This is a genomic window from Ructibacterium sp. SJQ-7 (genome assembly GCF_054696575.1).
In genome coordinates this window covers 2,018,500-2,249,185 of the sequence record NZ_CP195193.1, presented here as the reverse complement: position 1 = coordinate 2,249,185, position 230,686 = coordinate 2,018,500, and the positions used below count along the sequence as shown (strand labels likewise).

The following is a 230,686-nucleotide window of genomic DNA, read 5'->3' as shown; positions in this document are numbered from 1 at the left end:
ATTTATAAGAAACTACGGCGATGAGCCAATCTACAAAATTGCAGGCGGTCCGAACGTTGACGATACTCGTTGGATGGAAACATTAATGCAGAATATCCGTCATATGACAGAGGGTATCTCTCTGCACAACTATACTTTTGAAAGTGCTTGGGAAAACAAAGGCAGTGCAACCGAATTTGACAATGACGGTTGGTATAAGCTTATGGCTAACGCTATGAAGATGGACAAAGTTATAAACGTTCACACTGCAATTATGGACAGATACGATCCGGAAAAGAAAATCGACCTTATCGTAGACGAATGGGGCAACTGGTTTGATGTTGAAATCGGAACTAATCCGGGATTTTTATATCAGCAGAATACTATGCGTGACGTTATAAGCGGTATGCTTATACTTCACGTTTTCCACAAGCACAACGACCGTGTTAAGATGGCTAACATTGCACAGATGGTGAACGTACTTCAGGCAATGATTCTTACGGACGGTGAAAAAATGGTGCTTACACCTACATATCACTTGTTCAGAATGATGAAAGGTCATATGGACGGCGAAAGAGTTGACGTTGACTATGACTGCGAAGAACAGGAAATCAACGGCTTGAAGTTCCCTAAAATCAGCATTTCCGCTTCAAAGAAAAACGGTGAAATGACTGTTTCAATCTGCAACACAAGTCTTGACAGTGACGAAGATATGGAGCTTGATTTGCGTGACGGTGAATTTTCTGTTGCTGACGGAGAAATTCTTGTATCGGAGCATATGAACGACTGCAACACATTTGACGCACCGAACACAGTTGAGCCGAAAAAGTTTGATGTATCACTTGAAAACGGTAAACTTTCATTCAAGCTGCCTAAAATGAGTGCTTGTGTAATAACATTAAAGTAATGGCAAAATGTAAACGGTGCGGATTAAAAACCGTTCTTTCCGAAGACGATATTCAAAAAATGGTTGAGCAAGTCACTTCAATGAAAAGTGTACGGCTTGTAAGCAGTGATGTATATGAAAACAGATTTGATATTTGTCAAATCTGCGATGATTTTATGTACGGCTCAACGTGCGGTGTATGCGGCTGTGTTATGCAGGTAAAAGCGAGATTATCGGACGGCAAATGTCCGAAGAAAAAGTGGTAATATGAGTAAGTATATTTGTGTATTTTGTGACGAACGAAAAGAGAGCGACACCGCTCACCTTATAAACGGTAAAATCGGCATATGCCGTCACTGTTTTGAAAATCTTGACAAAACGGCATACGCCTCACCTTATCAAGGTACGGAACATATCGCTTTCACAATGTCCCCCTTTGAATACACAAAAAGTATGCGTAAAGTTATACTTGATTTAAAATTCTCAAATTGCAAAGCCTATGCAAAATTACTTGCCGATATGATGAAAAATTATCTTGATTCATATGATATATGGGATACATTTGATTATATCGTTCCGGTTCCTCTGCACAAGAAACGTTTAAAGGAACGCGGTTACAATCAATCCGAACTTATAGCAAAAGAAGTTGCGGAGTATTTAAAAATACCTATGCGTACAGATTTGCTTATCCGCACAAAAGCAACTAAAAAGCAAAGTTCACTTGTACGAACGGAACGTGTTACAAATGTTCAGAGTGCATTCAAATGCACAGAAAAATGTGACGGTAAGAAAATATTGCTTTTTGACGATATTTACACCACAGGGAACACCGCTCAGTCTTGTGCAAGAGAATTGGCGAATAACGGTGCTGAGCAAATATGTGCTTTGACGCTTGCAATTCACGTTCAAATAAAATTACCTATAATTGCGTATTAAAAACAAAATATCCGTTAAAAATAGATATATATTACATCAAGAAAGAAAGGATTTCTTATGAAACATATATCTAAACGAATATCGGTAATGTTATTGTCAACAGTAATATGTTGTGTGTTTTGCGAAAGTACCGTTTTCGCATTGTCAAAGATAGGCTCGCAAGGTCAGGAAGTCACAAATATTCAAACAAGGCTTAAGTCTTGGGGATATTACAGCGGAAGTATTGACGGAATATACGGTTGGCGTACCGCCAATGCGGTGAAAGAATTTCAGCGTAAGAACGGTCTTACCGCCGACGGTATCTCAGGTCCCGCAACACTTTCAAAAATAGGTTTGCCGACAGGCTCATCATCAAGTTCATATTCTAATGATACAACACTTCTTGCAATGGTTATAAACGGTGAAGCAAGAGGTGAAAGCTATGAGGGGCAAGTGGCAGTAGGTGCTGTTGTTTTAAACCGCGTACGTCATTCCTCGTTTCCGAACACAATCGCAGGAGTTGTATATCAACCCGGTGCATTTACCGCCGTTGATGACGGACAGATTAACAAAGCGATACAATCATCTTGCTATAATGCCGCGCGCGACGCTTTGAACGGCTGGGATCCGACAGGCGGTGCAATATATTACTACAACCCATCCACAGCAACAAGTTCATGGATCCGTACAAGACCTATTATTAAAACTATCGGAAAACACGTTTTCTGTAAATAAGGAGAATAAATTATGTCTGCAAAAGCTATTGTATTGACTGTTCTTATTGTGATATTTCTGCTTTTGGTCGTTATAGACGGCCGCAGAAAATTAAAGAAGAATAACAATAATGATAATGATTAAAAAAGACTGTCGGCGATTTTTTGCCGACAGTCTTTTATTGTTTGGTTTCTATTCTGAAAACTTCTACTTTATCGTCATACCACGCACTTACGCCGTCAATATATGACGCTATCGCGCTGACTTCCATAACGAATTGTCCGCTGTCCGAAATATACGGCTCACCGTCCATAAGATTTTCATTTCCGTTTACAAGTAAATGAGTACGTCCGCACTCTGCCGTAACGACATATTCACCGCTTTTTAGTGTAAGTATTTTTTCGTCCGAATTATATTCAAAGTCGAAATGTTCGCTCCACTCAGTTTTAAGACGTTCAAGAATACAAATCACCGCACCCCATATACGACCGTTTTTATTAAGGCTTCTTACTCCCCTTGTATCAGGCTCTTGACCGTTCACAAGTATTTTGCAGTAAGGCTCGGATTCGGGAATGTACTTAATCTTATCGATTTCTTCTATCGCCTCAAATTCCGCTCTGTCTGCGTCATTTTTGCAATCTTCGTATATTCCGTCAAACGTACATTCCGTAAGAGTATCATTTTTAGTTTCAACACTTTCAAATTCAATTTCCGCCGTTATGCCGTTCATATTCGCCTTTAGCTTTAGCTTTCCGACATTTTCTGTCGAACGAATAAACACTCTGTTCGTACCGCACTCGGCATAGACGTAATTTTTATGTATAACACTCTCGTGCTTATCTTCAAAATCAAATTTACCGCTGTTATATCCGCCCAAGAATACACCGTCACCGCTGAATTCAAAGTCAATTTTATCATAACACAACGGACAAATATCGCCGTTTTCATCGGTTACTTCAATATCAACGTATGCAACGTCATTGCCGTCAGCTTTAAGTCCGTTTGTATCGGTGTGAAGTGTTAAGTGAATTTGTGACGGTTTACCGACTGTTTTAATCGTGTCATTTGCAACAAGATTGCCGCCGCAGTCATATCCGTATGCGGTTATCTCACCGCTTTCGGTTATGTCGATATTCGGAAACGGGAACACAAATGTGTAAATCGTTTTATCGCACACCCCGACTTCTCTGCCGTTGACTTTTAAAACAATTTTCGCAATATCATAACTGCCGATTACATACACCGTCTTATTATGTGCGTCACGAAAATCCGTTTCGCCTGTTTCTTCCCAATATGTGCCGTTGAACTTTTTCACATTGTATTTGTAATTGTCGCCGTCCGCTTTAGGATAATTCCGGTGACCGAAAATTTTTATCGCACTTTTCGGTGACTGCATAACGCGAAACACGTCGAAGCTCTGCTTTTTATTACGCACCGCGTCAACTCTGCCACTCATTCTTGCGTTTTCACTGTACGCCTGTCTGCCGTGTTGTGCCGAATCTGTCCAGCACAAAGCCGCACAACCGCTGTAATAATCCTTTTTTGACGCACCGCCTATTCTGTCATTGAAAAATTCGCCATAGCCTTTAGCCGAAGCAAGTGCCAAGTCCTCCGAAGTCATATCGTAAAAATCAATACCGACCTGCTTACGACCGCCCTTTCCGCCCCACTTTGTCTTATAATCAAAATCAGGCGGTGAAAAATCGTCCCAAATTCTTCTCGGTGCTTCTTCACGCAAATATTCAGTTTCCATAATCGGTCCATGCTCTGCGGTAAATCTTGCGGCATGGCGGTTAAGCATAGTTCCGACAAATTCGGATTCTTCTATAACGTCCTCTGTATTCAATGTACGGCAACCCATAAATCTTCCGCCGCTTGGGTCAAGTTTTTCTTTAATCGCACGCATCTCAGCCATATGCTCTTTGTTTATCGAATTGTTGCCCGCCTCCCAAAACAGGATTGACGGACTGTTCCTGAACGCAATTATCACATCACGCATAAGTTCAACTCTTTGTTTCCACTGTCTGCCGAAATTCTCACGTTCCTTGTCACCTGCCGGTTGTGTACACACAATACCGTGACGGTCAAACGAACGAACATCTGCTTTTGAGCCTGCAACGTGCATAAAGCGAATATGGTTTGCATTACTTTCTTTTATAAGCATTGCGTCAACGTCTTTCAGCCATTCGGGTGCAATGCCGATTGCCGCCCATTCATTCGTTGCCCTTTGTGCGTAACCCCTAAGCCAAACAGGAACATCATTTAGCAGCACACCCCTATCCTTGTCGTAACCGACCTTTCTGAAACCTGTTTCGATAACTTCACCGTCGCACAATTCACCGTCCGCAAAAAGTCTTACTTCCGCTCTGTACAAAAACGGATTGGATATGCTCCAAAAATTCAGCTTTGTTGTATCCGAAACAGCGCTTACTTCCGTTACGTTAAGCGACTTTGTAACTGTTTCGCCGAGTTTGCTTTCATCATTAACCGCTGTATAGTGCTTTCTCCCATCAGGCAAAATCTCCGCAATATATGCGTCTGTCGGCGTTATTGACAACGGCGGTATTTTAGCACTTGTTGAATTTACAACACATTCGTCCGATTTAAAACGCGTTATTTCTTCGCCGTCAATATTTTTTACGATTATCTCAATATATGCCTTAACATCTTTTCCGCTTTCGTTTCTGATTTCCGACTCAACATTTATTTTCGACGTACCGTTTTGTATATCAAAATCACTGCCGTAAATATATGTACCTTTTGTCATAAGATTGCTGTAAAGCGGCAAAGTCAAATATATCTGCGATTTAAAATGAATTTTTACAGGTCTTGTTATACCGCCGACAGACGGATTGAAGTCATTGCAATTCCAAAAATATCCCACACCCTCACACGCTTTATCGACCTCTTTGTCCTGCGGAAACAAGTACGAACCGGGTATAACGTCAGGCTTGTTCGGTGTTTCTGCAATACAAAAATCCGTTTCACGCGTGGCGGTGTTGTCAGTCGCAACAGCGATTAAATTCGGTTTATCGTAATCGATAAACGGAGTCAAATCAAACCCAAACGGTGCAACACCGTTTTCGACATATCCGACCATTTTACCGTTTACGTACAAATAGCACGTCTGACGTATTCCCTCAAATTCGATAAGTACCTTTTGACCGCAATATTCTTTCGGAACGGTCAAATAATTTCTGTAAAATACCGCAGTACGTTTTTGACCGCTGCCGGCGTCCTTTATTCTGTCACGAAACAAATCGGTATCGTTAAACGTATGCGGAAGAGTTACTCTCTCCCAATTTTCTTCTATATAATCAAGTTCATAAAAACAGCGTCCGTTTTTATCCTTATGCTTTTCAAGTGCTTTTTGCATAGGAAACTCATCCGCAAGCAGAAAATGCCAGCCGTGATGAAAACAGAAAACTTTACCCTCTTTCATAAACAAAATTCCTCCATTATAATGTTATTTCTATTTTACCACATCAAACACATTTTTGTTATTCAATAATTGTCTTTTATATTGCAAAGATTGCTTTTTATATTGAATGTGGTAAATCTATATGATATAATTTAAGAAAACTTGATTTAAAGAGGCGAAAATATATGGATTATGTAACTTTAGGAAGGACAGAAATTAAAGTCTGTAAGAACGGATTCGGTGCATTGCCGATACAACGTATAAGCTTTGATTCCGCAAAAGAAATACTTCTTCATGCGTATAACAGCGGAATTAATTTTTTTGACACCGCACGTTTTTACACAGACAGTGAAGAAAAAATCGGTTATGCGCTGTCGGACGTTCGTGACAAAATATACATTGCCACAAAAACCGCCGCACAAAATGCCGATGATTTTTGGAAAGACCTAAATACAAGTCTTAACAATATGAAAACGGATTACATAGATATTTACCAATTCCACAATCCGTCATTCTGTCCGAAACCGAATGACGGTACAGGACTTTATGAGGCAATGCTTGAGGCAAAAGCACAAGGCAAAATTCGTTTTATCGGTCTTACAAATCATCGTCTTGCAGTCGCACAAGAGGCTATCGACTCCGGACTTTACGACACAATTCAGTTCCCGTTCTGCTATCTTGCAACGGACAAAGATATTGCGATAGTTGAAAACTGCAAAAAAAATAATCTCGGTTTTATAGCAATGAAAGGACTTTCGGGCGGTCTTATAACAAATTCCGCCGCCGCTTATGCGTTTATGGCACAATATGATAATGTACTTCCTATTTGGGGTGTTCAGCGTATGAGTGAGCTTAACGAATTTTTGAGTTACAACACAAACCCACCGTCTGTGACAGGTGAAATTAAGGAACTTATTGATAATGACAGAAAAATGCTTGCAGGCGAATTTTGTCGCGGTTGCGGATATTGTATGCCTTGTCCTGTCGGTATTGAAATAAATAACTGTGCAAGAATGTCGCTTCTTCTAAGACGTTCACCGTCCGAACTTCAGCTTACTCCCGCTGTTCAGGCTAAAATGAAAAAGATAGAAAATTGTCTGCACTGTAATCAATGTAAATCAAAATGTCCTTACGGACTTGACACTCCAAAACTTTTGGAGGAAAATTATAAAGATTACGTTGAAATTTTAAACGGAAAAGAATTTTAAAAAAAGCGGTTTGCTTGCAAATGACCGCAAAATATGATATATTATAAACAGCCTAACGGCTCGGATATTGAGTTTGAGCAGTAGGCGGTTGTTTCGGAAAGGATTCAGCTATGAGTGAAACAACGGTACAATTATTGTTGATTTTGCTTATTGTATGGGTAATAAAGAAATAACCGCCTTACGGGCATAAGGCGGTTGTGTAGAATGTAATCTACATTTACATAACATTATGACGTAGAAACAATCGTTTTACTGCTCCTACTCTCTATTTGAATTATAACACTTAACAAATGTCATGTCAAGCACTGTTACAGTGAAAAATCCTCAGGATTAAAATTCGTTTTCAATTTACGCATACGTCTTACATGACGTTTTAAAATATCGTATTTGAATTTATCACAAGCGGTATCTGTAACGGACACCGCTTGTTTTTTTATATCACAATACATTTCATCTTCGCTTTTTTTATGTGCCATCTGACAGACGGCACACACTTTATTTATATTTTGCGAATATATCATTGCACATACAACACCCTTTTATAAATTACATACTTTCAACAGTTTCAATTCCAAGCAAGCCCAATGCTGTCTTTATAACCTTTGTTGTTGCGTCAACTATTGCAAGACGTGCTTTCTTTGTTTCTTCGTCAACATCGTCTTTCATAATAGGATTTGTGTTATAGAACTTGTTGAATGACTTTGTAAGATTTGTAACGTATCTGTTTATATAGAACGGCTCGTTCTTGTCTGCCGCATCTTTTACCGCATCACCGAATCCGTTAATTTGCTTTACAAGCGAATATGCCTCATCAGATGCCGCTTTTGAGAAGTCTGCATTTGAGTAATCAATCCCCTCTGCTTTTCTCAAAATACTTCTGCCGCGCGCATAACCGTACTGACAATACGGAGCAGACTCACCCTCAAAGTCAAGCATAGTATCCCAACTGAATATAATATCCTTTTCACGCGAATTTTTAAGGAATGTATAAAGTATTGCGCCGATACCGATTTTCTTTGACGCGTCTTCGATATCCTCAACATTTGAGCCGTTTTTCTCGATAATTTCCTTAGTCTTTTCGATTGATTCGTTTAAAACGTCCTCAAGGAATACAACGTCACCGTGACGTGTTGACATATTCTTACCCGGAAGTTTTACAAGACCGAAACCAACGTGAACACAATCATCTGCCCAATCCCAGCCTGCTTTTTTCATTACGGCAAATATCTGCTTAAAGTGAAGTGACTGCGGAATACCGACAACGTATATATTTTTATAGAAATCATATGTTCTGTGACGATATAGAGCCGCCGCAATATCACGAGTTGCGTAAATTGTCGCACCGTCCGATTTAAGCACGATACAAGGCGGTATATTAAGTTCTGACAAGTCAACAACCTGTGCGCCGTCACTTTCGGTAAGCAATCCTTTGTCACGAAGTATATCGACAACTTCGTCCATTTTATCCGAATAGAATGCTTCGCCGTTATATGAATCAAACTTAACGCCAAGCATATCATATACTCGCTTGAACTCAACAAGGCTTATATCTCTGAAATAAGTCCATAGAGCCGTTGTTTCCTCGTCACCGTCCTCAAGCTTTTTGAAGTATCCTCTTGCCTCATCGTCAAGTTCCGGGTGCTTTTCAGCTTCTTCGTGGAATTTTACATATATCTTTAAAAGCTCGTTTATAGGGTCTTTTTCGATAACCTCTTTAACACCCCATCTCTTGTAAGCACATATAAGCTTACCGAACTGCGTACCCCAGTCGCCAAGGTGATTAAGCGACTGAACATCATATCCAAGGTGCTTGTAAATCTTTGAAAGCGAATTTCCGACAGCTGTTGAGAAAAGGTGACCGATATGGAACGGCTTTGCTATATTCGGTGACGAATATTCGACAAGCACAGTCTTGCCCTTACCCATATCCGACTTGCCCCAATCCTCGCCTGCGTCAAGTGCGGAAGAAACAGTTTCCGAAATAAACTTTTCACGGTTTAAAAAGAAGTTTAAATAACCGCCGGCAGCCTGTGCCTTTTCAATCATATCGTCACCCGACATTTTTTCGGCAAGCTCCTGTGCAATAATAGGAGGTGCTTTTCTCATAACCTTTGCAAGCGGAAAACACGGAAATGCAATGTCACCCATTTTTTCATCAGGCGGAACTTCGACGGATTTTTCCACAACTTCTCTTTCAAGTCCTGTTATATCAACAATTTTTTCAATTATATGTTCTTTAAAATCCATTATCTTTACTCCTCATTTATTAAATCACTTGTTATTATAACATTTAAACAGTGTTTATGCAAGGTCGGTTTTGTACATTATTCTGTTTTTTCGGCAAAAATATTGTAATAATTGCAAAACGGGTATATAATAAAGAGGTTAGAGTAATTAAATGAGGAGATTAGGAGATTAATTATGATAAAACGTGAAAATATAAGAAATATCGCAATTATCGCCCACGTTGACCACGGTAAGACAACTCTTGTTGACGCAATGCTTGCACAGAGCGGTACATTCCGTGAAAACGAACAAGTGGACGAAAGAGTTATGGACTCAAATGACCTTGAAAGAGAAAGAGGTATCACAATCCTTGCAAAGAACACTTCTCTTTACTACAAGGGTGTTAAAATAAATATCATCGATACACCTGGACACGCCGATTTCGGCGGTGAAGTTGAACGCGGTCTGGAAATGGTTGATGGCGTACTTTTGCTTGTTGACGCATTTGAAGGCTGTATGCCACAGACACGTTTCGTATTGTCAAAGGCATTGGCACTTGACCTAAAGCCCGTTATCGTTGTAAACAAGGTTGACAGACCGAACGCAAGACCTTACGAAGTTGTTGATGAAGTGCTTGACCTGTTTATTGATTTAGGTGCAACAGAAGAACAGCTTGACACTCCTGTTATATACGCATCCGGACGTGATGGCTGGGCAACCGCAGAATACAATCCGGAACAGCCGAACAGTGACCTTACTGAATTGTTTGAACTTATCGTAAATTCAATTCCTTGCCCTAAATGCGAGGACGACGCACCGTTCCAAATGCTTGTTTCAAACATTGACTATGATGATTATACAGGCCGTATCGCAGTAGGTAAAATCGAAAGAGGCAGTATAAAAGTTAATATGCCGCTTTCAATCTGCCGTCACGACGGTAAAGTAACAAGAGGAAAAGCTACAAAGCTATTTACTTTTGAAGGACTTAAAAAAGTTCCTACAGACGAAGTCGGTGCAGGTGACGTTGTTGCGATTTCGGGTATCGCTGATATTAATATCGGTGAAACGGTTTGTGACGTTGACAATCCCGAAGCACTTCCGTTCGTAAAAATCGATGACCCTGTACTTTCAATGACGTTCAGCGTTAATGACAGTCCGTTTGCAGGTCAAGACGGTAAATTCGTTACTTCCCGTCATCTTCGTGACAGATTGTTCAGAGAACTTGATTCAAACGTAAGTCTTAGAGTTGACGAAACAGATTCGACAGAAAGCTTTATCGTTTCGGGACGTGGTGAACTTCACCTTTCAGTACTTATCGAAAATATGCGCCGTGAAGGTTATGAATTCCAAGTTTCAAATCCTGTTGTTATTTATAAAGAAATTGACGGCGTTAAGTGCGAACCTATCGAAAGACTTACAGTTGACGTTCCTGATGAATACACAGGTACTGTAATGGACGGTGTTATAAACCGTAAAGGTGAAATGACAAATATGGCACCGACTGCACAGGGATATACAAGACTTGAATTTTTAATTCCGTCAAGAGGTCTTATCGGTTACAGAAGTGAACTTCTTACCGCAACAAAGGGTACGGGTATCATAAACAGTATTCTTGAAAAGTACGAGCCGTACAAGGGCGACTTTAACGGCAGAACCCGCGGTACTCTTATCGCTTGGGAGGACGGTACAACTATTACTTACGGTCTTTACAACGCACAGGAAAGAGGTACTTTGTTCGTAGGTGCGGGCGTTAAGGTTTACGAAGGTATGATTGTCGGTGAAAACGCAAGACTTGAGGACGTTGTTGTTAACGTATGTAAGAAAAAGCACGCAACAAATACCCGTTCATCAGGTTCTGATGACGCATTAAGACTTGTTCCTCCGAGAGAAATGAGCCTTGAACAGTGTCTTGACTTTATCGCTGATGATGAATTATTGGAAGTAACTCCAAACCACCTTAGAATGAGAAAGAAAATTCTAAGCACAAGCCTTCGAGCAAAAGCAGGCAACAAGAAGAAATAAAAACATAACATAAAAATAGGATTGCATTAATCGCAATCCTATTTTTTTATAGCAAATGCCTTTCTTGCAAAGCATTCATTTTTTCAAGCGAAATATTTAAAAGTCCCTGTCTGTATTTTTCACGAATCGGATCACCGAAACCTGAAAGCAGTTTCATAACAGATATGTCAAGTGCAATAGCCAAATCGGTAAGCATATCGACATTCGGTTGTGATTCGTCATTTTCATACTTGGTAAGTGTCGAAACACTTATCCCTACTCTTTTGGCAAGTTCTTTTTTGGAAAGTCCCGCTCTTTTACGGTAAATCATAAGTCGTTCACCAAATGAAAAGATTTCCATTGAAAATCCTCCTATTTTATCTTTTGTAATAATGTATCGGCGATATTTGCAAATTCTTCAAGCGAAAGTGTTTCACCGCGTCTTGACGGTGCAATTCCTATACTTTCAAGAAGTGTTGATATTTCATCTTTCGGAATAGGAAAATTTGCCGAAAGGCAATTTAAAAGAGTTTTTCTTCGCTGTGAAAATGCCGCTTTCACCACTCTGAAAAATACTCCCTCGTCCTTTACTTCCACCGACGGTTTATCAAGTACCTTTAGTTTTAACACCGCACTGTCCACCTTTGGCGGCGGAACGAACAGTGACGCAGGAACATTTGCCACGATTGACGGCTCCGTATAATACTGACAAAGCACCGTTATCGCACCGTAATCCTTTGTTGACGGCTTTGCCGACATACGCTCGGCGACCTCTTTCTGCACCATAACCACTATATTTTTAATCGGTAATTTTTCCTCAAGCAATTTAGTGATAATCGGTGTAGTGATGTAATACGGCAAATTTGCCGCTATACTGACCTTTTCGCCGTTAAATTCATCGTCAATAACTTTTTTTAAATCAAGTTTTAAAATATCTTCGTTTATGATTTTTACATTGTCATATTCCGCAAGTGTGTAGTCAAGCACATCAATCAAACGTTCGTCTATTTCTATCGTAACGACCTTATCGCTGTTTTGCGCAAGCTCGCTCGTAAGCACGCCGAATCCCGGTCCGACCTCTATAACACCGCTTTCAATCTCTGCGGCGTCAACTATTTCTTCAAGTATGTTTCGTGCAGTCAGGAAATTCTGTCCAAGACCTTTTTTAAACGTAAAACCGAATTGTTCCTGAATATTTCTTATCGTGCGTGGTGAAGTTAAATCCATATTATATATCCCTTCATACATATCATTGAGCCTGCCGACAAAATTTCAACAGCTCTGAATATCATTATATCCCACTTTGCAAATTTAGTCAATATAAATGCTCGACAAGTGTTTTTACGCCTATTAATATAAGAATAATTCCGCCGATACATTCTGCCTTTGAGCCGAGAAAACCTCCGAACTTCTTACCGATAAAAACACCGCCGAACGAAAACAAAAATGCTGTAATTCCGATAACCGCGGACGAAAATAAAATCGGTGTATCAACCGCCGCAAGCGTAACCCCCGCCGCAAGTGCATCAATACTTGTTGCGATTGCCGCAAGCAAAAGCGATGAATTTTTTAAAGGATTTTTCGGTATTTCCTGTTCGGTGCGTGACTCCCATATCATATGCAGTCCCAAAAATCCCAAAAGCACAAACGCAATCCAATGGTCAAAACGTTCCACAATATCAGTCGCAAACCCCGACACCAAATTTCCGATACAAGGCATCAGAAACTGAAACACACCGAAAAACAATCCCACTTTAATCGCGTCATAAAATCGTATTTTTTTCACAATCATTCCGTCCGTAACCGCCGCCGAAAATGCATCCATCGCAAGTGCAGCAGCAAGGAACAATAAAGACAGTATATCCATAAATCAATCCCCCTACGTCCAATATATGCTCCGTCTATTCCTTTAATGTATAAAAAATCACTATATAATCCGCAATTTCACGCTATAAATTCTATATATTAATTTTCAAAAAAATATTGACAAAGCCTTGATTTTATTGTAGAATAGCCATATAGTATAGAAAGAGGTACGGAATTATGGATAAATTTTCAAAGGCAAATTTGAATAACCTCCTACTCCTAAGCTGAATCGACAATGTGGTCTTCAGTTTTGTTTTTCTGTACTGAACTGTATTGAAATTATGCTGGGTCACATTGTGGCTCAGCTTTTTTAGTTAGAAATTTCATATATTATTTTAGGCGTATTCGCCGGAAAGGCAGTGTTCATTATGAATTATAAAAAATATCAAAAAATGTACCATCCGATTCCGCTTGAGGATCGTCAGTGGCCGAACAATGAAATAACTCATGCTCCGATTTGGTGCAGTGTTGACCTTCGTGACGGTAATCAGGCACTTTACTCACCTATGACGACAGAAGAAAAAATCGAATTTTTCAAATTCCTTGTAAAGCTCGGTTTTAAAGAAATCGAAGTAGGTTTTCCGGCAGCGTCGCATACAGAATTTGAATTTGTTCGCCGTCTTATTGACGAAAATCTTATTCCTGATGATGTCACAATTCAAGTGCTTACACAGGCAAGAGAACATATTATAAAGAAAACCGTTGAGGCTCTAAAGGGTGCTAAAAACGCAATTATCCACCTTTACAACTCAACTTCAACACTTCAACGTGAAGTTGTTTTCAGAAAGAGCAAGGAAGAAATCAAACAACTTGCCGTTGACGGTGCAAAGCTTGTAATGAGCCTTGTTGACGGTCAGCTTGACGGAAATATTCGTTTTGAATATTCACCTGAAAGTTTCACTTGTACAGAGCCGGACTACGCGGCAGAAGTTACAAATGCCGTACTTGATGTATTCAAGCCGTCTGAAACAAACAAAGTTATCGTAAATCTTCCGTCAACTATCGAAGTTGCGACAGCAAACGTATATGCCGACCAAATCGAATATATGTGCAAGCACCTTAACAATCGTGAACATCTTGTTATCAGCGTTCACGCACATAACGACAGAGGTACAGGCGTTGCGTCAAGCGAACTTGCATTGCTTGCAGGTGCGGACAGAGTTGAGGGTACAATATTCGGTAACGGCGAAAGAACAGGTAACACGGACGTTATCACCGTTGCACTTAATATGTTCTGTCAAGGTATCGACCCTGAACTTCATCTTGAAAATATTGATGAAATCATCGAAGTATACGAAAAGTATAATCGTTTGCCGATCAACCCAAGACACCCATACGCAGGTGAAATGGCATACGTTGCATTCTCAGGTTCTCACCAGGACGCAATCAAAAAGAGTATGGATAAATTCGGTTCAAGTCCGTCAAATAAATGGGCTAACCCATACCTTACAATCGACCCTACCGACATCGGCAGAAAATATGAGCCTATTCTTATCAACAGCCAGTCGGGTAAAGGCGGTGTAAGCTATATTATGGAAAACAAGTACGGCTACACCCTACCAAAGCCAATGCTTGCGGAATTTTCTTCACTTATCACAGATATGTCTGACGAAAAGAAAACCGTACTTACAAATCACGAAATACATCAAGCATTCAAGGATACATATGTGAATGTGGCAGAGCCTATTAAAACCCGTTTCTATCGTTCAACGGAGGAAGATGACTGTACAATTCTTTCGGCTACTATCGAAAAGGACGGAAAAGTTACCTCTATCGAGGGTAAAGGTAACGGTCCTTTGGATGCACTTTGCAACGGTTTAAGACAATTCTTGGGTCAGCAGTTTGAAATCTGCAACTACACAGAACACGCCCTAACACGTTCATCAAATTCAAGAGCGGCAACATATATTGAAATCAACGACCACAACCACCACAAAACTTATTGGGGTGCAGGCGTTGACGCAAATATTAACACCGCGTCAATCTATGCACTTATTTCGGCAGTAAACAGAATGCTTGCAGATAACTAAACATCATTATAAAAAAAGTGGCAGTTTTTCTGCCACTTTTTTTATAATATATTTACTGATTAGAATTAAATTATACCAATTTTCCCGTTTAAATTACAATTCAATAAAAATATATTGACAAAAAGGATTTTTTTTTGTAAAATGAAAATGTACTAAATAATTGGTATATTTGTAAATTATTTTATGCATTAATACTTTTAATAACATCAGTTTAGTGAACTTACTCACCTATAGCTCTATGCTATCTTTTATGTTATATTAATTGCATATTAGTGTTTTATACTCATATACTAATAATATTTGATACAAATAGTAAGCTTACAAAAGAATACATAACAGAAAGGAAAATTTTTATGAAAAAAATAAAATCATTTATAGCTTTAACTGCTATTATCACATTGTGTATTAACGGGAACTTAACATCAAGCGCATATTATATTAATTACTCACAAGGACATTCTCCAATACCCGACTCTATTGAATATTATTATGATTTTTCAACCGAAACTGTACAAGCACTAAAAAATGCTTGTAGTGAATGGAATTCAGCTGATAGTAATCGCAATTTTTTGTATGTGGGCAAATCCCATACCAATACTACCGCTTTTTATAATAATAAAGCTAATCAAATCACCAGTGGAAAACGAGGAATTAACACTTATTTAATGGAGCACCGTATGGTACGAGGTATTAGTGGAAATGTTTCGTATGAGGGTGATATTGATATAAATGTTTCACATCCTTTTGGAACTGCCAGCACATCGTATGATACTGAAACGGCACTTTTACATGAATTGGGGCATTTTTTAGGATTGGGACATTCTAGAACGACATATTCTGTTATGTCTACTCCTCAAGCTAAAGGGCAACGAAAAAGATCTTTATTTGAAGATGATATAAACGGTATAAATGCTATTTACAATAAATAAAAAAGGAGAAATATTATTATGAAAAAATCTATTTTAAATATAATCAGTTTAATGTGTTGTCTCACAATAATGCTCACTGCAACATCTTGCGGAAATAATGCAAAAAAAGAAGAAATAGTCGTTGATGGTATTATACCGTTAATATCTGAAAGTGAGCTTATTTTACGTTCAGACTTAATAATAGAGGGTACTGTTTCAGAAATTATGGACAGTAAATGGAGTAATCCCAATAATGAAAAAGGTGAAAATTTCAGAAATGTTCTTCAGACAGACATAGTTGTAAACATTGATAATTACCTTTTCGGCGAACGTGACGATAATCAAGCTATAGTAAGAATAGATAAAGGCGAAGATGAAAACACAATCGTTTCTTCCGACGGTTATCCCGACTTTGAAGTTAACGAAAAAGTTTTATTATTCCTTTCAAGAGATGACAGCGACATTGCAACCGATGAAGACTATTATGTTTTAACAGGTATGCGACAAGGAAAATACGACCTATCAGAATCAGAAAACTCACGTTCGAGTAATACTATCAATACTTATATAAGTTCTATGGAAGTCGATAACGAAAGAGATACCGAAGTTATAGATGAGTTAAAAGACAAGATTGAAAAAGAACATAATATGCACCCTAACTATTCGGATGAACAAAAGCAAAGACAGATTGAAATTGATAACGAAAACAAAAAATTGTTTGGAGAATAATTTTAATTCGAATATCGTTGTAAATTATTGACAAAAGCATTCACAAAATGACCTGAAAAATCTCAAGAGCTATATTCTTGAGATTTTTTATTTTGTCGAAAAAGCAATATTTAATCTCGCTATGCAAATTCACTTATAAAAACTGTTGAATTTTATCGGAAAACAGTATATAATATAATATGTATCAAAATTTTAATACAAAGCGTATTTTAAGAGAGGATAAAGATTATGCAAAATGACAACAGAATCGGTGAAGAATGTGGTGTATTCGCCATTTATGATCCTGACGGTGATTGTGCAAGAACGACCTATTACGGACTTTACGCACTTCAGCACAGAGGTCAGGAAAGCTGCGGTATTGCAGTAAATAACAATCGTGACATTACTCATTACAAGGATATGGGACTTGTCAACGATGTATTTAATGACGAAATATTGACAAAACTTGACGGTAAAATGGCTGTCGGTCACGTTCGCTATTCGACAACAGGCGAAAGTATGCGTGAAAATGCTCAACCGCTTGTACTTAGATATGTAAAAGGTAATATCGCCATTGCCCACAATGGCAACCTTGTAAACAAGGACGAATTGGCACAAGAACTAAGCGTTACAGGTGCTATCTTCCAAACAACAACCGACACAGAAATGATTGCTTACACAATCGCCAAAGAACGTCTTAATTCAAAGAGCGTTGAAGAGGCGGTTGAAAAGACAATAAATCACCTTGTAGGTGCGTTTTCACTTATCGTTATGAGTCCGCAAAAACTTATTGCCGCTCGTGACCCTTGGGGTTTCAGACCTCTCTGTATGGGTAAAAAAGGCGACGCTATTGTTTTTGCCTCGGAAACTTGTGCACTTGACAGTGTGGGTGCGGAATTTGTCCGCGACATTGAGCCCGGTGAAATTGTTGTCGTTCAAGACGGTAAAATTTCCACTATCAGAACTCACGTCGGCAAAAAGCCACATACAATGTGTATCTTTGAATACTTATATTTTGCACGTCCTGACAGTATTATTGAAGGACAGTCTGCACACGATTCACGTATGCTTGCAGGCAAATACTTGGCACAGGAATTTCCTGTTGAGGCTGACGTTGTAATCGGTGTACCGGATTCGGGACTAAGTGCCGCAATGGGTTATGCAAAGGAATCGGGAATTCCTTACGACATCGGTTTTGTAAAGAATAAATATATCGGCAGAACTTTCATTCAACCGTCACAGGCAATGCGTGAGAATTCCGTAAGAATTAAACTTAACGTACTGAAAAGCACAGTTGAGGGAAAACGTGTCGTTATGGTTGACGACTCAATCGTAAGAGGTACGACTTCAAAGAGAATTGTAAGCCTTTTACGTCACTTCGGGGCAACAGAAGTTCATGTTCGTTCATCTGCTCCGCCGTTTATGTTCCCTTGTTACTTCGGTACAGACGTACCGTCAAAGGATCAGCTTGTAGCCTGTAACTACACCATGGACGGAATTAAAGAACTTATCGGTGCGGACAGTATCGGATTTTTAAGCGTTAATTCTTTGAAAAAGATTATTCCTAACGCAAAATGTCAATTCTGTGACGGATGTTTCTCGGGTAAATATCCTGTTGATGTTGACTGATAAAATTTAATAAGAAAGAATGAGGTAAATGATTACTGACTTGACAGAGGGCAAACCCTCAAAAATATTATGGAGCTTTTCGATACCTATGCTTTTGAGCGTGGTATTTCAGCAACTCTATAATATAGTAGACAGTATCGTAGCCGGAAAATTTGTAGGCGCCCAGGCATTAGCTGCTGTGGGCGCCTCTTATCCGATTACGATGATTTTTATGGCAATAGCCACAGGTGCAAACGTCGGTGCGGCTGTTATTATTTCGCAGTTGTTCGGTGCGAAAAATTTTGAAAAACTCAAAACTTCCGTTTTTACTTCAATAATTTCAATGACTGTACTTGCCGCAATTCTTACAATCTTCGGAATTGTTTTCTGTTCGGGAATGTTAAAAATGTTATCCACTCCCGAAAATATTTTTTCCGACTCAATGACATATCTTAATATTTACATAGGCGGATTGATTTTTCTGTTTCTGTACAACATATGCACAGGTATTTTTACCGCTATGGGGGACAGTAAAACTCCGTTGTATTTTTTGCTTATGTCGTCAGTCGGAAATATAATTCTTGACCTTGTTTTTGTAATTGTATTTAATATGGGCGTGGCTGGAGTCGGCTGGGCAACATTTATTGCACAGGGTATATCTTCCCTGCTCGCATTCGCCGTACTTTTAAAACGCGTTCACGGTATAAAATCGGGGACATATAAAAAATTTTCAATCCGTATGCTCGGACATATTTCAAGAATTGCAATACCGAGTATCTTGCAGCAAAGTTTTGTATCGGTCGGAAATTTATTTATACAAAGCCGTGTAAACAGTTTCGGCTCTGACGTTATCGCCGGTTACAGTGCGGCTATAAAGCTGAATACATTCGCTATAACAAGTTTTTCAACGCTCGGAAATGCAATGTCAAGCTATACGGCACAAAACACAGGTGCACGAAAGCTTCTCCGCATACCTGAAGGACTTAAAGCAGGTATTGTTATGCTTATCGTTGTTTCTCTGCCGTTTTTCATTGCGTATTTCGTATTCCCGAATACTATGATGAATATATTCGTAAAAAGCAGTGAGACAGGTATTATAGACGTAGGAAGAATATTTTTAAAAATCGTCACACCGTTCTATTTTGTAATTTCCGCAAAGCTTACATTTGACGGTATTCTTCGCGGTGCGGGACGTATGAGGGCGTTTATGGCAAGCACGTTTACCGACTTGCTTTTAAGAGTTATTCTTGCGTATGTTTTCTCATACGCACTTAATTCGGAAGTCGGAATATGGCTTTCTTGGCCTGTCGGCTGGACTATCGCCGCCGTTATTTCGGCAGTATTCTATTTTATTTATTATAAAACAACAATCAAAAACGGTGCAAATTAATTGCACCGTTTTTTAGTTTTCCTCAATATGAATAAGCATTTGTTCTATAATCTTTTTAACGTGGTCGTCATCAATCGAATAAAAGGCATTTTTACCGTCACGGCGTGACTTTATAAGCCTTGCCTGTTTTAAAGTTTTAAGCTGATGACTGATAGCCGACTGGCTCATACCGAGTGCGTTCGCTATATCATACACACACAATTCCTTATCAAACAACGTCCATAAAATTCTTATTCTTGTACTGTCGCCGAACACTTTAAACATTTCCGACAATTTATCCGTTACATCTTCATCGGGAAGTTGATTTTTCAATCTATCTAAAATCTGCGGATTATATTGACAGGTACTGCATTTATCCATTTATCTTCTCCTCTTTTCGGTCATATGTTCATATATTCATATTATACCCTTTTAATCTTGATTTGTCAAATCGCTTGAAAAATCAGATATTAATTTATAAAAATCAGAATTCATTATTAAATTTTCCCAAATTCTTTTTATAATATGATAAAATATAGTTTAGATACTTTGAAAAGGAGGATTTTAATACACTATGAATAAAAAGAAAATCATTTCGGCTATGCTTACAGTTGCAATGCTTGCAAGTTCGGCTGTTTCCGTGCTTGCCACAGAGGTAGGCGAAAGCCTGAAAGTCGGCGATTACACAGAATCCGCCGCCGAAACACAAAAATTAATCGACTCACGACCTGATATTCAGCGTCCTATGGAAAATCTAAACAGAGGTGCTGTTGCCGTAAGAATGGACGGCTATACATATATTTCGTGGCGTTGGCTCGGTACTGAAAGTGCGGATACGAGATATAACATTTATCGCGGCTCAAAAGAGATGTCCTCTTACGGACAAAAATTAAATACAGAGCCATTAAATGTAACAAACTTTACCGATGTGTTTACTGCCGATTCTAACACACAGTATTGCATTATACCCGTTGTAAACGGTGAAGAACAGGCAGACAAGGCTGAATTTTCTCAAACTTGGGATAACAATTATATGGATATTCCAATCCAAAAGCCCGAAAACAACAAAGTAAACGGCGAAGAATATTCATATACACCGGGCGACGCGTCTGTCGGTGACCTTGACGGTGACGGTGAGTATGAAATCGTACTAAAATGGGATCCGTCAAACGCAAAAGATGCCGCACAGGCAGGTTTTACAGGCGAATGTATTCTTGACGCGTACAAGCTTGACGGCACACGTCTATGGCGTATAAATATGGGACCTAACATTCGTGCAGGTGCACACGACACGCAGTTTATGGTATACGACTATGACTGTGACGGAAAAGCCGAAGTTGCTTGCCGTACGGCTGACGGCACAATCGCAGGTGACGGCTCTGTTATCGGTGACGCAAACAAAAACTACGCCGTTGTAAGCAACGGTAAAAACCTTACAGGTCCGCTTTATCTTACAGTATTCAAGGGTGAGGACGGCTCTGTAATTGATACAGTTGACTATGACCCGCAAATCACAGGCAAAACCGCAAGCGGTCAAAAATGGGATATAAGCTCTTGGGGCGATACATTCGGAAACCGTTCCGAAAGATACCTTGCCGCCGTTGCATATCTTGACGGCACAAGACCGAGCATGGTTTTTGCAAGAGGTTATTACACAGGTCCTGAGGGTGAAACAGGCGGCAGAACAGTTATTGCAACATACGATCTTGTAGACGGCAAACTTGTTAAGAAATGGCGCTTTGACACAATGGATTACAACAATAAATATATAGGACAGGGCAACCACTCAATGAGTGCCGCAGACGTTGATTATGACGGTTGCGATGAGCTTATATACGGTGCGCTTGCAATAGACAACGACGGCAAGCCTATGTATTCGACAGGTTTGGGACACGGTGACGCACAGCACGTCAGTGACCTTGACACGTCAAGACCGGGACTTGAAGTTTACTCTTGTCACGAAGAAACTCAAGCAAAATACAGCTTTGAAATGCGTGACGCACGTACAGGCGAAATACTTGTCGGCGGCGAACAAATGGGCAGTGACAACGGTCGCGGCACATCTGACGACATAGACCCGCGTTATCCGGGTTGCGAAGGCTGGTCAGCCGCAGGAATACTTACCGCCGCAGACGGTACTGTCATTTCAACAAAATACACTATGCCGGCAAACTTCCTATGCTATTGGGACGGCGATTTAGGACGTGAAGTTCAGGACAACATTTACATCAGCAAGTGGAAGCCTGAAAAAGAAAAGGTTGAAACTATCTTCACAGCCTCCGGCTGTACTTCTGTAAACGGTACAAAAGCTAATCCGTCACTTACCGCCGATCTTTTCGGCGATTGGCGTGAAGAAGTTATGTATCCGCTAAAGGACGGCAGTGCTTTGAGAATTTACACAACCACTACACCGACAAGCTACAAAATTCCTACACTTATGCACGACATTCAATACAGAATGCACGTTGCATATCAAAACGACTGTTACAATCAGCCTACACACCTAAGCTATTATCTTGGTTTTGACACTGAAAATGTACCTGTACCGCAGATTTATACAGTAGGCAACAATGAAAAAAATCCCGACCTTGCAAAGAAGTCTTGGAATATAAACGATTTATACAGCGGTGAAAAGGTTGAGCTTGTACTTGACACACCGACAGCACTTACAAACGGTGTTCCGAAACGTGTTGATAACGACAGCACGGACGTTGTACCATACCTTGACGAAAACGAAAGAACTCTTGTTCCGTTGAGATTTATTTCTGAGTCATTCGGCGCAGACGTTGAATGGGTGGCAGATACACAGGAAATCAAAATCAACGGTGACGCCGTTACAATGAAAATCGGCAGCAACGATTATACTGTAAACAACGAAACAAAAACAATGGACACTGCACCGATTTTGAACAACGACAGAACAATGGTTCCGCTTCGTGCAATCGGTGAAGCACTCGGAAAGATTGTTTACTACAATGATAAATATATCTGCATAAGCGATATTGACTTAAATATGTCGGACGATTCCGCAATGTCAAGAAAATCTACAATCACATCTGCAAAAGTACCTGACAAAATTGAAGTTGTCGCAATAAACGGAACAGGTCAAAAATATTACCCTAACCAACTTGACGTTTTTGCCGTTGAGGCAAGCGACAATGACGGTAACGTTGAAACAGGTGCGGTTGACCTTGATATAAACACACGTTGGTCAAGTTACGGTAAGAGTACGCTTACGCTTGATTTAGGCGAAGAAAAGGACGTTTCTGGTGTTGCAATCGCAATGTGGAAAGGCAGCGAAAGAATTTATCCGTTCACAATCGAATACTCGGTTGACGGCAAGACTTGGGAAACTGCACTTCCAAAAACTCAAAACACAGGTGAATCAAGCGAATTTGAAAAGTATATGTTCCCTGAAACGGTAAAAGCACGTTATATCCGCTACAACGGTGACGGTGCAACAGACCCTGACAAGAATTACTGTCATATCAGCGAAATCGCTGTTCTTGGTGTAGAAGAATAAAGCAAAAATGGTGTTGCAATGCAACACCATTTTTTATTTAATAATTGGATTTGCTTTCTGTTTTGTCTTTTTAGCCTTACCTTGAATTTCAGACACAGGCTCCATTTCATTTTTCGGCATTCTGTCCTCAGGTTTTCTTGTTCCGTGTATATCGCCAAATCGCTCTCTCCTCATACCCTGTTTAGCCATTTTTTCGCCTCCTTTTTTATTATTCTTTTTAGCCACGTGCAAAGCTCTAAAAACATAGAGTTTATGCAATTTTACGGATGTGGCAAATCCGTTTTGTCACTATAAATTTAATATTTAATGTATAGAAAAAACCACTCTGATTTGGTATAATATAGTTGAAATCAAAATCCCACAAAGGAGAGTGGTTTTTATCTATCGTCAAGAAATTTTAAAAGACATCAGTCTTTTCACTTCACAACCAAAAGCTAAATTTTACGATGAACTATTCATTAATTTAGATTTAAGCTGTATTCCGGCTCAAAACTCAAAATTCGGTCGTGCAAGTTATAGCAATCATTCTATGATTTGTGCCTTTATCGTTATGAAATGCGAAGGTTTCTCTCAAATTTCGGACTTACACGATTATCTGTCAAACAACTTAATTATTGCCCATTACTGTGGCTTTGACATTTCTCATGAATTACCTTCTTATGCAAAATTCACACGCTTTATCCGTGAATTTGATAACGATATACTTCAAACTGTTATGCAATCACAGGTCTTGAAAGCTGCCGATTTATCTTTGATTGATTCATCTTTTATCGCTTTGGATGCTACTCCTGTTAAGGCTAATGTTTCAAACAACAATCCCAAGTCCTTTAAAAAGAATAAGTTCTCCAAAGCCTCTCCTCCAAAGTCTGATAAAGATTGTAGGCTTGGTGTTCAAACTGCTTCAAATCAGCATAACGAAAAGAATTATGAATTCTATTGGGGTTACAAAAATCATATTCTTGTCGACTGCATATCGGGCTTACCCGTTTGTGAATTAACAACCGGTGCCAATGTTTCCGACAGTTCTGTAACACTCGAAATACTCAAAAGAGCAAATTCTTATCTTCCTATGTCTGAATGCTCATTTTTAGCTGATAAAGCCTATGATGTTAAGGCTATTTACAACACTGTGCATGACACATACAATGGCGATTGCTTTATTGCCTTAAACAAACGAAATACCAAAAGCCCTAAAAAGTTACCGTCAGGGAATATCATTTGCGAAGCAGGACTCGCAATGCATAAAGACGGCAAGTTTTCAGATAGCGGTCGAACACGTCAGAAATACTGCTGTCCGTTGAAACGCTCTAAAAATGGCAATTGCCCTTGTAATCACAAATGTTGGAATAATGGCAAGAAAAATCGCGGTTGTACTAAATACATAACTCTTCCCGATGATTACAGGCTTTCTATCGATAGAAGCTCAATAGCCTTTAAATCCGTTTATGCTCTCAGAACCGAAGCCGAAAGATACAATTCACGATTTAAGCAAGCAGGCTGTGAAAGAGTTTTTGTTCGTAATGGCAATTCTGTAAAAAATCTTAATACAATTGCTCATATATCACTTTTATCGATTGCAATTGCCGCCGTTATTACTAAGAAAGACGTTTCTTATCGCAGCGTAAAAACTTTAAAACGACTTAGCTGACAATGTTTAAAACCAAATATTTTTGTTCCTTGCCGTTAGGTTTGTTTGCTATGCACTTTTTTAACTATTATTCGCTTTTGTTGCTTCGCTTAGCTTTATTTATGATTTATTTACTTTTTATTTCTTGTGTTTTGCACCTCTCTAATTATTCTTTTCACAAATACAAAATAAATACGCTGATTGGACAAAACATTTCTATTATGATATAATTAAAATAATATATACTGTAAAGGCAGAGATGATATGAACAGAGTTGTAATTGGAATACTTGCACACGTTGACTCGGGTAAAACTACGCTATCTGAGGGAATGTTATACAGTGCAGGTGAAATACGAAAAATCGGTCGTGTTGACCATGGTGACGCATTTCTCGATTCACACGAAATTGAACGCGACAAGGGCATTACGATATTTTCAAAGCAAGCCGTTATGCGTTTTCGTGACACCGAATTTACTTTACTTGACACTCCCGGTCACGTTGACTTTTCTACCGAAATGGAGCGTACTTTGAGCGTGCTTGATTACGCAATCCTCGTTATAAGCGGTACGGACGGGATACAAAATCATACAGAAACACTATGGCGGCTTTTGGCACGATACAATGTACCTACATTTATATTCGTGAACAAAATGGACTTAAACGCCGACAGAAACGCCGTTCTTGATGAATTGCATACAAGATTTTCGGACGGTTGTATTGATTTTACGCAAAATTATGAAAATGAAGATTTCAGAGAATCGCTCGCTATGTGTGACGAATCTATAATGAATACATTTCTTGCGGACGGTACTGTCAAAAATCAAGACATAAGAAATGCCGTTGTACAAAGAAAAATATTCCCATGCTATTTCGGCTCTGCACTTAAAATGGAAGGTGTATCGGAATTTCTTGAAGGACTTGAACTGTATACAAGACAAATTATTTACGATGACAAATTCGGTGCAAAGGTATTCAAAATTGCCGAAGATGAGCAAGGCACACGTCTTACTTATATGAAAATTACCGGCGGTACTTTAAAGGTAAAAACACTTTTAAAGGGTAACAAGAAAAATGAGTGGTCGGAAAAAGTAAATCAAATCAGAATTTATTCCGGTGCAAAATTCCAATCGGTTGACGAGGCATTCCCCGGTACGGTTTGTGCCGTAACAGGTCTTACACAGACATATTCCGGTGAAGGTATAGGTTGTGAGCCTGATTCAAAAAATGCCGTTCTTGAGCCTGTTTTGACGTACCGTATGGAACTTACGGACGGTATTGACGTGCATACAGCACTTACCGAATTACGTCATTTGGAGGACGAAGACCCACAGCTTCATATAATATGGAACGAACAGTTGCAGGAAATTCACGTTCAAGTTATGGGCGAAGTTCAGCTTGAAGTTTTAAAACGAATTATAAAAGAGAGATTCGGTATTGATATTGAATTCAGTCACGGCGGTATTGCGTATCGTGAAACAATAGCCGCACCTGTTGAGGGTGTCGGGCATTATGAGCCGTTAAGGCATTATGCCGAAGTGCATTTACTTATGGAGCCGACTGAAAAAGGCAGCGGTATGCAGTTTGCGGTAAATTGCAGTGAGGACAGTCTTGACCGCAACTGGCAACGACTTATTCTCACCCATCTAAAAGAAAAAGCACATATCGGTGTTCTGACAGGCTCACCGATTACCGATATGAAGATAACGCTTATCGCAGGACGTGCACACCAAAAACATACAGAGGGCGGCGACTTTCGTCAAGCTACTTATCGTGCAGTACGTCAAGGCTTGAAAATGGCTGAAAGTGTTTTGCTTGAGCCGTGGTACGAATTTCATCTTGAAATACCTACCGAAAACGTAGGACGTGCAATGACCGACATTCAGCAAATGGGCGGTACATTCAGTCAACCCGAAACAATCGGTGATATGACGCGAATTTCAGGCTCTGCACCCGTTGCGACAATGCGTGACTATCAAATGGACGTAACAGGCTACACGCACGGTAAGGGCAGATTAAACTGTATTTTAAGCGGTTATGAGCCTTGCCACAACACCGAAGAAGTGATTGCCGAAATCGGTTACGACAGCGAAACCGATATTGAAAATCCCGCCGATTCGGTTTTCTGTTCGCACGGTGCAGGCTTTGTTGTAAAGTGGGATAAGGTTTACGACCATATGCACATTGACGGCATAAAGCTTGACCAAGACGATGATGAAGAAGAAAACGTCTATCAGCGTGCAAACGACTACATCAATATGGTTGCCGATGATAATGAGCTTATGCAGATTTTTGAACGTACATACGGTCCTGTACGCCGTAAAGTAGCGTCATACACTGTAAAGAAATCCGCCACCGAACAGAAAAAACATCAAAAATCAAAGCCTGTTAAATTAGGTGACGAATATTTGCTTGTAGACGGTTACAATATAATCTTTGCGTGGGACGAACTGAAAGAACTCGCCAAAGATAACCTTAATATGGCACGTGACCGACTGATTGATATTCTTTGCAATTATCAAGGCTTTAAGCAATGCAATTTAATACTTGTTTTTGATGCGTATAAAGTTAAAGGAAATGTCGGCAGTGCCGAAAAAATTCACAATATAAACGTTGTGTACACAAAAGAGGCTGAAACCGCCGATATGTATATTGAAAAAATCACACATGAAATCGGTAAAAAACATCGTGTGCGTGTTGCCACTTCGGATAACCTTGAACAAATTATCATTCTCGGCAACGGTGCGACACGACTTTCCGCAAATGAACTGTTGCAGGAAGTAAAACTCGCCGAAAAAACTATTATGGATATTATAAATTCAAACTAAAAAAGGAAGTTTTCAAAACTTCCTTTTTTAATATTTCACATTTTAGTAATTGTATGATCCAAGAAATTTATAGAAAAATGTATTCTGTCTTACTTTATCAAGTGCAAAGTAAATTGACGCATCATCAATATTGCCGTCTATATCAATGAAGAACACATACTTACCGAGTTCCTTTTTCATAGGACGTGACTCAATTTTAGTCATATTAATTCCGGACTTCGCCAAAAGCTCAATCGCACTGTACAAACTTCCCGGTTTATTATCAATCGCAAATACGATTGATGACTTATCGTGACCTGTAACTGTCTTATTCGGTGTTTTTTCAATAATAACAAATCGAGTTGAATTATTTGCGTCGTCACCGCAGTCGTGACACAAAATATCAAGGTCATAAATTTTTGCACTGTTCGGTGAGCCGATACACGCCACAGAGCCGTCCGATTCTTTTACACGTTTTGCCGCAGACGCAGTTGAATCGGCAAATTCAATTTTCACATCCGCAAATTCGTGCGACAATAATTTTGAACACTGTCCTATCGGTTGAGGGTGGGAAGTGATAATTTTTATATCCTCTTTCTTTACACCTTTTTTAACCATAAGATTTTCGCTTATATGAAGAATGTATTCACCTGTTATATATAAATCCACATCAAAAGCAAGAGTATCCAAAGTTGTGTTGATACTTCCGTCAATAGAATTTTCAATCGGCACGATTGCCCTGTCAATTTCGCCTTTTTCAACCGCCAAAATTACAGAATAAATCGTTGAAAACTCCTTTATTTCTTCTTTACCCTCAGACCATTCCATAGCCGCCTGATGTGAAAATGTCCCGTTCGGACCAAGATAACCTAACATATTAAGTCAATAACTCCCTTCAATAAAACGAAAGGCTGAAATAAAATTGTTCACACAATGTGGGCAACTTCATCCAGCCTATAAATTTCTTATAATAGAATCTTATTTACTGCCTTCGCGATTGGATCAAGCTCTTTCATAAGCTTGTCAAACTTTTCAGGTGTAAGAGATTGTGCGCCGTCTGACGCAGCCTTTTCAGGGCAGTTATGTACTTCAATCATAAGACCGTCAGCACCTGCCGCAATAGCACCCTTTGCAATAGCCGGAACATACTTATATGTACCTGTTGCATGGCTCGGATCGGCAATAATAGGAAGATGAGAAAGTTCCTTTGAAACAGGAATTGCCGAAAGGTCAAATGTATTTCTTGTAGCAGTTTCGTATGTTCTGATACCTCTTTCACAAAGGATTACCTTTTCATTACCCTCAGACATAATATATTCGGCAGCCATTAGCCACTCTTCCATAGTACAAGCAAGACCTCTCTTTAGAAGTATAGGCTTGTCGCACTTACCGACTTCACGAAGAAGTTTGAAGTTCTGCATATTTCTTGCACCGATTTGCATAATATCAGCATACTTTGCAACAAGTTCAACATCTCTTGTATCAAGTACTTCAGTACAGATAGGCATATTAAGTTCCTGACCGCTGTTGTACATAATCTTCAAGCCGTCACCCTCAAGACCTTGGAATGAATATGGTGATGAACGAGGCTTGAACGCACCGCCGCGAAGAATGTTTGCACCCGAGGCCTTAACAGCCTTTGATACAGTTGTGAACTGTTCCTGGCTTTCGATTGCGCAAGGGCCTGCAAATACTGCAAGTTGCTTGCCACCGACTGTTATTCCGTGACCGATTTCGATAACTGACGGTTCTTTGTGAAGCTCCTTAGATGCAAGTTTATATGGTTTCATAATCGGAACAACGTTTTCAACACCGTCCATAGTAAGAATTTGATTCATACTTAAAAGACGCTTGTCGCCGATTGCGCCGATAACTGTTTTCTTTTCGCCTTGAATAGGGTGCGTTTGGAATCCGAACTCGGCAAGTAGTTTTTCAACACTCTCGATTTCCTTTGCCGATGCGGATTCTTTCATAATAATAATCATTTATGTTCACATTCTTTCTTTAATAATTACAACATATACAGTATAGCAAAAAAGGACAATTTTTGCAAGTTAGTTTTAAATAATTTCAGAAACATCTGCAAAAACAGCTACCGTTCTGTATGTTCCGTTGTAACATTTGCACTGTTTATTAAAGTACAGACGCTTTCCGTCATGCGAAAACGACGGATTTGGATGTACCTGAAGTTTCCATGTGGTGTATTCGTCCTGCGATATTTCAAAAGTCGCAATCGGATTTTTGTCACCGCGCTTGTACAAATAAACATTCGGTGCAAAGTCGGGATAACATCTGTCACCGGCAAAATATTTTCTGTCAAAACTTCCGTCCATATGATTTGAAATTCCGCCAAGCACTTCTAATTCCTCTCCGTCCTTTGAAAAACGTGCAATGTAGCTTGTTTCCATTTCAATGTGTCTGCCTTGATTAAACTGACGTGTAGCCATATATGTGTCATCGTCAAACCAAAGCTGATGTACAGGCTTGTCCGCTATCATATGCGTTTTTTTAGTGTCTAAATCTATACACCCCAACGCACCGAATACAGGGCAGTCCTTTACGCCCAAGCGCATCATAACTGCCGTTGCGGACGGATTTAGCTGAACGTGGCTGACAGACGCGGTATGCTCGTTCGGAGTAAGACCATGTTCCCTTACCATATTTAAAATATCTTCCTCTGTTGCAACAAGAGTTATTTTTCCGCTTTCAACATCAAGTATGTAAATTCCGCACGAATTAATTTCGGGATAATCGGGATTTTTGTCAAGATATTCTGTCGATATTGAAAACGGATACTTGCCGTTTTCCGCACAATGACTTTCTTTGCCGTGAATTTTGTACTTAACCTCACCCGTATCAACATCGAGTATACGGAATACACATATAGACGGCTCTTTGCCGGCTATGCCCTCAAATTCCACATCACGAAAAACTATAAGGCTGTTTGTTATAAATGTTGCTGACGGGCCGTTGTGATTGCCGCAGTGTACATCATATACCTTGCGATGATTTTCAAAATCCCTGTCGCATATCCATATTTCCGTTTCAGACTTTGTCAAATCTGCTTTGCGTGCATATATAATTCTTTTTGAATCGGGACTCTCAACCATTCCGCCGTTCATTCCAAGCAATGTCGAACCCGAATAATCACATATTTCCTTTACTTTCATCTCTCTCACCTCATTATATGAATTATACCATAATATTGAGATGTTTTCAATATTGGTTATTTTTTCTTTTTCGGTGTCGGTAAGTCGTCATATATCGCCTTAAATAATTCGGTTAAATATTCTTTGTTGTCAACTTCTTCTATTAAAATCATTTCTTTCGCACCCTCATAAGGTACTTCGTATCGAATGTCAGAAACATAGTCAATAGCCGATTTAACAGATTTTATAAGCAGTAGGTCATCATATATTCCGCCGGCAATTCTGCCTTTGTAGTAAATAATGTACTCCCCCATCATCGCCCTGTACGTTATTTCCTCTACCTCCGATAATTGCTCTAATATGTATTCTAAAAATTCTTTACTCGATGCCATCTGTTTCTCCTTTGTTAATCAAATACTATTCAGACTTTTTATTAATCTTTGTTTGTCTGTATATATCATCATACAAAAATTGTAACTTGCAACCTAAATCACTCAAATAATCTTGATTTATCATACCGAAATGTATTATAGCATAATCTGCAGCATCCATGAAATCATTTACTGAATTTTCACTCACTATAATACTCTTGGATACATCATACATTTCAACATTCTTTTTATTCCCATCATATACTTCCATTATATATTTTTTGCACAGTTCATATTTATCATTATCAAATTTATATAGCATAGATATTTATTACCTTTTCTATTATCAATCCTTAAATAAGTATTTTAATCTATCGTTTGTACAAATTTTAATATATACTTATCATCAACGTATTCCACAACCACATTGTATTTTTCATTTTCTGATAATTCATATCCGTTTGTGTTTAACTCAAAACTGTAATTTTCCGTACCATTGTATTCTTTGTCGCAAAAATTTCTTGCATTGACTATTTTCGCCGTAGTAATATCGCCCGATATGCTTTCAATGATTACGTCAGCATTATAACATTTCTTTTTTGTAAGAAGTGTTCTGTAATCTGCACCTGTACCGTTATAGATTTTACTTTCAACAAATTCACTTTTTTGTTCCGACAATATTGTTGATATTGGTTTAGAAATAAACTCCATTATTGGTGTGTTCATTGTTCTTTGGGCTAATAATGCCGCTGATGCGCGAGTAATAGCATCATCATAATTCAAATTTATATCATCTGTAATATTAAAATTTTCAGCATATTTGAAGTAACCATTCGGATATCCTCCAACTGCCTCTGAATAAAAGTCATATCCTATTGATGTAACCAACATTTTTACAAATTGTGCATACGTTACATTATCATTCGGTCGTGCCGTACCATCTTCAAATCCACTTATCACACTGTTACAGTACGCATAATTCCAATACTTCCAATCCCACGAATCCTTTGATATGTCACTAAACGGTAAATCTGAATTTTCTTTTCCTGTATATGATGTTTCATCGTTGAATCCCATCATATCATCAACTATTCTTATAGCTTCAGAGCGCGTAAGTACATTATAAGGTTTAAATGTTCCGTCCTCGTAACCGTTCATAATGTCCATAACCCTTAAAAATCTTGTTTCTTCTGTATCATAATCCGAATACGCCGATACATTAACTGCTACTCCCACTAAATTAGCACATATCACCAACAAACAAATTAATTTTTTCATATTTATTTCTCCCTTGCTATTATTTGTTATCATAATATATGTAAAATTATATTTTGTCAATATTTTTTTACTAAAATTCAAAAAACTGATAGTAATTAATTTTTAGATAAATATTTATTGGTATATTCCGTTTGTTCAAATATCAATACGTTATCTTTCTTTTTAATTTTTAACACAATCGGCAGAGGTATCTCATCATTTAAACCTTTTCCATTATTTTTTGAACTATCATAATATTGTAAAATCAAATCATCTTTTCCCAACATTTCGCCATATTCTTGGCTTTTTCAAAACTTAAATTATTAATTTCACAATACTTTTTTATATCATCTTCCCATTTATCAAATAATTCACTCATAAAAATACCTCAATATTTATGTTTATAATGATTTTCCCTGTTCTCCGGATATCTGTTCTAAATAATGTTTGTAACTCTCTTGTGCCTCCTTTGGGGCATCGGGCTTTATTACTCTCATTCCATTTGGTTTCCATTCCCACCAATCGGTATTTAACGACCAATAAAAATCTAATATTTTCATTATTTTTATCCTTCTCATCAATAAAATCCAATCAGCATTTGTATAAAAAGGTGTATATACAAAAATAAACCGCATAAAATGCGATTTATTTTATGGTGGACCATCTAGGACTCGAACCTAGGGCCGTCCGGTTATGAGCCGGATGCTCTAACCAACTGAGCTAATGGTCCATAATATTAAATAGATTAAACAGCCTTTACAAGAAAGGCTGTTTAAAATGTTGGTGACCCGTGCGGGAATCGAACCCGCGTTACCGCCGTGAAAGGGCGGTGTCTTAACCGCTTGACCAACGGGCCATGAGTTCCGGCAACTTTCTACTTTCCCAGGCAGTCACCCACCAAGTATCATCGACGTTAAGGAGCTTAACTTCTGTGTTCGGCATGGGAACAGGTGGTTCCTCCTTGCTATCGTCACCGGATCTTCTCTTTTGAGGTCATACCCTCAAAACTAAACAACATAACTTCACAATGCGTTTTCTCTAATTTCTTATCTTTCTCGTTCCTAACCTTTGATGTAGCGATACATCTGTATTTTAATCTGCTCTTGCTTTTTATGCTCAAGCTTACGCTTGTATGTACTTCGCATTGCCTTTCGGCAACCAGTCGCTCCTCGCAATTCTTTGAATTGCTTCTGCTCCTTTGCTTTCGTACATATTCGCATTTTTATCTGCTCCGCAGATTAAAATGCTTGGTCAAGCCCTCGGACTATTAGTACCGGTCAGCTGCATACATTACTGCACTTCCACCTCCGGCCTATCAACCATGTAGTCTTCATGGGTCCTTACTAGCCTACGCTATGGGAAATCTTATCTCGAAGGGGGCTTCACGCTTAGATGCCTTCAGCGTTTATCCCGTCCGTACTTAGCTACCCTGCTATGCCCTTGGCAGAACAACAGGTGCACCAGCGGTACGTCCAACCCGGTCCTCTCGTACTAAGGTCAGCTCTCCTCAAATTTCCTACGCCCGTGATAGATAGGGACCGAACTGTCTCGCGACGTTCTGAACCCAGCTCGCGTACCGCTTTAATGGGCGAACAGCCCAACCCTTGGAACCGACTACAGCTCCAGGATGCGATGAGCCGACATCGAGGTGCCAAACCTCCCCGTCGATGTGGACTCTTGGGGGAGATCAGCCTGTTATCCCCAGGGTAGCTTTTATCCGTTGAGCGACGGCAATTCCACTCTCATACCGCCGGATCACTAACTCCAACTTTCGTTACTGCTCGACTTGTCGGTCTCGCAGTTAGGCTGGTTTATGCGTTTGCACTCGTTGCACGATTTCCGTCCGTGCTGAACCAACCTTTGAACGCCTCCGTTACCTTTTAGGAGGCGACCGCCCCAGTCAAACTGTCCACCTGACAGTGTCCCCCACCCGGATTCACGGGTGCAGGTTAGAACCTTCATATTACAAGAGTGGTATCCCAACATCGACTCCCTAACACCTGGCGGCATTAGTTCTCTGTCTCCCACCTATCCTGTACATGTAATACAAAAATTCAATATCAAGTTACAGTAAAGCTCCATGGGGTCTTTCCGTCTTATCACGGGTAACTGGCATCTTTACCAGTACTTCAATTTCGCCGGGTATGTTGTTGAGACAGCTCTCAAGTCGTTACGCCATTCGTGCGGGTCAGAACTTACCTGACAAGGAATTTCGCTACCTTAGGACCGTTATAGTTACGGCCGCCGTTTACTGGGGCTTAAGTTCAGTGCTTCGATTGCTCTAACACTTCCCCTTAACCTTCCAGCACCGGGCAGGCGTCAGCCCATATACATCATCTTTCGATTTAGCATAGACCTGTGTTTTTGCTAAACAGTCGCTTGAGACTATTCTCTGCGGCCTACTCGCGTAGGCTCCCCTTATCCCGAAGTTACGGGGTCATTTTGCCGAGTTCCTTAACAACACTTCTCCCGCTGGTCTTAGGATTCTCTCCTCATCTACCTGTGTCGGTTTGCGGTACGGGCACCTTGTCAATCCATACAGCTTTTCTCGCCAGTGTACAATCACCTACTTCGCTACTAATTTTCGCTCCCTTACGCCCCACTCAACCAACGGTGGGGTTAGGCTATGTTCCTGTGTCCCTGTATTTAACGACTTCGGTGGCTACGGAATCTTTACCGTATGTGCATCGACTACGCCTCTCGGCCTCGCCTTAGCTCCCGGCTTACCTTGAGCGGACGAACCTTCCTCAAGAAACCTTAGATTTTCGACCATTATGATTCTCACATAATTCTCGCTACTCATTCCGGCATTCTCACTTGTGATATCTCCACTACTCCTTTCGGTGTAGCTTCGCAGACTTACACAACGCTCATCTACCAACAATATTACTATCATTCCTAAGCTTCGGTATGAATTTTAGCCCCGTTACATTTTCGGCGCACAATCACTCGACTAGTGAGCTATTACGCACTCTTTAAATGAGTGGCTGCTTCTAAGCCAACGTCCTAGTTGTCTACGCAACTGCACATCCTTTTCCACTTAAATTCATTTAGGGACCTTAGCTGTAGGTCTGGGCTCTTTCCCTTTTGACTACGAAACTTATCTCACGCAGTCTGACTCCCAGGAAACATTTATGCGGCATTCAGAGTTTGATAGGGTTCGGTAAGCCGTGAAGCCCCCTAGCCCATTCAGTGCTTTACCTCCGCTAAACTATCCTGAGGCTAGCCCTAAAGCTATTTCGATGAGAACCAGCTATATCCGAGTTCGATTGGAATTTCACCGCTAACCACAGCTCATCCCCGCCTTTTTCAACAGACGTGGGTTCGGTCCTCCATGGAATTTTACTTCCACTTCAACCTGTCCATGGTTAGGTCACCCGGTTTCGGGTCGTATACTGCAAACTGTACGCGCTATTCACACTCGGTCTCCCTTCGGCTTCAGTGCTTAACACCTTAACCTCGCTTGCAACATACACTCGCCGGACCGTTCTACAAAAAGTACGCTATCGCACATATATAGTGCTTTAGCAGCTTGTAAACATAGGGTTTCAGATTCTTTTTCACTCCCCTTCCGGGGTTCTTTTCAACTTTCCATCACTGTACTTTTCACTATCGGTCATCAGGTAGTATTTAGGCTTGGGGGGTGGTCCCCCCGGCTTCCCACCGGGTTCCTCGTGTCCGGTGGTACTCTGGATACTGCCATGTTAACATCCCTTTCGCTTACAGGACTATTACCTACTATGGTGTGTCTTCCCATACACTTCTGCTAAAGATGTTAAATCAATTATGCAGTCCGCAACCCCAAAGATATTGCTATCTCTGGTTTGGCCTCTTTCCCTTTCGCTCGCCGCTACTTAGGAAATCGATGTTTCTTTCTCTTCCTCCTCCTACTTAGATGTTTCAGTTCAGAGGGTTTCCTCCACATGGCTATGTATTTACCATGCAGTGATACGGTATTGCCGTACCGGGTTTCCCCATTCGGATATCTGCGGGTCTATGGATATTTGCTCCTAACCGCAGCTTTTCGCAGCTTGTCACGTCCTTCTTCGGCTCCTGATGCCAAGTCATTCTCCCTACGCTCTTTATAGCTTGACCAACTTGGTTTGGTTCTTGAATTACATAAGAATTAGAGATTTGTTTTTGAAATTGAAGTTTTTACCCATATACTCTCGTATATCGAAAAAACCTTTCCACATTAGTTTGATAACTAATTTAGTTATCGGGGTTTGACATTACTATGTCATTTCCTCGTTTCTCTCTATCATCGTTTGTTACATTGTTTAGTTTTCAAGGTACAATCTTTTATATTGATTTTAAATTCAAACAAGTTTGCGTGCAGTTCGCTTTTTCTTCGACGTCGTCGCGTACATCGGTACGCAAGACTGAGAAAAAATGCGAAATGTGCGTGAAATTGTTTGAATTGGTGGAGATGAGGAGAATCGAACTCCTGACCCCCTGCTTGCAAGGCAGGTGCTCTCCCAGCTGAGCTACACCCCCAAATTTTACTTTGGTTAATTTTGATGAAGTTCGGATTTTCTTCGACGTCGTCGCGTACTCATTGTACGCAAGACCGAGAAAAAATTCGAAATTCGCAAAATTGGTGGGCCTAAGTGGACTCGAACCACCGACCTCACGCTTATCAGGCGTGCGCTCTAACCGGCTGAGCTATAGGCCCATGCAGGGTTTCTATTGGGTTCAGTTTCCTTTTCCCACTTATATCAATATTTTGTGTTTTAAATGTTCATGCTTTCACATGTACATTCAAAGATAAACAGTACAAGTTCTGTCTCTGACGATATTTCTATCGTTCGACCTTAGGAATTTTGACTAAGCTATTCGCTCAATCGGTTCTCCTTAGAAAGGAGGTGATCCAGCCGCACCTTCCGATACGGCTACCTTGTTACGACTTCACCCCAATCATCAACCCCACCTTCGACTGCTGCCTCCTAATAGGTTAGCTCACAGGCTTCGGGTGTTATCGACTCTCATGGTGTGACGGGCGGTGTGTACAAGGCCCGGGAACGTATTCACCGCGGCATTCTGATCCGCGATTACTAGCAATTCCAACTTCATGCAGGCGAGTTGCAGCCTGCAATCTGAACTGAGACCGAGTTTTGTGATTCGCTCCACCTCACGGTTTCGCTGCACTTTGTTATCGGCCATTGTAGTACGTGTGTAGCCCTGGGCATAAGGGGCATGATGATTTGACGTCGTCCCCACCTTCCTCCGATTTGTCACCGGCAGTCTCGCCAGAGTGCCCAACTTAATGATGGCAACTGACAATAGGGGTTGCGCTCGTTGCGGGACTTAACCCAACATCTCACGACACGAGCTGACGACAACCATGCACCACCTGTCACCTGATTCCCGAAGGCACTCAAGTATCTCTACTCGATTCCAGGGATGTCAAGCCCAGGTAAGGTTCTTCGCGTTGCTTCGAATTAAACCACATACTCCACTGCTTGTGCGGGCCCCCGTCAATTCCTTTGAGTTTCAACCTTGCGGTCGTACTCCCCAGGTGGGATACTTATTGTGTTAACTGCGGCACAGAAGGGGTCGATACCTCCTACACCTAGTATCCATCGTTTACGGTGTGGACTACCAGGGTATCTAATCCTGTTTGCTCCCCACACTTTCGCGCCTCAGCGTCAGTTGTCGTCCAGAAAGCCGCCTTCGCCACTGGTGTTCCTCCTAATATCTACGCATTTCACCGCTACACTAGGAATTCCGCTTTCCTCTCCGATACTCAAGGCTGTCAGTTTCAATCGCAGCCCCGGGGTTAAGCCCCGGTATTTCACGACTGACTTGACAGTCCGCCTACGCGCCCTTTACACCCAGTAAATCCGGACAACGCTTGTCACCTACGTATTACCGCGGCTGCTGGCACGTAGTTAGCCGTGACTTTCTCACAAGGTACCGTCACTGTCTTCTTCCCTTGCGACAACAGTTTACAATCCGAAGACCTTCTTCCTGCACGCGGCGTTGCTGCGTCAGGGTTGCCCCCATTGCGCAATATTCCCCACTGCTGCCTCCCGTAGGAGTCTGGGCCGTGTCTCAGTCCCAATGCGGCCGATCAACCTCTCAGTTCGGCTACAGATCGTTGACTTGGTGAGCCGTTACCTCACCAACTATCTAATCTGACGCGAGTCCATCCATAAGCGATAAATCTTTCATAATCTAGTCATGCGACTTGACTACAATATGCGGTATTAGTCCACGTTTCCATGGATTATCCCCCTCTTATGGGCAGGTTACTCACGCGTTACTCGCCCGTCCGCCACTTTCCTCTTTAAACGTCACTCCGAAAAGATCTGTTCAAAGATTCTCGTTCGACTTGCATGTGTTAGGCACGCCGCCAGCGTTCGTCCTGAGCCAGGATCAAACTCTCGTTTAAATGGTTATATTAAAGCATCTCTGCTCTTATATACTCGATTGTTTGTTAGCTCTTAATTACTAACTGACTTCTCTTCGTAATTTTTATCCGAATTTCTGTCATAAAAAACTCAATAGTTTTACATTTGCAAAGCAAATGTTTGACATAAAACCTGCACTATTTATCTTTCAATGTACATGCTCTCTTGCGACAGCTTGTTTATTCTATCACATCGTTTTCAGTTTGTCAAGACTTTTTTAAAAGTTTTTTGAAAAAATTTTTAACCTCTTCTCAACCCCGAACACTTCTCTTCCTGTGTTCTTTAGCCCTCTCAACTGACGACTTGATTATTATACACTCTATTACCCCTTTTGTCAACACTTTTTTTCATTTTTTTTGAACTTTTTTTCATTATACTATATATTGTGGATTATTTCTTATTATATACACTATTTGCGTCGATTACAATAAAAAAGAACTGCAACAAATCGTTACAGTTCCTTTATCAGCCTATTTCAAACCACATTTAATTTTTTCTTTAGTTTTCAAACAAACCTCTATAAATTTATCAATACCCAAAGTTCCGCAAATAAATATTACAGGTGCGAAATTTGAAAAATATCTTCGGTTTGTTTCCCAGCAAAGCAAAAACAAATATACTCCAAATATAGTCAAATACAATGAAAACATCTTTTTACGTTTTTCATCATCAGAGCATACAAATCCCCATGCAGCAGTTAACATAAAAATTAATATTGCAATATGCATTGATGTTGCATATGTTGCATACTTTTTATAATTCTTCCCCTCGGGCAAAATCCAATCATGCAACTTTGTATCGGTTTGAGGATTACAATTATAAAAATCTTCAGCACCATATGTTCCGTTTCCGAAATCTGCTGTTGATTTTGTCATTGCCAAATCAAATATGCCACAAAAGCCCAGATTTTTTATTCTATCGAAAATCTCTTTATTTATCTTACTGTTTCTGTTTTCATCATAATCATATTTTCTTGTAAACTCATAATCCTCAGGATTATATACACCATCACCTTTAAGCCCCATCATGACCCAATGATTATACGGTGTATTTTCACCCTTAGCCGTTTGTCTGTCCAAATGAGACGAATACATATATAAATTAAATGTTACATTAAATATCATCATAATACTCACTACGCTGACAAGAATTTTTGCAAACTCCTTGAATTTTCTGTTTATGAGCAAATCAATGCCTACTGCTATAGCAATTATGATTACAGTGAATTTATTCAAACTTCCTATTGTAATTGTCAGTCCCATTAATATATATGTAATTATTTTTCTTTTTTCCGATTGTTCTTTAGAGTTCAGATATAAATAGAAAAATAATACCGGGAACATAACAGAAAGCATATCAGTATACACAGCACCACCCAAGAAATAGAATTGAACACTAAATCCAAACAGTACCAATGCAAAAACGGCATATTTCACATCAGCTATTTTCTTGCAAATCAGTGATACTATTACCGTTGTACAGCTTACCATAATACTGTTTATTACGACAGAAATCGCAAAATAGTCTTTAATCCCAAATATTGATGCAATTTTGAAAAACAAATGCAAAAATGCCATTGCCGCAAGATTGTTAGGAAATCTATAGAAATATTCATAATAATTTTCAAACGTTCCTGTTTCAACCCATTCAATAGCACCTTTATGTATCGCGCCCACATCCCACAACGGATCATACCTTAATGCAATTCCCAATACAATCTCTATTATAAACATACCTATACCAAATGAGATAAGTATCTTATTATAATTTTTCTCAATGAATTTCTCATTTTGGGAAAGGTTTTTATATATTATTGTCAAGCCGACTAAGCATAATGTTGTGACACAAATCAAGTGCAATGCTTTATAATATGTATTATGCAATATTATATTTATTGTAGTAAAAGTAAAACATATTGCAAACAACAAATAAAATAACCATATGATTTTTTTCTTCATATGTACTTCTCCTTAAAACATTAATTAACACCTGCAAACATACTGATAATACCTATACAAATAGGTACAACCATAGCTATTGCGGTAACAAGACAAATAATTCTGATTGTTTTTTTGCTAAACATTTCTTACACCTCTATTCCGTTTTATCAAGTAATCTGCTTATAATAGACGCAGCCTGCGCACGTGTTGCGGTTTGCTGCGGTCTGAATGTATCGTCGTCCATACCCGATATTAAGCCGTTTGTATACGCATATCTGACACCGTCCAATGCCCATTGCGATATTTGGCTTACATCATCAAACTGTAAATCGACAGGAGTAAGTATATTATAGGACTCCTCCTCATCACAACTGTATTGATACAGCATATAAACCATATATGCCATTTCTTCACGTTTTATCGGCTTGTCGCCGTCAAAAAAGCCACTGTAAATAACCTTGCCGTCAGTTATCTTTGCTGCATAGTTGCCAATCATATCTTCAGGTATCAAGCCTTTGTCGAGCGCACTTTGCACACAACCGCCGTACCAATCGGACGCGGTAACATCAAGACATTCGCCACTCCTGTACGGCACATCGGCAATACCGACTGTACCCAAAGCCATCTTCAAAAATTCTGCACGCGTTACAGTTCCGTCCGGATTAAACTCCGTGTCAGAAACACCGTGTATAATATCTTTGTCGGCAAGTTCATTTATAACATCTTCCGCCCAATGACCTTTGATGTCGTTAAATTCCGCCGCACTTGCCGATACCGCCGTCATTGACGACAATATCAATGTTACTGCGACTACTTTCTTCATATTCATTCCTATTTCTCCTATTTTAAATTATTCATTACAACCGCCGCCTGTGCACGCGTCAAATTCTCTTTCGGTGCAAAGCGACCGTCCTCCATACCGTCTATATAGTTCAGATCATAAGCTTCTACTACATAACTTATATATTTTTCGTCAATTTCATCACTGTCCTTAAACGAAAAAATAGGATAACGTCTTTCATTGTCCCAATCTCTCCAGTTTCTCATTTTATAATTTTTGCAACGAGTTGCAATTACAGCCATTTCTTCACGAGTAATCGGCTTATCACCGTAAAACTTACCCGTATAAACATTTACATTAGCTCTGACAGCCTTTTCTTTCTCTGTTGATTCTTTAAGCATTTTTGTAACATTTGTAAAATCACAGTTCTCAATCATTTCTTTAGGAATAATATCCTTATCCAACGCACCTTGCAAATAGTAGCAATACCAATCATCATTTGTTGCGTCAAGGCACTCGCCGTCACGATATGCGTGACCGACTATACCAAACGAATCCATTGCCATCTTCAAAAATTCCGCACGCGTTACAGTTCCGTCAGGGTTAAACTTGCCGTCACCGACTCCCGATACTTTGTCATTCTCTGCAAGTGTTTTTATAACATCTTCCGCCCAATGACCTTGTATATCCGTAAATGTTTCATCACCCCTTAAATACTTTGCCAGTTCAGGCACATTTTCAGGAATTGCGTCTGCAATAAGCTTTGCAACTCTCTTTGCGCCTTTGGCTTTCATATGGGTGGTGTCGTTCGTACCTGACGGATAAGCCTTGCTTTCAAGCGGTTCACATACAAAATAGCCCGACAAAACACGATTCTTACTCATACTGTTCCACGCATCTGTCACGATTTTATTTTCATCAATAAATTTGCAACCTGTTTCTTCGGCGATTTCACGCGTAGGGTCTGCGTAATCTTTTCTCGACTCCATAAAACAGTTGTTTTCTTCGTCCCACCAAGCAGCCGCATTTGCAGTCATAAGCACCGGTGTTCCGCCGCGTTTTTCAACTTCACCGATATATTTATCGGTAATCAACTTTTTGTAGTCCTCAACGCTTATGTATCTTTCCGGTTTATTTTCAGCACCGTCATTTATACCGAACTGAATAAACACATAGTCACCCGGGTGCATTTCCGTAAGTATTCTGTCAAGTCTGCCGTCATTGTCATAGCTCTTTGAACTTCTTCCGCCCATTGCACGGTTTTCAATAATTATATCGTCATTAAAATAATCGGCAAAAACTTGTCCCCAACCTGTTTGAGGGTATACCTTTGTATAGTTGTAAGTTTGTGCCGTTGAATCACCTGCAATATATATAGTAGGTTTTTCGGCTTTTTCTCGTGTCGGTAACTGTTCAATATCTATTTCCGTCACGTTAGGGTTGTCACCCTTAACCTGTACGGTGATTTTTCCGTCTTTCGGCACAACAGGCTGTTCATTTTCCTGTGTTTTGCCTGCCTCAAGTGTGTACGCTCTTACACGTTCACCGCCGTTTATATAAATATTCGCATTTGTTTCTGTTTTTCCGCCGGTTGTTACCGTTACAGTGTAGTCACCGTCTGGCACTTCCACTTCTTTCGTAACACCGTCCGTCTTGTCTGCTTTTACTTTCGTCATATCAAATTTTTCCGAATACAATCCGTCTGCTTTTGCAATAGGTATCATGCAAGCTGACATAACAGACATAGTAAGTATAGCTGATATAATTTTTCTTATTTTCATTAAAAATCACCCCTTAAAATTTATTATATTACATCTGTAAATAAATTGCAATATAAAAAACAGTCTATTTCTTTTTTCTTAAATCTCTAAAAAATTCAGTCAATATGCTTGCACATTTATCTTCCGTTATACCGCCTGTCACATTGACATTGTGATTGAACATACCGCTTTCAAATAAATTGATAACCGAACCGGCACAACCGGACTTTTTGTCATACGCACCGAAATACACCTTTTCAATACGCGAATTGATAATCGCCCCTGCACACATCGGACAAGGCTCAAGCGTCACATACATTTCACACCGCGGTAATCTCCAACCGCCGAGTTTTTTGCAAGCCTTGTTTATCGCTATTATTTCTGCGTGAAGTAATGCATTTTTCTTGGTTTCACGCTTGTTGTATCCTCTTGCGATAATCTCACCGTCACGCACTATAACCGCACCGATTGGAGTTTCACCGATTGACGCGGCTTTTTTTGCTTGCTTCAGTGCCTCTTTCATAAATTTTTCTTCCATATAATTCTCCATTCAATAGATATACCATATAGACAAAACCATAATGGTTTTGTCTACTTTATTTTTGGGAATTTGAGGTGCAACCTCATCGAAAATCATTTCTGGCGACATGCGCGGCAGAAATGGCTTAAAATCTAAAGTTTCGACTTCGGAGGAACTTTATGATTTTTTCTCTGAAAATACTCAAAAATTACATCGCAAGATGTGATTTTTGGAGCTGTCGGCATTTTGTCGACAGACTCATTTTATCACACCTCTTGACATATGTCAAAAATAGTAGTAAAATGTGATAAGCAACCGCGTTGGTTGTTGCTTGCCGATATACAATCGTCGGTAAGATGTAGTATGGTAGAAAAGGAGATATGAAAAATGATTGTAATTCTAAAACAAAACGCAGAACAAAACGAGGTAAACGCACTTTTAAAACAGCTGGAGGACATGGGCTTTGACCATCATTACAGTAAGGGCGAAAATTCCACAATAGTTGGTATTATCGGTGATACTTCAACTCTTGACACAGACGATTTAAAGACTATTGACGTAGTCGCAGACGTTAAGAGAGTTTCCGAGCCTTTCAAGCTTGCAAACCGCAAGTTCCACCCGGATAGCAGTATTTTCAACATTGCCGGCAGAACAGTAGGTGAAGGTCATTTCAGCGTAATTGCAGGTCCTTGTTCGGTAGAAACAATTCCGCAAATGACAGAAACAGCCGAAGCAGTTAAAAAGAGCGGTGCTTCATTTTTAAGAGGCGGTGCATTCAAGCCGAGAACATCACCTTATTCATTCCAAGGACTTCATGACGAAGGTCTTAAAATTCTTCTTGAAGCAAAGAAGGCAACAGGACTTCCGATAGTTACAGAAATTATGAATCAGGCACATCTTGATTTGTTTGAAGATGTTGATATAATTCAAGTCGGTGCAAGAAATATGCAGAACTTTGAACTTTTAAAGGAACTTGGTAAATGCAATAAGCCTATACTTTTAAAGCGTGGTCTTTCAAGCACAATCGAAGAATGGGTTATGAGTGCGGAATACATTATGGCAGGCGGTAACGAACAGGTTATTTTCTGCGAAAGAGGTATAAGAACTTACGAAACATTCACAAGAAATACTCTTGACCTTTCGGCAATACCGGCACTAAAGTCAATTTCACACTTGCCTGTAATCGTTGACCCAAGTCACGCAACAGGTTTGCCGTGGATGGTTGAACCGCTTACAAAAGCGGCTATCGCAGTAGGTGCAGACGGTATTATGATTGAAGTTCATAATAATCCAAAGAAAGCATTGTGCGACGGTGCTCAATCACTTACTCCGCAGCAGTTTGACAATGTTATGCAGACAGTTAAGAAGCGTGTTGAGTTTGAAGGTAAAATTTTAGGTTAATTTAAAGGCAGTCGATTGACTGCCTTTTTGTTTGCAAATTTTCAGATAACAGCACTACCGCATTTGTTTGCAATTTTGTATGCAGCCATATTTTATTTTTGATTTTGCAAGTAGCCACCCCTCCGTCACTCGTTCCTCGTGCCACCTCCCTCAATGGGAGGCTTTTTATTTTCCGCCAAATCCCGTAAGGCTCCCCTTGAGGGGAGCTGTCGACACTGTCGACCGAGGGGTGGCTTTACTGTCTTTCATCTAAATCCCATCTATGTCGCCTAATCATATTCTTTCCGTACAGAACGGCGCTCTCGACTTTCCTTTTCCTCTCAACGAAAATCTTTCAATTCTCCGCAAAATCCCGTAAGGCTCCCCTTAAGGGGAGCTGTCGACACTGTCGACTGAAGGGTGGCTCTCTATTGAATTTCAATCACACAAACATGCGACCAATGGTCTCCCCTAAACACGTTCCACTCAAACAACAGCGAATTCCAATCACGCAAACTGGCGACCACCGGTCGCCACTCCGAAATTCTCATAAACGATAGCAAACTTAATCACACAAAAAGGGCGACCAACTGTCGCCCCTACTACACAACTATTCATCTTTATGAAAGTGTCTGTAAATCGCATAAACCAAAGCACCGACTGACAAAACAGCTATGTATATCGCAAAAGCAACAAACACAATACTACCTGCTTTTGTGGGCGGTGTATATATATATCTGCGATAACCAATCACATCTTTATTCACAGCCAAAGTTACCGTTGCAAAAGCAATCGTAATCAAAGTCAGCAGCCCGCCTATATAATACTTTTTCATAAAACCCCCTTATCTTACCAACAAATACACCGTATATGCCACATACATAAAAATCATAACCACACCGCAAGGGCGATTAATCTTTTTATTAGCAAGTGCAAAAATATAAGTAAACAAGCATATTCCAATCAACACACAACCGTCAATTACCACATTAAAGTCAGTACCTATTTTACCGATCGTCGCCGATATTCCGAGAATGAACAACAAATTAAATATATTCGAGCCGATTACGTTACCTACCGCAATATCATTTTGTTGTTTTCTTGCGGCAACAATCGAAGTCACAAGTTCAGGAAGTGATGTACCTATTGCCACAACGGTAAGACCGACAACTCTTTCACTCATTCCCGCCATAAGTGCAAGTTCCTTTGCGCCTTTAACAGTAAGCTGACCGCCGACCACAACACCGACAAAGCCGATTATTATAAACAATAGGCATTTCCACATTGGCAAATCTGCCTTTTCGCTATCCTCCGCACTTTCAATTAATTTACTTTCTTTCTTACCCATCACAACAGAACCGACCATAAACACCGCAAACAATGCAAGAAGTATAATACCGTCCAATCTTGTCAATGCAATATCACCATGATTTAATGTCATTAAAAGCACAATCATTACAGCGGTTATACCGATACAGAATGGAAAATCACGTTTTAGGATATTTCCTTTTACAGCAACAGGTGCGAACAAAGCACTTGCACCAAGTACAACAAGCGTATTAAATATATTTGATCCGATTATATTACCGATTGCAATTTCATTACTGCCTTGCAGTGACGCAGTTATGCTAACCGCCGCCTCGGGCAAACTTGTTCCGAACGCCACTACCGTAAGTCCGACTATATATGCCGGAATTCTCAACTTTGCCGACAAATCACACGCACCGTCAACAAACAAATCCGCACCTTTAACCAAAAGCACAAACCCTATCACCAAAAATAAAATCATCAAAACCATTACATATAAACTCCTTTTCCTCTGTAATTCCTCATAAAAGCAAAGTAGACAAAACCCATATGGGTTTTGTCTACAATTAAATTGTCTAATCGAATTAGTGAACGATAGCCATTTCTGTATCCTTATCAAAGATATGAATTTTGTTTGTTTCAAATGCAACCTTGATTGTATCACCAATCTTAGCTGTTGAACGTTGATTAACTCTTGCTGTGAACTGTTCACCTGCAAGTTCAAGATACAAATATGTTTCAGCACCCATCATTTCAGTAACTTCAACGTATGCATTACATACAGCCTCAGGTCTGCTTGAAATGAATGCCTCGTCATCGTGAATATCTTCAGGTCTGATACCAACGATTACTTCCTTACCGATATAACCTTCAAGTTCAGGTGTAACCTTACCGTTAGGAATCATAATCTTGTTATCGCCAAATGATGCGTATACGCTACCGTTTTCCTTTGATAGTGTAGCAGTAACAAAGTTCATTTGCGGTGAACCGATAAATCCTGCAACGAATACGTTATCAGGCTTTGTATAAAGGTTAGCAGGTGTATCAACTTGTTGAATAACACCGTCCTTCATAACAACGATACGAGTACCCATTGTCATAGCCTCTGTCTGGTCATGAGTAACGTACATAAATGTTGTTTGAAGTTTGTTATGTAACTTCTTAATTTCAGTTCTCATTGCAACTCTTAGCTTTGCATCAAGGTTTGATAGAGGTTCGTCCATAAGGAATACCTTAGGATTACGAACGATTGCACGTCCCATAGCAACACGCTGTCTTTGACCGCCTGAAAGAGCCTTTGGCTTTCTGTCAAGAAGATGCTCAATGTCAAGAATCTTTGCAGCTTCTGTAACACGCTTCTTGATTTCGTCCTTTGGAGTTTTTCTAAGCTTTAGACCAAATGCCATATTTTCAAATACTGTCATATGAGGATATAGAGCGTAGTTTTGGAAAACCATTGCAATATCTCTGTCTTTAGGAGCAACGTCGTTTACAAGACGTCCGCCGATATAAAGTTCACCTTCTGAAATTTCTTCAAGACCGGCAACCATTCTTAGAGTTGTTGACTTACCACAACCTGAAGGACCTACAAGGATGATGAATTCCTTATCGTCAATGTCAAGTGTAAAGTCACTTACAGCAGTAACGCCGCCTGCATATCTTTTGTAAATGTGTTTTAATTGTAAATCTGCCATAATTAATTGTTCCCCTCTCGTCCAAGAAAAATTTTTATACAAAATAAACCAGATTTCATTTATTCTGCTTGTTTAAGTGTATTGTTATCTTTATAATACATCTTTTTGATATATATATGATAACATATTTAAATACAAATTGTTAGTCGTATAATTCACAAAAATACTTTTTATTCTTTAGTAAAATTAACTAAACATATTTTGATCATATGACAAAAAGGAGTATTTTGCTTGATTACTCTTTATTTTTTGAGCTTTGTATAACTTTTTCGGCAACATTTGACGGAGCTTGCTCGTAACGGGTAAACTCAAACGAGAACATACCTCTGCCCTGACTCATAGAACGCAAGTCAGTCGCATAACGGAACATTTCGGACATAGGCACTTCAGCCTCAACCATATTAAGTCCCTCTTTATCGCTTTCGCCCATACCCATAATCTGGCCGCGGCGTTTATTAATATCACCGATAATATCGCCCATAATATTTTCAGGAATATATACTTTCAAGTAGCCGATAGGCTCAAGCAAGACAGGGTTAGCCTGTTTCAAACCCTCTTTGTACGCGATAGCCGCAGCCGTCTTAAATGCCATTTCCGACGAATCGACAGGGTGATACGAACCGTCAAGTAATGTGGCTTTTAAGTTTACCACAGGATAACCTGCAAGCACGCCTTTCTGGCACGAATCACGCAAGCCTTTTTCAACGGCAGGGAAATAATTTTTAGGCACAGAACCGCCGAATACTTTTTCTTCAAAAATCATATCTTCCGACACACCCGGCTCAAATTCAATCTTAACGTGACCGTACTGACCGTGACCGCCCGATTGTTTCTTGTGTTTGCCTTCAACGGTAGCCTTGCCCTTGATTGTTTCGCGATACGGAACAATAGGGTCTTCCAAAACTGCGCCGACACCGTATTTTGATTTTAATTTGCTTATAATAACGTCAATATGCTGTTCGCCCTGACCGTTTATAAGAGTCTGCTTTGTTTCGGTATTGTTTGTAATTGTGAATGTCGGATCCTCCTCCATAAGCTTGTTAATACCGCTTATAATCTTTTCTTCATCGCCCTTTGTCTGCGGTTTAATCGCCATAGACAAAACAGGCTGCGGAAATTCAATACCGGTAAGTATGATATTCTTACCCTTTTCACACAATGTATCACCTGTTTTTGTGCTTTCAAGTTTTGCAACCGCACCGATGTCACCGGCTTTTATCGACTTTGCGTCAAGCTGTTTTTTACCGCAAAGATTAAATACCTTGCCAATCTTTTCGTTTACGTCCTTGTTCGGATTGTAAAGCGTGCTGTCACCCTTTACCTCACCGGAATAAACTCTGAACAACGACATCTTACCAACATAAGGGTCTGCGATTGTTTTAAATACAACCGCCGCCGTTGTTTCCGTTTCACTCTGTACGAGCTCAACAGGCTCACCTGTATCGGCAACTCTCGCGATTTCCTCAATTTCCGACGGAGCAGGCAAATACTTACCCATACCGTCCATAAGCGAACGCACACCGATATTATCCTGACCGCTGCCGCAGTATACAGGATAAATAACACCGTCCTTAACACCTTTTCTTATAGCTTGCTTAATTTCGTCAAAAGTAAATTCTTCACCGTTGAAATACTTAACCATAAGTGCCTCATCGGTTTCGGCAACAGCCTCCATAATCATTTCTCTAAGCGGTGCGACAATTTCCGCCATACCGTCGGGTACAGGAATATCCACTCTGTCCTGTCCTTCATATCTTCTTGCCGTCATATCGACAATATCGACAAAGCCTTTGAATTCGTCACCCTCTCTTATCGGATAAACGAACGGAGTTACTGATTTTCCGAACTTTTCTTTCATTTCCTCAAGAGTTTTTTGATAATCCGCTCTGTCATCATCAATTTTGTTGACAAAGAACATAATCGGCACACCTCTTTGTTTTGCGTATCTGAACACGTTCTCCGTACCGACGCTTACACCGCTTCTTCCGCTCAATACAATAAGTGCCGAATCAGCCGCACGGATACCCTCTTTAACGTCACCGACAAAATCAAAAAAGCCCGGTGTATCTATCATATTGTATTTCATATCTTTCCACTCTACCGTTGCAAGAGCGGTTGAAATACTGAATTGTCTTTTGATTTCTTCACCGTCATAGTCCGTTACAGTGTTGCCGTCAGCGACTTTGCCCATTCTGTCGGTCATTTTCGCATTGAACAGCATTGCCTCTGTAAGCGTTGTCTTACCGCATTTACCGTGTCCCATAACGGCGATGTTCCGAATTGCGTCCATTGAATACGTTTTCATTTGATTGACCCTCCTAATATAATATTTTTCGTTCATTTTATTTGGCTACTAATCAATTTGTATGTCCTTTGCTATAGCCTCGTATATTACATATATACCACATTATCATATAAAGATAACAAAAAAAGTACCGTCAGATTATAAAAATCAAACGATACTTTTTTGTACATATTCACTAACTTTTATTTTGTTATTTCAACAGTTCTTGTGTCACCGTTCCAATCAACAGTAACATTAAATGCTTCCATGACAAATCTAAGCGGAACCATTGTTCTGTTGTTCATAAGCGTTGCGGGTGCATCAAGCGTTATCGGTGTATCATTTATGTACGCAACATCACTGTCAAGATACATAACGACTTTGTCGCCGCCCTTTTTAACCGTAATCTCCTGCTTGTCACCGTTCCAGTCCACTTTTGCATTAAGAGCCTCTGATATACCTCTTACAGGTATCATTGTATACGTTTCACCGTCAATGGTTTCAAGCAACGGATACTGGTCGTCAAACGCAAGCAATTTACCGTCTATTCTTACCTTTGCACCTATGTAATCAATATCATTATGATAATATCTCATAACGTGTTCTATGTACTGTGCGTCACCGTAAGTATTGTACGGCCAATTTGTCGCATACTGCGCGGCATTGATGCGTTCCGAAAGCCAATCGTCACCCTTCGCCGCAATTATTCTGTCAAGCACGGTTTGTCCGAAGTTATAAGACTGAATCATTTTCATATAGTCGCAGTCATATCTGATAAGCGACTGTGAAATTAAATATGCCGCAAACGGCACTGCCTTAGTCGGATCAAGTCTGTCTTGAAGCGTCCATTTTTCTCCCGTAGTGTCTTCACCGAACTTTGCGAATGATTTTTCCAAAGTATTTTCAATCTGCATAATACCCCATGCCGGATATTCACTTCCGTCATCACGGTAACTCAAATTTCTTCCCGACGATTCCTGCATACATATTGCCGCAAGCAAGTTTGGGTCTACACCGTATTGGTCGCCTGCCTGCTCGAATAAATCATAATAGCTTTTTACCGCCGAATTAAGCTGAGCCGTACCGATTTCAATACCGTCCATACTTGTGCCTTGATGGTCGGGTATAGCCCCTGCCGCAAGTGCCGTAAATGACGATGCCGAAATCACCGCCGCAAGTGCCATTCCTATAAATTTCTTCATAATCAACTCTCCTTTTGTGATAACTTGATATGTACACCCCCATTATACACTTATCATATTAATCCGTCAATGGCTGTTATTTCCTACGAATTTCATATTATATGTGTTTGTTTTGAATAATACAGTGATTTTTTGGTAATACTCTATTATGAACTAAATCAAAGGAGGATATATCTATGAAACAGTACATTGAAATAGTCGACATTTTCGGACGTGAAGTTATGGATTCACGCGGTAATCCGACAGTCGAAGTTGAGGTGCATACAGAATGTGCGTCGGGCAGAGCAATCGTTCCGTCAGGTGCGTCAACAGGTGTTTTTGAGGCTGTGGAACTTAGGGATAATGACAAAAAGCGTTACGGCGGTAAAGGTGTAAAAAACGCTGTGGCGAATGTAAATGAAAAAATTGCAGATGTGTTAATCGGTATGAATGTACTTGACCAACGCTCGATAGATATGAAAATGTGTGAGCTTGACGGCACAGACAATAAATCAAATCTCGGTGCAAACGCAATACTCGGTGTATCGTTAGCCGTTGCAAGAGCGGCTGCGGCAAGCCTTGAAATACCGCTTTTTCAATATATAGGCGGTATAAATTCTTATGTACTTCCCGTACCTATGATGAACATATTAAACGGCGGTGCACACGCAAATAACAACGTCGATATACAGGAATTTATGATAATGCCGTATGGTGCAAAATCATTTAAACAAGGCTTGCGTTGGTGCAGTGAAGTATTTCACGAATTGAAAAAGGTGCTTTCCGAAATGGGTAATACCACCGCAGTCGGTGACGAAGGCGGTTTTGCACCGAATCTTGAAACAGACGAAAAAGCACTTGAAGTTATAATGAGTGCAATCGGGCGTGCAGGCTACAAGGCAGGTGAAGATTTTAAAATCGCCATAGATGCCGCGTCTTCGGAATGGGTACAAGATGACGGAACATATTTGTTGCCGAAATCCGGTATAAAAAAGACTGCTTCGGAACTTGTTGAATACTGGCAGACCCTATGCGAAAAATATCCGATTTTCTCTATTGAGGACGCACTCGGAGAAGATGATTGGGACGGTTGGAAAATCCTTACCGATAAGCTCGGCGATAAAATTCAGCTTGTCGGCGATGACTTGTTCGTCACAAACCCAAAACGACTTGAAAAGGGTATTTTATCAGATGTCGCAAACTCAATTCTTATCAAGGTTAATCAAATCGGCACACTTTCCGAAACACTTGACGCTGTTGAAATGGCACATAAAAACGGCTATACCGCCGTTATATCACACCGCAGCGGTGAAACGGAAGATACCACAATCGCCGATATTGCCGTTGCTGTAAACGCCGGACAAATAAAAACAGGCGCACCGAGCCGAACAGACAGAGTTGCAAAATATAATCAGCTTTTGAGAATAGAAGAAGAACTCTGCGGTATCGCGCAATACGGAAAATTTTAATCATAAAAAACAGCAGACTATTTTAGGATAGTCTGCTGTTTTTTTATGATTGATGAGCCTCCATATTTTTCGGCAGCACCAAATTCAAAATTATCGAAACCAAGAACACAACCGCAACGCAGTTTTCAGCGAACACGTTTTGAATGATTTGCGGAAAGATTGAAAAAATTTCGGGAACTTGTGTAAAGCCAAGTCCGATACTCAATGACAATGCGGCGATAATAATATTTCTTTGTGAAAAACCGCATTTTGCAATCATCTGCAAACCGCTTATAACAATATTACCGAACATCATAAGCGTACAGCCGCCAAGCACAGCCTCAGGCAATGTTGCAAGTAATGTTCCGAACATAGGGAACAATCCTGCCAAAACCATAATAACGCAGCCTGTGAAAATCGTAAATCTGTTTACGACTTTTGTCATTGAAACAAGTCCCACGTTTTGGCTGAACGACGTAATCGGCAAACAACCGAAAAGTCCCGACAATGCACTGACAAAGCCGTCTGCGGCGATTGAGCCTGTAAGCTCCTTCTTTGAAACCTCACGATTTAATCCCGATGACGCAAGTGCCGATGTATCTCCGATTGTTTCCGTTGCAGACACAAGGAAAATCACAAGCACGGAAATAATTGCGCCTATATTGAATGTCGGTTTAATCGGAAGTATCTGCGGAAGTGATACGATTTGTGCCGTACTCAATCCAGAAAAATCAACCATACCCATACACACAGCCACAATGTAACCTACGATAAGTCCGAACAATACGGACAACTGTTTCCAATATGATTTAGCGAAAATATTAAATCCGATACAACAAACCAACGTAATTGTTCCGAGAATTAAATTTTTAGCCGAGCCGAAGTCCTCCGCACCCGAGCCGCCGCCGAACGATGTCGCACCGACCGACAAAAGCGAAAAGCCGATAGCCGTTACAACCGAAGCCGCCACAATCGGCGAAATCAGTTTTACCCAATACTTTGCAAAAAGTCCGAGTATGCCTTCAATAATTCCGCCTATAATAACCGCTCCGACAATGGCTCCGTATCCGTATGTAGGACCGACAAAACAGAACACAGATACAAACGTAAAACTTATTCCCATTACAATCGGCAATCCCGAACCGACTTTCCATATAGGATACAACTGAATTACAGAACCTATTCCCGCAATAATCATAGCCGTTTGAATAAGTCTTGCGGTTTCGGTTGTGTCTAAACCGCAAGCACTTGAAACAATAATAATCGGTGCGATATTCGCAACGAACATAGCCAAAATATGTTGCAGACCAAACGGAATAGCTTTTGAAACAGGCACTTTTCCGTCTAACTGATAAATGTTATTAATATCACTGTTTTTCATTTTATTGTTCCTCTCTGAATTTAATCGTACCTGTTTTGCTGTCCATATCGTCAACTATTGCCAAAGATTCTAATTGAAAACCTAAGTTACGAATAATTCTTCCGCCTGCTTGGAAACCTTTTTCAACAGCTATTCCTATTCCCTCAACCGTTGCACCGGCTGACTTAACTATCTGAATTAATCCCTGCAACGCACAACCGTTCGCCAAGAAATCGTCAATAATCAATACACGGTCGTTTTCATTCAAAAACTTTTTCGCAACAATAACTTGATTTTTGCATTTGTGCGTGAATGACTCAACCTCCGCAACGTACATTTCACCCTCAAGATTTACGCTCTTTGATTTTTTCGCAAAAACAACGGGCACACCGAAATGTTGTGCGGCGATACAGGCAATACCTATACCCGATGCCTCGATAGTCAAAATTTTATTTATATTCGCACCCTCAAAGCGTTTTTTCCATTCCTTGCCCATCTCATTAAACAAATCAATGTCCATTTGATGATTTAAAAAGCTGTCCACTTTAAGCACGTTACCCTCTTTAACTATTCCGTCCTTTAAAATTCTTTCCTCTAAACAGTTCATCTTTACTCTCCTCAAATAATAAAATATATACGATTATACCACACCTACACCCATAATACAATTAATATCGACATCAAATTGCAAAAAAAATATGAGGACTTTTTAAGTCCCCATATTTGTATTGCTTTCATTTTTCAAATCACTGTGAACACGATGATATTCAGGGCTTTCCATCATCATTACCTGATGAACTCCGATACCTTTCAAAAGCGGTAATTTAAGTCTGTACTTAACCCAAATGAATGCGTATATAAACAATGCCGCAAACAGAACAAAGCACAAAATATATATATTTCTTCTTTGTACAGGGTCAGTTGATATATTGAACATCATATACACCTGAAGTGCTATACCCACGATTTGTAAAAGCGGGAAAAGCGGTGTTTTGAAGTTACGCGGAACATTTTTCATTTTACGTCTTAGCATAATTACATTGACGTGTGATGTAATATATGAAAGCATCCAGAAAAGCGAGCAAGTAAGAGTTAAAAATGCCACCTGTTCACCTGTCGAAATGCCCGATGCCTCGATAATGCAAGTAAGCACACCCAAAATTATAATAACCCAATAAGGTGCTCCGTTTTTGTTTTTCTTTTGAAAAAACGACGGAAGAAGATTCATCTTCGCCATTCCGCAGCATATTTCCGAAACCGAACAAATAATAGAGTTTTGCGTACTTACCGCCGCAAATATAGCGACAATAATCATCCAATATCTGCCCCACTTACCGAGCATATTCACCGCATAAAGAACGTGCGGTGACGCTGCACTTCCAAGATCGGACCACAATGTATAATTCTTAAATCCGAATACAAGCAATATTTGAATAATTCCCATTATGCCGAGTGAAAGCACCATACTGAGCGGTACTTTTTTAGGACTTTTCATATCCTTACCCAAAGGTACAATAAACTCCGCACCGATAAAGAACCAAAATGCCGTTGCGGTAAGCGGAAGAATGTCCTTTAAATCCGACGAAATAACCGCATCTTGTGCCACCTGTTCACCCGAACCCAAACCGAGTGCGCCGATAATACCGAGTGCAAGCAATGACACTACCATAAATGCCGCAACGATTTCCTGCAAAAGCGTTGACATATTCACGCCTTTTAGATTAATGAATATAAGAACAATCGTTATTCCCACGCTGAACACCGCAGGCGGTATCGCCTCACCCGTCATTTCCGTCATTACATTTGCAAACATCGCACCTTCGGCAGGTGCTGCAAAAACATTGCTTATTAAATAACCGCCGACCATCGTTACAATAGTCAACAGCGGACCGAGTCCGGCAAGAGTGTATTGAGCGATATCGCCGGTAAGGTTAGGCATTATCGCATTTAATTCGGCTATCGACAAAACCGCAAGCATATTTGCTATACAAGCTATGACGATAGCAATAACGAACGGCGTACCGACCGCACTTGAGCCGCTTGCCGACGAAACGAAACAGCTCGTTGCGATAAGCATACCCACACCGGTTGATACTGCACCAAAAAGACTGATTTTTTTCATATGAGTAACCTCCGATTTAATCTATCTTTGATTTCTGCAAAGCGTCAATTCCGTCTTCGCCCGTTCTGATACGAATAATATTACGAACGTCAGACACAAATATTTTTCCGTCACCGATGTGTCCCGTATAAAATTCTTTTTTCAAAAATTCTATAACTTCTTTAACTTTAGACGTTTCACATATCATAATCATAGTACTTTTCGGAAGAAGTCTTAAAGGCTGTTCCGTAAAATCAAGCATATACTCCGAACTTCCGCTCTGCACACCGCAACCCATAGCATTGTAAACGGTTATGCCCGATATTCCGAGCTTATGTATTTCCTTGATGTGTTTTGAGCTAAGCATTTCGATAAATGCCGAAACCTTAGACATACTTCCTATAATCTCTATTCTTGAAAATTCAGCTTCCATTATTTTTACCTCCGTTTTGTTAAAACAGGCGTATAGAACATATGTGTTCTATACGCCGTTGTATATTAAAAACTTTTTTTACTTGTTATATCTTCCGCATCTTTTACGGCGTATTCTTCGCAAAGAAAACCTTTCACCCATCTGCCGTCGATAAGCTCGACATTTCCTATCGAAAGCGGTGTGCTTACGTTACTCATAAAACTTCCGAGCTTTGAAACGGGTATTTTGAATATATCAACATTTATATTTTCACCGTTTTCCGCTCTCACAAGTCCGGGCTTAATCGGATTTGTATTGAGTTTGTACAGCTTGTACTCCTTTGCAGTCGCTGTACTTTCGATATACTCCGCTCCCAATTCGGTGAGCTGACTTTCAAGGGCATATCCCTTTTTGTGAAGTCCGCATACCGCAAAATCAATACTTTCGGTTTTAAGAAAACTTTCCGCTGTTTGAAGTACAAGATTTGTACTGTCCGCAAGTCCGAAAATCGTAATTCCGAACGGTAAATTTTTATCTTGCGTATTTTCCGGTACTGCCACTGCCATAAGGTCAAGCAAGTTGCAGTGATTTGTATAAAGTCCCATTAAGCTGTTCGTCTTTACGGGATCTTCCCTTACTTGTTCTCTTGTGAATGTGCCTCCTGCCGTTGGCATTACCATAACGGCATTTTTTAATATTTCCTTTGCCTTGTGTCTGTAATATTGCAACATATGCAAATCTTCAAACAGTCTTGCGGCGGTTTTTTCTTCCGTACCGCCCGACTGAAGAATTTTCTTGGTAACAGGAAAAACTTTATCCTCGTTTTCACTGACAAATTCTTTTAAGTCAGCCCATCTTTCCGCAACATACGCACCGTCATAAAGAATTAACGCGGCATCATAAAACATTTTATAATCAATATATTCAACCTTAACTCCGAGTTTTTTTATACGTTCCGTTGCCGAATACCATTTAGCCCTATGAACATCTGCGTTATCACCGAAAAATGCTGGTTCTTCCAAAGGAAGATATATTTTTTCGGGAAGTTTTTTACCTTTATCCTCATATTCTTTCGACCAAACACATTCCGCATCATAGCCTTTGGCATATTGATTGACTGTTTCGGTATCTTCAAGACTGTTTGCAAATACCGTCACACAGTCAAGACTTGCACAAGCCGGTACTACTCCGGATGTGGACCACGCACCCAATGACGGTTTAAAGCCTACAAGTGTATTTAGCATTGCTGGTACTCTTCCGGAGCCTGCCGTATCGGTACCGAGCGAAAACGCCGCCATGCCCAAGGCAACCGACACCGCAGAACCCGAACTTGAGCCGCCGCTAATCATTTTATCGTCATACGCATTATGCACTTCACCGTACGGACTTCTTGTACCGACAAGTCCCGTTGCAAATTGGTCAAGATTTGTCTTTCCGACAGGGAACGCACCTGCGTCAATTAACTTCTGTACCACAAACGCACTTTTTTTCGGCATATACGAATATTCGGGGCAAGCCGCCGTTGTCGGAACGCCCTCAAGGTCGATATTATCCTTTATCGCGAACGGTATTCCCCACAGCGGTTTATCCTCACTTCTCGGCGGAAGTTTTGAGATATACTTTTCCATAAGCTCTCTTGACGGAGCAACTATCCAAATATTCTTGTCCTTATTTTCTTCGGCTCTTTTCAAAATTTCATCGACAAGCTCGTAAGGTGTAAGTTCGTTATTGTCATACGCTTGATTTATCCATTTCAATGATAATTTCTTAGGAAAAAACTTCATTACTTATTCCTCCGTTTTTACAGCCGCAATCATCTGACCTGCGTCAACCTGTTGACTTGTCTTTATAAATACCTTTTTAATTACTCCGCTGTATTCACTCTCAATAGGGAATTCCATCTTCATACTTTCCAAAACGGCAACCGTATCGCCTTTCTTAACTTCCTGACCTTCTTCAATCAAGACTTTCCATACACTGCCCGGAATAGTTGCGTTAATCGGCTCACAGCCGTCAGGCAAAACATCATCTGCGTGAGTATCTTCCGTTTCCGTATCCGATTCAAAATGGTCAAGTCCGTTTTCAATCCATCTCTGTCTTTCTGCTTGGAATGATGCCTCTTGATGTGCCTTGAATTTTTGAGCGGACTCTTTGATACTTTCAAGATATTCCTTGTACTTACCCAAATTAAATGTAGTTTCCTCAATATCAATGTGGAATTTACCTCTAAGAAAATCATCTCTGTACTGTAAAATCTCATCGGCACTGCACGGATAAAATTTAAGTCTGTCAAAGAAATTCAAAAGCCACGGCTTACCTTGTTTGAAATACTCCGTTTCTCTTAACGGATTCCACATCTGAATTGTACGTCCGACAAACTGATAACCGCCGGGACCCTCCATACCGTATACGCAAAGGTATGCTCCGCCGATACCGACAGCGTTTTCAGGCGTCCAAGGTCTTGCCGGATTATACTTTGTCGTTACCATTCTGTGACGCGGGTCAACCGGTGTCGCAACCGGTGCGCCAAGATAAACGTCACCCAAACCAAGTACAAGATAATCTGCGTCAAACACAATATTCTGAACGTCCCCGATACTGTCAAGACCGTTAATTCTTCTGATAAATTCAGGGTTAGACGGACACCAAGGTGCATTCGGTCTTACTGTCTGCTGATAACGCTTTGCGGCAAGCTGTGTTTGCGGATCGTCCCATGAAAGCGGAAGTTTGATAATTCTTGACGGTACTGTTATATCGTCCAGCGATGAAAGGTTTGCATTTATTTCTTTTACTTTTTCACAAACTTCTCTCGCTGAAATTTTATTTACATCAAAATGTACTTGCAATGAACGAATACCCGGTGTCATATCAATTACAGGTAAATCCGATTTTTCTATTTCGTTCATAAGGATATGTACTCTGAAACGCAATTCAATATCAAGCACCATATCGCCGTATTCAACAAGGATATTTTCTTCACCCTGCAATCTGATTTTGTAATCGGTATTGTCGTGTGTTCCCTCTGCCATAATCGAATATGACGCGTCAAGCTGAGCAGGCTTCGGAAGAACAACGTCCGTATAATCAAGATTGATATTTTTATCTTGATTTTTTCTTATAGTTTCGGCTTGTTCAAGAGTTAGAAGTTGGAAGTGAACTTTATCGCCCGGATGTAATTGACCCAGTTTCCACATTTCACCTTTTGCCGTTGTAACCGGGCAAACAAATCCGCCAAGCGACGGACCGTCAGGACCTAATAAAATCGACTGGTCGCCCGTAAGGTCAAGCGTACCGATTGCGTATGCGTTATCGTGTATATTTGACGGATGAAGTCCCGCTTCACCGCCGTCCTCTCTCACCCACTGCGGAACAGGTCCGTTAAGTCTGATACCCGTTCTTGCACTGTTAAAGTTTACGATATATTCCGAACTTGTAAGTGTGTCAAGATATTCAGGTTTCAAATATTCATAAGTAGGCTGCGGGCCCGGCAAAACGCCGATAGTCCATGTATTATCAATCTTAGGAATATACTTACCGTCAAATGAATTAAAGTTATCTGCCTGACAATCCTCTGCAATATGAAGTACATCACCCGTTCTCAATGCACGTCCGTTATGACCGCCGAATTTACCGTCACAGAATGTTGATGATGAACCCATAATCTTAGGTACGTCTATACCGCCCTTAACAAGAAGATATGTTCTCATACCTTTTGCGGCGGTTTTAAATTTAAGCTCTTGCATAGGTGACGCACTTATAACCGTGTACATCGGCACACTTTCACCGTCAAGCGTTGCCTGCATATCCGCACCTGTTATACAAAAACTTGCGGTCGTTCTGAATCTGTATGTGCCGCCGCGCATTGTAAGCTCAATACCTGCCGCGTTAAGGTCGTTACCAAGCAATTTATTACCTATTTTAAAGCTGTACGCGTCCATAGCACCGCAAGGCGGTACACCGACAGTCCAGTACCCAATCATACCGTCGGCATCTTGTACTGTTGACTGAACACCGCCGTCAAGCACTTCAAGTGCATTTTCTTCAGGTAAAAATCCCTCAAGCATTTTTGTAAACAGCTTTCCGTCTTTATAATCGCCTGTAAGGATAAGACTCTTTAAATATTCTAAGTTTGTCGTTATGCCGTAAATCTTTGATTCGGTCAAAACGTCAAGCATTTTTTCAACCGCTTTTTCTCTGTTTTCCGCATGAACAATAAGTTTTGCAAGCATAGGGTCATACAATGCGGAAATTTCGATATTCTTTCTTATCCAAGTTTCAACTCTCGCTTTGCCGCTGAATGTAACATCGTCAATCTTACCGCTGCACGGTCTGAAATTATTTATACAGTCCTCCGCATATACTCTTACTTCGATTGAATGTCCGTTCGGTACCGCCTTAAATTCTTCAATACCTTTAAGCTCGCCTGCAGCCTCTTTAATCATCCATTCAACAAGGTCAACACCGTAAACTTCTTCCGTTATACCGTGTTCAACCTGTAATCTTGTATTGACTTCAAGAAAATAGAACTTTTCGTCAGACTCGTCATAAAGAAATTCAACAGTACCGGCACTTCTGTAACCGCTTGTCTTTGCAAGACTCTTTGCGGCTGTATACATTTGTTCACGAACCGTATCAGACAAATTCGGTGCCGGAGATTCCTCGACAACCTTTTGGTTTCTTCTCTGAACCGAGCAATCACGTTCACCGAGCGTTGCAACTTCGCCGTATTCATTACCGAAAATCTGTACTTCAACGTGTCTTGCTTTTCTGATATATTTTTCAAGAAATACGCCTGCGTCATTGAAATTGCTTTCCGCAAGGTGACAAACATTGTCGTATGACGCAACAAGCTCGTCTTTGTTTTCACAAATTCTTATACCGATACCACCGCCACCAGCTGTACTCTTTATCATTACCGGATAACCGATTTTTTCAGCCTCGACACTCGCCTCGTCAACACCTTTTAAAAGTCCCGTACCGGACAAAAGCGGTACATTTGCTTTTTGTGCAATTTCTCTTGCGGAGTGTTTCAAGCCGAAAAGCTTAATTTGACTTGAATCAGGTCCTACAAACTTGATATTGTTTTCTTCACACTTTGCGGCGAAAACAGTGTTTTCACTTAAAAATCCGTAACCGGGATGTATTGCTTCCGCACCTGTATCAAGTGCCGCTTTAATTATTTTATCAACGTCAAGGTATGTGTCTTTTGCCGTACCCTCGCCAAGATATACCGTCTCATCGGCATTTTCAACGTGCAAGCTGTCCCTGTCTGCCTTTGAGTAAACAGCCACACTCTTTACGCCCATCTTAGCAAGCGTTCTTTCAATTCTTACGGCGATTGCACCTCTGTTTGCTATTAAAACTTTACTGAACATATTAATCTTCCTTTGCCAATTTATTAATCCCAGATAAGAAGTCTTACGGGTGTAGGGTTGTATGCGTTACACGGATTGTTTAGCTGCGGACAGTTGCTTATAAGAATCATAACATCTGCCAATGCTTTCATCTCAACATACTTGCCCGGTGCCGATACACCGTCATCAAATTTATATCCGCCCTCTTTTGTGATAGGCACATTCATAAAGAAGTTGATATTCGGTGCAAGGTCACGCTTTTTAATGTCTGCCGTAGTGTCAGCAAGCTGTAACATAAAGCTGTCACGGCAGTTGTGCATATATCTCTTTTCTCTCGCATATCTGACTGTATTGCTTTGCGATGAACAGGCACCGCCCAAAGTATCGTGTCTGCCTGTCTTGTCTGCTGTGATTTCAAGTAACGGCTTGCCCGACTCGGCTCTTAAAATACTTCCCGTTGTCAAATAAATATTTTTCTGTGCCACGATTGTCTGTACCGCACCGTAGTGATCCTCGGGATTTTCCAAATCATAAAATGTCGTATCAACGGCTTGGTTACCCTCAATATCAAGTATTCTGAATGTCTGACCTTTTTTCAATTCGTGCATCCAGCCAAGTCCTGCATTAAGCACCTCGTCATATACTGCGTCCTCTATTTTCAAATCACTGTCTTTTTCAATAAATCCATACATAATCTTTTCCTCCTCTGATTATTCGCCAAGTAAGTTGTAGTAATCCCATGTGTTTTCAAATGCTCTGTAATTTTCATCACGTGAATTTACACATTCGTCCATAAGGTCTGTCTTTGGAGCGTCATAAACCTCCATTGTAACGGGAACAGACGGATATTCCGTTGACGGATCAAGCGGATTAGGTGTGTTTGAAACAACAAAGATAATATCCATTTCTGTTCTTAGCGTTACCGTAGCACCCTTTTTACAGTGATCCGAAACATAGTTCATACTTCCGTCCTCATCAACATACACCTTTGAGAAAAGATTTACGCATGGTACAATATCTCTTTTACCCATATTGTTGCGGACAAGTTCAATCTTGAAGTTTTCTTCGCCGCATCTGTAAAAATCGTTGCCTTGTTCCTGATATGATGTCTTGCCGTATTTTTCATCGGTCATCTTTCTTGTTGTGTGACCGCAGATTGAATCATGCCAACCTAAGCTGTCCTCTGTGATACTCGCCAACACCCTGCCGTTGTCGCTCATAAGCACATTGTCCTTTGTAAGATGTGCTGTGTATTGTGCTTTAAGAGTATCAGGCATATTGTATCTTTCAGATGTATCTCTCATATTGTAAAGAAGAATTGATACATTGGCATTATCTCCAAGTGCTTTAAAGTGAATATATTTGTTCTTTCCGATAAGTCCCGACCATTTTTCACCCGGTCTGAATTCCTTTGTAAAAAGTTTCTGCATAATGTTTCTCTCCTTTTTCTAATCAAATAAAAAAACGGGACTTAACCGATTTAAAATCAGTTAAGCCCCTTTGCTTGTACTGTGATACAAAAAAAGGCTTTAAGATATTTGTTTCAATACCTTAAAGCCTCTTTGCTTTCATCTTGTGTTTATTATACAACCGCAAAAGAATTTTTTCAATTATCCGAAAGTTTGATTTTTCTACCACTTTAGTTCTACTCATTCAAGAAATAACGAAATAAGCTGACCTCTGCTTGAAACTCCAGTTTTGTTGTATATGTTGTAAATATGCTTTTTCACCGTTGAAACGGATATGACAACTTTATCCGAAATTTCTTGATTTGACAAACCTTTGTTGATAAGGCTTAAAATTTCGGATTCTCTTGACGTTAAACCATAAGTTTTCGCAAAGTTGTTAAGACTTTTGTTTACCGTAATGCTTGCTCTGTCAAGACGCATAACATTATGGAGCATATTTGCAATGTGATTTTTAAGTAAGTTCAAAACGTACAGCTCTTTTTCATTAAAGTCACCGCTCTTTTCATTTCTGAAAAGATTGAACATTCCTATAATTCTTGAATTTTTTATCAGAATGATACCGCACCCGAATATACTGTCCTCGGGCTTTAAAAACTTTATGTAAAAATCCGTTTTTTCACGAACATCACTTTCAAGAATACTCGTGTCCTTGTAAACACTCGTTTCCGAAACAAAGTCGTACAGATATTGAATATAATCCTCACTGTAAAAAACATCTGTGTACTTATCCTTTACGTCCGTGTCAAAGCCGATAAAATACGATTGCTCTTTTCTGATTTTGCGGTCATCGTCTAAAATGATAAACCAGCCCTTCGTGTACGGAATAAGCATTCGTATCATTTTCATTATTTTGCTCGTAAATACATCAAGTTCATCAATCGTATATAGCTCAAGCAGCATATTATTAATAGTATTCCATTCATTTTCCGTAAGCATAATTTCTCCTCCGATTTCCAGCGAAAATAAACAGTTTTTCTATAATTTTCAAGCTTTTTCTATTATAACATACTTATAACAAAAAACAAGTCTGTTTTTGAACAGACCTGTTTTTATTTTACTCAACTTCTTTTATTGTTTCAAAAATCCAAACCGTTTCTCTGTGGTTTTCACTGTAATCGGGTGCTTTAATAATGTGCATTTTTGCAAGTTCACCGTTTGTACGTTCAAATTCAATCTCAGGAATATTACCCTCTTGAATTTGTCTTTCTATCCACTCATAATCAAAGAACGGTTCATAATTACGATGATATTTTGAATCAACCTTTTCATTCAGATACATTCTAAGAGCCTCTTTGAATTTACCGTTTGTAATTTTCAACATACTCTTAAAGAACTCCGGAACATATATTACTCTTACTGTATCATCATCAAAATTTACGATATATCCGCCCGTAAATTTCGGAGCGACAGCCGACAAGAACGTATCCATATCGTGTTCATTGATATGAGCTTTGCTGATAGTCCAATCGCCGTCCTTATTATTTTCTACGCTCTTTTTATGATAATACGAATACTTATTGTCAAGCATATTTCTTTCGGCTTGTTTTATAAATCTTTCAGCATTGGTTGAAACCTCGCTGAACGATACGCCGTAAGATATGCTGTAACCCTGTTTTTCAATATCGTTCTTTATACTTTCAATGTCGTCTTCGATTTGTTTTTCGTTCTCTCCGAAAGTAAACGCAACAAATTCATCACCGCCGATACGATACGTTTTATCCGAACCGAATTTACTCTGCAATGCCTGTGCGATGGCTTTAAGCATATTATCGCCCGCCTCATGACCGAAGCGATTATTAATATTATGTAATCCGTTTGCGTCAATATAAACACACGCTACATTTCTGTATTCATTCTTATCCAAATTTTCAATCTTCTGTTCAAAACAATTTCTGTTTAAAAGTCCCGTAAGAGAATCTATAATTCCCATTTCCCTTAGTGACTGATAAGAAGAAATATTATTTACAGCCAACGAGAAAGTGCCTGCAACATTTTCGATATAATCGGCATTTTTCCACACCTTATCCATATTGACAACGCCGAGTACACCGACAAAACGTTTTTTCACGTCATATACAGATGTTACGATATAGCTGTCGATATAATAGTCATACGGCAATCCGCAATCTCTCAGATTGTATAACTTTTTACCGAATTTCATACTTGTTCCATCACCGTTAAATCCGGGAATAACAACTTTCACAGGTTTGTTTTCAGCCGCATTAATATCAAAATCATCTTTATTTGACCAACAGTATACTTCATCAATTATTCCGTTCTTGACCTTTGTAAAAAATGCGGTTTCGGCTTTCATATAGTCCGCAACTGTACCCAACGTATTCTCGATATTTTCGGTATGCTTGTGTGCGTCAAACAACGATTTCTCGACTTCAAGCATATATTCCACTTTGTTAATATCTTTTTTTCTTAACGACAACAGCCATAAAAAATATGCCACAAGGATAATCACCATAATCACAGCCATCACATACATGGCTTGTTTGATTTTCCATGCAATTTTCATAACGGTACTTTCCGGTATAGAAAGCATAACCGACCAATTATTGATACCGACAGGCGTATAATACGAGTACATATTCTCTTTTGCCCTCTCGGAATAGCCGATTAAATAACCGTTTTTTCCGCTCTTTATATCCTTGTCTATTTCTGAAGTTTTTAAGTCGTTTTTTACTTTGTGATTGCTCCAATCAGCTATATTTCCGAGCGACAAATGCCAAGTATCCATAATAAAATCGCCGCTGTCACCGTCAATCAAATATATTGACGCATTTTCGGCATATGACTCTGCAACATAATAAGTCGGAAGTGAATCAACTTCTATAATACCGTAAAGAATACCTATCGTTTTGCCACTCTTCAAAATAGGTACTGAACATTTCAGCACTTTTTTATCACCGTGACTTATATCCACTGTCGAATTTGGTGAAACGTATTCGCCTTTTTCAACCTCTTCCTCGTATGACAAAATACCCGACACGTCTGCATAGTTTCCGTCAGACGTTATCACCCTGTTGTCGGGCAATAACACTTCAAGATGCGAAATCTGTCCTCTTGTCATATATGACTTCAATATATGTTTTGTCTGTTCCGAATCCGCATTACCTCGACTTGCGATTACATCGGCTATAATTTCAAGCTGTTCTTGATTGCTGTATATATTATTTTTTATTTCCTTGCCTAAATTTTCAGTAGATTTTCTCAAAGTGTCATAACATTGTTGTTCAGCTGCCTTTTGTACATACAAACTTGTCGAAAATACAACTGCATATAAAACAACAAATATTGCCATTGTTACGGCAACAAATTTGCTTATTTTTCTTTTCTTCACTGCCATAATTCCACCTCTTCATATTCGACAGTATTATAACATACTGTACATATAAAAATCAAGAATATTATACATTTTTCGCATAAAAAAAGCTACTGTATAAAGTAGCTTTTTTTGTCTGTTATCCCTGTTTTTCTTTTGTTCTTTTAATGATTTTCAAACGAGTATGCTCCTCACGTTCTTTTTCTTCAAGAGCATTCTGAATATCCTTAGACAGTTTATCATAAAGAGGTATCGTAATATTTTCAAGAGCATTTGCTCTCTTTTGCGTTTTCTTTATGTTCATAGCCAAACGGTAAACCGCATTTTCAATTTCCGTAAGCTTAACCGTCATCACTTTAACTTCGTTAAATTTAACGCTTGCCTCATCAAGTGCCGAGGACGTTCCGTTAAATCCGTAAACAGGTCTGCCATCGGGCTTATCAGCCGTAACAACAGGTATTTCAACGCCCATAACACTGCGTAAATCAACTTTTACGCTGTTTTCAAGCACCGCCGAATGTGCAAGGTTCTGCACCTTGCTCACACCCATTATTACGTTTGCCGATTCCAAAGCCTTATATGCAGCGGCAAAGGTTTCTTCGATTTTCGCCTCGACTTCCTTTGCCTCCTCTATCAAAAGCATCATTTCTCTGATTAGGATATTTCGTTTTTTATCAAGCATTTCATAGCCTTGCTTTGAAAGACGCAATGTGTTTTTTGCCATCATCAAGTTACCTTTTGTAGGTGCTAACGTCTTTGCCATCTGAAATTCCCCCTCTCAGGATTATACTTCTTCGTCCTCCACAGGACGATAATATTTTTCAAGAGTCTTATCGCTGACTCTGTCAAGTTCACTCTTAGGCAACATACCCAAAAGCTCCCAACCAAGATTTAAAGTATCGTCAATAGTTCTGTTTTCATTCTTACCTTGTGTAAGGAACTTTTCCTCAAACGCTCTGCCGAACTTGATATACTTCTTATCCATATCGGAAAGTTCATCTTCACCGATAACTGACGCCAAACTCTTTGCGTCCTCAACCTTTGAATATGCCGCAAAAAGCTGGTTTGAAAGTTCAGGGTGGTCGGCTCTTGTAAAGCCTTCACCGATACCGTCCTTCATCAAACGCGAAAGTGACGGAAGAATTGAAACCGGCGGATATACGCCTTTAAGGCTAAGCTCTCTGCCCAAAACTATCTGTCCCTCTGTAATGTAACCGGTAAGGTCAGGGATTGGGTGAGTAATATCATCGTTAGGCATTGTCAAAATCGGTACTTGTGTAACCGATCCCTTTGCGTCCTTGATAATACCTGCACGTTCATAAAGTGAAGCCAAGTCTGAATACAGATAACCCGGGAAACCCTTTCTTGACGGAATTTCACCCTTTGAAGATGAAACCTCACGAAGTGCCTCCGCGTATGACGTCATATCGGTAAGTATTACAAGTACGTGCATATCGTGCTTAAATGCAAGATATTCTGCCGCTGTAAGCGCACATCTCGGTGTAATAATTCTTTCAACGACAGGGTCATTTGAAAGATTTAAGAACATTACAACCTTACCCAAAACACCGCTTTCTTCAAACGACTTTTTAAAGTAGTTTGCAACGTCATGCTTAACGCCCATTGCCGCGAATACGATAGCGAACTTTTCTCCGTTTTCGTCATCCGGGTCAACAACCTTTGCCTGTCTTGCAATCTGTACGGCAAGGTCGTCATGCGGAAGACCGTCGCCTGAGAATATAGGAAGCTTTTGACCTCTTATAAGTGTGGCAAGACAGTCTATTGACGAAATGCCTGTCTGAATAAAGTTGTTCGGGTATTCACGCGAAACGGGATTGATAGGCTGACCGTTTACGTCACGAACTTCGTCCGCAAAGTAATCGCCCAAACCGTCAATCGGTCTGCCGATACCGTCAAGCGTTCTGCCAAGCATTTCTTTTGAAAGCGGCAAACGCATCGGCTCGCCCATAAATTTTGTTTTAGTGTTGGTAAGTGACAGATTTGAAGTACCCTCAAAAACCTGTATTACCGCTTTATCACCGGAAATCTCAATAACTCGTCCTATTCTTTTCTCGCCGTTGTCAAGAGTAACTGTAACCATTTCTTCATAGAATGTATCGTCTACTCCCTCGATAACTGCCAAAGGACCCTGAATATTATTAAGACCCATATATTCTATTGCCATATGCTCATATCCTTTCCTTTAGCTTTCATGGTTATAAATCAACTTGTCAAATGTTTCGTTGATTTTTCTCTGTAAATCATGGAACGGACCATCAATATTGTCATTTCCAATCGTGTATTTAATTCTGATAATGTCCTCAGCAATTCCGCTTTCGCTCACTTTTGAAAGCACAACGCCCTTTTCGACACATTCTTTAATTCTCTTATCAAAAAGAAGAATTGTATCCATCATCTTATTTTGCTTTTCAAGCGGTACATATGTATCGTCCGCATGGAAAGCATTTTGTTGCAAGAAACCTACTCTGATTGTCTTTGCAACCTCCAAAGTAGCCTTTTGACTGTCAGGAAGAACGTCTGCACCGATTAGCTTAACGATTTCCATAAGACTGCTTTCTTCTTGCAAAATTGCCATCATCTTATTTCTCTTTTCCATAAAGTCCGGAGAAACATTTTGAGCATACCAATCAGTAACTTCACCGATATATTCACTGTAACTGTTAAGCCACTGAATAGCCGGATAGTGTCTTGCATATGCAAGCGACTTGTCAAGTGCCCAGAAACATCTGATAAAACGCTTTGTATTCTGTGTTACCGGTTCTGAGAAGTCACCGCCCTGTGGTGATACCGCACCGATAATTGATACAGAACCCTCACTACCGTTAAGATTTGTAACATATCCCGCTCTTTCATAGAAAGCCGAAAGTCTTGACGCAAGATATGCAGGGAAACCTTCTTCCGCAGGCATTTCTTCAAGACGACCCGATATTTCACGAAGTGCCTCCGCCCAACGAGATGTTGAGTCAGCCATAAGTGCAACGTCATAACCCATATCTCTGTAATATTCCGCGATTGTAACACCTGTGTAAATACTTGCTTCACGCGCCGCAACCGGCATATTTGAAGTATTAGCAATAAGCATTGTTCTGTCCAAAAGCGGTCTGTTTGACTTAGGGTCGATAAGTTCAGAGAACTCGTCAAGTACCTGTGTCATTTCGTTACCACGTTCACCGCAGCCGATATATACGATAATATCCGCATCACACCACTTTGCAAGCTGGTGCTGTGTCATAGTTTTACCGGTACCGAAACCGCCCGGAACAGCCGCCGCACCGCCTTTTGCAAGCGGGAACATTGTATCGATTACTCTCTGACCCGTTACAAGCGGTCTTGAAATAGGCTGACGCTGTGTATAAGGTCTTGCCTTTTTGATAGGCCATTTTTGTTTCATTGTTATGTCGATAATTTCGTCATCGCTCTTTACCTTTGCGATAATATCAACAATAGTGTAGTTGCCGTTCGGAGCAATCCATTCGATTTTACCTTTGATATTCGGCGGAATCATAATTCTGTGCTCAATAAGGCTTGTTTCCTGTGTTACGGCAATGATGTCACCGCCTGTAACATAGTCGCCTTGTTTCGCAACCATTTCCACATTCCAAGTTTTTCTTTCGTCAAGGTTAGTAACCTTTAAACCTCTGCCGATGAATGAGCCTGACATATTTCTTATTTCTTTCAACGGTCTTTCGATACCGTCAAAAATATCAGACAATATACCCGGAGCAAGAGTTATTGACAAAGGACCGCCCGTACCGACTACAGGTTCACCCTTTTTAAGACCTGTCGTTTCCTCGTAAACCTGTACAATAGTAGTATCGGAAGTTACGCCGATAACTTCGCCGATAAGTTCTTCATTACCGACATATACCATTTCCTGCATTTCAAAGGAATCTGAACCCTTTACTTTTACGACCGGGCCGTTTATACCGAATATCTGACCTTTTGTATTAGCCATTTACCTTCATTCCTTTCCGTTTGTATGCCGTTTAACCCAGTGCCAATCCACTGCTTTGAAGGAATTTCTGCTTTTCTTCTGACAGCATTTCCTTGAATGAATAGTCAACAGCAACCTTTCTGTCTGTATTTAAAACTTTTGCACCGCCAAGAAAATCTTTTTCACCCGATGCCTCAACCGTAATTCTTGACGTGTCGGGAATCTGTTCAATTTTTTCTTTAAGCTTTATATCGTCTGATGAGATATAAATTGTCTTTGAACCTTTTCCGACTTCAAATAAAGCCTTTTCAATCTTGCTTAAAAGCCATTCTTCGTATTTATCGCTCTCGATAAATTCAACGATTTTTGCTCTCGAAAGTTTCATTACGTCATCAATAATTTCTTCACGACGCATGATAAGTTTTTTCTTTGAATCAAGCTCTGCGTGAAGAACTCTCTCATTTGCACTTTTTTGAGCGGATTGAATATTCTGCTGAATATTCTCATATGCACCCTGCAAAAGCTCGTTTTCCTTTGCATCTATTCTCTCTGAATATTCCTTTTGAACATTCTCAAGTAATTTTTCTCTTTTCTGTTCCGCATCTTTGAGAACAAGCGATGTAAAGGTATTGAGTTTTTCTGTTAAGTTATTACTTTCCATAATCCTTACCTCCCCTGTTTAAAGTTTAAGACCGATTGACTCTTGAACCATATTGTTGATACTGTTAGCAATATCACGACTGCCGTGTCTGTCCGGTATTTCTATGATAAGCGGAGTGTGCAATGTAATTTTAAGATGATTAAGATATTCTTTAACCATTGCCGCCGCTTTTTCAGTAAATATCAAAATACCAAGTTCAGGGTCGTTTACAGCCTTTTTAATTTCTGCAGTAATAGTTTCGCTGTCGTGAGCAACACATCCATCTATACCCACAAGTCGCATACCGATTTGTGTATCAATGTTGTCACTGATTAAATACATTTTCATAAAACATACGTCCTTTCAGACTTGTAATAATAAAATCCATTCTCCGTCCACTCCGTAACGGACAACCCGCGCCTCCCCTTGAGGGGAGGTGTCATCGCAGATGACGGTGAGGTGGCTTTCTCCCCACTCCGTAACGGACTACCCTCGCCTCCCCTTGAGGGGAGGTGCCAACGGCGGAGGGGTGGCTCGCTCGCCTGATTTACCAAAGGCTGAAAGAAAATTGTTCACAGTGCTGCTTTGCAGCTTGCGGTGCCGTACACTTGTACTGCCCCAAGCAAAAAGTAGTGCTGTGGGCAATTTTACTCAGCCTATTATGAATTAAGAATCAATATAGATATTACAAGACCGTATAGTGCGATACCTTCTGCAAGGGCAACGAAGATAAGAGTTTTACCCATAATCTTTTCATTTTCACTCATTGCACCGATAGCAGCTGATGCAGCTGATGCAACGGCGATACCACCGCCGACACCGCTAAGACCTGTTGAAAGAGCCGCACCGATGAACTTTAGGCCTTCACCTACTGTAAGACCGGCTTCAGCACCTGTACCTGCCGCAAGAGCGCTAACTCCGCCGCCAAGTGTGCAGATAACGCCGACACCAAGAATACTGAAGAATGAGATTGCGTTCATCAAAAGGCATTCCTTACCTTTTGTCTTGCCTGACTTATAATACAAAGCAACAGGAACGATTACTGTAAGTGCGATTAAAGCGAATAAAATTTTCATTAACATAGTGATTACCTCCAAAATATATTAAAACCGATTTATATTATTTATCACGAAGTGACATAAATTCTTTACCTCTGCCTGAGAAGTATCTTGAGAACATTTCGTAATACTCCAGACGAAGTACCTGTATTCCGACGATAAGACCTTCAAGAACCATAACAAGTACGTTACCGATTACTTGTACAATAGCTCCGCCTACACCGCCGCTTTGAGAAAGAATTGCAACAACCATCATCATACCTACATGGACTATTGCAAAAGCGCCTATTCTTAGGAATGAGATTGTGTTTGTGAAGAAGCTCAAAATCACTTCAAACATTTCAAACAAGTTTTCCACAAAGAACATTCCGTTTCTCGGCAGCCAGTCCTTTTTACCCTCCACAAGCTTGCCAAGCGGCTCGCATAGGTACATACAAAGCACTGCCAAAATAATAATTGCCACAAATACGAATGTCGGTATACCCCACTTTAAGAACAGGTTACCGGCAAGAAGAAGTGCGCCTATATAGAACACCAATCCCGCGACACCGTTATGTCCGAACAGTGCTTCGCCAAGTTCCTTACTTCTCAGTGCGTTTATAACATTCAATACCATACCGAATATAATTATCAGCACACCCATACCAATCGTACCGCCCAGCATTAACGCTATTTCATTCATAGGGTTTAACGCTGTTGTATGGAACAATTTAGGGATTATTTCTTCATTTCCGAAGAAACTTCCGTATATAAATCCGAATATCACACCGGATATTCCGACCATTCCGACAATACCGCCCAAGTCCCATTTCTTGACTTTGTAAACTATAAAGCCTGCTATCGCAAGCACAAGGCTCTGACCTACGTCACCGAACATTATACCGAAGAACAGTATATACGTTACGGCAAGTATGCCTGTCGGATCAATTTCCGTATAACTCGGAAGTCCATACATTTTAACGAACATTTCAAACGGTTTAAATACAGGATTATTTTTCAGCTTTGTAGGCGGCTGAATATCCTTGACGTCCTCTGCGTCCTCCATATAGAACATCACAACGTCATCTGAACCGTTAATCTCTTTTTCAAGCGACTTTGCACTCTTTTCATCCATCCAACCTACTATATAGAAGAACATATCGCCGTGAATGGCATTTCTTCTTACTTCGGAGAATTGATGACGTTTCTTCGCAAGATTGTAAATTCCGCAAAGTTTATCCGCACTGCTTGAAATCATCTCGGCGGTCTTTGCACTGAGTTCTTCAATCTGCTGTTTTAATTTTTGATTTTGGTTTAATAATCCACGCTTTATTTCAAGCGGAGTACCAACGTAATCCTCTGATATGTCCATAGGTTCAAAATACAGAGAATTAAATACTTCTTCAATCTTTCTCTCTTTCAAAAGCGGTGCGAAGTAAAAGCCCCATACATCTGTTGCGTCCTCCGCAGTCTTAATGAAGAAAGTTTCAAGATTGTCTAGGTAAGTTATAAGCGTTTTATAACCTGTTTTCGGAATATGTCCGAATCTGCATCTTATAAATTCAAACTTGAAAATTTTCGACAAATCCACGTCCATACTGAGCATTAGATTAAGCTGCTCAACCGCCGCTTCATTTGCCTTTATTCTCTCTGAAAGCTCGTCGCTTTGGTTACGCTCTTCTTCGATACGCTCGTTTATTCCGTCAATAAAATTTTGCATATCGCCGAGCTTTACACTTTCGGGAGCAATCAATTTCTTGTTCACTGTGTAGTTAGCAAGATTCATAATGCTTAACGCATTTTTTGCAACTATGTCGTATTCATTGTTTTCCTCAAAGTTTTTCAGCTTGCCTCTGTTTGAAATTACCGACATAGCATTTTCAAGATGAATATCTCTGCCGTAAACGTACTTTTCAACGACCGTATCAAATTCACTGATTTGAGCGGCAATAGTTACGGCTTTCATCTTTACGATTGCCATTTTCCCCCTCCTCTACTCAAGACCAATATGTGTGCGGATAAAATCAGGATTTAAGTTGTATCTTATCCCCTCGATAATGGTCGTAATGTTATTAAGTTCAACTTCCTTTAGGTTCATATAGGCATATACCGCAACCATCGACTCTGGATGAGTTACAAATATACTTTTTGATAACCGGTTATAAATATACCTGTAATTACCTTCGGGAAATCTTCCCTTATCATAATCTTCAAACAACTTTCCGTATGCGGTCGATTGATTTACAATATCAATAAACCTTTCAACAGAATCTGCATTTACAAGCTGTTTGATTACCTCTTCCGTCAATCTGTATCTGACAGGCAGAAGATAGGTGAAAATTATTTCATTTGTAAATTCAAAATATTTTTTACCCCTGTAAATCCACATAAGATTCAGCATATCTATTTTTGTTCCGATAAGCCTTTTAAATAAATTCTCCTGTGTCTTATCAAGAGCGACCGACGCTGTATGCCATATTGACTTATAGTAATATGTGTCCAGCACCATACCCATCGAAAATGAATCCGCGCCTATATTTTCCGCTCGTTGCAGCGGCTCGCTGTAAGGAGTGTTTTTACAAGCCTCGATACAATCCGACAGGGATTTTGCATTATGCATTATCTCACGATTTATTTTCGTGTGTGTTTCAAAGAAAGCGTCAAATTTGCTTTGGTTTACCTCATCATTACTTCTTTCCTCGTGAGTATAGATATATCTTATCTCACGTTTCAAAAATGCAATCTCTCTGCGCATAAACCAAAATTCCATAACGGTTCTCTTTGAATTGTCCATGAAATTATATAGTCTGACGTATTCGTCAACCATTTCCTGTTCAAGCAGGATTTCCATCTGACCTCTGTGAATATCTCTCTCATTCACCTGTTCAAGAACTTCACCGTAGCCGGGTGTACTTTTAAGATAACTGCATATGTCATTTACGCTTTTTCTTTCAAGGAGCTGTTCATAGTCATCTCTTGTCAGAAATTTTGAATACATCGCCTTTAATTTAGCGGCGATTGCACTGTATTCCACGCTCATTTTGCTGCCACCTCACTTATCTGCCGATAATATTCTGTACAATTTCATTAACCCATTTGTCTTTATTGTCGTTGTACTTCTTTTCGAGTTCGGAAAGATGTCTTTCCATATTTACTCTTATGGCCTCTACTTTCTTATCGGCATCTTCTTCCTCTATTTGCTTTAGAGTGACGTTTTTAGCCTCCATTCTTCTCGTAATGTCATCACGCATTTTACGAGATTCGTCCTTAATTCGCTCTTCAAGCTCTCTGTCGGCTTTCTTAGCGTCCTTAATGACTTCCTGTGCTCTGTCCTCGATGTCGATAATCTTCATAATTAGATCTTCCATTTTCCCAACCTCTCTTTCCTCTGCAGATTAATCTGCATTATTTCAGACTATATTCAAAAATCATTACGATTTTGTCTGCATTAATTTTTCAAACTTTGAAGCGGTGCAGGAATTCTGCCGCCTCTGTTTATAAATTCGGCACTTGAATACTTTTTAACCGGCATTACGGGACCTGTTCCCAAAAGTCCGCCGAATTCAACCACGTCACCCTCAACCTTACCCGGTGCAGGGATAACTCTTACTGCTGTTGTCTTTGTGTTGACCATTCCGATTGCCGCTTCATCGGCTATAATCGCCGAAATAGTTTCGGCAGTTGTGTCGCCCGGTATAACAATCATATCCAAACCTACGGAACATACGCAAGTCATTGCCTCAAGTTTTTCAAGAGTAAGTACGCCGTCTGTTGCTGCCGCAATCATACCTGCGTCCTCACTTACAGGGATAAATGCACCCGAAAGTCCGCCGACATAACCTGACGCCATAATACCGCCTTTTTTAACTGCATCGTTAAGCAGTGCAAGTGCGGCTGTTGTACCGTGAGTACCGCACATTTCAAGTCCCATTTCCTCCAAAATATAAGCCACACTGTCGCCAACGGCAGGTGTCGGAGCAAGCGACAAGTCTACGATACCAAAAGGTACATTAAGACGTTTTGACGCTTCTTGTGCAACAAGCTGTCCCATTCTTGTAATCTTAAATGCAGTCTTTTTAATAGTTTCGGCAACAACACCGAAGTCCTCGCCTTTAACCTTTTCAAGTGCACATTTAACAACACCCGGACCGCTTACGCCGACATTTATAACACATTCACCCTCGCCTTCGCCAAGGAACGCACCCGCCATAAACGGATTATCCTCAACCGCGTTGCAGAATACAACAAGCTTTGCACACGCAAATCCTTGTGTATCGGCTGTAAGTTCAGCCGCTCTCTTAACAATCTGACCCATCTGTTTAACAGCGTCCATATTGATACCAGCTCTTGTCGAACCCACATTAACGCTTGAACATACAAGATCTGTTGCGGCAAGTGCTTCAGGAATTGACTCAATAAGTATTCTCTCACCGTTCGTATAATCTTTATGCACAAGTGCCGTATAACCGCCTATAAAGTTTACGCCTGTCTTTTTAGCGGCTTTGTCAAGAGTTTTTGCGATTTTAACACATTTTTCAACAGTCGGTTCTTCCAATGCGTCCACCAAAGTAGCTATCGGAGTTACCGAAATTCTCTTGTTGATAATCGGAATACCGAATTGAGCCTCAATGTCCTCACCGGTTTTTACAAGATCTTTTGCGTAAGTTGTGATTTTTTCATACACCTTTTTGCAAACTGTATCAACGTCAGGACCGGCACAGCTTTTTAGAGAAATACCCATTGTTATAGTTCTTATATCAAGGTTTTCCTCGTCAACCATTTTTATAGTTTCTATTACTTCAAAGGGATTAATCATTATTTGTACCTCCCTTATATTCTGTGCATTGATGTGAAGATTTCTTCTCTCTGCACATGGATTGAAAGCCCCATATCCTTTTCTGCCTGTTCAAATTTTTCACTGATTTGCTTTACTGTAACATTCTCATTTTCAAAATTCACAAGCATTATCATTGTGAACATATCCTGCATTATTGTTTGAGAAATATCAAGAATATTTACTCCGTTTTCAAATAATATATTACTGATTTTAGCAATTATGCCCTTTTGATCCTTGCCTATTACGGTAACTACTGCTTTCACTTATTTATCTCCAATCTTTCATATTTTCATTGTTTATCTTTAATTGAATTATAGCACTTTCGTTTTAAAAAAGTAAGTGGTTTTTTTAAAGTTTGTCCACTGTAACAGTTTAATAACCCGAATTTTATTGCGATTTGTTTATTTTTTCACAAGCTGTTTTTTGTCTTGATATTTGCGACAAATAAGCCGTTTTTTCAAGGTTGTTTTTTGTTCAAAAATACAATAAAACTTGCGGTTAATAAACGCTTTTACTTTCTTCTTTGTCTTAACGCCTCATACATCAAAACACCAGCCGCAACCGACGCATTAAGTGAATTAATTTCGCCTGCCATAGGTATGCTTGCTATGAAGTCGCATTTTTCTCTTACAAGTCTGCTGATACCCTCGCCCTCACTGCCTATAACAAGACCAAGCGAGCCTTTAAGGTCAATATCATAAATTTCCTGACCGTCCATATCAGCCGCCGCAATCCACAAACCTTCATCTTTCAGGCTGTCAATCGTGTTAGCGATATTTGTAACCTTTGCAACAGGTGTATATTCAACCGCACCTGCCGAAGTTTTTGCGACAACACTGTTAAGACCCACTGAATTTCTTTTAGGAATAATAACACCGTGTGCACCTACACAATTTGCAGTTCTCAATATTGCACCCAAATTATGCGGATCGGTTATTTTATCACAAATAATAACGAAAGGCGGCTCATTTTTTTCACGAGCTTTATCAAGAATATCCTTCACGCTCACATAGTCGTATGCACTCACATATGCAATAACGCCCTGATGGTTTTCACCCTCTGCGATTTGGTCAAGCTTAGCTCTCTCGACCTCTTGAATTATAATTCCTGCGTCCTTTGCTTTCTTGATAATCGGAACAATAGAGCCCTCGTACTTACCCTTTTTAACAAGGATTTTATCCACGCTGCGACCTGAACGAATTGCCTCCAAAACAGGATTTCTTCCTATAATCTTATCATTCACTGAACTTTCTCCTCTATATTTACTCTATATTATAGCACGAAACCACAAGTTCGTGTAACTAAAAGACATATAAAATCCGTCAGTCGCCACGCCCTTGTGGTTTATTTTCTATTTATTTTTAATTATTTCAACAAAAATTTATCATGAATTGCAACAACAGCCGCTTCAGCATCTTTTCTGTCAACAAGAACAGAAATCTTGATTTCCGATGTAGCAATCATATTGATGTTGATGTGTGCATCGTAAAGAGCCTCAAACATTGTAGCGGCAACGCCTGAGTTATTAACCATTCCCGCACCGACAATAGAAACCTTTGAAACGTCCTTTGTCCATTTAACTTCGTCAGCCTTAACGATTGCCTTGTTTTCTTCAAGAAGGTCAAGTACAGGCTGTAAATCTTCTTCCGTAACAGTAAAGCTAATGTCTTTCTTTTCACCGTTACCGATTGACTGAATGATTAAGTCAACGCTTATTCCGTGCTTAGCAAGCATACGGAATACTGAGAAAGCCTTTCCCGGAGTATCCTCTACACCGCAAAGAGCGATTCTCGCAACATCATTATCTCTTGTTACACCTCTAACGAGCATCTTTTCCACTTGTTCTACCTCCTTAACATATGTGCCTTCATTGTTATTCAGACTTGATCTGACTGAAAGCTTAACCCCGTACTTCTTTGCCATTTCAACACTTCTGTTGTGAAGTACGTTTGCACCAAGTGACGCAAGCTCAAGCATTTCATCATATGAAATATCATCAAGCTTATACGCATTCTTTACAAATCTCGGATCTGCCGTATATACACCGTCAACGTCTGTGTATATTTCGCAGACATCTGCGTGAAGTGCGGCAGCCAATGCAACGGCTGATGTATCACTTCCGCCGCGTCCCAAAGTTGTTATATCGTCATACTTGTTTATACCTTGGAAACCTGCAACAATTACAATGTTCTTCTTATCAAGCTCAGCTTGTAATCTTTCTGTATCTATTGTGCTTATTCTTGCAGCACCGTATTTAGCATCAGTCTTAACACCTGCCTGCCAGCCTGTAAGAGAAATAACCGGACAACCGATTTTTTCTATTGCCATTGCAAGCAAAGAAATTGAAATTTGCTCACCTGTTGAAAGCAACATATCCATTTCACGCTTTGAGGCATTCGGGTTGATTTCCTTAGCCTTTTCGATAAGGTCATCGGTTGTATCACCCTGTGCCGAAACTGCAACAACCACATTGTTACCTGCTTTATACGCGTCTGTAATACGTCTTGCAACGTTCATTACTCTTTCAGCGTCTTTAACGGAAGTACCGCCATACTTTTGAACAATAAGTCCCATTTTTGTTTATCCTTCCTTTTTTATATTCATATCTCAGAAACTACCGCACCGACATTGTCAATCGGCAGTATCATACATTTCCATTCAAGACCGTTAGTCTTAAAATATTCTTCCATACCTGCTTTAAATTCATCATAGTTGTCGTCAAGTATTGAAAGTATTGTAGGTCCGGAGCCACTTAAATATGTTGCGTGCGAACCCAAGTGATATGTTTTTTCAAATATATCTTCCATACCGTCAACGTAACTTTTACGATACTGTTGATGAAGTTTATCCTTAACGCCGATTTCAAGTGCTTTCATATCGCACGTAAGCATAGCCGCCTGAAACATTGACGCATGACCGACATTAAAGACTGCGTCTTTAAAATCAATCTTTGACGGAAGAACTCCTCTTGATTTCTTTGTTGCAACAAAGAAATCCGGAATTATAACCGCGAACTTAATATGACTTTTCAGCTTTGTGCTTTTGATTATAGTCTTGTCATCATCCATAAGCGACACGCAGAAACCGCCGAAAAGTGCCGGTCCCACATTGTCGGGATGACCTTCCATCGTTGCCGCAAGATGAATTATTTCCTGATACGAAAGCTGTCTGCCGGAAATGATATTTGCCGCCAACATTCCGCCTATAATACACGCACTGCTGCTGCCCAAACCTCTCGTCATGGGTATCTGACTGTCTTGAGTTATTCTGTAACCCTTTTGCTCATAACCTACATAGTCGAAAAGTTCTGCCATTGCACGGTAAATCAAATTGCTTGTATCCTGTGGGATAAAGCTTTGAGTATTTTTGTTGATTACTTCAAGCCCCTCGGGAATTTCCTCAATCATCATTCGGTTATACAAACCAACAGCCACACCGAGAGTATCAAAACCTGCACCCATATTTGCACTGGTTGCAGGCACTCTTAATTTAATCATTAATCCATTACACGAATGTTTGCCACAACATCAGACAGCTTAGCAAGTTTTTCTTCAACCTCAGATTTAGTAAGCGGTGAAGTCACAAATGCTGACTCATTGTCTATAATATTATCGACAAATTCGCACTTTCCGAATATTTTCTGAACATTTTCTGCAGAATCAGTTGTTCTTACGAAATATTCAAACTTCTTTGAATCAATATCAGCCATAATATTTTCAGCCGGCTTTTCCCAGAAAATCTTCTTACTTCTGTCGCTGTGCTTAACCGCGTCAACAACGTCGGCAACAACAGCACTTGCAGTAGGAAGTTTACCTGCACCCTTACCGTAGAACATTACATCGCCTACGCAATCGCCTGTAACCATAATGGCATTGAATACACCGTCAACACCGGCAAGAGGACTGCTGTTTTTTATCACCATAGGTGATACGATTGAGTAAACCTTGCCGTTTTCGTCAAACTGTGCATATCCGATAAGTTTTATAACCGAATCCATAGCAGCGGCATATTTAACATCATCAAGAGTGATGTTTGTTATACCGTCTGTATCAATATCATTGTAATCAATCATTTTGCCCGACGCAAGTGACGCCAAAATCGCAATTTTTCTGCAAGCATCGTGACCTTCAATATCGGCGGCAGGATTTCTCTCTGCGAAACCGTTATTTTGTGCGTCTTTTAAGGCTGTTTCAAAAGTCTTGCCCTTTCTTATCATCTGGTCAAGAATATAGTTTGTCGTACCGTTTAAAATACCGGCAATCTTCAATATATTGTTAGCCGTTAGACATTGATGCATAGGTCTTATAATCGGAATACCGCCGCCTACACTTGCCTCAAAGAAATAGTTTACATTTTTCCCTCGGGCAATCTCCAAAAGCTCTGTCCCGTATGTGGCAACAAGCTCCTTGTTAGACGTTACAACGCTCTTTCCCGCTTCAAGAAGACTTTTTGTAAATTCATATGCAGGGTGAAGTCCGCCCATAACTTCCGCAACAACGCTTACTTCGTCATCGTTAAGTATGTCATTGAATTCTTTTGTAAAAAGTTCTTTTTCGGGATGGTCGTCAAAATCGCGAATGTCAAGAATGTACTTTATATCCACACTTTCACCATTCGCACTGCGGCTGAGCTTGTCACTGTTGGTCTTAATTATGTCGTATACACCGCTTCCAACAGTACCGTAGCCCATTATTGCAACCTTTGCCATTCTTATGCCTCCCTTATTTTTCTTTCATTATAATATGTATTTTGTTATAGTAATATCTATAATAAAATATATTACCACATCACTGTGATAAAGTCAATGTTTTCAAACGCCAAATATGACCTTTTTAATCAAAGTTCTTTTGTGTAAATTAACACTAACATTTTTATCGTTTGTTATTTTTCTTTATCTCTCTGTTAATCTTCGCATTCATTCCGCTGCCTTTTAAATACGGCAGAATACTCATACATTTGCCGTCTGCCACGATTATATGGTCAAGCATTTTTATACCGGCGAAAAAAAGCGTATGCTCCAAAGCCTGTGTCGTAACCAAATCGGCATTTGACGGTTTTAAAATTCCGCTTGGGTGATTGTGCGTAAATACAACCTGTGATGCGTCACTTTTAACCGCACTTCTAAGCACCTTCGCAACGTCAAGTTCAACGCTTTCAAAACTGCCCTCGAAAAGCATTTCCTGATTAATAATTCTGTTTTTCGGATCAAGGCAAATCATATAGCAACATTCGCGGCTTTTGCCGTCAAACAGGTTGCACAAATAATTTTCACTCGTTTCACTGTTTAAAACAAACACGTCCGTATTATATTTTTCCGTATTGTAATACTGTATAAATTCACCGAGAGAACATATGTAATCGGCGGTTTTTTCACCTACACCGTCTATGCTCATAAGACGTTTTTTAGAAGTGTGGAACACATTCACAAATCCACCGCACTCTTTAATCAAATTATGTGCTATATCATTCGTATCCGCCACCGGAATTACGTTGTAGAGAAGATACTCCAAAACCTTATGTTTCTGCCACGTTTTGAAACCGCCTTTTTCAAAATCCTCACGCATTCTTTTTCTGTGACCTTTGTGATTGTTTGTGTCCATTATTTCACCGCCATTACTTCATTCTACGGCTTATTATACACTATTTTACTATAATTTGTCTACAAATTTCGACAAATTATTTGCACAAAAAAACGGAGCATACCGTTTGGATATGCTCCGTCTGAATATTTAATTACTTGCCTTCAACCAATCTCTTAGTGTCAATAGCAATCATAAGTTCTTCGTTTGTAGGGATAACAAGAGTCTTAACTGTTGCGTCGTCAGCTGAAATATCAACTGTACCTCTTGCAGCGTTCTTGTCCTCGTTAATCTTGATACCCATAAAGTCAAGACCCTCAACAACTGCTGATCTTGTAGCCGCATCATTTTCACCTACTCCGGCAGTGAATACAACTGCGTCAACACCGCCCATAGCGGCAGCATAAGCACCGATGTCTTTCTTAACTTGGTATGAGAACATATCAAGAGCAAGCTGTGCTCTGTCATTTCCTTCTTTAGCGGCAGCAGACAAATCTCTGAAATCAGATGATACGCCCGAAACACCCGAAACTCCGCTTTCCTTGTTCATAAGAGCGTCAACGTCTTTAGCTGACATACCTTTTTGGTTGATAAGATATGTAACGACAGCAGGGTCCATTGAACCTGTTCTTGTACCCATTGGCACACCGTCAAGAGGAGTGAATCCCATTGATGTATCTACACATTTACCGCCGTCAACAGCTGTAATTGATGAGCCGTTGCCAAGGTGGCAAGTAACAATCTTAAGGTCTTCTGCCGGCTTGCCTAAAAATTCAGCAGCCTTTTGTGAAACATACTTGTGGCTTGTACCGTGGAAACCATACTTTCTGATACCGTAGTTTTTGTAGTATTCATATGGCAAAGCATACATATATGCCTTTGGAGGCATTGTCTGGTGGAATGCTGTATCGAATACGCCAACCATAGGAGTGTTAGGCATAATCTTTTGGCAAGCCTTGATACCGATAATGTTCGGTGGGTTATGTAGAGGAGCAAGCGGTGTACACTTTTCAAGTGCTTTCATAACTGCTTCTGTAATTACGCATGAACCTGCAAATTCTTCACCGCCGTGTACAACTCTGTGACCGACTGCACCGATTTCGTCCATTGACTTGATAACACCGATTTTTTCATCAACAAGTGCGTCAATAACCATCTGAATTGCGTCACCGTGATCCTTCATCGGCTTTTCAATCTTAGTCTTTTCGTCCTTTGCAACATTTGTGTGTTGAAGATTTGAACCTTCAATACCGATTCTTTCGCAAAGACCCTTTGCCATAACTTGTTCGTTGTCCATATCTATAAGCTGGTACTTCAATGATGAACTACCCGCATTTATAACTAATATTTTCATATTAAAATTCCTTTCATTTTTTGATTAATTATTTTGAGCCTGTATAGCTGTAATTGCTACAACACCTGCAATGTCCTCTGCACTGCAGCCTCTTGAAAGGTCGTTTACAGGCTTTGCGATACCTTGAAGAATAGGTCCGTAAGCTTCAGCCTTAGCAAGTCTTTGAGTAAGTTTGTAACCGATGTTACCTGCGTCAAGGTTAGGGAAAATAAGTACATTCGCACTGCCTGCAACGTCTGATGAAGGAGCTTTCGACTTAGCAACGCTGTCAACGATAGCGGCGTCAAGCTGAAGTTCACCGTCAAGCTTTAATTCAGGAGCCTTTTCCTTTGCAAGCTTTGTAGCCTCTTGCATTTTGTCAACAAGGGCACTCTTTGCACTGCCGTATGTAGAATATGAAAGCATTGCAACTCTCGGTTCGTCTTGGATAAGCTGTTTGTATGATGCAGCTGATGAAATAGCGATTTCACTTACTTCGTCAGCAGTCGGATCTTGGTTAAGACCACAGTCACCGAAAATAAATGTACCGTTGTGACCGTATTCGCAGTTAGGAACATTCATAATAAAGAATGCAGATACAAGCTTTGTACCCGGTGCAGTCTTTAGAATTTGAAGTGACGGACGAATTGTGTCGGCTGATGAGTGAATAGCACCCGATACCATACCGTCAGCATCGCCTTGTTTAACCATCATTACCGCATAATATGACGGATCTTTGATTGTTTCGGCAGCCTGTTCAGGTGTAATGCCCTTTTTCTTTCTCAATTCATAGAATACGTTTGCGTATTCTTCGTTCTTTTCACTGTTTTCGCTGTCAACAATTTTGATACCGTCAATATCAAGGTTTTCAGCGGCAGCCATTGCCTTTATTTTGTCAGGGTTACCTACAAGAATAATCTTTGCATAGCCCTCTTTTTTTACCATTTCAGCAGCCTTCAAAGTTCTGATTTCTTCGCCCTCTGCAAGAACGATAGTTTTGATGTCCTTTTTGGCTCTTTCCTTTAATTGTTCTATGAATGTACTCATTACACAAAACTCCTTTTTCTCTTTATAATTTTTTACCTTTTTTTATTATATACCTTTTTTTCGTCTTTTTCAAGTAAATATCTTAAAAAATTGCTTTATTTTGGCTTGTGAATTTTCTAACAATTTCACTCGACTATTTACCCACGCAAAAGCTGTGGAATATCGCCGTAACAATATCGTCCGACACAGTTTCGCCCGTAATTTCGCCAAGTGCGTCAATGGCGATATTAATATCAATCGATGCAATATCGGACGGCATATTCATATCAATAGCCTCAACAACACGTCCGAGTGCTTCGCCTGCTTTTATAAGCGCCGTCTTGTGACGCATATTTGTTATAACGGCACTGTCCTCTCTTGCAAGCTCGCCAAAATTATAAACCTTGCGGATTTCATCGGCAAGAATATCAAGTCCCATACCCGTTTTCGCACTCACTTCAATAACAACACTGCCGTTTGCCTTTGCCTTAACCGCCTCAACATATTTGCTTTGACCCAGGTCGGTTTTGTTGATAAGAACAATTCTTTTTTTGTTTTTGGTCGCGTGCAGAACTTCCACGTCCTCATCACCGAAAAATCCGCTGCCGTCTATCATAACGACAACAAGGTCAGCCTTTTCAATAGATTTAATCGACTTTTCAACGCCTATTTTTTCAACCGTATCATCGGTATTTCTTATACCTGCCGTATCGATAAGCATAAGAGGTATTCCGTCAAGGTTGATATATTCCTCTATAACATCACGTGTTGTTCCCGCAATGTCGGTAACAATCGCTCTTTCCTCTCTTGCAAGCGAATTTAAAAGTGACGATTTACCAACGTTCGGTTTGCCTACTATAACCGTCTTTATACCGTCACGCAATATTTTACCGCTGTCGGCGGTTGACAAAAGTTTATTCACTCGGTTTTTGCAGTCATGCGCAACATTTCTTATATCGTCAGTCGTAATATCCTCCAAATCTTCATCCGGATAATCTATTGTGACTTGCATTTGTGCGGCAAGGTGAACAAGCTCATTTCTTACATTTTCGATTTCTTTTGAAAGTGAACCCTCAAGCTGCGAAAGTGCGTTTCGCTGTGCAAGTTCGTTTGTTGAATTTATAATATCAATTACCGCCTCTGCCTGTGACAAATCTATACGTCCGTTCAAAAATGCACGTTTCGTAAACTCACCGGGCTCTGCCATATACGCGCCTGCTCTTATAATCGTATCAAGTACCGCTCTTGACGCTGTACTTCCTCCGTGAGTGCTGATTTCCACAACATCTTCACGCGTAAAAGTTTTCGGTGCAAGCATAACCGTTGCAAGCACTTCGTCAACCTTTTCGCCCTTTTCGTTTTTTATAAAACCGTAATGAACGGTATGTGTATCGCAATCGGCAAGTTTTTTACTTCCGAAGAAAACCTTGTCCGCAACCTTAACAGCGTCATTACCGCTTATTCTTATAACGGCTATACCGCCGTTACCCTGCGGAGTGGAAATTGCCGCAATAGTTCGTTCCATTTTATCAAGTCCTTTCTTACAAATAAAGAGGTCTATTACATTAGACCCCTTTGTTCTTTCATATTCAGCAAAAATTCATAAGGCACATAATCGCCCGAAACTTTTCCAAGCTCCACATCAGGCTTATTACCGCCGTGAAAATCACTTCCGCCGGACTTTACAAGTCCTAATTTATCGCATATATCAAAACACATTTTTGAAAATTCTTCGGAATAGCAGTTATATAGACATTCCGTACCGTCAAGTCCGTATTCCTTTAATTGTTTCAAAAGCGAATACAATTTGTCGTAATCTTCCGTAATATAAACAGGGTGTGCCAAAATCGCCAAACCGCCTGCATTTTTAATCATTTCAATACTTTCTTTAGGCGAATACGTTTTTCGCGGAACATAACAGCTCATACCCTTGCCGAGATACTTTTTGAATGCCTCGTCTACTGACGCAACATATCCCTTCTTCACCATAGCATGGGCAATATGTGCTCTGCCTGTATTCAAAAGTGTTGCACCGTCTTTTTGCGACAGTATATCGTCAACCGATATTTCCATACCTTGCCTGTTCACAAGTTCAAGTACTTTTTTGTTACGCACTTCTCTTGCATTTTTTAGTTCGTCAAGTTTTTCGGCAAGTTCCGTATCGTTTTCATCAATAAACAAGCCGACTATGTGCATTTCTTTTTCGTACTTTGCACTTATTTCAACGCCGGATATACCCTCAATTCCGTATTCACCGCAAGCACGTTTGAACTCGGCAAGTCCGTTTATCGTATCGTGGTCTGTAAGTGCGACGGCACTGAGTCCTGTTTTATGTGCTTTATGCGCAACCTCCGACGGAGCAAACGTACCGTCGGACGCAGTTGAATGCGTATGCAAATCAATATTTTTTATCATCAATAAGTCCCTGCAATTCTGCCATAAACGTATCTATGTCATCAAAACTTTTGTATACAGACGCAAAACGTACATAAGCAACTTCATCAAGTTTTTTAAGCTTTTCCATAACCTTTTCACCGATAGCGGTGCTTTCGATTTCACGCGTCATTGACTGATACAATTCGCTTTCAATATCGTCCGCAATCTGTTCCATTTGCGATAGAGATATAGGACGTTTTTCACAAGCCGTAATTATTCCTTTTAACACTTTTCCTCTGTCATACTGCTGACGTGACTGATCTTTCTTTATAACCGCAAGCGAAATCGCCTCAAGCTTTTCGTATGTAGTGAAACGCTTTTGACATTTTAAGCACTCACGTCTTCTTCTGATGGAATTGCTTTCTTCGGTAGGTCTTGAATCAATGACCTTACTTTCGGCAAATCCGCAATATGGACATCTCATTTGTGTTTCTCCTTTATGTATAGTATTTATGGTATTATTATATACTATTCGATAATTTTTTTCAAGATAATTTTTCATTATCAATATCAAAAAATCGCACAAGAACCAAATCTTCTCCGACCACCTCAATAGCGCTCCACGGAATGACAAGTTCACCCCCTCCGAAAAGCCTTGCCAAACAGCACCCTTTTCGCGGAACTATTATAGCTTCGATGTTCCCCGTACTCTCGCTTATCTCCACGTCACTGATGCGTCCAAGCCGCTCCGCCGTCTTTATATTCACAACTTCTTTTTGTTTTAAATTGTACCCTCGAAACATAATATATTCATATCCTTTCTGTATTTCATTGTGTGTTATATTTATGATTTTATTGACTTAATTATTATAATCAGTTATAATCTTAATTATAAAAGGTAGGTGGAAAATATGAAATTGATAAGCGTTATAGTGCCTGTATACAACACTGAAAAATATATCGAAAAATGCGTTATGAGCATACTTAACCAAACATATAAAAATCTTGAAATAATACTTATTGATGACGGCTCAACGGATAATTCACCGCAAATATGCGACAGTCTTGCCGAAAAAGACAACAGAATTGCGGTAATCCACCAGCCTAACGGAGGTGTGTCTTCCGCACGAAACATCGGTCTTGACAATACGCACGGCGATTATATAACGTTTGTCGATTCCGATGATTATATCGCACCGAATATGATTGAGTTTCTTTCAGAAAATATCGGTGATACCAATATAGCAATGTGCGGTTACACCAGTGTAGACGAAAACGGCAATCTCTCTCCGCAGGAAAACGTAACTGTCACAGACGGAATTATATCAACCGATACATTTTGGAATTATTTTTACACCGACACAAGAATTTATTACGTCACCTTGTGGGCAAAGTTATATAAAAGTCATCTTTGGAATACTGTTCGTTTTCCGCTTAATACGTTGCATGAGGACGAATTTGCCGTACATCAAATCATAAGTCAATGCAGTAAAATCGCAGTTTCAAAAAAACCTCTTTATTTTTATCTTCAGCGTGAGGGCAGTATTATGCACACGCAGTTTAAAACCGAAAACCTAAACGCCGCCGAAGGTATGCTTGACCGTTGTCAATTTTTCTTTAACAAAAAAGAATACACCCTCGCCGAAAAGGCTCTTTCTATGGCAATGTACAGTATCATTAAAGGTTACGGCATTTTAGGAGAAAACGATAAAATCAAAGAGCTTTATAAACAATTTCGTTTGATGTACCGAAAACTTGTTTTTAAAAATACAAGTATGAAATTCAAATATAAATGCGGAATTTTCGCACTAAATAAACAAATATTCATCAAATTAAAAAAGTGACGACTGCTCGGTCGTCACTTTTTGTATATCCATATACGGGTTCATTTTGTCATTCCATATATAAACCGATATTTCTGCATTTTTCAGTTCATTCGGTATTGTAAATTCTGCCGTTAAATCAACATTTACGTTCACCGTTTCAACTCGTTTCAAAACATCATTTTCTTTGTATACAACATACATTTTTATATTTTCCGCCGACACTTGCTTGTCTAATATAATTTTCGCATTAACCCTGTCACCGTCTTTTGTAAACTCAACTTTGTTGCTTACAGCCGGTGCCGCCGTCGGTTCGGCGGTCGGCTTAACTGTCGGTGTTGCCGTCGGTTCGGCGGTCGGTTTAACTGTCGGTGTTGCCGTCGGTTCGGCGGTCGGCTTAACTGTCGGTGTTGCCGTCGGTTCTGTGGTTGGCTTAACAGTCGGTGTCGCCGTTGGTTCGACTGTTGGTGTTGCTGTCGGTGTCACAACTCCGACAATCAGTTTAAAGCTACGTTCAACATTTCCGCTTGCAGTCGGTGCAGTAACCGTTACATCATACACGCCCTCTGCAATATCATCCATGAATCCAATCGTTGACGAATATTTCGAAACGCCTATATTGTCCGTTATAGGTGCAAAGCACATATTAAGTTCCTCAAAATCACCCTCATAATTTCCGTCATCTGTCAACGTTGAATTTCTCGGGCCGTACGTTTTACCATTATACGAAACAGTATAAACAAGCGGTACCATACTTATATCATAAAAACCACTGCCCTCAAATTCCGTTTCAATCGGAATATCAAAATAACCTTGATTAACTGTAAACAAAGTATCCTTAAACTCACTCCCCGTTATTTCAAAACTTTTCAAAACAACAGCTTCTTCCGTTTTAGTGCTCGTCTTAAAGCCGTCCACCGTCTTGTCAAGCGTCATATCAGATTGAGTGGTATACGGATTGAAAGTAAAACTTCCGTCACCCTTTGATGTCTTAATATATAACTTGTCATACTCGGCAATACCCGAAGAATTTACTCCGCCCGAAGTTTGAAATTCTGTCACACCGCTTAGTGTACCGTTTACCGTAAGCAATCCGTCCTTTGCCAAAACAAGTGTACCTCCGCCGTAAAAATCATTTACACTGCATTCACCCAAGTTTGACATATCCAAAATTCCGTTTGAATTAATCTTTACGTTGACATCGTCATTAATCTCGGTAAGCTCAATCATTCCGCTGTCAACCGTAAGCAAACCTATATTTTTCATTACACTGCTGTACTGATATTCCGTTACCACACTGACGTTTGCTCTGCCGCTCCCGCAGTCGCCGTCTATCTCGCATAACGGACTGTTGCTCAAATTAATATTCACATTACCCGTCACACCGTACACTGTCGAACCGGCAGTCGGTGCGGTCGGCTCATTATTCGGATCAAGGAAATTATCGGAATTATAATAACCTTCTTTCGCTCCGCACGAATACACCTTACCGATATTTTTACCCGTCACACCGTTTATATCAATTTCAACATCTTTATCAAAGGTACCGTTGATACTTCCTGCATAGATATTTCCGAAATGCGTTTTATTACCGCTTAAAACTATCTTGCTTTTTTATCCGACCGTCGGACTCAGGCTCACACCGTTTTTGTCGTACAACGTACCGCCTACAATATGTACTTCCCTTGTATTTTGAAAATATGTAACATTGTCAAGCGTAAGTGTATATCCGTTTGCCGCAATCAGTGCGTGATTGCCGTTTACAAGCGACAAAACCACATTTTTAAAACTCACGTTTCCGCCCAAAACCACACCCGCTTTGCGTATTGAAATCTCCGGTGCGGTATCGCTTTTTGAAGTGATTGTAACATTTTTGTTTATTACAAGTGGTTTATCGTCACTGCTGTTTACAAATGCGCCTTTTTCGCCGACACATATTGTACCGCCGTCCTCAACGGCATTTAATGCGTCCTCAAACAGATTATAAGGTGATTGTTCTGTTCCGTTTCCTGTACTCGAACTGTTTCCGCCGGTAAATTCGGTGTACACCGTATTGTCACTTACCGCCATTACTATCGGCGGACAAAGCACTATACAAAGTATTAAAATCAATATATTTTTCAGCTTCATTAATTCGCTCCTTTTTTTCTTTTTAGTAACATTATACTATTAAATCCGTCTTTATACAAGTTTAAATCTGATAATTATAATTATCCGGCAACCTGTACTGTGACGGAACAATGCCGTATTGCTTTTTGAAAAGTTGCGAAAAATATCCGACGTCCTTATAATCAAGTCTTAATGCGATTTCGGTAATTTTCATTTCCGTATTTTTCAGTAACCACCCTGCACGTTTTAAGCGTACAGTTGTGATATAATCCACAAAGCGCATACCTGTCTGTGTTGCGAACACCGTACTTAAATACGAACTGTTCATATACAGCTTAGACGCAATAGTCTTTTGTTTCAGGTCACTTTCCGGATTGTTCAATATGTATAATATAACATCCTGCATTTGCGGATTTTGAACTTTGGGATATAATTCCCACACTTCGTTTGCAGTTTCGATAACCGCCCTTTCGGCGTCCTCGGTTCTCTCTATCCCCACATACTCCTTGACATCAATATGCGGAATATACAAATCAAGCCATTCGTTTTGCTTGAAAAGTTCGTTTACAACATTGTCGTATGTGCTGATAACCGCATTTTCCGCAAGCACGTTATCTGTAGCCATATTATATATATCAGTGCGTGTATCGGCAAGCTGTTTTTCAAGATTGCCGCCGTGCTGTTCTATACAACTGAGTATTTCTTCGGAATGATAAACTTCTTCCTTCTTGTCAGTTCTGTTCTCTATACGGTCGAAAATCGAACAGAACGACTTTTCAGTCAAAGGCTCTGTAAGATAATCAAACGCACCGTAAATTATACCTTGTCTTGCGTTTTCAAAATTCGGCTCAGTGCTGAAAAGCACCACGCACGAACACAGCCTTTCACCTCTGATGTGCCTTAAAAGCTGAAGTCCGTCCATTCCGTCAATATCCGTTTGCATGACTGCCAAATCATAGTGCTGTTTTCTAACCTCATCATAAGCCGCCGCACCGTCTTTTGCGACCGCCGATATTTCAAATTCCGAATTTTCGCCCCAAATATTCATTCTTTTTATCTTTTTAGAAATATTTTCATCCTTAAAAACAAGCAATACCTTGTACATATAATCCCCTTCTCACACCGTATTTTTATATCATACTTATCCGATAGGTTTAATCATAACATATATTTTTTTTATTGTCAATTTAATATAGGAAATTTTTTTAATTTTTTTGTATTGTCATTTAACCGTATATATTATATAATTTTATAAAAACAATTTTTACGAACGGAGTTGTTGTTTTATGGAATTGAAGATAAAGAAAATATTTTTTAAATCATATATATTAAATACCGAAAATCAAACAGAATTTATAATAAAGAAAAACCTGAAAACATATGGTGAATATTCTGTCTGTAACAACATCGGTGAAATTGTTTATTCCGTAAAAATCGACCCTAAACCGCTAGACAAACGCATTAAATACGTCTTTACCGAACACGAAACACAAAACGAATTTTACGCGTGGGCAGACTACAAATGGAACGACACCGAAACAAACGGCTCTGCTTTAAAAAAGCTTTACGATATTTTCGTAACACCCCCGATTGAATTTTATATTGAGGCTGAAAGCTTTTTCGGTGAACTTTGTATAAGACGAAGTAAATTCAATAAATTCGATATTCTGATAAATAACAAACTCAAAGGTTTGATTACAAATCACAAAATTTCATGTGATGAAATCGACGATAAAGCACTTCTTGCAATGCTTTACGTTTTTTCAAAATTTGTTTCGGATAATGAAAAAGAACTTGTTTCCGCTAAAATTATGTAATACAAAAGGCTGTCGGCATTTCGCCGACAGCCTTTATTTTTTATTTTACGGTAACTTTTCTGTATGTATTAAAGTTTAACCATTTTTCAAAGAATTTGTTTTCGCCATCTCTTGTTGCATATTCCCTAAGGAAGTTCACAACTTTTTCTCTTGAATCAGCCTTAATTTCAAAACCGCGTCCGTTAATGACAGGGTAACCGTCGTATTCATAATTCTTTGTTTCGATAATATCGCCTATCTTCTTATTTCTGACTTTAACCGTAACTCCGTCACGAAGTACAATTATATCAAAGCTGTCAGGATATTTATAGCTTTCACCCTCTGTCGGAATTTCGTCACCGACAGTATAAGTCTTGTCAACAGGTTGATATTTAAGTACTGACAAGCTCTGTGGATCGTAATAGAATTCTTCAAAAATATCGCCTCTTGCCTCAAGGTTTTCAAACTTAAACGATGCTCTATCCGAGAAAGAACCGCCCTTTTCTTTAAGTTCATCAACAACACCGCAAGCCGAAGTCATATTTGTCACACGGTCGATAAGAATTAATTCACCGAGTGTTCTGTGTTCTTCAAACAAGTCTGCAACAACAGCCTCTGTAAGCAAAATTTCGCATACCGCAATACCGTTTTTGCCTATTGTTTCCGCATTGATATGCTCACCTGTATTAACGTCAATCGCATAATCAATACCTGCGACTATACCGGCGATTGTCTTTGTACCAATCTTTACAAGATAGTCTTTTCCGACTGTCAAAGGCTCATCGTCCATCCACAAAAGTGACGCTGTAAGACGCTTATAAGGTGCAAGGTTTGTACCCTTTACAAGCACACAACCTCTTGAAACGTCAACTTCTTTGTCAAGAGTAATTGTGACAGGCTGGCCTTTAAATGCAGTATTCGACTTTTTGTCACCTACATAAATTTCTTTTACATGAGCACTTTCATTGCTCGGCAATGTTGTAATCTCGTCACCGACATTTATGCTGCCCGATTCAATCTGACCTTGAAAACCTCTGAATGTGTGGTTCGGTCGGCAGACTCTCTGTACAGGAAGATAAAATCCCTGTTCCGCATTTTCTTCGCTTATATCTACATTTTCAAGATATTCCAAAAGCGGTTCGCCGTCATACCAAGTGATGTTTTCCGATTTAACCGTTACGTTGTCACCCTCTGTTGCAGACAACGGAATTATCTTAACGTTTTCAAGTGACAATTCGTTTTTCAATTCTTCAATCTGTCCTACGATTTTATCATAAGCATTTTTATCATACTTTACAAGGTCCATCTTATTTACGGCAAACACAAAGTAACGTATACCCATAAGCTTACAAATTCTCGCATGACGTCTTGTCTGAACAAGCACACCTTGTGACGCGTCGATAAGAATTACAGCCAAGTCCGCAAATGATGCACCTACCGCCATGTTTCTTGTATATTCTTCGTGTCCGGGTGTATCGGCAACGATAAAACTTCTGTTGTCGGTTGTGAAATAACGGTATGCAACGTCAATCGTTATACCTTGTTCTCTTTCAGCCATAAGTCCGTCAAGTAAAAGTGAGTAGTCAATCGCTCCGCCTCTGCTGCCAACTTTACTGTCAAGCTCCAAAGCTTTCTCCTGATCGGCATAAAGAAGTTTTGAGTCGTAAAGGATATGTCCTATAAGTGTTGACTTACCGTCGTCAACACTTCCGCAAGTTATAAATTTAAGTAATCCGTTCATATTAGAAATAACCCTCCCTTTTTCTGCGTTCCATGCTTCCTGCCGCCTCATTGTCTATAACTCTTGAAGTTCTTTCGGAAGATACCGCACTTAGTGTTTCTTCAATAATTTCGTCAAGCGTATCGGCAGTCGATTCTATACCGCCTGTAAGCGGATAACAACCAAGTGTTCTGAATCTTACTGATTTGTATTCAGGCACTTCTCCCTCTTTTAGAGGTAATCTGTCGTCATCAACCATTATAAGATTACCGTCACGTTCAACAACAGGTCTTTTTGCCGCAAAGTAAAGCGGTACAATATCAATCTTTTCACGCTTGATATACTGCCAAATATCTTTTTCTGTCCAGTTTGAAATGGGGAATACTCTCATACTTTCGCCCTTGTTAATCTTAGTGTTGTAAAGTTTCCACATTTCAGGACGTTGGTTTTTAGGGTCCCAAGCCTGTGCCTCATTTCTGAATGAGAAAATTCTTTCCTTTGCACGCGATTTTTCTTCATCACGTCTGCCGCCGCCGAATGCCGCTGTAAAGCCATACTTTGTAAGCGCCTGCTTTAATGCCTGTGTTTTCATTATATCAGTATAAGCAGCACCGTGGTCAAACGGATTGATGCCTTGCTTTATACCTTCCTCATTTGAATACACAATCATTTCAATACCGAGTTTCTTTGCGGTATCGTCACGGAATTTAATCATATCCTTAAACTTCCAAGTTGTGTCTATGTGCATAAATGGAAACGGTGGTTTTTCAGGATAAAACGCCTTCATTGCAAGGTGCAGCATTACTGAACTGTCCTTACCGATTGAGTATAGCATTACAGGCTTTTCACACTCTGCCGCTACCTCTCTTATAATATATATTGCTTCTGCTTCAAGCTCATCAAGATGTGATAATTCACTCATTTAGTGTCCCTCCTTTTAGTGTCCCTTAATACTTATTTGATTCTTTTCTGTCTATGTCTATTTCGGAAACCGTGCCGTCATATTTTTCAATTACCCATTTCAAAATATCGCCGTTTTCCTCTGTATGTACCTTACTTCCCATACCGCCTATATCCGCACCGAGATAAAACGATATTGCGTGCATAGGACATTCCTTGATACAGGAAGTACAGCCCCAGCAATCTTTCGGGTACTTTATAAATGCTTTATTATCTCCGTCCTTTTTTATAAGACTTCCCGGACATACCATACAGCATTTTCCACAACCTATACATTTGCTTTTATCAATCATTATGCTCATATGTTCTGCCCCCTTCCACAAGGTCACGAAGTATAATTTCTATTTCACCGTCTTTAAGACGTGAATTGACGTATTTGTTAAAGTTTTCGTTATCCTTATTCGGATAATCAAGATTTTCCGCAAAACTGTGCCAGCGTGTTTCCTTTCTCGCTTTGAGATGTGCTATAACACTTCTTGCAACGACAAGTCTTTCACGAAGTTCGTATATATACATAAGCTCCTGAAAATCTTCTGCGTGAAGTTTTTCTGAAAGCTGATAGATTTGGCGGATTTTCGTATCGGCTATGTCAAGCTGTTTTTCATTAAAGCGATAATTTGTCTTGATACCGCCTGCATACGAATCCATAACGGTCTGCATTGCCTCTTCAAGCTGTTCTGTCGTGAATGTTCCGTCAATGTTTCCGTAAAGGAAATCTGTCACTTCCGACAGGTGACGTTCAATGTCACTTTCGTCAATCGCACTTATTTCGCCAAGTTCCGAAATTGCGGTAAGTGCCGCGATTTCACCCTCTGCCAACGCACCTGTAACGTATTTCTGCGGACAACCGCCTGCAACGTCACCTGCGGCATACAAGCCTTTTACGGTAGTCCTTCTCTTTGTATCCACCCAATAACCGCTCGCGGTGTGACCGCCTACGATATAAGGCTCTGTACCCTCTATCTCAACATTTTGCTCTGACGGATTTTTACCGCTTTCAATCCATTTAAGAGTCTGTGACGGTGCCATATTCAGATAAGCCTTTTTCAAATCCTCGCTTGCCTCTTGGGATATACCCTCTGTACGAAGATAGCAAGGACCTCTGCCCTCAATATTTTCATTCACCGTTCCGTACACTCTCTCGGAGGTTGTAAGACCGTATTTTGTTTCGTAAACCTCTCCGAGCGAATTTATTTGCTTTGCACCCGCACCTTGTGCCAAAGTACCTGTCGGAGCGATTGTATCTTTACAGCGAAGTGCTATAAACCGCATTTCAAATGTCGTCATTTCCGCACCGGCTTTTATACCCATTGCATATCCGGCACCCGTATTAAACGGCGGATACCACATTTTATGACGTGAAAATCCGGGATTATTCGGCTTGTAAAGACCTGCCGCACCGCCTGTTGCGATTATAACCGCTTTCGCCTCGATTATGTAAAACGTATCGTTTTCAATACCTATACCGTATGCACCCTTTATCCTGTTACCCTCAACCGCATAATCAATAATATTTACACGATTAAGCACCGATACATTTTCTTTTTGCAATGCCGCCTCTGCCAAAATAGGCTTTATATTTTCACCGTTGATTTTAAGGTTTCTGTTACCTCTTGTCACATACTTTCCGTTTTCGTCCTTCAAAATAACAAGTCCGAGTTTTTCAAGTCTGTCTACGACTTCATTCAGCTTTTCGGACATTGTAAGAAGTAAATCTTCTCTTACAATTCCGTCCGCGTCCTTTTTTGCATAATCAACGTAATCCTGCGGAACACGTCCCTCTGTTATGTATGCGTTAAGTGCATTGACACCGGCGGCAAGACAGCCGCTTCTCTTTATATGTGCCTTTTCACATATAAGCACCTTAGCATCGGAATGTTCTGCGACAGTAACCGCCGCATAGCAACCGGCAGTACCACCGCCTATAATTAAAATATCTGTTTTTAATCTTTCGGTTTTCAATATATTTGTCATATAAACACCTCTTTTATCAGATTACCAATGAATCCTCCGAAATTGATTTATTGTCAAGCAAGTATGCCTTATCGCCGACCGTAACAAATATTCTGTACAAGAATACGTCAACTTCTTCACCGACTTCAATCGCCTGTTCGTCAAGACCGCGTCTGGCTTTAAGTTCCGTACCGTCCACGTCTACGACTACTTCTATACTGTCGCCTCTGAACAATACATTTTTCGTAACTCCGTGAGATGCGGAGCTTTTGTATTTCTGTACTTCGTTTTTCTTTGTCACTTTAACAAATTCAGGTCTTACGATTGCTTTTTCGACATTTTCAATATGCTCAAAATTATGAAACTTTGAATAATCATCAACGAATGTTGTTTCTCCGAAAAATGATGCTGTAAATGCTGTTTTCGGATTGTGATAAATTTCAATAGGTGTTCCCGTCTGTTCAATTCTACCCTTATTTGTTATTATAATTTCGTCTGCAACTTCGATTGCCTCATCTTGGTCGTGGGTTACGAATATACTTGTAACTCCAAGCTTTTCAATCATTTCTCTAAGCCAGCTTCTAAGCTCTTTTCTTACCTTTGCGTCAATCGCCGCAAACGGTTCGTCAAGAAGTAAAAGCTGTGGATTAGGTGCAAGCGCTCTTGCGAATGCCACTCTCTGTCTTTGACCGCCCGAAAGTTGACTCGGATAACGTTTTTCCAACCCCTCAAGACCTATAAGTTTAATAAGTTCTCTTACTCTCTCGTCTATCTTCTTTTTATCGGCTTTCTGAACTCTAAGACCGAATGCGATATTATCATACACCGTCATATACCGAAACAGTGCATAATTCTGAAATACAAAGCCAATCCCTCTCTTGCTTGCCGCAAGGTCGTTTACTCTCACACCGTCGATTATAATATCGCCGCTGTCCGGAGTCTCAAGACCCGCAATCATTCGCAGAATAGTTGTCTTACCGCTGCCGCTCGGACCTAAAAGACCGATAAGTTTACCCTTTTCAACGCCGAAGTTGACATTGTCCGACGCTTTATAATCGCCGAAGTTTTTGTTTATATTTTTTAATTCAACGTACACTCTATTCCGCCTTCTTTCCTTTGTATTCAACAATACTTCTGATTATCAAAATAATCACTGCCAAAATCACAAGTATTGACGCTACCGCAAATGCCGGTACATATTTATTGTCGCCGAAAAGTATTTCAACCTGCAACGGAAGCGTATTCGTTTTACCTCTCAAATGTCCCGAAAGGACTGATACCGCACCGAATTCACCCATCGCTCTTGCCGTACAGAGTACCACTCCGTAAAGCAATGCCCATTTTATATGAGGGAATGTTACTTTTCTGAAAATAGTAAATCCGCTTGCACCCATAAGTGCCGCCGCTTCTTCCTCTGTGCCCTGTTCCTCAAGTATCGGTATAATTTCTCTTGATATAAACGGAAACGTTACAAATATCGTTGCCAATATAATTCCCGGTACGGCAAACACTACTTTTATACCGGCTTGCTGTAAATAAGGATAAAGCACGCTTTGTCTGCCGAATACCAATATGAATATCAAACCTGCTATAACGGGTGAAACCGTTACCGGAATATCAATAAGCGTTGTCAAAACCTTTTTGCCTTTAAACCGGAACATTGTCAAGAACCATGCCGCAAACAGTCCGAAGAATGTGTTTACAACAAGCGCCGACAAAGTTGCTTTTGCGGTAAGCTTTACCGCGCTTATCGTATCTTTATCGGTTATGTACTGAAAATATTTTCCTACACCGTTACGAAGTGCAACGGATATAACCGTATAAAGCGGAAGAATTAAGAATACAAATGCGAATAATACGCTGACGGCAATCAATATCCATTTAACAACCTTACTGCCTTCATTTTTCTGCATACTATCTTCCTCCTTTTAATATTTTTGTGCTTCTCGCCTGAATAAGATTTACAATGAACAATATTGCAAATGAGAATGCAAGCATTACAAGTGCTATTGCCGTTGCACTGTTATAGTCAAAGTCCTGTAATTCCGACATAATTATAAGCGGTGTTATTTCCGTTTCATAAGGCTTGTTGCCTGCTATAAAAATTACACTGCCGTATTCTCCTATACATCTTCCGAGTGCCAAGCCAAAGCCTGTAAGTGCGGGAGGAATTATTTCCGGTAAAATTACTTTACGAAATATCGTTCCTCTGTTTGCACCAAGCGCCCCTGCCGCCTCCTCATATGACGGATCAAGCTTTTCAAGTACAGGCTGTACCGCTCTTACAACGAACGGTATGCCGATAAATATAAGCGCCACTACGATTCCGATTCTTGTATGTGCTATTTTTATACCGAACGGTGCGAATAATTTTCCTATAAGTCCTTCTTCTGTTGTAAGGTTTGTAAGAGCCAAACCGGCAACAGCTGTCGGAAGTGCGAACGGAAGTTCAATCATTCCGTCAAGAACACGTTTAAACGGAAAATCATATCTTACAAGCACCCAGGCAAGTATGACGCCCATAATCGAATTTATTATTGATGCGATAAGCGAAGTGAGGAAAGTTACCTTAAAACTTGCAAGAACACGCGGACGTGTAATTGTTTCGATAATATCGCTCAGGTGCATTCTTGATGTGTAAATCACAAGTGCCGCCAACGGTATAAGAACAACTAAGCTCAATATTGTAATTGTCACGCCCATTGAAAGTCCGAAACCGGGTATTACTCTTTTCTTCTTTGCTTTCATTTACATTCCTTCTTTACTTATCTTTTTTTTCATAAATGCGGTCAAATACTCCGCCGTCATCAAAATGCTTTTTCTGTACTTCGTCCCAACCGCCGAAGTCTTGTATTGTTACAAGATTTATGTTAAGGTCAAATGTATCTGCATATTCGTTTAATATATCAGGGTTTGACGGACGGTAGAAATTGTCGCCTGCAATTCTCTGTGCCTCATCGGAATATAAATAACTTAAATATTCCGTTGCAACATTTCTTGTACCTCTTTGGTCAACCACATCATCAACCACCGCAACAGACGGCTGAGCCAAAATGCTTATGCTCGGCGTTACGATTTCATATTCATCGGGATTTTCCTGAACCGATAGGAACGCCTCATTTTCCCAAGCGATAAGTACATCGCCTTGATTGTTTTCAACAAATGATGTTGTAGCACCTCTTGCTCCCGAATCAAGTACAAGCACGTTTTCGTATAACTTCTTTATAAATGCCTCAATCTGTGTTTCGTCACCGTTGTAAAGTTTATCGGCATATGCCCAAGCCGCAAGGTAATTCCATCTTGCACCGCCTGAAGTTTTCGGATTAGGTGTTATAACTCCGACGCCGTCTTTAACAAGGTCGCCCCAATCCTTGATATTTTTCGGATTGCCTTTTCTTACAAGGAATACGATTGTTGAAGTGTAAGGCGAACTGTCTTTGTCAAATTCATTTATCCAGCCGTCCTCTATAAGTCCTGCGTCTTGTATTGCCTTTACGTCATATTCAAGCGCAAGCGTTACAACGTCTGCCTCGTTTCCGTTTGCAACTTCAAGTGCTTGCTTACCGCTGCCGCCGTGTGACTGTATAACTTCAACGTCCTGTCCTGTTTGCCCTTTCCAATGCTCTGCGAAAAGTTCGTTGTACGCACTGTATAATTCTCTTGTAGGGTCGTATGATACATTCGTTATCGTAACCGACTTTTCTGTACTTGTGTCTGCACTGTTTCCGCAGCCTGCAAGTACCGTTACCGCCAAAATTGATGTTAATAATATACTAAAAATTTTCTTTTTCATAAATTCATTACCTCGCTATAATATAAAATTTATTTTTTTATCACCTCTGAGCCATACACATTCGGCAACACATCTTTCTATATACCATGCTTTTTCTGTTCAAATTTTCTCTCATAATCGTTGCCTCCTTTGTTATTCATACTTTTCCTATGGGATATAGGATTTTTAATGTCCTTATCTTACTCCTATATTGTCGTTTTGTCAACATTTTCATATAGTAAAAAAATTAAATTTTTTTCCTATATGTTTTATTTCGGACGACCGATGATCGTCCGCTACGAAATACTTATAAATTAAGAAAAGCAAAATTATCCGAATATAATTAATCATACTTGCAAATAATAACACAAAACGAAAGGCGGAAATTTTTATGTTAAGAGGAAAAATAGTAGTAGTCGGTGCCGGTTTTGTGGGTTCTACAACCGCATACACAATAATGCTTGACGGTTTTTTCAGAGAAATTGTATTGATTGACGTAAACAAAGACAAAGCCGACGGTGACGCTCTTGATATGGCTCACGGCACATCTTTTCTAAAGCCTGTAAGCGTTTACAGCGGAGATTGGAAAGACTGTGCCGACGCCGATATAGTCGTTATAACAGCAGGGGTAAACCAAAAAGTCGGCGAAACACGAATTGACCTGTTAAAACGAAATACCGAAATTTTTAAAAGTATAGTTGAAAATATTATGAAGTACGCGCCGACAGACGTAATACTTCTTACCGTCACAAACCCTGTCGACATTCTGACGTATGTCACCTATAAACTTTCGGGACTTCCTAAACAGCAAATTATCGGCTCGGGTACGGTTCTTGACACTTCAAGACTGAAATATCTTATCAGCAAACATACGGGAATTGATGCACGTTACTGCCACACATACATTATCGGTGAACACGGTGACAGTGAAGTTGCGGCATGGAGCATTACAAACATTGCCGGTATGAGTATGAAAAGTTTTTTTGAGCATTACGGCAAGTGTACAGATGAAGATTTACAAGCGATGTACAGCGAAGTTAAAAACTCCGCATACGAAATTATACAAAAAAAAGGTGCAACCTACTACGCAATAGCGACAGCAGTTGCACGAATTGTCGAATGTATTTCCGGCGGTGAAAATTCTGTTCTCACCATTTCAAGCGTCTTAAGCGGCGAATACGGAATTGAGGATATTTCGCTCAGTGTTCCGACACAAGTTTCGGGTTACGGTGTTGAACGCATACTTGACGTTCCTTTTAACGAAACCGAACTTCAAGGCCTTAGAAGCAGTGCCAAAACACTTAAAGACAGCCTTAAATCAATCGGTTTTTAAATCATAAATAATTGCATTACAGATTGCGGCGGCCACATTTGAGCCGCCTTTTCTGCCTCTTGCGACTATATACGGCACACCCGATGTCATAATCAATTCTTTTGCCTGCACAACATTCACAAAGCCGACAGGTACACCGATTATCGCAATCGGATTAATTTGACCGTTCTTTATGAGTTTGTCAAGTTCTATAAGTGCGGTCGGTGCATTTCCCACAGCAAAAATCACGTCTTTTTCAAGTTTTGACGCTTTTTCCATACTCGCAACGGCTCTTGTAGTGCCGTTTTCCTTTGCGGCTTTTGCAACGTCCTCGTCGGACATAAAACAATGCACCTCTCCACCGTATGACGCAAGACGTTTTTTGTTTATTCCCGAACGTGCCATTTGCGTATCGGTTACAATATCCGCACCGTTCTTTATCGCGGTCTTTATAATCTCAACCACGTTTTCCGAAAAGCACAAATTGTCAAGATAATCAAAATCGGCGGTTGTGTGAATAACACGTTTAACAATCGGTTTAATCGTTTTTTCTATATCGTGCGGAAGTTCGCTCTCTATGATTTCAAAACTCCTCTTTTCGATTTCTGACGGCAATACGTTTTCAAATTCCATTAATATTCTATCCCCTCTCTTGCAACAATTCCCTTGTCATATGGGTGCTTTATCTTTTTAATTTCAGAAATATAGTCGGCTCTTTCGCAAAACCATTCATCAGGGTTTCTGCCCGTCATAACAAGCTCGCCGCCGTAATTTTCAACAATATTTCTCACACTCGCCTTATCAACCAAATCATAATTATATGACGCAAAAATCTCGTCAAGCACTATCATATCAAATTCATTCATATTATCAAGTGCATACTGTAAATTTTCGTTATGGCATTTCACGATATTTTCTTTGTCACTGTCGGACATACTTCTGAAAAAGCCGTAGTTTTTGTCACAGCGCATAACCTTTATATTCTCACACTTACCCAAAACTTCAAGTTCCCCCGTATACGAGCCTTTTAAAAACTGCATAAAAAGCACTTTTTTACCGTAACCGCCGCAACGCACCGCAAGACCGATTGACGCGGTCGTTTTGCCTTTGCCGTCACCGCAATATATGTGTATCATTTTTTACACCTCTTTGTTAATAATTTTGTATATCAAGTCCATATCAAGACTTTCACGCACCATATCGGCAAGCCTGTCATATTCACGTTCTTTCAGTTCCGCCATATCAATGCTCTTGATTTTTGTACTGTCTATACCCTTTTTGTCACACAAACACTTGACAATTTTATCGGCACACTTATCAAATATGCCGTGTACATAACTTCCGTAAACGTCACCTTGTGAAATTCCGTCTTGCTTGCCGTTTGACAGCTTCGTCATACAAGGGACACTAAATTCACTTTTACCCATATGAATTTCATATCCCTCAAATTCAGTGCCGTTAAGGCTTTTTAGTGTCCCCGTCATATTTTCAAAAACACCGTTTACTATCGTTCTTGTCTTTTCGGTTTTAAACTCCGTTTCCATCGGCAAAAGTCCCATACCGCGAACACTTCCGCCGTTTTCCACACCGTCTGTATCGGTGATTTTTTCACCAAGCATTTGATAACCGCCACATATACCGAAAATAGGGCATTTACTTTTTTTAACCGCCGCCTCAATACCGTTTTCCCTCATCCATAAAAGGTCGGCAACAGTATTTTTACTTCCCGGAAGTATAATCATATCGGGATTACCGATTTCACTCACATTATTAACATACCTTACCGACACACCGTCTATGCATTCAAACACGTTAAAATCGGTAAAGTTTGAAATTCGCGGAAAACGTACAACCGCAATATCAATCACATTTACAGTCTTATTTTCAAAACGTTCCGACAGGCTGTCCTCATCGTCAATCATAAAATGACCGTACGGAACAACTCCGACAACAGGTACATTCGTAAGATTTTCAATCATATCAAGTCCGGGACGCAAGATTTCCACGTCACCGCGAAATTTATTTATAATTGTCCCCTTAATTCTCGACTTTTCCTCATCATCAAGCAACATAACAGTTCCGTAAAGCTGTGCAAAAACACCGCCCCTGTCAATGTCACCGACAAGCAGAACAGGTGCGTCAGCCATTTTCGCCATGCCCATATTGACAATGTCGTCCTGTTTCAAATTTATTTCCGCCGGACTTCCCGCACCCTCAATAACGATTATATCGTACATTTCCGACAGTTTGTTATACGCTTTCATAATGTCGGGTACAAGTTTCTTCTTATATTTAAAGTAGTCCACCGCATTCATATCGCCCTGAACTTCACCGTTTACAATAATTTGTGAGCCTTTATCGTTGGTAGGTTTAAGTAAAATCGGATTCATCAAAACAGACGGCTTTACGCCTGCCGCCTCTGCCTGTACGACCTGTGCACGCCCCATTTCAAGTCCCTCGTCAGTGATATACGAATTGAGCGCCATATTCTGCGACTTAAACGGCGCAGCCTTAAAGCCGTCCTGTTTAAAAATTCTGCACAATGCCGCCGCAATAATGCTTTTTCCCGCATTGGACATTGTTCCCTGTATCATAATCACTTTAGCCACATATATCACCCAACTCTCTTATAAATTCCGCGTTTTCATCGTGTTTTTTAACTGCAATTCTGTAAAAGCCTTCATCAAGGCCGTTAAAATTTCCGCAGTTCCTTATCAGTATTTCTCGCTTTAAAAGTGACTTGTCAAGTCCGACACTGCCTTTAAATAAAATAAAATTTACGTCCGAATTAAATACTTTAAAGCCCAAATTTTTAAGCTCACCCATTAAAAATTCACGTTCTTCTCTTATAATTTGTTTACCTTTTTCAAGATAATCATTATCATTAATCGCCGTAATTCCGCCGATTTGTGCCGCCGCCGACACATTCCACATCGGCAGCTGCCTTTGCACGTCACATACAAAATCAGTATCGGCAATCATATAACCGAGCCTTAATCCCGCCATTGCGTAAGTTTTCGTAAAAGCCTTGATAACAGGTACTTTTTCTTTCATCGAATATCCGTCCGCCAAATCCATAAAGCACTCGTCAAACACACACACGATTTTCCTTTCACCGCAAACCTCCGCAATATGTTGAGCCTTTTTTTTATCTGCAATTTTTCCGACAGGATTATTCGGATTGCATATGAAAACCATATCAATATTATCAAGATAATCAATAAAATCATCTTGCAGTTCAAAATCATTTTCTTCTTTCAAATAATAATAGCAAATTTGCGAACCCACGCTTTTAAGCGTCCTCTCGTACTCCGAAAATGTAGGTGCCAACAAAAGTGTTTTTTTCGGCATAACCGCACGAACGACCGCAAAAATCATTTCCGCCGCACCGTTTGAGCAAAGCACATTATCTGCGCCGACTCGCTCCTTTTCCGCAATGGCATTTCGTAAATGTACACACATTGCGTCAGGATAAATACCGAACTGTTCGACATTTTCCGCAATCGCTTTTTTTACGTTTTCACTCATTCCGAGCGGATTGGTATTCACCGAAAAATCAAGACGCACCTTATTTCTGTAAATGTCACCGCCATGCTCATATACCATATACAACACCTACCGCCACTTTCAATCCGACAAACAGCACCGCCGAAATTACGGACGTCATATACATAAGTTTAATCGAATCTGCAATATTATCATATTTAATCGGCTTAATGCTATCGCCTATAAACGGCTTTTTGTACAGCTTGCCGAAATAATACGCGTCACCTGCAAGCTGAATTTCCAGCGCACCAGCCACGACCGACTCTGTCTGAGCCGAGTTCGGACTTGCGTGATTGCGTGAATCGCGTTTAAAAATTCTGTACGCATTGCATGAATTGTAGCCCATAATTTTTGATGCAAAAATCATCAAATATGCCGAAATTCTTGACGGTATATAATTTGCAATATCGTCAAGCTTTGCGGCAAATCTGCCGAAATTTATGTACCTGTCGTTCTTGTAACCGACCATTGAATCCATCGTGTTAATCGCCTTGTAAACGCAACCCAACACACCGCCGCCGATTGCCATATATATGAGCGGTGCAATAACTCCGTCAGACGTATTTTCCGCAACGGTTTCAACAGCCGCTTTCGTTATCCCAATGTCGTCAAGACTTTCCGTATCACGTCCGACAATCATAGAAACGCTTTTTCGTGCGCCGTCAACGTCACCGTTTTTGAGCGGTTTATACACACTCATACCTGCTTGTTTCAATGACTTCGCCGCAAGCATAAAATAGCATATAACGCTTTCAATCGCAATACCGAAAAAGTAATTTAATCTGTACGCAAAAAACAAAATCGCAAACGGTACACCGCCGCATATAATAAGCACGAATATCGCCATAACCGCACCGCCGAGCCTTTCGTTTTTCGGAAAAATTCTTCTCATAACCTTTTCCAAAAACGAAATCAAATAACCTATAAGTCGAATTGGGTGCAGTTTAAAATCCGGGTCGCCGAATATTGCGTCAAGCACAAAACCTATACTAACCGCAGCCGATTGGGCTATAATCATCAACTATCTCTCCGTTTCTCATTTCAAATTCATATCCGCAGCCGTTTTTGACCTGATAATCATAAAAATTACCGCCAAAAAATTTCTGCATAATCGCCATAATACTTCCGCCGTGAATTACAAACGCCGTGTCACACTCCGTAAGGCTCTCAAAAAAGCCGTCTTTGCAGCGATTTTTAAAATCTTCGTGTGCCTCGCCGTTCGGAAACGGCAATTCACCGTTGCTGTCAAGCCACTTTTGATAATCGGGATTATCCTTTAAATCCTCGTATGATTTATTCTCAAAATCGCCGAAATCACATTCCTTGAGCTTATCGCAAATTTCAATATCCACATTCGGATATATATATTCCGCCGTTTGAATACACCTCTTTAACGGACTTGCGACAACCCTCTCACACTTAGGATAATCGCCTTTCAGACAGTCGGTATTTATCAAATCTTCGTCCGTTGTTCCGATATATCTTCGCTTTAAATTTCCCTCCGTCATACCGTGACGTATAAGTATTATCTTCATTTAATTCTGTTCCCCACTCCGCATACAACTCGCACGACTTCGTCCGCTTTTTTCGCGATATAACAGCACGTTCTTCCGACTGTTTCGCGCCATTCTCTGTCACCCTTATCCATAGGAACAACGCCGTAACCGATTTCTGTGGAAATAATCGTTATATCGTGATTTTTCTCTGAAATCTCGTCAACAACCGCAACAATATCCTTGCCGTCAGCCATCAATTTTTTTATAAAAATATGAAAACCATAAACTGCCTTCGCAGTCAAAACACTGTCATAATCGGCAATTAAAATTTCATCAATACCGTAATTTTCTCTTACAAAATCACGCTTTCCGCTATCCGCACCGCCTATAACAAAACGCATAATACACCTCCGAAAATCACGCACAAAACCTCGCATATACATACAAAATATCCTGCAATATCGCCTGTTATTCCGCCGAATTTACTGTATGCAACGTGTCTGTACCACAAAAACGAAATCACCGCCGCGCATATCGTACCCAGTCCGTACACGCCCGTAAAACAAAGCATCGCAACACACAAAACAATATACAAAATCATAACAGTCACAATCGTTTTTTTGTGTGCGGCACTCTTAAATGTATAAAGAAGTCCGCTGTTTTTTGCACATTTAAAAATGCCGATTGCCAATCCGCTAAGAGAACGCGATAAAACAAAGCCGACACTCACCGCTATAGTAGCTTTTATATCCCATATCTCCGTCATAAATCCGAAAAACAACAGATAATACATTATCGCACCGATTATCGCAAATGCGCCCGTATGCGGATCTTTTAAAATCTCAAGTTTTTTCTCTTTGTCACCGTATGACGAAAGTGCATCAACTGTGTCAATAAATCCGTCCGTATGTATTCCGCCAGAAACAAGCACCGGCAAAGCTGTCATCACAACCGCATAAACACTTGTGTTAAAACCAAATCTACCGCATAGAAATCGTACAAGTAACATAAGTCCGCCGATTACTGCACCGACAAGCGGAAAAAAGCACATTGCGTATTTCATATTTTTTTCGTTCCATTCCACTCTCGGCATAGGAATTTTTGAATACATTGAAAATGCTACGCATATTGATTTAATTATCTTCATTTTACTGTCCCCTTTTAATTTCAATCGGTATTCCGTAAACGACCTCATACACTTTATCGGCACGTTTTGACAATGCACTGTTTATTCTGCCTAAAAGGCTGATATACATTTTAGTGTCCCCGTCATATTCAATGCCGTCCGAAGATATTTCATTTGTAACAATAACAATATTTTCACTCTTTAAATTCAAAATTCCGCCGATAATTTTTTCAAAAGCATTATCATTATTATCCGAAAACATCACGTTTGCGGTCAAATTCGACATACATTCCAAAAGAATTGTATCGGCACTTTCCGTTATTTCGGATAAATCAGTATAACATTCAACCGTTCTAAAGCCTTTGCCGTCACGCATTTTTCTGTGACGTTCGATACGTTTTAAACATTCGTCATCATACGGTTTCATCGTTGCAACGTATAGCATTTTACCGCCCAATTTCATTGCAATATTTTCGGCAAATTCAGACTTTCCGCTTCCGCTTCCGCCTGTTACAAGTATAAACATTATTTAAGCTCCTTATAGCTTTCAACGTTAATATCGTCAAAAGTAGACATTTCGTTATATACGCAAAGTGCGGTATCAAGTGCGGCAAGCATAACCATTCCGCCTGTCCCCTCGCCCAAGCACATATCCGCATTTATCGGTGCTTTCTTGCCGAGTAATTCCAAAATATCAGCCGTACAGCTTTCTTTTGAAACGTGTGACGCAATCATAAAATCACTGCATTTCGGGCATAACTTTTCCGCACAAAGTGCCGCCACCGACGAAATAAATCCGTCAATAACCATTGCAACACCGTACATAGCCCCGCCGATAAACGCCCCCGTCAAAGCGGCAATGTCATAACCGCCGACCTTTGATAGCACGTCAAAAATATCGTTTTTATCAGGTTTGTGAAGCTCAATCGACTTTTTTATAACCTCAATTTTTCTCTCCAATGCACCGCTTGTCAGCCCTGCACCTCTGCCGGTTACGTCCTCTGCTTTTCTGTCAAGCAAAACGCTTGCAACCGCCGAGCTTGTAGTCGTGTTTCCGATTCCCATTTCACCGGTCACAATGATTTTATAGCCTTTTTCGCTAAGCTCTTTTACGCAGTTAATTCCCACTCGCACCGCCTCTTTGGCTTGCTCATACGTCATCGCTTTTTCGTGTAACATATTTTTTGTGCCGTACGATATTTTTTTGTTTACCACGCCGTCAACGTCACGCGCCACTCCCACGTCAATCGGTACAACGTCCGCACCGATATTTCTTGCCATAGCACACACGCTTGTTGCACCCTTTGCGAAGTTCTCCGTCACAACCGCCGTAACTTCCTGTCCCGTCTGAGTTACTCCCTCGCACACAACGCCGTTATCGGCACACATGACAAGTACACATCTCTTTTTTATGTCTATGTTTTGTGTCCCTTGAATACCCGCAATATTTTTTACAATATCCTCAAATACACCAAGACTGTGCAACGGTTTTGCTATTGAGTTCCATTTCTTTTCCGCATTTTCTATTGCTTGTTCATCTAATTTTCTGATTTTGTACATTTGTATTCCTCACAGCTTTTCATAAAGTTTTCGGCAAAATTTATATTTGCAAAAAAGTGCAAGTGCGGAAAACCTGCAAATAAGTTTTTATCAACATTCACACATTCCCACTGTCTGTCATTTTTCACAGCCGTAAAACCGTTTCCGTTACAGTCACTGTCAAAATAATGAAACTCTCTCGCACGGATTTTATCGCCTTTTTTGCATAAAATATTATCTCTGTTTGCCGTCATTTCCATATATCCGAAGCGTTGCAAACGGTCTGTTTTTCTGCATGTTCCTTTGATTATGCCGACCATACCGTGTTCGTTTTTATCGCTATCCTCCATAATCTCGTGAAGATACATAAACCCTCCGCATTCCGCAATACACGGTACACCGCTTTCAACACACTCTTTAACCGAATTCAGTGTCCCCGTATTTTTCTCAAGAATATCCGCATACAGTTCGGGATAACCGCCTCCCAAAATCAATCCGTCGCACTGCGGTACGCTCTCATTTTCAAGCGGACTGAACTTAACAATCTCCGCACCCATTTCACTGAGTAAATTGAGATTATCCTCATAATAAAAGCAAAACGCTCTGTCATACGCAACCGCAATTTTTACGTTATATTTTTTTGTAATTTCAAGTGATGTAAATTTAGTGTCCCTATCGTTTTCTGATATTTCTAAAATCTTGTCTATGTCAATGTATTTTTCGGCATAATCGGCAAGTAAATTCATTTTGTCCTTTATACCGTCAATTTCCCCTGCGGTGACCAGTCCCAAATGTCTGCTGCTTATCTGCACATCTTTGATGTTCGGCAAAAAACCTAAAGGAACTAAGCCGATTTTTCGACATTCTTCCGACAAATCACCGTACAGTTTCTCGGACAGATTATTAAATATAACACCCTTAATATTATTTTTCCTAAACTCCTTAAACCCTTTCACCAAAGCCATTGCGGACAGGCTCATACCACGGCAGTTTACAACAAGAATAACATCTGTATCGGTAATCTCCGAAAGCTCGTGCGTACTTCCCTTTTCCGTAAAAAAAAAGCCGTCATAAAAGCCCATAACGCCCTCAATAACCGCAATATCACCGCTGTTTTTATTCAGCAAATAATTCACAGCATCATTGCTCATAAGGTATGTGTCAAGGTTGTATGCCGCCGTTCCGATAACCGTTTTGTGAAACATTGGGTCAATATAATCCGGACCGCATTTAAAAGACGAAACATTAATTTTTCTGTTTACAAGTGCTTGAAGCACCGCACAAGTCACAGTTGTTTTTCCGCAGCCGCTGTTTGTGCCGGCAATCATAATTCTCCTCATAATTTTTCACCGCAGATTATGAAAACAGGATTTTGTGCCGTCATCATATTGTATCCGCCGACCTTTCTTCCTCTTGACGCACAGATTTGCGTCACCGAATATTCATACCCGAGTTTTTCAAAACTTTCTTGTGCAAGCGATAAAGTTTCAAGAGTTATTGCGTTCACGACCACTTTTTTGCAATCGCACTTTTCTATTATTTCATACAAATTCCCCGATGAACCGCCTATAAAAACCTTGTCCGCTTTCGGTAATCCGTCCATACCGTTCGGTGCGTCCGCACAAATTATTTCAATATTATCGGCATGAAATTTAAGTGCATTTTGTTTTATCAATTCAGCCGCCTCCGCTTTTTTTTCAATCGCATATACCTTGCCTTTTCCGCATAGCAGAGCCATTTCAATGCTTACCGAGCCTGTTCCCGCACCTATATCGTAACATATATCGTCATATTTGATTTCAAGCTTTGATATGCTTACCGCTCTCACTTCGCTTTTTGTCATAGGTGCGTTGCCCGTCACAAATTCGCTGTCGTTAATTCCGATTTTTGTGCATTTGTCATATTCATTATTGATTATTACCGCCACACTGAGCGAAGCTAATTTAGTGTCCCTAAAATCTTTTGCTTTTCCATGAAGTATTTTTTCATTTTCATATGACAAATTTTCTCCGATATAAACTTCGGCATTTTCAAAACCGTATCGGCACAACTTATCGCAAGGATTTTCACCCAAAAGCACAAATGTTTTCTCATTCTCTCTGACTTCACTCACAATATTGCAATTTCTGCCGTGCATACTTACAATGTTCATGTCATCATACACCATACCGATTTCAGCACAAAAATACGACACACAGCTTATACCTGCAAAAATTTCGGCATTAGGAAATTCCGCTTTTAATTTTTTCGCACCGCTGAAAAATGACGTATCACCCGAAAAAAGTATTACCGCATTTTCACACTTATTTTCTTCTAAAATCTTTTTAATTTTATCCGTTTCATACTCAAAAAAAACTTTTTTCTCGTTGACATACGGCTCGGCAACACGTTTTGCACCGATTATAATATCAGCATTTTTTATTTTTTCTTCTGCAATTTTCGTCAAATATTTAGTGTCCCCCATTCCGACACCGACTATAAAAATGTTCATATTACAACCACTCCAAAATCATTTTTTCAACCTCCGAAACCGTCATTCCGCTTTCATCGGTCGGTCTTTTAATTATAATACACTCAACGCCGTTTTCCTTTGCCGCCTCTGTTTTTTCCGTAAAACCGCCGTTTTTTCCCGTACATTTTGTAACAAGATACTTAATGTCAAGCTCACGAATTAACGCACTGTTAAACGCTTTTGAAAACGGTCCTTGCATACAAATAATATTTTTCATCTTGAAACCTGCATTTTTACACAGCTCCAGCGATTCCTCCGACGGCAGTACGCGTGCAAACGCTCTGTCCGCAACAACCGAAAACTTTGCAATTTCCTTTGAACCCGTCGTTATAAGTATGTTTCCTGTTGTTTTTTCAAGGTATTCTGCGGCTGCTTTGATATTTTCAAAATACGTCCCGTCTGCCTGAACGTCCTCACGTACAACCCTTATATACTTCACTTTACACGCTTTTTTTATGTTTTCTGTCACAAATTCAGCGTAAGGATGAGTTGCGTCAATGACCAATCTAACACTGTTTTCGTCAAAAAAATCAGCCATTTCTTCCGCCGTCATTCTTCCTACGCGCACATTTTTCATATCAAGCAATTCCGCACCGTATTCCGTCGCAACGCACACAACGTAACTGACTTTTTGCTCACTCAAAAAGTCGGCGATTTTGTGTCCCTCGTCTGTACCGCCAAACAATACTACATCATACATTTCTATACCCTCTCGGTGTAACCATTTTTCCGGCGATATTTTTCGTCATAGAATTACCGATAAACACAGTCGTAAACATATCCACGCTGTAATTTCTAAGTTCGGCAAGGCTCATAATCGCATATTCCTCACCGTCACGACCGATATTTTTTGCAACGGCACACACCGTATCACCGTTTTTGTGTTTCAGCATTATGTCACACGCGCGCATTAAATAATCGTGACGTTTTTTACTTGACGGATTGTACAGACATATCGCGAAATCAGCAGCCGACGCACATTCAAGACGTTTTTCGATTTTCTCCCAGGGGGTGAGCAAATCGCTAAGGCTTATAACCGCAAAATCGTGTCCCAACGGTGCTCCCACAAGTGCACCGCCGCTAAGCATCGCCGACACGCCTGCCACAACGCTCACTTCAACATTTTCATAGCCTGCCGCAATTTCATACACAAGTGACGCCATACCGTAAACGCCTGCATCACCGCTGCAAACAACTGCAACATTTCTGCCGTCAGCCGCCATTTCAACCGCTTTTCTGCAGCGCTCCGCCTCCTGTTTCATCGCCGAAACGAAATATTCTTTTTCAGGAAACAGCTTTTTCACAAGCTCGGCATACACCGTATATCCGACAATCACATCGGCTTTTTCAAGCACATTTCTCGCCTCAAAAGTCATTCCGTCAGCACTTCCTGCGCCTATTCCAACAACATAAATTTTCATTCAAACTTAACCTTTCAAAAAATCAATTTCCGTATTTATTCTTCCGAGTGCCAAAGCCGTACCGTTTAAAGCCGTCTTTTTTTCTGTTATTTTCGCACCGACCGCACAAACCGCTCTTTCGCACACATTGTCGACTCCGACAGTCTTTTTCACAAATTCGGACGCTGTAAATTTCCCCTCAACCGCCGCCAAAGTTTCAGCCGGAAACGTCAAAAGCGGTATATCGAATTTTTCACAAAATTCAACAATGCCCTTTTCATTTTTCTTTATATCCACCGTCGCAACCGCAAAAAGCGAATAAACCGACACTCCGTTCACTTTTAAAAATGCCAATATACTTTCTTCGACAGTTTCGCAGCCTTTTCTGCAACCGATTCCGAGTACAACATTTTTCGGCATTAAATTAAGCGTAATTCTAAACGGCTTTTTATCGTCATCACTTATGCAAATTCCGACTTCATTGCTTTCTTCAAAACAATCGGGAACGTTTTTTAATTCGTAATCGGTATACAATCCGACTTTTTTGTCGTTCAAAATCCGTGACGATATTTCCTTTATAAGTTTAGTGTCCCCGATATGCAAATTATTTCTTACCGCAAATGTGTCAACAGAGAATTTTTTGTTAATATCGGTTGCCGTAGTTATAACCGCCACTCCGCTTGTCAATGCGGCGATTTTCTCCGCCAAATCATTCGCACCGCCTATATGTCCGGACAAAATCGGTATCGCAAAATTTCCTTTTTCATCAACCACCACAACTGCCGGATCTTTGGCTTTATCCTTGACATACGGAGCTATCGAACGCACCGCAATTCCGCACGCGCCGACAAACACAATCGCATTATATTTCTTGAAAATATCTCTGACAAGTGACGAAACATTATTAAATGTTTCCAAGCCGTCAGTCTTATATTTTTCAAAAACGTAGCCTTTTACGCCAATTTCACGCACGAGCATTTTTACGATTTTCGCACCGTTTTCCGTAAAAGCTATTGACGCAATTTTCATTCCGTCACGCCCTTTCTGAATTCGGTTGTAAATGTCTTATCGTAAAGTTTCGACAGTGAATAATCATCGCCGAGAAAATCACCGACTGTTATAAGTGCGGTCTTTTTTATACCGTTTTTCTCTGCTGTTTTATTTAGTGTCCCCACTGTGCAACGCATAACTTTTTCGTCTTTCCAAGTAGCCTTGTAAACTATCGCCGCAGGTGTATTTTCACTGTAACCGCCTTTTACAAGTTCAGCCGACAATTCCTTTAATAAACCTGTTGATAAAAATATCACCATTGTCGCATTATGTGACGCAAGCAAATGTATTTTTTCTTTCGGAGGCACAGGAGTTCTGCCCTCCATACGCGTTATTATGACGGTTTGCGATACATCAGGCAACGTATATTCCGCCTTCAAAGCCGCCGCCGCACCGCAAAACGAGCTTACACCGGGGCAAACATCATATTCAATTCCAAGTTTATCAAGCCTGTCCATTTGTTCACGAATTGCACCGTAAACACACGGATCACCCGTATGCAAACGCACAATGTTTTTAGTGTCCCCCTGTTTCATCACGTCAATAACTTCATCAAGATTCATTTTCGCACTGTTATAAATTTCAGCACTGCCTTTTGCATATTCCAAAAGTTCGGGATTAACAAGCGAACCGGCATAAATAATAATATCTGCATTTTCCAAAAGTTTTTTTCCCCGTATAGTTATAAGATCCGCTGCACCGCTGCCCGCTCCAACAAAATGTACCATTTTATATCCTTTCCAAAATACCGTCAACATCAGCAGTTTTTCCGATAATTCCCTGTTTATTCAAAAACATTATTGCACCGATATTGACATCACTTCTGTGCTTTAGGTATTTATCAATTCTTTTCATCAATATATCAATAGTTTTAGTGTCCCCAATAATTTCATAAGCCTCATCGGTCGTCACACAATCGAGAATATCCGCAAAATTATCCACACCGGCCAAAGCCGCACATAACGCAAGCGTTTCCATTCTGCCGTCCGCATATTTTGAATGAGTATTCATAATTCCGCTGCCAAGCTTAACAAGTTTACCCATATGCGAAATTATCAGTATATCCGAAAAACCCAAATCGGACGCATAATCTATCGCGTCACCAATATAATTACTGCACTGAACGGTATTTTTTATACCAAAAGTTTTTTTAGCAAAATCCTCGCCGTAATTGCCCGGCACAAGCACCGCAATACTGTCGCCGGCACTTTTTCGTGTATTGAGTTCAAGAAAAATCGTGTCCAAAAGTGCCTTTTCGCTCATAGGTTCAACAATTCCGCTTGTACCCAAAATCGAAATTCCACCCTCAATACCGAGTCTTGAATTAAATGTCTTTTTCGCGATTTCTTCGCCGTTCGGCACGGAAATAATCACATCAAAACCGCCGTCATAATCACCGCAAATCTCATTTATACTGTTTCTAATCATTTGACGCGGAACACTGTTTATCGCGGCATTTCCGACAGGTTGGTCAAGTCCGTTACGAGTCACGCGACCTACGCCCACACCGCCGTCAATTTTTATACCGCCACTATTTTTTCTGACAGTCGCACAAACAAGTATACCGTTGGTTATGTCGGGATCGTCACCGCTGTACTTTTTAACTGTGCAAGTGACACTGTCACCGTCAATCTGCGTGTCGGTTATGTCAATACTTATGCTCTCACCTTTGGGAAGTGTAATTTGAGTTGTTATGACTATTTCGTCATTTAACACAGTCATAACCGCCGCTTTTGCCGCCGCCGCGGCACAGCTCCCAGTCGTGTAACCTTTCTTTAAAAACCTGTTGCTTTTCATCTGTTTTTCTCCACAAAAAAATCATATACATTATTATATAATGTATATGATTTTCTGTCAATCCAAATTAGAGTTTCTTAACACCAAGTGTTACCTTTTCACCGTTGATGTTCCATTCTTTTGTGTTACCGTCGGCAGAATTTGTATCAACTTCATCTGCAAGAGTTTCGTCTTTGATAGTGCTTTCATTATCAGTGATAATCTTAGCAATCTTATCGTTACCCTCACAGCTTACTTTGATGTGGTCCATAACTTCAAAATCAGAATCTTTTCTCATTGTCTGAATTTTTGAAATCACTTCACGAACAAAACCTTCTTCGATAAGTTCTTCAGAAAGGTTTGTATCAAGCACAACAGTAATACCGTAATCGCTGTTTGATTCAAAGCCTTCCTTATGAGCCGATTCGATAAGCAAATCTTCTTCTGCAAGTGATTCTTCGTTTCCGTCAACAGTAATCTTTAGTGAGCCTGTTTCCTTAAGTTCAGCCATAGCCTTGCTGCCGTCAATATTAGCAAGGATTTCTCTTACTGCGTTGATATTCTTACCGAAACGTCTGCCAAGAGTCTTTAACTGCGGTTTAAAGCTGTATGCAGTAAATGCGGCAACGTCATCTGTAAATTCAACCTTTTTAACATTAAGTTCGTCCTCAATAATGTCAATATAGAAATCACTAAGTGCCTCCGGTGCTTTAACATACATCATACCGATTGGCTGACGGTTCTTAATATTTGCAGTATTACGGCACGCACGACCAAGCACAACTATATCAAGAACTTCTTCCATATCATTTTCAAGTTCTTTATCAATAAGTTTTTCGTCATATTCAGGGAAGTCGCACAAGTGAATACTTTCCGGAGCAGACTTATCAATATTTCTTACAAGATTTTGATAAATATCCTCTGTCATAAACGGAATCATCGGTGCAGCCGCCTTACAAAGCGTTACAAGTGCGGTATAAAGAGTCATATACGCGTTAATCTTATCCTGAGTCATTTCCTTAACCCAGAAACGTGCTCTCGAACGTCTTACATACCAGTTTGAAAGCTCGTCAACAAAGTTATCAAGCACTCTTGCCGTTTCTGTAATCTTGTAATTTGCAAGGTTATCGTCAACAGTCTTAACAAGTGTATTAAGCTTTGACAATAGCCACTTATCCATTACCGAAAGTTTATCGTATTCAAGAGTATACTTTGTTGCATCAAACTCGTCAATATTCGCATACAATACGAAGAACGCATATGTGTTCCAAAGTGTACCCATAAACTTACGTTGTCCTTCCGAAACCGCACCGTCATGGAAGCGATTCGGCAGCCATGGAGCACTGTTTGAATAGAAGTACCAGCGAATTGCGTCCGCACCATGCTTTTCAAGTGCGTCAAACGGATCAACCGCATTGCCCTTAGACTTAGACATCTTCTGACCGTTTTCATCCTGAACGTGTCCCAAAACGATTACATTCTTGTACGGTGCTTTATTGAATAGCAAAGTCGATTCCGCAAGAAGTGAATAGAACCAACCTCTTGTCTGGTCAACCGCCTCACTGATAAAGTCAGCAGGGAAGTTTTCTTCAAATATATCCTTATTTTCAAACGGATAGTGCCACTGTGCAAAAGGCATTGCACCCGAGTCAAACCAGCAGTCGATAACTTCAGGAACTCTGTGCATTTCCTTACCGCATTCAGGACACTTAATAGTTACAGCGTCAATAAACGGTCTGTGAAGTTCGATTTCATCAGGACAGTTATCAGACATTGACTTAAGTTCTTCGATAGAACCGATTGCGTGTCTGTGACCGCACTCACATTCCCAAATATTAAGCGGAGTACCCCAGTAACGGTTACGGCTTATACCCCAATCCTGTACGTTTTCAAGCCAAGCACCGAAACGTCCTTCACCGATTGTCTTAGGAATCCAATTAACTGTATTGTTATTTTTAATAAGGTCGTCCTTAACGTCTGTCATCTTGATAAACCAAGTATCACGCGCATAGTAGATAAGCGGTGTATCACATCTCCAACAGAACGGATAGCTGTGTTCAAACTTAGGTGCGTTGAACAGCTGACCTCTTTCTTCAAGATTTACAAGAATTTCTTTATCAACATCTTTACAGAATGTACCTGCCCAAGGTGTTTCTTTTGTCATTTCACCCTTACCGTCAACAAGCTGTACGAAAGGCAAGTCGTACTTTCTGCCGACATTCGCATCGTCCTCACCGAATGCAGGAGCGATATGAACGATACCTGTACCGTCTGTAAGAGTTACATAACTGTCGCAAGTTACATAATAAGCCTTTTTATCAGGTGTTACGAAATTAAATAGCGGCTCATATTCCTTGTATTCAAGGTCAGTACCGACATACTTTTCAACCACTTCATATTCTGTATCAGGGAAGTTTGCTTCAACAAGTGCTTCTGCCAAAATAAACTTCTCGTCACCTACTTTAATTTTTACATATGTTTCAACAGGGTTTACACAAAGTGCAACGTTAGACGGAAGTGTCCAAGGAGTTGTTGTCCAAGCAAGGAAGTATGTGTTTTCCTCACCCTTTACGATAAACTTAGCAGTAGCACTGCGTTCTTTAACGTCCTTGTATCCCTGTGCTACTTCGTGTGAAGAAAGCGGAGTACCGCAACGCGGGCAATACGGAACGATTTTGTGACCTTTATACAAAAGTCCCTTTTCCCAAATTTGCTTTAATGCCCACCATTCAGACTCGATAAAGTTGTTGTCGTAAGTTACATAAGGGTCGTCCATATCAGCCCAAAAGCCGACTGTACCTGAGAAATCTTCCCACATACCCTTATACTTCCAAACGCTTTCCTTACATTGCTTGATGAACGGTTCAAGACCGTATTCTTCGATTTGTTCCTTGCCGTCAAGACCAAGTTTCTTTTCAACTTCAAGTTCAACCGGAAGTCCGTGAGTATCCCAACCGGCTTTACGAAGTACCTTGTAGCCTTTCATTGTACGGTAACGCGGAATCATATCCTTGATAACACGCGTCAAAACGTGACCGATATGCGGTTTACCGTTTGCAGTCGGAGGTCCGTCATAGAAAGTATAAACCTCTCCTTCTTTTCTTTCATCGATACTCTTTTGGAAAATGTGATTGTCTTCCCAGAATTTTTCGGTTTTCTTTTCTCTTTCAACAAAATTCAGATTTGGTGAAACCTTGTCGTACATTATATTCATTCCTTTCAAATAAAAAAGCTTTCGTCCTGCATAACAAGACGAAAGCCAAATGCTTCGTTATACCACTCGTCATACCAACATATGCGTTTCCTTTTACGGAGAAAACCCGTCACAGTCTACTCGGCAAAGCCTTTCGGTGTGAAACTCGGAAGTGATATTCAGCCACATTTACTCACCGCCATGCTCTCACCGTCCATAGCTCGCTCTGTGTTTTCAATATGACATACTGTCTTCGTCATCGTCTTTATTGTTTTATTATATTACAAAATATTTTTTTAGTCAACAGTTTTTATTGAAAAATTTCCTGTCTGCCAATGTTTTTAGTCGATATTATCGACCATTTTCATAACATTCGCACAAAGTGACTTAATCTGCATTTTATACTGTTCAATCTCGCCTTTCAGCGAAAGCATTTCCTGATGGCGTTTCATATGTTCATCATCAATCTGACGTGCAAGATAAGACGCGTCAAGCTTTGCTTTACTGATAATTGCATTCGCCTCTGTTTCGGCATTTCTCTTTGCGTCCTCGGCGGCTTGCTTGGCAATGTCAATCGACTTCTGCATTGTGTTTTCCATTTGCTTGTAACGCTCCACCGTTTCGGTCAAAAGTCCGATTTTATCTTTAAGCGTCTGATTTTCTTTACACAAAAGTTCGTAATCCTGTATTACAACGTCAAGAAAATCGTCAACCTCATCACAATTATAGCCCTTGAGTTTCTTTTCAAATTCCTTATTTTGAATATCAATAGGTCTTAGCACAATGCTCCCCCTCCTTACACGAACTTCTCCACAGTTATGTGAAGTCTTCCTTTCCTGGTATTGTTCCCAATATCCTTTAAAATAAATCTTCCGTAATTGCGTATGGATAATAAGTCACCCTCACCGACTTGCTTTGAACGGTCAAGCACTTCTCGGTGATTCAGTTTTACATATCCCGAACTTATTAATTTTTCCGTATTTCCTCTTGATATATTGAGTGTCGCCGCAACTACCGCGTCAAGACGCAATGACGCACATACGCACATTTTTTCGGTCGTTTTCGGTTTAGGCGGTATAAAGTCCGCCATATCAACGATTTTCGTATTAACACCCGCATTTGCAATCTTATTCACGTTTCGTGCAACATATTCCGCTATATCCGACATTACAAACACATATGCGCCCTCATCATCTGTCAAAATATCGCCGGTTTTACTCCTGTCGATACCAAGCGACATAAGCGTACCGAGATAATCCCTGTGCGTCAGTTTACGAAACTTCGGCACATCAAAACGTATAACGGAAATCGGCACTTCGCTTTCCTCAGACTCCTGCCATTCGGGAAATACGCAAAGCACCTTTCTTTCCGCATTTTCATAACCGCCGAAAAACAACGTATTATATCCGTACGGAATTTGAAATTCGTCCTCAATCACGGCAAGTTCACCGCCGTCAAGGAAATCGGAACATTTCATTTCACAATGCTTATCGCAAAGCGAAAACAAATCGTTTATCCTTGCAATAAGCAACTTATGATTTGTATTCATATCCACCTCATATACAAAAGGGTGGTAATATCCCATACCACCCAGCCGTATTTTGTTTAATTATAAGCAAATCCAAATATCGGATTACATAAAGTTCCAATCCATACCGTTTTTAACGTGTTCTTTCATTGTATCGCCTGTTATATCAATATTTTTCGGAGCGGCAACAAAAATACCCTCTGATACACGTCTGACTTTTCCGTTTACGCCGTAAGCCGCACCGGACATAAAATCAACAATTCTTCTTGCTTCTTCATTGTCAATCTGTCCTACATCAAAAATAACAAGTCTGCCCTCTTTTATTTCATTGGCAACATTTGTCGAATCGTTAATATCGGAAGGTCTCATTATCTTTATTCTTGAAGATGATGTCGGATTGATAGGCACTACCTTTGAGAAAGTCTTTTTCGGAGCAGACTGCTGCGAACTTCTCTTGACACGCGCGTTTTCTTCGTCTTCTGCTTCTTCCTCATCATAATAGTCGTCATCATAATAATCGTCTTCACTTTCAAAGCCTAAAAAGTGCTTTACTGTGTTTAAAAAACCCATTTGTCCGTATCCTTTCATTATTACTTATTTTGAGAATAATCTCTTGCACCGAATATGGCACTGCCGACACGAACCATATTTGCTCCGCATTCAATGGCAGTTTCAAAATCCCCACTCATACCCATTGATAGGTATACCATATTAACATTATCATATTTTTTTTGCTTTATGTCAACAAAAAGTTGTCGCATGTTGTCAAAATGTAATCTGTTTGTAACAGAATTGTCAGTTTTCGGTGCTATTGTCATCAAACCTTTAACTTTTACGTGCTTTAATTCACCGGCATATTTTAACAAATCTTCAACTTCTTCTTTTGATATACCCGATTTTGTTTCTTCGCCGGAGATATTTACCTGTATCAAAATATCCATATCAAGATTATGTTTTTCCGCCTGGCGTTCGATTTCATCCATAAGTTTGATTGAATCAACCGAATGAATAAGGCAAACCTTATCAATGACATACTTAACCTTGTTTGTCTGTAAATGACCTATAAGATGCCACTTCGCAGGCAAAACGCTGTCATATTTGTCCCTTACCTCCTGTGGCTTATTCTCGCCGATGTCCGTTACACCAAGCTTTATAGCCTCGTTCATCATTTCGGCAGGGTGAGTTTTTGTAACGGCAACAAGCGTTATATCTTCACGTTTGCGTCCGCTCCTCTTAGCCGCCGCACTTATTCTCTTTTCAACTTCTTCAAGATTTTCCGCTATACTCACTTTTATCATTCCTTTACCTATCTTTCACCGACAACAATTCTCTCCATCTGTGAAAGTTTATTTTCCGCGTTGTCTGTCGATTCGATTATTGCATATCCGGCGTCCGTATTTGTAAACAAGACATCGCAATAACAGTCATGCTCTCTGTTTTCTTTTATTCCTATGACCTTCTTAGATCCGTCGTCTTCCGTTCTGACAGACTGTATCGGTACTTTGTAGCCCTCATAGCTTTCAAAAATCAAGTCCACGTCCACAAGTCTGTAAGAAAACGCACTTTCAAGATATGTCGGGCATTTAACCGTCAATATAACTCTGCCGTTTTCTTCGGCTGAAACGGAATTTATACTGCCCTTAACAACTGCGTCCGCCATATTGTTAAACCTAAGTTTTACGTTATCGCCGACTTCTCTTCCCTCTATGGTGTCTGACGGTATATCCATCATAACATACCAAACGTGGTTATTAACAATTTTGCACACCGCACCGCCGGCATTGATTTTATTGTCAATCTTCTGTATCTTCGGTGACTGCGACAAACTTTCAAAATATGAAACATCATAATTTTCTATGTCATTCGGAACAAGCTCCGTTTCGTATCCGTCTACATAAGTTGTAAACACACCCGAAATCTGTGCATAAATATCCTCTTTGTTTACGCCGATACTGTTTAAAATCTGCTCTCGCTGATTTTCAAGTTCCTGTTCTGTGTTGTCCTCCGCAAGCTGATTGCTTTGTCTTAGGCTGTTAATATCCTTCTTGTATTTTGCAATAGAAAGAATATCGTTATCCTGTGCCGCGTCAATTATATCATTTTCACGCTCGTATATGTTATTCTCCAAAGTGTTTGAATCAAGCGTTGAAATTGATTCTTCACTTTTTTCTGTTTTTGTCTTTTTTATCTTGTTGTCAACAACGGTAAGTTCTTTAATGCTGTCATCGCTGACATCGCCGTAAAACAAAGAACCGATTGTACTGTCTTTGCTGACTCTCTCACCCTCCGCAACGGAATGATAAGCCGTTCCCGCACTGCGTGAATACATAACCCATTCATCGCGTATAATAAAACCGTTTGTATTGATAGCATTTTCTTGCGTTATATAGCTTAATTTCTGCGTGTTTATCGGTGTGACGGCATATTTAATACCGTATCCTACCATAGCGGCTATCGCTATACAGATTACTATGATAAAGAATTTCTTCATCTGTTATTTTCCCCTTAATCCACAAAAATGTTTTGTAGTTTCTGTCAATATAATTATATTATATAATTTTTTTCGACTAAATACAATAGCAAACATCATTTTTGTGATTTAAAATATAAAATAGCCGATGCGGCGTCATATTTTTCACCAAGTATTGACAATTTTTCTTTCACAAAATCACTTTTACCCTTTTCAAGCACATCAACAATCCACGTCATAAACAGCCGTTCATCTGCATTTTTTATTTTTTCAAACACACCGCCCGATATTTCGCCGTTATGCTGACGGACATATTCAAAATATTCATTCATAACCGCACCGACAAGTTCATCAATCGTATACAGTTTATACGGATTTACGCCGAATATATTCGCCGCAATTTCAATACCCTCAATAAGCTCCTTTGAATATGCTTTTCTTGCAGCTGCGTAATCTCTCGCTTTAAAACTGTATAAACCGCCGCTTAATTTGCCGAACGCTTTCATACAGTCGTAATATCCGTCCTGTATGCTTTTTCTTATTCCGTCCCTGTCAAAATCAAATGTCCCCGTCTGCGGACGTGAGCATTTAATATTTATCACATTCTTACCGGCAAGATTAAAAGTTCTGTAAAAACCCACTCCCTTTACGTCTATCGCAATAATATTGTCAATACCTTTTTCAAGCAGCATATTAATCGGCATATTGTTTGACACGCCGCCGTCTATAAATTTCTTTTCGTCAATCGTCCTCGCCTTAAATCCCGGAAAACACGCACTCGCCATAAGGTATTCGGTCAGTTTACCGTAAGGTATGTCTTTGATAAAATAATAATTTTCGCTTTTCTCCGAAAGTGAAAAAGTCGCTATACCGAAATCAATTTCGGAATTACGAATTTTATCCTCGTCGACTATTTCATTTAACAGATTTTCAAGCGGTGACATATCAAGTCCGTTGTTACTGTAAATTTCTTTTGCGATTTTCATTAAGTTTTTGACTTTAAAAAGATTTTCGTCATTCTCCATTTCTTTCGGCAACAATATAATATCGTCAATCGCAATTTTGTTCCATAATCTTTCGGCTTTTGTTTTACTGCCTTGCACGAAAAGCGCACCGTTTACTGCACCGATTGAAACACCCGACACCGCCGAAACTTTAATTTTCAGTTCTTTAAGTGCTTTCCATACACCAATCTGATATGCCCCTCTGACGCCGCCGCCGGCTAAGACAAGTCCGTATTCCATATTTACCCTCCAATCCGATAAATGCCGTTATATAAAACATTTGGTGCGCAAAATATGCACACCGCCGGAAAGTCAATAAATTGTCCGGAGCGTGCACAATTCTCGTCTTTATAATTAACAAAACAACAGGCAAGCCTATCTTTGATATACGGCTTGCCTATGCACTTTCTGCGAAAATAAACTCTAACGTACACACGTACGCCGACAAGTTCATTTTCGCACAATCCGAACTAATTTCCCGACATCTGTCTAAATTATTAGCTGTTATATAGTTTTGTATAAAATCCGTTCTTGGCAAGCAATTCATTGTGAGTACCCTGTTCAATAATTCTGCCCTTGTCCATAACAAGAATTAAATCAGCCTCACGAATTGTTGAAAGACGGTGAGCGATAATAAAGCTTGTTCTGCCTTCCATCATCTTTAGGAATGCCTTTTGTATTCTCTGCTCTGTCATTGTATCGACATTTGAAGTTGCCTCGTCAAGAATAAGTATTTTAGGATCTGACAGCATCGCACGCGCAATAGTCAAAAGCTGTTTTTGACCGCTCGACAAATTTCCGCCGTCCTCTGTAATCATTGTATCATAGCCGTTCGGCAAACGCTTGATAAAGCCGTGTGCAGACGCAGCCTTTGCGGCATTTATAATTTCTTCGTCTGTCGCACCCTCTTTACCGTATGCGATATTTTCTTTTACAGTACCCGCAAACAACCAAGTATCTTGAAGTACCATACCGAAATTCTTACGCAAGCTGTCACGCTGAACAGAATCAATAGCCTGTCCGTCAACGAATATAGTACCCTTATCCACACCGTAGAAGTTCATCAAAAGATTTACGATAGTTGTTTTACCTGCACCCGTAGGTCCGACTATTGCTACTCTTTGACCCGGTTTTGCAACAATATTCAAGTCTTTGATAAGTTCTTTATCCTTATTATATGAGAAATCAACGTCTTTAAACATAACTTCACCGTTTTTAACTTCAAGTTCGGGTCTGTCCTCGTCAGGTGTTTCAGGCTCAATTTCGCCAAGTGCGAAAATTCTTGCCGCCGCTGCCTGTGCAGATTGAAGTTGAGTTAAAATACTTGTCATATCGTTAATCGGACGTGCAAACTGTGTAGCATAAATCAAGAAACTTGATATTATACCTACCGACAAATGTCCCGCAAGTGCGGCAAGTCCGCCAAGAACACCGACAGAAATATACGCAAGGTTATTGATATATCTTGTAGTCGGATTGACAAGCGATGAGTAGAATTGAGCCTTTTGACCGCAGTCGTAAAGACGAGAGTTTATCTCGCCGAATACTTCACTGCTCTTGTCCTCATAACCGAATGCCTTGACAACCTTTAAATTGCCGACCGTTTCCGAAACATAACCGTTAAGTTCACCGATAGTCTGTGCCTGTAATCTGAACATTTTACCCGAATTAGTCGCAATCGCTTTTGAAACGAATATACAAATAATCGTAATAACAATAACACAAAGTGTTATTCTCCAGTCAAGCAAGAACATCAAGACAAGCGAACCGACAACCGTTACGATACCCGAAAACAGCTGTGTAATTCCCTGCAAAAGGCCTTCGGAAACTGCGTCTATGTCGTTTGTAAGACGGCTGATAATATCTCCGTGTGAATGACCGTCAAAAAATTTAAGCGGCAATTTTGAAATCTTGCCGAATGCGTCTTTACGCATTTTTTCAATCGAATGGTTTGAAAGTGCGTTTGTAAACACTGTCATTCCCCATGTAAACAAAGCATTAAGCACATAAACCGCAAAAAGTATTCCTATAATTTTCGCAACCATAGTAAAATCTACGTTATTTTCGCCTTTGATAAAGTCGATAGCTCTACCCGAAATATACGGTGCAACAAGCATAAATATGTTTGCAAGCAATGCCGATATTATAACCAAAATAAGATATTTTCTGTTACCCGCAATATAAGAGTTAAGCTTTGAAAGTGTTTTATTGTTTTTCATTGTTTTACCCCTTTCTTAGTCAAGCTGTTCCTGTGAGTAACAAATTTCCCTGTAAATATCGCAAGTATCAACAAGTTCTTTGTGTGTACCTATTCCGACAATTTCACCGTCGTCCATAACCGCAATTCTGTCCGCGTCTTTCACCGAATTTACACGCTGTGACACGATTATAACCGTCTGACTGTCGGTATTTTCTTTAATAGCACGTCTTAAATTTGCGTCTGTCGCATAGTCAAGTGCGCTGGCGCTGTCGTCCAAAATAAGTATAGGCGAATTTTTGATTAACGCACGTGCGATTGTAATACGCTGTTTTTGACCGCCGGAAAGGTTGTTACCGCCTTGTGAAACGAATGTATCAAAACCTTTTTCAAGTCTGTCGATAAATTCGGTTGCTTGTGCCGTATCAGCCGCACGACGCATTTCTTCCAAAGTTGCGTCTGCCTTTGCCATATGAAGATTGTCCGCTATTGTACCCGAGAAAAGTGCCGCTCTCTGCTGTACAACCGCAACAGTCTTTCTAAGCGTGTCTTCATCGTATTTCTTTATATCCACTCCGTCAATAAGCACTTCACCCTTTGTCGCGTCATAAAAACGCGGTATAAGGTTTATAAGCGTACTCTTACCGGAACCTGTACCGCCGATAATACCGATTGTTTCCCCCTTTTTAATCGTCAAATTAATATTATCGACAGACGGTACTTTACTGCCTGTATATGTCAATGATACGTTTTTAAATTCAACCGCATTTTCACCGTTTTGAGTAGTATTCTTTTCGCCGTATTCAATAAGCGGCTCTGTTTCAAGAACTTCCCCCACACGCAAAGCCGACGCATATGCCTTTGTGTACAAAACAACAAGGTTTGCAACGACTATCATAGCGTTTAGAATTTGCGTAATGTAGTTGATAAACGCGATAACTTCACCCTGCGAAAGATGACCTGTGTTTACACGAATACCGCCGAAATAAATAACCGCAATAGCCGCAAGATTCATTATAATAGTAGTAAGCGGATTGGTAAGTGCGGCAATTTTACCGACTCTTATAGCTGTATTTGCGTAATCTGTATTTCTGTCGTTAAATCTTTCTTTTTCACGTTTTACGCCTGCAAACGCACGAATTACACGCACACCGGAAAGATTTTCACGAAGTACCAAAGTAAGCGAGTCAAGCTTTTTCTGAACAGATTTATAAAGCGGTACTGCCTTGAACATTACAAGGAAAAGTACGAGTATAAACAGCGGTATGACAATCATAAATATAATCGACAGCTTTAAGTCAATCATAATCGCCATAACAAGTCCGCCGACGCACAGAAACGGTGCACGGATTACAAGACGTATAAGCATTGCAACCGCCGATTGAAGTTGAGTAACATCGCCCGTAATTCTGTTTATAAGTGACGGCGTACCAAACTTATCAAGCTGTGCGAATGACAGTGTGCCGATTTTTTTGAACATCGCATTACGCACATCTGTACCGAATCCCTGTGACGCGATAGACGCACTGTACTGACATATAAACGCAAATATTACACCGAATGTCGCAATGACAAGCATTAATATACCCATTTTAATAATATAACTTCTGTTACCCATGTTAACTCCGTTATCAATCAGCAAAGCCATAAGAGTCGGAATTAGCAACTCCAACACCGCCTCGGACAATTTAAAAAACGGTCCGACTGTAAGCTGAAGCCTGTACGGTTTCAGAAACGGAAATAGTTTTTTCAATATAAAACACCTCTTTTGTGAAAAATCAATATCCTTTTTATTTTATCACTTTTTCTAAAAATATTCAATGAAAAATGTGCATTAATATTAATATTTTCACTCGCCTACATTCGTAATATGTAACGGACGTATCTTTATATATCGGTATGACGACAGCGGTCTGCAATCCGCATCATACGAATGTGCCGCAACAAGAATTGACTGAGGTGTTCTGTTTCCTGCGTCAACCACAACCGGAGAATGGTCAAATCTGTCTTTGTCGGTAAATTGCAGCTGAATAATGTCGCCGTTTTGAATTTGTGATAAATCGGTTAATATCGCTCTGGGTCCTGCACCGCGGTTGGTGGTTAAAAATCTGTATAATTCGTCAACTCCTGTCCATGCCGGCGCTCTGTTATTTACAGAAATGTAGTACCAACCGTATGTCGGCGTGTAGTTCATAACGCCGCTGCCGGCATATATGCACTGTGACGCAAAGTTTGTACAATCACCGCCCAAATCAGAAAAATCATAGTATTTCGGATTTCTTCCGTATGCCCACTTTTTCGCATATGCAACCGCATTCGCTCTGTTATATTCCATAAATATCATTCCTTTCTTTTTGTATATTAATATAATATGGAATATAGGCGGTTTTGTTAATGGGTGATAAATACCACCACTCCGTCACTTCGTGCCACCTCTCCTCAAGGAGAGGCTTTTTAGGCTCCCCTTGAGAGGAGCTGTCAACGCAGTTGACTGAGGGGCGGCAAAACGATAATATTACGTAGGGGCGACCATTGGTCGCCCGAATAAATAAAATTTTGTTCGTAAGGGACGCTGTCTCGACGTCCCACATATTTTTATAAAATCCCAACAAAAATATTTTTCAGTATTGAAAAATGCTTTATATTGGTATATAATAAAATTAAATAAATATAGGGAGGAATCGCTAATGAAAATATTGGTAACAGGCGGTGCAGGATACATAGGCAGCCACACTTGTGTCGAACTTTTAAATGCAGGTTATGAAATTGTCGTACTTGACAATCTTTACAACGCAAGTGAAAAATGCCTTGACGCAGTAAAAAAACTTACAGGAAAGGATTTTCCGTTCTACAAAGTAGACTTGCTTGACAAAGAGGCAACAGAAAAGGTATTTGCAGAAAATAAAATCGACGCAGTTATTCACTTTGCCGGTCTAAAGGCAGTCGGCGAATCTACAAGAATACCGCTTACATATTATGATAACAACATCACAGGTACACTTCACCTTATGCAGGCTATGGAAAAATACGACTGCAACAACATCGTATTCTCATCATCAGCTACTGTTTACGGCGATCCTGAAAGAGTTCCTATTGTTGAAACTGACAACAAAGGTGACAAAATTCTTACAACAAATCCTTACGGAACAACAAAACTATTTATCGAAAGAATTATGACAGACGCTCAAAAAGCTAATCCAAAGCTATCTGTAACACTTCTTCGTTACTTCAACCCAATCGGTGCTCACGAAAGCGGTATTATGGGTGAAGACCCTAAGGGTATTCCGAACAACTTACTTCCATACATTGCACAAGTTGCAGTAGGTAAGCTTGAAAAAGTTCATGTATTCGGTAACGATTACCCTACTCCTGACGGTACAGGCGTTCGTGACTATATCCACGTTGTTGACCTTGCAATCGGTCACGTTAAGGCTATTGAGCATTGCTCGGACAAGGAAGGCGTACACATCTACAACCTTGGTACAGGTAACGGTTACAGCGTTCTTGACATTGTTAAGGCATTCTCAAAGGCTTGCGGTAAGGAAATTCCTTATCAAATCGACCCAAGAAGACCGGGCGATATTGCCGAATGTTATGCAGATCCTGCAAAGGCAAAGGCTGAACTTGGCTGGGAGGCTAAGAGAGGTATTGACGAAATGTGTGCTGACAGCTGGCGATGGCAGTCAACTCACCCTGACGGTTTCGGTGAATAATTGATTTTAAGAGTTGTTTTAGATTTATTCCAAAACAACTCTTTTATTTTCAGACAAAGAAAGGACAAATAATGGAGCTTACAAAAGAAATATGGACGCAATCAGATTATGACGAATTTGCGGAATACTTAAAAACATTGGCTGACGAAAAATACAAAAAATTCAGTGACTCGCTTGTTCCCGGCGGAACGCAATCTATCGGTATTCGTGTACCCATCTTGCGTCAAACGGCTAAAGCTATTTCAAAAGGTGACTACGCGTCATTCCTTAATTGCAAAAACAACGCATACCGTGAAGAAATTATGATTAAAGGCTTGGTTATGTCGCTCATAAAATGCGATTATCACGAAATGCTCGGCTATATCAAGCAATACGTTGCTCAAATCACAAATTGGGAAACTTGCGACATTGTTTCATTTAAAGGATTGAAGAAACATTTAGATGAATTTTTAAATGACGTTGAATATTTTATCTACAACGAAAATCCCTGGATTGTGCGTTTCGGTTTTAATTGCCTTATGGAATTTTATTTGACCGATGAATATATCGACAAAGTTCTGTCATACGTCAACTCGGTAAATTCAGATTTCTACTATGTTCAAATGATGCAAGGATGGCTCGTTGCAACAGCCGCCGCAAAGTGCAGAGATAAAACAATGAAATTTCTTGAAAGCAACGATTTAAACGCAACCACTCAAAATATGGCGGTACGAAAAATTCGTGAATCGTTAAGAATATCAAAAGGAGATAAAGAACTTGTTCTGAAATTCAAAAAGTAACGGCATGGTGCTTGCCCTACCGTTCAGACTGTCGACAAATTGTCAGGAACGTGCAAAATATTTATTTTAATATTTAAAAATTTAATTTGTAGCTATAATAAATAACCGGCAAGCCTATCTTCGATATACGGCTTGCCGGTGCACTTTTTGCGAAAATAAACTCTAACGTACCCACGTACGCCGACGAGTTCATTTTCACAAAATCCGAACTAATTTCTTGACCTCTGTTAGCTTTCTTTTTTTCGGTTGTCTTCCCAACCGAGATATGTCGCTTCAAGACGATATATCGGCATCCCCTGTTCAGAGAAGCGTTGTTCATATTCAGTCATAACGTTGCCTTCAAACTTTGAATTATGCAAATCAAGGCTGATATTTTCAAGCTTGAAATTTTCCTCTGCAAATGAGTTAAGCGAAAAATCAAACAAAGCCTTATTATCGGTTTTAAACCAAATATAATCGCCCTGTTTAAGCACGGCTTTATATCTGTCAAGGAAACGCTTATGAGTAAGTCTGCGTTTTGCCTGTTTATTTTTCTTCCATGGGTCAGAAAAATTAAGATAAATACGTCTTATCTCGCCAAATTCAAATATATCTTCAATTTTTTCCGCATCCATATCCATAAACAAAACGTTTGTAAGTTCAGCTGCCACAGTTTTTTCCATAGCCATAACTATAACGTCCTCAACCTTTTCAATCGCAATAAAATTCACATCAGGGTACATTTTCGCCATACCGACAATAAAATTACCCTTACCGCAACCGATTTCAATATGAATAGGATTATCGTTACCGAAACGTTCCGCCCATTTCCCCTTATATTTTTCAGGTTCTTTTATCCAAATATCACTGCAACGTTCCATTCTTGCGTCACAATTTTTCTTTTTTCTCATTCTCATATTATTTTTACCTCAAACACAAATTTCTCATTTATTATACTATAACAATAATTTTTTTACAATATATTTCTCAAATATTTTAAAAACCACAAAAAAATCGGACGCATATGCGTCCGATTTTAATATTGTTTTATGATTTATTTAATTAAATCCCAAAGCATTGAAAGCATTGTAGCAGCCTGTGCTCTTGTTGCATTAGCCTTTGGTTGGAATGAACCGTCATCCATACCGTTGATAATACCCAAACCAACTGCATTGTTTACATCTTCAACAGCCCATGCTGCGATGTCTGATGCGTCTGTAAATTTCTTATCGGCAGCCTTAGCCTCAACATTCTTATATGCGGCAGCCTTAGCAACCATTGATGCCATTTCTTCTCTTGAAATTTCCTTATCGAAATCTTCAACAGTGAACGGAATATCTTCTGCAATTAGGTTCGCGTTTTGAGCGGCTTTTACGAATGGCATTGCCCAGTGTTCGCTTGCCAATGATGAATCTGTATCAATCTTTAGAGCGTTTACGATAAGTGTTGCAAACTGACCCTTTGTTACAGTTCCGTCAGGAGCGAAGTGTGTATCGTCCATACCGTTGATAACGCCTGCTTTATACATCTTATCGATGTATGTCTTACCCCAGTGACCTACAACGTCAACGAACGGTGAATCTGTTGATGGTGTTGAACCTGCAACAGGTAGAGCAGATTCGTCAAATGCCTTTGCCTTGTATGAATTTGAAACAAGTTTAACATTTGCGTCCGGTTGAGTTGTGTACTGTGAATTAGCAATATGGTCGTTCATATACCAGCTGATATGTGGCGGTTGGTTGTAACAGTTTGTATCTGTTGCTGATGAGTTTCTGTAAATATCATCATGTGCAAGAGTATAGAAGTTATAATTTGTTGCATATGGTGTTTCATATAGTCTTAGAGAATATTGATATACAGTCTTATCTAATTCAACTTCAACATCCTTATCAAAGTTACCCTTGATTGTTGTCTTTTCTTTCTTTGTGTCTTGACCTGTGATTGCGTAAGAAACAATTTCTTCTCTCCAGTCACCTAACAAGTCAGCTTGTAGGTTCGGATTACCCTTTGTTGAGTTGATTGAGTGTGAACCCTTACCCTCGAAAATCTTATCGAATGTCTTTGTATTGTCATTCCACTTTGTTACAGTAATTTCTTTACCTGCACCGTTGTGGTCTTGAAGTTCATCCTGTAAGTCGCCTGTCCAATAAATTCTGCCGTTCATAGCAGCCTTTAGATCAGGAAGTTCGTTACCGTTGCTGTCCCAGTAACCTGATGAACCTGCACCCCACATAGCGTACCAAGAATCGCCGTAACCGATATTGGCAATCATAGCACGACCTGTATCTTTGATACCGTTGTGAATTTGATAGAATTCGCCTGTCTTAGCGTTTTGAAGTGAAATACCCCATTGATGACGATCATTAGGAGCGCCTTGAGCAGCAGCTGCAGCCGAATTTTTAAATATTGTATTAGATGTGATGTATGGAGAAAGTTGTGGGCCTTTCAAATCAAACACTTCACTGTCTGCACTGTAATCCTCATAAGCTTTTAACCATTCAAGACCTTCTTTAGTCGGGTCGAAGTCACCAAGGTGCATAGCATCACCGTGCTCTTGATATGTACACCATAGAATTGAACCGTCGTTATCCCATGTCAAAGCACCGTAAAGAATTTCGTCCTTACCGTCGCCGTCAACGTCACCTGCTTCAATTTGGTGGTTACCTTGACCGATATAGCCGTTATTCTTTGATTCGGCTGTATCAAATGACCAGTCCATCTTTAGCTTACCGTTCTTAAAGCTGTATGCAGCGGCACCTGTACGTCCGTTAGGATTTGAGATACCCTTACCGAAGTAATAACCTCTTGCAAATACAGCAGACGGTGACTGACCGTCAATATAAGCTATTGTACTGTTATATCTTTCCGAACGGTTACCGAAATCATCACCGAATGTTAGTGATGCAGCATTTGAGCCGACAGTATTATTCGGGAAATAATCTATTGTGTCAAGAGCCTTACCTGTTGTACCGTCAAAACACGTTACATAAAGCGGACCTTGCAAGTTTTTACCGCCGTTTAGAGCAGCCCAGCTGTTTTCGTATGTTTCGCCCTTTGATGCATCACCGATTACGTTACCTTGACCGTCAACAGTACCGTCAGCAGTTCTCACCATAACTTCTGCTCTGCCGTCACCGTCAAAATCGGCTACGTTAAGCTGAGTATCGTGTTGTCCTGCACGGATATTGTAACCCATGTCAATTCTCCAAAGCTGAGTACCGTCAAGTTTGTAAGCATCCATATAAACCTTACCGGTTCTGCCGCCTGTAGCGGCGTCCTTAGCGTCTGAAGGGCTCCATAGCATTACGATTTCATATTGTCCGTCACCGTCAAGGTCACCGTATGATGAGTCACCCGGTGTATATGAACCGTAGTATATGCCGTTTCTGTCCATTTGTAAAACGTCACTTTCAGGAGCTTTAGCCAAAGGAATATCAAGGTATCCGTTCTCCCATACGCCTACGCTGTCTGACATTTCGCCGTTTGCAACTACTGTATACTTATCGTTTACAGTACCTGACGCGTCAACAAAGTTTGTAACCGCACCTTCGTTAATCTTTTCTTGGTTTCTGTAAAGAGTAAATGTAGTGTCAGCAGGCTCTGTTGCCAATCTTCTCCATGAAATAAGTACACCGTCGTCAGTCTTTGTCGCAACGACACCTCTATCAAGGTTTTCCATGTTTCTTGTGATTGCACTGCCGGCAAATGCACTTGCACTTGTCATAGGAGCAACTACTCCTACTGCCGCAACCTGAGCAAGAACCAAAGAAAATGCACCTAATTTTCTTAGTTTTTTCTTTGAATTTTTAAGCATTTAGTTATCCTCCCTCTTTTATATATACTTTACCTATCCATTAAAGCATAATAATAATTATCTATATAATATCATATTTCACAAACTTTTTAAAGTGTTTTTCATAAATTCAATGTATAATTTACAGTGTTTTTTGTTCAAAATGCGATTGAGTATTTTTGTTTATATAAGTGCAGAACACAAACGAAATGCCGTTTTCAACGCGTTTTTCGGACACGTTACCGAGCTCCCACACCTCATTTTTATCAAGATCGTCGATAAAAACATCCGCATTGCCGTCGGAAAACACCTTTGTTATATATGCACTGTCACAGTACGGCAAAAGCTGTCTGTAAACCTCTCCGCCGCCTATGACAAAAGTATCGTCACCGCCGTATTTTCCGATAACCGTTTTTATATCGTGAACAATCTCCGTGCCGTCACACTTAAAATTTTTATCGGTTGTAAGTACAACATTTTTTCGATTTTTAAGCGGTTTTGCGTTAGGGAAGCTCTCCAACGTCTTTCTGCCCATAACAACCGTCTTACCCATTGTTTTCTCTTTAAAAAATTCCATATCCTCGGATATGCGGAACAGCAAATTCATACCTTTGCCAATGCCCCACTTTTCATCAACCGCCGCAATTATTTTCATTCTGTTTCATCAGGAAATATCAATTCCTGTGCATACGGAAGTGTTCTCGCCCAATCGATGAATGACTTTGACCATTCTGTCAATTTGTGAAATCTTCTCTGACCTTTTGAACACATCGCCAAAAGATTTTCGTATGTCATTGTAACGGTTCTTGTCTGCTGCCACGCTGACGGCAACCATCTGATAAGTTCTTTCCAATATGCCTTATCCTTTGTTTCAAGATACTTTACACGCATACTCTCCAAAAATTCTATATGCTTGTCTATCACATCACCAAGTTTTGTACCGTCATAATCAAGATCTGAATTGTAATCGTCAATTTCAAAACACTCGGCAGTAATAGGTGTTGACGCAAGTTTGTGCATTGTCGATGTACTGTTCGCGGTTGTACCGACCTTATACGTATCAAATTCTTTCCACCAATAAAGCGGACCTGTTATATCAACCGACACAAAAATCTGACGCATAAATTTTCTGTGTTCACTGCCCGATTTTATAAGTCTTTGCGCCAAATCCAAATCGTTTTCACCGATTACGACTTTTCCGTTCTCCTCAACCGTATCATTTTTACGCCATGATTCAAGAGGGTTTCTCATACCTTTAAGCGCACGTTTAAAGCCGTAAACCTCTGTATTTTCAAATTTCATTTAGTTACCTCTTTTCATTTCGATATACTCGTCAAATGTACACATTCTGTCCACGATTGTGCCGTCCTCACGAATATCAATAATTCTGTTTGCAACGGTATTCACAAATTCGTGGTCGTGTGACGCAAATATAACGTTGCCCTTGAATGCTTTCAAACCATTGTTTACCGCAGTGATTGACTCAAGATCAAGGTGGTTTGTAGGCTGGTCAAGTATAAGTATGTTTGATCCGTACAACATCATTCTTGAAAGCATACATCTTACTTTCTCACCACCGGAAAGCACGTTTACCTGTTTGAATACATCATCACCCGAGAACAACATTCTTCCCAAAAATCCTCTTATATACGATTCGTTTTGAGTTTCAAAGCCTGCCGCACTGTATTGTCTTAGCCAATCTACAAGATTTAGTTCACAGCCGTCAAAATACTTAGAGTTATCTTTAGGAAAATAACTTCTTGACGTACTTACGCCCCACTTAACAGTACCCTCGTCCGGCTCATCTTCACCGGCAAGTATTTGCATAAGCGCAGTAATTGCAATTTCGTTTTCACCTATTATGGCAATCTTATCGTCATGATTTAGTGTGAATGATATATTATTAAGAAGTTTTTCACCGTTTACAGTCTTTGAAAGTCCGTCAACGGTAAGCAAATCGCGTCCCGCTTCTCTGTCCATATCAAAGCCGACAAACGGATAACGTCTTGATGACGCAGGCAATTCTTCAACTGTAAGTTTATCAAGCATTTTCTTACGGCTTGTAGCCTGTTTTGATTTCGACTTATTCGCAGAGAACCGCTGAATAAAAGTCTGCAATTCTTTAATTTTTTCTTCAGCTTTTTTATTTTGTTGCTTGATAAGTCTTTCCATCATCTGACTTGACTCGTACCAGAACTCATAGTTACCGACATACATTTTAACCTTTGAATAGTCAATATCAACGATATGCGTACACACAACATTAAGGAAATATCTGTCGTGCGATACAACTATGACTGTACCCTCGTAATCAAGCAAGAAATCTTCAAGCCATTCGATAGCCTGCAAGTCAAGGTGGTTTGTAGGCTCGTCAAGAAGAATAATGTCGGGGTCACCGAAAAGTGCCTGTGCCAAAAGGACTTTAACCTTTTCGTTACCGCCAAGGTCAGCCATCTGCGAATACATAATACTTTCGTCAAGTCCAAGACCCTGCATTAACTTTGACGCATTGGAATCAGCCTCCCAACCGTCCATTTCCGCAAATTCCGCCTCAAGTTCAGCCGCTTTTATACCATCCTCGTCCGAGAAATCTTCTTTTTCATACAATGCGTCTTTTTCTTTCATAATATCATAAAGACGCTTGTTACCCATAATAATCGTATCAAGTACAGTGTACTCGTCATATGCAAAGTGATCCTGTTTCAAAACCGACATACGACAATTTGGGTCGATAGACACTTCACCGGTTGTCGAATCAAGTTCACCCGAAAGAATTTTAAGAAAAGTCGATTTTCCCGCACCGTTTGCACCGATTACGCCGTAGCAGTTGCCCGGTGTGAATTTTAAATTAACGTCCGAAAACAGATTTTGTCCGCTGAAATTCAGACTTACGTTTGTTACTGTAATCATTAAATATTTCTCCTAATTTTTATTGTTGATTTTATTTTTCAATTATACTATAATAATGTTATGAATGCAAGTATATTATAGGAGGAAATCAGAATGTTAAATATAGGTTGTCACTTGTCAGCCGCAAAAGGCTATATGAATATGGGTAAAGAGGCAAAGAGCATTGACGCAAATACTTTTCAATTTTTCACGCGTAATCCACGCGGAGGTAAAGCGAAAGCTATTGATGAACAAGACGTAAAAAACTTCCTTGAATTTATGAAAGAAAATAATTTTTCGCAAATTCTCGCTCACGCACCGTATACGCTTAATGCGTGTTCCAATAAAGAAGAAACTCGCGAATTTGCCTTAAATACAATGGCTGACGATTTAAGACGTATGGAGTATACACCAAACCAGCTTTACAACTTCCATCCGGGCAGTCACGTCGGACAAGGCGTTGAAATCGGAATTGATTTTATCGTAAAGCAGCTTAATACTGTACTTACACCCGATATGACAACAACAGTTTTGCTTGAAACAATGGCAGGTAAAGGTACAGAAATAGGTCGCAGTTTTGAAGAATTGAAAGAAATCCTTGACGGCGTTAAACTTGATAATAAAATGGGCGTGTGTATGGATACTTGCCATATTTATGACGGCGGATATGATATTGTCAATGACCTTGACGGTGTTCTTGATGAATTTGACAGAATTATCGGTCTTGACAGATTAAAAGCCATTCATATGAACGACAGCAAAAATCCTTTTGCAAGTCATAAGGACAGACACGAAAAAATCGGTGAAGGCAGTATCGGTTTTGATACTATGGTTAAAATTATTAACCACCCTAAATTACAGGGTATTCCGATTTTGCTTGAAACTCCAAATGAGCTTGACGGTTATAAAAAAGAAATTCAAATGCTTAGAGAAGCATATACTATATAAAACAGAATACTAAATTAAATACAAAACCCAAGAAAAGATGAGGACGTCAGCCCTCATCTTTTTTTTGGTTTTCTTCATCTTCTTCAAATCCTGTTCTTAACTTAGGGATAATCTGACTGCGTCCGCCTCTGCCGTTTGTATTATGTTTTCTTTCCACACTTTCAACCAAATCAGTATCTATGTTTTTCAACGCAAAATCTATACATTGATTTATAAATTCATTTCGGCTTATATCAATTTCAATAGCCCAACTGTTGATTTCTTCTAACATTCTACTATCCAATCTAAGTGAAATAACTTCTTTTTCAGGTTTTTTAGGTTCAAATTTTTTCAAAGCGATTCCTCCTCTTGACACAATTATATATTCTATGCTAAAATAATCCTATATTCTTATATTGAATACATATAAGAATACTATTTAATTATATATTTTTAATATCATAAAAATAATACTATATGTAGTAGGAGGAAGATTACAATGGAAAATCAAACAGAAAACACAAATGTAACAACTGAAAACAAACCGCAGTCCGAGCCGTTGCATAAATCATTTTGCAGAGAGTGCGGCACAATGATTAGTGAAAAAGCGGATATATGCCCTAACTGCGGCGCCGCACAGCACAGAGTCAGTGTAATAAACGACACCCCGTCAGCAGGACTTAAGGTACTGTCATTCTTTATCCCTCTTGCCGGATTGATTTTATTCGTTGTACAAAGCAAGGATACCCCTATCTCTGCCAAAGAATACGGCAAATGGGCTTTAATCGGTTTTTGTACGGGTATAGCTTTGAGTATCGTGTGGTACTTTGTAGTGCTGGCGTCTGTTTCAAGTATGTTCAAAGCATTTAGTTTTTAATCAAAAAGGAGTGTTTATATTATGAAAAAAATATTAGTAGTAGCATTATCGGTAGCTTTATTGTTATCAACAACTGCGTGCGGAACAAATTCCGAACTTGAGGCACTAAAGCAAGAAAACGAACAATTAAAATCACAGTTATCAGACACAGAGGAAAAACCGACTGAAAAACCAACCGAAAAGCCAACCGAAAAACCGACTGAAAAATCAGAAGAACAAAAAACTTCAGATACTCAACCAAACTCCGATAGCACTTACGAGCTTACCGCAGGAAGTTATGAAATACCTAATGATGTACCAAGCGGTAAGTATGACCTTGTTGCGGTCAGCGGTCATGGTACTTTTAAAGAGAAAGATGAAAATGGATATAACGTCTTTAGTGAATGGCTCGGAGTTGATAGCGACCAATATTATACCACAGAATACAAAAATGCTAAATTAACTGACGGAAAAACAGTCGAAATCAGCGGAACTCTTAAAGTACAATTAATCCCTAAGAACTAATTTTTGAATGGAGATTTTGCATATGAAAAAATTACTGACAATCATATTGTCTGCAACCTTGATATTATCCACAACCGCATGCGGATTAAATTCTGAGGTCGAGGCATTAAAAAAAGAAAACGAAAAACTCAAAGCACAGTTAGAAAGTTCCGAAAAAAAGGACACTCCAAAACCTACGCAAAATTCAACACCAAGCCCAACAGAAAATCAATCTGCTGACAATAATTCTACATATGAACTTACCGCCGGCGATTATGAAATTCCGGGCGATATTCCGGCTGGCAAATATGACATTATAGCTATAAGCGGAGATGGCGAATTTATACTGGACGGAAACGACAATTTTATAGATGAACGTATGAGTTCAAATGCCGAAGAAAATTCAGATGCTATCAAAGAACGTAAGAACGCATCATTAAAAGACGGCAATTCTATAACCATAAATTATAACCTTAAAGTTCAATTAGTTCCAAAAAATTAGTATTATACAGAATGGAGATTTTGCATATGAAAAAAATATTAACAATCACTTTATCTTTATTGTTGTTGCTCTCAACAACTGCGTGTTCGTTAAATCTTGGATTTAACTCTTCAAAATATGAACTTACCGCCGGTCATTATGACGTGCCGGATGATGTGCCTATCGGAAAATATGATATTGTAGTAACCGATGGACGAGGTGTGTTTACTACTTTCGACGCTGATGGTTCATATGATATAATGGAAGGAATGGATATTGAGGGCATTGAAGGTCGTATTAAAGAATATCACAATGCTAAATTAGAAAGTGGTTCTTCAATCGAAATTAGTAGCACTCTTAAAGTAAAACTAGTTCCTAAAGATTAATAAACACAAAAAAATCCCATTTTGATGTTAAATCAAAATGGGATTTTTATTTACACATTATTCGAGAGTGTGAGAAAAAGTCTGTAAAAAATAATCCTTCTATGATAGAATATAAATAAATCATAGGAGGAATTTTTTTATGGCAAGACGTAGACGAGAAAGAATGAGTGAAGGAAAGAAGAATATCATTGCCGGATTGATTCAGGAATACAACATCAAGACAGCAGAAGATATTCAAGAGGCACTAAAGGATCTGTTAGGCGGTACTATTCAGGAAATGATGGAAGCTGAACTGGATGAACATTTAGGCTATGACGAATATGAACGCAGTGACAATCCGGATTATCGAAATGGAGTAAAACACAAAAAACTTCGTAGTTCTTATGGTGAGATACCTATTGATGTTCCACAAGACCGTGACGGTGATTTTGAACCACAGATAGTCCCTAAACGAAAGAAGGACATATCAGCAATAGAACAAAAAATCATTGCTATGTCGGCAAAGGGCATGACAACAAGACAAATTTCTGATATTGTGGAAGATATATATGGTTTTGAGGTAAGCGAAAGTATGGTAACCGCAGTTACAAATAAAATATTACCTCAAATAGAAGAATGGCAACAACGCCCTTTATCAGCTGTGTATCCGATAGTTTTCATTGATGCAATCCACTTTTCGGTTCGTGATGAACATATAGTGAAAAAAATAGCTGCATACATAATTTTGGGTGTAAATGACGAGGGCAAGAAGGAAGTTTTAAGCATAACTATAGGTAAAAATGAGAGTGCGAAATATTGGCTTGGAGTTTTAAATGAACTCAAAAATCGTGGTGTTAGAGATATATTAATATTATGTGCAGACGGTTTATCAGGAATAAAGGAATCAATAGCAGCAGCCTATCCAAATACGGAGTATCAGCGTTGCATTGTCCATCAAGTGCGCAATACATTGAAATATGTAGCGGAAAAAGACAAAAAAGCATTTGCAAATGATTTAAAGAGTATATACCATGCACCGAATGAAGAAAGCGGATATGAACGTATGCAGAGTGTCACAAAAAAATGGCAAGAAAAGTACCCTAATGCAATGAGAAGATGGGAAGAAAATTGGGATGTTTTATCACCGATGTTCAAATTTTCAGCAGAAGTCAGAAAAGTCATGTATACAACAAATGCAATAGAAAGCCTTAATAGCGTACTTCGTCGATTGAATAGCCAAAGGAGCGTATTTCCGAGCGATACAGCCCTTTTAAAGGCACTGTATTTGGCAACCTTTGAAGCAACAAAGAAGTGGACAATGCCACTTAGAAATTGGGGCAGAGTTTACGGAGAACTGTCAATTATGTATGATGGACGACTTGTTTAGCATATATTTTTACATTTGTATAGTGTGAAAAATACGGTCTTTTGCAAGACCGCTCTTGACGCGGAAGAAAATCCGTGCTATATTACAAAAAGGCAGATAAGCTGAATTTTGCTTATCTGCCCAAATAAAACTAAGTATTTTATCATAGAAAAATTAATTTACAGAAATAATCTCACACTCTCCATTATTCCAAAATATACACTACACAACTTCTTCTGCCGAAGTCGTTAGCATTTGAGCCGTAGCACAAATCAATTTTGTTGCCCTTAATTGCACCGCCGGTATCTTCGGCGCTTGCAACGCCGTATGACCATGAACCGTCGGCTGATGTTACATACACTTTTGAGCCAAGCGGAACTACGCTCGGGTCAACCGCAACTATACCATATCCAAGCGGATTACCCATTGCAGAAACCGTATAACCGCCGTTTTCCGACGGTGAAGTCGAATAAGCTGTAGCAGTCATTGTGATTTTCTTCTTATATTTATATCCGTTTACAGTACCGCCGTCATCGCTTACTGTTGATTTCGCTGCAAAAGAATCTTTAACCGTTGTATTTTTAGGTGCAGGAGTCGGCTCCATTGTACCGTTTGCAATAACCTTGTTACGCATTTCAGTTGTAACTTGTTCGTCTATCACCTCTCTTGTCGCCTCTTGACCGTCTTGGTATGTAACCTTATAAGTGATTGTTTTCACACCGTCTTGTCCTTCGTCAACAACCTTTTCCTGACCTTTAATCAAAGTTGAATCATCAACATATTCAACACCTTTAGGAATTACTTCCGTTTCGGTTTCGTCTGTATGGCTTACCGATACAAGCTGGATTGTGTCACTGCTTGCAACAGTGTCGCCGTTGGCTGAAATTTGGTCATATTCACCCGGAATATATCCTGCCTCAACAAGTGCGTCCTTAACGTCTGCCTTTGTCACTGTTACAACTTCTTCCGATTCACCGACTTTAATTGTAACACGCTTACCACGCTTGATAACAATATTTTCATTATCCTCAACAGGCTTTTCTGTTGAAACGTTAATCTTATCGGTATCCGAAACATTCACGCCATGTTCTTCAAGAGCACCCTCAACGCTTTCACTTCTTGTCTTTACAGTTTTTGTTTCATTTGTTCCCGCAAATTCGTTTATTTCCGTAATTGTGATTTCCTTCGCCGATGCGCTGTATACACTACCGAATATTACCGTCATCATTGCCACAAGCGTAATAATTGCAATCGTACATCTTCTGTGTTTTGCTTTCAATTTTGCTTTTTTCTTTTCTTCGCGTTTTTCACGCAAATTCATTATCATTTCTTGTTTTGTCATCTCTTGTGTAGTCATAAAAGTTAAACCCCTTTCATTACTTGTCCCATAGTATACTACAAAATTGTTACATTGTCAAGCTTTTTATTACATTTTTATTACAAAATAATTTCAAATATTGCAATATGAATAAATATATTACTTGACTTTTCCCATATATTACTATTTATATGCACGATATTTACATATTATTACATTTATTTTTGATTAATGTTACAAAAATAAAGCAGGTATATACTTTTTCATAGTCGGAAATAATGGAAATAAAACAAATTGAAATGATTGGAGATTAGTAATGAAAGAATTGACAAAGAAAGTAGTTATTTTAAATAATTTTTCATCACCGTATGTGAGCCAAGCAATAATAATTCTCAAAGACTATAATCCAAAACTTGAAAGCAGAGCAATAGCGGACGCGGAAACAATAGTCAGTCGCTACATCGAACGAATACAAAAAAACGGACAACCAACAAAGGCTGTCCGCTCGAAATCTAAAATATTAAAAATATTGATTTGCTTAATTTTGATTGCGTCAATATGTTTTGCAATCAAATATCTTTCTTAAATTATTTGAAATTGCTGTCCATATAGTCAATATATTCAGTATATTTTTGAGCTGTTGATGTCATTGAAGAATATGAGAAATCATAATATACCGCAATTCCGTTTTTCAATACGCATTTTCTGTGGTAAACAGTATCATCTGTTGTCACAGTGACTGCATACCAATCGTCACCGGCACGAGAATATGAAACTTCGCCGCCCGTTTGACGTGCATAGTCACGCATAAGGTCAGACGGAGCACCGCTCTTTCCCTCTTGCGAAACAGTCATAGTTGCACCGCCAAGCGCATCGGTCAAGTTAAGTTTTTGATTTCCTGTTGTCGGATTTGAATTAAAAGTAGACGGATAAACGCACGTCACACCGCTTATTGTCATTTTTGAATAACCGTTTTTGCTTGCTGAATTTGACGGCGATGATGTTGATGATACGTTGTTTGCTGTATCTGTCGGCGTATTCGTTGCACTTGCAGGCGAATTTGTTGACGTAGGAGCAGTGCCTAATCCGTTATCGTTCGGAGCCATCATATTATAGCCGATAATCACACTTACTATTGCGATAAGCAGTGCTACGATTATGAAAATCATAACACTTCCCTTACTTTTTCTACGTTTTTTATTACGGGCTTGTTTTGCCTCTTTTTCTTGTAAACGACGTTTACGATTAAGACGTTCAGCCTTCAGTTCCTCGATTTCTTTGCGTTTTGTAGTTTGGCTGTTCTGGTTGTTTTTTCTTACTGATTGACCGCATCTGTCACAAAAACGCGTTCCCTCTTTCAGTTGTCTGCCACAATTTTTGCAGTACATAAAACCCCTCCGAAATTACTTTTTTGCTATCTAAACTATTATACTATATATTGTATATAAATGCAAGTAATTTTCGTAATTTTGTTACATATAGATTACACATTAAACGCAAAACACGAAATATTTTTGAAATATTTGTTATTTAAACGCAAAATTCCATATTTTTATTATAAGAAATTATCATATCATTTACATTTATCGACAAATTCTTCCCTCTATGATATAATAACATTCTGAAATGGTTGCAAACCATGCTGACACCACCTTAAAGGGGGTGTGCATATGAGTGAAGCTATTGTTTATTTAACTTTGGTTTTACTGCTTTGTATAGTGATAATAAAAAAATAGTTACCTATCGACCAAATAGGTAACTATTCCGTAGAAAGTATTTCTTCCTACAACATATCAACTGCAGCATGGTTTGTTTACCATTTCTTTTATTATATTATCACACAACGCTAAATTTGTCAAGCAAAAAGAACGGTCATACGACCGTTCTTTTATTGCTTTATAAATTATTCAGTTGCAGATGTTGTTGCATCACTTTCTGATACCTTGATATTATCAAGCATTGCACAATGGCTGTTGTTTATATAACCAAAAATATCAATTTGTGTTGCTTTTAAGTTTTCTGTTGTTGCATCAACAAAAGCCACATCTGTTGCTTTTGCTATTTCTGCACCATCTGCTTTATTTGTGATAGTATAGCTTACTTTCTTTGTTGATTGATTAACAACTACATTGACATGCATCCATTTATTTGTATAGTCACCTATAGCTTTAGAGCTGTCACCTTGAACTAATGCATTAGTTTTATTCGATCCTAAATTAAATATAGCACCTGTTGAATTGTAAGTAACTTTTGTACTACCACCAGTAGTTCCTCTTGTTGTTGCATCACCAATGCTCAATATTGCTCTACCACCGTTTGTATTATAATAATCAAAATCAAATGTTACTATATCTTTTGTTACTGTATCTGGTAATGCATAATGTGCAAATGAATATCCATTACCTGCATTACCTGCACAAGTGAATCCGACAACTTTTGAATTTAATGTAGCATCATCTTCAATTTTTACTGTAATTCTTGAATCTGCTTTGAATAATGGCTTTTCATCTTCAAACTTTTCATATACATTATATGATGCGTCTTTCTTGACAACAATTACAACTTTATTTTCTCCTGCTGCCAAAGTAATTTTATCAGTACCACCTGATACATAACTATATACATCATATAGTCCTGTGTCTGAATTTGTTACTACTCTTTCTGAAAGATATGATTCAGGAACAGTAACTTCATCTGCTTCAAATTTGTTATCGTCTTCAGTATATACGTCAACAGTTTCAACTACACCTGTTGTTTCATCACCTGTTGTATATATTGCCTTTAAAGTACCTTTGCTCTTTGCAACAACTTCAAAGTCTGCTGTTGCAGATATTTCTGTATCAGCGATTGTAGCCTGTACTTTGTATTTTCCGCCTATAACTCCGTTTGTTACTGATACAACACCATTTTCTACTGCAATATTAGCCGGTGTATCAACAACAGTCCAATTTACAGTCTTGCCTGTCATTACACGACCATCTTGGTCTTTAACTGTTGCTGTAAATGTAATAGGGCTTCCAACTACAACAATGTTATTTTCAGGAGACGTAATTTCAACTTTCTTTGCTTCATTTGCAACTACAGCAACATTTTCTGCTACAGCTGAATCTGCAACTTTTATAGAACCTGTTTTAATTGCATAATCAGCACTTGTTACTGTATATGTGTAATCACCTGATGGTAGAGCAACTTTTGCTACACCATCAGTATCAGTTGTTTCTGTTGCTACAACTGCATCGCCATTCTTAATTTCAACAGTTGCTTTTTCAACTTTTGTTTCGCCACTTGCAACATTAAAAGTTACCGCTTGACCTATTGTAAGAACTAACTTTGGAGCTTTCTTAACAACCTGTGTTCTTGCTGTTCCTACAGCTAATTCTAAAGAAAGTTTATCTGTTGTTGCAGACTTTACTAATGATGTAACAGGAACATTTGCTGTGGCGAATGCACCATGATCTTCAGTAGAAGCTGTAGTTGCATCCTTTGTTCCTGTCCATACCTTTGTATCTGTCAAACTATCACTTCTTATGCTTTGATAATCCGTATATACCGCTGTTGATGCATCCCAATCATTACTTGAAAGTGCACCTACAAGGAAGTAAGAATCTACCCAACGTTTTTGATTTGCATCATAGCTTGTTGATGCAACATCAAGGTTCAAATTAGCTGAAATAATTCTATCTTTATCTACATCTGATAGACCTGCATATCTAAGAAGTGTTGCTTCATTTGTGCTAAGTGTATCATCTTTACCCTTTGTCCATTGACCTAATTTTAGCAATTCATCACTGCCATGAGCTGTTGTGTCATCACCTTTTACCCATGTTGATGCTTCTGCATCAATGACTTTCATTGTCGGGTCTGCTGCGTATGCAACTGTTACTGTTACAGGGTATGCAGGCATTGTGAACTTGCCTTCTGTTACAGTTACTTTTGTTTCAGCATCGTCTGTCTTTGTTACTGTAATTGTCGGATTAGCAGCAACATAACCCAAAGCAGGTGTATTAGCTACTACTGTAAGTTCTGTACCTTCTGCAACGCTTTTCAATTCTGTTGCGCCTGTTACTGTAGCAGTACCGCCTGTTACTGCAGTAGTTACAGCACTCTTAACTTTAGCTGTTGTTGTTACTGTGAATGCCTCTGCTGCATTGCCGCTAACTGTAATTTCTTGAGGAGTTACTGTTAAATCTTTGTAATCATCTTTAGCTACAGCTGATACTGTATATGTACCGGCTTTAACACCTGTAAACGTTACAGTTGTATCTTCGATTTTACCTGTAATTGTATTTTCAGCTTCTGCTTTATCTGTAAGAGTTACAGATTTAACACCTGCGTCTACAGTACCTGATACTGCATAAGTAGGAACAGCTGTTGCTGTTGGAGCCGGTGTATCTGTCGGAGCAACTGTTTCTGCAGGAGCTTCTGTCGGCTCAGTTGTCGGAGCATCTGTTGTTGCAGGAGTTTCTGCCGGAGCTTCTGTCGGAGCTTCTGTCGGAGCTTCTGTCGGTTCAGCTGTCGGAGCCGGCTTAGCTGTTGCTTGCGCTGCACCGTTCTTTATTGTACAAGCATTAGCAAGCGGTGTCATAGTCTTTAGACTATCCCAAACCATTATCTTATCATTCGTTGTGAATGTAGCTAAATCTGTTGCAGGAACTAGTTTAGCCTCGTTAGCTTTTAGTTCAAGATTAACAACTTTCTTAACTGAATCCAATGTATTATCAGTTCTGTATGATGCTTGAACAAGAACTGCATTTGTATCCTTATCTGATGTCAATGTAACTGTATTTGCAGTTTCATCAACGCTCATTGTAACCTTTGCAGGTATCGGAGCAGGTGTCGGAGCTGCTGTTTCAGTTGGAAGATACTTAGCATCAAGTGTATCTGTAATCTTATATGCAACTACATTATCAATCAAGGCTTTTGAATAAGCTGTACCACTGTCTGACTTTGTATTTTCAACTGCGAAGCTTGGAAGATGAGTTACTTGAGCTGATGTTGAACCGGAACCAACCTTAGTACCCTTAACTGCAGGGCTAAGTTTACCTTCACCATCTTTATATTTACCGTCAATAAATACTCTGTATGTACCTTCTGATACTGCAACAACTACAGTGTGCCAACCTTCTGTTACCTGAATACCGATTGGTGTATCACCGTTTGTATATCCGCTTGCATCTTCGGTTGTAATAACTGCAAGTATATCTCTTGCACAACCGTTACCATCAATATTTGTTGTGTTGTCAATCAAGAACAATCTCGGAAGACCACCTTCATCAGTACCCTTTGCGGCTGAAAGATATGTTGTAAATCCCATAATTGCAGTTTCGCCTGATGAAATTTCTTTTGTATCATCAAGAGTTACAACCGGTCCTCTACCATTTGTTGAGAATTGGTTTGCAGCAAGTTTTAGTGCATTATCGCCTGTAGCAACCTTTGCGATTGCGGCATATGTCTTTGTATCAGCACCTGTACTTCTTGAACCAACTTTAACTTTCATACCATCAACAACTGTTTTTGCATCTTGATCTTCTGTTTCGATTGATGCAACAGTTCCTACAGTAGCATTGTTAAAGTCAGCTGTATAAGCATCTGTTACTGATGCCGGGGCTGCAAGAGTTTGCGCTGAACCGGATACTGTTTCAGGTTCAGGAATTGGTGTGGCTGCTGCTACAACGCCTCTCAAACCATCTGTTGTAAGTGTTTCTGCCTCACCCGAATAAATTTTGATGTTATCAAGGCATACTTCACCAGGTCCTGTAACACTGTCATCACCACGACCGGCTGTTACATAAATAGTATCAAGTTTTGTTGCACTGTTGATATAATCAACACCATCAACTATTTTATTATTATTTACATCTATTACTGTTACTTTAGCTACATCACCTTTAACGTATGTCTGTACTCTAACCCACATATCATCAGCAATGCCTGTTACTGATGTATTATCAGCAGCCAATGTTTCTGTACCAGGGTCATTTACGATTGTACCGTCAAGTTGGTATCTTGCAGACAATGAAGATGCCACACCTGTTGTATAACCTTGACCTGTTTCAGTACTTGAATTACCGCCTGAGAACAATGCACCGTATGGGCCATAGTCTCTGGAGTCTTTAGCTGCATTTGACGAATCGATGAATGCAACTTGAGTATATCTTCCGTATCTACCCATACCATTTGACTTATGAAGTCTTGCATCGTATTCGATTGTGTAACCGTCAGCACTTGTTAATTGTGCATCTGCAGGCAAAGTCAATGTTGCAGAATATGTACTGCTGCCATTAGCTTTAATTGAGAAATATTCACCCTTGTCATCACTCACTTGTGCAAGAGTTCCATTACCTGAAAAGCCTGTGATTTCACTTCCATCAAAGGTGTAAACAGGTGTTGCCGCGCTTGCTGTTACTGTCAAGCCTGCGAAAGCAGATGCTGACATAGCAGCGGCGCAAAGTAATGAAATTAGTTTTTTACTTTTCATTTCTTCTCTCCCTTTCTTTCCTTAACTTGTTTCCAAGTCTTGTTTAATTTAACAGGTACAGGATGTCGATTTGAGTAAATCTGCACAATCCTAACCCATCTATATGGTATATATTGTATCATATTTTTTTTGTATGTGCAATATTATTAAGAAACTTTGAACAAAAATATTGCACAAAAAAGCACATCATTTTTTATATAAAATGCAAAATTCAAGTTGTATATTTTTTATTTTTGTAGATTATTTTTACCAAAAAAGACCGTTTTCGCGGTCTTTTTTGGATTGTTTAGTATTCCGTTTGCAATTCACTTGCAAAGTTTATTCTGTATATTGGTCTGCACTGAATATTTCTATATTATCCATTGATACAGAACCGCCTGATGATTTACCATACTTACAATATAGTCCCGATAATCCTGTTGCACTTGTATCAGCCATATCAACTTCACCGTCAAAATAAGTTTTACTTGAGTCAAGTGATTTTGCTACTACATTTACTTTGTGTGTTGTAAAATCACAAACTGCAACTACCGATACCCATTCATTATTCGGAATTGTAGTCGTTTGTCCGTTTGCTGTGATTGCACCGTCCTTTGTTTGCTTCAAATACAAAACATATCCGCCTGTACAACCATAATTTTTATTTCCATCATTATAAGTCATATTTCCCGAATGAACGGCAAATTCATTAGGATCAATATTTGCTTTTGTAAACTTAATATTCATTGCATATACAAGTCCATTATCAGATGTATATGTTTCTCCGAATGATTTTTCTCCGCCTCTTGAATTAGTATTTGCTCCAAATCTCAAATAATTGCCAAGACTTGAATTTTCATCATACTCAACCGTCATTGCACTTTGTTGATTTGCACTACCCCATCCGTTTGCTGCCAACGTTGATGTTGTTAATGTTTTGAATGTTTCATGATACAAATAATTGTATTTATCCGGTTCAGATACTGTAAACACCGCCGTAAACTTCGCAGTGTCATGTGCTCTTACAGTAATTTCACTTGTGAATGCAAAGTTTTCATTACTGCCGTCCTTACGCCAAGCCAAAAGTTCATAGCCTTCATTTGCAGTCGCAGTCAAAGTCACCATATCGTTCATATCTACTGTTTTTTCAGTAGTTCCTGCTTCTCCTATATATGCACTTCCCATTGTATTGTCGCTTGATTCTACTGTAATTGTCTTTTTAGGAAGAGCTTCTTGTTCAAGAGTTCCTACCTTCAAATCAGATATTTTAACATCAACTGCCGCTTTACTTGCCGATAGCAAGAAATAAGTAAGTTGTGTAGGTGAAACTGTACCAAATGTACTGTAATTACTAAATTCATATGTAACAGGGTCGAAACCGTCTATTTGAATAGTGCCTGTTCCGTTATCCATATCAAGAATATATCTTACAGTTGACCATTTACCCTTATTTATTGAGCCTACTTCTTTACCACCAGCCTTAATTGAGCCGTTACTTGCCACATTAAATAGTGTAATTGACTGTTTTCCACCCGGATTTCTATTATCTATACCGTCTGTCAAGCCGAAATTAAGATCTCCGCCCGAAACGTATGACAAATCCATTTCTATAAGGTATTTTCCGCTTGTGCCTATTACTGTTTCCGATGAATCGTCTGCCACATCAAATTTCTTTGAAGCATAGAATGAACCATCTGAACTGTTATCAGCTTTCTTACCTGTCGATGCAAACTCGGCATATCTTCTGTTTATTACATCATCTGCACTTTCTGCACCAAGTTTTCCGGTATTTACAGCACTTCCTGCCAAAGCCCAATTACCGTTTCCTGCCAAATCTTCATCACCGCTATAAGTTTTACCTTCGTAATTAAAGTTTTCCGATATAATCGAACTCTTTATTGTCATAGGTTCATATACAGATGAATATGTATCCGGATTATCTGTATCAATTATCAATCCTTCATCGCCACCCGCATCTTTGGCTCTGTAAACTACTGCAGTATATGTATCACCTTCAGCAAGAACAAGACCGTCTGTTGAAGTTCTGAACTCTTTAATTGTTTGTGTTCCGTTTACAGTGTTGTCAACTTGCGCATTTGCATAGATTTTACCCTTTTCTGTTCCGTCAGAATTTTTAATCGTAATAACTACAATACCGTATGCACTCATATCCTTTTCGGATACTGAATGTTTCAAAACATCAACAGACTGTATTGTTCCATCTTCTGCAAATACTACATTTTTGATAGTAGTAGGATATTTTGTAGGTAGCAACGAAACATATACCTCCGGATATGCCTTGTTAGGTGCAGCACCTGCTTTTACAACAGTTTCAGAAACTTCATAAGGTGTTGCGGTGCTTCTCATACCTGTTACAAGAGGTTTTATTGCATTTGCTTCCACCTCTGTAATTACTGACTGAGCCTTGTTATTTTGAAGTTTTAATGCCTCTTGCATAAATAAGTATGCACCATTATCAGCACCGGCATCATTAGGGTGAGTACCGTCAATTCCGCCGCCTCGTACTCCACGGAAATAGTAGTCAACTGCATTTTTCTCATAAACTTCAGAACCACGTATTTCCTTTACCTTTGCTCCGGCTGCTTTCATCCAATCAAGCCAAGGTTGATTTAAGTCAATAAATACTACATCCTTTGCTCCGTTCGCAGTAATACCCTTTTTAATAACTGTATCTGCATACGCATAACCTGCATCTAATCCATCTGACGTTGCCTTAGCAACAAAGTTATCTGCTTCTGTTTTTCCGCCTGTTATAAGCACTTCTGTATAATATTTTGCAGCTTTGCTAAATCCGTTAAGTGTTGATTTCCATGTATTTGTTTCTGCATCAAATTGGTCTGTGTTATGACGGTCAATAGGTCCTACATAAATTGTTGTTGCTCCTACAGAATGAGCCTTTTCATAATACTTCGGTATTGCTTTTAAATATCCCAAAGGTCCGTCGTCCTTATGGTTATGTCCGTATTGAACATATACAAAATCACCTTTGCCGATGTTTGCATTCGCTGCATTCCAATGCACAGAATCTGATGCGTTTATACCTCCATCACCTTGATTGGATATTGCAACTCCTTTTGGTAAATATTTCGACAAGAATGTACCTGTTCCACCATAATTCTGTAGTGGGAAGAACGGTTGTAATGCAGCATAATCACAGCCAGTTGAATCTGTGTACATCCAAACAGTCGGGCACGCTTCAACTTCTTCCACTTCTATAGCCGAAATTGCAACATTGTCACCAACTGCTACTACGTTTAGCATATTATCATTATATGTAAAGTCTTTTACTCCGTCACGTCCTTTTATGTATACGTTTTGAAGTGTTGCAGTAAATTCAACTTCCTTTGTTTCTCCTGCTGCAATTTTTTCTTCTGTTATAATAGGATGACGTCTTTCAGAAAATACAGTTGCAACAGCGTCTTTTGTCTGATTTAATCCCGTAACATAAACTTTTACTTTATAATAATGGTCATTTTCCGCATCCATACTGAAACGAATAGGATAATCACCTTCTATTGCAGGCTCGCCTTTTATCGGAGCACCGCCAACAGCACCCAAGAAATCGTCTGTTGCAGATGTAACCGTATTCTTTTTACCCGAATTTACAACAACAACCTGTCCTTCTTGAGTATCTATACCATCGATATGAGTTCCTACTTCATATGCCTTTTCATCAGTTCCTAACAAACCAAACTTTTTACCGTCAGATGTCTTTGTGGTGTTTGTTGAATATGCGGTATCTTTTGTTACCGAATAATATCCTGTAGCCACATTATCGCTGTCGCCAAAGTCAAACTTCCACATTTTTCTCGGAACATTTACAGGCTCGATAAGCAACGGACGCATATTTTGCAAACTGTCCCAAAGCATTATTCTTGCACCTGAAGGTACGTTTATTTTACTTCCGTCAGACACCTGCTGACAATCAAGTTTTTGCAATGTACCATTATCAGAATCGTAAGATGCAATAATCGCATATGCATTACTCGATGAATGAATTGTTGCAGTATTACCGTCAAGCGTTACTGCATAGTTTCCGCCTGTGGTATCGTCTGCACTTGCCGTCATAGGCAATACGATACTTCCCGCAATCATTGCCGTTGACAATGCCGCACAAAGCAATTTTTTTAGATTGTTTTTCATAAAACCTTCTCCTTTTTTATAAATTTCCTCTCTCAAATTTGCCGTTATAAATTATATTATCATATTCTCTCAAAAAAGAAAAGCAGATTAATAAAAAAAGTAGTTTTTTTATTAGATCTGCTCTGTTTTTTTACTTTTTCTTTCTAATCATTGCACCCTCGCAAACAGGCTGTGCCGTTTTAAACTTAACTATCTGCTCCGCGTGATTTGCAACTTCGATTTCATTACCGTTTTCGTCGCACATACTGTCAACCGCCTGTACAAAAAACGGTTTCATAGGCTGAATTATCTCTATTTCGTCACCCTTAAAGAAACGGTTTCTCTGTGTAATCGTTGCAATGCCGTTTTCCGCGTCATACGACTTGACTATACCGATAAGGTCGTAATCTCTGATATACGAACTTGACGTGTAAACCTGTGAATTTTCATCCGGCTTGCCGAAATAAAAACCTGTTGTATACGGTCTGTGACTGACCTTGCAAAGTTCTTCGTATTCCGCTTCATTAAACACATAATTTTCGGGATCGGCACAATATCTGTCAATCTCACGTCTGTACGCCCCGACAACCGTTGCAACATAATAAGAAGTTTTTACTCTGCCCTCGATTTTAAGGCTCGCAATACCGCTTTGCACAAGCTCAGGTATATGACGGATTGTACACAAGTCCTTTGAATTAAATATAAACGTACCTCTTTCGTTTTCAAACACGTCCATATATTCACCCGGTCTTGTTTCCTCGACAAGTTTGTAATTCCATCTGCACGGATGTGCGCAAGCACCCATGTTTGAGTCACGTCCCGTCATATAGTTTGACAAAAGACATCTGCCCGAATACGATATACACATAGCGCCGTGTATAAATGCTTCAAGCTCCAAATCTTCAGGAATTTTCTTTTGAAATTCCGCAATTTCTTTAAACGACATTTCTCTTGCAAGCACGACACGCGTTGCACCCATCTTGTACCACTTTATTGCCGAGCGATAATTAATGTTATTCGCCTGTGTACTTACATGAATAGGTATTTCCGGTGCAAGTTCCTGCATCATATCAAACAACCCCAAATCCGCCACAAGCACTGCGTCAAAGCCGTAATTCTTTATATCTTTGACAAACTCCTCAAATTCTTCAATATCATCATTATGCGGAAGAATATTTGCGGTAAGGTACACTTTTTTACCTCTGTCGTGAGCGTACTTTATACCCTCCTGCATATCTTCCTTTGAAAAATTTTCCGCCGCTACACGCAGCGAAAACATTTCACCGCCGATATACACCGCGTCCGCACCGTAATCTATCGCTGTTTTCAATTTCTCCAAGCTGCCGCCGGGAGCTAAAAGTTCTGGTTTCTTCATAAATATATTCCTACCCTTTATTATTTCTTTACCGATATTGTAACACCGTCACCGAGCGGTAAAAGCGATGTTTCAAGCTCCTTATGCTCCATAAGCATATCAATATATTTTCTAAGACGTTTTACAATCGTGATTTTTCTTCTCACAACGTGGTTATCGTCCGCTGTCATTCCCTTGTAAAGCACATTGTCAGAAATAAGCACGCCGCCTTTTTTCAGCAATCGCACGCACTCGTCAAGCATATAAATATAATGTGCTTTCGGGCCGTCAAGGAATATCATATCAAAAACTTCATCATCGTCAATATACGAAAGATAATCCTTTGCATCCGCCTCAATAACCGATATTTTTTCCGCATATCCCGAAGTTTTAATATTCTCCCTTGCAATACGCACCATATCTTCGTTACATTCAAGTGTTGCTATTTCGCAGTCATCATCTGTAGCCTGTGCCATTAATATAGAAGAATACCCAATCGCACAACCTACTTCAAGTATTTTTTTCGGTTTAACTGTTCTGCACATCACCGACAAAAACCTTGCCGTTTCAGGCTCTACTATCGGAACACTGTTTTCTTCCGCATATTTTTCAAGCGAGTGCATAAATTCATCATTATGCACTGTTTTCGCACGCAAATATTCCGTTATATACGGCGGAACAATCGCGTCTTTATCATATTCTATCATTTATCAAACCTCTTTATTGTTTTAAACTGTCTTGATTTTCAATCGCACTGTCATCGACCGAAATATTTTGCTCAGTACTCTGCATTGCCGCAAGGTGTTCTTCATATGTCTTTGAGAAGATATGTGAGCCGTCCTTGCCAAGTACAAAGTAATACGCATCGGTTGCCTCCGGATAAAGCGCCGCCTCTATACATTCCGTTCCCGGATTGCATATAGGACCTATCGGAAATCCCGCATACATATATGTGTTATACGGTGAATCTATCTGCGTGTCGGCAATCGAAAGCACAGGCTTTCTTTCACCTAAAATATACTGTACCGTCGCACACGACTGGAACTTCATACCTGAGTTTCTTCTATTATAAAATACTCCCGCAACTTTTGCTCTTTCCGTTCCGCTGTCCGTTTCACGTTCAACGATTGACGCCATAGTTATAACTTCATCAACCGTCAATCCAAGCTCTGTCGCACGTTCATAATACTCCGGTTTAAACTGATTGTCAAATGCCGCAAGCATTAGGTCAATAATATCGTGTGCCGACATTCCGTTCGGAATTTCATACGTTGCAGGGAACAAATATCCCTCCATACGCCCGTCACGTTCAGGCAAGTTTTTCAAGAACGCATAATCATAATCGTCGGGATTTAAAGCCGCATAAAAGTCCTGCCAGCTTACAATACCTGCCTCATCAAGTTTCTGTGCAATCTGCTTGATTTCATAGCCCTCCGGTATTGTAATTTTCGCAGCCTCACGGCTCGGCGTTATTATAAGATTAAGTATGTCACTGTAACTCATTCCGTCATCAATCGTTGCCGCACCCGGCTGAAAATTACCGTCATATCCGCCGAGCTTTGACTGCACCTTAAACAAAAGCGGATACTTTATTATGCCATTGTCCTTTAACAGTTTTGCAACAGATGACGTACCGTCACCTTCTGCAACCTCTATTCTCTTACTTCCTTCTTCTATTGAAACACCAAGGCTGTCGCTTAATAGTATGCCCGTTCCCGCAAGACTCAAAACAACTATAACAGCTATGATTATCACAGGCACTTTCCATTTGCCGTAACCTGTTTCATGCACCTTTACTGCCATAAAAGTGTCCTCCTTATTAATACATATTACTGCTATTCTATAACAAAATACACTTTTCGTCAAGTTTTGCGTTTTTTTTGTCAATTTATACGATAACTTTTCTTTAATTTTTACATATTCATAATTGAAAATTTTGAGAAAGTATTATATAATATTAATATGAGATTATTTTTAAGGAGGAGTTATCAATGGGATACAAGGAAACCTACAACCGTTGGCTTACAAGCGACGTGGTTGATGATGACACAAAAGCAGAGCTTAAATCTATTGAAAACAACGAAAAAGAAATAGAAGAAAGATTTTATCGTGAACTTGAATTCGGTACAGCCGGTATGAGAGGTATCATCGGAGCGGGTACGAACAGAATCAATATATATAACGTAAGACGTGCAAGTCAAGGTGTTGCGAAATACGTTCTTTCAAACGGTGAGGACGCCGCAAAAGCAGGTGTTCTTATCGGTTACGATACACGTAATTTTTCACGCACATTTGCTGAAGAAACAGCTAAGGTTCTTACTTGTGCAGGTGTAAAGACTTATCTTTTTCCTATCGTTCATTCAGTTCCGGAAGTTTCATTCGGTATTCGCGAACTTGGCTGCAGTGCCGGCGTTATGATTACCGCCAGCCACAACCCTAAAGAATACAACGGTTACAAGGTATACGGTCCTGACGGCGGACAACTTCCTCCGGACGCGGCTGATGTTGTTGTTGCCGCAATCGACAGCTACGATATATTTGACGATGTTAAGTTTATTTCGCTTGACGAAGCAAAAGAAAAAGGCTTGCTTGAAATCGTAAGCAGTGACCTTGACGAAAAATTCCTTGATGTTGTTCAAACACAGCAGCAAAATCCCGAGGCAGTAGCAGAAGTTGCAGATACATTCAAGCTTATCTACACACCTTTCCACGGCACAGGCTCAAGACCTATCAAAGCAATACTTAACCGTATGGGCTTTAAAAATGTGCTTGTCGTTAAGGAACAGGATACAGAGGACGGTAATTTCCCGACTGTTAAGTCACCTAATCCGGAGGACAAGGAAGGTTTTGAAATTGCTATAAAAATGGCAAAGGAAAATGACGTTGACGTTATCATCGGTACAGACCCCGACTGTGACAGAGTCGGTATAGTTGTTCGTGACGCCGACGGCATATACAGAACACTTACAGGCAACCAAACAGGTGCTTTGCTTGTTGAATACATACTTTCATCTAAGAAAGCCAAAGGCACTCTGCCTGAAAACGGCGTTGTTATCAAGACAATCGTTACAACAGAGCTTGCCGCCGCAATCGCTCATTCATACGGTATCGAAATTATGAACGTGCTTACAGGCTTTAAGTATATAGGCGAAAAAATGACAGAGTTCGCAAAGACAGGCGACCATACATATCTTATCGGCTTTGAAGAAAGCTACGGTTATCTTGTAGGTACTCACGCACGCGACAAAGACGGCGTTGTTGCGACAATGCTTATCGCAGAAATGGCTGCTTACTACAAAACAAAGGGTAAGTCACTTTACGAAGCACTTATGGATATATACAAGAAGTACGGATATTATTCAGAAAAGACAGTTTCATTTGTAATGCCGGGTAAAGACGGTATGGAAAAGATGTCACAGTTACTTACAGACCTACGTCAAACACCGCCGACAAAAGTTGCAGGTATGGACGTTGTACTTTACACCGACTATCAGTCACAAACAATTAAAGATACAAAGGGCAATGTTTCACCTCTTAAAGGTTTGCCTAAGTCAAACGTATTGAAGTACAACCTTTCAGACGAAAAGACTTACTTTATCGTAAGACCGTCGGGAACAGAGCCGAAAATCAAGTTGTATCTCGGCACATTCGCAGAAAGCTTTGAAACAGCCGAAAAGACTATCGAAAAAGTTCTTGAAGATTGCAAAAAACAACTTGGACTATAAACCAAAATGCCTTTCTCAAAGAGAAAGGCATTTCAGATTGTAGACAAAACCGTTATGGTTTTGTCTACTTTGTTCTTGGGTGTTTGAGGTTCAACCTCAATTTATAATCATTTCTGGCGACCTGTGCGACAGAAATGGCTTAAAATCTAAAGTTTCGACTTTGGAGGAACTTTATGATTTTTTCTCTAAAAACACTCAAAAATTACATCGCAAGATGTGATTTTTGGAGCTGTCGACATTTTGTCGATAGACTCATTAACTTGTGGTATCATTAATTTATATTACACTTGGGGGGATTGCAATGGGGAAATCATTTAATCAAAAGCTGAAATTACTGTACATAATGCAGATGTTAAAGGAAAATACAGACGAAAATCACGCAATGTCCGCAAATGATATTATTTCGGCACTTGCCAAGCAAGGTATAAGTGCCGAACGCAAGAGCATTTATGATGACATTGAACGGCTTAAATTATTCGGTTGCGATATTTTGAGCAGAAGAAGTGAGCCGAAAGGATATTATCTCGCGTCAAGAGATTTTGAAATTGCAGAATTGAAGTTATTGGTTGACGCAGTTCAATCTTCAAAATTCATTACAGAAAAGAAATCAAATCAGTTAATTCACAAAATCGAACAGCTCGCCAGCCGTCATGAGGCTCAAACGCTTCAAAGACAAGTCGTTGTTTCAAACAGAATTAAGACGATGAATGAGAGTATCTTCTATAATATAGATAAACTTCATTCCGCAATATCTTCAGATGTTAAAATCACTTTCAAATATTGTTCATGGACGCTTGCCAAAAAGCTTGAACCGAAAAAGGACGGTGCAAATTACACCGTAAGTCCGTATATTTTGGTATGGGACGATGAAAATTACTATCTGATTGGTTTTGATGATGATAGCAAAGAAATACGCCATTACCGTGTAGACAAAATGCTTAACATAACAATAACCGCCGAAAAACGTGACGGCGGTGACCAATTCAGCAAATTCGATATAGGAAACTATTCAAAAAGAACATTCGGTATGTTTGCAGGTGACGAAAATACACTCGAAATTGAATTTGACAATAACCTTATCGGTGTTGTTATGGATAGGTTCGGCAAGGATATTATTTTAAACTCAAATACCGAAAATACGTTCGTTGCCAAATTAAATGTAAACATCAGTTCACAGTTTTACGGTTGGCTTGCAGGGCTCGGAACAGGTGTAAAAATCCTTTCTCCGCAGTCTGAAGTCGAAAAATATTTAACATATATTAAGGATATATCCTCAAAATATACACATTTTTGATGCTTTGTTATATTGTATCCTGTAAGTATATGGCTATTAATACATTTAATGGTTATTTTTTCTTTCACTTTTCATAAAAAATATTTCGTATTAATCGGATTTTTTATCTATTTAATGGTATTATTATTCATTTTGTTGACAAATCAACCGACTGTGATATAATGTAGCCAATGTACAAAGTTGTGCATTTATTTTTATACCGCAAGGTATAGAAATCACGTATCGGGAAATAATCATATTGATATTTCCGAAGGATAGGAGGTTTTTACCATGAAACAATTTTCTTATACAATTCAAGGTGAACACGGACTTCACGCCAGATGTGCCGGCAAACTCGTACAAAAAGCACAAAATTTTACGTCGAACATTAGCATTGAATATAACCAGAGAATTGAAAACTTAAAAAGACTTTTTACAATAACTTGTCTTGGCATCAGTAAAGGTGATTTCGTTACAGTCAAAGTTGAAGGTAACGACGAAACTGAAGCCGCAAATGTTCTTGAAAATTATTTTAAAGAAAATCTTTAAAGACAAAAAGCACGTCTGATACAGGCGTGCTTTTTGATTTGTTTGCACAAAAAAATCGAAACAAGCATAACCTGTTCCGATTGGAGCTAATGGGGGGAGTCGAACCCCCGACCTACTGATTACGAATCAGTTGCTCTGCCAACTGAGCTACACCAGCGAAAATGAAATATAAGAGAGAGCCGAAGCTCTCTCTGTAATATTTTTAGTTAAACAAACTTTTAGCAATCATGCTGACTGCTTTTCCGTCTGCTCTTCCCTTAACTTTCGGCATAACGTATTCCATAACCTTACCCATGTCTTTCATGGAGGTTGCGCCTACTGCTTTAACGCCTTCTTCTACAATAGGACGTAGCTCGTCCTCTGTAAGCTGTTTAGGAAGATATTCCATCAAGCATTCCATTTCCTGTTTTAACTGAGAGATTAAATCCTCTCTGCCACTCTTTTCATATTCAGGAAGAGAGTCCTTGCGTTGCTTTAATTGCTTTGCAATTACCTCCAAAATATCCTCGTCATCAAGAGTTACTTTGTTGTCCTTTTCAACCTGCAATATTGCAGTACGGACAAGTTGTACTGTATTTTTGCGTACAGTGTCTTTGTTTTTCATTGACGATTTTAGATCTTCTGCTAATTTTTCCTTTAAAGACATTATCGTCATCTCCTTATGTTGCTAATTAAAAATTAGAACTTTCTTTTTCTTGCAGCTTCTGATTTCTTTTTACGCTTTACGCTTGGCTTTTCATAGTGCTCACGCTTTCTGATTTCAGACATGACACCTGACTTAGCACATTGACGCTTGAATCTGCGAAGTGCGCTATCTAATGATTCATTATCTTTTACTCTTACTTCAGACATTGTTTCCCCTCCCTCCGGCAAGTCAATTCTAAAAACGGACTTGATGGACTCAGTTATACACTGTTTGTACAACAATATCTATTATACCTTATTTTACATAGATATGTCAAGATATTTTAGTGATTTTTATAAAGATTTGTTTATTTTTTTAGCTGCCGACAAATTTATCGGCAGCTGTATTTATTATTTCAATGTTTTTGACAAACGATACATCACTACGCAGGTCCAAAGTTTTGTATCATCAAGTCCCAATCCGCTGCCTGTGCCGACAATTATACCGTTATCCACGCACCACCGAACAGCCTCTTTTGCCCAGTCGGGCATATTATCATCGATATAATTATAAATCATAGGATTTTCGATTTTGTAAACCTCATTCTGCAAAACATCAACTCTTGCAGTCTGTTCCGAAATCATTTGTTTTAATTCTTCATATTGCGACATTGTAAGTTCCTCCTCCATTTTTTCGCCGACTATTGCGTCACTTATTGCCTCGGCAATTCTGTCTGCGCCGACTTCATTATATAAATCTGCGTCCGATTCGGTGTCGACAAAGCACACTTCTATAAGCATCGACCTCGCATTACTTCTGCGAATGACATACAAATTTGAGCCGTTTTTTATACCTCTGTTTATAAACCCAAGCTCCGCCATATTTTCACATACCAGCTCCGCTTGTTTAAAAACTTCTCCGTTATAGGTATAAACCTCAGTTCCTCTGCCGCCGCCGCTGTTAAAGTGTATCGAAACGAACAAATCAAGCGGCTGTGCATTCGCTTTATCCACAATCTTTTTCAAATTTTCACTTACCGTAGAAGAATAATCGTCAGTGCAATCAACCACCGTAACACCTTTTGCCCTGAGATACTCCATTACTTTATAACCGACTCGGCGCGTTTCGTTGCTTTCGTTAAGGAATCCGACCGCACCGCTGCCAACTGTACCGCTGACAGTGTGTCCGCAATTTATTCCTACTATCATATATCTCACTCCCCATATATTATATTCACTCACTGTCCGCACTGTTACTGTCACGAATTTGGAGCAATATATCTTTTATTGCTTTCGGCATTCGCGGGTAAATCACCGCCACATTTTCCAACACACTTATACCCTCATTCGCCACGTAAAACATAATAACTATTTCCCGAATTGCAACATTGTCACCTGTAATCTGTTGCAGAACATTTGAAAGTGCTACTATAATTAATATAGTAATCTTTTTGAGTAATCCTTTAAACCCAATCTCACTTGACATTGTTTTTGTATAAATTGCTTTAATAACACCTGTCAAACAGTCAAGCACCATTATCACCAGCAGTGCCCACAAAATACTGTCCCATTGACCGAAAATTGCGGCGAAATATCCGCCCACAATTCCGATAACCGTACTTGTCCAATTAAAAATCTTATCCATAAATTACTCCTCCGTTTTATTTATTTTCAGCTTGATTTTTTAACTCCGCCACCGTTTTTACAACCTCGATCGGCTCTTGGAAACCATAACTGCAAAGTGCATTATACATTTCATAAACATCGCTGATTATATAGTCAAGCCCCGGATAATTAACCGAATTACTTTTTTCTAAGCCTTCGGCAACCCACTTCAGCAAATCCGTCACACGATAACTTGCATCTTTATCATTTACAATATCATTCGCACCGACTTTTCCGCTTACAAGTTCATTTATCGCCCCAACAAACGAATCTCTGTTATTCGTTTTGAGAGCGTCAAGTGTGTTCAATCCTTCAAATCTGATTATACCCGCATATATTTCGGCAACTTCCGCTTTCATATATGTTACATTCATCTTTGCAACATTACCCGATTCAGGCTGTTCCGTAACCTCCAATCCCAATGTACCGTTATCGCAGTCATATAACAAATTAATCCACTTTTCTCCTTCTTCACCTTTTTCCGCCGAAAACGAGGCAGAAATCGGTGCTGTTTGTATATATGCACGTCCGTCCCTAAAAATTTTAGTCTGCACAGGTAAGCTGTTTATCGTTACTGTACCGTTTCCGTTTCCTGCATTTATGTTTATAATAAAATCAGACTTTTTCAGACTGTGTGTTATCTTATGCGTAATATTCTTTTCTCTTCCGTACAACTCGGTTTTGTCTGCTTTTTCAAAAAATCTTGACTTGTTTTCTTCATTATCTGACTGGCGCTCCATTTTTTCATATTCAATACGACCGCTCAATTCATCATCTGCCTCTTGACGCGAATTTACCTCGTCTGAAATTTTGATTTCAAGCGAACTGTCCGATTCCTTTCTGTCCGATATTTCGGTTGAAATTTTGCTCTCAATCGAACTGTCCGCCCTCTTTCTGTCCGACGTTTCCTTTGTTATTTTATCAGTTAAATCATTACCTAAATTCACACGTTGATTTATTTCTTCACTCAAATTATCCTCTAACGTATTATATTCATCCTGCACCGTCTGAAAATTCGATTTCACCTGTTGCCACCATTTTTTCAGCAAAGTTTTTCCGTCAAAATTAAAATCTAATTTCATTCTTATTCTCCTTCCACCAATATCCTTTTACCGTTAATACACAACATACCGTTACTGTCCTGTGTAATAACATTATCCCCCACGCTCAATTTTTCCGTTTCAAAATCGCCCTTAAAATTCATATTGCCCTTGTCCGTAATATTCACAGCCGAATTGCCGTTGTTGTCCGTAATATTAAACACAAACTGACCGTTCACATTTCCAATCTGCGTTTTTACGTCACCGTCCGTTGACACCTCAATAATATCAGATAACAGCGAAACCGTACCGTTTTCACCGTTTATTTTCATTCCGGACTGTGAAATAACACCGCTTACCGATTTTGCCTTGACTTTACCGCCTGTTGTCGATACTTTTTTGTAACGTTTTGCAAGAGTTCCTATTTGTTCAAGATAGAAAAACAAATCCTTTTTTACCCTGCCGACAGATATAACGGTATCGTCACTTTGATAAGGATAATATTCAAGCCTTATGACGCGTTCTCTAATCTCGTTTCCGCAGTCGATTACAGTCACCGTATCACCGATATTAATTTTCTCGTCCGCATAATCCGCCAGCTTTGAAATATCGGCATATCCGCCTGTTATATTAACGCAAGGCACGTCAATTCTTTCCTCATTTTCACTGTCAAACTCCCACCGTGCGCGTCTTAATATTTTACTCGGTTCAATATAATCGGTATAATCACGATACCCCTCACGAACACCGTAAATATCCGCGTTTTCACTTATAATATACTGCTTTCCGCTGTTCACACTTCCGATATGTGAGTCATCTTTTCCGTAAGGGTACAACTTCGTCACCATATCGGTTATATCCCTTTCTATCGAAATATCTTTCATATTCTTTGAAAGATCAAGCCTTAAACAGCTTTCACCGCCTATACGCTCCACAAGGGCAATCTTGTAATTGTCGGCATAAATCTCGCCCTTACCACAGTTTTCGATAAGAGCCTTAACCGCCTCATACGGATTGGTCTTATCCATAGAAAAGAAATCAATCTTAAAACCGCTGTAATCAACTCGTTTCAATCCGACTTTTGTCAATTCACTGTCCGTCATAATCGAAAACTTCGTATTTTTAAATATCTGCCCCAAAACATAAGACGGAGTTTTTCCGATTAAATCGGGAATATTTTGAATATGTATGTTCGATGCGTCCGCATTATAGACGTGACTGCATTCCGCCGCAATAAAATTCTTTTCACCGATTGTTTTTGACACCTTTATAATTCTGTATGCCTGACCCTCGCATACAACGATTTTATTTTCACTTATAATTTCCGACTTTTCATTTATCGGGTGCGAAAAATCAAGCCTGCGTTCACCGTTTATTTCATACGTAACACGCACATCATACGCGTCACCGATTACAATACCCTTGTCAAACGTAACACTGTTATACGGTAATATTCTAAGCATTTCCGTCACCCCATTCCAAGTCGTCAAAATGTTCACCGTACATAAAATACGGTGTATATGAAATTTCGGCCGTCATATTTTGACTGTTTGAATTTACGATATGAAGTTTGTTTCTTCCCGACGGAAATTCAAAAAACTCACCCGACACCAATATATTTCCGCTTGTATTTTTGACATTTTGTTTTTCAAAATCAATAGTTGTCTGACCGTTTGACATAAACGTAAGCGATTTGCCGTTCATAGACAGCGTTACATTTCTTGCACTCGCTCCAAGCTTTACAATCGGTCTTACAGGTCTGTCACCGAAATTGTATACACTTATATCACCGCTGCCGGAAATATTAAATTTAAACAAACACGAAATATCAATAGGTATATTTGCATCTAACATAAAAGGCATTTCCAAAGCCGGGCCTTCCGTATCAAAAATACATTTACAAAACGGTTCTGCCCTGAACGACACCTCCATAACCGCCTTACGACCGCTGTGTTCAGGCATATATATAACCTCGTCCGACACTTTCCCCCGCCATTTTGAAAATGGCATATCATCAAAAATCAGCTCACCCTCACCGCAAAGCCACAGAGAAAGCAAAGACAGCTTCCTCTGCATTTCCGCAAGATTATCGGCATATATGTTAAACGTAACCGTGAATATCCTGTCATTATAAAACTCACGTCCGAAAGGATTAGCTTTTGAAAAATCATATCCGCTGTCACGGTACGGCAAATCGACAATATTCTCTTTTACGCTCGGCAATATCGGTCTTGATTTAGTCCTCACCGTCACATCGAAATCGGAAGAATGACGGTCTTTAAATATAAAACCATTCCTCATATAATCCCCCTTTAATTGTAATTACCGTATGATACAGCCAGTCCGACTCTGTTTTGAAGTGCGTTCAAAATATCACGGCTGTCTCCTCTTATGCTGATATTTCTGTTGTCAGAATAAGAATTTGACGATACCTTAATCGACTTTATTGCACTTATAGTCTGATTGAACAACGATGTAATCACACTTTGCATATTTTTTACGTCAAAATTCACGCTTTTCACGATTTTTTCTATATTCATTCCGTTTTTTTCGATAGTTGCAAGAAGATATTTCTTATTTGCCTCAACGGTATCATAACTGTTTTCAAGACTCGTTAAAGTTGCGGTATGTGTTTTTTGTAATTTGTACATTTCCTCTTCACGTTTTATCTTTTTCATCTGCTCCTGCAAAGATTTGTATGTATCCATACCTTTTTGAGTAACCGCATTTTTATATATGCTCAATTTGTGCGATATTTCGGACTTCGACTCGTTCCTGTCCTCAACCTCCCACTTCGTGCCAAGTGCCTTTTCTTCACTTGAAAACTGTTCTTTCAGATTATTTATGTATTCCTTTTGCTTATCAAGAAGTGTGTCCGTTGCCTCGATTTTTGCATTATACAAATTCAAAACCGCATACATAGTATCGTCACTGTATTCCTGCCAACCTACAAAGCCGCCGTCATACATTTTCTGAATACGTTCGATACTGCGTTCGTAAAACTGAATATGACTGTCGCCTGTTTCGTCCCAATCATCATATGTATCGCGGATATTTTTCCAATTCTTCGCGTCACTTTTCCACTTTTCATAAACGGCATAATTCTTTTCATTTTCAAGTTTGCCGATTTTCAAATCGACATCGGCTTTGTACTCATAGAAATCCTCCCAAATTTCTTTAATTTCCTCTGCCGAATATGCGGTTGACGTAACCATTTCCGACACCATAGCATTATAGTTGTAAAGCTGTCTTTTGTACGATTCAATCTGCTCGTCAACGCCCATATCATTCACTTGCACCTGATATTTAATCCAAGCGTCGGAATGTTTTTTGTAGTCTGAAAGTGCGGTTTCACTCGCCTTTTTTTCTTCTTTCCAAATTTTCTTCTGCGATGCGAAAATCTCCTCTTGAATTTCTTTCACAACCTCGCTGTCATAACTGAATTGCTCCATCAATTCATTCCAAAGCCTTAATTCCTCCGTCGGAGATACATCGTTTGTTTTTTTGTAATGGTTTAAATCAGCCTTTTTAATTTCAAACATTTCATTGTTTTTGCCGGACGCATAATGCGGAATACCCATACCGTTCATTATCGCCTTTGTTTCGTCAGCCGTATAAACCTTGTCGCCTTGCGACAGCGGAACAACCACATCACGCCCGCTAAACATCATAAGTCGCCCGTTATGCTCGATAAGCTCACGCGGATCGCTGACGCCCCTTTCATCATTTACAACCGCCAAACCGCTTTTTGCATATTGTGTTCCGTCTGCCAGTTTCGGCATTCCCTGAACATTGTACTTCACAGTAACATTGACTGTTCTGTCCTTCAAACTGTTTATACTTGCTCTTGCCGAACTCACACCGCTTGCGGTATTGTCAACTGCGGTAATATTAATTTTTGCGTTTTTGCCGTCAAATTCACTCATTATTTTACCTGCCGATGAATTAAGTGTAGCAAGTGCATTTTGTGCCGTTGTCAAAGCATTTATAAGTCCCGACGCGTCACCCGTTATGCTGACCGATAAATTAGCCGCCTCTGCCATAACTATACCTCCTCTCCGTAAAACATTCTCAAATGTTCGTTATCGTAATCCTCTGTATCTTCATTCAATCCGTCAAGCATTTTAAACAGTACCCACGGATTTTGTCTGCCAACTTCGTCAGGCAGTATGTGATGGTACGTTAGGAACATCGTATAGATGTCCCTAAGCACACCGCTACCGCCTGACGTTACTCGTTTTTTGAAGAAAGAGCATCAACGTAAAAGCCCCAAAGTACAAGACACATCTTTGCACGTTCGTTCACGTCAACGGAATCGATAACATCCTGAGTTGCGTCCGTACCCTCAAACATATAGTCAAGCGCGTCCCTGCAAATGCTGAGCGGACCTTTCTTATTTTCATCATTATGTGCGTCATTAATAATGCACATCGCCTCAAAGTCAAACGGCTTTGAAACGTATTTAACCTTATCTTTTACAAATGTTAATGTATGTTGCATAATTTTCTCCTTATACCGTCTGCGGATAGTAATTCATATCCGTAAACCACTTGTTTTCAAATTCATCTCTTGTGATATTTGACGGCAAATCGCTTTCATCAAAATACGCATAATAATTGTTGTCAAAATCACGTTGTACCGCCGTGTATGTTGCCTTAGCGGTTTGCTTGTCGATACTTCCGCTTGACGGCTTTGTCTTTCCGCCTACGTTTGATGCAAAACTGTATGAACCCTTGTAGTATCTTACATAACGGTACGAGCCGTCGGACTTCAAAATTCTCCATGCCACACCGAAATATACTGTTTTAACATCGTTTCCGACTTCAACTACACCGTTTTTGCGTGTCAATCCACGCCACATTGCGTCAACCTCCGGCGGAATATCGGCATTTGTTATATCGTGTCCCAATTTTTCGATATAGCTTGACGCCTCATATGCACCATTGTCCGCGTCAAAAACATCACTGCCGCCGCTGTCTGTCGGTGCAATTTCAACCGTTCCTTTCAAATTATACGCTTCTCCGTATTCCGTTCCGCTAACGCTGTCCTCATTCACTTTAAAGAAAGTATACTTGTCCACACCTATTGTAGGTAAAGGTTTCTTGTTCATAATTTTTCCTCCGTTTTTTCATATTTTGTCTTAAAGAGATATATTTTTATAACGTAAAATACTTCTGAAATCTCATTGTCTTATGATATATTTTTTTATCATTTTCGGGAACGTCCATAGACATCTCCCTCACCCAACTGTCCTTTGTCATTACTTCATTGACCTCTGCCGCCAAATCACTGCATTCTTTCGGAATTTCCGCCCATATGTCAATTTGAATATGCCCGTCTTGAATACTCTCGTCATTGTCGGCATAAAATCCGCCGCACTCCGTCACCGTATAATAACTTATAATCGGCAGATTATTAAAATTTTTCGGATATTGAAATACTGCCTTGCATTTAACATCACTGAGTGACTTTTCAGCCTCCGCATTAATATCAATCATATAATCACCCCTTTATCGCCTCTGCGATTGCAGACAATATCGCTTGCGTGTTTGATAAAAGTGCCGGCACAAGATACGGCTGTGCCGCCATTTTTGACGTACCGAATTCAACAAATACCGCATATTCCGTATCAGCCGATATAACCGCCGTATTTCCGCCGGGCTGTACATTAATTGACGACTGCAGCCGTCCCGTATCAACAGGGCAAAGACTTTTTGCACTTTCACATACCGTTTGAGCACCCTGACCGATTATATCCGCAAAATTATTTTCTATATTATTTGCAATATCCGAAAGTCCGTTATCATAATTAATATCAATCTGCATTTTTCTCACTCCGCATCATCGCCGTCATACCGAAATTCCAACATTCAGCCTTTATAATCTCAAAAAATTCGTCACCGAATTTAGCATATCTGCCTATTTTTATAAGGTCTGTTTTGTCACAGAACACTTTATATTTTTTATTTTCGGTCAAACCGTATATACGTTTTTCGAGTTCATTTTCATATGGCTGAATATCACACACAACACTCCCCAAAAGTGTTTTTTCACCCTTTTTTTCATATGTATTTTCACCGACTTCGTACACCTCGATTTCGGTGTCATAAAATCGTTCAAACGGATTTATCATCGGCAATCACCTCCGACGGCACTTTAACTTTCCTGCTGACAAACGGCTTTAGACGTATTGCATATTCTTTCAAATAATCATAGTTGTCGTCAGAGTATTCGACCTTCCTCTCACCCTCCGTAACCGACTTAACACCGCCGTTTTGATTTGCCGTATATCTCTTGACCGTAAGCGTCGGAATAAAGCTTACAATCTGTCTTGGCAGAACATCAATACGACAGTACGCCAGCACAGAATTAACAGTATCCTCAATCAAAAGCATAAGAACATCGTCCTTGTCATTGTCTTTAATTCCGAGCAGTAATTTCACCGCGTCAAGAATTTCATTTTTAGTGTCCCCCATTTTCAACACAGCCTTTCTGACCTATTCTTATTTGGCAGTTTTAAACACATAAATCGCACTCTTTTTATTTTCAAGCACAAATGCGTCATAATACACTCTGCCTTCAACCAGCCAGCCGTTGATTCCCGGCGGATTATCGTGGATTTTGTATTCCGACAATTTAACCGGAGAAGTCGTTGCGGCTTGATTTGTGATAATAAATTCAACGTTTTCAGGGAAGTAAGACTTCGGCACAACGATAAGCGGAATACCGTCAATCGTTCCGACTTGACCTTTAATCAAAATTTCCTGCGACATATCGCCGTTTCTGATAAAGCTCGAATCCTCCTTGATGTTCTTGTAAAAATCACTTGATACAAATGCACAACTTCCGACAAGCGGAACATTATTTTCAATAAGAGTTGTTGCACCATTCAAAAATGCGTCATAAGCATTTGCCTTTGTCACCTTACCTGTAACGGTAGTTTTTGCCCCTTCGCAAATTTTTCCAAAACGGTACTTGTCGATTTCAGGCACAACCACTTCTCTGATTTGTCTTTGAAGTGCCGCACCTGCCGCATTTGACATTTGAGTATCGTTATATGTCCCCCTGTCAATAGTGAACGTGAAACTTCTGTCACGCGTCATAGTCATTTCCTGTACAGTGTTTTCGATTTCCTGCGGTGTACCGTATCTGCTTGTGCCTGATACCGAATAGTCGTTCATCTCTGCGGTAGGCACTGAATATACGTTTACCGTCTTAACACCGACAAAGTCGTAATCATTGTTTACCGCCGCCGAAGTCATAGACTCCCTTGCGAATTTTTCATCAATTTTTTGAGCATACTTACTTGCATAATTTATAGCCATTGTATTCATCCTTTCATAATCACGTTATTTATTACATTCCCAAACCGCTTAAAAACGGGTCTGTTAAATTTTCTTTTTCTCTTGAAATTCTCGGCGGAACACCCTTTAATCTTTCGGATAAACCGCTTTCGATTGCTTTCATATATTCTGCTTTAAATCGCTCGATATTTTCCGCCATAATGTCCTTGTCTGCATCTGCGACCATTCTCGCGAAATTCACAGGCAGATTTTGAGCCGCCAATTCCTTTGCCGCCTCAAATTCGGCTCTTTCGGATACATACTGCTGTCTTTCATTTTCAAAATCCTTTTGTCTTTTGTCCATTTCAGCCTTTGCTCTGTCCTCTGCCGACATTGTAGCCATCTTCGCGGCTTCCTCTCTTTCCGATACGATTCTGTCTGAAAAATCTTTTTCCCAAGTTGCTTTTTCGTTTTTAATCGCCTCCGCAACATAGCCTGCAATGAGATTTTTCAGTTCATCGTTTTTGTGTCCCCCGTTTTCGTTTTTCGTGTCACCGTTTAGTGTCCCCTGTTTCTTCTTTTCGTCCATACTTTTTTCCTTTCTTTACATTAAAATAAATCACTATGTTTTTTATTCTTGAATTATTCCTGTACATATTTTAATTTTTCGCCAAGCATTTTTTCTTTTGCGGCAAGCTGTGCCTCTTCCTTCGGATCGCCCACAAATGAAAGCTGTGATAAAAGAGTTTCGCTTGACGCAATACCGACTAAGTTGTTTACCATCTGTGAAATCTCCAACTCATTAACAGGCAAATTTCTCGTAAACACAACATCAATGCGATGTATAGGCACATACTCCATAGCACCTTTTAGCGACAGAAAATTAACATACAATTCAAATCTCTGTTTTAAAGCTTTCGTAAAGTATCGCTCCTTGTTTCTGACGTGCTGTTCAAAACCCATAAGCTTATACTTAATCGCGACACCCGATAAATTTGTACCAAACGTCTGGTCTGATAAATCGGGAATCATAGAAAATCTGTGAATATCGCTTTTCAGACTGTCCTTTAACACTTCAATATCGCTTTCGGACATAACCTTTGAAAGATATTGAGCCGCCGCACCCTCATATCCCATCAAAATGCGTTCTTCCCTAAGTTTCTTCGCCTGCTCACTGTCAAGGTCGATACCGGTAAGGAATAAGAATGCGTCAACAAACTGTTCCTTGTCGTTAACTCTGTCCGACTCCAAAATATTGTAAGCGTCAATCAGCGGAATCATCTGTTCAAAATCACCTTGCTTTTCTTCATTGTTGCGATACTCCACCATAGGCATTTTACCGAAATAGTGGTGCTGAGAATTTGTCATAGTCATATGCAAAAAACTGTCCGCAGTGTTTTCATATGTATAAATCATCTCCCTGTCACACACAATACAGCAAACACCCGTAACCAAGCCGTCAATGTCACGCTTTTTGTAATAATGTATGCCGTACAGCGGAATTTCGCCAACGCCCGCACCGTATACAATAAACGTGTTGCTCGGCGGCAAGCATACACTTTTCGGCTGTGATTGCTCGTCCGCATAAACCAATTCATAAGCTTTACCGAAAATGCTCATTGTCTTTTCAAATTCCGCGTCCAAACTCGGCATATCCTGAACAGCAAAGCAATTTTTAACCGCCTCAATATCGTATCCGTCCGAACAGCTGTACGCCACAGGATTGCCTACAAGATAGCTTTTTGCAATATCCACGATATACTTCGCGTGATTACACACAATTTTGTTGTTCGCGATATTGTCGCTTGAACGTCTGCGTTCACAAATTGCGTGTTTGCCGATATAATAGTTGTAAAGTTTTTCGTATCGCTCCTGTTCAAGCGAATGTTTCTCAATCAGCTTAGCAAGCAATACCTCGTCTATACCGTCCTTTAAAATATCCTCGTCAATTATCATAAATCAAGTTCACTCCTTTTAATTACCCTCGCTTTTTTCTTTGTGATTTCGTCCTCAAGTGCATAACGTACCGCATCAATGGTGTGATTGTTCTTGTCGGGATAAACCGACTTAAATTCACCGTCCGTATCGCGTTCAAGCTCATATTCCGAAAATTCTCTTGCAGCATTCGGACACCTTTCGGGATCAATCACGATTTTTTCAAGACTCTGCAAAAATCTGATACCGTACTCGATACTGTCCGGACCTTTCCTTGCACTGCGAACACGCAAACCGAACATTCGCAAATCGTTGATACTTTTCGGCTCGGCACTGTCGCATACAATCAATTTATTAGCAAACCCTTTTTCAAAAATCTTTTCAGCCGCATTGTGATTTGTCATCCCTTTCGCATAAATTTCATCAAAGATAAACAACTTATTGTTGTGATAAAAACACACCACATACACAAACGGATCTGCCGCGAAACCGAAATCGACACCGCATTTAATATTGTCAAAACTTTTTACTTCCTCATCGCTAAGTTTTACAACTTCAAGATTATCAAAAATTTCACCGCCTGTTCCCGTCACTTCGCCGAGATATTCGTGATTATACTGATTAATATGTAGCTTTTTAAGATACTCCGCTTCCAAAAAAAATTGTTCTCCCAACCAGTTTTTCGGTACATCAAGATATGTACTCTTATGCACAAGCATATCATCACGCTTTTTGAGTGCCTCACGGTTTACCCAACTGCGTCGGTTTTGCGGAGGATTGTACGAATAAAATACGGTAAATTTTTCACCGCCGCGCATCATCGACTGATTTATCGAGCGGATTTCTTTCATACTGCAAAACTCGTCTAACTCCTCATACCAAATATATCGAATATATCCGTGCGTAACCTTTGTGGATTTCAATTTCTGTACCTTGTCCGCACCGCGAAACAGTATTTTCTGACCTGTTTTTTTGTAGACCATTTCCGGTACACTCGCCTTTATATCCCACATATCCGATACGCCGAGCTTTTCAATCGCCCATTCAAGCTGAGAGAATACGCTGTCTTTTAAGTAAGCACCGACCTTACGCAGTACAACCGCATTTGTATCGGCATTTTTCATAATACCGAGTATAATTTCAACGCTCACAAAACTTGATTTAGTCGACCCACGACCGCCGCAAAGCCAAAAATGCGTATAATCTTCAATAGAGTTATGCACCTTGTAAAAAGACGGTGCAATCAACCTGTCAAGACTGCACTGCATTTTTCTGCTCCTTGATTTGTTCGGCTTTTTCGATATTATCGACGATTATAACATCACCGCCTCCGCTTTCGCTCTTGCCTCCGAATATTCCGTAATGCTTACCTAAAAGCTCAGCCGCTTTAAATGAATCAGCCATACGAATTTCCTCATCTTCACGACGCATTATGTACGTTAGAAATTCAAGAATTTCCCCTTCATTTGCAATGCCCAATTTAATCACCCTCTTTTTCATTTAATATTGATTTTTCATCAATACATAACGTCCGACTTTCTGACACATTCACTGCAGCCGACACATTCTTCATCATCATTGATATAGTAATGTTCCGGTTCAAAAGCACCGCATACGGGACATACCGTTTCCCCGTCATATGAGTCATACTCACCGTAATTATCCGTCCTTGCAATTTCCATTGCCAAAATTGCCATTGGGTCATCGTTTGAATAAATCATAAGCACTCCTTTCTATCTTTTTAAGATACTTTATTGTTAAAAAATATATGCCAATCACTTGGCTATCTCTTTAAGACACTGTCATTATATCTCATCAAGATACTTTTGTCAAGTATAAATTTCTTTTTAGGATACTTTTAACAACATTTTGTTTACTTTTCAGATACTTTTATGTACAATGCTTGCAAAAAGTTTCAAAATATGATACTATATAATCAGTTACGAAATATGATTAGAAAGATTTTGGTGATTAAAATGACTACGGGCGAAAGAATTAAAATGCTCAGAAAAGAGCATAATTTAACCCAGGAGGAGCTTGGAGCAAAAATCGGTGTGCAAAAAGCGGCAATCCAAAAATACGAAAAAGGGACAGTAAAAAACATAAAACGCGACTCGCTTATAAAGCTTGCACAATGTCTTGATACTTCCCCCGAATATCTTCTCGGCTGGGAGGATATGCCGAATAACGTTGAAATAGCCGATACGTCAAACTATGTAAATATTCCGATAATCGGCAGAGTTGCGGCAGGTCTGAGCTGCTTTGCCGAAACGAATATCACAGATTACGAACCTGTCAATAAAAATGACGTTCGCGGTGACGAACCGTTCGTTTTTCTCCGTGTTGTCGGTGACAGTATGTATCCGCTTTTTATGGAGGGCGACCTTGTGCTTGTCAGATGTCAGTCATCAGTTGACAGTGGCAGTTATGCGGTTGTTATGATAGATGAAGAGGACGGCGTTGTAAAGAAAATCGTATACGGACCTGATTTTATCGAACTTCACTCCATAAACCCAATGTACCCTGTCAGACGTTTTGAAAACGAAGATGTTACACGTATTCGTGTATTCGGCTTGGTACGCGAGATAAAGCGAAAATTTTAGTCGAATTTGGAACAAATCAGTATAAATTTACGTCTAATAATATATATGATAAAGGAGTATAATATTGTATCAATATAAAACACTTTCAAACGGTATAAAAGTAGTTGCCGAAAAGATTGATTACCTAAAGTCAATCTCAATCGGAGTATGGGTAGGCAACGGCTCACGATATGAAAATAAAGAAGTAAACGGAATTTCTCATTTTATCGAGCATATGCTTTTTAAGGGAACGAAAAATCGCTCTGCGGCACAAATTGCACACGAAATAGATTCGGTCGGCGGTCAACTTGACGCATTTACTTCGCGTGAATATACTTGTTTTTATACAAAAACACTTGATTCGCATATTCCGATTGCACTTGAAATTCTTTCGGATATGCTTTATAATCCGATTCTTTCACCTGATGATATGGCACTTGAAAGACAGGTTATAAAAGAAGAAATCCATATGTATGAGGACAGTCCGGAGGATCTTGTGTATGACCTTTCGTCATATGCCGCATGGGGCGACACACCTATGGGCAGAACGATTCTCGGCACATATGAAAGCCTTGACGGCATAACACCGGATATAATGAGAAACTATATGAATAATCATTATACAAGTGCGAATACTATAATATCAGTATCAGGAAATTTTGACGATACGTTTTTTGAACTTCTTGAAAAGTATTTCGGTACAAAAAAAATGCTTGACACAAAACCGTATCTTCCCGATGCACCTTATATAAGCAAGAATAATATCGTAAAAGAAAAAGATATTGAACAAGTCCAGCTTGTCGCAACGTTCAAAGGCATTGATGTTATGGACGAATCGGTGTACAGTCTGCTTGTGTTTAACAACGTGTTCGGCAGCGGAATGTCGTCAAGATTGTTCCAAAACATACGCGAACAGCGTGGTTTGGTGTATTCGATAAGTGCGGGACACAGTGCGTATATCAATACGGGTGTATTTGATATTTCTGCCGGAATGAGTCCCGAAAGTCTTGGCGAAGTCGCACATCTTATTTCAAAAGAAATCAATACGATTAAACACAATAAGCTGACATCGGCAGAAATCACAAAAGCAAAAGAACAGCTTAAAGGCAATTATATACTTTCAAGCGAAAGCACAGGCGCAAGAATGCAAGGTGCAGGTCGTTCATTGCTTTTGAATAAACCGATATACACGCAGGAAGAAGCACTGAAAAAAATCGACGCAGTAAATGCCGATTCGGTTGCGGAAATAATAGACAGAGTTCTCGACAGTTCGACTATGTGTATTTCAGCAGTCGGACCTGTCAATAACGTTGACAATCTGTTTGAACTCGATTAAATAATGTATAAATATTAATTTATTATAAAATTTTAGCTAAAACACTTGCAATTTTATTGTATTTGTACTATGCTATAAATAAATGATATGCTATTTTTAGCAGAAAGGGTGAATATCATGGAATTTAACGAAACAATGAAAATCAACCTTGAGTTTGATAAGGAAAAGGAAGTCAGAGAAATAGTTGCCAAAGTATATGAGGCACTGAAAATCAAAGGCTATGATCCTATCAGCCAAATAGTAGGATATATCCTTTCAGGCGACCCGACCTACATAACAAGCTATAACGGTGCAAGAGGTCTGATTGTTAAAATAGAACGTGACGAACTTTTAGAGGAGTTTGCAAAAACATATATTAAAACGCTTTAATCAAATAAAAGGTATTTTATTCATACCTTTTGTTTGTACGCGAAAAATCCGTCATTTGACGGATTTTTTTAGTTTCATCACAATATTTTCTTTAATACCTGCATTACACCCTCATCATCATTTGACGGTGCGATGTATTTTGCAACTTTTTTAATTTCATCGTGTGCATTTTCCATGGCGTAACTTTCGCCGCAATTTCGGAGCATTTCATAATCATTCATATAATCACCGAACGCAACACATTCTTCGGGTGAAATACCGTAAATATCCTGAATAACCTTAATTGCGTTGCCCTTATTTACATTTGCATTAATAACATCAACCCAACTTTCCGCCGATAAAACAGCCTTCAAATCACCGCTTATATCCGCGAGTTTGGGAAGTATATTATCCTTCGCTCTTTTGTGGCAGTAAAGCGCAAGATTTAAAATATTATCCTTGCCCACCACCGATTTTATATCATCAACAGTTTCCAAACGCACATTGTATTGTGCAACATCGTTCATAACATATTCGGGCGGGTTTTCTATATAAGATGTTTTTTCGCACCCAAGCACAGGATAAATCCCTTTGTCCTCACTCACCAAATCAAGCACTTCCAATGCCTTATCGTCAGGAACGGGCATAATATGAATAACCTTGTCCTTTTCCATTATAATTCCGCCGTTTTCAGAAATAAAAATCAATTTATCCTTAATCGGATTAAATATATTCAAAAGACTGTAATACTGCCTTCCGCTTGCGACAACAAATTTCACGTTGGGATGTGATTCAATCATTTCAAACAGACCTTTCGGCAAACGCAGTTTACTGTCCAAAACAGTTCCGTCCATATCAAATGCAACAAGTTTTATTGATTTTTTCACACTAAAAAACCTCCTTTTGCTTATTATATACCGCAAAGGAGGTAATGTAAACATTTATTTTTTGTCAGCCTTTTTAATTTTAATTATGTATTCCGTTCCCCATTCAAAAGAATTTTCTTCAATTTTTGCATCTATACCGCTTTTTTTCATCAAATCAACAGCACGTTTTACGGTGTTTTTGAATACTTTAACATCTTTTGCAGTTGTTATGCGAAGGTCATTGATAGGTTTCGGCTTCGGAATATTCATAGTGCGTACAAGTTCTTCTGCTTGTGTAACATTCATATTGTCACGGCAAATAAGTTTGACAGCCTCAAGCTGTTTTTCTTCATTGTTAAGCAACAGTAAAGCCCTCGCGTGACGTTCCGTAAGGTCGTAATCTCTTATTAATTTTTTCACAAGCGGAGGTAGTTTTAATAATCGTATTTTGTTTGCAACCGATGCTTGACTTTTTCCGACTTTCAAAGCCAACTCCGTTTGTGTAAGTCCCTGTTCACGAATAAGACTTTTATAACTTTCCGCTATCTCAAAAAACGACAAATCCTCTCTCTGCAAATTTTCAAGTAAAGCCAAAATTGCCGATTTATCATTGTCAGCCTCAATTATAACCGCCGGTATTTCGTCAAGTCCCGCCATTTGTGCAGCACGAAAACGTCTTTCACCTGCTACAAGCTCATATTCACCGCTACGTCTGCGTACCGTTACCGGCTGAATTAAACCGTATTCCATTATAGAATTTTTCAATTCCTCCATAGCTTGCGGTTCAAAATATTTTCTCGGCTGATTAGGATTTGGTGCTATCATATAAAGCGGAAGTGATACAATCCGCATTTTATCTTGTACCGTTGATTTTCTAAGGAAACTAATCATGGAAATTTCTCCTATGCTAATTTACATTATTTTACACTGAATGGTTAAAAAATATATCCACACGCAAGGTAATCGATTAGTACTCTTTTTAATTTCCCTGAAATTAAAAAGAGTAACCAGCGATAATGTTCGGCATTGATGTTTACACTTGATGTAACAACATTATCGCTGTTTACCCTCGGTGGTGGAAGGTGTAAGACATTTTGGGGGTAGAACAAGGCCTTGGGGAAACCTTGTTAGAAATGTACCGTATCGATACTATCTGCCTTACATTTACTATTATAGCATAATATTTCCATATTGCAAGCACTTTTTGCAATTATAATTCGACAATATTCAATTTAATTTTTTTATTTCACCAAATTGTAACAAGTTCCAATAGGAGTTTTTGTTGCAATACCCGGTTTTCTCGGATATTTAAGCGGAGTTTGTCCTACTTTTTTTATAACTATTATCTTGTGTTTCAATTCGGTGAACGGAATTTCCGCCTCAACAATGTCCTCAATCTGTCCGCCGAGTATTTTTATGGCACGTTTAGCGTCCTTTACTTCCTGCTCTGCCAACGGGCCTTTCAAAGCAAGGAAGTAACCGCCTTGTTTCAAAAACGGAATACACCACTCCGAAAGCACAGTCAAATTAGCCACTGCACGCGACACAACGGTATCGAACTTACCTCTGTAATCTCTGTTTTTACCGCCGTCCTCCGCACGCGAATGGACAAATTCCACATCATTTATATCAACTTTTTCACAAACGTCCTTTAAAAAGTTAATTCGCTTATTAAGACTGTCAAGCAAAGTCAGCTTAATTTCAGGCTTTGCGATTTTCAGCACAAGTCCGGGGAAACCCGCACCTGTTCCGACGTCAATCACTTTTCCCTTGACATATCCCGTCTTTATTGCGGTCAGCGAGTCAAGAAAATGTTTTGTTACAATGCCCTCATCATCTGTTATCGCAGTAAGATTAATCTTTTCGTTCCACTCAACCAAAAGACGCGCATATTCCATAAGTTTATCAACTTGCACATCATCAAGCGGTATATCAAGCTGTCTGCTTCCGTTTATAATTAAATCCTTCATCATTCACCTATCCATTTTATAAAGATTTCAGCCAAGGTATCATCGGCTCAACATAAATAGCCTGATAACCGAGTTCGTTCGGATGAGTGCCGTCACCGTCAGGCTTACTTTCTGTTCCAAAATACAGCTTGCGCATATCATCGTCACGCACATTTACACCTGTATCGGAATTATTTTTTGCATACAAATCAAGATACGAAACATCCCACTTGTCGCATACTTCTTTTATACGCTCATAATACGATTCAAAATTACCTTCGGCGTCATATGTAAACGGATCATGTGTAATAACAAACCCTACTTTCGAGTTAGGAAAATCATTTCTAATTTCAAAAAACATTTTTTCCATACCGCCGGTCATTGTGTTTTCATCAAAATCACCGCTGAAACCGTCTGTAATTTCTCCAAGTTCCGAATGGCCCCAAAAATCATTCAAACCGCCCTCGGCAATGATATATTCATAATCGCCGTCAAGGTTATCGAGCATATCCGTAATATACGGTCTGTATCCGTCTGAATTTTCCGACCAATGCACATTGTCAGCAAGAGTAGCACCGCCCTTGCTGACATTTGTAACATTCATATTATATTGTTCCCCAATCAACTTGCCGTAACCGCCTTGCCAATTAGTGCCGTAACTGATACTGTCACCAATAAATGCAATTCTTTTGCCGTCAAGCGGATTTTCACCTTTAAAACTGCACGACGTAACAGTCATAACAGCAGTTATCATTAGTGAAATTATTTTATCCATATTTCTTACAACCACTTTTATCCCAAGATTTTTTCAATAAGTTCTGCAAGTTCCTCAGCTTTCTTTGTGATGTATTCTTCGTCCTTACCCTCAATCATAACACGAACAAGCGGTTCAGTACCCGAAGGTCTGATAAGGACTCTGCCCTCGCCGGCAAATTCATCTTCAAGAGCCTTGCAAGCCGCAGCTATTTCTTCATTTTCCATATAACTGTTTTTATTTTCAAGTTTTACAACGGCATTTCTAAGCACTTGCGGCATAACCGTTACAATGCTTGCCGCCTCAGACGCTTTCATACCTGTCTTTTTAAGTACCGATAAGAATTGCAAAGCACTTACAAGACCGTCACCTGTTGTGTTGTGGTCAAGGAAAATGATGTGACCGGATTGTTCACCGCCGATATTGTAACCCTTTGCAAGCATTTCTTCAAGTACATATCTGTCACCTACTTTTGTTCGCGGAATGTTGATACCGATTTTTTCACCTGCCATAAATAAGCCAAGATTACTCATAACCGTTGCAACAAGAGTATTTTGCTTCAATGTACCGTTATCACGCATAAACTTTGCACAAGCCGCCATAATCTGGTCACCGTCAATAAGCTTGCCGTTTTCGTCCACAGCCAACATTCTGTCCGCGTCACCGTCAAAAGCTATACCGATGTCCGCACCGATTGAAGTAACGTAAGCCTGTAAACTTTCCATATGAGTAGAACCGCACATATGATTGATGTTTACACCGTCAGGAGTGTTGTGTATAGCCTCAACGTTTGCACCAAGCTTGTTAAGAGCTTTGAAAGCAGTTTCATAACTTGCACCGTTTGCACAGTCAACAGCGATTTTCATACCGTCAAGACGGCAGTCAATCGTAGAAACAGCAAACGCAACATAATCCTCAACAGCGTTGTGGTTAGCACTTACATAACCGACTTTGCCGTGAGTAGGCAATTCTTCGATCGCCTTTTCACCAAGTATATAACTTTCAATTTCGTTTTCAATTCCGTCACTTAGCTTGTATCCGTCACTGTTAAAGAACTTTATACCGTTGTATTCGCATGGATTGTGAGATGCAGAGATAACAACACCTGCATCAGCCTTGTAGTATCTTGTAAGATATGCAACAGCCGGTGTAGGAACTACACCCAAAGGAATAACCTTTGCGCCCATCGAACAAAGTCCGGCAGTAAGAGCCGCCTCAAGCATATCACCTGATTTTCTTGTATCTTTACCAATAAGTATTCTCGGTCTTTTTGAAGAATGTTTTGTAAGCACATATGCACCGCTTTGACCTGTTTTAAAAGCCAATTCGGCAGTAAGGTCTTTGTTGGCGATACCTCTTATACCGTCCGTTCCAAATAGTTTTCCCATTCTTAATTTCCTCCTAATTAAACTAATCCTATTATATTATTATATAATAAAGATATACAAAAGTAAACCGTTTTTTGACAAAAAAAACTGCCGTTTAAAACGGCAGTCAGATTGTCGACAAATTGTCCGGAACGTGCAAGATATTATTTTTATATTTTATAATTTAATTTATAGCTATAAAAAATAACAGGCAAGCCTATCTTCGATATACGGCTTGCCTGTGCACTTTTTGCGAAAATAAACTCTAACGTACCCATGTACGCCGACGAGTTCATTTTCACAAAATCCGAACTAATTTCTCGACCTCTGCTATCGTGTCGGTATTTTTCCGACAGATTTAATTTTCTTATTAAAGGTCCGTAAACTTCTTACCGCCCATAAGGTGAAAATGTAAATGCGGAACAGTCTGACCGCCGTCCTCGCCACAGTTGTTTACAACTCTGTAACCGTTTTCGGCAAATCCCAATTCAGACGCAATCTGCGGTATCTTTTCCCATATAGCCGCAACATACTTTACGTTTTCCGCATTAATTTCATTCGCACTTGCAATGTGACACTTCGGCACAATAACAATGTGCTCCGGTGCTTGCGGATTGATGTCACGGAATGCTAACATCATATCATCTTCATATACCTTATTTGACGGAATTTCTCCGTCAATTATTTTGCAGAATAAACAATCCATTTTATTCACTCCTTTGTATTTCACACCACCCCTCAGTCGGCTTTGCCGACAACTCCCCTCTTTGGGAGCCTTTTTGCCTCTCCTTAAGGAGAGGTGGCACGCAGTGCCGGAGTGGTGACTCATATCTATTCTCTATTATCTTTTCTCTCTTATCTATTATATCTTTCGTACGGGCGGTCATCGGCCGCCCTTTTAATACCTCAACATTGCGGGCGACCAATGGTCGCCCCTACAATACAATAGTCCAAACCGTTTACGCTATTCTCAATTACTTAATCTGTTCCGCAACGATTTCGTCAACCTTAGCCAACGCGTCATCAATCTTGCTCGCGTCACTGCCGCCGCCTTGCGCCATATCAGGCTTACCGCCGCCGCGGCCGCCTGCAACAGCCGTAATATCCTTAATAATCTTACCGCAATGAACGCCCAGCTTAACAGCCTCCTTTGACGCCATAGCAACAAACGTAATCTTACCGTCAGTTTCAGCACCCATAACAGCAACACTGTTCGGAACTTCCGCCTTAATCTTATCAGCCATAGACTTCATTTCATCAGCACCCATACCGTCAACCTGTGCGGTAATCAAGCTGATTTCGCCGATATGCTTAATACCTGTCATAATGTTGTTTGCCTTTGCGGCAGCCATTTTTTCCTTAAACGAATCAACAGCCTTTTCAAGCTCACGGCACTGTGCCATAACGCTTTCAGCCTTGTGATCAATTTCATTAATTTGATTAATCTTTAACGCAGCCGCAGTCTTTTCAATAAGTCTGTCACTGTTATTGATATATTCAAGCACACCCTTACCAGTCACAGCCTCAATACGTCTTACACCTGCCGCAACACCGCTTTCAGAAATAATCTTAAACAAACCGCATTGAGCAGTATTTGTAAGGTGAGTACCGCCACAGAATTCAACACTGTAATCGCCGACAGAAACAACTCTTACAACATCACCGTACTTTTCTCCGAACAATGCAATAGCGCCAAGCTTTTTAGCTTCTTCAATCGGCAATTCCTGTACAGTCACATCAATGCTTTCAAGAATTTTCTCATTAACAATATCTTCAGCCTGTTTGATCTGTTCAGTTGTCATAGCCTCAAAGTGAGAGAAGTCAAAACGAAGTCTGTCACTTTCAACAAGCGAACCTGCTTGCGCAACGTGTGAACCAAGTACATCACGAAGTGCCTTGTCAAGAATATGAGTTGCAGTATGGTTACGGCAAACGTCTGTTCTGTGAACCTTGTCAACAGACATTGTAACTGTATCGCCAACCTTAATCGGTGTAAGCTGAACTTCTGTTTCGTGAAGATAATAACCGTCCTCTGTCTTTGTTGTATTAACAACATTTGCAGCCTTACCGTTTATTGTGATAGTACCGATGTCACCTACCTGACCGCCCATTTCAGCATAGAAAGGAGTTTTGTCTGTAACGATAAATCCCTTTTGATTTTCGATTATTGTATCACAAACGCCCTCTTCCTCAACAACAATGCCGACAACTTTTGCGTCTGTTTCAAGTGTATCGTAACCGACAAATACAGTCGGCTCTGCATTTTCAAATTCAAATGTTTCGTTGCCGTCCCAGCTTGAACCGATACCACAATTACTTCTTCCCTTATCCTTTTGTTCCTGCATAGCTTTGTTAAAGCCGTCAATGTCAACCTCAAGACCTTTTTCTTCAGCCATTTCTAATGTAAGGTCAACAGGGAAACCATATGTGTCGTGAAGTTTAAATGCCTCTTTACCGGTAAGCTCTTTTCTGCCCTCTTTTTGAGCTGCCTCAATATATCCGTTAAGTACGTTAAGACCGTTGTCGATTGTAGCGTCAAAGCGTTCTTCTTCTTTCTTGATTATGTTTCTGATATAATCTCTCTTTTCATCAAGTTCCGGATAAGCACCCTTTGAACATTCAATTACAGTATCTGCAACTTCAAACAAGAACTGCTTGTTTATACCAAGTAATTTGCCATGTCTTGCGGCACGTCTTAAAAGACGGCGAAGAACGTAACCTCTGCCCTCATTTGACGGAATAACACCGTCTGAAACCATCATAACCGTACTTCTGATATGGTCGGTTATGACTCTTAGAGAAACGTCTTTTTTATCGTCCTTTTTGTATTCAATATTTGCGATACGGCAAATATGTTTCATAACGTCTTGAACAATGTCAATCTCAAAAAGATTGTCAACACCCTGCATAACAACGGCAAGTCTTTCAAGACCCATACCCGTATCAATGTTAGGATTCGGTAAACGGTTATAGTTGCCGTCCTCGTCTTTGTCGAACTGCGTAAATACAAGATTCCAAACTTCCATAAATCTGTCACATTCACAGCCGACACCGCAGCCGGGCTCACCGCAGCCGTATTCTTCGCCGCGGTCAAAATATATTTCCGAACAAGGACCGCAAGGACCTGTACCGTGTTCCCAGAAGTTGTCCTCTTTACCAAGCTTAACGATGTGAGTAGGGTCAACGCCAACTTCATTTACCCAAATATCTCTTGCCTCGTCATCTTCTTCATACACTGAAATCCAAAGACGTTCCTGAGGAATTTCCATAACCTTTGTGAAGAATTCCCACGCCCAAGCAGTTGCCTCTTTTTTAAAGTAATCTCCGAAAGAGAAGTTACCGAGCATTTCAAAGAAAGTGCCGTGACGTGCAGTCTTACCGACATTTTCAATATCACCTGTTCTGATACATTTCTGACAAGTCGTAACTCGTCTTTTAGGTGCTGTTTCAGGGTTTTGGAACCAAGGTTTCATAGGTGCCATACCCGAATTTATAAGTAACAAACTTGCGTCATTCTTCGGTATAAGCGGAAAACTTCCAAGTCTTAAACAACCTTTTGATTCAAAAAAGCTAAGAAACTTTTCACGAATCTCATTTACGCCCATTGATTTCATAATTTATCTATTCTCCTTTGTTTTTATACTAACTTATCTTATTTATTATATAAAATATCCTGTGCTATGTCAAGCTGAATACAACATTAAAGCACAATTTCCGTTTTATAAAATTCTTTTATCATTTTCACCATATATTCCGTGTCACGACTTCCCGCCGTTTCGTATGACGAGTGCATGGCAAGCTGTGCAAGACCTATGTCTGCGGTATTCAGTGAAACCTTTTCATTTGAAAGATTTCCAAGCGTTGAACCGCCCGGAATATCACTTCTGTTTGCATACATCTGATACGGCACGCCTGCATTTTTGCACACATACTTAACAACCGCCTCCGATACCGCATCAGTGGTGTATCTTTGATTTGCATTGTACTTAATCACAATACCGCCGTTCATATACACACGGTTTGTAGCGTCCGACTTGTCCGCAAAATTCGGATGCACCGCATGAGCATTGTCGCACGATAACATAAAGCTTTTAGCAACGGCTCTTTTGTACGTTTCCGAATTATTGCAAATTCTTTCAAGCACATCACGCAAAAATGACGATTTAGCACCTTGCTTTGTACCGCTGCCGACTTCTTCATTGTCAAACGCGGCGAAAACATTTACATTATCATCACTTTCGGAATTTAAAAATCCCTCAAGTGTACTGTACATACACTGTAAATCATCAATTCGCGGTGCAGAAAAATATTCTCCGTCTGCGCCCAAAACAGTACCGCGCATACGATTGTAAAGCGACAAATCAAAACCCAATATTTCCTCTTTATCTACTCCGACATTTTCTGCAATAATATCCTCAATTCTGCCGTTTTTCTCCGACGCTATCGGACACATATCACGTCTTATATTAAATTCATAACCCTTGTTAATATCTCTGCTCATATGAATTGCAAGTGACGGAATAACAAGCAAATCCCTGTCTATATTGACAAGTTTCGTTTCAACCTTACCGTTCTTTGCCGTAACAATTCTTCCGCTTATCGACAGCGGTCTGTCAAGCCACGACGACATTATCATACCGCCGTAACCCTCAACACTCAACTTTATACAACCGTCCGCATTTATTTCAAAATCAGGCTTTAGCTTGAATGACGGCGAATCGGTATGAGAGGCACAAATCATAAACGCACCGAAATCTTTTTTCGGCATTTCAAACGCAATTATTGATGACGAATTTCGTATAACGTAATATTTACCGCCGCTTTGTACATCCCACTTGTCGCCCTCAAGAAGTTCCGTAAAACCGTTTTCGTCAAGCCTGTCCTTTGCGGTTTTGACCGCATGGTAACAATCCGTACTTTTTCCGATAAAATCGATTAACTTTTCTGTATAACTCATTGTTAAGCCCTCTTTATTCAAATCTGATGTTTCCGCCGCCCGCATTCGCTTTAACCGCAGTACCGCGTCGTTTTAAACCGTATATGTCGGTAAGTTCGTATTCAAAAATATAAGCTCCGTCTGAAATATTTGCTTTTTTCACACCGCCGAACATTTTTAAAGTCCATGAACCTGTTATATTGTCGTTTGAGTTGTGTTCCACGTCATATACCGCAAGAATAGGAGTTATTTTATCAAAGGAACCAATCTTTTTCAAATTCGTATATGCTCTGCCGTTTGTCGAATCAAGACCGCCCCAAGCACCGATAATTTTGTAACTGTCTTTTTCGGTATCGTGCATAATGCGAACATTGCTTCTTTTGCCGTTTAATATAATCGGTGCCGAATAAATCTCGTAACCGTCATATTTTCCGACAAGATTAACCGATATATTTTTACCGCATAATCTAAGCATTTTGCCGTTAAAATTATCTTTAAAAATACCTGCGTCCCAGTCACCGTCCAAATCGCTGTATTTACCTATATATGTATAGTTTCCGCTCTTTTTATCCGCCTTATACACGTTTATATCCACACTTTTGAACATATCCATATTGCCGAGAATATTCAGTTCATATGAATTGCCGTCCAAAATAGTCTTATATTCCATAGTCTGCATATCTTGATTATATGTATTCCACGCCCAAGAAGAATTAAAATCTTCTGTATTTGAGGAATCTTCTACATTGCACCCGGTACATATCTTGCGTAGAAATTCTTTATATTTAACACTGTTTGAAATCTCCATATACTCTTGAAGTTCGTCATTGTTTTCCCAAAGCGGATAATATAGTGCAAGACCTGTTGAATTAGCTTTTCTCTCACCGCACACTCTGTATAAAACGGTTTCATTTAACGTGTTAATAAGCACGTCCGACGTGTTTCCGACAAATTCACTTGTTTTAACCGCCATATCGCCTAAATCAACAGAATTTGAAAATCCCTCATCAACCGTTGCACCGCCGTAAAGCTGTACACCGCTTATCGCCTTTGAAAGATTGACATAATTTAAAAGGCTGTCCGTTGCGGTAAGCATATCGCCTGCCATACCGTCAAACGCCTGATTAAGCGTAGACATATTGTCTAAAGCAACGCAAGACATTGCCGCGTCTTTGTCAGTGCCTTTTTCTTCACACTTTGCATAATATCCGTCACACACTGCCTCACCGATACCTTTAGAATCAGTTGACGGATTGTCGGACAAATACTGTAAAACATATTCATAATTCCATTCATCATTTCCGATAACGTCCTGCGGTGCAGTCATATAATCGGCACACATAGACATCTCCGCCGCAATTTCAAGACTTCCCATAAGTGACGAATCGAAAGACAGCATATCAAAATTCACGCCCGCCGCACTGATTCCGTATGAAATTTCTTCAAGATTAAGGCTGTCGTTGCCGTTAAGCTCGTCATAAGCCATACCGTTTATCAATCCGCCGCCTGCACCTGATAAAATAAGCATATAATGGTTTGCTTTATACTTTGACGTGCCCCACGATATAAAATTAGCAAGAGTATTGTAGTCACCCATATTTGCCGCCATAGACTGATCCTCAAGATAAAGTTTATTCTTATCGGCTTTAAATCTCTGACAATAATCGCTGTATATATTCTTAGTGTGCCACTTACTGCTGCCGCCTGTTTGCACAATGACATTTATATTGTCCGAATAATTTACATTCATAATTTCATCAAGTTTTTTTGAATAATCACCGTTTACGGATTCATCGTCACCGCCGCACATATATATAAGAACAGTCCAAGCCTTGTTACCCCCTTGACTTTCGGTATTACTTTCATAAACCACCTTATTTGAAGAACACGCCGTAAGCATAAGAACCGTCAAAACTGCAGTTATTATAAGCGTAACTCTTTTCATAGCCTTACCCCTCCATAAATTTATATAATGTAAAAAGGTGTTGCAAAGATTTCTCTTATACAACACCTTCTCAGTTCATTTTTAATTACGCTTGTGCAGGAGCGCCTACCGGACAGACACCGGCACATGCACCACATTCGATACAAGTAGCGTCATCTATAACGTATTGAGCGTCGCCCTCGCTGATTGCACTTACAGGACATTCAGCAGCGCAAGCACCGCATGAAATGCAAGCATCAGAAATCTTATATGCCATTGAAATACACCTCCTCATTTGATATTGCTGATATGATTATAACACGAAAATTGATATACTTCAATAGTTTTTCAAAATATTTTACTCACCGATTTCTTCCTCTGAAGGCTCGTTGTTTTTGCCTTTTTTGAGAACTTTAACGTCCGCAACGTTAAACTCTTTTAAAGTTTTTTCGTTTTCGTCGTCAAGTTTAACTTTAACCAGACCTTTAAGCAAGCTGACATATTCAACACTGCCCGTACCTTCGGGAGTTTTTACGATAGCACCCTGTTTCGGTGTAACCTTTAAAAGTTCCTCATATGTATCCTGTTCATATTTCAAACAACACATAAGACGTCCGCAAGCACCCGAAATTTTAGTCGGATTAAGTGAAAGTCCCTGTTCCTTTGCCATTTTTATAGACACCGGAGCGAACTCACCGAGGAACTGACTGCAACATAAACCTCTGCCGCATACACCGATACTTCCGAGAGTTTTCGCCTCATCTCTGACGCCGATTTGACGAAGTTCAATTCTTGTCTTAAAGACCATAGCCAAGTCTTTTACAAGTTCACGGAAGTCAATTCTTCCGTCCGCGGTAAAATAGAATAAAATCTTGTTTCCGTCAAATGTGTATTCAACTTCGACAAGCTTCATTTCAAGCTTGTGATTTTGAATTTTCTCCAAACATATCTTGTAAGCCTCTTTTTCAAGCTCTCTGTTCCTTTTGCTTTTTTCGGTATCTTCTTCGGTTGCGATACGGATAACACCCTTTAAAGGTTTCTTGAATTGGTTGTTATCAATAGCCTTTTTGCTCATAACGACCTCACCGTATTCAATACCTCTTGAAGTTTCGACAATTACACTGTCGCCTTGTTTTATATCAAAATCAAGCGGATCAAAATAGTACGTTTTGCCTGCCGGCTTAAATCGTACCCCTATCACGTTTACCATATTATAAAACCATTCCTTCCAAAATGTTTAAGCTTTGCTGTTTTTCGCTCTGCTCTTAATCTTTTCAGCCATTTTCTGCGACGGCTCAAAAACAAGCATATTTTCTATTCTGTTCTTTTCGTAAACAACATACCAAACCTTTTTAGGCGAAAATACACTCGCACGCATATTGTATATCGTTTTCGGAGTTTTTTTCGGTTTTTGTCTGGTAACAGACTTCACGTCCGATATATAAAATTCAACTTCTTTGTTTCTGTGACCGATTGCACGGTTTACGCGTACAATATCGTCTTTTATGCTGTAAGTAAATATCGCCGCATAACGCGTTAAGACAAAGAAACCCAATATACAAAATAAAAGTATCGTTATTATCGTACCGATTATTTTGTAGCTTGGCAAAATAAAAATTATATATTGTCCTAAAATCATAAATATGACAGCCCATAAAAGCGAAAATATAAATTCTTTTCCGCCGCCTGTTCTCTTTTCTTCCACTTCCCGAAAACTCCTTAAAACATCATTGTCTAATCTAATTAATTATAATATAAAACAATAAAATTGTCAACTCTCCGCATAAATAGCGATTGATCACCTCAAGCCACCACTCCGTCACTTCGTGACACCTCTCCTCAAGGAGAGGCTTTTTAATATACGCCCTCTTCCGTAAGGCTCCCCTTGAGGGGAGCTGTCGGCAACGCCGACTGAGGGGTGGTTCTGTCTATTATTTTTTCTATTCTCTCTTATCTGTTATCTGCAACGCGGGACACCGATGCACCGTTTCCATACTTTCACACAATCCGCATCTCATTCAAAACGGGCGACCAATGGTCGCCCCTACACACCGCTATACTGCACTTACTTCGTAGGGGCGGTCATCGGCCGCCCTATAAGTTTTACATACACAAACGGATTCGCCACATATCCTGCTTTCTTCGTAGGGGCGGTCATTGGCCGCCCTATAAGTTTTACATACACAAACGGTTCCGACACATATCCTACTTTCTTCGTAGGGGCGGTCATTGGCCGCCCTATAAGTTTTACATACGCAAACGGATTCGCCACATATCCTACTTTCTTCGTAGGGGCGGTCATCGGCCGCCCTATAAGTTTTACATACACAAACGGTTCCGACACATATCCTACTTTCTTCGTAGGGGCGGTCATTGGCCGCCCCTATAAGGCTCCCCTTGTGGGGAGCTGTCGGCAACGCCGACTGAAGGGTGGCTTTTCTGTCATTTTCTTCTAAGCATATTAATCATTTCCGAAATCGTCTTAATCCCGTAAGCCGCAAAACCGTCCGGAATTTTCACACCTCTAAGCGATTGTTTCGGCACAATCGCCGACTTAAACCCAAGTTTCGCCGCCTCATTAATACGCTTTTCAAGCTGCGAAACACCTCTAAGTTCACCGCCAAGACCGACTTCACCGATAAAAATCATATCCGGCGGCAGAGGAATATCCGACTGACTTGTCGCGACAGCGGCACAGATACCCAAATCAACCGCCGTTTCATCAATTCGAAGTCCGCCTGCAACATTCACATAAATGTCTGAATTTGACAAATTCATTCTTGCACGTTTTTCAAGTACTGCGATAAGCAACAGCACACGATTAACGTCAATACCGTTTGTCATACGACGCGGATTACCGAATCCGGTCGGTGTAACAAGTGCTTGAATTTCAGCCATAACACCACGACTGCCCTCCATTGTACACACAATCGCACTGCCCGATATATCAACATTTCTGCCCTCCAAAAGCATCATTGACGGATTTTCGACTTCTCTGAGACCGCTGTCACACATTTCAAATACACCGATTTCGTTAGTCGAGCCAAAACGATTTTTAACCGCTCTTAAAATTCTGAACGAAAGCTGTCTGTCACCCTCAAAATAAAGCACACAGTCAACCATATGTTCAAGCACTCTCGGGCCAGCAATCGCGCCCTCTTTTGTAACGTGACCGACTATAAACATAGAAATACCGAGCGACTTTGCAATGTGCATAAAAGCATTTGTAGCCTCTCTTACCTGCGGAACACTTCCCGCCGCAGAGGCAATATCCTGTCTGTTCATCGTTTGAATTGAGTCAATAATAACAATGTCGGGTTTAATTTCGTTTATACATTCGATGACCGTTTCAACATCTGTTTCGGAAACAAGATATAGATTTTCCGTTGTAACGCCCAATCTTTCAGCGCGAATTTTAATTTGTCCCTCCGATTCCTCACCCGAAACATATAAAATTTTTCTTTCTTCACCGGCTTTTTGGCAAATTTGCAAAAGTAATGTTGATTTACCGATACCCGGATCACCGCCTACAAGTATTAATTCCCCCTGTACAATTCCGCCGCCAAGCACTCTGTCAAGTTCCTGTAAACCTGTTTTGTAACGTGTTTCATATCCGACTTTTACATCACCGATTTTTTTCGGCATACGCACACTTCCGCCGTTACTTATAGACATTGCACGCGTTGCAGACGTTTTCTTTTCCGTAATAACCGTTTCCTGTATGGTGTTCCAACTGTTACAGCCGGGACATTTTCCCAGCCACTTCGGTGATTTGTACCCACATTCACTGCATATATATGTCGTTTTTGTTTTCATTCCGATTCCTTTCATTTATCAGTATTGCCACCATTCCGTCACTTCGTTACACCTCTCCTCAAGGAGAAGCTTTTCGGCTCCCTTTGAGGGGAGCTGTCGGCAACGCCGACTGAGGGGTGGCATATCCCCACCACAAAAATTATATCCATAATTTTATAACTTTCCACCCACACTGTCAAGCCGCAAATATTACGCTCACATTGCGGTTTGCATAATTTACATTACAGCAATGTTACAGCTATGTTAATATCCACTCTATCCACGTACTTATCCACGCAATTCACGCCCGATTTATCCGCAAATATCAAAGTTATCCACGCGTTATGCACCCAGCGTGGATAACTTTATTAACACATTCACAGTTTACATAACCTTTTCTGTCCCCAAAATTTTTATATTCCGAAAATTCAAAAAAATAATACTTATAACGTCAATATTTTTCGGAATAGCCTTGACAAACACCGTCAGTTTTTATAAACTATATGTATATGTAATTATGTAATAATTTGAAAGGATGACTTTTTTATAATGAATAACGCAGATAAAACAATGGACAAAATCGTAGCGCTTTGTAAAGGCAGAGGCTATGTGTACCCCGGCAGTGAAATTTACGGTGGTCTTGCAAATACTTGGGATTACGGTCCTCTCGGTGTTGAATTTAAAAACAACGTAAAAAAAGCTTGGTGGAAAAAGTTCATACAGGAATCAAAATATAATGTAGGTCTTGACTGTGCAATCCTTATGAACCCTGAAACATGGGTTGCGTCAGGTCACGTTGGCGGTTTCTCGGATCCTCTTATGGACTGTAAAGAATGTAAATCACGTCACAGAGCGGACAAGCTGATTGAAGACTTTGCACACGAAAAAGGTGAAGACATCACAGTTGACGGTTGGAGCAAAGAAAAGATGGTTGAATACATCACCGAAAATAACATTGTCTGCCCAAAATGCGGCAAGCAAAACTTTACGGATATTCGTGAATTTAACCTTATGTTCAAGACATTCCAAGGTGTTACAGAAGATTCTTCATCAGTAGTATATCTTCGTCCCGAAACCGCACAAGGTATTTTCGTAAACTTCAAAAACGTACAACGTACAAGCCGTAAAAAAGTACCTTTCGGTATCGGACAAATCGGTAAATCATTCAGAAATGAAATCACACCGGGTAACTTCACATTCCGTACAAGAGAATTTGAGCAAATGGAGCTTGAATTTTTCTGTGCACCCGGTACAGACCTTGAGTGGCACGCATATTGGAAAGAATATTGTATGAATTTCCTACTTAACCTTGGTATAAGAAAGGAAAACTTGCGTTTCAGAGATCACTCACCTGAAGAACTTGCATTCTATTCAAATGCAACTGCCGATATTGAATTTGTATTCCCATTCGGTTGGGGTGAACTTTGGGGTATTGCAGACAGAACCGATTATGACTTAAAGCAACATATGGAACACAGCGGTGAAAGTATGGAATATATGGACCCAATCACAAACGAAAAATACGTTCCGTATTGTATCGAGCCGTCACTTGGTGCAGACAGAGTTGCACTTGCATTCCTTGTTGAGGCATATGACGAAGAAGAACTTGAGGGTGGTGACACAAGAGTTGTTATGCACTTGCATCCGGCGCTTGCACCGATAAAGGCTGCCGTTCTTCCGCTTTCAAAGAAACTTGACGAAGGTGCAACAGCTGTATACGAACAGCTTTCAAAGAAGTTCAACTGTGAATATGACAATGCCGGTTCAATCGGTAAGCGTTACAGAAGACAAGACGAAATCGGTACACCGTACTGTATCACATACGACTTTGATTCAGCAGAAGATAACTCGGTTACAGTCCGTGACAGAGATACAATGGAACAGCAGAGAATTAAGATTGACGAACTTGAAAAGTTCTTGGAAGGAAAATTAGAATTTTAATAATGTTGTTGGTGGGGGTAAATTGCTATGAAATTTGTTGATGAATTTAAAGATTTTATATCTCGCGGAAACGTAGTTGATATGGCAGTCGGCGTTGTGGTCGGCGGTGCATTTAAAAGCATTGTAGATTCACTCGTTGCCGACATTATTAATCCGGGTATAGCATATGTTGTATCTCTTATAACAGGTGCACTCAAAACAGCCGCTACAAGTACAGTCGGTGACACAAGTGCTGTTGAATCGGTTATGGATATGTCTAAATGGATAATTCCGGGTACATCAATAAATATCGGTAATTTCCTTTCGGCTATTATTAATTTCCTTATCCTTGCATTTATAATTTTCTGCGTAGTTAAGGGACTTAATAAACTAAATGATAAATTCAAAAAGAAAGTTGAGGAAGAAGTCACTCCTGCAGGTCCTACCCAAGAAGAACTTCTTGCCGAAATACGCGATTTGTTAAAAGACAAAGAATAATACAAAACCCAATCGAACGAAATTCGATTGGGTTTTCTTTTATTTTTCTATTTGCTTTACCTCTGCATACGGCTTCATATTTCCATTCCACACATATACATCTATACTGTCATATTCCGTATCACTCAAATCAACCTCCACCGTCATATTATGTATGTCATGTGTCACAATCTTTTTAAGTTCATTACCTTTTCTGAACGCAACATACATCACTTCGTCATCTTCTTCAAAATTAAGCAATACGATAAGTTTGTTATCTTTTATTCCACACTCAATTTTATTGTTCATTAAAACAGTCGGCATTGGTGTGACTGTCGGAGCAGCCGTTGGTGTTGCCGTTGGACTCAGTGTTGCTGTCGGTGTCGGTACTGTCGTAGGCGTTGCTGTTGGTGTTGCCGTTGGTGTCGCTGTCGGTACTGTCGTAGGCGTTGCTGTCGTTTTTACTGTTGGTGTTGCCGTTGGTGTCGCTGTCGGCATAATTGCCTTAACCGCATTATACGCATTCAATCTTCCGCCGCTTATAACTTTACCTGTAAGTGCCGAAAGCTTGTCTGAACTCGAACACAAAGTTTCTTTAATTTCTTTTGCCGAAATATTCGGATTTACTGCACGCATTACCGCAACAGCACTTGCAACCATAGGTGTAGCCATAGAAGTTCCCGACATTGTTCCGTAACTGCTTGTCGGAATTGTACTGTAAATAACTGTACCCGGTGCTGCAATATCAACACTTGTTGCACCGTAATGCGACGTACTGCTGAGTTCATCACTGCTTGTCGTGTTTGCAACAGAAATTACATTGTCAAGGTCTTTTGTAAGTTGTGACGGATATACTGCCACTTTGTCATTATCCGCTTGCGGTGTACTTGTCGCAATATTTCCCGCCGCAATAACAAAGAATATATCCGGCACCGCCTCAATCGCCGATTTAACGATACTCACCGAAGTACTTCCCCAACCTACACCGCCAAAACTGCAATTAATAATATTTATATCATTCTTTTTCGCGTAATTAATCCCTTCTATTATATAAGATAAAGTACTTTTACCACTGCTGTTAAAAATCTTTATTGATGCGATTTTGGCATTACGTGCAACAGACGCCACACCCTTGGAATTGTCGGTCACCGCACTCACAATACCTGCAACGTGGACGCCGTGATTACTCACATATGACACATCACCGTTACTGTCGCCGCAATTCCAACCATATATGTCATCAATATATCCGTTACCGTCATTGTCAATGCCGTCACCGACAATTTCTCCCGTATTCACCCATATATTATCAATTAAATCCTCGTGATTTGTCTGTATACCCGAATCCATAACTCCGACAGTCACATCAGAGCAATCAATATCAAAATCCCAAAGCTTTTTTGCACCGATTAAATCAAGCACAGCTTGTTTTCCGTTTTGATAGTACGTGTCATTAGGTTCGGAAAACTCATATACATTGTAGTTAGGCTCTGCATATTCAATATTCGGCATAGCCTTTAACTTTTCAATCGTATCTATAACATTTTCACGGCTCGGATTTTCCAAATCAAGTACATATATAATAGGCTCTGTTTTATCAGAAAACAAACTGATACTGCTTGCATCGTCACCGAAAATACATCTTGCATCACTGATATTCAATTCTTCAAACGGATCTGAACACATTGAAACAGCATCGGTAATCTGCGGTTTTAACTGCACAAGCACACTTCCGTAATCAAAATCCAACCCGTCATATTCATCTGCATAAACATTAATCCCCAGCCACATCATAGCCAATAACGCGGCAAAAAATATATATCTGAATCTTTTCATAACCATAGCTCCGCTTTTCAAATTGCTTTAATTTCAGTATATCACTCAATTTTTATAAAGTCAATTTAAACCTCGTTTTTCGCTTGACTTTTTTGTTTTACTATGGTAAAATATTAAGGTACTTTTGGAGAAGTATCGAAGCGGTCATAACGGGGCGCACTCGAAATGCGTTTGCCTTAACGGGCACGTGGGTTCGAATCCCACCTTCTCCGCCAAAGAGAATGCTGATTTTTAATCTGCATTCTTTTTTTACTATGTGAATTTTTATAAAGGAGTAAAACAATGCAGACAGAAGAAAAACAAATGAAGATGAGTTATCTTATAAAGCGCTTTGTACCGTATTTCAAAAAATACAAATGGATACTGATACTTGATCTAATCTGCGCGTCACTGACAACAGTTTGTGAGCTTGTATTCCCAATGCTCGTGCGTTACATAACAAATATGGGTATCAATAATATAGCAGGATTGACAGTCGGAATAATCCTAAAAATAGGGCTTTTCTATCTCATTTTAAGAATAATCGACTCTGCGGCAAATTTCTATATGGCTGACACAGGACATATTATGGGAGCAAAAATCGAAACAGATATGCGCCGTGACTTATTCGCGCACCTTGAAACGCTTTCACATTCATACTTTGCCGAACACAAAGTCGGACAAATTATGGCACGAATAACAAGCGACTTGTTTGATATAACAGAATTTGCGCACCACTGCCCCGAAGAATTTTTCATCGCTGCACTAAAAATAATCGTTTCATTTATAATTCTTTGCGGAGTAAACGTACCGCTTACGGTTATTGTGTTCGCATCACTTCCGCTTATATTCTGCTTTGTAAAATTCTTTAATACGCGTATGCGTAAAGCATTCAAGAAACAGCGTAACCAAATCGGCGAAATTAATTCACAGGTTGAGGATACATTGCTCGGTATAAGAGTGGTAAAGTCATTTGCGACAGAAGAACTTGAAGCTGAAAAATTTGAGGACGGCAACAAAAAATTTCTTGATACAAAAAAACTCGGATATTTCTATATGGCAGGTTTTCAAACATCAAACAGAGCCTTTGAGGGTGTAATGTATTTGATAGTCGTTGTTGCGGGTGCGTTGTTTATGATTAACGGCAAAATCTCCCCAGCCGACCTTACCGCATATCTTTTGTATGTAAGCACGCTCCTTGCCACTTTGCGTACAATCATTCAATTTACCGAACAATTCCAACGCGGTATGACAGGTATTGAGCGTTTCCTTGAAATTATGGACGCACCTGCCGAAATAAAAGAAAAAGAAAATGCCGACGAATTGAAAAATGTTCAAGGAAATATAACGTTTGAAAACGTTGGATTTCATTACAGTGACGATGATACAAACGTGCTGTCAAATATAAATCTTAATATCAAGAAAGGCGACAGCGTTGCACTTGTCGGTCCGTCAGGCGGCGGAAAAACTACGCTTTGTAACCTTATCCCTCGTTTTTATGACGTCACAGAAGGACGTATTTTAATTGACGGCAAGGATATAAAGAACGTCACATTAAATTCGCTCCGAAATTCAATCGGTGTCGTTCAACAGGACGTTTACTTGTTCTCGGGAACGGTCTTTGAAAACATTGCTTACGGATTAAACGGTGCAACACGCGAAGATGTTATAAACGCCGCCAAACTTGCAGGCGCACATGAATTTATTTCAAGCCTCGAAAACGGATATGACACATATGTCGGCGAACGTGGAGTTAAACTTTCGGGCGGTCAAAAGCAAAGAATAAGTATCGCAAGAGTATTCTTAAAAAATCCGCCTATACTTATTCTTGACGAAGCGACCTCCGCACTTGATAATGAAAGTGAAAAAATCGTGCAAGACTCACTCGAAAAACTTGCAAAAGGCAGAACAGTGTTCACAATCGCCCATAGACTTACAACAATCCGTAACGCAAATATGATTCTTGTTCTCACCGAAAACGGTATCGAAGAACAAGGCACACACCAAGAATTGATTGATAAAAAAGGATTGTACTACAACCTATATAGTATGTACACATCACTCTAGCAGAGCCTGTCGACAAAATGTTGACAGCTTCAAAAATCATAAAGTTCCTCCAAAGTCGAAACTTTAGATTTTAAGCCATTTCTGCCGCACAGGTCGTCAGAAATGATTTTCAATGAGGTTCACCACCTCAAACTCCAAAAAATAAAGTAGACAAAACCGTAACGGTTTTGTCTACAATCTAAAATGCGGTCGTTTTATACGACCGCATTTTTTAAAACTTAATCACCACATTACCGCAAATATTTGTGTCAGATGCGGTTTGAATAGCCTTTTCCAACTCATCAATCGAAAATTCGTGAGTAATAATACTCTCCAACTTCGGATTTGCAGCCATTATTTTCTCCACGTCAATCACGTCCTCAGGCAAATAACCGCCCGAACCGATAATACTTTTTTGAGCATAAGTGATATGTAGAAAATCCAAGTTTCGTATCGCATTATTCACCGCAACAGTAACAAATCTGCTCTCTATTTTGCCCTGCTCCATAAACAAATTCAATACACTCTCCGCACCTGCGGCGTCTATCCAACAGTCAATATTGGCAGTTTTACCTGTAAGTGACTTAGCCATACCGAAAAATTCTTTTGACTTTTCGGCAAAATCTTCACTCGCCATATTACAAACCTCAAAACCGAGTTTTTTGGCAATTTTAAGTCTGAAATCTGATAAATCGCAAATCATCACTTTGTCCATTCCGAAATATTTCAAAGCAACAGCCGCCGCAAAACCTATCGTGCCACAGCCGAAAACCACCGCCGACTGACCTTTTACATACGTTTTCTGACCGTTTTCGTCCGTACCGTTTGCAACCATTCCACGTCTTGCGGCTCTGCAACCGACAGTAAAAGGCTCAATAAGGCATGCCAACCTGTCTGAAATTCTGTCATCAATATTGTAAAGCGAATAATTTTTCACTGCATTTTCAACAAGTATATATTCCGAAAAACCGCCGATTGTACCTGCTCTGCGAGTATCCTTTTTGACAAATCGCGGATACGGATACACCCTTTCACCGACAAAAAAATCTTTCACATTTTTACCTATCCGAACAACCTTTGAAACAGTTTCGTGACCGAACTCACCGTCCACGTCAATTTTATGCCCCGTATTCGGACCGTGATTGTACACCGCGACATCAGTACCGCAAATGCTCGAATAAATATTTTTAATCAGAACATCATTATCGCCGACAGTCGGAATATCCGTTTCACGAATTTCGATACTATTCTTCCCTAAATAAATTCCCGATTTCATCATTTCCTCCTAAAGGTTTTGTACATTTGATAATTATATTTTCAACGTCTTTTATCTCGTCAACGCAATCATTTTTCAGCCATTCGGTTATTATCGCAATAATGCCGTGAATGTAAAAAGTCGTCACATATTTTCTTTCAGGAACAGGGAAACGAAATCTTTCCAAAATCGGATTAAAAATATGTTCAAACATTCTTTGATAAGAATGTTCAAGATTTAACGTTGCGGTACGCTTCATGGCAGTCTGAAACAATTTTTTATTTTTCTTTATGTAGTTTAAATACGGCGTCAGATATTTTGACGAAACAAGCACCAAATCTTCAATCGGGCATTTTCCGATGCTTTCAAGAAAATTTGCCACTTTTATTTTGAAGTAAGATAAAAAATCATCATACATATATTCAATGCTTTCCGCGAGTAAATCCGTCATATTTTCATAGTGAAGATAGAATGTCGAACGATTTACATCCGCCCTTTTGCAAAGTTCCTTTACCGTAATATATTCAAAATCTTTTTCTTCAAGCAAAGCCAAAAATGCCTTGTCCATTTTAATTGCCGTATTAAAATATTTGCTTTCAGACTTGTTCATACTAAGCGTCCTTTCATTCTTTTTCGCTGATTTCTTTTGCAAGCTCCACGATTTCAAAAGCGTACTTTTTCTTGCTCTGTTCAACTAACTTCTTGTAAATAAGATAATTCACTCCCATTCCTGCCAAACCGATAATACCTATAATGATACCAAGCACGGTAAAAATCACCGTACCGCCGCCGATTACATTCATTGAAAGACACATTCCAACGCCTGCAATAAGCGCTGTGATAATTCCGAATGTATAGGTAAAAATCGTTGCAGGCATTTTTGCCTTTTGGTCAAGCTTTCTAAGCGCCGTAATTTTTGAATTATCTTTCGGAGCATACTCCTTCGCCAATGATTCCGCATAAATTTTGTCTGTGTTCATAATTGAAACCTCCTGAATATTTTTATGACTTTATTATAACGGAGGTATTAATCAAATCAAACAACACAATAAGCAGTTTTTGTTTATTTATAAAATAAAGCTGGCGATAAAATATCGTCAGCCTTATTAAACTTATAGTAGTGGTGCTACTAACCTTATAATATGTCCTAAAAGCTTTGTGAAAATATTAAAATGTTTAACGTCCTCTAATGTAATCTTCTGTGACAATTCAAGCGTGTCTTTGAAATCACGTTCAATATCCATAACCGCCGGTACATTAAGCATATAGGCCGCACATTCATAGTGAAGATACAAACTTCTGTAATCGTGGTTTACTGTGCCGACAATGGCTTTTTTACCGTCACTTATCGACATTTTCGCGTGAACAAAACCGGGTGTATATTCGTATATTTCTATACCTGCTTTCAAAAGTTCCTTATAATATGTTCTCGCAAGATAGAACGCATATTTCTTGTCGGGAATATGTGGCATTATAATCTTAACGTCAACGCCCCTTTGAGCCGCATACTTCATACACTCATACATCTCGTCATCAATAACAAGATACGGCGTCATTATATAAGTATATTCCGACGCATTGTTCAGATTATTTATATATGCACGCTTTCCGACATAAACTTCATCAAGCGGAGTATCGCCGAACGGTATTACAAATCCGTCCGTACTTACGGAATATTTTTTTGACGCTTGGATATATTCACCGCAATCCTCAATGTGTTCATCATTTACGTTCCACATTTCAAGAAACATCGCCGTAAATCCCGCGACCGCCTCGCCTCTGAGCATAAATCCCGTATCTTTCCAATGTCCGAAACGCATCTTTTCATTAATATATTCATCTGAAATATTTATCCCACCGCAAAATGCCACCGCACCGTCTATAACCATTATTTTTCTGTGGTCACGATTGTTTTGGTGAGTTGACAAAAGCGGTACAATCGGCGAAAATATACGACATTTAATCCCTTGTCTTTCAAGATATTCATTGTATTTTCGCGGAAGCGTCACGATACAGCCCATACCGTCATACATAACGCGAACTTCAACGCCCTGTTTAACTTTTTTCTTTAAAATTTCAAGAATTTCATTCCACATACGGCTCGTGTGATTTATAATAAAGAACTCCAAAAATATGAATTTCTCCGCTTTCAAAAGCTCCTTTTTCATATCCTCAAACATTCTCTCGCCTATGCTGTAATACTGTACACCTGTATTTGTGTAAGCAGGAGAACCGCCGTATTTCGATAAATACCTTGCAAAGCCGTCCTGATTTTTATCGGTCTGATAAATATTTTTCATAACATCATTGTCTTGAACAAGATACTTTTTGTTTGCCTCTTGAATATTCTTGTAATCGTCACCTATATTCATTGACACTCCCTGTGCCCTTGTAAACAGATAAAACAAAGCACCGAATATAGGTATAATCGCAATAAGCGTTATCCACGTCATTTTAAAAGTAGATTCTTCTGTACGATTAATTTCAAATATTATAAGTACGGCACTCAAAACAGTCGAAAGACCGAACAAAACCTTTGAATAGTCGGAAATCCATATATACATTGCAACAAACGTAATAATTTGCATTAAAAGCATTACCATTGCAACGAATTTGTTTGAATATAAAAGTCTGTAAATCTTTTTCATTCAAAATCCTCCTTTCAAACGGCTATTTTAAATTTTTTATATACGCAAACGTTTTTTCTTCCCCTTCTTGCTGCAACATCATAAGCCACCCTTCAAGCAGCTTTGCAGTGTTTGGGTGCATACTTGTTTTAGCATTTCCCTTTAAGAAATATTCTATCGGATTATCGTTTGTATATTTGTCGTCCAAATAAATTTTTCCTGCCGCAACACGGTCGCAAAACATTTCTTTAACATATTTTAACGGCATTTCGACCGCCTCCATACGTCTTGTTTTGGGATTGTAGTCTGTCCAATATTCAAAGTGATGTTTGTTTCTTCCTTTGTGGTGCATCCAAGCCTTTGAATAACCGTATTCACGTCTTTCGCCCTCTGTCGGACTTCTGTCACCGAGATAAAATCTTGCTCCCGGTAAAAATTCAGTCGGTGAATATTTCGACAAATCGTGACGCATACCCTGCCACAAAATTCCGCACCTTAGGCAATGATACATTACCTTGTGACGGTGCCTTGTGATTGTCATAAAATGTTTTATAAAATGCCACATACAGTGATTCTTCCTTTTTCTATAATAGTTTATTATATCACAAATACCGACATTTTACAATACCAAAACGTTGCACCTCTCAAAACAAAAAAATCGGCTGCCAAAATTTCGGCAACCGATTTTCGATTAGTTACTTCTTCTTTCCATTTCCTTATAAATATCTTCCCAAGTCATACCGTTGTCAACCAGCATAACAGTAAGGTGATAAATAAGGTCAGCGGTTTCGTAGCTGATTTCGTCCTTATCGCGGTTTTTACCTGCAATAACAACTTCGGCAGCCTCCTCACCGACTTTTTTCAAAATCTTATCTTCGCCCTTATCGAACAAGTAATTTGTATAACTGCCCTCTTCAGGGTGTTCTTTTCTGTCCATAACTACAGCCTGTTCACGCGCAAATACATCTGTCTTAGTCTGTTCCTTTGCGTCCTCAACAAGCTTGCCGTCCTCAATCTTTCTGAAGAAACAACTTCTGTTTCCCGTATGACACGCAGGGCCGGCAGGATTAACAAGCACAACAAGACAATCGCAGTCGCAGTCAACGCGAACTTCTTTAACGTACATATAATTACCCGAAGTATCGCCCTTTACCCAAACTTCCTGTCTGCTTCTTGACCAAAAAGTTGCTCTGCCTGTTTCAAGAGTTTGCTTAATCGTGTCCGCATTCATATATGCAACCATAAGCACCTCGTTAGTTTCAATATTCTGCACAACTGCCGGAATAAGTCCGCTTGCGTCAAATTTAAGAGTATTTATTAATTCTTTCATTTATGTAATTCCCCTTTCAATTTATATAAAACAAATTTATTTCATTTCCATCAAGTTCCAATTCTTTGCTATATAGTCCACACCCGAAATTATTGTGAATACAACCGAAATCCAAATAAGTATATCTGAAATCAATTTAGGGTGTACACCTAAGAATGTATTCTGAATCGGAAGCAAAAGCATTGCAACGATAATTGCAACCATTTGCGTAACGGTTTTAAGTTTGCCCCACATACTTGCGGCAACAACCTTGCCCTCGCCTGCCGCAACAAGTCTTATGCCCGCAACCGCAAATTCTCTTACAAGCACAATCATCAACGCCCACACACTCATACGATCATAGTACATCAATATCAAAAATGCCGCTGTTGTAAGCACCTTATCTGCAAGCGGATCGACGAATTTGCCGAAAGTCGTGACTTGATTATACTTTCTCGCAACGTGACCGTCTATCGCGTCAGTTATCGACGCAAGTACAAAAACACCAAGTGCCGCATAATGACACGTTACGTTATCTATCATAAACAACACCATAAATATCGGTACAAGCACTACACGAATCATTGTAATTTTATTAGCTGTATTCATCAAATCACCTCCGCTTGACCTGTAAGGTCATATTCATCTGCGTCAAGAATTTTCACTTTTATAATATCGCCCGGAGTAACTTCTTCCTCCGTTGCAAAATATACTTTTCCGTCAACATCAATACTGTCGCCGCGACTTCTGCCGTAGAACAAGAAGCTTTCTTCATCGTATCCCTCAACCAAAACTTCAAGTGTTTTGCCAAGCTTAGCCTTGTTAAGTTCAAGCGATATTCCCTGTTGAAGTGTCATAAGTCTGTCAAGACGTTCTTCCTTGATTTCCTCATCAACCTGATTCGGAAAATCAGCCGCAGGAGTATCTTCTTCCTGTGAATATGTGAAAGCACCCATTCTGTCAAAACGCACCTTTTTAACAAATTCATAAAGGTCGTTAAACTGTTCCTCAGTTTCACCCGGAAAACCTACAATTATAGACGTTCTGATTGTGCAGTCAGGCATTTTTTCTCTTATTTTATTGATTCTCTCAACCATTTGTTCTTGAGTTGTACGTCTTGCCATACGTCTTAAAATCTCATTGTTGCCATGCTGTACGGGCATATCGATATAATTGCATATTTTATCATATTTAGCCATTGTATCAATAAGACTGTCCGTAATAGCCTCGGGATAGAAATAATGCACTCTTATCCACTTGATACCGTCAACCGTGACAAGTTTTTCAAGCAACTTATCAAGCGAATATTCGCCGTACAAATCTTTTCCGTAACGTGAAGTATCCTGTGCAATAAGTATAAGTTCCTTAACACCGTTTTTCGCAAGATTTTCAGCTTCTTCAACTATATCTTCAATTTTTCTGCTCCTAAAATGTCCTCTAATCATAGGAATAGCACAATAAGTACAGTTATTGTCACAACCGTCGGCAATTTTCAAATATGCCGTATATGACGGTGTTGACAAAATTCGCGGAAGCCGTTCATCCGGAGTTCTGTCATTATGACCGCATATTACAGGCTTTTCGCCCTTAAACGCCTCGCGGATAACCTCCGCGATTTTATCATAATCACCTGTTCCGACTATTGCGTCAACCTCGGGCAGTTCGATTAAAATATCACCGCTGTATCGTTCTGCCAAGCAACCTGTCGCAATAAGCAATCGGCATCTTCCGTTTTTGTATTGAGCCATTTCAAGTATAGCGTCTATTGATTCCTGTTTAGCCGACTCGATAAAACCGCAAGTATTTACGATTATGACATCGGCGTCCGACGGATTATACGTTATATTAAAACCGTCATTTGCCAATATACCGAGCATAATTTCGGCATCTGTCTGATTTTTCGCACAGCCAAGCGAAACAAGACCGATGTTATACATAAGTTTACTCTCCATATTTTTCTTTTATATTATCTATACAATTTTTAATGTCAGAAAAGCCGTAACCTCTGTACATAAAATATCGTATACATTTATCAATGTTTTTCTTTTCAAAGTCACCTTTAAGCCTTTTTTCAACAAGAGGCAAAAGCATATCTTCTTCGTCCTCATCAAGATACGAAACCGCCTCCTCAACGTATTCCGCATCTATACCCTTGCTGTAAAGCTCGGACTTAATACGTCTTTTACCGTATTTTTTCAAATTCTTTAAATCCTTTGCCTTTGCAATCGCATACTTTCTGTCGTCCAAAAAGCCGTAATTTCTGCAAAATTCAAGAATTTCATCTATATCTTCTTCCTTTGCACCGGCTCTTTTCAGCTTATCCGAAAGTTCACGCTCACTGTGCGAACGAAATTCAAGCAATCTCAAAGCCTTGTCTTTAGCCTCATCAAAGGTCAGTTCTTTTTTTTCTCTGTTATATCTCATAATACAAAGTAATCAAATAATTCTCCAAAATTAATTCCGCCGATAACCTTATCCTTGTATTTGCCTTTCAAATGGTCATATCCGCTCTGCATTTGCTCTGACTTAATGCCATAGCTAAGCGACATATATGCCTCAATGTATGCGGAAAGGTGGTCACATCCGCGTATAATCTGTCCGTCTATCGGATTGTATTTGTCTTCATTATACTTTTCGTTTATCAAGTCCGACGTAACCATATTGATTTCGCCGTCATCAATAATTTTAGAGTCAAATTCATTCTGCGTGTAATACTCTATCTCCCTGTGCCAAGCAGGCGGTAAAAGCGGATAAATAACTTCACGCATTTGTTCATCTTCTATTTCACTGATTATGCTGTCCAAACCCTTGACGCTGTTCTTTACCGGTGACACAATATCCCTTGTCAAAACCTCGGGTAAATCGTGAAAAAGCCCCGAAAAGAAGTTGTTTTCAAGACGTTTTCTGCAAGGATTGTCAAGTTCAAGCGACATAAAGTACGACAAAATCGCAACGACAAGCATATGCCCCATAACAAAAGTTTCGGGCATTCTTACCGCTTTTGCCCACCTTTGTTGGTATCTCAGCTTTCCTATAAGCGACAAAAACTCTTGAAGATACTTACTTCCGGCAAAATATCTGAAGCCGTGAAAAGTATCGCAAGCCGCCAATCCCTGTGCCATTTCGGTTTTAACCTGTTCTATACCGAAAGTCTGCGGATTCATAGGGTAAATTATTTTAAATTCCCAGTTGCTTGCATGGTAATGTGCGGCTTTTAAAATCTGTTTTTCAAGAGATGCGTAATCTTTATCAAGATAATACTTTTTCATTCTCTCAAAGAAACCGCCGCCGATACCGTCCATATGTTCTTCAAGCTCGGAAAGTACCCAATTATCTATTTGAAAGCCTTTTTCTTTTACAAGTTTATGATAAATAGGCGGTTTAATGTCAGTAAGCACAATTCTGTGGAAAAACTCAAATATTCCGCCCTCAATAAGCTTTATCATATTAACGCTTTCGCCCTCACACTTTGCAAGCACATAAGCATAAAACATCTTGTGTGCCTGCTTGTCAAGCTCCGTAAAGCCGGTCCAAGGACGTATATGGTCGTTCCAACGCTGAATAGATGCCGCCTCATACATCAGAGAAATAAGAGATTTTTTAATCATTTAATTTTACTCCATCACAATATTATAACCGTTCTTTTCAAGTACCTTAATAACTCTTTCGCCGTGTTCTCTGCCGCCGACTTCACAAGCAATATGAATAATTGCCTCGTTCGGATCAAGGTCTGCACTCAATCTGTCGTGCTGTACCATTACGATATTTGCGTTTGCCTCGGCAAGAATGTGTGAAAGATGTTCCAAACTTCCCGGAATATCAAGAAGTGTAGTCTTGAATTTAAGCTTTCTCTCACGCGTAACAAGACCAAGTTCGATAATTCTGTGAATAAAGCTAACATCAATGTTACCGCCAGAAAGTACGCAAGCGATTTTCTTACCCTTAACGTCAACCTTGTTGTTAAGAACAGCCGCAAGCGGTGTAGCACCGGCAGGTTCAACAACTTGCTTTGTTCTTTCAAGAAGCAGTAAAATAGCCTCTGAGATTTCCGCATCTGATACCGTTACAACATCATCTGCATACTTGTTGATAAGTTCAACAGTTTTGTCACCCGGTATTTTAACCGCAATACCGTCTGCGATAGTAACGGCAGAATCGGTAGTAACGTGTTTTTTCTCTTTAAATGAATTGTAAATTGCAGGAGCGCCCTCAGCTTGTACACCTATAATTTGTACACGCGGATTGATTTGCTTTATGCAAGCCGCAACACCGGCCAAAAGACCGCCGCCGCCAGCCGGTACAAGTACCATATCAACAGTAGGTAAATCCTCAAGAATTTCTATACCGATTGTACCTTGTCCTGCCATAACTTCAAGATCGTCATATGGGTGAAGGAAAGTTGCACCCTCTTTTTCTTGAATTTCAACCGCTTTTTTGTAAGCGTCGTCATAACAATCTCCGTAAAGCACTACCTTGGCACCGTAACCCTCTGTCGCACTCACCTTAGCGATAGGAGCAGACTTCGGCATAACGATAGTTGCGGGAATGTTGTGAACGTGTGACGCATATGCCACACCTTGTGCATGGTTGCCGGCAGATGAAGCAACGGCTGAAGTAATTTCGCCTCTTTCAACAAGTGCGGCAATCTTATTTGACGCACCTCTTATTTTAAATGAACCTGTTTTCTGTTGGTTCTCAAATTTTAAATATATCTCTCCGCCTGTCATGTCAGAGAAAGTTTTAGATGATTCAATCTTAGTTCTGTGAATAGTCGGCTCAAGACGTTTAGCCGCAAGTTCAATTTCTTTTAATTCCAAATCCATTTTTTTCGCAAGTCCTTTCTTACTTTTCCTTATCTTATAATTATACCGCAATTATATCTATTTTTCAATAGCAGATTTTATTTATATGCAAAATCATTATATTATTCACAAAATAATTCACTATCTCCCCTCCTCACCATCCTTTTTCTTCATATGCTTTCCATTCGGGCGGTCAATGACCGCCCCTACACACTCCCCTCTTTTTCCCTTCGTTTCGTAGGGGCGACCATCGGTCGCCCGTTATCCCATACACTTCCCGTTCGGTGGCATATGACCGCCCTACCCTCATTTCGCATGGGCGACTATTGGTCGCCCGTTATCCCATACACTTCCCACTCGGGCGGCCAATGACCGCCCCTACACATTTTTCTCTCTTCCCTCTCGTTTCGTAGGGGCGACCATTGGTCGCCCGTTATCCCATACACTTCCCACTCGGGCGGCCAATGACCGCCCCTACACATTTTTCTCTCTTCCCTCTCGTTTCGTAGGGGCGACCATTGGTCGCCCGTTATCCCATACACTTCCCACTCGGGCGGCCAATGACCGCCCCTACACACTTTTCCCCCTACCCCTCATTTCGTAGGGGCGACCATTGGTCGCCCACTTACCATACACAAAAATCCCACCATTCCCTCACCTTCCCTTGCAAACCGCCACAAAATATAGTATAATAAAGAAGTTGCATATAAAAATCGAAAGGAGTCACAATAAATGGAACAACCGAAAGAAAATAAAATGGGTACAATGCCTGTAAACAAGCTGCTTGTAACAATGTCACTGCCTATGGTTATATCAATGATAGTGCAAGCACTTTATAACATAGTCGACAGTATATTCGTATCAAGACTTTCCGAAGACGCATTGACAGCCGTTTCAATGGCATTTCCAATGCAAAACCTTATGATTTCCGTAGCAGTCGGAACAGGGGTAGGTATAAACGCAATGCTTTCACGCGCACTCGGCGAAAAAAAGTTTGAAGCGGCAAACAAGACCGCCGAAAACGGTATATTTATAGAAGTTCTCGGATATGTTTTATTTTTACTTATAGGAATTTTCGTAACAAAGCCGTTTTTTCTTGCACAAGCGGGTGCAGGCGATATTGCAAATATGGGTATTGAATATACAAGAATTTGTCTGCTTATGTCATTCGGTATATTTATGCAGATTGGTTTTGAAAGAATCCTTCAATCCACAGGACGAACAATATTCACAATGATAACACAGTCAACAGGTGCAATTATCAATATCATACTCGATCCTATATTAATTTTCGGTTTGTTCGGTATGCCGAAAATGGGTGTTGCCGGTGCGGCGATTGCGACTGTAACAGGTCAAATATGTGCGGCAATTCTTGCGATTACATTTAACCTTACCAAAAATCCCGATGTACATATCAGCTTTAAAGGTTTTAAACCGCAGATTATATTTGTAAAGAACATTCTTTCTGTCGGTATTCCTTCAATAATTATGTCGTCAGTCGGCTCTGCAATGACTTTCGGTATGAATAAAATTCTTATCACTTTTTCATCAACTGCCGTTGCGGTATTCGGTGTATACTTTAAACTTAACAGTTTTGTATTTATGCCTGTATTCGGTCTTAATAACGGTATGGTGCCGATTGTTTCATATAACTACGGCGCACAAAACAAAAAACGTCTTACAAAAACCATTAAGCTCGCAATTATGTATGCGGTTTGTATTATGCTTATAGGAATTATGCTGTTCCAATTTATGCCCGATGTACTTTTGAAATTGTTTGATGCATCAGACCATATGCTTGAAATCGGTATTCCGGCATTGAGAGTAATCAGCCTCAGCTTTGCATTTGCAGGTATATGTATAGTTATTTCATCAAGCCTGCAAGCATTGGGACACGGCTTTTTAAGTATGATGATTTCTATAACACGTCAGCTTATCATACTTCTTCCGTCAGCATATATCCTTGCAAAATTCGGCGGTATCCACGCAGTTTGGTGGTCATTCAACATTGCCGAAATCGGCTCATTGACGTTATCATTGTTATTCTTTAAACATATGTATAACAAGATAATTAAACATTTAGGAGAATAGTAAATATCCCCCGGCTATACCGGGGGATATTTATTTAGCATAGATTCTTTTATCACCTCTGATTAGTATTATTTCTGCTCAAATTTGGCAATAAAAAAAACAAACCGCATAATAATGCGATTTGTTTGCCGTTTTTGGTCGGGATGACAGGATTTGAACCTGCGGCCCCTACGTCCCGAACGTAGTGCTCTACCAAACTGAGCCACATCCCGATATGACCTATAAACAACATAAATTATTATACCACCACTCTTCCGCAAAGTCAACCACCAAAACAAAATTAATCCAATATTTTTTACAAAGTAAAAAGACGGATTGCTCCGTCTTTTTAAAAATCAGTTTCATCATCGTCTGCAACCGAAACAGGTTGTTTAACAATTTGTTTTTCTTCAATTTTTTCTTCAATTTTTTCTTCAATTTTTTCTTCAATTTTTTCTTCTTTTACTTCGTCCAAACTCGGTTTCTTCTTATTAAATATATGCGCAACGGTATCGTCTACAAGATAATGCGATATAAGCGCACACAACACAGCAATAGCATAAACCGCCGCAACATATCCCATATTACCCACCAAACCGATTTGCACGAATATATCAACAACAACCATATGATACAAATACAATCCGTACGACAAATCAAACTTAAATCTGATTTTACCGAAACTGTAACCGAAACCGACAGTCATAAGGCAAAGCAAAAGCACTTGAATCATATCCATATACTCGCCTATCCTCACGCCGAACCTGTCGCAATAAATCGCACGGGCAATAAACAAAATCACACACAATATTTTTGTTTTTGAAAGTATCGGCACGATTTTTTCACGATAGCGGTACATAAACCAACCTGCAAAATACATATAAAAATACGGCATACACGAATGTGAGATGATCAACCGTCCCGCTTCGGGCAATATTTCCTGTAAGTGTGGCACAACAAGATTAAGTGCCATAGACAGTATCATTACAAATATCCATACCCACAGTTTTCGATTTTTTAAAAATCTGTATATTATCGCAGTAATAATGTAAAACTGGACTGTAAATATCATTGTCCAAAGATTTGCTTGAAAATTTCCTATTCCGAAATTACTTATAAAATCCGGTTGTGGCAAATCCCGTATAAAAACAAGCTGTCCCAGAAACCACGTCACAAAAGTCTTGTTCAGCACAAACCCGCAAAATGCCGCCGCAACAATCACTCCGACAATTATACACACCCACAGCGACGGAATTATTCTAAGTACACGTTTTTTCAAAAACTCCCACGTGTTTTTACTTCTCTCCATAGATGCCGGAACCAAAAAACCGCTTATGCAAAACAGTACAACGACACCGTTCCACCAATCAAATACAGGCGACACTTCCTGTAATCTTATATGTCTGAATATGTGCAGAGTCATAACGTAAAACGCACTGTACAGTCTAAGCACATCAAAACAGTTGTTCGCAAAATCAAATTTAATCTGTTCTTTTACCTTGTTCATCACTTCACCCCAATACTTTTTGTCGTATATTCTTATTATATGTCATAAAATATTATTAGTCAAGTGAACAAAATAATACAGCAACTTTTAAAATGAAAGTTGTGATTTAAAGAGTATTAATGAGAAATAAAGAGAAAATAAGAGATTGTTATTTAATTTATTAAAAATTTTTCAAAAAGTGTTGACAACAATCAAAAAACATAGTAAAATAGCCGTTGTGAGTTAAAGAAGTAAGCTTTAACATGAATAGATTAAGTATAGGAGGACACAACTATGAATTCAAGCTATTTGCAAAAGCCACAAGACGTAGAAAGAAAGTGGTATGTTGTTGATGCAGCTGACAAGCCACTTGGTCGTGTTGCTGCAACAGTTGCAAGCATTTTAAGAGGTAAGCACTTACCTACATTTACACCAAACGTAGATTGCGGTGACCACGTTATCGTTATCAATGCTGATAAGATTATCCTTACAGGTAATAAGCTTAACCAAAAGGTTCGTTACTACCACACAGGCTGGGTAGGCGGAATTAAAGAAATCCACTACAACAAGCTTATGGCAGAAGAACCTGAAAAGGCTGTTATGTACGCTGTAAACGGTATGCTTCCAAACAACACAATCGGAAGAAAAGCTCTTACAAGACTTCGTGTTTACAAGGGTACAGAACATGATCATCAAGCACAAAATCCAATCGCTTGGACAGGCGAAATAAAGTAAGGAGGACAATATAAATGGCTAAAGAACAATACTACGGTACAGGTAGAAGAAAATCTTCTGTTGCAAGAGTTCGTCTTGTTCCGGGCAACGGAAAAATCACAATAAACGGCAGAACAATCGATGAATACTTTGGTCTTGATACACTAAAGCTTATCGTTCGTCAGCCACTTGAACTTACAAAGACAACAGATAAGTTCGACGTAATCGCAAAAGTTGAAGGCGGTGGTTTCACAGGTCAAGCCGGTGCAATCCGTCACGGTATCTCAAGAGCACTTCTTGAAGTTGATACAGAAGCTTACAGAGCAGACCTTAAGTCAGCAGGCTTCCTTACAAGAGACTCAAGAATGAAGGAAAGAAAGAAGTACGGTCTAAAAGCCGCTCGTCGTGCTCCACAGTTCTCAAAGAGATAAGTTTTACGACATATCAAAAATACCGCAGTCTTACGACTACGGTATTTTTTTATTGTCTATATACTAAAACCAATCCGGATCCCAGTCTCTTGTCAGACGTGTAAGTGCCTCCATATAGAAATAATCTCCCCACGTATTACACTCATCAACACCACCGTTATTACATGTATTATGCGGTGTTTTCTTTGCGTATGTACCGTGAAGTAAAAGTCCGTTAGACTCTTTACTGTCTTTAACGGCACAATTATCAATAATTGCTTTAAGCAATCTTTTAGCCGTCTGCGTATAATATTCAGCCTCATCTTTATCAAGATATTTAGCCATTTCAAGCATACCGCATACCGCTATAACACCTGCTGAAGAATCACGCGGTTCATCACTGCCGGTATCAAAATCAAAGTCCCAATAAGGCACTAAATCCTTCGGCAAATGTTCCATAAAATATTTTGTTACACGTTTAAATATATCCAAATATTCTTTATTTCCTGTTTTAGAATACGCAACCGCACTGCCGTATATTCCCCAAGCCTGACCTCTCGCCCAAGCCGAGCCGTCACGATTACCCTGACAAGTAACACCCTTTGTGGGTTTACCTGTTTCCATATCAAAGAAATATGTATGATATGTCGAATTATCGTCACGCACGATATTTTCCATCGCTGTTTTTATATGCGCCTGTGCTTTTTCTTCATACTTTTTATCACCTGTCACCTTGCTCGCCCAGAAAAGCAACGGCATATTCATAAGACAATCTATTATAAGTCTGTAATTGTCCTTATCGCCTATTTTGCCCCACGCCTGAAAGAACTGACCTTTTTCGTGAAAACGTTTCATCAAATTATCCGCCGCCAAAAGTGCCGCACGTTTACCAACTTCACTGCCTGTAAGCTTATATGCCGCAACGCAAGACGGGCTGTACAAAAAGCCCATATCGTGATGGTCGGTATTAATATGATGTTCTATTCTGTAAAGGAAGTTGTCCACTTGACAAAGTGCCGCTTCCTTTAATTTATCGTCTTTGTTACTCTCATAAGCAAGCCACAATTCACCGGTCCAAAAACCCTCTGTCCAGTCTGTATTTTCTGTTTGCCTGTAAAAATTATTTTCACTGTTTGCACCCGGAAAACAGTCAAAAAACTCGTCAACATTATGTTCAATAAGCGAAACCGCCTTATTGTGTGCGTCACGAATTTCTTTATCATCAGCCACCGGATAGCCTTGTAATTCTTCCATAGTTATCATACTTAAAATCACACTCCTTATATAATAATTATACCAACACGGCCAAGTTATTTCAATAGCAATAATTTAATGTCAATAAATTGAATGTATAACAATAGGCAAGCCGAAAATATAGGCTTGCCTATTCAGTCTACCTCTTTAATTATCCTTTAACTCCCGAAGATGTAGCGTTTTCAATAAAGAATCTCTGACAGAACAGGAATACTACGATTATCGGCAGCAATACAAGTGTAGCCGCCGCCATTTGTGAACCGTAATCCTGAACTTGTCCGGCTGAAAACAACTTAATACCTACAGAAAGCATTTGTTTGTTTATATCCGATATGTACAAGTACGGACTCATATAGTCGTTCCATGTCCATACGAATGAGAACAATATCATTGTTGCGATAGACGGTTTATGTTCGTTTCGCGGCAAACAAGGATATGACCCCGACCGATTTTGTAAATATTAAATCGCTAAAACTGTACGAAATTGAAAGAATGGCTGATACAGCCGTTGACAGTGCCGTAGCGTCAATCACAATCGATAAACTTACAAGCACACCGGAATGTGTAGAGCAAAACATCACTTTGCCGCAAATCACTTCAGACGATGCAGAAGTAACATGGACATCTTCCGATACATCGGTTATCGGCAATGACGGTACATTCTACGGTTCATCAAAAGCGACAGACGTTACAATGACGGCACAAATCACAAATAAAACAGACAGCTTTACAGTTTATAAAGACTTCCGTCTTTCTGTTCCGGGTGAAGAAACAGTAAAATTGAGCAAAACTTTTGACGACAACGGTATGAACGTAACAGTTAAGAACAATTCTTCGGACAGCTTAACTATACAGGTTACAGTCGGCGTATACAACGACAATGATACTCTTAACACGGCTAAACTTCAAACCGTTACACTTGATTCAAAAGCAGAACAAACAATTTCATTTGCAGGTATCACCTCCGACAAATCAGTTTCAATATTTGCATGGGACAAGGATATGACACCACTTACAAATGTATTGCAATAACACAAAAAATACACCTATCATTCGATAGGTGTATTTTTCATTTGTTTTTCAATCCAAGCCATAAGCAAATTCACTATTTTTTCTTGTTGGACAAGAGTAAGTTCAACATTTTTCGGTATTCTGTACCACTTGTTAAGGCAACCGCGGCAGCAGCACGCCGTTGCGTGCTGTGCGATAAACACAGGGTGTCCGCGCATGGGTGTTTGCTTGCCGTCATTTGCAATAAATGACGGTGCAAGTCTGTCACGAACAAAGTCGCGTGCGTGTGAACGCACAGTATCCATACCTTTATTTTTTACATACTCCCTATCCTTTTCTTTCAGCTTAAAACTACTTCTGAACTTTGACTTTTCCAACTTTAAAAGTGCCTGTTCAATCGTCTGCATAAAATCACTGTCTTTCATATCTTCCGTATGTACAGGTTATATCGGCAATTTTCTTTGCGAGTTTGTCAGTCAAATCATTCTTACCCATTCTCCACTGCCAGTTGCCGCCGAGTACAGACGGTGTATTCATTCTTGCCTCACTGCCGAGTTCAAGATAATCCTGCATTTGAATTATCGCCGTATCGCTCACACTTGCCATAGCGGTTTTAATGAGTTTCCAAACAATATCATCCTCCGAATCAATGTACTTTTTACAAAATTCAAGTGTATCTTCGTCAAGCTCATCAATCCAACCAAGCACTGTATTATTATCGTGCGTGCCGACATAGACAACACTGTTTGAATTATATGTATACGGCAAATAATTACTTTCTTCACGCGGATCAAATGCAAATTCAAGCACTTTCATACCCGGAAAACCCGAATCCCTCAACAGCTTATGCACGTCCTCCGTCAAAAATCCCAAATCCTCCGCTATAATCGGCAAATCGCCCAATTCATTTTTAACGGCATTGAACAATTCAATTCCCGGACCTTTCAGCCACTGACCGTTTTCGGCGGTTTTATCCCCGTAAGGAATCGAATAATACCCCTCAAATCCTCTGAAATGGTCGATACGAACAACATCATACAATGACGTTGCACTCTTTATTCTGTCTATCCACCAATTAAAGCCGCATTCTCTGTGCCTGTCCCAATTATACAGCGGATTTCCCCAAAGCTGACCTGTCGGAGAAAATGCGTCCGGCGGACAACCTGCAACAGCTTTCGGCACAAGATTTTCATCAAGTTCAAATAAATCGGGATATACCCACACTTCCGCACTGTCAAGCGCAACGTAAATCGGAATATCGCCGATTATCGACACACCGTTGTCATTGGCATACTTTTTAAGTTTGTTCCACTGTTCAAAAAATTTAAACTGCACAAACTCCCAAAACATAACGTCATCTTCATGCGACGACTTAAATTCCCATAACGAATGAGAATCACGTTTTCTTAGTCCGTCCTCCCATTCAAGCCAAGACTTGCCGTCATTTTCATTCTTTATGCTCATAAACAACGCATAGTTTGAAATCCATCTTTCGTTTTTCTGCAAGAAGTCGTAAAATTCCGACAAATCACCTTTTTTAAATTCTTCAAAAGCAATTTTCAAAACCTTAAAACGATTTTCATAAATTGTTTCGTAGTCAACATTTTTTCTGTCTTTGCCCCAATCAAGCTTTGAATAGTCCGATTTTTTCAAAAGACCTTCTTCACTCAAAATATCCATATCTATAAAATACGGATTGCCTGCATTCGTTGAAAACGACTGATACGGCGAATCGCCGTAACTTGTCGGACCAATCGGCAGAATCTGCCAACACTTTTGTTTTGCACTCTTTAAAAAATCCACAAATTTATATGCCTCTTTGCCCATTGTACCGATACCGTAATCAGACGGCAACGATGATATGTGCATTAAAATACCGCTTTTTCTCATTTCTTCTACCTCCCGATAAGTTGTAAAATTACATGTGGATTTTCCGCAATATAGTCTGCACCGGCTTGTACCAATTCATTTCTTGTTCTGAATCCCCAAAGCACTCCGACCGATGTCATTTCGGCATTTTTCGCTGTAAATATATCAACATTGGTGTCACCCAAGAACAGACACTCTGACGGCTTTACACCGAGTTTTTTCGCTATTTCAAGCGCCGTAAAAGGATTGGGTTTTGTCGGCATACCGTCAATAACTCCATGCACCGCGTCAAAATAATTTTCACCGAAAATATTATCGGTAACAAAATGCACGACATTATCCGGTTTATTTGAGCATACCGCAATTTTTATGCCGTTCTCTTTCAGTTCTTCAAGCAATTCTCTTATTCCGTCATACGCGTCCGTATCATAAAGATAATCATTTTCATAATTTTCGTCATACACATCACGCACTTTTTCAAACATTTCCGCATTATCCTTGCCGTAAACTCCGAGCATTCTGTGAATAAGTTTATCTCTGCCGTCACCGACATATATTTTATAATCCTCTACCGGAATTTCGGGCAAACCGAATGCCGCAAGTGCAATATTACCAAAATGTGCAATAGCATTTATCGTATTTGTAAGCGTACCGTCAAGATCAAATATACACGCTTTAATATTACTCATAAAATCACCTCATTATGTTAATTATATATCTTGAAAACTATTATGTCAATGTGAATAGATTATGAATTTTTCTTGATATGCTTGATTTTTAAAAAACACTGTGATAGTATATCATTAAAGCTTCTACAAAATTGTTTTTTGAAGAAAGGATATGTAAATATGAAAAAAAGTTTAATCGTTATTGCCGCATTAATTCTTGCAATGTCAGTTGCGGGCTGCGGTAAAAAGACAGAAAATACAAATACAACACCTCAGCAGACTGCGCAGGCAGATGCGTCGGGTGCATACGAAAACGGCAGTGCAACAGAAACTCTTGACGGTCAGGACTATTCAAAGAATGTCGATATGGCGGCAGTCGAAGGTACAGAGGCAAAATCAGATACAAAAGCGGACAGCTATTCGGGCGAAGTAAGCAACAATGATATTTCTATCGAGGAAGCAAAACTTATCAATTATGATGACAGCGACGTTGTTGTTGTGTCATTTGAATTTACAAACAAAACCGATTCAGACCAATCATTCAGCGGAGTATATGACGTCATCGCCGAACAAAACGGTTCTTCATTAGCTCCTGCAACAGTAATCGGCGTGGACGGTGTGGAACTTCTTACACTTTCACAAAATATTGCTCCGGGTGAAACAATTACTGTTCAAAAAGCGTACAAGCTTGACAGTAAGTCGTCACCGCTTGAAATAACAGTTCAGCCGTTCTCTTCAGACGACGAATCATTCGTTACAAAGACATTTAATTTCTAAAACAAATAAAAAATATCTCTGCACAATGCAGAGATATTTTTTATTATGCTTTAACAACCACATTTTTACCGTTAATTTTTCCTCTGTACAGCAATTTATCGGCACTTTTAAGAAGAACATCATCGACTTTACCGCTATCACGTTCGATAATTCCGAACGTCATCGTAACGGAAATATTGTTATTTTCATAAACAAAATTTTTATTTTCGATAGTTTTTCTTAAGTTTTCAACTTTTACAAATGCACTGTCAATATCATCATTACAGAACATAAACACAAATTCTTCACCGCCCCACCTGCATATATCAACATTCTCCAAGCCGAGCGATTTTCTCATAATCTCCGAAATATTCTGCAGTACATAGTCACCGCATAAATGACCGTATGTATCGTTTATTTTTTTGAAATCATCAATATCACCGATACAAATGACCACAGATTTATTGTCCTCGCTGTCCTTAATTCGTTCCATAAACATTCTTCGGCTTTGCAAGCCTGTAAGTTGGTCGTAATTTGCAAGATTGTTAAGAGTCTTGTTTTCATCAACGAGCTTTCTATGCGTTACAGTTGCCGATACGTCCGATATGTACGCACCTATCAATATAATTCCGACTGCCAAAACGGTATTGTATATAGTAACAGAAACAATCTGCACTTCCGCCTCCGAATAAACATGACGGCAATGCAACGTCAAACCTATATACAATATTACCTCACATATCGAAAATATATATGTTACACTCCGATGTTTAAACGGATTAAAATACACAAATGTTGCCATAGCAATCAAATACAAGGCAAAATCCAACGAATATCCGCCATTTAGAACCGTCACCGTAACAAACGCCGATACTTCCAAATGCACCAGTACAATACAAACACGATAATACCCTTTCAGTACAACAAACAGCATTAATATATAAAATATCACACTGCCGATGTTGTACATAAGCGGTATCTGCATTGAAAAATGCTTAAATATAAATAGAAACGAAATATGGAATATTTCACATAAGACAATAATCTGTGTGTAAACACTTTTAACATTGTCTTTAATTTTCATAATATATCTCCCTATTCTCTATGAGTATATTATACACGTTTCTTTCGACAAAAACAAGATTAATTTAGAATTATTTTTCATTTTTTGCATAAAAAAAGTGACAGATTGAAAATCTGTCACAATGTACTCCAAATTAAAGAGCAGCCTTAGCTGTTTCAACAAGCTTTGCGAATGCAACGCTGTCAGCGATAGCGATTTCAGAAAGCATCTTTCTGTTCATTTCGATACCTGACTTCTTAAGACCGTTCATAAATGTTGAATAGTTCATACCGTTTTGCTTACAAGCAGCAGAGATTCTTGTAATCCAAAGACGACGGAAATCTCTCTTTCTTCTTTTTCTGCCTACATAAGCATTTTGCATTGAACGCATAACAGCTTGGTTAGCAATTCTGAATTGCTTGCTTTCAGCACCTCTGAAGCCCTTAGCAAGCTTTAATATCTTCTTATGTCTTTTTCTTGTATTTAATGCACCTTTTACTCTTGCCATTAGTTTCTACCTCTCTTTCGAATTATTTGTAAGGAATAAGCTTTTTAATAACTGCTGCGTTAGCCTTTGAGCAGTAAGCTTGCTTTCTTAGATGTCTTTTTCTCTTAGTTGTCTTTTTGTTCAAAATGTGTCTTCTGAACGCCTTGTTCATCTTAACCTTACCATTCTTAGTTACGTTGAATCTCTTAGCGGCGCCTCTGTGAGTCTTTATCTTAGTCTTAGCCATAATGCACACTCCTTCCGAATTAAATAATATTATGACAAGGGAGCAAGAAACATTGTCATATTTCTGCCCTCAAGCTTAGCCGGTTTTTCAACAGTTCCGGCTTCTTTAGCCTGTTCTGCAAATCTTTCAAGCAAGGTATAACCAATCTGTGAATGACTTACCTCTCGACCTCTGAAACGAACTATAACCTTTACCTTATCGCCCTTTTTAAGGAACTTTATTGCATGATTACACTTCGTATTGAAATCATTTGTATCGATAGACGGTGAAAGCTGAACCTCTTTGATGTTAATAACCTTTTGGTTCTTTCTGTTTTCCTTTTCACGCTTGTTAAGCTCAAACTTGTACTTTCCGTAGTCCATAATCTTGCATACCGGCGGCTTTGCCTGCGGAGCAATCTTAACCAAATCCATTCCCTTTTCATACGCAATATCCTGTGCCTCTTTTGCACTCATTACGCCAAGCTGTTCGCCATCAGCTGAAACAACTCGAATTTCGTTATCACGAATTTGTTCGTTAATCTGCAAATCATTCTTACTAATTGTTAATCCCTCCTTAAAACATAAACAAAAAACGGCTGCAAAACGCACCCGCACAATACACCGATACCTAAAGTATCTGTATATTTACCGCAAAGCCTTCGCCGTACGGTGAGAACGGATTGTTCTGCTTGTTTTCTTTTCTGAGATATTATATCAGATTATTTATTCTCTGTCAAGCATTTTTATTAAATATTTTCAAAAAATCCGCATACAAAACAAAACCTTTATGGTTTTGTTTTCTTTATTCTTGGGAGTTTGAGGTGCAACCTCAAGTTATAATCATTTCTGGCGACCTGCGCGACAGAAATGACTTAAAATCTAAAGTTTCGACTTCGGAGGAACTTTATGATTTTTCTCTAAAAAAACTAAAAAATCACATCTTATGATGTGATTTTTTGGCAGTCGGCAAACGCCGACTGCCTGTCTCTTATACATCTGCTGTTTTAACCGATTCAAATTCTTCTATAACTTCCTTTGACGGAGCTTTTGTGGCAAGTGACACTATAAAGATAAGTGCAAGCGATACAATAAATCCAGGAATAATTTCATATACGGTAAATATACCCGGAAGATTATCCGCACCCCATATAGCAGTCGGAACATATGCCCACAAAAGTGCTACCGCACCGCCGGATATAACACCTGACAATGCACCGTATTCATTACAGCGTTTCCAGAACAGGCTGCAAAGAATAACCGGACCGAATGCCGCACCGAAACCTGCCCATGCGTGAGCAACGATTTCAAACACCGATGAATTAGGGTCAAGTGCAAGCAAGCAAGCTATAATTGCAACAACCACAATCGTGATACGGCTTACGTTAAGCAATGTCTTTTCCGAAGCATTCTTGTTGAAAAGCGTGTTGTATATATCCGATGAGAATGATGATGACGCAACAAGAAGCTGTGAATCGGCTGTTGACATAATAGCCGCAAGTACAGCCGAAAGCAACAATCCCGCAATAACTGTCGGGAACATATTCTGTACAAGTACCATAAATACTTTCTGTGTATTTGCGCCCTCAAGCATACCGTTTGCATTCAAAATGCTAAGTGATGAAGGGTCTGTAATCTGACCTGTTTTGAACATATATTGAATATACGGCGATGCCAATATACCAACCAATACAGCCATAGCAAGACTTACAATAACCCAAACCATAGCAATTCTTCTTGCAGGCTTAATATCCTTTGATGACTTTATGGCCATAAATCTTGTAAGGATATGCGGCTGACCGAAATATCCAAGTCCCCACGCAATAGCACTGACTATACCCATTGCACCGAAACCTTCCGATACACCAAGTGTAATTTTACCGATTTCCGACCATTCAAATGTATTTGAAGTAAGACCTTTATACATAAAGCAAGGTACAACGATTATTGCGGCAAACATAAGCAATCCCTGAAACAAGTCTGTCCAACAAACCGCTTTAAATCCGCCAAGGAATGTATATGCCGTTACAACGACAACGCTCAAAATAAGTGCAGGTATATATCCGATACCGAATACATAATCAAACAAATTAGCACCTGCCGCAAACATTGACGATGTATAAACCGTAAAGAATATCAAAATAAACAACGCCGAGAATATACGGAGCACGTTTGATTTTGAATGAAATCTGTTTTGCAGAAAGTCTGGAATTGTGATTGAATTGCCTGCAATCTGTGTATATTTTCTAAGCGGTTTTGCAACGATTAACCAGTTAAAATATGTACCGAGTGCAAGACCTATTGCAGTCCAAATTGCGTTTGTAGCACCCGAACCCAACAAATATGCAGTACCCGGAAGTCCCATCAACAGCCAACCGCTCATATCCGAAGCCTGCGCACTTAGTGACGTTACCCAAACGTTCATACCGCGTCCGCCAAGTACATAATCGGAATGTGTTGAATTTTTTTTGTAGAAAACAAATCCGACCATTACCATAGCGATAAGATACAGAAGTAATACAATACCCTGTATTATACTTTGTGATGTCATATTAATACCTCTCTTTTTTTAAATATACTACTCATTATATCAAAAAAGGATAAAGTTTGCAATATTAAATATATATCAATAATTAATTTTAGCGAAATTTGCTTTTTTAATAATGCGATTTATGATAATGAAGTAAGCAATCATAAGCCAAATTGTCGCCCCAAACCACGCAACAGGTGACGCAATACATACCGCCGCAAACTTCAAATACGACACAAGCACAAATGCAACAAGCGAACGCATAACCAGTTCCCAAACACCGCCGAAAAACGCAATCATACTACTGCCTATACCTTGCAGAGCATTTCTGTAAACGAACAGTAAACCGAGTATCACATAGAATACGCCGTTTAGAACAAGGTATTCTTTTGAAAGCGACATAACTTCATTCTGACCGCTGCCGACAAACAATGCAACAAGCGGTTTTGCGAACGTAATAACAACAAATCCGCCTACAATACCGCAAACCGTTGCGATAATCGCCGCACCCGTCACACCTTTTTTAATTCTTTCAAGCTCTCTTGCGCCGTAATTTTGTGCGGTGTATGTCGCAACCGCAACGCCCAATGACGCAAGGGGCTGTGTTGCAAATTGGTCTATTTTCGAACCGGCTGTAAATGCCGCAACGGCAGTTGAACCGAGCGAATTAAGTGCCGATTGGATTACCATTGTACCGATGGCGGTTATCGAAAACTGAAACGCCATAGGCAAGCCGACTTCAAGGTGTTGCCAAGCAAATTTCCAAGAGAATTTCCAATCGTGCTTTGTAAGTCTTAGAATCGGGAATTTTTTCAAACTGTATACAAAGCACAATATACCCGAAATAAATTGTGCGATAACAGTTGCCCAACCCGCACCGGCAACACCCATTTTAAATGTAAGAATAAATACAAAGTCAAGTATAATATTGATAATACTTGCGATTATCAAGAATACAAGCGGTGTTTTACTGTCGCCGAGCGAACGGAGTATACTTGAAAACAAGTTGAAAAATACCGCTGCCGCAATACCTTCAAAAATTACTATTATGTAGTTGTACGAATCGTCTATAATGTCGGACGGAGTTTTCATAATCTCCAAAAGCGGTCTTGCCGCCAATACGCTTATCGCAGTCATAACAATCGTTACGGCTATACCTAAAATAATGCTTGTCGCAACAGAACGCCTTACGCCGTTTTCACTGCCTGCACCGAATCTCTGTGCGGTTATAACCGCAAAACCGCTCGTCACACCTTGCACAAATCCCACAATCAAAAATGAGATTGAACCTGTCGCACCAACCGCCGCAAGTGCCTCAACACTTATGGTTCTTCCGACAATAATCGTATCCGCCATATTATAGAACTGCTGAAATATATTACCTATAAGAAGCGGTACCATAAAGCTTAATATCAACTTTATCGGACTGCCCTTAGTCATATCGTTAGTCATATGTAATCTCCTCTCTTTGTTTAATGCCTGAACTATTATAGCACAATGTTTTTATTTTTCAATACTTTTTTCAAAAATTATCAAATAATCGCAAAAGTTATAAAAAACCAAAAATTTTTCTTGTTTTAATTGTGATTTTGTGGTACAATCGAATGGTTGTTTTTTTGAGGAGGGTAATATTATGAATAAAAAATTATTAACAAAAACACCTGTCGTCTGCGGACTTGCGATTATATGCTGTCTGCTTTGGGGAAGTGCTTTTCCTTGTATTAAAATAGGTTATCAGATGTTTAACATTCCGTCCGGTGCGGTCGGCTCACAATTTCTTTTTGCCGGTATTCGTTTCACACTTGCCGGTATACTTACAATTCTTTTCGGAAGTATTTTAAGCAAAAAAATACTTGTACCGAAAAAAGAATCACTTTTTTCTGTTTTTAAACTTTCTATGGTGCAAACAGTTTTGCAGTATGTGTTTTTCTACATAGGCTTGGCGAATACATCAGGCGTAAAATCTTCTATTATAAATGCCGCAAACGTATTTCTTTCAATATTATTCGCAGTATTTATATTCAAGTACGAAAAAATGACGGTTTTAAAAGTTTTGGGATGTGTTGTAGGATTTTTAGGAGTTGTTGTAATTAACCTTGCGAACGGTGGTTTTGATATGAGTATAAAACTTTCCGGTGAAGGTGCTATATTGCTTTCAGCGGCAGCTTATGCACTTTCATCGGGTATGATTAAAAAATATTCTAAAGATGAAAACCCTGTGGTTCTTAGCGGTTATCAGTTCTTTTTAGGCGGTATTATTCTTGTCGTTGTCGGAATAGCAACAGGCGGTAAGATTTCCGGATTTACTCTTGCATCTATCGCACTTCTTATATATATGGCGATGATTTCAGCTGTAGCATATACTTTGTGGGGAATATTGCTTAAATATAACCCTGTCGGTAAAGTTGCCGTTTTCGGTTTTACAAATCCGATTTTCGGCGTTATCCTTTCGGCTGTTTTTCTCGGTGAGAAAAATCAGGCTTTCGGTGTTCAGGGTCTTGTAGCACTTGTCCTTGTTTCAGTCGGTATATTTATGGTTAATAAATCTAAAAATTAGTTATTCTTCGGGCGGTTATTCACCGCCCGTTTTTTGTTTGCCACTTAGTCGACTTCGTCACCGGTTCCCATTAATGTAGTCTTTTATACCTCTCCTTGAGGAGATAAGGCACACAATGACGGAGTGGTGGCTCCGTAAGGCGGTAATCTGCCACTTATCCCCTATTTTCTGTAATTACTATTTTATACGGGACGGCATCCCGACGTCCCCACTCACACGCTCCGTGGGGAGCGTAACAAGTCCTTATTTTTCACCGTTTTTCTACCTTTTCATATTTCAACTCACACGCTCCGTGGGGAGCGTGACCACTAACCGTCCGATGACGTCCAGAGCAATGCAAATTTCAACTCACACGCTCCGTGGGGAGCGTGACGATACAATAAAACGTATGCAGAGCTATTGTACAAGATTTCAACTCACACGCTCCGTGGGGAGCGTGACGATACAATAAATATTTCGGCATTTTGAATATTACGATTTCAACTCACACGCTCCGTGGGGAGCGTGACTTCGACTTGTCCGCCTGTCAATGCGTCATAGGCGATTTCAACTCACACGCTCCGTGGGGAGCGTGACTTTCATAAAAAATACGATTAGAGTACATAAAGTAATTTCAACTCACACGCTCCGTGGGGAGCGTGACTAAAATCATATTTCTCGGAAATGGCAATAGAAAAATTTCAACTCACACGCTCCGTGGGGAGCGTGACCAGAGTGCCACCACATATGGTGGCAGATTTGGATATTTCAACTCACACGCTCCGTGGGGAGCGTGACATATTTAAAACGTTTACTGATTGCAGTATCAGAGTATTTCAACTCACACGCTCCGTGGGGAGCGTGACTGATTTCACGATTAAATGAGTTCTGCACCGTCATAATTTCAACTCACACGCTCCGTGGGGAGCGTGACGTGACTTGCAGCTTGTCCACTATTATGTCCAAAATTTCAACTCACACGCTCCGTGGGGAGCGTGACCTATAGCGGACATAACTCGGACACCATTATCTTTATTTCAACTCACACGCTCCGTGGGGAGCGTGACCCGGATTAGATTGGGGCATACAAACAGCATAAGGATTTCAACTCACACGCTCCGTGGGGAGCGTGACTTCTTTCGAGATTATCTCTGTATGACGGTTTTTCATTTCAACTCACACGCTCCGTGGGGAGCGTGACATATGTTTTACCTCTCTTTCACTGCTAATATTTATATTTCAACTCACACGCTCCGTGGGGAGCGTGACACGCCGAGAATGTTATATGTGCTATGGTTATAAAATTTCAACTCACACGCTCCGTGGGGAGCGTGACATATCGGCGGTTTTATACCGCCGATATAAAAGAAATTTCAACTCACACGCTCCGTGGGGAGCGTGACCCGTTTTAGATAGTTCACTGATACAGTTTAAAGCATTTCAACTCACACGCTCCGTGGGGAGCGTGACTCGTCAATAGGTAATAAAATACTACCATTTTCGCGATTTCAACTCACACGCTCCGTGGGGAGCGTGACTAACTATAGTTTTTTTTCGGATATGGTGTATCCGTATTTCAACTCACACGCTCCGTGGGGAGCGTGACCGTTTTCGGGTACCGTTTACGTATTTAAACAAAAATTTCAACTCACACGCTCCGTGGGGAGCGTGACTTACCACTCACCGCATAGCAAAAAAGCAATTTAAAATTTCAACTCACACGCTCCGTGGGGAGCGTGACGTCGGTTGACTATCAATTAATAGGAATTTTAACCCATTTCAACTCACACGCTCCGTGGGGAGCGTGACTCTACATATTGTATATGTGAAGTCACACCACCACAACAGAGCGGACATTTTACTAAAAATCACTTTAAAAAGCGATATTTTTTACATAATATGTATTATTTTTTCAGCGAACCTCCATATAAAACCAATATCACTGCACGTTCGCTCACAAAATCAAACTGCCCTCAGGGTCATATGTTTCCTTTGCACCTATATGCTCCACTCTCCTCTTCCAATTATTACCCAAATAATAGAATCGAAGGCTATCTTGTTCTTCATCAATAATTTTCATAAGTCTATCTTTTAATTTCAAGAATGTTC

General features: G+C 39.7%; 210 protein-coding genes, 7 tRNA genes, 3 rRNA genes and 1 CRISPR repeat array (2 of these 221 running past the window's edge). Of the genes, 44 read left to right on the top strand and 176 right to left on the bottom strand.

Going from position 1 to position 230,686, the window contains the following annotated elements:
• The 4 genes in view from ACSAMO_RS09795 to sleB are tightly spaced (at most 57 nt apart) and all read left to right on the top strand, a layout consistent with a single transcriptional unit that may run on beyond the window.
• On the top strand, nucleotides 1–886 hold the 3' portion of the coding sequence (locus ACSAMO_RS09795) for an alpha-N-arabinofuranosidase (RefSeq protein ID WP_147514363.1). The gene continues 584 nt to the left of window position 1, outside the view; the window shows 886 of its 1,470 coding nt (coding positions 585–1,470); its start codon lies off the left edge, out of view; the stop codon is at nucleotides 884–886.
• Complete coding sequence (locus ACSAMO_RS09790) at nucleotides 886–1,131, top strand: DUF6171 family protein (RefSeq protein WP_337869881.1); 246 nt, start codon at nucleotides 886–888, stop codon at nucleotides 1,129–1,131. Before ACSAMO_RS09795 ends, ACSAMO_RS09790 begins: the two co-directional genes overlap by 1 nt.
• A gap of 1 nt (nucleotide 1,132) precedes the next feature.
• Nucleotides 1,133–1,801: a ComF family protein gene (locus tag ACSAMO_RS09785; RefSeq protein ID WP_117968145.1), complete on the top strand. Its 669-nt coding sequence runs from the start codon at nucleotides 1,133–1,135 to the stop codon at nucleotides 1,799–1,801.
• 57 nt (nucleotides 1,802–1,858) lie between these two features.
• The gene (gene sleB / locus ACSAMO_RS09780) at nucleotides 1,859–2,515 is read left to right on the top strand and encodes a spore cortex-lytic enzyme (RefSeq protein WP_337599749.1); all 657 of its coding nucleotides are present in this window, start codon (nucleotides 1,859–1,861) and stop codon (nucleotides 2,513–2,515) included.
• A gap of 157 nt (nucleotides 2,516–2,672) precedes the next feature.
• Here sleB and ACSAMO_RS09775 read toward each other — a convergent pair whose 3' ends face one another.
• Nucleotides 2,673–5,936: a glycoside hydrolase family 2 protein gene (locus ACSAMO_RS09775; protein ID WP_482490576.1), complete on the bottom strand. Its 3,264-nt coding sequence runs from the start codon at nucleotides 5,934–5,936 to the stop codon at nucleotides 2,673–2,675.
• A gap of 164 nt (nucleotides 5,937–6,100) precedes the next feature.
• Between ACSAMO_RS09775 and ACSAMO_RS09770 the strand changes: the two genes are divergently transcribed.
• Nucleotides 6,101–7,123: an aldo/keto reductase gene (locus ACSAMO_RS09770; protein WP_022228910.1), complete on the top strand. Its 1,023-nt coding sequence runs from the start codon at nucleotides 6,101–6,103 to the stop codon at nucleotides 7,121–7,123.
• A 308-nt stretch (nucleotides 7,124–7,431) separates the two neighbouring features.
• Here ACSAMO_RS09770 and ACSAMO_RS09765 read toward each other — a convergent pair whose 3' ends face one another.
• The gene (locus ACSAMO_RS09765) at nucleotides 7,432–7,599 is read right to left on the bottom strand and encodes a hypothetical protein (RefSeq protein WP_308456532.1); all 168 of its coding nucleotides are present in this window, start codon (nucleotides 7,597–7,599) and stop codon (nucleotides 7,432–7,434) included.
• A 70-nt stretch (nucleotides 7,600–7,669) separates the two neighbouring features.
• On the bottom strand, nucleotides 7,670–9,370 hold the full coding sequence (argS, locus tag ACSAMO_RS09760) for an arginine--tRNA ligase (RefSeq protein ID WP_147514367.1): 1,701 nt from the start codon (nucleotides 9,368–9,370) through the stop codon (nucleotides 7,670–7,672).
• 174 nt (nucleotides 9,371–9,544) lie between these two features.
• On the opposite strand from argS, the gene typA reads away from it, so the two are divergent.
• The gene (typA, locus tag ACSAMO_RS09755) at nucleotides 9,545–11,371 is read left to right on the top strand and encodes a translational GTPase TypA (RefSeq protein ID WP_308456533.1); all 1,827 of its coding nucleotides are present in this window, start codon (nucleotides 9,545–9,547) and stop codon (nucleotides 11,369–11,371) included.
• 46 nt (nucleotides 11,372–11,417) lie between these two features.
• On the opposite strand, the gene ACSAMO_RS09750 is transcribed toward typA, so the two are convergent.
• The 3 genes from ACSAMO_RS09750 to ACSAMO_RS09740 form a co-directional block, all read right to left on the bottom strand.
• On the bottom strand, nucleotides 11,418–11,711 hold the full coding sequence (locus ACSAMO_RS09750) for a helix-turn-helix domain-containing protein (protein ID WP_022228907.1): 294 nt from the start codon (nucleotides 11,709–11,711) through the stop codon (nucleotides 11,418–11,420).
• Between the two features lie 11 nt (nucleotides 11,712–11,722).
• The gene (gene rsmA, locus ACSAMO_RS09745; RefSeq protein ID WP_147514369.1) at nucleotides 11,723–12,577 is read right to left on the bottom strand and encodes a 16S rRNA (adenine(1518)-N(6)/adenine(1519)-N(6))-dimethyltransferase RsmA; all 855 of its coding nucleotides are present in this window, start codon (nucleotides 12,575–12,577) and stop codon (nucleotides 11,723–11,725) included.
• 88 nt (nucleotides 12,578–12,665) lie between these two features.
• Entirely contained in the window at nucleotides 12,666–13,217 is a 552-nt protein-coding gene (locus ACSAMO_RS09740) for a manganese efflux pump MntP (RefSeq protein WP_022228905.1), read from the bottom strand.
• A 367-nt stretch (nucleotides 13,218–13,584) separates the two neighbouring features.
• On the opposite strand from ACSAMO_RS09740, the gene leuA reads away from it, so the two are divergent.
• From leuA to ACSAMO_RS09715, 5 genes are all read left to right on the top strand, one after another.
• Nucleotides 13,585–15,246, top strand: a complete 1,662-nt coding sequence (gene leuA / locus ACSAMO_RS09735) for a 2-isopropylmalate synthase (RefSeq protein WP_147514370.1) — start codon at nucleotides 13,585–13,587, stop codon at nucleotides 15,244–15,246.
• A 353-nt stretch (nucleotides 15,247–15,599) separates the two neighbouring features.
• Entirely contained in the window at nucleotides 15,600–16,175 is a 576-nt protein-coding gene (locus tag ACSAMO_RS09730) for a matrixin family metalloprotease (protein WP_499209213.1), read from the top strand.
• An 18-nt stretch (nucleotides 16,176–16,193) separates the two neighbouring features.
• Nucleotides 16,194–16,883, top strand: a complete 690-nt coding sequence (locus ACSAMO_RS09725) for a hypothetical protein (RefSeq protein WP_499209212.1) — start codon at nucleotides 16,194–16,196, stop codon at nucleotides 16,881–16,883.
• Between the two features lie 228 nt (nucleotides 16,884–17,111).
• A complete protein-coding gene (gene purF / locus ACSAMO_RS09720; protein WP_117968165.1) occupies nucleotides 17,112–18,491 on the top strand; it encodes an amidophosphoribosyltransferase in 1,380 nt (459 codons plus the stop codon).
• A 28-nt stretch (nucleotides 18,492–18,519) separates the two neighbouring features.
• Nucleotides 18,520–19,860, top strand: a complete 1,341-nt coding sequence (locus tag ACSAMO_RS09715) for an MATE family efflux transporter (RefSeq protein ID WP_337869897.1) — start codon at nucleotides 18,520–18,522, stop codon at nucleotides 19,858–19,860.
• A 12-nt stretch (nucleotides 19,861–19,872) separates the two neighbouring features.
• Here the strand turns inward: ACSAMO_RS09715 and ACSAMO_RS09710 are convergent, their stop codons facing one another.
• Complete coding sequence (locus ACSAMO_RS09710) at nucleotides 19,873–20,220, bottom strand: ArsR/SmtB family transcription factor (protein ID WP_022229150.1); 348 nt, start codon at nucleotides 20,218–20,220, stop codon at nucleotides 19,873–19,875.
• A 193-nt stretch (nucleotides 20,221–20,413) separates the two neighbouring features.
• Here ACSAMO_RS09710 and ACSAMO_RS09705 point away from each other — a divergent pair, with 193 nt between their 5' ends.
• Nucleotides 20,414–23,362: a rhamnogalacturonan lyase family protein gene (locus ACSAMO_RS09705; protein ID WP_499209211.1), complete on the top strand. Its 2,949-nt coding sequence runs from the start codon at nucleotides 20,414–20,416 to the stop codon at nucleotides 23,360–23,362.
• Between the two features lie 33 nt (nucleotides 23,363–23,395).
• Here the strand turns inward: ACSAMO_RS09705 and ACSAMO_RS09700 are convergent, their stop codons facing one another.
• On the bottom strand, nucleotides 23,396–23,551 hold the full coding sequence (locus ACSAMO_RS09700) for a hypothetical protein (protein WP_412598915.1): 156 nt from the start codon (nucleotides 23,549–23,551) through the stop codon (nucleotides 23,396–23,398).
• 181 nt (nucleotides 23,552–23,732) lie between these two features.
• Between ACSAMO_RS09700 and ACSAMO_RS09695 the strand changes: the two genes are divergently transcribed.
• Entirely contained in the window at nucleotides 23,733–25,010 is a 1,278-nt protein-coding gene (locus tag ACSAMO_RS09695; RefSeq protein WP_499209210.1) for a transposase, read from the top strand.
• A gap of 243 nt (nucleotides 25,011–25,253) precedes the next feature.
• Nucleotides 25,254–27,815 (top strand): NYN domain-containing protein, encoded by a 2,562-nt coding sequence (locus ACSAMO_RS09690; RefSeq protein WP_499209209.1) that lies wholly within the window; start codon nucleotides 25,254–25,256, stop codon nucleotides 27,813–27,815.
• A 42-nt stretch (nucleotides 27,816–27,857) separates the two neighbouring features.
• Here ACSAMO_RS09690 and pheA read toward each other — a convergent pair whose 3' ends face one another.
• The 19 genes from pheA to tadA all read right to left on the bottom strand — a co-directional run bounded on the left by pheA (nucleotide 27,858) and on the right by tadA (nucleotide 44,003).
• Nucleotides 27,858–28,670, bottom strand: a complete 813-nt coding sequence (pheA, locus tag ACSAMO_RS09685) for a prephenate dehydratase (RefSeq protein ID WP_022229171.1) — start codon at nucleotides 28,668–28,670, stop codon at nucleotides 27,858–27,860.
• 89 nt (nucleotides 28,671–28,759) lie between these two features.
• Nucleotides 28,760–29,779, bottom strand: coding sequence for a 3-deoxy-7-phosphoheptulonate synthase (gene aroF, locus ACSAMO_RS09680; protein WP_022229170.1), 1,020 nt, complete (start codon nucleotides 29,777–29,779; stop codon nucleotides 28,760–28,762).
• 75 nt (nucleotides 29,780–29,854) lie between these two features.
• The gene (locus ACSAMO_RS09675) at nucleotides 29,855–30,964 is read right to left on the bottom strand and encodes a hypothetical protein (protein WP_499209208.1); all 1,110 of its coding nucleotides are present in this window, start codon (nucleotides 30,962–30,964) and stop codon (nucleotides 29,855–29,857) included.
• Between the two features lie 56 nt (nucleotides 30,965–31,020).
• Nucleotides 31,021–31,335: a TfoX/Sxy family protein gene (locus ACSAMO_RS09670; RefSeq protein ID WP_499209207.1), complete on the bottom strand. Its 315-nt coding sequence runs from the start codon at nucleotides 31,333–31,335 to the stop codon at nucleotides 31,021–31,023.
• Nucleotides 31,336–31,360: 25 nt separating this feature from the next.
• Complete coding sequence (locus ACSAMO_RS09665; RefSeq protein ID WP_499209206.1) at nucleotides 31,361–31,549, bottom strand: hypothetical protein; 189 nt, start codon at nucleotides 31,547–31,549, stop codon at nucleotides 31,361–31,363.
• 131 nt (nucleotides 31,550–31,680) lie between these two features.
• Complete coding sequence (locus ACSAMO_RS09660) at nucleotides 31,681–32,592, bottom strand: S-layer homology domain-containing protein (RefSeq protein ID WP_482490649.1); 912 nt, start codon at nucleotides 32,590–32,592, stop codon at nucleotides 31,681–31,683.
• A 380-nt stretch (nucleotides 32,593–32,972) separates the two neighbouring features.
• On the bottom strand, nucleotides 32,973–33,131 hold the full coding sequence (locus tag ACSAMO_RS09655) for a hypothetical protein (protein ID WP_177617876.1): 159 nt from the start codon (nucleotides 33,129–33,131) through the stop codon (nucleotides 32,973–32,975).
• Nucleotides 33,132–33,224: 93 nt separating this feature from the next.
• Nucleotides 33,225–33,301, bottom strand: a tRNA-Ile gene (locus tag ACSAMO_RS09650).
• A 51-nt stretch (nucleotides 33,302–33,352) separates the two neighbouring features.
• A tRNA-Glu gene (locus tag ACSAMO_RS09645) sits at nucleotides 33,353–33,427 on the bottom strand.
• Between the two features lie 5 nt (nucleotides 33,428–33,432).
• Nucleotides 33,433–33,549: ribosomal RNA gene (gene rrf / locus ACSAMO_RS09640) — 5S ribosomal RNA — on the bottom strand.
• Nucleotides 33,550–33,632: 83 nt separating this feature from the next.
• Complete coding sequence (locus ACSAMO_RS09635; RefSeq protein ID WP_412275382.1) at nucleotides 33,633–33,791, bottom strand: hypothetical protein; 159 nt, start codon at nucleotides 33,789–33,791, stop codon at nucleotides 33,633–33,635.
• Between the two features lie 27 nt (nucleotides 33,792–33,818).
• A 23S ribosomal RNA gene (locus ACSAMO_RS09630) occupies nucleotides 33,819–36,666 on the bottom strand.
• Between the two features lie 326 nt (nucleotides 36,667–36,992).
• A tRNA-Ala gene (locus tag ACSAMO_RS09625) sits at nucleotides 36,993–37,068 on the bottom strand.
• Nucleotides 37,069–37,169: 101 nt separating this feature from the next.
• Nucleotides 37,170–37,246: transfer RNA gene (locus ACSAMO_RS09620), tRNA-Ile, on the bottom strand.
• A gap of 183 nt (nucleotides 37,247–37,429) precedes the next feature.
• Nucleotides 37,430–38,965: ribosomal RNA gene (locus ACSAMO_RS09615) — 16S ribosomal RNA — on the bottom strand.
• The 16S, 23S and 5S rRNA genes sit together here with 4 tRNA genes alongside, the layout of an rRNA operon.
• Before the next feature lie 489 nt (nucleotides 38,966–39,454).
• Nucleotides 39,455–40,942 (bottom strand): glycosyltransferase-like membrane protein, encoded by a 1,488-nt coding sequence (locus ACSAMO_RS09610; RefSeq protein WP_147515224.1) that lies wholly within the window; start codon nucleotides 40,940–40,942, stop codon nucleotides 39,455–39,457.
• A 136-nt stretch (nucleotides 40,943–41,078) separates the two neighbouring features.
• Entirely contained in the window at nucleotides 41,079–41,753 is a 675-nt protein-coding gene (locus ACSAMO_RS09605; protein WP_147515223.1) for an S-layer homology domain-containing protein, read from the bottom strand.
• 11 nt (nucleotides 41,754–41,764) lie between these two features.
• A complete protein-coding gene (locus ACSAMO_RS09600; RefSeq protein ID WP_482489798.1) occupies nucleotides 41,765–43,486 on the bottom strand; it encodes an S-layer homology domain-containing protein in 1,722 nt (573 codons plus the stop codon).
• 64 nt (nucleotides 43,487–43,550) lie between these two features.
• A complete protein-coding gene (tadA, locus tag ACSAMO_RS09595; protein WP_412956358.1) occupies nucleotides 43,551–44,003 on the bottom strand; it encodes a tRNA adenosine(34) deaminase TadA in 453 nt (150 codons plus the stop codon).
• Nucleotides 44,004–44,372: 369 nt separating this feature from the next.
• Between tadA and aroF (ACSAMO_RS09590) the strand changes: the two genes are divergently transcribed.
• On the top strand, nucleotides 44,373–45,386 hold the full coding sequence (gene aroF, locus ACSAMO_RS09590) for a 3-deoxy-7-phosphoheptulonate synthase (protein WP_147515221.1): 1,014 nt from the start codon (nucleotides 44,373–44,375) through the stop codon (nucleotides 45,384–45,386).
• A 589-nt stretch (nucleotides 45,387–45,975) separates the two neighbouring features.
• Here aroF (ACSAMO_RS09590) and ACSAMO_RS09585 read toward each other — a convergent pair.
• The 5 genes from ACSAMO_RS09585 to ACSAMO_RS09565 all read right to left on the bottom strand — a co-directional run bounded on the left by ACSAMO_RS09585 (nucleotide 45,976) and on the right by ACSAMO_RS09565 (nucleotide 51,853).
• Entirely contained in the window at nucleotides 45,976–46,200 is a 225-nt protein-coding gene (locus ACSAMO_RS09585) for a hypothetical protein (RefSeq protein ID WP_412613698.1), read from the bottom strand.
• A 9-nt stretch (nucleotides 46,201–46,209) separates the two neighbouring features.
• On the bottom strand, nucleotides 46,210–47,163 hold the full coding sequence (locus ACSAMO_RS09580) for a calcium/sodium antiporter (RefSeq protein ID WP_337599495.1): 954 nt from the start codon (nucleotides 47,161–47,163) through the stop codon (nucleotides 46,210–46,212).
• Nucleotides 47,164–47,257: 94 nt separating this feature from the next.
• Nucleotides 47,258–48,367: an ABC transporter ATP-binding protein gene (locus ACSAMO_RS09575; RefSeq protein ID WP_022230603.1), complete on the bottom strand. Its 1,110-nt coding sequence runs from the start codon at nucleotides 48,365–48,367 to the stop codon at nucleotides 47,258–47,260.
• Between the two features lie 235 nt (nucleotides 48,368–48,602).
• A complete protein-coding gene (gene fusA / locus ACSAMO_RS09570) occupies nucleotides 48,603–50,672 on the bottom strand; it encodes an elongation factor G (RefSeq protein WP_147515219.1) in 2,070 nt (689 codons plus the stop codon).
• Nucleotides 50,673–50,854: 182 nt separating this feature from the next.
• Nucleotides 50,855–51,853, bottom strand: coding sequence for a stalk domain-containing protein (locus tag ACSAMO_RS09565; protein WP_482489802.1), 999 nt, complete (start codon nucleotides 51,851–51,853; stop codon nucleotides 50,855–50,857).
• A gap of 176 nt (nucleotides 51,854–52,029) precedes the next feature.
• On the opposite strand from ACSAMO_RS09565, the gene eno reads away from it, so the two are divergent.
• Nucleotides 52,030–53,301: a phosphopyruvate hydratase gene (gene eno, locus ACSAMO_RS09560; protein WP_117967764.1), complete on the top strand. Its 1,272-nt coding sequence runs from the start codon at nucleotides 52,030–52,032 to the stop codon at nucleotides 53,299–53,301.
• Between the two features lie 43 nt (nucleotides 53,302–53,344).
• Here eno and ACSAMO_RS09555 read toward each other — a convergent pair whose 3' ends face one another.
• From ACSAMO_RS09555 to ACSAMO_RS09400, 32 genes are all read right to left on the bottom strand, one after another.
• Entirely contained in the window at nucleotides 53,345–54,661 is a 1,317-nt protein-coding gene (locus tag ACSAMO_RS09555) for a uracil-xanthine permease family protein (RefSeq protein ID WP_499209205.1), read from the bottom strand.
• Between the two features lies 1 nt (nucleotide 54,662).
• Nucleotides 54,663–55,247 carry a xanthine phosphoribosyltransferase gene (locus ACSAMO_RS09550; protein ID WP_337870154.1) on the bottom strand — a complete coding sequence of 195 codons (585 nt, stop codon included), beginning with the start codon at nucleotides 55,245–55,247 and terminating at the stop codon, nucleotides 54,663–54,665.
• A gap of 102 nt (nucleotides 55,248–55,349) precedes the next feature.
• Nucleotides 55,350–56,762 carry an APC family permease gene (locus tag ACSAMO_RS09545; protein WP_499209204.1) on the bottom strand — a complete coding sequence of 471 codons (1,413 nt, stop codon included), beginning with the start codon at nucleotides 56,760–56,762 and terminating at the stop codon, nucleotides 55,350–55,352.
• Between the two features lie 16 nt (nucleotides 56,763–56,778).
• The gene (locus ACSAMO_RS09540) at nucleotides 56,779–57,174 is read right to left on the bottom strand and encodes a P-II family nitrogen regulator (RefSeq protein WP_308456611.1); all 396 of its coding nucleotides are present in this window, start codon (nucleotides 57,172–57,174) and stop codon (nucleotides 56,779–56,781) included.
• Nucleotides 57,175–57,239: 65 nt separating this feature from the next.
• Nucleotides 57,240–58,937: an allophanate hydrolase gene (locus tag ACSAMO_RS09535; RefSeq protein WP_499209203.1), complete on the bottom strand. Its 1,698-nt coding sequence runs from the start codon at nucleotides 58,935–58,937 to the stop codon at nucleotides 57,240–57,242.
• A 3-nt stretch (nucleotides 58,938–58,940) separates the two neighbouring features.
• Complete coding sequence (gene uca / locus ACSAMO_RS09530; RefSeq protein ID WP_499209202.1) at nucleotides 58,941–62,528, bottom strand: urea carboxylase; 3,588 nt, start codon at nucleotides 62,526–62,528, stop codon at nucleotides 58,941–58,943.
• A 23-nt stretch (nucleotides 62,529–62,551) separates the two neighbouring features.
• Nucleotides 62,552–63,199, bottom strand: a complete 648-nt coding sequence (locus ACSAMO_RS09525; RefSeq protein WP_022230593.1) for an urea amidolyase associated protein UAAP2 — start codon at nucleotides 63,197–63,199, stop codon at nucleotides 62,552–62,554.
• 18 nt (nucleotides 63,200–63,217) lie between these two features.
• Nucleotides 63,218–63,937 (bottom strand): urea amidolyase associated protein UAAP1, encoded by a 720-nt coding sequence (locus ACSAMO_RS09520; RefSeq protein WP_499209201.1) that lies wholly within the window; start codon nucleotides 63,935–63,937, stop codon nucleotides 63,218–63,220.
• Nucleotides 63,938–64,156: 219 nt separating this feature from the next.
• Nucleotides 64,157–64,912, bottom strand: a complete 756-nt coding sequence (locus tag ACSAMO_RS09515) for a LuxR C-terminal-related transcriptional regulator (protein WP_499209200.1) — start codon at nucleotides 64,910–64,912, stop codon at nucleotides 64,157–64,159.
• Between the two features lie 118 nt (nucleotides 64,913–65,030).
• Entirely contained in the window at nucleotides 65,031–67,331 is a 2,301-nt protein-coding gene (locus ACSAMO_RS09510; RefSeq protein ID WP_499209199.1) for a sensor domain-containing diguanylate cyclase, read from the bottom strand.
• A gap of 115 nt (nucleotides 67,332–67,446) precedes the next feature.
• Nucleotides 67,447–68,070: a V-type ATP synthase subunit D gene (locus ACSAMO_RS09505; protein WP_022230589.1), complete on the bottom strand. Its 624-nt coding sequence runs from the start codon at nucleotides 68,068–68,070 to the stop codon at nucleotides 67,447–67,449.
• A 21-nt stretch (nucleotides 68,071–68,091) separates the two neighbouring features.
• Nucleotides 68,092–69,492 (bottom strand): V-type ATP synthase subunit B, encoded by a 1,401-nt coding sequence (locus ACSAMO_RS09500; protein ID WP_022230588.1) that lies wholly within the window; start codon nucleotides 69,490–69,492, stop codon nucleotides 68,092–68,094.
• 18 nt (nucleotides 69,493–69,510) lie between these two features.
• Nucleotides 69,511–71,283, bottom strand: coding sequence for a V-type ATP synthase subunit A (locus ACSAMO_RS09495; RefSeq protein WP_117967770.1), 1,773 nt, complete (start codon nucleotides 71,281–71,283; stop codon nucleotides 69,511–69,513).
• Nucleotides 71,284–71,314: 31 nt separating this feature from the next.
• Nucleotides 71,315–71,923 (bottom strand): V-type ATP synthase subunit E, encoded by a 609-nt coding sequence (locus ACSAMO_RS09490; protein ID WP_118446223.1) that lies wholly within the window; start codon nucleotides 71,921–71,923, stop codon nucleotides 71,315–71,317.
• 18 nt (nucleotides 71,924–71,941) lie between these two features.
• Entirely contained in the window at nucleotides 71,942–72,250 is a 309-nt protein-coding gene (locus tag ACSAMO_RS09485; protein ID WP_022230585.1) for a V-type ATP synthase subunit F, read from the bottom strand.
• 311 nt (nucleotides 72,251–72,561) lie between these two features.
• Nucleotides 72,562–72,984, bottom strand: coding sequence for an ATP synthase subunit C (locus ACSAMO_RS09480; protein ID WP_117967775.1), 423 nt, complete (start codon nucleotides 72,982–72,984; stop codon nucleotides 72,562–72,564).
• A gap of 37 nt (nucleotides 72,985–73,021) precedes the next feature.
• The gene (locus ACSAMO_RS09475) at nucleotides 73,022–74,920 is read right to left on the bottom strand and encodes a V-type ATP synthase subunit I (RefSeq protein ID WP_412613712.1); all 1,899 of its coding nucleotides are present in this window, start codon (nucleotides 74,918–74,920) and stop codon (nucleotides 73,022–73,024) included.
• A gap of 12 nt (nucleotides 74,921–74,932) precedes the next feature.
• Nucleotides 74,933–75,979 carry a V0D/AC39 family V-type ATPase subunit gene (locus ACSAMO_RS09470; protein ID WP_022230582.1) on the bottom strand — a complete coding sequence of 349 codons (1,047 nt, stop codon included), beginning with the start codon at nucleotides 75,977–75,979 and terminating at the stop codon, nucleotides 74,933–74,935.
• Nucleotides 75,980–75,995: 16 nt separating this feature from the next.
• The gene (locus ACSAMO_RS09465; RefSeq protein WP_022230581.1) at nucleotides 75,996–76,307 is read right to left on the bottom strand and encodes a hypothetical protein; all 312 of its coding nucleotides are present in this window, start codon (nucleotides 76,305–76,307) and stop codon (nucleotides 75,996–75,998) included.
• A gap of 80 nt (nucleotides 76,308–76,387) precedes the next feature.
• Nucleotides 76,388–77,755 (bottom strand): PFL family protein, encoded by a 1,368-nt coding sequence (locus ACSAMO_RS09460; RefSeq protein WP_412293858.1) that lies wholly within the window; start codon nucleotides 77,753–77,755, stop codon nucleotides 76,388–76,390.
• 14 nt (nucleotides 77,756–77,769) lie between these two features.
• Nucleotides 77,770–78,039: an ACT domain-containing protein gene (locus ACSAMO_RS09455; protein ID WP_308456617.1), complete on the bottom strand. Its 270-nt coding sequence runs from the start codon at nucleotides 78,037–78,039 to the stop codon at nucleotides 77,770–77,772.
• Between the two features lie 248 nt (nucleotides 78,040–78,287).
• Nucleotides 78,288–79,019, bottom strand: a complete 732-nt coding sequence (gene rlmB, locus ACSAMO_RS09450; RefSeq protein WP_499209198.1) for a 23S rRNA (guanosine(2251)-2'-O)-methyltransferase RlmB — start codon at nucleotides 79,017–79,019, stop codon at nucleotides 78,288–78,290.
• A 122-nt stretch (nucleotides 79,020–79,141) separates the two neighbouring features.
• Nucleotides 79,142–80,350, bottom strand: coding sequence for an aspartate kinase (locus ACSAMO_RS09445; RefSeq protein WP_022230577.1), 1,209 nt, complete (start codon nucleotides 80,348–80,350; stop codon nucleotides 79,142–79,144).
• Nucleotides 80,351–80,376: 26 nt separating this feature from the next.
• Nucleotides 80,377–81,273: a homoserine kinase gene (gene thrB / locus ACSAMO_RS09440; protein ID WP_499209197.1), complete on the bottom strand. Its 897-nt coding sequence runs from the start codon at nucleotides 81,271–81,273 to the stop codon at nucleotides 80,377–80,379.
• Nucleotides 81,273–82,484, bottom strand: a complete 1,212-nt coding sequence (locus tag ACSAMO_RS09435) for a homoserine dehydrogenase (protein ID WP_022230575.1) — start codon at nucleotides 82,482–82,484, stop codon at nucleotides 81,273–81,275. The genes thrB and ACSAMO_RS09435 overlap by 1 nt, the downstream gene beginning before the upstream one ends.
• Nucleotides 82,485–82,647: 163 nt before the next feature.
• Nucleotides 82,648–83,376 (bottom strand): JAB domain-containing protein, encoded by a 729-nt coding sequence (locus ACSAMO_RS09430; protein WP_412274504.1) that lies wholly within the window; start codon nucleotides 83,374–83,376, stop codon nucleotides 82,648–82,650.
• A 133-nt stretch (nucleotides 83,377–83,509) separates the two neighbouring features.
• The gene (locus ACSAMO_RS09425; protein WP_499209196.1) at nucleotides 83,510–84,709 is read right to left on the bottom strand and encodes an acetate/propionate family kinase; all 1,200 of its coding nucleotides are present in this window, start codon (nucleotides 84,707–84,709) and stop codon (nucleotides 83,510–83,512) included.
• Between the two features lie 24 nt (nucleotides 84,710–84,733).
• Nucleotides 84,734–85,735, bottom strand: a complete 1,002-nt coding sequence (pta, locus tag ACSAMO_RS09420; RefSeq protein WP_117967786.1) for a phosphate acetyltransferase — start codon at nucleotides 85,733–85,735, stop codon at nucleotides 84,734–84,736.
• A gap of 133 nt (nucleotides 85,736–85,868) precedes the next feature.
• Complete coding sequence (gene mnmE, locus ACSAMO_RS09415; RefSeq protein ID WP_118446229.1) at nucleotides 85,869–87,239, bottom strand: tRNA uridine-5-carboxymethylaminomethyl(34) synthesis GTPase MnmE; 1,371 nt, start codon at nucleotides 87,237–87,239, stop codon at nucleotides 85,869–85,871.
• 35 nt (nucleotides 87,240–87,274) lie between these two features.
• Complete coding sequence (locus ACSAMO_RS09410) at nucleotides 87,275–88,129, bottom strand: PHP domain-containing protein (RefSeq protein WP_117967787.1); 855 nt, start codon at nucleotides 88,127–88,129, stop codon at nucleotides 87,275–87,277.
• On the bottom strand, nucleotides 88,113–88,574 hold the full coding sequence (gene nrdR, locus ACSAMO_RS09405) for a transcriptional regulator NrdR (protein WP_117967796.1): 462 nt from the start codon (nucleotides 88,572–88,574) through the stop codon (nucleotides 88,113–88,115). The genes ACSAMO_RS09410 and nrdR overlap by 17 nt, the downstream gene beginning before the upstream one ends.
• A 61-nt stretch (nucleotides 88,575–88,635) precedes the next feature.
• On the bottom strand, nucleotides 88,636–88,893 hold the full coding sequence (locus ACSAMO_RS09400) for a YlmC/YmxH family sporulation protein (RefSeq protein ID WP_022230568.1): 258 nt from the start codon (nucleotides 88,891–88,893) through the stop codon (nucleotides 88,636–88,638).
• A gap of 108 nt (nucleotides 88,894–89,001) precedes the next feature.
• Here ACSAMO_RS09400 and ACSAMO_RS09395 point away from each other — a divergent pair, with 108 nt between their 5' ends.
• Complete coding sequence (locus ACSAMO_RS09395; protein ID WP_117967789.1) at nucleotides 89,002–89,934, top strand: glycosyltransferase family 2 protein; 933 nt, start codon at nucleotides 89,002–89,004, stop codon at nucleotides 89,932–89,934.
• Here ACSAMO_RS09395 and ACSAMO_RS09390 read toward each other — a convergent pair.
• The 3 genes from ACSAMO_RS09390 to ACSAMO_RS09380 form a co-directional block, all read right to left on the bottom strand.
• Nucleotides 89,923–91,422: a PT domain-containing protein gene (locus tag ACSAMO_RS09390; protein WP_499209195.1), complete on the bottom strand. Its 1,500-nt coding sequence runs from the start codon at nucleotides 91,420–91,422 to the stop codon at nucleotides 89,923–89,925. The genes ACSAMO_RS09395 and ACSAMO_RS09390 overlap by 12 nt on opposite strands.
• A 105-nt stretch (nucleotides 91,423–91,527) precedes the next feature.
• Entirely contained in the window at nucleotides 91,528–92,043 is a 516-nt protein-coding gene (locus ACSAMO_RS09385) for a hypothetical protein (protein ID WP_117967791.1), read from the bottom strand.
• Nucleotides 92,044–92,104: 61 nt separating this feature from the next.
• Nucleotides 92,105–93,127, bottom strand: a complete 1,023-nt coding sequence (locus tag ACSAMO_RS09380) for a response regulator transcription factor (RefSeq protein WP_117967792.1) — start codon at nucleotides 93,125–93,127, stop codon at nucleotides 92,105–92,107.
• 181 nt (nucleotides 93,128–93,308) lie between these two features.
• Between ACSAMO_RS09380 and ACSAMO_RS09375 the strand changes: the two genes are divergently transcribed.
• Nucleotides 93,309–93,839 carry a hypothetical protein gene (locus ACSAMO_RS09375; protein ID WP_117967678.1) on the top strand — a complete coding sequence of 177 codons (531 nt, stop codon included), beginning with the start codon at nucleotides 93,309–93,311 and terminating at the stop codon, nucleotides 93,837–93,839.
• A 40-nt stretch (nucleotides 93,840–93,879) separates the two neighbouring features.
• Here ACSAMO_RS09375 and ACSAMO_RS09370 read toward each other — a convergent pair whose 3' ends face one another.
• From ACSAMO_RS09370 to ACSAMO_RS09335, 8 genes are read right to left on the bottom strand one after another with little or no spacing between them, the layout of a single operon-like run.
• Entirely contained in the window at nucleotides 93,880–95,559 is a 1,680-nt protein-coding gene (locus ACSAMO_RS09370) for a sulfate adenylyltransferase subunit 1 (protein WP_499209194.1), read from the bottom strand.
• A gap of 1 nt (nucleotide 95,560) precedes the next feature.
• Nucleotides 95,561–96,460 carry a sulfate adenylyltransferase subunit CysD gene (gene cysD, locus ACSAMO_RS09365; protein ID WP_022230253.1) on the bottom strand — a complete coding sequence of 300 codons (900 nt, stop codon included), beginning with the start codon at nucleotides 96,458–96,460 and terminating at the stop codon, nucleotides 95,561–95,563.
• 25 nt (nucleotides 96,461–96,485) lie between these two features.
• Nucleotides 96,486–96,800 carry a 4Fe-4S dicluster domain-containing protein gene (locus tag ACSAMO_RS09360; RefSeq protein ID WP_022230254.1) on the bottom strand — a complete coding sequence of 105 codons (315 nt, stop codon included), beginning with the start codon at nucleotides 96,798–96,800 and terminating at the stop codon, nucleotides 96,486–96,488.
• Nucleotides 96,784–98,472, bottom strand: coding sequence for an adenylyl-sulfate reductase subunit alpha (locus ACSAMO_RS09355; protein ID WP_499209193.1), 1,689 nt, complete (start codon nucleotides 98,470–98,472; stop codon nucleotides 96,784–96,786). The genes ACSAMO_RS09360 and ACSAMO_RS09355 overlap by 17 nt, the downstream gene beginning before the upstream one ends.
• Nucleotides 98,473–98,488: 16 nt before the next feature.
• Nucleotides 98,489–99,547 (bottom strand): ABC transporter ATP-binding protein, encoded by a 1,059-nt coding sequence (locus ACSAMO_RS09350; protein ID WP_412274532.1) that lies wholly within the window; start codon nucleotides 99,545–99,547, stop codon nucleotides 98,489–98,491.
• Nucleotide 99,548: 1 nt separating this feature from the next.
• Nucleotides 99,549–100,364, bottom strand: a complete 816-nt coding sequence (gene cysW, locus ACSAMO_RS09345) for a sulfate ABC transporter permease subunit CysW (protein ID WP_022230257.1) — start codon at nucleotides 100,362–100,364, stop codon at nucleotides 99,549–99,551.
• A 1-nt stretch (nucleotide 100,365) separates the two neighbouring features.
• Nucleotides 100,366–101,199 carry a sulfate ABC transporter permease subunit CysT gene (gene cysT, locus ACSAMO_RS09340; protein ID WP_499209192.1) on the bottom strand — a complete coding sequence of 278 codons (834 nt, stop codon included), beginning with the start codon at nucleotides 101,197–101,199 and terminating at the stop codon, nucleotides 100,366–100,368.
• Between the two features lie 13 nt (nucleotides 101,200–101,212).
• The gene (locus ACSAMO_RS09335) at nucleotides 101,213–102,244 is read right to left on the bottom strand and encodes a sulfate ABC transporter substrate-binding protein (RefSeq protein ID WP_499209191.1); all 1,032 of its coding nucleotides are present in this window, start codon (nucleotides 102,242–102,244) and stop codon (nucleotides 101,213–101,215) included.
• A gap of 370 nt (nucleotides 102,245–102,614) precedes the next feature.
• Here ACSAMO_RS09335 and ACSAMO_RS09330 point away from each other — a divergent pair, with 370 nt between their 5' ends.
• Nucleotides 102,615–103,556, top strand: a complete 942-nt coding sequence (locus ACSAMO_RS09330; protein WP_499209190.1) for an L-lactate dehydrogenase — start codon at nucleotides 102,615–102,617, stop codon at nucleotides 103,554–103,556.
• Here ACSAMO_RS09330 and ACSAMO_RS09325 read toward each other — a convergent pair.
• The 27 genes from ACSAMO_RS09325 to ACSAMO_RS09195 form a co-directional block, all read right to left on the bottom strand.
• Entirely contained in the window at nucleotides 103,542–104,168 is a 627-nt protein-coding gene (locus tag ACSAMO_RS09325; protein WP_337869404.1) for a precorrin-8X methylmutase, read from the bottom strand. The genes ACSAMO_RS09330 and ACSAMO_RS09325 overlap by 15 nt on opposite strands.
• The gene (locus ACSAMO_RS09320; RefSeq protein ID WP_118445982.1) at nucleotides 104,168–104,671 is read right to left on the bottom strand and encodes a cob(I)yrinic acid a,c-diamide adenosyltransferase; all 504 of its coding nucleotides are present in this window, start codon (nucleotides 104,669–104,671) and stop codon (nucleotides 104,168–104,170) included. Before ACSAMO_RS09320 ends, ACSAMO_RS09325 begins: the two co-directional genes overlap by 1 nt.
• Nucleotides 104,672–104,674: 3 nt before the next feature.
• Nucleotides 104,675–106,144: a cobyric acid synthase gene (locus tag ACSAMO_RS09315; protein ID WP_499209189.1), complete on the bottom strand. Its 1,470-nt coding sequence runs from the start codon at nucleotides 106,142–106,144 to the stop codon at nucleotides 104,675–104,677.
• Entirely contained in the window at nucleotides 106,137–107,141 is a 1,005-nt protein-coding gene (locus ACSAMO_RS09310; protein ID WP_499209188.1) for a pyridoxal phosphate-dependent aminotransferase, read from the bottom strand. Before ACSAMO_RS09310 ends, ACSAMO_RS09315 begins: the two co-directional genes overlap by 8 nt.
• Complete coding sequence (gene cbiB / locus ACSAMO_RS09305; protein WP_499209187.1) at nucleotides 107,131–108,099, bottom strand: adenosylcobinamide-phosphate synthase CbiB; 969 nt, start codon at nucleotides 108,097–108,099, stop codon at nucleotides 107,131–107,133. The genes ACSAMO_RS09310 and cbiB overlap by 11 nt, the downstream gene beginning before the upstream one ends.
• Nucleotides 108,071–108,616: a histidine phosphatase family protein gene (locus tag ACSAMO_RS09300; protein ID WP_499209186.1), complete on the bottom strand. Its 546-nt coding sequence runs from the start codon at nucleotides 108,614–108,616 to the stop codon at nucleotides 108,071–108,073. The genes cbiB and ACSAMO_RS09300 overlap by 29 nt, the downstream gene beginning before the upstream one ends.
• Nucleotides 108,613–108,978 (bottom strand): bifunctional adenosylcobinamide kinase/adenosylcobinamide-phosphate guanylyltransferase, encoded by a 366-nt coding sequence (locus ACSAMO_RS09295; RefSeq protein WP_499209185.1) that lies wholly within the window; start codon nucleotides 108,976–108,978, stop codon nucleotides 108,613–108,615. Before ACSAMO_RS09295 ends, ACSAMO_RS09300 begins: the two co-directional genes overlap by 4 nt.
• A complete protein-coding gene (locus ACSAMO_RS09290) occupies nucleotides 108,963–109,724 on the bottom strand; it encodes an adenosylcobinamide-GDP ribazoletransferase (RefSeq protein WP_499209184.1) in 762 nt (253 codons plus the stop codon). Before ACSAMO_RS09290 ends, ACSAMO_RS09295 begins: the two co-directional genes overlap by 16 nt.
• Nucleotide 109,725: 1 nt before the next feature.
• Complete coding sequence (locus tag ACSAMO_RS09285; RefSeq protein ID WP_337869388.1) at nucleotides 109,726–110,229, bottom strand: bifunctional adenosylcobinamide kinase/adenosylcobinamide-phosphate guanylyltransferase; 504 nt, start codon at nucleotides 110,227–110,229, stop codon at nucleotides 109,726–109,728.
• Nucleotides 110,229–111,263 carry a nicotinate-nucleotide--dimethylbenzimidazole phosphoribosyltransferase gene (gene cobT, locus ACSAMO_RS09280; RefSeq protein ID WP_499209183.1) on the bottom strand — a complete coding sequence of 345 codons (1,035 nt, stop codon included), beginning with the start codon at nucleotides 111,261–111,263 and terminating at the stop codon, nucleotides 110,229–110,231. The genes ACSAMO_RS09285 and cobT overlap by 1 nt, the downstream gene beginning before the upstream one ends.
• Complete coding sequence (locus ACSAMO_RS09275; RefSeq protein ID WP_499209182.1) at nucleotides 111,242–112,582, bottom strand: cobyrinic acid a,c-diamide synthase CobB; 1,341 nt, start codon at nucleotides 112,580–112,582, stop codon at nucleotides 111,242–111,244. The genes cobT and ACSAMO_RS09275 overlap by 22 nt, the downstream gene beginning before the upstream one ends.
• Nucleotides 112,579–113,733: a precorrin-6Y C5,15-methyltransferase (decarboxylating) subunit CbiT gene (cbiT, locus tag ACSAMO_RS09270; protein WP_499209181.1), complete on the bottom strand. Its 1,155-nt coding sequence runs from the start codon at nucleotides 113,731–113,733 to the stop codon at nucleotides 112,579–112,581. Before cbiT ends, ACSAMO_RS09275 begins: the two co-directional genes overlap by 4 nt.
• Nucleotide 113,734: 1 nt before the next feature.
• Complete coding sequence (cobK, locus tag ACSAMO_RS09265) at nucleotides 113,735–114,454, bottom strand: precorrin-6A reductase (protein WP_499209180.1); 720 nt, start codon at nucleotides 114,452–114,454, stop codon at nucleotides 113,735–113,737.
• Entirely contained in the window at nucleotides 114,447–115,175 is a 729-nt protein-coding gene (cobJ, locus tag ACSAMO_RS09260) for a precorrin-3B C(17)-methyltransferase (protein WP_499209179.1), read from the bottom strand. The genes cobK and cobJ overlap by 8 nt, the downstream gene beginning before the upstream one ends.
• 6 nt (nucleotides 115,176–115,181) lie before the next feature.
• Nucleotides 115,182–116,183, bottom strand: a complete 1,002-nt coding sequence (locus ACSAMO_RS09255) for a cobalt-precorrin 5A hydrolase (protein ID WP_499209178.1) — start codon at nucleotides 116,181–116,183, stop codon at nucleotides 115,182–115,184.
• Nucleotides 116,180–116,932 carry a precorrin-4 C(11)-methyltransferase gene (gene cobM, locus ACSAMO_RS09250; protein ID WP_412274561.1) on the bottom strand — a complete coding sequence of 251 codons (753 nt, stop codon included), beginning with the start codon at nucleotides 116,930–116,932 and terminating at the stop codon, nucleotides 116,180–116,182. Before cobM ends, ACSAMO_RS09255 begins: the two co-directional genes overlap by 4 nt.
• Nucleotide 116,933: 1 nt before the next feature.
• Nucleotides 116,934–118,001: a cobalt-precorrin-5B (C(1))-methyltransferase CbiD gene (gene cbiD, locus ACSAMO_RS09245; protein ID WP_337869375.1), complete on the bottom strand. Its 1,068-nt coding sequence runs from the start codon at nucleotides 117,999–118,001 to the stop codon at nucleotides 116,934–116,936.
• A gap of 67 nt (nucleotides 118,002–118,068) precedes the next feature.
• Entirely contained in the window at nucleotides 118,069–121,185 is a 3,117-nt protein-coding gene (gene ileS / locus ACSAMO_RS09240; RefSeq protein WP_412956396.1) for an isoleucine--tRNA ligase, read from the bottom strand.
• A gap of 329 nt (nucleotides 121,186–121,514) precedes the next feature.
• Nucleotides 121,515–121,955 (bottom strand): DivIVA domain-containing protein, encoded by a 441-nt coding sequence (locus ACSAMO_RS09235; protein WP_022230004.1) that lies wholly within the window; start codon nucleotides 121,953–121,955, stop codon nucleotides 121,515–121,517.
• A gap of 14 nt (nucleotides 121,956–121,969) precedes the next feature.
• The gene (locus tag ACSAMO_RS09230; protein WP_337869373.1) at nucleotides 121,970–122,722 is read right to left on the bottom strand and encodes a YlmH family RNA-binding protein; all 753 of its coding nucleotides are present in this window, start codon (nucleotides 122,720–122,722) and stop codon (nucleotides 121,970–121,972) included.
• Nucleotides 122,723–122,806: 84 nt separating this feature from the next.
• Entirely contained in the window at nucleotides 122,807–123,271 is a 465-nt protein-coding gene (locus tag ACSAMO_RS09225) for a cell division protein SepF (protein ID WP_022230006.1), read from the bottom strand.
• A 20-nt stretch (nucleotides 123,272–123,291) separates the two neighbouring features.
• The gene (locus tag ACSAMO_RS09220) at nucleotides 123,292–123,999 is read right to left on the bottom strand and encodes a YggS family pyridoxal phosphate-dependent enzyme (protein ID WP_337600411.1); all 708 of its coding nucleotides are present in this window, start codon (nucleotides 123,997–123,999) and stop codon (nucleotides 123,292–123,294) included.
• 8 nt (nucleotides 124,000–124,007) lie between these two features.
• Nucleotides 124,008–125,192 (bottom strand): biotin/lipoyl attachment domain-containing protein, encoded by a 1,185-nt coding sequence (locus tag ACSAMO_RS09215; RefSeq protein ID WP_337600409.1) that lies wholly within the window; start codon nucleotides 125,190–125,192, stop codon nucleotides 124,008–124,010.
• A gap of 95 nt (nucleotides 125,193–125,287) precedes the next feature.
• On the bottom strand, nucleotides 125,288–126,415 hold the full coding sequence (locus ACSAMO_RS09210) for a patatin-like phospholipase family protein (RefSeq protein ID WP_499209177.1): 1,128 nt from the start codon (nucleotides 126,413–126,415) through the stop codon (nucleotides 125,288–125,290).
• Between the two features lie 257 nt (nucleotides 126,416–126,672).
• On the bottom strand, nucleotides 126,673–128,394 hold the full coding sequence (locus ACSAMO_RS09205) for an ABC transporter ATP-binding protein (RefSeq protein ID WP_483229629.1): 1,722 nt from the start codon (nucleotides 128,392–128,394) through the stop codon (nucleotides 126,673–126,675).
• 15 nt (nucleotides 128,395–128,409) lie between these two features.
• Entirely contained in the window at nucleotides 128,410–130,125 is a 1,716-nt protein-coding gene (locus ACSAMO_RS09200; protein WP_483229628.1) for an ABC transporter ATP-binding protein, read from the bottom strand.
• Nucleotides 130,126–130,221: 96 nt separating this feature from the next.
• A complete protein-coding gene (locus ACSAMO_RS09195) occupies nucleotides 130,222–130,716 on the bottom strand; it encodes an amidase domain-containing protein (RefSeq protein ID WP_412274598.1) in 495 nt (164 codons plus the stop codon).
• A 343-nt stretch (nucleotides 130,717–131,059) separates the two neighbouring features.
• On the opposite strand from ACSAMO_RS09195, the gene galE reads away from it, so the two are divergent.
• Nucleotides 131,060–132,085: a UDP-glucose 4-epimerase GalE gene (galE, locus tag ACSAMO_RS09190; protein ID WP_022230013.1), complete on the top strand. Its 1,026-nt coding sequence runs from the start codon at nucleotides 131,060–131,062 to the stop codon at nucleotides 132,083–132,085.
• A 71-nt stretch (nucleotides 132,086–132,156) separates the two neighbouring features.
• Nucleotides 132,157–132,864, top strand: coding sequence for a DNA alkylation repair protein (locus ACSAMO_RS09185; protein ID WP_483229627.1), 708 nt, complete (start codon nucleotides 132,157–132,159; stop codon nucleotides 132,862–132,864).
• 227 nt (nucleotides 132,865–133,091) lie between these two features.
• On the opposite strand, the gene trmB is transcribed toward ACSAMO_RS09185, so the two are convergent.
• The 5 genes from trmB to ACSAMO_RS09160 form a co-directional block, all read right to left on the bottom strand.
• Entirely contained in the window at nucleotides 133,092–133,760 is a 669-nt protein-coding gene (gene trmB / locus ACSAMO_RS09180; RefSeq protein ID WP_022230015.1) for a tRNA (guanosine(46)-N7)-methyltransferase TrmB, read from the bottom strand.
• Nucleotides 133,761–133,897: 137 nt separating this feature from the next.
• Nucleotides 133,898–136,657 carry a rhamnogalacturonan lyase family protein gene (locus ACSAMO_RS09175; RefSeq protein WP_483229626.1) on the bottom strand — a complete coding sequence of 920 codons (2,760 nt, stop codon included), beginning with the start codon at nucleotides 136,655–136,657 and terminating at the stop codon, nucleotides 133,898–133,900.
• Between the two features lie 121 nt (nucleotides 136,658–136,778).
• Entirely contained in the window at nucleotides 136,779–137,291 is a 513-nt protein-coding gene (locus ACSAMO_RS09170; RefSeq protein ID WP_412274608.1) for a dihydrofolate reductase, read from the bottom strand.
• On the bottom strand, nucleotides 137,288–137,938 hold the full coding sequence (locus ACSAMO_RS09165; protein WP_022229320.1) for a hypothetical protein: 651 nt from the start codon (nucleotides 137,936–137,938) through the stop codon (nucleotides 137,288–137,290). The genes ACSAMO_RS09170 and ACSAMO_RS09165 overlap by 4 nt, the downstream gene beginning before the upstream one ends.
• The gene (locus ACSAMO_RS09160; RefSeq protein WP_117967742.1) at nucleotides 137,939–139,546 is read right to left on the bottom strand and encodes an ABC-F family ATP-binding cassette domain-containing protein; all 1,608 of its coding nucleotides are present in this window, start codon (nucleotides 139,544–139,546) and stop codon (nucleotides 137,939–137,941) included. It abuts the gene before it with no gap.
• 93 nt (nucleotides 139,547–139,639) lie between these two features.
• On the opposite strand from ACSAMO_RS09160, the gene ACSAMO_RS09155 reads away from it, so the two are divergent.
• A complete protein-coding gene (locus ACSAMO_RS09155) occupies nucleotides 139,640–140,473 on the top strand; it encodes a deoxyribonuclease IV (protein WP_337871104.1) in 834 nt (277 codons plus the stop codon).
• A gap of 46 nt (nucleotides 140,474–140,519) precedes the next feature.
• Here the strand turns inward: ACSAMO_RS09155 and ACSAMO_RS09150 are convergent, their stop codons facing one another.
• Nucleotides 140,520–140,807 carry a hypothetical protein gene (locus tag ACSAMO_RS09150; protein ID WP_022229323.1) on the bottom strand — a complete coding sequence of 96 codons (288 nt, stop codon included), beginning with the start codon at nucleotides 140,805–140,807 and terminating at the stop codon, nucleotides 140,520–140,522.
• A gap of 144 nt (nucleotides 140,808–140,951) precedes the next feature.
• Between ACSAMO_RS09150 and ACSAMO_RS09145 the strand changes: the two genes are divergently transcribed.
• The 5 genes from ACSAMO_RS09145 (at nucleotide 140,952) to ACSAMO_RS09125 (ending at nucleotide 144,045) form a co-directional block, all read left to right on the top strand.
• The gene (locus ACSAMO_RS09145) at nucleotides 140,952–141,329 is read left to right on the top strand and encodes a zinc ribbon domain-containing protein (protein WP_117969030.1); all 378 of its coding nucleotides are present in this window, start codon (nucleotides 140,952–140,954) and stop codon (nucleotides 141,327–141,329) included.
• Between the two features lie 21 nt (nucleotides 141,330–141,350).
• Nucleotides 141,351–141,833 (top strand): hypothetical protein, encoded by a 483-nt coding sequence (locus tag ACSAMO_RS09140; RefSeq protein WP_499209176.1) that lies wholly within the window; start codon nucleotides 141,351–141,353, stop codon nucleotides 141,831–141,833.
• A 22-nt stretch (nucleotides 141,834–141,855) separates the two neighbouring features.
• Complete coding sequence (locus tag ACSAMO_RS09135) at nucleotides 141,856–142,314, top strand: hypothetical protein (RefSeq protein ID WP_499209175.1); 459 nt, start codon at nucleotides 141,856–141,858, stop codon at nucleotides 142,312–142,314.
• Nucleotides 142,315–142,340: 26 nt separating this feature from the next.
• Nucleotides 142,341–142,679, top strand: coding sequence for a hypothetical protein (locus ACSAMO_RS09130; protein WP_308456663.1), 339 nt, complete (start codon nucleotides 142,341–142,343; stop codon nucleotides 142,677–142,679).
• A gap of 139 nt (nucleotides 142,680–142,818) precedes the next feature.
• Nucleotides 142,819–144,045: an IS256 family transposase gene (locus ACSAMO_RS09125; protein ID WP_499209174.1), complete on the top strand. Its 1,227-nt coding sequence runs from the start codon at nucleotides 142,819–142,821 to the stop codon at nucleotides 144,043–144,045.
• A gap of 184 nt (nucleotides 144,046–144,229) precedes the next feature.
• On the opposite strand, the gene ACSAMO_RS09120 is transcribed toward ACSAMO_RS09125, so the two are convergent.
• On the bottom strand, nucleotides 144,230–145,381 hold the full coding sequence (locus tag ACSAMO_RS09120; RefSeq protein ID WP_499209173.1) for a resuscitation-promoting factor: 1,152 nt from the start codon (nucleotides 145,379–145,381) through the stop codon (nucleotides 144,230–144,232).
• Nucleotides 145,382–145,658: 277 nt separating this feature from the next.
• Here ACSAMO_RS09120 and ACSAMO_RS09115 point away from each other — a divergent pair, with 277 nt between their 5' ends.
• Entirely contained in the window at nucleotides 145,659–145,928 is a 270-nt protein-coding gene (locus ACSAMO_RS09115; RefSeq protein WP_022229328.1) for a hypothetical protein, read from the top strand.
• Nucleotide 145,929: 1 nt separating this feature from the next.
• On the opposite strand, the gene ACSAMO_RS09110 is transcribed toward ACSAMO_RS09115, so the two are convergent.
• From ACSAMO_RS09110 to mltG, 6 genes are all read right to left on the bottom strand, one after another.
• The gene (locus tag ACSAMO_RS09110) at nucleotides 145,930–146,730 is read right to left on the bottom strand and encodes a zinc-ribbon domain-containing protein (protein WP_022229329.1); all 801 of its coding nucleotides are present in this window, start codon (nucleotides 146,728–146,730) and stop codon (nucleotides 145,930–145,932) included.
• Between the two features lie 515 nt (nucleotides 146,731–147,245).
• Nucleotides 147,246–151,820 (bottom strand): hypothetical protein, encoded by a 4,575-nt coding sequence (locus ACSAMO_RS09105; RefSeq protein ID WP_499209172.1) that lies wholly within the window; start codon nucleotides 151,818–151,820, stop codon nucleotides 147,246–147,248.
• Nucleotides 151,821–152,138: 318 nt separating this feature from the next.
• The gene (locus ACSAMO_RS09100) at nucleotides 152,139–155,963 is read right to left on the bottom strand and encodes an InlB B-repeat-containing protein (RefSeq protein WP_499209171.1); all 3,825 of its coding nucleotides are present in this window, start codon (nucleotides 155,961–155,963) and stop codon (nucleotides 152,139–152,141) included.
• 130 nt (nucleotides 155,964–156,093) lie between these two features.
• Nucleotides 156,094–157,317 carry a peptidase U32 family protein gene (locus ACSAMO_RS09095; RefSeq protein ID WP_337600187.1) on the bottom strand — a complete coding sequence of 408 codons (1,224 nt, stop codon included), beginning with the start codon at nucleotides 157,315–157,317 and terminating at the stop codon, nucleotides 156,094–156,096.
• A 20-nt stretch (nucleotides 157,318–157,337) separates the two neighbouring features.
• Nucleotides 157,338–158,003: an O-methyltransferase gene (locus ACSAMO_RS09090; RefSeq protein WP_117966619.1), complete on the bottom strand. Its 666-nt coding sequence runs from the start codon at nucleotides 158,001–158,003 to the stop codon at nucleotides 157,338–157,340.
• A gap of 13 nt (nucleotides 158,004–158,016) precedes the next feature.
• Complete coding sequence (gene mltG, locus ACSAMO_RS09085) at nucleotides 158,017–159,099, bottom strand: endolytic transglycosylase MltG (protein ID WP_412294426.1); 1,083 nt, start codon at nucleotides 159,097–159,099, stop codon at nucleotides 158,017–158,019.
• Nucleotides 159,100–159,287: 188 nt separating this feature from the next.
• On the opposite strand from mltG, the gene ACSAMO_RS09080 reads away from it, so the two are divergent.
• The 3 genes from ACSAMO_RS09080 to ACSAMO_RS09070 all read left to right on the top strand — a co-directional run bounded on the left by ACSAMO_RS09080 (nucleotide 159,288) and on the right by ACSAMO_RS09070 (nucleotide 162,843).
• A complete protein-coding gene (locus ACSAMO_RS09080; protein ID WP_022228872.1) occupies nucleotides 159,288–161,021 on the top strand; it encodes a phospho-sugar mutase in 1,734 nt (577 codons plus the stop codon).
• Between the two features lie 301 nt (nucleotides 161,022–161,322).
• On the top strand, nucleotides 161,323–162,315 hold the full coding sequence (locus ACSAMO_RS09075) for a helix-turn-helix transcriptional regulator (protein ID WP_412598758.1): 993 nt from the start codon (nucleotides 161,323–161,325) through the stop codon (nucleotides 162,313–162,315).
• Between the two features lie 270 nt (nucleotides 162,316–162,585).
• Complete coding sequence (locus ACSAMO_RS09070; protein WP_022228874.1) at nucleotides 162,586–162,843, top strand: HPr family phosphocarrier protein; 258 nt, start codon at nucleotides 162,586–162,588, stop codon at nucleotides 162,841–162,843.
• Between the two features lie 81 nt (nucleotides 162,844–162,924).
• Here ACSAMO_RS09070 and ACSAMO_RS09065 read toward each other — a convergent pair.
• From ACSAMO_RS09065 to ACSAMO_RS08960, 22 genes are all read right to left on the bottom strand, one after another.
• Nucleotides 162,925–163,000 (bottom strand) — tRNA-Thr (locus ACSAMO_RS09065).
• Nucleotides 163,001–163,045: 45 nt separating this feature from the next.
• Nucleotides 163,046–163,489 (bottom strand): GatB/YqeY domain-containing protein, encoded by a 444-nt coding sequence (locus ACSAMO_RS09060; RefSeq protein WP_337600460.1) that lies wholly within the window; start codon nucleotides 163,487–163,489, stop codon nucleotides 163,046–163,048.
• 32 nt (nucleotides 163,490–163,521) lie between these two features.
• Nucleotides 163,522–163,695 (bottom strand): 30S ribosomal protein S21, encoded by a 174-nt coding sequence (rpsU, locus tag ACSAMO_RS09055; protein WP_022228876.1) that lies wholly within the window; start codon nucleotides 163,693–163,695, stop codon nucleotides 163,522–163,524.
• 183 nt (nucleotides 163,696–163,878) lie between these two features.
• On the bottom strand, nucleotides 163,879–164,676 hold the full coding sequence (locus ACSAMO_RS09050) for an N-acetylmuramoyl-L-alanine amidase (protein ID WP_147514710.1): 798 nt from the start codon (nucleotides 164,674–164,676) through the stop codon (nucleotides 163,879–163,881).
• A 25-nt stretch (nucleotides 164,677–164,701) separates the two neighbouring features.
• A complete protein-coding gene (locus ACSAMO_RS09045; protein ID WP_147514711.1) occupies nucleotides 164,702–165,112 on the bottom strand; it encodes a phage holin family protein in 411 nt (136 codons plus the stop codon).
• A gap of 16 nt (nucleotides 165,113–165,128) precedes the next feature.
• Nucleotides 165,129–166,214: a hypothetical protein gene (locus ACSAMO_RS09040; protein WP_147514712.1), complete on the bottom strand. Its 1,086-nt coding sequence runs from the start codon at nucleotides 166,212–166,214 to the stop codon at nucleotides 165,129–165,131.
• A gap of 2 nt (nucleotides 166,215–166,216) precedes the next feature.
• Complete coding sequence (locus tag ACSAMO_RS09035; protein WP_499209170.1) at nucleotides 166,217–167,635, bottom strand: phage tail spike protein; 1,419 nt, start codon at nucleotides 167,633–167,635, stop codon at nucleotides 166,217–166,219.
• Nucleotides 167,628–168,473 carry a phage tail domain-containing protein gene (locus ACSAMO_RS09030; protein WP_499209169.1) on the bottom strand — a complete coding sequence of 282 codons (846 nt, stop codon included), beginning with the start codon at nucleotides 168,471–168,473 and terminating at the stop codon, nucleotides 167,628–167,630. Before ACSAMO_RS09030 ends, ACSAMO_RS09035 begins: the two co-directional genes overlap by 8 nt.
• A gap of 11 nt (nucleotides 168,474–168,484) precedes the next feature.
• Nucleotides 168,485–170,215 (bottom strand): hypothetical protein, encoded by a 1,731-nt coding sequence (locus tag ACSAMO_RS09025; RefSeq protein ID WP_499209168.1) that lies wholly within the window; start codon nucleotides 170,213–170,215, stop codon nucleotides 168,485–168,487.
• A 2-nt stretch (nucleotides 170,216–170,217) separates the two neighbouring features.
• Entirely contained in the window at nucleotides 170,218–170,385 is a 168-nt protein-coding gene (locus ACSAMO_RS09020; protein ID WP_022228883.1) for a hypothetical protein, read from the bottom strand.
• A gap of 17 nt (nucleotides 170,386–170,402) precedes the next feature.
• Entirely contained in the window at nucleotides 170,403–170,672 is a 270-nt protein-coding gene (locus tag ACSAMO_RS09015) for a hypothetical protein (protein WP_499209167.1), read from the bottom strand.
• A gap of 10 nt (nucleotides 170,673–170,682) precedes the next feature.
• A complete protein-coding gene (locus ACSAMO_RS09010; protein WP_022228885.1) occupies nucleotides 170,683–171,282 on the bottom strand; it encodes a major tail protein in 600 nt (199 codons plus the stop codon).
• A gap of 46 nt (nucleotides 171,283–171,328) precedes the next feature.
• Entirely contained in the window at nucleotides 171,329–171,670 is a 342-nt protein-coding gene (locus ACSAMO_RS09005) for a hypothetical protein (protein WP_022228886.1), read from the bottom strand.
• A gap of 4 nt (nucleotides 171,671–171,674) precedes the next feature.
• On the bottom strand, nucleotides 171,675–171,998 hold the full coding sequence (locus ACSAMO_RS09000; protein WP_117966657.1) for an HK97-gp10 family putative phage morphogenesis protein: 324 nt from the start codon (nucleotides 171,996–171,998) through the stop codon (nucleotides 171,675–171,677).
• Nucleotides 171,988–172,305, bottom strand: a complete 318-nt coding sequence (locus ACSAMO_RS08995) for a hypothetical protein (RefSeq protein ID WP_499209166.1) — start codon at nucleotides 172,303–172,305, stop codon at nucleotides 171,988–171,990. Before ACSAMO_RS08995 ends, ACSAMO_RS09000 begins: the two co-directional genes overlap by 11 nt.
• On the bottom strand, nucleotides 172,289–172,648 hold the full coding sequence (locus ACSAMO_RS08990) for a phage head-tail connector protein (RefSeq protein ID WP_117966663.1): 360 nt from the start codon (nucleotides 172,646–172,648) through the stop codon (nucleotides 172,289–172,291). The genes ACSAMO_RS08995 and ACSAMO_RS08990 overlap by 17 nt, the downstream gene beginning before the upstream one ends.
• Nucleotides 172,649–172,675: 27 nt before the next feature.
• Complete coding sequence (locus tag ACSAMO_RS08985; RefSeq protein ID WP_499209165.1) at nucleotides 172,676–173,497, bottom strand: major capsid protein; 822 nt, start codon at nucleotides 173,495–173,497, stop codon at nucleotides 172,676–172,678.
• Nucleotides 173,498–173,528: 31 nt separating this feature from the next.
• Nucleotides 173,529–174,044: a DUF4355 domain-containing protein gene (locus ACSAMO_RS08980; RefSeq protein WP_499209164.1), complete on the bottom strand. Its 516-nt coding sequence runs from the start codon at nucleotides 174,042–174,044 to the stop codon at nucleotides 173,529–173,531.
• A gap of 53 nt (nucleotides 174,045–174,097) precedes the next feature.
• Nucleotides 174,098–175,411: a phage portal protein gene (locus ACSAMO_RS08975; protein WP_499209163.1), complete on the bottom strand. Its 1,314-nt coding sequence runs from the start codon at nucleotides 175,409–175,411 to the stop codon at nucleotides 174,098–174,100.
• The gene (locus tag ACSAMO_RS08970; RefSeq protein WP_499209162.1) at nucleotides 175,408–176,658 is read right to left on the bottom strand and encodes a PBSX family phage terminase large subunit; all 1,251 of its coding nucleotides are present in this window, start codon (nucleotides 176,656–176,658) and stop codon (nucleotides 175,408–175,410) included. The genes ACSAMO_RS08975 and ACSAMO_RS08970 overlap by 4 nt, the downstream gene beginning before the upstream one ends.
• On the bottom strand, nucleotides 176,642–176,869 hold the full coding sequence (locus ACSAMO_RS08965) for a hypothetical protein (RefSeq protein WP_499209161.1): 228 nt from the start codon (nucleotides 176,867–176,869) through the stop codon (nucleotides 176,642–176,644). Before ACSAMO_RS08965 ends, ACSAMO_RS08970 begins: the two co-directional genes overlap by 17 nt.
• Nucleotides 176,870–176,907: 38 nt before the next feature.
• Nucleotides 176,908–177,111: a hypothetical protein gene (locus ACSAMO_RS08960; protein ID WP_499209160.1), complete on the bottom strand. Its 204-nt coding sequence runs from the start codon at nucleotides 177,109–177,111 to the stop codon at nucleotides 176,908–176,910.
• 228 nt (nucleotides 177,112–177,339) lie between these two features.
• Here ACSAMO_RS08960 and ACSAMO_RS08955 point away from each other — a divergent pair, with 228 nt between their 5' ends.
• From ACSAMO_RS08955 to ACSAMO_RS08945, 3 genes are all read left to right on the top strand, one after another.
• On the top strand, nucleotides 177,340–177,993 hold the full coding sequence (locus tag ACSAMO_RS08955) for a LexA family protein (RefSeq protein WP_412274681.1): 654 nt from the start codon (nucleotides 177,340–177,342) through the stop codon (nucleotides 177,991–177,993).
• Nucleotides 177,994–178,057: 64 nt separating this feature from the next.
• Complete coding sequence (locus tag ACSAMO_RS08950) at nucleotides 178,058–179,308, top strand: M16 family metallopeptidase (RefSeq protein ID WP_499209159.1); 1,251 nt, start codon at nucleotides 178,058–178,060, stop codon at nucleotides 179,306–179,308.
• A 117-nt stretch (nucleotides 179,309–179,425) separates the two neighbouring features.
• Nucleotides 179,426–179,677: an IreB family regulatory phosphoprotein gene (locus tag ACSAMO_RS08945; RefSeq protein ID WP_022228898.1), complete on the top strand. Its 252-nt coding sequence runs from the start codon at nucleotides 179,426–179,428 to the stop codon at nucleotides 179,675–179,677.
• Nucleotides 179,678–179,754: 77 nt separating this feature from the next.
• Here the strand turns inward: ACSAMO_RS08945 and ACSAMO_RS08940 are convergent, their stop codons facing one another.
• The 13 genes from ACSAMO_RS08940 to radA form a co-directional block, all read right to left on the bottom strand.
• A complete protein-coding gene (locus ACSAMO_RS08940) occupies nucleotides 179,755–180,543 on the bottom strand; it encodes an HAD family hydrolase (protein WP_337600869.1) in 789 nt (262 codons plus the stop codon).
• A gap of 54 nt (nucleotides 180,544–180,597) precedes the next feature.
• A complete protein-coding gene (locus ACSAMO_RS08935; protein WP_337600870.1) occupies nucleotides 180,598–181,413 on the bottom strand; it encodes a ParB/RepB/Spo0J family partition protein in 816 nt (271 codons plus the stop codon).
• A gap of 350 nt (nucleotides 181,414–181,763) precedes the next feature.
• Nucleotides 181,764–182,495, bottom strand: coding sequence for a 16S rRNA (guanine(527)-N(7))-methyltransferase RsmG (rsmG, locus tag ACSAMO_RS08930; RefSeq protein WP_117966694.1), 732 nt, complete (start codon nucleotides 182,493–182,495; stop codon nucleotides 181,764–181,766).
• A gap of 13 nt (nucleotides 182,496–182,508) precedes the next feature.
• A complete protein-coding gene (locus tag ACSAMO_RS08925; RefSeq protein WP_147364929.1) occupies nucleotides 182,509–183,246 on the bottom strand; it encodes an SGNH/GDSL hydrolase family protein in 738 nt (245 codons plus the stop codon).
• Nucleotides 183,247–183,263: 17 nt separating this feature from the next.
• Nucleotides 183,264–184,613 (bottom strand): phosphoglucosamine mutase, encoded by a 1,350-nt coding sequence (glmM, locus tag ACSAMO_RS08920; RefSeq protein WP_147514727.1) that lies wholly within the window; start codon nucleotides 184,611–184,613, stop codon nucleotides 183,264–183,266.
• 349 nt (nucleotides 184,614–184,962) lie between these two features.
• Nucleotides 184,963–185,298 carry a histidine triad nucleotide-binding protein gene (locus ACSAMO_RS08915; protein ID WP_022230837.1) on the bottom strand — a complete coding sequence of 112 codons (336 nt, stop codon included), beginning with the start codon at nucleotides 185,296–185,298 and terminating at the stop codon, nucleotides 184,963–184,965.
• A gap of 268 nt (nucleotides 185,299–185,566) precedes the next feature.
• Nucleotides 185,567–188,206: an alanine--tRNA ligase gene (gene alaS, locus ACSAMO_RS08910; protein ID WP_499209158.1), complete on the bottom strand. Its 2,640-nt coding sequence runs from the start codon at nucleotides 188,204–188,206 to the stop codon at nucleotides 185,567–185,569.
• A gap of 86 nt (nucleotides 188,207–188,292) precedes the next feature.
• Nucleotides 188,293–189,549 carry a M18 family aminopeptidase gene (locus tag ACSAMO_RS08905; RefSeq protein WP_499209157.1) on the bottom strand — a complete coding sequence of 419 codons (1,257 nt, stop codon included), beginning with the start codon at nucleotides 189,547–189,549 and terminating at the stop codon, nucleotides 188,293–188,295.
• 13 nt (nucleotides 189,550–189,562) lie between these two features.
• Nucleotides 189,563–191,473, bottom strand: a complete 1,911-nt coding sequence (locus ACSAMO_RS08900; protein WP_499209156.1) for a clostripain-related cysteine peptidase — start codon at nucleotides 191,471–191,473, stop codon at nucleotides 189,563–189,565.
• Between the two features lie 85 nt (nucleotides 191,474–191,558).
• Nucleotides 191,559–191,729, bottom strand: coding sequence for a 4Fe-4S ferredoxin (fdxA, locus tag ACSAMO_RS08895; protein ID WP_117966705.1), 171 nt, complete (start codon nucleotides 191,727–191,729; stop codon nucleotides 191,559–191,561).
• Nucleotides 191,730–191,810: 81 nt separating this feature from the next.
• Nucleotides 191,811–192,662, bottom strand: coding sequence for a PSP1 domain-containing protein (locus ACSAMO_RS08890; protein ID WP_499209155.1), 852 nt, complete (start codon nucleotides 192,660–192,662; stop codon nucleotides 191,811–191,813).
• Nucleotides 192,663–192,689: 27 nt separating this feature from the next.
• Nucleotides 192,690–193,157: a DUF6106 family protein gene (locus ACSAMO_RS08885; protein ID WP_117966710.1), complete on the bottom strand. Its 468-nt coding sequence runs from the start codon at nucleotides 193,155–193,157 to the stop codon at nucleotides 192,690–192,692.
• 737 nt (nucleotides 193,158–193,894) lie between these two features.
• Entirely contained in the window at nucleotides 193,895–195,268 is a 1,374-nt protein-coding gene (radA, locus tag ACSAMO_RS08880) for a DNA repair protein RadA (protein WP_147514733.1), read from the bottom strand.
• Nucleotides 195,269–195,796: 528 nt separating this feature from the next.
• Between radA and ACSAMO_RS08875 the strand changes: the two genes are divergently transcribed.
• Nucleotides 195,797–197,188, top strand: a complete 1,392-nt coding sequence (locus ACSAMO_RS08875; RefSeq protein WP_147514734.1) for a glycine--tRNA ligase — start codon at nucleotides 195,797–195,799, stop codon at nucleotides 197,186–197,188.
• 27 nt (nucleotides 197,189–197,215) lie between these two features.
• Complete coding sequence (gene mscL / locus ACSAMO_RS08870; protein ID WP_118446124.1) at nucleotides 197,216–197,665, top strand: large conductance mechanosensitive channel protein MscL; 450 nt, start codon at nucleotides 197,216–197,218, stop codon at nucleotides 197,663–197,665.
• Between the two features lie 39 nt (nucleotides 197,666–197,704).
• Here mscL and ACSAMO_RS08865 read toward each other — a convergent pair whose 3' ends face one another.
• Nucleotides 197,705–199,480, bottom strand: a complete 1,776-nt coding sequence (locus tag ACSAMO_RS08865) for a S8 family peptidase (protein ID WP_499209154.1) — start codon at nucleotides 199,478–199,480, stop codon at nucleotides 197,705–197,707.
• Between the two features lie 126 nt (nucleotides 199,481–199,606).
• Here ACSAMO_RS08865 and ACSAMO_RS08860 point away from each other — a divergent pair.
• Both ACSAMO_RS08860 and ACSAMO_RS08855 read left to right on the top strand, forming a co-directional pair.
• Nucleotides 199,607–199,695 (top strand) — tRNA-Ser (locus ACSAMO_RS08860).
• A 67-nt stretch (nucleotides 199,696–199,762) separates the two neighbouring features.
• Nucleotides 199,763–201,526 (top strand): ABC transporter ATP-binding protein, encoded by a 1,764-nt coding sequence (locus tag ACSAMO_RS08855; RefSeq protein WP_499209153.1) that lies wholly within the window; start codon nucleotides 199,763–199,765, stop codon nucleotides 201,524–201,526.
• Between the two features lie 211 nt (nucleotides 201,527–201,737).
• On the opposite strand, the gene ACSAMO_RS08850 is transcribed toward ACSAMO_RS08855, so the two are convergent.
• The 11 genes from ACSAMO_RS08850 to ilvA all read right to left on the bottom strand — a co-directional run bounded on the left by ACSAMO_RS08850 (nucleotide 201,738) and on the right by ilvA (nucleotide 211,519).
• Nucleotides 201,738–202,781 (bottom strand): zinc-dependent alcohol dehydrogenase, encoded by a 1,044-nt coding sequence (locus ACSAMO_RS08850; protein ID WP_482489733.1) that lies wholly within the window; start codon nucleotides 202,779–202,781, stop codon nucleotides 201,738–201,740.
• Nucleotides 202,750–203,370, bottom strand: coding sequence for a TetR/AcrR family transcriptional regulator (locus ACSAMO_RS08845; protein ID WP_499209152.1), 621 nt, complete (start codon nucleotides 203,368–203,370; stop codon nucleotides 202,750–202,752). The genes ACSAMO_RS08850 and ACSAMO_RS08845 overlap by 32 nt, the downstream gene beginning before the upstream one ends.
• Nucleotides 203,371–203,383: 13 nt before the next feature.
• Entirely contained in the window at nucleotides 203,384–203,740 is a 357-nt protein-coding gene (locus tag ACSAMO_RS08840; protein ID WP_482489730.1) for a dihydropteridine reductase, read from the bottom strand.
• A gap of 132 nt (nucleotides 203,741–203,872) precedes the next feature.
• Nucleotides 203,873–205,408 carry a cardiolipin synthase gene (cls, locus tag ACSAMO_RS08835; protein WP_022230849.1) on the bottom strand — a complete coding sequence of 512 codons (1,536 nt, stop codon included), beginning with the start codon at nucleotides 205,406–205,408 and terminating at the stop codon, nucleotides 203,873–203,875.
• A gap of 22 nt (nucleotides 205,409–205,430) precedes the next feature.
• Nucleotides 205,431–205,952 carry a DUF5662 family protein gene (locus ACSAMO_RS08830; protein WP_022230850.1) on the bottom strand — a complete coding sequence of 174 codons (522 nt, stop codon included), beginning with the start codon at nucleotides 205,950–205,952 and terminating at the stop codon, nucleotides 205,431–205,433.
• Nucleotides 205,953–206,078: 126 nt separating this feature from the next.
• On the bottom strand, nucleotides 206,079–206,717 hold the full coding sequence (gene hisIE / locus ACSAMO_RS08825; RefSeq protein WP_022230851.1) for a bifunctional phosphoribosyl-AMP cyclohydrolase/phosphoribosyl-ATP diphosphatase HisIE: 639 nt from the start codon (nucleotides 206,715–206,717) through the stop codon (nucleotides 206,079–206,081).
• A 36-nt stretch (nucleotides 206,718–206,753) separates the two neighbouring features.
• Nucleotides 206,754–207,305, bottom strand: a complete 552-nt coding sequence (pgsA, locus tag ACSAMO_RS08820; protein ID WP_499209151.1) for a CDP-diacylglycerol--glycerol-3-phosphate 3-phosphatidyltransferase — start codon at nucleotides 207,303–207,305, stop codon at nucleotides 206,754–206,756.
• Nucleotides 207,305–208,633: a 30S ribosomal protein S12 methylthiotransferase RimO gene (rimO, locus tag ACSAMO_RS08815; RefSeq protein WP_482489725.1), complete on the bottom strand. Its 1,329-nt coding sequence runs from the start codon at nucleotides 208,631–208,633 to the stop codon at nucleotides 207,305–207,307. Before rimO ends, pgsA begins: the two co-directional genes overlap by 1 nt.
• 4 nt (nucleotides 208,634–208,637) lie before the next feature.
• On the bottom strand, nucleotides 208,638–209,120 hold the full coding sequence (locus tag ACSAMO_RS08810; protein WP_499209150.1) for a regulatory protein RecX: 483 nt from the start codon (nucleotides 209,118–209,120) through the stop codon (nucleotides 208,638–208,640).
• Complete coding sequence (locus ACSAMO_RS08805; protein ID WP_412579438.1) at nucleotides 209,117–210,304, bottom strand: HD domain-containing protein; 1,188 nt, start codon at nucleotides 210,302–210,304, stop codon at nucleotides 209,117–209,119. Before ACSAMO_RS08805 ends, ACSAMO_RS08810 begins: the two co-directional genes overlap by 4 nt.
• A gap of 6 nt (nucleotides 210,305–210,310) precedes the next feature.
• Complete coding sequence (gene ilvA, locus ACSAMO_RS08800; protein WP_308456575.1) at nucleotides 210,311–211,519, bottom strand: threonine ammonia-lyase; 1,209 nt, start codon at nucleotides 211,517–211,519, stop codon at nucleotides 210,311–210,313.
• A gap of 711 nt (nucleotides 211,520–212,230) precedes the next feature.
• On the opposite strand from ilvA, the gene ACSAMO_RS08795 reads away from it, so the two are divergent.
• Complete coding sequence (locus ACSAMO_RS08795; RefSeq protein ID WP_499209149.1) at nucleotides 212,231–213,589, top strand: MATE family efflux transporter; 1,359 nt, start codon at nucleotides 212,231–212,233, stop codon at nucleotides 213,587–213,589.
• A 135-nt stretch (nucleotides 213,590–213,724) separates the two neighbouring features.
• Here the strand turns inward: ACSAMO_RS08795 and ACSAMO_RS08790 are convergent.
• A tRNA-Pro gene (locus ACSAMO_RS08790) sits at nucleotides 213,725–213,801 on the bottom strand.
• Between the two features lie 116 nt (nucleotides 213,802–213,917).
• Nucleotides 213,918–215,075 carry an acyltransferase family protein gene (locus ACSAMO_RS08785; protein WP_499209148.1) on the bottom strand — a complete coding sequence of 386 codons (1,158 nt, stop codon included), beginning with the start codon at nucleotides 215,073–215,075 and terminating at the stop codon, nucleotides 213,918–213,920.
• 273 nt (nucleotides 215,076–215,348) lie between these two features.
• Between ACSAMO_RS08785 and rplM the strand changes: the two genes are divergently transcribed.
• Entirely contained in the window at nucleotides 215,349–215,789 is a 441-nt protein-coding gene (rplM, locus tag ACSAMO_RS08780; protein WP_022229377.1) for a 50S ribosomal protein L13, read from the top strand.
• A gap of 14 nt (nucleotides 215,790–215,803) precedes the next feature.
• Nucleotides 215,804–216,199: a 30S ribosomal protein S9 gene (gene rpsI, locus ACSAMO_RS08775; RefSeq protein WP_022229376.1), complete on the top strand. Its 396-nt coding sequence runs from the start codon at nucleotides 215,804–215,806 to the stop codon at nucleotides 216,197–216,199.
• A gap of 63 nt (nucleotides 216,200–216,262) precedes the next feature.
• On the opposite strand, the gene ACSAMO_RS08770 is transcribed toward rpsI, so the two are convergent.
• Complete coding sequence (locus ACSAMO_RS08770; protein WP_482489715.1) at nucleotides 216,263–217,441, bottom strand: glycoside hydrolase family 88 protein; 1,179 nt, start codon at nucleotides 217,439–217,441, stop codon at nucleotides 216,263–216,265.
• 142 nt (nucleotides 217,442–217,583) lie between these two features.
• Entirely contained in the window at nucleotides 217,584–217,859 is a 276-nt protein-coding gene (locus ACSAMO_RS08765) for an ABC transporter permease family protein (protein ID WP_337871052.1), read from the bottom strand.
• Nucleotides 217,860–217,867: 8 nt separating this feature from the next.
• On the opposite strand from ACSAMO_RS08765, the gene ACSAMO_RS08760 reads away from it, so the two are divergent.
• Nucleotides 217,868–218,464: an immunoglobulin-like domain-containing protein gene (locus ACSAMO_RS08760; protein WP_482489713.1), complete on the top strand. Its 597-nt coding sequence runs from the start codon at nucleotides 217,868–217,870 to the stop codon at nucleotides 218,462–218,464.
• 17 nt (nucleotides 218,465–218,481) lie between these two features.
• On the opposite strand, the gene ACSAMO_RS08755 is transcribed toward ACSAMO_RS08760, so the two are convergent.
• Genes ACSAMO_RS08755 through ACSAMO_RS08745 form a run of 3 tightly spaced genes read right to left on the bottom strand, consistent with a single transcriptional unit; the run spans nucleotide 218,482 to nucleotide 221,001 of the window.
• The gene (locus ACSAMO_RS08755) at nucleotides 218,482–218,868 is read right to left on the bottom strand and encodes a DUF4186 domain-containing protein (RefSeq protein ID WP_482489711.1); all 387 of its coding nucleotides are present in this window, start codon (nucleotides 218,866–218,868) and stop codon (nucleotides 218,482–218,484) included.
• Complete coding sequence (malQ, locus tag ACSAMO_RS08750) at nucleotides 218,855–220,408, bottom strand: 4-alpha-glucanotransferase (RefSeq protein WP_482489748.1); 1,554 nt, start codon at nucleotides 220,406–220,408, stop codon at nucleotides 218,855–218,857. Before malQ ends, ACSAMO_RS08755 begins: the two co-directional genes overlap by 14 nt.
• Nucleotides 220,339–221,001 (bottom strand): HAD family hydrolase, encoded by a 663-nt coding sequence (locus ACSAMO_RS08745; protein ID WP_308456583.1) that lies wholly within the window; start codon nucleotides 220,999–221,001, stop codon nucleotides 220,339–220,341. Before ACSAMO_RS08745 ends, malQ begins: the two co-directional genes overlap by 70 nt.
• A gap of 159 nt (nucleotides 221,002–221,160) precedes the next feature.
• Here ACSAMO_RS08745 and ACSAMO_RS08740 point away from each other — a divergent pair, with 159 nt between their 5' ends.
• Nucleotides 221,161–221,757 (top strand): DUF5067 domain-containing protein, encoded by a 597-nt coding sequence (locus tag ACSAMO_RS08740; RefSeq protein ID WP_022229368.1) that lies wholly within the window; start codon nucleotides 221,161–221,163, stop codon nucleotides 221,755–221,757.
• A gap of 43 nt (nucleotides 221,758–221,800) precedes the next feature.
• On the opposite strand, the gene ACSAMO_RS08735 is transcribed toward ACSAMO_RS08740, so the two are convergent.
• The 6 genes from ACSAMO_RS08735 to ACSAMO_RS08710 form a co-directional block, all read right to left on the bottom strand.
• On the bottom strand, nucleotides 221,801–222,820 hold the full coding sequence (locus ACSAMO_RS08735) for a GGDEF domain-containing protein (protein ID WP_499209147.1): 1,020 nt from the start codon (nucleotides 222,818–222,820) through the stop codon (nucleotides 221,801–221,803).
• A gap of 133 nt (nucleotides 222,821–222,953) precedes the next feature.
• The gene (gene rplT, locus ACSAMO_RS08730; protein ID WP_022229366.1) at nucleotides 222,954–223,307 is read right to left on the bottom strand and encodes a 50S ribosomal protein L20; all 354 of its coding nucleotides are present in this window, start codon (nucleotides 223,305–223,307) and stop codon (nucleotides 222,954–222,956) included.
• 22 nt (nucleotides 223,308–223,329) lie between these two features.
• The gene (rpmI, locus tag ACSAMO_RS08725) at nucleotides 223,330–223,533 is read right to left on the bottom strand and encodes a 50S ribosomal protein L35 (protein ID WP_022229365.1); all 204 of its coding nucleotides are present in this window, start codon (nucleotides 223,531–223,533) and stop codon (nucleotides 223,330–223,332) included.
• A gap of 29 nt (nucleotides 223,534–223,562) precedes the next feature.
• Nucleotides 223,563–224,060, bottom strand: coding sequence for a translation initiation factor IF-3 (gene infC / locus ACSAMO_RS08720; RefSeq protein ID WP_337599319.1), 498 nt, complete (start codon nucleotides 224,058–224,060; stop codon nucleotides 223,563–223,565).
• Between the two features lie 442 nt (nucleotides 224,061–224,502).
• Nucleotides 224,503–226,062 carry a sodium/proline symporter PutP gene (gene putP, locus ACSAMO_RS08715; protein WP_499209146.1) on the bottom strand — a complete coding sequence of 520 codons (1,560 nt, stop codon included), beginning with the start codon at nucleotides 226,060–226,062 and terminating at the stop codon, nucleotides 224,503–224,505.
• 75 nt (nucleotides 226,063–226,137) lie between these two features.
• Entirely contained in the window at nucleotides 226,138–227,493 is a 1,356-nt protein-coding gene (locus tag ACSAMO_RS08710; protein ID WP_412274742.1) for an MATE family efflux transporter, read from the bottom strand.
• Between the two features lie 181 nt (nucleotides 227,494–227,674).
• Here ACSAMO_RS08710 and ACSAMO_RS08705 point away from each other — a divergent pair, with 181 nt between their 5' ends.
• Entirely contained in the window at nucleotides 227,675–228,598 is a 924-nt protein-coding gene (locus tag ACSAMO_RS08705; RefSeq protein WP_022229361.1) for a DMT family transporter, read from the top strand.
• A gap of 204 nt (nucleotides 228,599–228,802) precedes the next feature.
• A CRISPR array of direct repeats spans nucleotides 228,803–230,386; the repeat unit is 33 nt; unit sequence ATTTCAACTCACACGCTCCGTGGGGAGCGTGAC.
• A gap of 145 nt (nucleotides 230,387–230,531) precedes the next feature.
• Here the strand turns inward: ACSAMO_RS08705 and cas2 are convergent.
• Nucleotides 230,532–230,686, bottom strand: the 3' portion of a protein-coding gene (gene cas2, locus ACSAMO_RS08700) for a CRISPR-associated endonuclease Cas2 (RefSeq protein WP_022228957.1). 136 nt of this gene lie beyond the right edge of the window; the window shows 155 of its 291 coding nt (coding positions 137–291); its start codon lies off the right edge, out of view; it ends in the stop codon at nucleotides 230,532–230,534.

Coding starts and splice junctions, on each gene's coding strand:
- ACSAMO_RS09790 (WP_337869881.1), top strand. CDS start 886: ATGGCAAAATGTAAACGGTGCGGATTAAAAACCGTTCTTTCCGAAGAC.
- ACSAMO_RS09785 (WP_117968145.1), top strand. CDS start 1,133: ATGAGTAAGTATATTTGTGTATTTTGTGACGAACGAAAAGAGAGCGAC.
- sleB (WP_337599749.1), top strand. CDS start 1,859: ATGAAACATATATCTAAACGAATATCGGTAATGTTATTGTCAACAGTA.
- ACSAMO_RS09775 (WP_482490576.1), bottom strand. CDS start 5,936: ATGAAAGAGGGTAAAGTTTTCTGTTTTCATCACGGCTGGCATTTTCTG.
- ACSAMO_RS09770 (WP_022228910.1), top strand. CDS start 6,101: ATGGATTATGTAACTTTAGGAAGGACAGAAATTAAAGTCTGTAAGAAC.
- ACSAMO_RS09765 (WP_308456532.1), bottom strand. CDS start 7,599: ATGGCACATAAAAAAAGCGAAGATGAAATGTATTGTGATATAAAAAAA.
- argS (WP_147514367.1), bottom strand. CDS start 9,370: ATGGATTTTAAAGAACATATAATTGAAAAAATTGTTGATATAACAGGA.
- typA (WP_308456533.1), top strand. CDS start 9,545: ATGATAAAACGTGAAAATATAAGAAATATCGCAATTATCGCCCACGTT.
- ACSAMO_RS09750 (WP_022228907.1), bottom strand. CDS start 11,711: ATGGAAATCTTTTCATTTGGTGAACGACTTATGATTTACCGTAAAAGA.
- rsmA (WP_147514369.1), bottom strand. CDS start 12,577: ATGGATTTAACTTCACCACGCACGATAAGAAATATTCAGGAACAATTC.
- ACSAMO_RS09740 (WP_022228905.1), bottom strand. CDS start 13,217: ATGGATATACTGTCTTTATTGTTCCTTGCTGCTGCACTTGCGATGGAT.
- leuA (WP_147514370.1), top strand. CDS start 13,585: ATGAATTATAAAAAATATCAAAAAATGTACCATCCGATTCCGCTTGAG.
- ACSAMO_RS09730 (WP_499209213.1), top strand. CDS start 15,600: ATGAAAAAAATAAAATCATTTATAGCTTTAACTGCTATTATCACATTG.
- ACSAMO_RS09725 (WP_499209212.1), top strand. CDS start 16,194: ATGAAAAAATCTATTTTAAATATAATCAGTTTAATGTGTTGTCTCACA.
- purF (WP_117968165.1), top strand. CDS start 17,112: ATGCAAAATGACAACAGAATCGGTGAAGAATGTGGTGTATTCGCCATT.
- ACSAMO_RS09715 (WP_337869897.1), top strand. CDS start 18,520: ATGATTACTGACTTGACAGAGGGCAAACCCTCAAAAATATTATGGAGC.
- ACSAMO_RS09710 (WP_022229150.1), bottom strand. CDS start 20,220: ATGGATAAATGCAGTACCTGTCAATATAATCCGCAGATTTTAGATAGA.
- ACSAMO_RS09705 (WP_499209211.1), top strand. CDS start 20,414: ATGAATAAAAAGAAAATCATTTCGGCTATGCTTACAGTTGCAATGCTT.
- ACSAMO_RS09700 (WP_412598915.1), bottom strand. CDS start 23,551: ATGGCTAAACAGGGTATGAGGAGAGAGCGATTTGGCGATATACACGGA.
- ACSAMO_RS09690 (WP_499209209.1), top strand. CDS start 25,254: ATGAACAGAGTTGTAATTGGAATACTTGCACACGTTGACTCGGGTAAA.
- pheA (WP_022229171.1), bottom strand. CDS start 28,670: ATGTTAGGTTATCTTGGTCCGAACGGGACATTTTCACATCAGGCGGCT.
- aroF (WP_022229170.1), bottom strand. CDS start 29,779: ATGATTATTATTATGAAAGAATCCGCATCGGCAAAGGAAATCGAGAGT.
- ACSAMO_RS09675 (WP_499209208.1), bottom strand. CDS start 30,964: ATGAAAGTAAAGGAAATATGTGATTATTCGGGTTCGACATTGCTTGGA.
- ACSAMO_RS09670 (WP_499209207.1), bottom strand. CDS start 31,335: ATGGCATCGAGTAAAGAATTTTTAGAATACATATTAGAGCAATTATCG.
- ACSAMO_RS09665 (WP_499209206.1), bottom strand. CDS start 31,549: ATGTATGATGTATCCAAGAGTATTATAGTGAGTGAAAATTCAGTAAAT.
- ACSAMO_RS09660 (WP_482490649.1), bottom strand. CDS start 32,592: ATGAAAAAATTAATTTGTTTGTTGGTGATATGTGCTAATTTAGTGGGA.
- ACSAMO_RS09655 (WP_177617876.1), bottom strand. CDS start 33,131: ATGAAAATATTAGATTTTTATTGGTCGTTAAATACCGATTGGTGGGAA.
- ACSAMO_RS09635 (WP_412275382.1), bottom strand. CDS start 33,791: ATGCGAATATGTACGAAAGCAAAGGAGCAGAAGCAATTCAAAGAATTG.
- ACSAMO_RS09610 (WP_147515224.1), bottom strand. CDS start 40,942: ATGAAGAAAAAAATCATATGGTTATTTTATTTGTTGTTTGCAATATGT.
- ACSAMO_RS09605 (WP_147515223.1), bottom strand. CDS start 41,753: ATGAATATGAAGAAAGTAGTCGCAGTAACATTGATATTGTCGTCAATG.
- ACSAMO_RS09600 (WP_482489798.1), bottom strand. CDS start 43,486: ATGAAAATAAGAAAAATTATATCAGCTATACTTACTATGTCTGTTATG.
- tadA (WP_412956358.1), bottom strand. CDS start 44,003: ATGGAAGAAAAATTTATGAAAGAGGCACTGAAGCAAGCAAAAAAAGCC.
- aroF (WP_147515221.1), top strand. CDS start 44,373: ATGATTGTAATTCTAAAACAAAACGCAGAACAAAACGAGGTAAACGCA.
- ACSAMO_RS09585 (WP_412613698.1), bottom strand. CDS start 46,200: ATGAAAAAGTATTATATAGGCGGGCTGCTGACTTTGATTACGATTGCT.
- ACSAMO_RS09580 (WP_337599495.1), bottom strand. CDS start 47,163: ATGGTTTTGATGATTTTATTTTTGGTGATAGGGTTTGTGCTTTTGGTT.
- ACSAMO_RS09575 (WP_022230603.1), bottom strand. CDS start 48,367: ATGGCAGATTTACAATTAAAACACATTTACAAAAGATATGCAGGCGGC.
- fusA (WP_147515219.1), bottom strand. CDS start 50,672: ATGAAAACGTATTCAATGGACGCAATTCGGAACATCGCCGTTATGGGA.
- ACSAMO_RS09565 (WP_482489802.1), bottom strand. CDS start 51,853: ATGAAGAAATTTATAGGAATGGCACTTGCGGCGGTGATTTCGGCATCG.
- eno (WP_117967764.1), top strand. CDS start 52,030: ATGAAACAGTACATTGAAATAGTCGACATTTTCGGACGTGAAGTTATG.
- ACSAMO_RS09555 (WP_499209205.1), bottom strand. CDS start 54,661: ATGAAAAACAGTGATATTAATAACATTTATCAGTTAGACGGAAAAGTG.
- ACSAMO_RS09550 (WP_337870154.1), bottom strand. CDS start 55,247: ATGAACTGTTTAGAGGAAAGAATTTTAAAGGACGGAATAGTTAAAGAG.
- ACSAMO_RS09545 (WP_499209204.1), bottom strand. CDS start 56,762: ATGAAAAAAATCAGTCTTTTTGGTGCAGTATCAACCGGTGTGGGTATG.
- ACSAMO_RS09540 (WP_308456611.1), bottom strand. CDS start 57,174: ATGGAAGCTGAATTTTCAAGAATAGAGATTATAGGAAGTATGTCTAAG.
- ACSAMO_RS09535 (WP_499209203.1), bottom strand. CDS start 58,937: ATGAAGTTTTTTCCTAAGAAATTATCATTGAAATGGATAAATCAAGCG.
- uca (WP_499209202.1), bottom strand. CDS start 62,528: ATGTTCAGTAAAGTTTTAATAGCAAACAGAGGTGCAATCGCCGTAAGA.
- ACSAMO_RS09525 (WP_022230593.1), bottom strand. CDS start 63,199: ATGTATGGATTTATTGAAAAAGACAGTGATTTGAAAATAGAGGACGCA.
- ACSAMO_RS09520 (WP_499209201.1), bottom strand. CDS start 63,937: ATGCAGAAACTTTTTACAAAGGAATTCAGACCGGGTGAAAAATGGTCG.
- ACSAMO_RS09515 (WP_499209200.1), bottom strand. CDS start 64,912: ATGCTTACGGAAAATGAATGGAATACTATTAATAATATGCTGCTTGAG.
- ACSAMO_RS09510 (WP_499209199.1), bottom strand. CDS start 67,331: ATGGCAGTGAAGAAAAGAAAAATAAGCAAATTTGTTGCCGTAACAATG.
- ACSAMO_RS09505 (WP_022230589.1), bottom strand. CDS start 68,070: ATGGCAAAGACGTTAGCACCTACAAAAGGTAACTTGATGATGGCAAAA.
- ACSAMO_RS09500 (WP_022230588.1), bottom strand. CDS start 69,492: ATGGCAATAGAATATATGGGTCTTAATAATATTCAGGGTCCTTTGGCA.
- ACSAMO_RS09495 (WP_117967770.1), bottom strand. CDS start 71,283: ATGGCTAATACAAAAGGTCAGATATTCGGTATAAACGGCCCGGTCGTA.
- ACSAMO_RS09490 (WP_118446223.1), bottom strand. CDS start 71,923: ATGGAAAGTAATAACTTAACAGAAAAACTCAATACCTTTACATCGCTT.
- ACSAMO_RS09485 (WP_022230585.1), bottom strand. CDS start 72,250: ATGAAAATGTATTTAATCAGTGACAACATTGATACACAAATCGGTATG.
- ACSAMO_RS09480 (WP_117967775.1), bottom strand. CDS start 72,984: ATGTTAATGAAAATTTTATTCGCTTTAATCGCACTTACAGTAATCGTT.
- ACSAMO_RS09475 (WP_412613712.1), bottom strand. CDS start 74,920: ATGGCAATCGTAAAGATGAAAGCCGTAACTATTGCCGCTCAAATCAGT.
- ACSAMO_RS09470 (WP_022230582.1), bottom strand. CDS start 75,979: ATGAGCGTGGAATACAGTGCAATCGCCGCTAAATTAAAGGCGATGTAT.
- ACSAMO_RS09465 (WP_022230581.1), bottom strand. CDS start 76,307: ATGGAAGATCTAATTATGAAGATTATCGACATCGAGGACAGAGCACAG.
- ACSAMO_RS09460 (WP_412293858.1), bottom strand. CDS start 77,755: ATGATTAATCCCTTTGAAGTAATAGAAACTATAAAAATGGTTGACGAG.
- ACSAMO_RS09445 (WP_022230577.1), bottom strand. CDS start 80,350: ATGGGACTTATTGTTCAAAAGTATGGCGGTACTTCCGTTAAAGACGCT.
- thrB (WP_499209197.1), bottom strand. CDS start 81,273: ATGATTAAATTAAGAGTGCCTGCAACCAGTGCAAATATGGGTGCAGGT.
- ACSAMO_RS09435 (WP_022230575.1), bottom strand. CDS start 82,484: ATGGCAAAGGTTGCAATAATGGGCTACGGTACTGTTGGAAGCGGTGTA.
- ACSAMO_RS09430 (WP_412274504.1), bottom strand. CDS start 83,376: ATGGACACAAACAATCACAAAGGTCACAGAAAAAGAATGCGTGAGGAT.
- ACSAMO_RS09425 (WP_499209196.1), bottom strand. CDS start 84,709: ATGAAAATATTAGTTATAAATGCGGGTAGTTCATCATTGAAGTACCAG.
- pta (WP_117967786.1), bottom strand. CDS start 85,735: ATGAGTACATTCATAGAACAATTAAAGGAAAGAGCCAAAAAGGACATC.
- mnmE (WP_118446229.1), bottom strand. CDS start 87,239: ATGGAACGAACTATTGCGGCAATTTCCACTCCGCAGGGTAACGGCGGT.
- ACSAMO_RS09410 (WP_117967787.1), bottom strand. CDS start 88,129: ATGATAAAAAATATTGATTTGCATACGCATTCAACTGCGTCCGACGGT.
- nrdR (WP_117967796.1), bottom strand. CDS start 88,574: ATGAGATGTCCATATTGCGGATTTGCCGAAAGTAAGGTCATTGATTCA.
- ACSAMO_RS09400 (WP_022230568.1), bottom strand. CDS start 88,893: ATGTTTCGAGGGTACAATTTAAAACAAAAAGAAGTTGTGAATATAAAG.
- ACSAMO_RS09395 (WP_117967789.1), top strand. CDS start 89,002: ATGAAATTGATAAGCGTTATAGTGCCTGTATACAACACTGAAAAATAT.
- ACSAMO_RS09385 (WP_117967791.1), bottom strand. CDS start 92,043: ATGAAGCTGAAAAATATATTGATTTTAATACTTTGTATAGTGCTTTGT.
- ACSAMO_RS09380 (WP_117967792.1), bottom strand. CDS start 93,127: ATGTACAAGGTATTGCTTGTTTTTAAGGATGAAAATATTTCTAAAAAG.
- ACSAMO_RS09375 (WP_117967678.1), top strand. CDS start 93,309: ATGGAATTGAAGATAAAGAAAATATTTTTTAAATCATATATATTAAAT.
- ACSAMO_RS09370 (WP_499209194.1), bottom strand. CDS start 95,559: ATGAACGGATTACTTAAATTTATAACTTGCGGAAGTGTTGACGACGGT.
- cysD (WP_022230253.1), bottom strand. CDS start 96,460: ATGAGTGAATTATCACATCTTGATGAGCTTGAAGCAGAAGCAATATAT.
- ACSAMO_RS09360 (WP_022230254.1), bottom strand. CDS start 96,800: ATGAGCATAATGATTGATAAAAGCAAATGTATAGGTTGTGGAAAATGC.
- ACSAMO_RS09355 (WP_499209193.1), bottom strand. CDS start 98,472: ATGACAAATATATTGAAAACCGAAAGATTAAAAACAGATATTTTAATT.
- cysW (WP_022230257.1), bottom strand. CDS start 100,364: ATGCAGAAAAATGAAGGCAGTAAGGTTGTTAAATGGATATTGATTGCC.
- cysT (WP_499209192.1), bottom strand. CDS start 101,199: ATGAAAGCAAAGAAGAAAAGAGTAATACCCGGTTTCGGACTTTCAATG.
- ACSAMO_RS09335 (WP_499209191.1), bottom strand. CDS start 102,244: ATGAAAAAGAAAATTTTTAGTATATTATTAACATCAATTTTGGCGGTA.
- ACSAMO_RS09330 (WP_499209190.1), top strand. CDS start 102,615: ATGTTAAGAGGAAAAATAGTAGTAGTCGGTGCCGGTTTTGTGGGTTCT.
- ACSAMO_RS09325 (WP_337869404.1), bottom strand. CDS start 104,168: ATGGAATTTGAAAACGTATTGCCGTCAGAAATCGAAAAGAGGAGTTTT.
- ACSAMO_RS09320 (WP_118445982.1), bottom strand. CDS start 104,671: ATGATACACATATATTGCGGTGACGGCAAAGGCAAAACGACCGCGTCA.
- ACSAMO_RS09310 (WP_499209188.1), bottom strand. CDS start 107,141: ATGGTATATGAGCATGGCGGTGACATTTACAGAAATAAGGTGCGTCTT.
- cbiB (WP_499209187.1), bottom strand. CDS start 108,099: ATGATTATAGCCCAATCGGCTGCGGTTAGTATAGGTTTTGTGCTTGAC.
- ACSAMO_RS09300 (WP_499209186.1), bottom strand. CDS start 108,616: ATGAAGATAATACTTATACGTCACGGTATGACGGAGGGAAATTTAAAG.
- ACSAMO_RS09295 (WP_499209185.1), bottom strand. CDS start 108,978: ATGCGTTTTGTTATAGGCGGTGCGGATAGCGGAAAGCGTGATTTTGTA.
- ACSAMO_RS09290 (WP_499209184.1), bottom strand. CDS start 109,724: ATGAAGATAATTAAATCAATATGCGTAGCATTTTCAATGTATTCAAAA.
- ACSAMO_RS09285 (WP_337869388.1), bottom strand. CDS start 110,229: ATGTTTATACTTGTAACAGGCGGAAGCGGAAGCGGAAAGTCTGAATTT.
- cobT (WP_499209183.1), bottom strand. CDS start 111,263: ATGTACAAAATCAGAAAATTAGATGAACAAGCAATAGAAAATGCGGAA.
- ACSAMO_RS09275 (WP_499209182.1), bottom strand. CDS start 112,582: ATGAGGAGAATTATGATTGCCGGCACAAACAGCGGCTGCGGAAAAACA.
- cbiT (WP_499209181.1), bottom strand. CDS start 113,733: ATGAACATTTTTATAGTCGGTGTCGGAATGGGGGACACTAAATATTTG.
- cobK (WP_499209180.1), bottom strand. CDS start 114,454: ATGTATGATGTAGTATTGTTTGGCGGTACAGACGAGGGACACAAAATC.
- cobJ (WP_499209179.1), bottom strand. CDS start 115,175: ATGAAAATTTATGTTGTTGGAATAGGCGCAGGAAGTGCTGACGGAATG.
- ACSAMO_RS09255 (WP_499209178.1), bottom strand. CDS start 116,183: ATGAAAATTGCGTCAATAGCTTTTACGGAAAACGGTGCGAAAATCGTA.
- cobM (WP_412274561.1), bottom strand. CDS start 116,932: ATGGTACATTTTGTTGGAGCGGGCAGCGGTGCAGCGGATCTTATAACT.
- cbiD (WP_337869375.1), bottom strand. CDS start 118,001: ATGAAAAGCAACAGGTTTTTAAAGAAAGGTTACACGACTGGGAGCTGT.
- ileS (WP_412956396.1), bottom strand. CDS start 121,185: ATGTACGACAAGGTTTCACCAAATCTGAATTTTGTTGAAAGAGAAAAG.
- ACSAMO_RS09230 (WP_337869373.1), bottom strand. CDS start 122,722: ATGAATACAAATCATAAGTTGCTTATTGCAAGGATAAACGATTTGTTT.
- ACSAMO_RS09225 (WP_022230006.1), bottom strand. CDS start 123,271: ATGGGTTTTTTAAACACAGTAAAGCACTTTTTAGGCTTTGAAAGTGAA.
- ACSAMO_RS09220 (WP_337600411.1), bottom strand. CDS start 123,999: ATGATAAAAGTGAGTATAGCGGAAAATCTTGAAGAAGTTGAAAAGAGA.
- ACSAMO_RS09215 (WP_337600409.1), bottom strand. CDS start 125,192: ATGAAGAAATTCTTTATCATAGTAATCTGTATAGCGATAGCCGCTATG.
- ACSAMO_RS09210 (WP_499209177.1), bottom strand. CDS start 126,415: ATGGAATACGGACTTGTCTTAGCCGGCGGCGGCGTCAGAGGGGCATAT.
- ACSAMO_RS09205 (WP_483229629.1), bottom strand. CDS start 128,394: ATGAAAAACAATAAAACACTTTCAAAGCTTAACTCTTATATTGCGGGT.
- ACSAMO_RS09195 (WP_412274598.1), bottom strand. CDS start 130,716: ATGATATTTATGGAATATAACAGAGCGAATGCGGTTGCATATGCGAAA.
- galE (WP_022230013.1), top strand. CDS start 131,060: ATGAAAATATTGGTAACAGGCGGTGCAGGATACATAGGCAGCCACACT.
- ACSAMO_RS09185 (WP_483229627.1), top strand. CDS start 132,157: ATGGAGCTTACAAAAGAAATATGGACGCAATCAGATTATGACGAATTT.
- trmB (WP_022230015.1), bottom strand. CDS start 133,760: ATGAGAATGAGAAAAAAGAAAAATTGTGACGCAAGAATGGAACGTTGC.
- ACSAMO_RS09175 (WP_483229626.1), bottom strand. CDS start 136,657: ATGCTTAAAAATTCAAAGAAAAAACTAAGAAAATTAGGTGCATTTTCT.
- ACSAMO_RS09170 (WP_412274608.1), bottom strand. CDS start 137,291: ATGAAAATAATTGCGGCGGTTGATGAAAAGTGGGGCATTGGCAAAGGT.
- ACSAMO_RS09165 (WP_022229320.1), bottom strand. CDS start 137,938: ATGAAATTTGAAAATACAGAGGTTTACGGCTTTAAACGTGCGCTTAAA.
- ACSAMO_RS09160 (WP_117967742.1), bottom strand. CDS start 139,546: ATGATTACAGTAACAAACGTAAGTCTGAATTTCAGCGGACAAAATCTG.
- ACSAMO_RS09155 (WP_337871104.1), top strand. CDS start 139,640: ATGTTAAATATAGGTTGTCACTTGTCAGCCGCAAAAGGCTATATGAAT.
- ACSAMO_RS09145 (WP_117969030.1), top strand. CDS start 140,952: ATGGAAAATCAAACAGAAAACACAAATGTAACAACTGAAAACAAACCG.
- ACSAMO_RS09140 (WP_499209176.1), top strand. CDS start 141,351: ATGAAAAAAATATTAGTAGTAGCATTATCGGTAGCTTTATTGTTATCA.
- ACSAMO_RS09135 (WP_499209175.1), top strand. CDS start 141,856: ATGAAAAAATTACTGACAATCATATTGTCTGCAACCTTGATATTATCC.
- ACSAMO_RS09130 (WP_308456663.1), top strand. CDS start 142,341: ATGAAAAAAATATTAACAATCACTTTATCTTTATTGTTGTTGCTCTCA.
- ACSAMO_RS09125 (WP_499209174.1), top strand. CDS start 142,819: ATGGCAAGACGTAGACGAGAAAGAATGAGTGAAGGAAAGAAGAATATC.
- ACSAMO_RS09120 (WP_499209173.1), bottom strand. CDS start 145,381: ATGACTACACAAGAGATGACAAAACAAGAAATGATAATGAATTTGCGT.
- ACSAMO_RS09115 (WP_022229328.1), top strand. CDS start 145,659: ATGAAAGAATTGACAAAGAAAGTAGTTATTTTAAATAATTTTTCATCA.
- ACSAMO_RS09110 (WP_022229329.1), bottom strand. CDS start 146,730: ATGTACTGCAAAAATTGTGGCAGACAACTGAAAGAGGGAACGCGTTTT.
- ACSAMO_RS09105 (WP_499209172.1), bottom strand. CDS start 151,820: ATGAAAAGTAAAAAACTAATTTCATTACTTTGCGCCGCTGCTATGTCA.
- ACSAMO_RS09100 (WP_499209171.1), bottom strand. CDS start 155,963: ATGAAAAACAATCTAAAAAAATTGCTTTGTGCGGCATTGTCAACGGCA.
- ACSAMO_RS09095 (WP_337600187.1), bottom strand. CDS start 157,317: ATGAAGAAACCAGAACTTTTAGCTCCCGGCGGCAGCTTGGAGAAATTG.
- ACSAMO_RS09090 (WP_117966619.1), bottom strand. CDS start 158,003: ATGATAGAATATGATAAAGACGCGATTGTTCCGCCGTATATAACGGAA.
- mltG (WP_412294426.1), bottom strand. CDS start 159,099: ATGGCAGTAAAGGTGCATGAAACAGGTTACGGCAAATGGAAAGTGCCT.
- ACSAMO_RS09080 (WP_022228872.1), top strand. CDS start 159,288: ATGGGATACAAGGAAACCTACAACCGTTGGCTTACAAGCGACGTGGTT.
- ACSAMO_RS09075 (WP_412598758.1), top strand. CDS start 161,323: ATGGGGAAATCATTTAATCAAAAGCTGAAATTACTGTACATAATGCAG.
- ACSAMO_RS09070 (WP_022228874.1), top strand. CDS start 162,586: ATGAAACAATTTTCTTATACAATTCAAGGTGAACACGGACTTCACGCC.
- ACSAMO_RS09060 (WP_337600460.1), bottom strand. CDS start 163,489: ATGTCTTTAAAGGAAAAATTAGCAGAAGATCTAAAATCGTCAATGAAA.
- rpsU (WP_022228876.1), bottom strand. CDS start 163,695: ATGTCTGAAGTAAGAGTAAAAGATAATGAATCATTAGATAGCGCACTT.
- ACSAMO_RS09050 (WP_147514710.1), bottom strand. CDS start 164,676: ATGATAGTAGGAATAAATTGCGGACACACTGTCAGCGGTACAGTTGGC.
- ACSAMO_RS09045 (WP_147514711.1), bottom strand. CDS start 165,112: ATGGATAAGATTTTTAATTGGACAAGTACGGTTATCGGAATTGTGGGC.
- ACSAMO_RS09040 (WP_147514712.1), bottom strand. CDS start 166,214: ATGAAATTAGATTTTAATTTTGACGGAAAAACTTTGCTGAAAAAATGG.
- ACSAMO_RS09035 (WP_499209170.1), bottom strand. CDS start 167,635: ATGCTTAGAATATTACCGTATAACAGTGTTACGTTTGACAAGGGTATT.
- ACSAMO_RS09030 (WP_499209169.1), bottom strand. CDS start 168,473: ATGAGGAATGGTTTTATATTTAAAGACCGTCATTCTTCCGATTTCGAT.
- ACSAMO_RS09025 (WP_499209168.1), bottom strand. CDS start 170,215: ATGGCAGAGGCGGCTAATTTATCGGTCAGCATAACGGGTGACGCGTCG.
- ACSAMO_RS09015 (WP_499209167.1), bottom strand. CDS start 170,672: ATGCAACATACATTAACATTTGTAAAAGATAAGGTTAAATACGTTTCA.
- ACSAMO_RS09010 (WP_022228885.1), bottom strand. CDS start 171,282: ATGAACAAGAAACCTTTACCTACAATAGGTGTGGACAAGTATACTTTC.
- ACSAMO_RS09005 (WP_022228886.1), bottom strand. CDS start 171,670: ATGATTGATATTAATGCGGAGGCTGAAAAGTCACTCAGTGATGTTAAA.
- ACSAMO_RS09000 (WP_117966657.1), bottom strand. CDS start 171,998: ATGCAGATTGATATTAATTATGATAACGGACTTTCGGATATTGCAAAT.
- ACSAMO_RS08995 (WP_499209166.1), bottom strand. CDS start 172,305: ATGATAAATCCGTTTGAACGATTTTATGACACCGAAATCGAGGTGTAC.
- ACSAMO_RS08990 (WP_117966663.1), bottom strand. CDS start 172,648: ATGGGGGACACTAAAAATGAAATTCTTGACGCGGTGAAATTACTGCTC.
- ACSAMO_RS08985 (WP_499209165.1), bottom strand. CDS start 173,497: ATGGCTATAAATTATGCAAGTAAGTATGCTCAAAAAATTGATGAAAAA.
- ACSAMO_RS08980 (WP_499209164.1), bottom strand. CDS start 174,044: ATGGACGAAAAGAAGAAACAGGGGACACTAAACGGTGACACGAAAAAC.
- ACSAMO_RS08975 (WP_499209163.1), bottom strand. CDS start 175,411: ATGATAATTGACGAGGATATTTTAAAGGACGGTATAGACGAGGTATTG.
- ACSAMO_RS08970 (WP_499209162.1), bottom strand. CDS start 176,658: ATGCAGTGCAGTCTTGACAGGTTGATTGCACCGTCTTTTTACAAGGTG.
- ACSAMO_RS08960 (WP_499209160.1), bottom strand. CDS start 177,111: ATGATTTATTCAAACGATGACCCAATGGCAATTTTGGCAATGGAAATT.
- ACSAMO_RS08955 (WP_412274681.1), top strand. CDS start 177,340: ATGATTAGAAAGATTTTGGTGATTAAAATGACTACGGGCGAAAGAATT.
- ACSAMO_RS08945 (WP_022228898.1), top strand. CDS start 179,426: ATGGAATTTAACGAAACAATGAAAATCAACCTTGAGTTTGATAAGGAA.
- ACSAMO_RS08935 (WP_337600870.1), bottom strand. CDS start 181,413: ATGATTAGTTTCCTTAGAAAATCAACGGTACAAGATAAAATGCGGATT.
- rsmG (WP_117966694.1), bottom strand. CDS start 182,495: ATGATGAAGGATTTAATTATAAACGGAAGCAGACAGCTTGATATACCG.
- ACSAMO_RS08925 (WP_147364929.1), bottom strand. CDS start 183,246: ATGGATAAAATAATTTCACTAATGATAACTGCTGTTATGACTGTTACG.
- glmM (WP_147514727.1), bottom strand. CDS start 184,613: ATGGGAAAACTATTTGGAACGGACGGTATAAGAGGTATCGCCAACAAA.
- ACSAMO_RS08915 (WP_022230837.1), bottom strand. CDS start 185,298: ATGGATTGTTTATTCTGCAAAATAATTGACGGAGAAATTCCGTCAAAT.
- alaS (WP_499209158.1), bottom strand. CDS start 188,206: ATGAAATCAATGGGCGTAAATGAGATTCGTGAAAAGTTTCTTAGCTTT.
- ACSAMO_RS08905 (WP_499209157.1), bottom strand. CDS start 189,549: ATGAGTTATACAGAAAAGTTAATCGATTTTATCGGAAAAAGTACGGAT.
- ACSAMO_RS08900 (WP_499209156.1), bottom strand. CDS start 191,473: ATGAAAAGAGTTACGCTTATAATAACTGCAGTTTTGACGGTTCTTATG.
- fdxA (WP_117966705.1), bottom strand. CDS start 191,729: ATGGCATATAAGATTTCTGATGCTTGCATTTCATGCGGTGCTTGCGCT.
- ACSAMO_RS08890 (WP_499209155.1), bottom strand. CDS start 192,662: ATGGTAAACGTGATAGGGGTACGATTTAAGCCGGCAGGCAAAACGTAC.
- radA (WP_147514733.1), bottom strand. CDS start 195,268: ATGAAAACAAAAACGACATATATATGCAGTGAATGTGGGTACAAATCA.
- ACSAMO_RS08875 (WP_147514734.1), top strand. CDS start 195,797: ATGAATAACGCAGATAAAACAATGGACAAAATCGTAGCGCTTTGTAAA.
- mscL (WP_118446124.1), top strand. CDS start 197,216: ATGAAATTTGTTGATGAATTTAAAGATTTTATATCTCGCGGAAACGTA.
- ACSAMO_RS08865 (WP_499209154.1), bottom strand. CDS start 199,480: ATGAAAAGATTCAGATATATATTTTTTGCCGCGTTATTGGCTATGATG.
- ACSAMO_RS08855 (WP_499209153.1), top strand. CDS start 199,763: ATGCAGACAGAAGAAAAACAAATGAAGATGAGTTATCTTATAAAGCGC.
- ACSAMO_RS08850 (WP_482489733.1), bottom strand. CDS start 202,781: ATGAAATCGGGAATTTATTTAGGGAAGAATAGTATCGAAATTCGTGAA.
- ACSAMO_RS08845 (WP_499209152.1), bottom strand. CDS start 203,370: ATGAACAAGTCTGAAAGCAAATATTTTAATACGGCAATTAAAATGGAC.
- ACSAMO_RS08840 (WP_482489730.1), bottom strand. CDS start 203,740: ATGAACACAGACAAAATTTATGCGGAATCATTGGCGAAGGAGTATGCT.
- cls (WP_022230849.1), bottom strand. CDS start 205,408: ATGAAAAAGATTTACAGACTTTTATATTCAAACAAATTCGTTGCAATG.
- ACSAMO_RS08830 (WP_022230850.1), bottom strand. CDS start 205,952: ATGTGGCATTTTATAAAACATTTTATGACAATCACAAGGCACCGTCAC.
- hisIE (WP_022230851.1), bottom strand. CDS start 206,717: ATGAAAGAATTAATAAATACTCTTAAATTTGACGCAAGCGGACTTATT.
- pgsA (WP_499209151.1), bottom strand. CDS start 207,305: ATGAATACAGCTAATAAAATTACAATGATTCGTGTAGTGCTTGTACCG.
- rimO (WP_482489725.1), bottom strand. CDS start 208,633: ATGTATAACATCGGTCTTGTTTCGCTTGGCTGTGCGAAAAATCAGACA.
- ACSAMO_RS08810 (WP_499209150.1), bottom strand. CDS start 209,120: ATGAGATATAACAGAGAAAAAAAAGAACTGACCTTTGATGAGGCTAAA.
- ACSAMO_RS08805 (WP_412579438.1), bottom strand. CDS start 210,304: ATGATTAAAAAATCTCTTATTTCTCTGATGTATGAGGCGGCATCTATT.
- ilvA (WP_308456575.1), bottom strand. CDS start 211,519: ATGGATTTGGAATTAAAAGAAATTGAACTTGCGGCTAAACGTCTTGAG.
- ACSAMO_RS08795 (WP_499209149.1), top strand. CDS start 212,231: ATGGAACAACCGAAAGAAAATAAAATGGGTACAATGCCTGTAAACAAG.
- ACSAMO_RS08785 (WP_499209148.1), bottom strand. CDS start 215,075: ATGAACAAGGTAAAAGAACAGATTAAATTTGATTTTGCGAACAACTGT.
- rplM (WP_022229377.1), top strand. CDS start 215,349: ATGAATTCAAGCTATTTGCAAAAGCCACAAGACGTAGAAAGAAAGTGG.
- rpsI (WP_022229376.1), top strand. CDS start 215,804: ATGGCTAAAGAACAATACTACGGTACAGGTAGAAGAAAATCTTCTGTT.
- ACSAMO_RS08770 (WP_482489715.1), bottom strand. CDS start 217,441: ATGATAACTATGGAAGAATTACAAGGCTATCCGGTGGCTGATGATAAA.
- ACSAMO_RS08760 (WP_482489713.1), top strand. CDS start 217,868: ATGACCCCGACCGATTTTGTAAATATTAAATCGCTAAAACTGTACGAA.
- ACSAMO_RS08755 (WP_482489711.1), bottom strand. CDS start 218,868: ATGAAAGACAGTGATTTTATGCAGACGATTGAACAGGCACTTTTAAAG.
- ACSAMO_RS08745 (WP_308456583.1), bottom strand. CDS start 221,001: ATGAGTAATATTAAAGCGTGTATATTTGATCTTGACGGTACGCTTACA.
- ACSAMO_RS08740 (WP_022229368.1), top strand. CDS start 221,161: ATGAAAAAAAGTTTAATCGTTATTGCCGCATTAATTCTTGCAATGTCA.
- ACSAMO_RS08735 (WP_499209147.1), bottom strand. CDS start 222,820: ATGAAAATTAAAGACAATGTTAAAAGTGTTTACACACAGATTATTGTC.
- rplT (WP_022229366.1), bottom strand. CDS start 223,307: ATGGCAAGAGTAAAAGGTGCATTAAATACAAGAAAAAGACATAAGAAG.
- rpmI (WP_022229365.1), bottom strand. CDS start 223,533: ATGGCTAAGACTAAGATAAAGACTCACAGAGGCGCCGCTAAGAGATTC.
- putP (WP_499209146.1), bottom strand. CDS start 226,062: ATGACATCACAAAGTATAATACAGGGTATTGTATTACTTCTGTATCTT.
- ACSAMO_RS08710 (WP_412274742.1), bottom strand. CDS start 227,493: ATGACTAACGATATGACTAAGGGCAGTCCGATAAAGTTGATATTAAGC.
- ACSAMO_RS08705 (WP_022229361.1), top strand. CDS start 227,675: ATGAATAAAAAATTATTAACAAAAACACCTGTCGTCTGCGGACTTGCG.